The following is a 228,165-nucleotide window of genomic DNA, read 5'->3' as shown; positions in this document are numbered from 1 at the left end:
AAAAAGGCGAAGACCTTGCGGGCATCATCGTCGGCGTTGGTCCGGGTCCTTTCACCGGCCTGCGCGTTGGCTTGGTGGCCGCGCGTACTTTCGGATTCGTATGGCAGGTACCTGTGCACGGAGAGATGTCTCTGCATGCGCTCGCCGAGCAGGTGCTGGAGTCCGGTGATGTTCCTGCTGAATTCGTTGTCGCCTCGGACGCACGACGCAAAGAAGTCTACTGGGCAAGCTATGACAATTCCGGAACCATGGTTGATGGACCGCATGTTTCAGCAGCGTCAGCTCTTCCGGCGTTGCCAGTTTTCGGTGTCGGGGCCGGCATCTACGTCGAGCAGCTTGAGGAAGCCGGTGCCAAGCCAATGCCTGAGTCCTTCGAATGGATTGCCGACGCCGGCTTCCTGGCCCGCCGGGCATTGCGCGACCTCGCTGGAGGCATGGACCTCTCAGATACTTCGCCTCAGTATCTGCGCGAATCCGATGCGCAGGTTCCTGCCTTCATGAAGCAGGCCAAGGCGTGAGCGAGCAGCACGAGGTTCTCCTGCGCCGAATGCAGCCAGATGATCTGCAAGCCGTCCATGATCTTGAGCAGCAGCTTTTTCCCGAGGATGCATGGCCGCTTGCCGGTTTCGAATCCGAGCTGGCGCAGCGCGATACCCGCACCTACTGGGTCTATGAAGACGCTGGTCGAGTTGTCGGCTATGCAGGGCTTTGCGTGGTCTTGCCGATAGCCGATGTCCAGACCATAGCCCTGCACCCGGATTACCAAGGCCGGGGCTTGGGCCGCAAGCTCTTGTCATTGCTCATCCAGACGGCCGGTGAGAAAAATGCACTGGATGTGATGCTCGAAGTTCGCTTTGACAACCCCACCGCCATTGGCCTGTATGAATCCTTTGGATTCACCACTATCCACCGCCGCAATGGGTACTACAAGGGCGGGGTCGATGCACTAATTATGAGACTCCCGCTGGATGCACAGCAGGGACAAGAGGAAGAACGCAACGCATGAGCTTCAACGAACCCGTAGTACTAGGCATTGAGTCCTCCTGCGACGAAACCGGCGTAGGCATCGTGCGCGGCAACAAGCTTCTGGCCAACGCTGTCTCCAGTTCCATGGATGAACACGTGCGCTATGGCGGAGTGATTCCAGAGATCGCAGCGCGTGCACACCTGGAAGCCTTTGTGCCCACCCTGCAGTCAGCTCTGGACACCGCGGAACTGACTCTTGATGACATTGACGCCATTGCCGTGACCAGCGGTCCAGGCCTGGCCGGTGCTCTGATGGTTGGCGTTTCGGCAGCCAAGGCTCTGGCGTTGGCTACAGGGAGGCCGTTGTACGGGATCAACCACCTGGTTGCCCACGTAGGCGTAGGTGTGCTCGAAGGAACCGTATTGCCACCGACCTTCGGAGCTTTGCTGGTCTCGGGCGGGCATACCGAAATCTTGAAAGTCACGTCGCTGACCAACGATGTGCAGCTGCTGGGCTCCACGATTGATGATGCGGCCGGCGAAGCCTATGACAAGACTGCTCGTCTGCTGGGCCTAGGGTACCCCGGCGGGCCAGCCATCGACAAAGCAGCCAAGGACGGAGACCGCAAGGCATTCCGCTTCCCTCGCGGCTTGTCTTTGCCGAAGTTCGTCGGCAGCGCCGAGAACCCTGGCAAGCACCGCAACAACTTCTCGTTCTCAGGGCTCAAGACTGCTGTAGCCCGCTGCGTAGAGCACTTCGAAGCTAGTGGCGAAGAGATCCCAACTGCCGATATTGCTGCGTCCTTCCAGGAAGCAGTCGTGGATGTCATTACTTCGAAGGCTGTGCGTGCCATGCAAGAGCAGGGCCTGAAGACCTTGCTCCTAGGCGGGGGAGTGGCAGCTAATACCCGCCTGCGCGAATTGCTGGCAGCTCGTTGCACCTCGGCGGGAATCGAACTCGTGGTTCCGCCGTTCAGCCTCTGCACGGATAATGGCGGCATGGTCGCGGCGCTCGGCGCACAGTTGGTCGCTGATGGTGTGGCTCCGTCGGGCCTGGATTTCGCTACCGACTCGTCGCAGCCGGTAACGCAGATCACCTTGCGTTAAGCGCAGATCTGCATTTCTTAGAACCGGATACTCGTACTGGTCCTATAGTGCCTGGGAGGCTTAGGCCAATACCGGTACGTCATTATGCCTATGCTTTTCGGTTTCTGATGACCTGATGCACGCTGATTAATCAGCGTGCAGCAGGTCTCACTGTTATGGAAGAGGAAGCGGCTCGTAGATCGGCTGGGCCGTGGTGCCCATATCGATGCCCAGATCCTTGGCAAAGATGGTGCGGGTTCCGGTGTAGACCCCGTCCTTATTCTCGTCGAGTTCGAAGACGCGGGCGCCACGAAGCTCGTGGTTCTCGGTACCGCCTAATCCGTAGGTGCCGAATCCGGTACCTGGCGCGTAGCCCAGCTCGATGCCGTAGTAGTCGCCCTTGAAAGTGTTGATGTGGTCGTGGCCGCAGTACACGCCACGCACATCTCCGCGTTCCTGCAGAGCAGTGAACATGCCCGAGTTGAACGCTGCGGTGTAGATGCCCTCGTTCTTGACTCCCTCGATGGAGTGCTTCTTGACGGCCTTCTCATGGTCGGCATCATTCGAAGTGAACTGGGCTCCGTACCACATGTGATGGTGCTCCCACAGCGGGATGTGGAAGAACATCAAGGACTGGACCTTGCCGTAGCGTGATTCGGTGACCTTGGAGGCGTCGCGGTACCACGCGATCTGCTCCGGACGGATCCAGTCGTAGGACATGAGTCCTTCGAAATCCTGGCCGCCAATGGCATCTGGCGCGTAGCGATTCGAGTCGAGCAGCCAAATGCCGAAGGCTGGCTTGGCGTTCTTGGACGAGGCGAGCAAAAGCTGGGAGTTCGACTCGCCCTGGATCTTGTCATTCTTCGCGTTGACGTTGAACTTGTACCCGTGAATGAAATCGAGGATCTTGGCATCGGACATATTCGTGCCGTTGGGCATCGAATCCTCGTCATGGTTGCCAAAAGTCAAAGCCCAGGGATGCCCCGCGATTCCATTGGCTGCACCACGTTGTTGATAGCTTGCTTGACCTCAGTGACGGTTTTCGGCGAACCGTTGATGACGTCGCCGTTGATGAGTGCGAAGCCCGGCTTCTCGGTATCGAGCACCTTGTTCATCAGTTCAAGCGTCCGTCGGTCGGTGCGTGGCCCATCCTGGGTGTCATTGAACTGGACGATCTTGAATTTGCCGTCGGCAGAGAACTTGAGCTTCGGGGCAGATGCCGTGGACTTCCTGGCTGGAGCAGCAGCAGCTGCTGCGGTGCCGCTGGCGGCGAGAAGTCCGGTAATCGCGGCTGTGGTGCTGCCAATCAATACTCCACGGCGGGGGACAGGCGACGAAGTGCTCAAAGAACTGCCTTTCAGATGAAATTAGTAGCCAGCTGCAAAGTAGACTGGCTGATAACTCCTAGAGCGTATGGATGCCTAGTGGCCTGTTGGTGAACATTGGTAGTCCGCATGCATTGTTGTGCATAAATAAAATGGGCGAACTTGCGTCTTTCGGGCTTGTGCCGGTTCGAACGTGGAACGAGTCACATGATTAGCTAAGCTAAACATCAAACGTCTAATCTTTAAAATTGATCGACAACTCCTCTGAATCAGTGCTTCCTCCAGTGGCCAGCGTTCCACGCAAATCCCCATGGCTGGCTGGCTGGTGCACTCGCTGTAGCAGCCGTTATTCTCGTGGGGCTGAACCTGCGCATGGGCATTGCCGCGGCATCGCCGCTATTCCATGACCTGCAGGAGATGATGGGGTACGGGACGTTCGTCGCTTCGTTGCTGCCCACCATCCCGGTTTTGTGCTTTGCCGTAGCTGGCGCGGCAACGAGCCTGGTGATCCGCTGGACCGGCCTGGAACTGGGCATAGCGCTGTCCTTGCTGCTGCTCACCGGAGGCCTCACCCTGCGTGTTGTCGATTCAACTTGGGCTTTGCTGGCGGGCACAGTTGTGGGCATGTGCGGCTTGGCCATCTGCAAAGTGGCGATGCCATCGTTCATCCGCGAGCACCACAGGAATCGTGCTGCGTCGATGACTGCTGCCTACACGACAACCATGTCCATTGGCGCGACGCTGGCCTCGGCGGTCAGCGTTCCACTGGCGGTCCAGGCAGGTTCTCCGACAACCGCCTTGGCCTTGTGGGCTATTCCCGCAGGCATGGCTTTGCTGGTCATGGTGCCGCTTTCCATTTCCTGGAAGGGTTCAGCCGGTGAAAAAGGCGCGCATGTTTCCCCGTGGCCGTTGCTGGCCACACGCAAGGGCTTGCTGTTCACCGCTGTTTTCGCCCTCCAGTCGCTGCTGGTCTACACCGTGGTCAGCTGGCTGCCGCACATTCTCATTTCGCGCGGGTTGGAGTCAGTTGATGCCGGATTGATGCTGGGCATCGTGCAGGGCGTCAGCATTCCGGCCGTCATGATCATGCTCTGGATGGCGTCGAAGCCGGATTTGCTGCGCAGTGCCTTCCTGCTGACGACCAGTTGCTCTGTCCTTGGCTTTATCGCGTTGCTGCTGTTGCCAGTGGAGCTGTCCCTGATCAGCTCGATCCTCTTCGGTCTGGGTTTCGGGGTGTTCCCGCTGGTGATGCTCATGATCAGCCGCAGCGGCGGCAGCGCAGCGGAAACCACGGCACTGTCCACCGTGGCCCAATCTGTCGGTTACTTGCTTGCGGCGATCGGCCCTTTCGCACTGGGACTCATGCAAGGCGCGTTGGGGTCGTGGACGGCTGGCTTGGTGATCATCCTCGGCTTCTCCGTGATGCAGCTGTTGTTCTGCTTCAAGCTCGGCGGCTTGCGTACCGAAACCGATGACCACCAGTTGATCGAAGTTGACAGCGAAGCCGAAGTGGAGCGCTCATGAGCAAGACTCCGTTGCGTCCGCCGCTGTCCGAAGAAGTCGGAGCGAAGTTGCAGGCCGCCGTAGCCCAAGGCCGGTGGAAGGTCGGGGAACGGATACCGGCAGAGCCCGAGCTGATGGCTGAAATGGGTGTCTCCCGGGGGACCTAGCGCGAAGCCATCAAGGCGCTGGCTAGTACTGGCATCTTCGAGGTTCGCCGCGGTGATGGGACCTATGTGCGTGCGACCAGCGAGATCAGCGGCACCGCTCAACGCGTATTCCGAGACCACTCAGACCAGGACGTGCTCCAGGTGCGCTTCGCCCTCGATACCCAGTCGGCCCGGCTCGCAGCGAAAGCTGCTGATGCGAAAGTCATCGAAAAGCTGCGCACGTTGCTGATCCAGCGAAGCGAGGCGTGGGAAGCCCGGGACTATCCGGCCTGGGCGCAAGCCGATTGGAAGTTCCGTTTGGAAGTGGCGCGTGCGTCCGGAGTTCCGCTGATGAGCGAGATCTATGAGAGCTTCGGGGATGTCTTCCACGGAACCAAGATGGTCCAGCGGCTTTCCGATGGATTCGATGGCTGCCTGCACGAGGGCCACGAATCATTGGTGGACGCAATCCAGGCAGGCGACCCTGAAGCCGCCGCCAGAACCGTCATCAAGAACCTCGACTACTGCATGAGCTGGATGCCGTAATTTGCTACCGCTGCGATGCTGCCCAAGCTAGACGGCCTTCATGCGGCGCACGTTTTCCTGCACCACGGCCTTGAAGTCACCGCCGGATGCCGCAAAGGTATTGCGCTGCAGCTGGTATTCGGCACCGCGCTCAATCAAGCGGATGATGCCCTGCAATTCTTCGGAGCATCCCAGCTGCTCGGCGATCGGCCCCAGTCGCTTGACCTCTGAGCGCAGGTGGTCGGTCACCAGCATCTCATCGCCCTGCGCATTGAGGATGATGATGGCATCCAGGCCGTAGCGGGCGGCGCGCCACTTGTTCTCCACACGGAACCAGGCTGGCATGACCGGAATCTTATAGCCGGCTTCGATGGACAGCGACATATCGTGCACGAGGCACTGGGTTAGCGCGGTGATCGCGGCAATGTCCTCCAGCGAGCTGACGCCATCGCAGATGCGCATTTCCACGGTGCCCAAACGCGGCACCGGTCGCACATCCCAACGGATTTCCGAGACATCGTCAATGACTCCGGTGTGCAGCATGTCTGCCACATGGGCTTCGTACTCGGACCACGAATCGAAGTGGAAAGGAATCCCTGCCGCCGGCAGCTGCTGGAACATCAGCGAGCGCTGCGATGCGTAGCCGGTGTCTTCCCCGCCCCAGTAGGGGCTGGAAGCGCTGAGGGCCTGGAAATGCGGCTGGTAGTTGATCAGCCCGTCGGTGATGGGCAGAGCCTTCTCGCGGTCATCGAGTCCCACATGAACGTGCACGCCGTAGATCACCATCTGCCGTCCCCACCACTGGGTACGGTCAATCAGCTTGGCGTAGCGATCCTTGTCCGTCACGGGCTGCAAGGTCGGTGCGGCAAACGGATGCGAACCGGCAGAGTACAAGTCCACCCCGTGATTGCCCGCTACCTCGTTGAGCATGCGCACATTGGTGCGCAGTTCCTCGGCCGCATCGGCCACGGTGGTGTGGACGCCGGTGACTACCTCGACGGTATTCATCAGCAGCTCCGGCTTCACCGTGGGATGCTCTTCACCATGGTCGAGGCCGGCCTCGTCCTTGAGCTGGTTGAGAATGTTCTCGGCAACCGAGCACAAGTCCGCATTCTCGCGATTGACCAAGGCGATTTCCCACTCGACACCGATAGTGGATTGGGAAGACTGGACGAACTCGATTTTCTGCACGGCGCTCCTATTGATGACATCTCGGACGGAATGCTCCGGAGCCGAACAAGACGGATGGAACATGCACCGATTCCCCGGTGTTTCTCCATATTCATTGTATGTATTGCGCCGCTCCCGCCAGGACAATCTTCCGGTGGGACCTGCGTCACCCCAGATTAGTGCGGGATGACCTCGAATGCTACGCGTTTCTCTCCGAGGCGGGCCAAGATCAGCGTGGCCTTGTTCTTGGCACTCTTGGGAGAGCCTGCCAGTAGAATGCGCCGCAGTTCTTCCGGAGTGACATCGACTCCGCGCTTCTTGATATCCAGCGTGCCGATGCCGTTTGATTTCACCCAGCTGCGCAGCTTCTTCACGTTGTAGTCGTGGACTGCCAGGACTTTGTAGCCGCGCGCAAACGGCGTGGAAATCTGCTGCTCATGGGTGAAGTAGGCGATATGCTCATCGAGCAGATGGCCGCCAGTCTGCTCCAACAGCGTCGAAATCAGGTGTGAGCGGATGACTGCGCCATCGGGTTCGTAGATGTGCGCTTCCAAGTCGCCTACCGGTGCTGGCTGGTCATTCTCTGCCGTTTCAGCACTGGACAATTCGTGGGCGCCGTCCTTGTCGATCACCAGCGCGGCACGGGCAATGTCCTTGCGCTTCAGCTTGCCGAACCAGAGGCAGGCCTCGATGACCGAGCCGTGGTCGGAGATCCAGACCGCCTCGGCATTCGCCGGGATCGCTTCATGAGGAAGGCCAGGGCCCAGCTTCACTCCGACATCCAGCCCCGAGTCCACCAGTTTCTCCACGAAAGACAGAGGAGGGGAGAACGCCTCGGGGTCGAAAAGCCGACGGGTGCTCCCTTTCACGTCGGTGCGCCGTGCGGGATCCAGCCAGACACCATCAATGCCCGTCAGATCCGTATCCTCGGCACTTCCGTGAATCACTTTGGCGTTGTCAAAAGGCATCAGGTTCAAGGTTGTGGCGGCCGCAGTCGTTTCATCCAGCTCAACGGCGGTGACCTGCAGTCCTGCGCTGGCCAGTGCAATCGAATCGGTGCCGATGCCGCATCCGAGGTCGGCCACATGGGTGGATCCGGCATTCGTGTAGCGACGGGCATGCAGCCCGGCAATGGTCAGGCGGGTCGCCTGCTCCAATCCGGCCGGGGTCAGGACCAGTGAATCGGCGAATGGGCCGAATTTCACCCGCGCCCTGAATCGCAGCTCGGCCTGGGCCATGACGGCGCGGACAATCTTGGGGTCGTGGCCCTCTTTGCGCAGCTTCTCATTCAGCGTCCAAGCGGCATCCTTTGTAGCCACCATGGATGGATCGATGGTGGAAAGCAGCTTCCAGCCATCTTCCGAAAGCAGAGCGGCGAATTGTTCATTCAGCGTGGAGTCATTTGAAGCCTGGGCCATGACCCAAGACTATCGTCGATGAGCCTCGGGCGTGTCCGGGCATCGCAGTGCGTCCAGCTCGCGACGAACGTGATCTATGTGACAAAAGCGCGTCATATTCGAAATTCGCAGAATCACCGGGAAGGCATTGCCACGACTCGGTACGCGGGCGGGGAGCACCTGGGAAAAAGCATCTTGAAGCTGGAGGATCTGAAAACCGAAACTCGCTAGTGAAAGGAATGCTTTTTCATGAGTATTAAATTGGTTAGAAAGCCTAACCCTTTTTGCCATCTGGTGTATCCAACTAACAAGTAGTGCTCTCGCTGTTCTACAGTTCACCGTCGCCGTGCACCGGTTATCGGGACCGCGGAGCAGTATTGCCGGCAAGCGGGCAACTACCTTCCGCAAAACGTGAAGTGATCCGCGTCGCATTCCGTCGCGCGACTGGTGTTGTATGGCACCTGTGATGAAACCTATGCAGCGAACGACAACGACGTCGACTATCGACCAAAAGACCGCGGCCGTTGCGCCGGGGGATCCGGCGCCTCTGGCCCAGAACCAGCTCAAGCGAGGCATGAGCAGCCGCCACCTGCAGATGATCGCCATTGGCGGATCCATCGGCACCGGGCTGTTCGTGGCCTCGGGCGGCACGATTGCCCAGGCGGGACCCGGCGGCGCATTGCTGGCCTATGCGGCCGTAGGACTCATGGTGTACCTGCTCATGCAGTCCCTGGGCGAGATGACCGCGAAGATCCCGGTGGCAGGATCTTTCCAGACCTTCGCCACCCGCTTCGTCTCTCCGTCCTTCGGATTCGCCATTGGCTGGAACTACTGGTTCAACTGGGCCATCACCGTCGCGGCGGAACTGGTCGCGGCCGGCATCGTGATGAGCTTCTGGCTGCCCGATGTTCCCGGTTGGGTCTGGGCCGGAGTCTTCCTGGTTGCGCTGACCGCCTTGAACGCGCTGTCTGCCAAGGCTTTCGGAGAGGGCGAGTTCTGGCTCGCCCTGATCAAGGTGGCCACCGTCATCGCCTTCCTGGCCGCCGGCGTGCTGATGATTTTCGGCATCCTCGGATCGCACGCCGATCCGCTGGCGAACTGGCGCGAAGGCAAGGATGTTTTCCATGGCGGTTGGCTGTCCATCGTCTCGGTCTTCATGATTGCCGGTTTCTCCTTCCAGGGCACCGAGCTGGTGGGTGTAGCCGCCGGCGAGGCCAAGGATCCACGCCGCGAAGTGCCCAAGGCCATCCGCCGGGTGTTCTGGCGCATCATGCTCTTCTACATTGGCGCCATCTTCATCATCGGCTGCCTGATTCCCTTCACCGACCCGAGCCTGCTGGCCAGCGGCGAAGCGGATGTGGCGTCCTCGCCGTTCACCCTGGTCTTCGAGCGGGCCGGCATCGCCTTTGCCGCGGCTGCCATGAATGCCGTCATCCTCACCGCCATCCTGTCAGCCGGCAATTCCGGGCTCTACGCGTCGACCCGCATGCTCTATGCCATGGCCCATGACGGCAAGGCGCCGAAAATCTTCGGGCGCACCAACTCTCGCGGCGTGCCGATCATGGCGCTGCTGGCCACCGCGGCGGTCGGCCTGTTCGGATTCCTCACCGCGCTGGTGGGCCAGGGTGCGGCCTATACCTGGCTGCTGAACGTCTCGGGCCTGTGCGGATTCATCGTCTGGGTGGGCATCGCCGTCTCCCATTACCGGTTCCGCCGCGGCTACCTCGCGCAGGGCTACAGCGCAAAGGACCTGCCCTATGTGGCCCCGCTCTTCCCGCTGGGACCGATAGTGGCATTCCTGATGCTCATCGCCGTGATCATCGGGCAGAACTACCAAGCGGTGCTGGCTGGCCATGGGCTTGAAGTGCTTTCGGCCTATATCGGCTTGCCGTTGTTCCTCGGGTTGTGGCTGGTGCATCGTATGGTGACCAAGTCCAAGCTGGTCAAGCTCACCGACATGGATCTTAATGCTCCGGAGGACATCGAGGAGTCCGCGGCTGTGCGCTCTGCGCGAACCGGTATGAAGAACTAGGGCAATGATTAGCACTCGCCTTGACCGAGTGCTAATGCTCGTCCTAAAGTCATGTGTGGGTGTCGCATTGGAAGTTGCATCTGCAGCTTGCAGCGTGGCACACCGCCTGACTGGATACCACCAACTGGCACCGCGACGACGGTTGGTCCAATGCCATAGGGCGCACCCCTACAACCATTGGTTCATACACGAAAAGGAGAGACCATGTCTGTCTCCATCAAGCCGCTCGAAGACCGCATTGTCATCAAGCAGGTCGAAGCCGTAACCACCACCGCTTCGGGCCTGGTCATCCCAGACTCCGCTAAGGAAAAGCCGCAGGAAGGCACCGTAGTTGCAGTAGGCCCAGGCCGCATCGACGACAACGGCAACCGCATTCCTCTGGACGTTGCTGAAGGCGACGTAGTCCTGTACTCGAAGTACGGCGGAACCGAGGTCAAGGTCGGCAACGAAGAGTACCTGGTGCTCTCGGCTCGCGACGTACTGGCAGTCGTCGTAAAGTAACGCCAACCTCTCTAAAGTTTCAGGAGAAAATGCATGGCTAAGCAGCTAGCATTCAACGAGGATGCGCGACGCGCCCTCGAAGCGGGCATCGATAAGCTCGCAAACACGGTGAAGGTCACCCTCGGCCCACGCGGCCGCAACGTGGTGCTTGCCAAGACCTGGGGCGCCCCGACCATCACCAATGACGGTGTCACCATTGCGCGTGAGATCGATCTGGAAGATTCATACGAGAACCTTGGCGCGCAGCTGGCCAAGGAAGTAGCCACCAAGACCAATGACGTAGCAGGCGACGGCACCACCACCGCCACCGTGCTCGCCCAGGCCCTGGTCAAGGAAGGCCTGAAGAACGTCGCCGCTGGCGCCGCTCCGGGCGATGTCCGCAAGGGTATTGAACTGGCTGTCGAGATCGTCTCTGACGCACTGGCAGCAAACGCCGTGGCCGTCGAGGACAAGGTCGCCAACGTTGCCGCGATCTCCGCGCAGTCGGATGAAATCGGCGAACTGCTGGCCAAGGCCTTCAAGACCGTGGGCACCGATGGCGTAATCACCATCGAAGAGTCCTCGACTACCGCCACCGAGCTGTTCCTGACCGAGGGCATGCAGTTCGACAAGGGCTACCTCTCGCCGCAGTTCATCACCGACCAGGAGCGCCAGGAAGTTGTCCTGGAAGACGCACTGGTCCTGATCAACCCGGGCAAGATCTCCACCGTGGCAGAATTCCTGCCGTTGCTGGAAAAGGTCCTGGAAGCGAAGAAGCCGCTGCTGATCATCGCCGAGGACGTCGAGGGCGAAGCCCTGTCCACCTTGGTGGTCAACAAGCTGCGTGGCCTGCTGAACGTGGTAGCCGTCAAGGCCCCGGGCTTCGGCGACCGCCGCAAGGCCATGATGCAGGATCTGGCCATCCTCACCGGTGCCCAGGTTGTCTCCCCGGAACTGGGCCTGTCCCTGGACCAGGTTGGCACCGAGGTGCTCGGCTCGGTACGCCGCGTGACCGTCACCAAGGATTCCACCACCATCGTTGATGGCGCTGGCACCGACGAGGATGTGGCAGAGCGCGTAGCCCAGCTGAAGGCTGAGCTGAACCGCACCGATTCGGAGTGGGACCGCGAGAAGCTCTCCGAGCGTCTGGCCAAGCTGTCCGGCGGCATCGGCGTAATCAAGGTGGGCGCTTCCACCGAGGTCGAGCTGAAGGAACGCAAGCACCGCATCGAGGACGCAGTGTCCTCGACTCGTGCGGCGCTGGAAGAAGGCATCGTTGCCGGTGGCGGTACCGCCCTGGTTGACGCGCTGGCTTCGCTGGATACCGATGCCCGCATCGCGGCCACCGAAGGCGACGTAGCAGCAGGCGTAGCGATTGTCCGCCGTGCCCTGGTGCAGCCACTGTTCTGGATCGCTACCAACGCAGGCTTCGACGGTTCGGTAGTTGCCTCCAAGGTCGCAGAGTCCGGCGCCAACGAAGGCTTCAATGCCAAGACCGGTGTCTACGAGAACCTGTTGCACGCAGGCGTCATCGACCCGGTCAAGGTCACCCGTTCGGCACTGCGCAACGCAGCGTCGATCGCGGCCTTGGTGCTGACCACCGAGACCCTGGTGGCCGAGAAGGCCGAAGAAGCAGACGAAGAAGCGCACAGCCACTAAGGCCAAGCGCCAAGCGCGGGACCAGTTTCCCGTGCGCGAAAGCCGTCGCCGGGACCAGCCTCATGCTGGTTCCGGTGGCGGCTTTTTCACGTTGCCTGCAAATAGCGAGACAGGTTGGAAAGTATGGAGCTGGAAAAGCACGCCGGTCCAAGCTGTGGCCAGGTAGTATTCTTGGCCAAGCTTTGAGCGGAGCGCCATGCATCTGGCAGAGTACATGCATCTTCCTGTCCTGAGCCGTAGCAACTGCCTTTTCGGCATCCCAATTGCGCCGCGTCGGGCCCAAGGCAAATTGCGCCATTGCATGATGGATCAGCCCGCGATGCGTGGTTTTGAGCATGAACCGCCGGAATTCCGGTGACATTTTCCAAGGAACCGCAACTAAACCATCACAAGTCAGCAGTATGGGAGCTTTCAGCGTTAGTGGCAGAACACGTGCGGAAAGCGCTAGACGGGGAAGAACGCATGGTGCGGATTGATAAGATGGTTCGTTGTCTGACGTGATTCGAGAAGAAAGCGCCGAGGACAATTACCTGTCCCCGACGAAAGCGCAGCCAGTGAGCCAAACCTTGGATCAGTCTCGGACAAGCACCCAGCGTGCCGGTTTCCGAGTTGATTTGCAGGGACTTCGCGCCCTCGCAGTCCTGCTGGTGATGTGCTATCACATCTGGTTCTCCCGGGTCTCTGGCGGTGTGGACATCTTCTTGATGCTCTCCGCCTTCTTCCTCACTTCTTCCACTGCCCGGCGCATTGCCCGCGGGCAGCGCCCACCTCTGCTCGATGGCTGGCTGCATCGATTCTCGCGCCTGATCCCGCAAGCGGCGGTAGTCATCATTGGCGTGGTCATCGCTGCGTGGATCATCCTGCCTAGTACGCGCTGGCTGGAGCTGATCGACCAGTCCAATGCCGCGCTGTTCTATTGGCAGAACTGGTACCTCTCGGATCACCAGGTGGACTACTACGCCTTCAACACCGCTGCCGCCTCGCCGCTGCAGCATTTCTGGTCCTTGTCGGTCCAGGGCCAGATCTTCATCATCTGGCCGCTGGTGCTCGCCGGCAGCGCACTGGTCTGGAAGAAGTTCTTCTCCCGCCGCAGCTTCGCGCTGGTAGCCGGCAGCGCCTTCGGTGCCATCTTCGTAGGCTCGCTGGCATATTCCATCCACATCACCGCCACCAACCAGCAGGTCGCGTATTTCCACACTGGCGCGCGACTGTGGGAATTCGCGCTCGGCTCGCTGCTGGCTTTGGCCTTGCCATGGCTGTCCACCCTGCCGGAGAAGATCCGCCGCATTGGCGGCTGGGCAGGACTGGTCACCGTGATCGGTAGCGGTGCCGTGCTGGATGTGCAGGGACAGTTCCCGGGCTTCATGGCGCTGGTTCCCACCGTCGCCGCCGCGCTGGTGATTGCCGCCCCGGCTCCGCGCAGCTGGGCCAACCCATCCGGCCTGCTTTCCCTGCCCCCGTTGGTCAAGCTGGGCGACCTGTCCTACGGCATGTACCTGTGGCACTGGCCCATGCTGGTCTTCTACCTTGAGGTCTCCGGCAATGAGAAGGCCTCCTTCCTGGCTGGTGCCATCCTCATCGCGGCATCCATCGGCGCCTCGTGGTGCACCACCAAGTTCATTGAGAAGCCGGCCATCGCCTGGCAGGCCAGCCCAAGCTTCTCGCGCTTGATACCGCAGGCCGGCTTCAAGCTGATCGTCCAGTTCGCGGTTGTTGCATTGGGAATTGGCGTAGCCAGCCTTCCTGTACTGGCGTGGGAGAACAACGTTGAGCACCGCCGTGCCCTGGCTGCGGCGCAGACCGATACCGACAACCCCGGTGCCAACGCGACCGAGGACTGGGATCCATCGCCTGCTGCCTTGACCTTGCCGCTGGCCACCGAACTGGATGGCGAGTGGCAGACCCCGGGCATCGCCTGCGAAGGGCCCAACGCTCCCGAGGATAAGCGGATCCACTTCTGCGAGCAGGGCGGCGACTTTGACGGGGGAGCACCGGACCTGGTACTGCTCGGCGATTCCCACATGCAGCACTGGTCTGCGGCGGCATCGGCAATGATCGAGGAAGCCGGCGGAAGCTGGATCCTGGTCTACGAGCCAGGATGCCGCTACGGTTCCGATGCGGATCGCGTGGATGAAACCTGCTCCGACTTCCAGGATGCCGCGCAGGACTATGTCGCGGATTTGGCGCCGCAAATGGTGCTGACCACCGCCAGCAAAACCGTTGCTGCCCCGGATGCCATGCTGCGCAGCCCGGGTGAGCAGGAAACCTTGGTGGACAACTACGCCGAGATGATCCAGCCGCTGCTGGATGCGGGAAGCCGCGTTATCGCGATGCGCGATACCCCGCGCTATACCTACTCCATTCCCGAATGCGTGGATTCCAATAAGGGCGAATTGGACAACTGCGATGGCTCGGCCGGCTACGCCTTGAATAGCGTGAACCCTGTAGAGCAGTTCCTGGATTCGAAGGATTACGGGAACCAGGTTGTTTCCCTCGACATGACGGGGTTGCTCTGCCCCGACGGGGTTTGCAAAGCTGTCATTGGAAATGTCCTGACGTATCTGGACGATTCGCACCTGTCCAAGACCTTCGTGCTCAGCGCCAAGCGCCAGTTCGCCACCTCCTTCAAGGAAGCAACAAACTGGGAATAAGTCACCATGGATACGGCGTGAAGCATGAGCTTGAACACAGTGCACCACGAAGGAATAACTGGAACGCCAAAAGAGCTCTACCATTTAACCAACCTCCGCTGTCGCCCCGAAAGGTTTCCACGTGACTGAGTTCAACCCCTTTGCTTTTGAAGGACTCACCTACGACGACGTTCTGCTGTTGCCTGGACCGACGGATGTGATTCCTTCGGAGGCGGACACCACCACTCGCTTCACCAAGCGCATCAACATCCAGGTGCCAATCAGCTCCGCTGCCATGGACACCGTGACCGAGGCTCCAATGGCCATTGCGCTGGCACGCCAGGGCGGCATCGGCGTGATCCACCGCAACCTGTCCATCGAGGACCAGGCTAAGCAGGTTGACCAGGTCAAGCGCAGCGAATCGGGCATGATCACCGACCCGGTCACCGTCCACCCGGGTGCCACCTTGGCCGACTGGGATGAACTGTGCGCGCAGTACCGCGTCTCCGGCCTGCCGGTAGTCGACGAGAACCGCAAGCTGATGGGCATCATCACCAACCGCGACACCCGTTTTGTTCCACGCGAGCAGTACATGACCACCAAGGTCTACGAAGTCATGACCGGCATGCCGCTGATCACGGCCAAGGAAGGCGTATCGCGCGAGACCGTTATCGAGCTGCTGTCCAAGAACCGCATCGAGAAGTTGCCGCTGATCGATGACGAGGGCAAGCTGACCGGCCTGATCACCGTCAAGGACTTCGACAAGGCAGAGCAGTACCCGTTGGCCACCAAGGACGAGGACGGCCGCCTGCGCGTAGCCGCAGCCGTGGGCTTCTTCGGCGAAGGCTACGAGCGCGCCATGACCCTGATCGACGCCGGCGTTGACGCACTGGTTGTCGACACCGCCAATGGCCACTCGGAGGGCGTGCTCGACATGATCGCCCGTCTGAAGAAGGACCCAGCCGCTGCGCACGTGGATGTCATCGGCGGCCAGGCAGCAACCTACGACGGTGCCAAGGCGCTGATCGATGCTGGTGCCGACGCGATCAAGGTCGGCGTTGGCCCAGGCTCCATCTGCACCACCCGCATTGTTGCCGGCGTGGGCGTCCCGCAGGTAACCGCGATCTACGAAGCAGCCAAGGCCGCGATTCCAGCTGGCGTGCCAGTGATCGCCGACGGCGGTCTGCAGCACTCGGGCGACATCGGCAAGGCACTGGTTGCCGGCGCCGACTCGGTCATGCTCGGCTCCCTGCTGGCAGGCACCGCAGAATCCCCGGGCGATCTGGTCTTCATGGGCGGCAAGCAGTTCAAGGCCTACCGTGGCATGGGTTCGCTGGGCGCCATGGAAACCCGCGGCAAGAACACCTCGTACTCCAAGGACCGCTACTTCCAGGCGGATGCCCCATCGAACGAGAAGCTGATTCCTGAAGGCATCGAAGGCCAGGTGCCATACCGCGGCCCGCTGTCCGCAGTCACCCACCAGCTGGTTGGCGGCCTGCGCCAGACCATGTTCTACGTTGGCGGCCGCACCGTTCCGGAGCTGAAGGCACGCGGCAAGTTCGTCCGCATCACTGCTGCAGGCCTGAAGGAATCCCACCCGCACGACATCATGATGACCGTTGAGGCTCCGAACTACCGTTCGCGCTAAACGCATCTGATACGGAAACCCCACCAAGCAAAGAGTTCTGCTTGGTGGGGTTTTTCGTTGCAACTTTCGCCGGGGTTCTCACGTCAACAGCCCAGCGTAACAGTGGCAGCTAGGAGGTCGGTTGCCCAATGCCAGGAGCAATACGGTTCGCAGCGGGGCACGAGCCGAGGTGCCCACCGGCGCAACGCCGCAGGCAATACGTTCAGAAACGAATCAGGCTAGGGATGATCGTGTTTCCTAGAGGTCTGGTGGCCGATGGGGTTCGTCTTCAGCTTTCGAATGGAGGCCAATCTTCACGAGTTGCCACGTACTCGAATTCTCCATCTTGTGTAACCACTGTGACAGAGCGAAGGTTCTTGTCCTGTTCTCCGACCCGAAGCATCGTGTTGCTGCCTACATAGGCCAAATCGGACCGGGCGTCGACTTCCCACTCATAGGGTTCAAGGGTAATCAGCGATTCACCGTATTCGGGCGCTTCAAAGGGAAGCATATGCCCATGTGGATCCGTTGGGTACCACTTCAGGAAATCCGCCGGTTCATCGATGTCCATGACAACGTCCTCCCAGCCCTCATTGATTTCGTCCATCCATTGCTGCATCTTTTCATCGGCCCAGTCCTGCAGCTCTTTGTCCGAATAGTCCTCGGGGGCTTTCGAAGCCGACGGTTCTGCAAGTGCTGGCAGTTCGGATGTTTCCTGTTGCCAAGGAGCAGGCTCGACTGCAGTTGTGGAGGCCCGGACCTGCTCAAATCCGGTAGAAGTGCAAGATGCCAAAGCCAGAGCTGCGATGGCAAGCAGAGGCAAACAGGTCAGCGATTTGCGCACGGTTATCTTTCTGAAGACGAGGGGAGTGATGCTAGACGTCAGTCTAAGGGAACACAGGGACAAAGACGCCTCATCGCGATCTAGTGGACTCATGCGTGGGACTGACTTGTCCAGAAGCACAGTGCACAAGGCATCCAGTACCAGCGACCCCACGTAGAATGAAAGCTCGGCAATACCTCTCGGTGCGCGGGAACCACCCGCAAGTGAGCGAACGTCAACGAAGGACATCAATTTGGGCCAGCCAGCCAATCTGAAGAAGCAAACTCGCCAGCGAATGGAGCGCACGGGGGAGAGCTACACGACCGCGCGCAAGAACATCCTGGCCGGCAAGCCTGAAAGCCCGCGGGCAGCCCGCGCCGCGGCCGCACGCGACTACGCCAAGGAAGCACGCGAGAAGGCCAAGGCGCAAGCCAAGAAGGACAAGGAAGCTCCGGCAGCTTCGCCAGCTGACGAGTTGCCTGAATACCCGGCCCCAGAAGATGTCATCCAATACGATGCCGCGCTGTGGCACCGCGTGCTGGTTCAAGCAGGCGTCACCAACATGCGCACCGGCCAACCGCTGAGCCAGGCGCTGCTCGCCGGTCTTGCTGGCGGCATTGGCTTCATGGCCTTCACCCACGAAGGCGGCGAAGAAACCGCAGTAACCCTGGTGACCCGGCACAACCCGGAGCCGTACACCCAGAACCTGCTGGCCCGCTGCGGTGCCACGGTCACCGAACGCACCACCGGCTCAGCTGAACGCGCCGCCGAATACATGGACGCCGCCCTGGACGCAGGCCGCGCCGTCGTGGTTCGCGTGGCAATCAGCGCGCTGCCATGGATCGACGGCACCACGGTGGATGAAGCCGAGACCCTGGACCTCGCCGTGGTTGGCGAGCACAAGAAAGACCTGCTGGTCGATGACGGATCCGGTGCCCTGAACCTGATCAGCCCCAAGGAGTTGGCCATCGCCCGTGCGATGCGCAAGAAGGAAAAGCACTGGCAGGCGTGGATCCCGTCCTCGCGCTCGCCGAAGACCGAAACCCTGGCCGCCAACGCTGTGGAGGCTATCGAGGAAACCACCGCTCGCTTGCTGGGCACCAGCGAGCTGTCCGGGGTCCCGGTGCACTTCGCCAAGAATTTCGGCATTACCGGAATGCGCACCTTGGCCACGCGACTGCGCGATTCCGAGTCCAAGACCGGCTGGTCCCAGATCTTCGCAAGCCAGCAAGCGCTGGCCAATGGCCTGGACCAGCTGGCCGGGTTCTTCTCTGATACGCGCTTCAGCGGTGAAGGCGCATTGCGCGGGCTATACTCCGACTTCCTTGCCGAAGCAGCCGAACTTCCGGGTCTCTCGGCGCTGGCAGCGCACGTGGATGCGTATCAGCAGTTGTCTGCGCAGTGGGACGAATTCGCTGATCTGATCGATCCAGAGATCGAATTCTCACAGCGCGCAGAGCACTTCGCGTTACTGGCAGACGCGATAGAGCGGATTGCCGAAGCCGAGGAGCAGGCCGCGACCGCCTTGGCCGCAACAGCAAAGCAGCTGGCAGCCAAGACGGCGAAGTAAATCTGGCTCAACATTCGCCCCGGCATCCGGTGATATTGCTCACCGGTTGCCGGGGCATTGTTGTCCCGGTGCGCATCCAGCCGCCGGATGCCTCGAAGCTGCCGACGCCGCATCATCTATGGCCAGCGCACTGCCAAAAGCGGGATTATCCCGGAATCTTGGTAACCTAGTTAGGTGAGTAACGAGATTGAGATCGGCCGCGGCAAGCGGGCAACTAAGGCATATTCCCTGGACGACGTAGCGATCGTACCGAATCGCCGTACCCGTGATCCGAAGGACGTATCGGTGTCCTGGCAGATCGACGCCTTCCAGTTCGACACCCCTATCCTGGGCGCGCCAATGGATTCGGTGACCTCCCCGGCGACCGCCATTGCACTGGGCAAGCTCGGCGGCCTGGGCGTGCTGAACCTCGAGGGCCTGTGGACCCGCTACGAGAATCCGGAAGCAGTGCTGGCTGAAATCGCCGGCCTGGAATCCGAGGCGGCTACCCGCAACGACCCCAAGATCACCGCCAAGCTGCAGGAACTGTATGCGGCTCCAATCCAGCCAGAGCTGATCACCTCGCGCATCTCCGAGATCCGCGACTCGGGTGTTGTTGTTGCCGGCTCGCTGACTCCGCAGCGCACCCAAGAGCACTACAAAACCGTGGTCGCCGCTGGCGTTGACATCTTTGTCATCCGCGGCACGACAGTCTCGGCCGAGCACGTCTCGAAGACCACCGAACCGCTGAACCTGAAGCAGTTCATCTATGAACTCGACGTCCCAGTGATCGTCGGCGGCGCAGCTGGCTACACCCCGGCCATGCACCTGATGCGCACCGGCGCAGCAGGCGTGCTGGTCGGCTTCGGTGGCGGCGCATCCTCGACCACCCGCCGCACCCTGGGCATCCATGCCCCGATGGCTACAGCAATTGCCGACGTGGCAGCTGCACGCCGCGACTACATCGAAGAGTCCGGCGGACGCTACGTCCATGTCATCGCCGACGGCGGCATGGGCAACTCCGGCGACATCGTCAAGGCCATCGCCATGGGCGCCGACGCAGTGATGCTTGGTACCGCGCTGGCCCGCGCCGATGAAGCGCCAGGCGCTGGCTACCACTGGGGCATGGAAGCTGTTCACGAGGCCAGCCCACGCGGCGACCGCGCCAAGGTCGGTACCGTCGGCTCGCTGGAGAAGGTACTGCACGGCCCATCGCATGAGACCAACGGCACCTCGAATCTGGTTGGCGCGCTGCGCCGCTCGATGGCCACCACCGGCTACTCGACGCTGAAGGAATTCCAGCGCGTCGATGTCGTGCTTTCCCCGTACGAATCGGATCGCTTCTAGCGGATCTCGATCTGGCCCCGTTCTTCTGCTGAAGGGCGGGGCCAGTGCCATGTGCACGCTGGGTCTCAACGAATGGATAAGCGAGTTGGTTCCATAGGCAGAAAATAAGGCAACAGGGCTAATCTCACGCCCTTGCATTTCGAGTTCTACGCCAAATAGAAGTACCGTTAGAGTGTGCTTAAAACCGCTCTGAAGCCCAAATGGATCGCCGCCCTGCTTGCCGCGCTAGCGATCGCCACCGGATTCGTCCTGCTCTCCGGATGGCAGTTTGGCGCCTCCGAAACCGAGCCGCCGGTCAAGATCGACAAGACCGAGAAGCCGGTTGCGCTGATCGAGCATCAGGAAGTCGGCAAGGAACTGCTGGGCATCAAGGCAGACCAGATCATCACCATGGAGGGCGAATTCGTCCCCGGCACCGATCAGCTGATTTCGCCGCGGCTCAATGGGGAACAGCGCGGTGTCTGGGTGGTCACCGAGTTCAAGGTCGAGGGCGCGGACAAGGACGCCGGCATCGCCGTGGTACGCGGCTGGCAGCCTGAAGCAACCAAGCCTGCACCGGCACCGGAGGGCGAACTGGAGATCACCGGCCGCCTGCTGCCAAGCGAAGGCCCGGAATTCCGCGTGGACCTGCGCAGCCCGACGCTGCCTACGGTCGCCTCGGCGCAGCTGGCGAACATCTGGGATTCGATCCTCTATGAAGGATTCGTCTCGGCCCACGAAATCGCCACGGCCAAGGGCGAGGCCGCAACGCAGGCGGGCCTGGAGCTCGTCTATGTCGGCCCGCAGCCCCAAGAAGGCCAGATCAACTGGCTGAACGTCTTCTATGGCCTGGAATGGGTCCTCTTCGCAGGCTTCGCCATCTTCCTCTGGTACCGCATGGTGCGCGATGACTACCAGCGAGACCTTGACGAGATTGCTGAGCGCGCCGCCGAAGCACATCACAAGGGTGGCAATGCCACCCAGGCTGACAACAGCAACGAATAGCATTTCACGCACACCGCACTTCTTACCGAAATCGGAAGGAACCACCAACGATGTCCAGCACCACCCCGGCACCGAAGCCCCGGAAATTCGGCGGCACACCTAAGCAGATCCGTGCAGCCGCGAACTTCTACAAGGTCTTCGCCTACGTCACCGGCGTGATGCTGCTGCTGCTCGTGCTGGAAATGATTTTCAAGTACTTCTGGTCCTTGGAACTGTTCGTGGGCGGCACCCTGGTGGATGGCACCGCCAACGCCATCGGCATGTACAACCGCGCCGAGGTAGCTGGGGGACTGAACCTCTCGCTGGGCATCCTGATTGCGCACGGCTGGCTCTACGTGGTGTACCTGTTTGCAGACTTCCGCCTGTGGTCGCTAATGCGCTGGCCGTTCATGCGCTTCATTACGATTGCGCTTGGCGGCGTGGTTCCGTTCCTGTCCTTCTGGACCGAAGCCAAGGTGCACGCTGAAGTTGATCGCGAGCTGGCGGCCCATCCGAAGGCGGCCAAGCGCTACTGACACAGCAGCGCATTGCATTGCAAGGGCGGATCGGTTCATCCAAGATGAATCGATCCGCCCTTGCTTTTGCCAAAAATGCACTTGGTGACGCTGATGACATCACCTTGGCTGTTTCGCGCGCAGTGAACCGCGTAGACTGTAACGGTGACTACTGCTCCCCTCAACCCAGAACATAAGCCGGTTCTGGTCGTCGACTACGGGGCCCAATACGCGCAGCTTATCGCTCGCCGCGTACGCGAGGCCCGTGTGTACTCGGAGATCGTTCCGCACACCCTGTCCACCGAAGCCATCCTGGCCAAGAACCCTGCTGCGATCATCCTTTCCGGTGGTCCTTCCAGCGTCTATGCCGATGGCGCCCCATCCGTAGGGGCCGACCTGTTCGAGGCCGGCGTACCGGTCCTAGGCATCTGCTACGGCTTCCAGGCCATGGCCAACGCCCTGGGCGGCACCGTGGCCGAGACCGGCCTGCGCGAGTACGGCCGCACCGCAACCACCTTCGAGGGCGAAGCCCGCTCCATCCTGGCAGGCGCCGCACAGGCCCCTACCGTCTGGATGAGCCACGGCGACGCCGTCTCCCAGGCGCCGGAAGGCTTCGAGGTCCTGGCCACCACCGCTGGTGCTCCAGTGGCGGCGTTCGCCAACGAAGCCAAGCGCCTGTACGGCGTGCAGTGGCACCCGGAGGTGAAGCACTGCGAGTACGGCCAGGACGTCCTGGAGAACTTCCTGTACAACGGTGCCGGCCTGAAGGGCGACTGGACCGCCGACAACATCGCTGACGAGCAGATCGAGCGCATCCGCGCCCAGGTCGGCACCGGCAAGGCCATCTGCGGCCTGTCCGGCGGCGTGGACTCCGCTGTGGCAGCTGCCCTGGTGCAGCGCGCCATCGGCGACCAGCTCACCTGCGTGTTCGTGAACCACGGCCTGCTGCGCGAAGGCGAAGCCGAGCAGGTTGAGAAGGACTTCGTCGCTTCCACCGGCGCCAAGCTGTACATTGCCGACGAGCGCGAGCGCTTCCTGACCGCTCTGGACGGTGTCACCGACCCGGAGACCAAGCGCAAGATCATCGGCCGCGAATTCATTCGCGCGTTCGAAGCAGCCGAAGCTGCGATCATCGCCGAGGCCGCTTCCGAGGGCGAGCCGGTGAAGTTCCTGGTCCAGGGCACCCTGTACCCGGACATCGTCGAGTCCGGCGGCGGCGAAGGCACCTCCAACATCAAGAGCCACCACAACGTGGGCGGCCTGCCAGAGGATCTGCAGTTCGAACTCGTCGAGCCGCTGCGCACCCTGTTCAAGGACGAAGTGCGCGCCGTGGGCCGCGAGCTGGGCTTGCCTGAGGAAATCGTTGGCCGCCAGCCGTTCCCCGGCCCGGGCCTGGGCATCCGCATCATCGGTGCGGTCAACGAGGAGCGCCTGACCATCCTGCGCAAGGCCGACGCGATTGCCCGCGCCGAGCTGACCGCCGCAGGCTTGGACGACGAGGTCTGGCAGATGCCGGTAGTGCTGCTCGCCGACGTGCGCTCGGTAGGCGTGCAGGGCGATCACCGCACCTACGGCCACCCGATCGTGCTGCGTCCGGTATCCTCCGAGGACGCCATGACTGCCGACTGGTCGCACCTGCCATACGATCTGCTCTCGAAGATCTCCAACCGCATCACCAATGAGGTCGATGGGGTGAACCGCGTGGTGCTGGACGTCACCTCCAAGCCACCAGGAACCATCGAGTGGGAGTAATCCCGTAGCCTGGAATTCCCCTGCCTGCTGCCGCGCTTGCGGCAACAGGCAGGGGATTTTTTGTGTTCTGGCGCGCGGGACCCTCTTGAGTGTCAAAGCAGCGTCGCGAAGCGGACGTCGCAGGTGGAAGGTGGCCGCAAGCGCATCATGGCCCATGGGCAGGGGATCGTGCACGAGAGCGCGGGCCACACGCCACGGCTTCATGAAATCGCGCATCCAATATCCGCAGTTTGCTTAGCGAGGCCCATAAGCGAACACCGCGAGCATGAGCTTGCGCATCCCGCGGTTAAAACGTGTTTCGCGCACCGGTTCTGCACGGTCGGTGCACTACGTTAGAAAGAGGCGTATCTGCATCTGTGTTGCGCCCGAATGTGGTCGGTTCAGTGAAGGGAATGACTGTCGTGACTAGTGGACAGAATGCTGCCGCCGAGCGTGTAGCTGCCTGGGTCAAATCGCTGGGGCAGAGTGCCGGGGCGGATACGACATTGCGGTTTGCTCCGTCGACCTCCAATAGCATCGACATAACCCATGCCAATCCATCGGGTTTGGCCCAGTTCCTTGCCGGACGGCGCACCCGCCTGTCCACCCTGCTGCATGATGCGGACCAGTACGCCACTGCGCGCCGCACCGCCCGTGCGCTGTCGGCCAAGATCAGCGAACTGTGGGAAGAACGCGGCATCGACGTCGGCTACCTGGCCGCCGGTGTCGCCAACTGGCGTGCCGTCCATGATGGCAAGAGCGAGCCGGTTTCCGCCCCCATCATGCTCGGACGCATCACGCTGACCAAGCACGTGGATGCCGACGACTACGACCTGCAGCTCGTCGGGCGCGCAACCGTGTCCCCGGCCTTCGTGCGCCAGTTCGAAGCCGACCACAACGCCAAGGTCGACGTCGACGCCGTTGACGCCGCCGCCTATTCCATCGCCCGCTTTGATCCGGTCCGGGGCATGGATGCCCTGCGCCACCAGATGGCCGAGGTCCCCGGCGTAGTCGTGGGCCACCGCCTGTTGCTCTCCACCTTCTCCGAACTGATGGACCCGGCAGACCCGGCCAAGCTCAACGGCTCCCACCCGGTCATCGAGGCCCTGATTCGTTATGACACCGTGGAAAAGCAGGCAGGGAACAGCCAAAGCAGCAAGACCTCGGAGGCGCTGGCCAACCTGGTGGCTTCCAAGCCGGGCGCCGCCAAGCCCGAGGATTCGAAGGCCGAAGCATCGAAGCCCGAGGACGCCACCGAGGATCCTGCTGCAAAGAAGCAGGATGAGCAGGCTGCCGCCCAGGCTGCCGAGGCCAAGGGCAATGAAGGCTCCGGTTCGAGGCTGAGCCGCGTGAAGAACATCCTCAAGGAAAGCGCGCGCTCGCGGAAGCAGGGCGCAGTCTCCGAGGAATCGTCGGCCCGCAAGGTCCACACCGGCACCACTACCATTGCCAAGTCTTCTGATGACCGTGATCCGGAAGACGAGCTGTTCCTGCTGGACGCCGATGAATCCCAGTCCAAGATGCTCGACTACATCGCCGCCGGCGAATCGGTGGCCATCAATGCCGCCGCCGGCACCGGTGCCACCCAAACCGCCTTGAACGCCGCAGCGTTGCTGGCAGCCCAGGGCAAGCGTGTGCTGGTCGTTGCCGAACAGCGTTCAGCTGCCGAAGAGTTCGTGACTCGTTTCAACGAGCAGCTGGATGCCGGCAGCATGCTGCTGGAACCGAACGAGGATCCAGAAGCGCTGCGCGCCATGCTGACCAAGGCGATCCTGCGCAATGAACGCGCCGCCGAGCCGCAGCTGGGCTCCATGTTCACGCGCCTGCGCGAAGCCCGCCATGCGCTGCACGAGCATGTGAAGTCGCTGCACTCGGTCCGCAGCCGCTGGGGCTGCTCGCCATACCAGGCGATGCAGGAGCTGGCACGCCTCTCCGCACTGGAACCAGCGCCATCCACCACCGTGCGCCTGAAACGTTCGGTGCTCGATTCCATGGGCCAGCGCGGACATGTCGCCGCGCAGCTCAAGCGCGCCGCCCAGCTCGGCGCCTTCTCCAAGGTGCACACCACCAGCCCTTGGCACGGTGCACCGCTGCGCAACACCGAAGCCACCGAGAAGGCCCTGAACCTGGCCAGCGGGCTGGGCCGCGACCTGCCGATCCTGCATGATCACATGCTGCAGATTGCCGAGCGTTCGCAGATCCGGCTGGAAGAAAGCTACGACAAGTGGGGAGACCAGCTGCAGCTGCTGGTCGCCGTCCGCGGTTCGCTGGACAAATTCGAAGCCGATATCTTCGAGGGCGATATCGACGATTTGATCGCCGCCACCGCAACCAGCGCATGGCGCCGTGAACACGGTGTCGAGATGGGCTCGATTGTCCGTTCCCGGCTGCGCAAGATCGCCAAGGAATACGTCCGTCCAGGCATGCACGTCGCCGATCTGCAGTCCGCGCTGCAAGCCGTATCGGTCCAGCGCGATGCGTGGCGTGCCATCGCCACGAGCCAGCGCAACCCCCAGGTCCCGGGAGGACTGCTGGATGTCGAGGCCGGCTACCATGACGCCGGTGCCCGCATCGACAAGCTGGCCGAAATGCTGCCATCCTCCCTGGGTTCGCGCCTGCGCGAAATGCCGATCAAGGAACTGCTCTCGGTGATCGCCTCGCTGGTTGAACGCCGCGAGGACCTGGGAGAGCTGCCCGAACGCACGCTGATCTCCGAGCAGCTGGCCGAAGCCGGTCTCGGCGACTTGCTCGATGACTTCGCCGAACGCGAGATCGATGCCGACCAGGTAGACAGCGAATTGGAACTTGCCTGGTGGCAGTCAGTGCTGGACGCCATGATCTCAGGCGATGACTTCCTTGCCATGAACGACGGATCCAAGCTGGAGAAGATCGAAGCGGACTACCGGCTGGCTGACGGTGCGCATATCGCCGCCGGACCGCAGCGCATCCGCTGGGCGCTGGCCCGGAACTGGAAGGCCGCGCTGGCTGACCACCGTGCCGGCTCGCGCGCGCTGCGCGAGATGCTCAAGGGCGGAACCCCGAGCATTGCAGGGCTGCTGGATCTTGGCGCGCCGCTGGCCAATTCGCTGACCCCGGTCATCGTTTCGGCTCCGCTGCTGCTGGGCAGCGCCCTACCGGAGGACACGAAGTTCGATGCCGTCATCCTGCTTGATGCCAACTACCTGACCCTGCGGGAAGTCCTGGATGCGATCCGCCGCTCCGAGCAGGTCATTGCCATCGGCGATGAAATGCTCGGTGGCCCGAAGCGCTTCGAAGTCTCCGTGGACCCCACCGCCCGTGTTCGCGAGCAGGGCGTGGACCGTTCCGCGCTGGAAGCGTTGAACAAGGTGCTGGTCACCGGTTCGCTGTCCACCGTGTACCGCGGAATCGACGAAGGCCTGGTGGAACAGCTGTCCACCACCTACTACGACGCTGCGCTCTCGCGCCTGCCAATGGCGGTGAACCTCACCGGCAACTCGTCGCTGCTGCGCGGCGAATATGTCCCGGATGCCACCGGATCGCTGTCCAGCAGCGAAGACGGCGTGCAGACCACCGCCGCTGAAGTGGCGCGGGTAGTGGATCTGGTCTTCGAGCATTTCAAGAACCACGGCGGAGAATCGCTGGCGGTCATTGCCTCGAACCGCAGCCATGCCTCGGCCATCGCCGAAGCGATCCGTGTCCAGCTGCCAAACCACAAGTACGCGATGGAGCACCTGCGCTCCAAGCGCGAACCGTTCGTGGTGACCACCATGGACCGGCTGATCGGCCTGCGCCGGGATTCGGTGATCTTCGCCTGGGGCTACGGACGTACCCCGCACGGCAAGACGCTGCACGAATTCGGCGCCTTGTCCCGCGAGGGCGGCGAGCAGCTGTTCGTCGCCGCGATGACCCGATCGCGCACCCGCATGACCCTGGTTTCCAGTCTGCTGCCGGAAGACGTCGACCTGAACCGCGTCTACCGCGGAGCCCGCCAGTTCTTCGAGCTGTTCGGACGCGTGCAGGCCGGGGATTCCGGAGTCAGCTCGATGCGCAACCCGCGCTTCGACCCATTGGTCTCGGATCTTGCCCGCCGCTTGCGCGAATGCGGTGCGATCGTTTCCGAGGACTACCGTGGCGTGCTGGATTTGTCGGCACATGCCTACGACTCGGCGCACACCGGCATCCGCCCGCTGGCCGTGGTCTACGACGGCACCGAGCACTATGCGGGCCTGACCGTGCGTGAGCGCAGCCGCCTGCGCCCGGAATTCTTCGAGAAGCACGGTTGGCGTTATGTTCCGCTGTGGACCATCGATGTCTTCACCGACCCGGGTGCTGTCGCCGATCGCCTGGCCCATGCCCTGGGCCTGAAAAAGACGACGGCTGCTGAACAGCCATCGGCCCGCAGCGGCATGGCCGCCGCACGACCAGTCTCGGCCCGTGAAGTCACCACCGAGCCGGAGGCGCCGAAGGAAAAATCGAAACTGCTGAAGTCCACCAAGACGCGCCAGGAACCCACGGCAGAGAGCAAGCAGGAAGCAGCGGTTGCTGACAGCGAGGCCAAGGCTGGAACCGAGTCGCCTGCCAAGGACGATGCAGGCAAGCCGGTGACCCCAGCACCTGTGCCAGCCACCAGCAAGATCGATGAATCGGAACCGAAGAAGCCATGACTTCTGAGCAAGAACCAACGCGCGGCCGCCGCAAGCGGCCGCGCGTTGTGGCACCGCCGCAGCATTTGGCTGCACGTGTCGAACTGACCGGCAGCTACACACCGGTGCCCCATTCAGAATCCGTCAACCGTGCGCTGGCGGGCCCGCAGGGTGCCGGTGCGCCCGAGAACACGATGGCGGCAGCAGCCAAGAAGCGCACCACCGATCCGCTGGCTGATTTGCTCGCCAAGGACCAGGACCCGCGAAATTGGGGCGACTCCAAGGAAGATCTTGCTGAAACGATGAAGCGCGAGAAGCCGCCGCACTGGGGCTGAACGCCTAATTCACCAAGACGGCTGAAACCTTGCCGCGCGATACCGCCCCTGCCAGATCATCCGAGAGGCTGTTGGCCGCCGCAACCACGACAATCCCCTCGCCGGTCGGGGCAGCGCTGCTGAGCATGCCGAATTCAGAACCAGTGACATTATCCGGAACCCAGAGCACCGGCACCGCTTTGGCGATGGTTTGCGAGCTGATTTCCTTCTCAAAACCGTCGCCGGTGGTTAATACAATATCCACCAATTGCCCTGGATGCAGCAGCGTCACCGTGGCCGGGTCGCTCAGACGCAGCGGAACTGCGACGGTACCTTCCGGTGATCCGTGCAGAAGCTGCGGTCCCACCAGCGAATAGTCGCGCAGCACCGTTCCTGCACGCAGGGCCACGGCCGCGCGTTGCCCTGCTACGGCCTCAATGCCTTCAAAGACCTCGGCATCATGCGGGTCGAGCCGCACAGTTTGCACCTGCAGCTGGTTGGCGGATATCCGGGAACCGGCAGGAATGTCGCTGAGCGCCACTACGACCTCGCGTTGGGCCAATTGCCCGGAAGAAAATACATTGAGCATGCCTGCCAAGGCGAGCAACGCGCAGGCAATGGCCAATGGCTTTCGATAGCGGCGCAACAGCTCATTGCGATTACGGACCGGCCTGATTTTCGGCTTGGGAATCACCGGAGGACGGGGCGCGGCTTGGGTCCTGGAGAAGTAGCTCATATCCCCATGCAACCCGCCAGCACTGGAAACCGTGGCCCGCCGCCCGCGAGCTGTGGGTAAATCAGATGATCTGATGCACCTGCTGTGGCGTGAACACCAAGTCCACCGGCTGGTCATGTTCGTCGATCCGGAAAGCACCGGGTGGAACATACTCATGCTCGTACACCACCGCAGCTACCCGTACCGGGGCGTCTTCGATCAACGGCAGGAAGCGATCGTAATAGCCACCGCCCTGGCCCAGGCGCAATCCGTCCTCGTCGATGGAAAGGGCTGGCATGATCAATGTATTGATCTCGTCGAAGAGTTCCGTGCCGATCCGTTCGCCCACAGGTTCCATCACCGGGGCCAAAGCGCTCGGCGCGAATTCCATGCCGGGGGTGTACTCGACCCATGACAGCGCATAATCCGGTTCGCACACCGGCAGATAGACGTCAATGCCCTCATTGACCAGTGCATCCAACAACGCCTCGGTTGGCGGTTCATCCGGACCGGAGCAGTAGGCCGCGACCTTCTGGACGACTCCGGTGCTTTGGCTCAGGTAGCCGATCACAGTGCGGGCCAGATCCTGGCCGAGCTGCTCGCGCTGGATGGGATCAAGCGCCCTGCGCCAACTGCGGACGGCGGCACGTGCGGCCTTCTTGTCGGATCCAGGATGCTGGTCAGCGGTGAGGTTCATGCCTACAGCTTACGCGTACGCAATGAATCACTGCCCGCTGGTGCCGTTGCCGGCTGCGGGCATGACGAAGTAATACGATGTGCACATGTTCATCTCTCGTCGGGCAAAGCACCTGGTTCCGGATCTGGCCTCGGAACGGCTTCTGCTGCGCCAGCTGACCGCGCGGGATGAGGCCGAGTGGATCAATCTGCGCTATGCCAATGCCAAATGGCTCAAGCCGTGGGATCCCACGAGTCCCTTGGGCCCGCCGGAATCCATGACCTTTCGGGAGATGCTCAGGGCAAGGGACGAATCGGCAATTGACGGAAGCGGATACTCCTGGGCACTGGCCCTTCCCCAGCTGCATAGGGGGCGCCCGCCACTGATCGGTCAGGTTTCCGTGTCTTCCGTGCAATACGGGGCCGCACGCACAGCGTCTATCGGTTATTGGATTGACCGCAATCATGCCGGGTTCGGCCTGATGCCGGAAGCCTGCGCCTTGGTCATCGACCACTGCTTCGAGCAGTTGCAGCTGCACCGCATGGAAATCAATATCCGTCCGGAGAATGCCGCCAGCCTTCGCGTTGTGGACAAGCTCGGTTTCCGCGATGAGGGCCTGCGCGTGGGTTATCTGCACATCGACGGGCAGTGGCGGGATCACCGCACCTTCGCGTTGACCCGCGAAGAGCTGAAAACTCCGATGCTCGAACGCATCTACGAATACTGACCCGGATTCCGTGCTATTTCGATCAATCAAGCTCTGATATGAGCGAACCGGATCGAAAACATGCGGACACGCCTAGGGATGTGCGTGAGCGCGCACCCAAGGTTGCATAGTGTTGATTTGACGGAACCATATTTGGTTCCACAAGGATTTGACCGAATCAATCGGTGATGGAGGACCCACATGGCTGGCACGTCACAGAGCGCTCCGCAGGAAAGTGCTGCGACCAAACTCAAGATTCGTGTGCGCTATGGCCGGTTGTCCGTCGCACTCGTTGGTGCCTTGGCAGTCATCGCGACCGTTGTCGGTCTCATCCTGGCTCCGTTCACGGCCCTGACCTTTGGTGCCGTCGGCTTGTTCGCGCTGGTTGCCGTCGCTTCCTTCGCCACCCTGCGCGGCCTGGCTGTGCGCGACCGCAACCGCAAGCTGCTTGAGCACCTCGAAGCCACCCGGCAGAAGGCGCTGCAGACCCCGGCCTTCGACGACGCCGCCAATCAGGTCGTCTCGCGCAAGCATGAAAAGGACGAGGTCTTTGACGCCCGACCAGGTTCTTCCCGCCGTGCTCCAGCAATTACCGCTGAAGAGCTGCGTGCCGAAGCGCTGCGCGTGGCGCACGGCCACGGCGGCGTGAAGCAGCCAGAGACATGGGAGCCAACGCGTGTCCCGAAGCCTACCTATGTGGAAGCCACTGAGCGGATTGCCAAAACTGCGGAAAAAGCAGCTGAGCAGGGTGCACATCGTACCCACAAGCCTGCGCTTCCAGTCCAGCAGCAGTTGCGCCCGAGCAAGCAGATCAGCCTGAAGGCATCGGAGGACGCCAAGCGCCTGGCTGCCGAGGTATCAGCTGAAGAGCGCGCAGCAGTTCCATCGGTTGCTGCCAAGCGTTCCGAGAGCGCTCCGGCAGACAAGGAAGCCGTTGCTCCGGCGCCAGAAGCCGCGCCGGCAGTTTCCGCAGCTTCCAAGCCTCGGCTGAACCTCGATGCGGTCATGCAGCGCCGTCGCGCATAGGACATCCAAGCTCAACGACGTGTGGCCCGGACCCTTTTCCCAAGGTCCGGGCCACACGTCTATGAATTGCTGTCAGCTGATCATGTCGTCGAATGGCAGCGGTCCGCGATTGCCGCGGTGATGAGCGAAGACCAAGGTGGTTTCGGTATGGCCCACCGACTCATCGGTCGCCAGGTTATCCAGCACCCAATCCCGCAGCGCATCGGTGGAGCCAACCGCGATATGCAGCAGGTAGTCGGTGCCGCCGGATACATGGAACATGGAGAGGACCTCAGGCAGCTGCGGAATGCGTGCCACGAACGCATCGATTTTCTCGCGATCGTGCGCCCGCAGCTTGACCGAGATCAATGCCTGCACGGTACGGCCGACAGCTGCCAATGACACCTCGGCGTGGTAGCCGGTGAGGATGCCGCGTTCGACCAGGGAACGGGTACGCAGCAGCGCAGTGGATGGTGCGATGCCGGCACGCTGTGCGAGGGTCGCGTTGGAGATACGCGCATTCGCGACCAATTCGTCGATGATGATTCGATCGATTTCGTCCAGATCGACGTTTGATGAAAGCTCTGATTGCTGGGCCATAATAATATTTCATCATATTCGCAAGGCATCAGCGGGATCTTTGAGGTAAAAATCGGAGTATCCCGTCCGCGTACGAACAAATAATCGGTGAACAAACGGATATATTGGGGATATGACACGTCGTTCTGAGCACACCGGTGAATCCTTCGATACCAGGCTGGCAGCCTATTGCTTGGTGGAACACGAAGGAAAGGTACTGCTTACGCTCTGGGATATGCGTCATCGCGATCCGCGCTTCACGCCGCGCTGGTCCCTTCCAGGTGGCGGTATCGACTTGGGGGAGCCTATCGAGGAAGGCGCCCGCCGTGAGGTCTATGAAGAGACCGGCTACGCCGTAGACGCATTGGAGCTCCTGGATGTCACCACGGGAGTTATTCCCGGTTCGAAACGCTACTCGGGCGAAGGCCACGCCATGCAAACGGTGGCCGTCACCTATCGCGCCAGGCTGACCGGTGGCGAATTGCGCCATGAAGTCAACGGCTCGACCAGCCAGGCGGCCTGGTTCACGCGCGAGGAGATTGCCAAGCTGAACTGCATTGAACGCGTCGAGAGCATTTTGCGACTGACCGCACCCGGCAAGTAGCAACGGATCGCAGGCGACCTGCCCTAGAATCAATAGGGACATGAACTTGCGAAATTCCATCACCGTCGGCACGCTCAGCGCAGCACTGCTGCTCACCCTGTCTGCGTGCACTGAAGACGAAACCCCAACAACAGAGCCGAGCAAGGAGATCACCTTGCGGATTGCTGCCGGCACCCAGCCGGCTGACCAGGCCCTGGCTCATGTCTACGCCAACGCCCTGAAAGCCGAAGGCTATAAGGCATCGCTGAACGAGCCAGCGGCGAATCCCTACCAGCAGGTTGTTGATGGAAAAGCCGACCTGGCGTTGGACCAAGCGGCCAAAGCACTGTCCCTCGCTGCTGATCCGGCAGCTATCACCGGCGAAGACCAGCTGCTCAGCGCCGAGGAATCCCAAAGCCTGCGCAGTGCCATCAATGACGCTGAGGGTAAAGTGACTGCTTTGGAGCTCAGCCCTGCTGATGCCGGCAAGATCCTGGTCATGAGCCAAGCTCAGGCAACCCTGCACAAGGTCGATTCCGTAGAAACCCTGATTGCTGCCTGCGCTGATCTGACGATCATCAGCGATGAAGCCAGCTCCGAATCCTTGAAAACTGCATTGAAGGATGCGGGCTGCGAGAAGCCAAAAGTCGTAGAAGAACAGACCGCGAAATTGGCAGGCAAGCTGCGCACTTCGGTGGACAGCGCGGTGGTGCTGAGCGCCGGAAACGCAGTCATCTCGGATGAGGGCTTCTACAGCATTCCCGGAAGCGCAAGCTTCTTCAACGCGGAGAATTACATGCTGCTGGCCGATGACGACGTGGATGACAAAGCTCGGGCGCAGTTGGACAGCATCACCGGTGAATTCTCGCAACAGTCGCTCGTTGACCTGAATCGGATGGTCAGCCAAGAAGACGGCCTGAGCCCGGAACAAGCGGCCGCCCGTTGGGAATGGATCATCGAAGAGTAGGCCCTAGCCAGCGCTCCCAAGATTTCGGCCGCTGACCATAGCGGTCGAGTAATAAGGTGTGTGGATCGCACCTGACGTGAGAAAGTGTAATCATGGCAGAATTCAAGCAATCAACGAAACTGCACAATGTCCTCTACGATATCCGTGGCCCGCTGTTGGAGCATGCCACGCGCATGGAGTCCGAAGGACACCGCATCCTGAAGCTGAACATCGGCAATCCCGCGCCGTTCGGCTTCGAGGCGCCTGATGCGGTGCTCGTTGACATGATTCGCAACCTGCCTAATGCCCAGGGCTACTCGGATTCCCGGGGTATTCTCTCGGCACGCACCGCCGTCTCCCAGTACTACCAGACCCGTGGCATCCAGACCATTGGCGTGGATGACGTTTACCTGGGCAATGGCGTGTCCGAGCTGATCACTCTCTCGCTGAACGCGCTGCTGAACAACGGCGACGAGATCCTGATTCCAGCCCCCGACTACCCGCTGTGGACCGCATCGGTTTCGCTGGCTGGTGGCACCCCGGTGCACTACCTGAATACCGAAGAAGAAGGGTGGCTTCCAGATCTTGAAGATATGGAAGCGAAGATCACCGATCGCACCAAGGGCATCGTGATCATCAACCCGAATAACCCCACCGGTGCGGTGTACCCGAAGGAAACCCTGGAGGGCATTCTCGAACTGGCGCGCAAGCATGGGTTGATCGTGTTCTCTGACGAGATCTACGAAAAGATCCTCTATGACGATGCAGTGCACATCAATACCGCTTCGTTGGCAGATGACGTGCTGATCCTGACCTTCTCCGGCCTGTCCAAGGCCTACCGCGTGTGCGGCTTCCGTGCGGGCTGGATGGCGATCTCCGGGCCCAAGCACCAAGCCGGGGATTACATCGAAGGCATCAATCTGCTGACCAACATGCGACTGTGCGCCAACGTGCCGGCGCAGCACGCAATCCAAACCGCCTTGGGCGGCTACCAGTCGATCAACGACTTGATCCTGCCTGGCGGACGCCTGCTCGAACAGCGCGACGCGGCCTACAACTTGCTGACCGCCATTCCCGGCGTGAGCGTGCAAAAGGCCAAGGGCGCGCTGTACATGTTCCCGAAGCTCGACCCCGAGGTCTACCCGATCCACAATGACGAGACCTTCGCGTTGGAACTGCTCAAGGCCCAGAAGATCCTGATTTCCCAGGGCACCGCCTTCAATTGGGTCCGTCCAGACCATTTCCGTCTGGTCACCTTGCCCAATGTGCGGGATTTGACCGACGCGGTAGGACGCATCGGACAGTTCCTGGCGGACTGGCGCGCCCGCGCCTAAGCCACACGCTGCTTTGCCGGCCCGGAATCAATAGGTTAATTCCGGGCCGGTTTTGTGTTGAAAGACCAGTAATATTCCAGCGGTGTTGGAGTGCTACTAGGCCGAGATCCACCTAGACAGCTCCATAACGATCCGTGGTTCTGAAGACGCGAATTCCTTAGGGAACAACAAGTACGATTCTTCCTGCGCAGCAGTGCGAGCCCTCTTCTCAGGGGTTAGTTGGGACAGTAGGCTGACAACTACGTAGAGCATGACCTTGAACAACGCTTGAGGAGTTTTTGATGAGCGCTTATCCTGCCAGCCTGATCCAAGCGCTGCGTGCTGAGCCAGGGCTGAAACTCTCTGAACGGGCAACCAAGAACCCTGCCTGGTGGCCCAAGGATGCGCCCGGCGATAAGAACGCGGCCGAGAAGCGCCTGGAAGAATTGGCGCCGTTGCTTTCAGATCTGCAAGAACGGCTTTTCGCCGCATCAGTTTCCGGAGGCCAAGCCCCGGCGGTCCTGCTGATATTGCAGGGAATGGATACCGCCGGAAAGGGCGGCATTGTCCGCCACGTGCTGGGCATGCTGGATCCGCAGGGCGTGGAGCACCATGCTTTCAAAGCTCCGACTAAAGAAGAAGCCGCCCATGATTTCCTCTGGCGCATCACCAAGGAATTGCCGGCCGGGGGACTGGTGGGTGTCTTTGACCGTTCGCACTACGAAGATGTGCTGGTCGCCAAGGTCAAGGGCTTCGCGTCTCCAGAGGTCATTGAATCCAGATACGGGAAGATTGTCGACTTTGAAAAACAGCTGATTGAGCAGAACATCCACCCCATCAAAGTGATGCTGCATATCAGCCGCGAAGAGCAGTACGAACGCCTCTCAGAGCGGTTGGAACGTGCCGACAAGCACTGGAAATACTCTCCCGGGGATGTGGATGACCGTCTGTTGTGGGACGGCTACCAGTCAGCCTATGAGACCGCGATCAACCGTACCGACAACCAGAGCGCACCGTGGAATATCGTTCCGGCGGATCAGAAATGGAAGGCGCGGTTGTGCGTTGCCGAATTGCTGTTGGCCACCCTAGAACGCATCGCTCCCCAGTGGCCCGAGGCAGCCTTTGATGTAGTGAAAGAGAAAGCGCGGCTGGAGGCTGCGAAATAGCTCGCAGCCAAGTGCAATGGCTACTGGTCTGAGGCCTCGTTGTGATTGGCGCGGGCCTGCTCCAGGCGCTGGGAGACTCCGTTGAGCCAGTTCTCGCAGTGCGCTGCCAGCGCTTCGCCGCGTTCCCATAGGGCCAGCGAGGCTTCCAAGGCCACGCCGCCGGTTTCCAGCTGGTTCACTACGGTCAGCAGTTCTTCACGAGCCTGTTCGTAGGAAAGCTTGGCAATATCTTCAGGGATCTGTGCAGTCATGATTACTCCAGGTCAGTGATCGGCGTGCTTAGTTGGCGGTCTCGCCAGCGGGAATTGATTCAAGGGTCTGTGCAACCAGCTGGCCGGAGGCCACACGGATGAACAGCTTGCTCTCAGCTGGAGCTTGGGCGGCTTCACGCACAATGCTTCCGTCTTCAAGCTGGGTCACCGAGTATCCGCGGTCCAAGGTTTGCTGCGGGGACAGTGCGCGCATCTGATTCTTCAGATGACTGATTTCGTCACTGGCGCGCGTCACCCGGTGACGCAGCAAATCGGTGGAACGCTGCTTCCAGCGTTCCAGATCTTCGGCACGGCTGGTGACCATCACCTGCGGATTGGACAGCACCGGGCGCTCGCGTACCGAGGCGAGCAGCTGGGCCTCGCGCTGGAGCAAATTGTTGATGGAGCGGTCCAACCGGTTCCGCGCCATCTCCAGTCCAGCGAATTCCTCATTCAGATCTGGGACGATTCGCTTGGCTGCGTCGGTCGGTGTTGAAGCACGCAGATCAGCTACGTCATCCAAGATGGGGCGGTCCGCCTCGTGGCCAATGGCCGAGACCACCGGGGTCGAGGCGGCAAAGACCGCGCGGACCAGATCTTCATTGGAAAACGGCAGCAGATCCTCTAGGGCACCACCACCACGCGCGATCACAATGACATCGATTTCCGGATCCGCATCCAGCTTTTGCAGGGCGGCGATCACTTGATTAGCAGCATCCATGCCCTGTACTGCTGTATTGATGACTTTGAATTGCACCGATGGCCAGCGCAGCGTCGCGTTGCGCAGCACGTCCTTTTCGGCATCCGAATCACGTCCGGTGATCAGGCCGATGCGGTGGGGCAGGATCGGCAACGGGCGCTTGCGCTCGGGGGAGAAGAGACCTTCTGCCCCCAGCACCTGGCGCAGGCGTTCGAGGCGTACCAGAAGCTCGCCTAGGCCAACTGGGCGCAGGTCACTTGCATTCAAGGACAATCTGCCGGTCTTGGCGTAGAAACTCGGCTTGACCTGGGCCACCACCCGCGAGCCGACCTGCGGGGTAGAATCCAGCTTTCGCATGGACGAGGCCCAGATGGTGACCGAGAAAGAGAAATCCGCATCCACATCGCGCAGGGTGAGATAGGCATGCCCATTACGCACATTGGCTTCGAGCAGCTGGCCTTCGACCCAAACCACGGGTGAGTTCTCAATGTGGATTTTCAGCTTCTCGGAAAGCAAACGCAACGGCCAAGGATTATCCGCGGTGGTCTGCCCGGCGGTCGCCGGCAAACTGGCAGGGGAGTTCGAATCCATTCGCCGCTCCTTAGAAGCTGGTTGATACGCGACGTTGTGCATCTCGCGCACTTGTGACGCTACACCAACAAACGGACAGAATCAGGTATTTTTCTTCGCTTCAGCTCCAAGGAAACCTACTCAGAGGTAGAACTCACAGCGAATAGGGCGTGCTTCAGCTCATATGAGCATGCGCTAACTTGCATGCACTTCGTAGACTAGAGGTATGGCTACTTCCACTTCTACTACGGTCTCGCTGTCAATGCCTCGGATCCCGCGGGTGCGCCGCACCCCGGCCGAAATTGCAGCCGCCTCTCCGACGGTCACCGAGCGCAAGGTTCTGCTGGCCGCTCCTCGCGGCTACTGTGCAGGCGTGGACCGGGCAGTGGTTGCCGTTGAAAAGGCATTGGAGCACTACGGCCCTCCGGTTTACGTGCGCAAGCAGATCGTGCACAACCTGCACGTGGTTTCCGAACTGGAGTCCCGCGGCGCAATCTTCGTCGAGGAGAACGAGGAAGTGCCCGAAGGGGCACTGGTGGTCTTCTCCGCCCATGGTGTTTCCCCGGCAGTGGTGCAGTCCGCCGCGGACCGCAACCTGCAGACAATTGACGCCACCTGCCCGCTGGTCACCAAGGTGCACCGCGAGGCCGTGCGCTTTGCCAAGAACGACTACGAGATCCTGCTCATCGGCCACGAAGGCCATGAGGAGGTCGAAGGCACCTACGGCGAGGCTCCGGAAGTCACCACCATCGTGAACAACCCCGAGGAAGCCGACACCGTCCAGGTGAAGAACCCGGACAAGCTGATCTGGCTCTCGCAGACCACGCTGAGCGTGGAAGAGACCATGGAGACCGTGCGCCGATTGCGCGAGCGCTTCCCGAACCTGCAGGATCCGCCCAGCGACGACATCTGCTACGCCACCACCAACCGCCAGGCAGCGATCAAGAACATCGCGCCGCAGTCGGATCTGGTGATCGTGGTCGGTTCGGCGAACTCCTCGAACTCGGTGCGCCTGGTCGAGGTGGCGCTGGACCACGGTGCCAAGGCCGCCTACCGGGTGGACTTCGCCAATGAGGTGGACGAGGCTTGGTTCGAGGGCGTCTCCACCGTCGGCGTGACTTCCGGCGCCTCGGTGCCCGAGGTGCTGGTCCGCGAGGTCGTGGCGCTGCTGGCGGAGTACGGCTTCACCGACGTTTCCGAGGTCACCGCCGCGCAGGAAGACATCATCTTCTCGCTGCCCAAGGAAATCCGCGGCAAGCTCAAGGAAGCCGGGGACGAGGATCGTGCCCTGGGCGGCCACGCTCGCCCGCAGGCCTGACTTCACCCTAAGAATTCAAGCGCCAGTACACCATTGCGCGCTCATCACTAGTAAAAGGTAGAATTTTCTCCCGTGGCTCTTACTATCGGAATCGTCGGACTGCCCAACGTCGGCAAGTCCACCATGTTCAACGCGCTGACCCGTGCCCAGGTGCTGGCGGCCAACTACCCGTTCGCAACCATTGAACCGAATGTCGGTGTCGTGCCGTTGCCCGACGAGCGCCTGAAGGTGCTCGCCGGAATCTTCAACTCGGAGCGCATCCTGCCGGCAACCGTGTCCTTCGTGGACATCGCCGGCATCGTCAAGGGCGCCTCGGAGGGCGAAGGCCTGGGCAACAAGTTCCTCGCGAACATCCGCGAAGCCGACGCCATCTGCCAGGTGACCCGCGCGTTCGTGAACGATGACGTGATCCACGTGAACGGCAAGGTCGATCCGGAGTCGGACATTGAGACCATCGCCACCGAGCTGATCCTCGCCGACCTGCAGACCATCGAGAACCAGTTGCCGCGCCTGGAGAAGGAGCTGCGCAGCAAGAAGATCGAGAAGTCCTTCATGGACAACCTGCTGGCAGCCCAGAAGGTGCTCGAGGACGGCAAGACCCTGTTCGCCGCGGGCAAGGCCGCCGGCATCGACATGGACGAGCTGGCACCGATGCAGCTGATGACCACCAAGCCGTTCATCTACGTCTTCAACACCGACGAGGCAGGCCTGGCCGACAAGGACATGCAGGCCAAGCTCTCCGAGCTGGTGGCCCCTGCCGAGGCGATCTTCCTGGACGCCCAGTTCGAGGCCGAGCTGGCCGAGCTGGAAGAAGACGAAGCCGCCGAGATGCTGGAAGACGCCGGCATCGAGGAATCCGGCCTGGACAAGCTGGCCCGCGTCGGCTTCGACACCCTGGGACTGCAGACCTACCTGACCGCAGGTCCGAAGGAATCGCGCGCCTGGACCGTCCGCAAGGGCGCCACCGCCCCCGAGGCTGCCGGCGTCATCCACACCGACTTCCAGCGCGGCTTCATCAAGGCCGAGGTCATCGGCTTCGATGACTTGGTCGCCGCCGGTTCGGTGTCCAACGCCAAGTCCGCCGGCAAGGCCCGTATCGAAGGCAAGGACTACATCATGAAGGACGGCGACGTCGTCGAGTTCCGGTTTAACGTGTAGTCGAGTTTCGCTTTAACGTCTGGTTCAAGTGCCCGGATCTCCCTGTGTGAGATTCGGGCACTTGATTTATATGCCACAAGCAAGCAGTTCGCCGTCGCCAGGGCTAGCGGAATGTTCGGCTGATCGCGCTGCCAGTTTGGAACAGGGTGATCCACACCAGAAACTTTTGGATTGGACGTAGCGGCCATGCGACAAGTCCTCGCCACCCTTGGCGTCGCGACCATGACCTACTAATTCGTACATGGGTGCCACCGGTCGTGTTCACTAAGGTGAATTCCGTCAGAACCGAATTACTTTGTGCGACGTCGGGATATCCGAAGCTCCATGCGATCCTCTCCGGTTGGTGAATTGCGATGAGTTCAACACTGCGTCGACGAAACTGAGGTTTGATCTTCACAGGCTTCCCGTCCGGGTAATTTGTGGGCGCAACGCCTTCCCAAACCGTACCTGGCGTCGCTTCCTGACTGGTCTGATCGAGGATGCCGATGCTCGGTTCCCACTCGGGGATACGTGCGGGGTCTGCGAGGAACGCCCACACTTCGTCCAGCGGTGCGGATACGAAAGTCTCAGTCGTTCCCGTGGTCCGCCCCTTCACTTTCGCTGTGGCGGGCATGGACTTCGTGGAGGGCGAGTCTGCCCGATCGAGGCGTTCGATGAGCGCATCGGATGTCGTGCCAAGGCGGCCGAGGATATCCGTGATCAGACCGCTGGGTTCTGCGACGAGTTCCCGGAGAACGGCGGCTGCGTCGCCTGACTTGCCTTTGCTGCTGGACCTCGCGATGAGGTCCCGAGCGCGAGCAGTCCACTCGTACCCATCTGTCTCGTGGAACACGATGCGCCCGGCCTCAGGGAACGACGCCTCGATGTCGAGTGAGGCCAGCTGTGCATCACGTTGTTCCTCGACGGCGAGGCGGGCGCTGTCGATGTCGATACCCAGCTCGCGCAGTGCGCGGCCGGCAGACTGGTCGTTGATGACCAATGCGAGGAACAGGTGGTCGATGTCGGCTTCGCGGAGCCCGAGCCGGGATGCTTCCTCCATGGCGGCCAGGGAAAGCGATTGGCTGGTTTGAGCGGCGCGGACGAGTTTGTTCATTTGTTCCTCCTGGGTGTCGAGATCGCGGGATCAATTCTTTTGGAGTGCTTCTTGTGGGCGGCTTGTCGCGTCACTCCGAGCGCGTCGGCGATCTCCTGCCAACTCATGCCTGAACGCAACGCGGCCTCGACCTGCCGAAGTTCCAAGGTGTCCGCGAGTACGCGTAAGGACGTTACGGCCCGCAATCCTGCTTTCGGGTCGCTGGTATCGGCTGCTACTGCTGCGATCCGCGGAGACTCCATGCCGTCAACCTACGTTGCTAAGCAATGGGTTGTCAACCTGGGTTGCTTCCTTGCTCGGCGGGCTCGATAATCGCAGGGCCAGGAGAAGGTCGGCACTTCGAGGGATTCGCCGGGTTCTCAGAGGTTGGTACGTGCGGCGACGCAGTTGAATTTAGGTTCAATGTCTAATACAGGCTTCTGACCCACCTACCTGCGCATCAGTCCCTGACACCGGGCACTCCCGTAACATTGAGGGTATGAATGGGGCCTTTTCAAGGAGCCGAGCGAAGGTGCCACCGGCGCGAGCTGGCCGACTCGACTCCACGGACCGCCGGTACGAGCCTTTCGTACGCCTCGTCCCTGCACCAGTGCGGCGGGTGGCCTCATCATGGAGGTGGGATGCGCCGGACGGGGGTGGTTCGTGGGACCTGCACATCGAGCACGTGGGTGCCCCGGCGGCTCCGGTCCGAATGCTGCTGGTCCATGGAGCGGGAGGGAACGCGGCGGCGATGTGGCCCTACGCTGCACACCTGAGTCGCCTGGGTGCTCGGGTTACGGTGGTCGATCTGCCCGGTTACGGGCGAACGGTCCGGGTGCGGCGTGGACGCCGCAGCGTCAGTTATGGCGACTGGCTGCAGCTGCTCGTCGATCTCGTGGGTCGCGAGCATGACGAGCGGCCACTTGTCGTCGTCGGGGCGAGCATGGGTGGTGCCCTCGCGGTCGACACGGCTGCAGTGACCGGACTGGCCAAGCGGGTCATCGCGACCTGCCTGCTCGACCCGAGTCGGCCGGGCATCGCTGCCGCCATCGTGCGAGCCCCGTGGATAGCGCGGCTGGGATTGCCACTGCTGCAGTTCGCCCGGGGGCCAGCGGCGAATCTACGGATCCCGGTCCGCGTGCTGACCCCTATGTCTGCGATCTCAAACGACCATGGCCTCAGTCATGCAGTGCTCACCGACCCGTGCGGCGGTGGTGGCTCGATGCCGGTGGGCTGGTACCGCTCGTTCCTCGAGGCAGGTCCGGCTATTCGACCCGAGCAATACCAAGGACCACCGGTCGTGCTGTTGCATCCGGCCGAGGATCGTTGGACTATGCCGGAGCTCAGCCTCGACTACCTCGGTCGGCTTCAAGGCAAGACCCGCGTCGTGATGCTTCCTGGCTGCGGCCACTTCCCCCTCGAGGAGCCCGGCTTCCAGGTCCTCCTGGACGAGGTTTCGGATGAGATTGAACAGGTGCTGGATGACCAGCGGAGAGGCAGCTGAGTCGGCCGTGCGAGGTGAGGGACCGTAGCCCTGAGACCGGTCTGGCCCGGTGAGGCGTGCATGCGTTCCTAGCCGTGGCGACGTGCTCGAGTTCCGCTTCAACGTCTAGAATCGCGTGAACTCAGCACTCCTCCTTCCGCCCTGAACCGCGGAAAGGGGGAGAGTTCGTATTTAATGCCAATCTCGCCAGAACTTGTCCTGCGCGTGACCCTGCTATCGGCCGGGAATAACTGCCTGGAAACGAGTCGCGGTGTACCTCGGCGTCTCGATCGTAGGTCTGGCCTTGTTCCTTGCAGCCTATTGCCTCATTTCGGGCAGGCAGTTGCTTGAAGCGCTTGACAGTTTTTGGATCGCAATCACGATTGCAATGGCCGTTTCAGGAGTTACTGCAGTTCGCGACCAACGGGAGGACGCTGGGAGCATGCCTGGTGAACAGGACCTTTAGCTTTCGTGTTTGGCTCACTTGGAGGGTTTTGTCGCGATGCCGTCGAGCCAAAGCACATCTGATTCGTCATTGTGCGTGCCGCCGGATCCAACATGTTTGCTGGAGATGCCAGATCCCTTCTGGATGACATGCACCAATGCCATGCCATGACCTCTTCCCAGTTCGTAGTCAGCCTTGAGCCAAGCCAGGATTTCCCCTGCTTTGACACCCTCCTGGTCAAGACCTTTTTCGTGGGCGATTTCGACAAGCTGGCGCGGAGTAAGTCCGGTCTTTTTCTCGATGGTGTCCAGATAGGCCTGGAATGACATGGCGAATCCCTTCGATGGCCTGAAAGCGTGGCATGAACATTACTACCGTAACCGCATGCGAACAATAGAAGCATTGGCTGAGTGCGCTTCAGGTATGTTCGGCATCAAGCGGAGGTTCCGTGTTCTTGCTATGAAGTCTAGTTCCGTCCGACGAATTCCAACGTGTAATTTTCGGAAGTTGGCAGGTGCCCGGGATCATTTTCCCAAGGTATGTAATCGACCGGGTGAAGGTATCCGCCAACAACCCAAAGGTTTAGTTGCCCAAGGTGTTCTCCACCTTTTCCAACGTCGACGGTGGAGAATGGGCCACCGCCATGCCGGATACTGCGGCAATCTCGCTTGCTAGTGAACGAAATCAAGAAGCACTCGCAGTCCTCGAACTCGTAGCCGCCCCAGCGCGCATACTCCAGCTGCTGTCGGGCTAGAGCCGATTCTGCATCTGTGCCGCTGCAGAGCAAAGTCAGCAGCTCTAGTTCAGAAGGCCTAAGTTCTTCGCCTGGTGTACGGGGCGGCATATGGTCCATGAGGAAAGTCTATACTGGCCTGTGACTAGTGCTCGAATCGCTGCTTGCCTACAGGTGCAGCATTGAATCAGCAACTTGGGGGATTGCCGAAGTCGGTATGGCAGTCGAAGCGTTTTCAAGCACGAGCAAGGTAGCGTTTGGGATCTCCCGGGCCAGGGCTTCGCCATTGCCGAGGGGGAAGAACGGATCCTTGGCTCCGTGTACGACCAGTGCGGGGATGGCTAACTCGGGAAGCCGTTCGCGCCAGCGTGGAGCGCAGTCCAGCTTGGAAAAGACAATCCCGATCTGGTTTGCCATGTGGACTTCTGGATCTGCGCTCGCCGTACGGTCCCAGATGCGGGAGGCTAGATCCAGTGCAGCTTCCGGTTCGTTGCCAAGGATTTGGGAGCCCTCGGCGGAGTGTCGGGCAACGGACTCGCGGTCTGCCCAATCTGGCATGGGGCGGGAGAATAGCTTGCCCATGGTTGCTTGGTCATGGTCTGGCAGATCCTTGTCCACCGGTCCTGGAGCGACTGGCCGTGTGCCAACCAATGTCAGGGCGCTAAATCTTTCAGGGTAATCCAGCGCCGCCACCTGGGCGATCATCCCGCTGACCCCAATACCCGCCACATGTGCTGGACGGTCATCCAGCAGTTCAGCCAGTGCCGCGGCATCAGCAGCAAGATCACGCAGGTTGTATCCGGGTTTCATCGGGTTCCCTGCGGCTGATTCTCCGCAATCCCGGAGGTCGTAGCGCACCACATGGCGCCCACCAGCGGCCAATGCCTCGCATAGGGCCTCGGGCCAGGCAAGCATGGTTGCGCCGCCAACGAGCAGAATCAATGGATCGTTTTCGTTTCCGAAGGATTCGACACCGAGGTCTACCTTGTTTGCCTTGAACGTTCCCATGTGCGACCTGTCCTTTGCTATCCGACTCCAAGAATGGCTTGCAGGCTGCCTTGCGGTCAACAGAAAACTCCATGCTAGAAAAGCGGCCAGGGCACGGCAGGCATCTGCCCGCGATGCGCAGGGAATCGCCCTTCACTGAGCAGATCTGTGCAACGGTCGGCGAGCGCCGCGACTTCTTCACCGGTCAGCAGCGCGGCCAGTTCTTGCCCAAGATCTGCGTCCAGTACATCACTGACCCTCTGGATACCGGCCAGTTCGTCCTCCGTCAGCGGTTGGCCAACCCACCCCCAAAGCACGGTGCGCAGTTTGTGCTCTTCGTTGAAGCAGAGGCCGTGGTCGACACCGTAGCGGTGGCCATCTGGCATGGCTAGCACGTGATCGCCTTTGCGGTCGGCATTGTTGACCAGCACATCGAAGACTGCCATGCGTCGCAGGGCAGGAGTATCTTCGTGAAGCAGAGCCATAGGATGCCCCGATTCGTCCTCTCCGTGCAGGACGGTCTTCCAGCCGTCTTCAGGCACCTCGTCCGCGGCGACGATGTCTACCGGGCGCTGTTCTCGATCAATTTCTTGCCATAGCTGCACCATGCCTTCGCCGAATCGCCCGTCGCGCAGCCACGTCTGGGGGACTAGGTTCCAGCCCAGGGCTTCAGATACTCGGAAGGCGGCAACCTCGCGGTAGGCCAGCGATCCATGGGGAAAATCCCAAAGGGGTTTCTCTCCAGCTATGGGCTTGTAGACAACGCTGTTTTGACCGATGTTGCCCAAGAACGTCGCATTGGAAGCGGTGGTGATGCGGCCGGTCAGTTCCAGCTGCGCAGTCAGCAGATCGGGCGCATTCACTGTCGGTTCTCGTCCCTGCAGGTATGCCCATCCGGATCAATCGGATAACCGCAGTTGGAACACACCGGCCGTCCAGCGGCCACGATCTCGTGGGTGCGCATCGCAAAAGCGCGAGCGGTGCCTACGGGCATGCGCACGCGCATGACTGCGCCCGGTCCATCCGGATCGAAATTCTCGTCATCTTCGTCATTCAGGGAGAAAGCTTCCAGAACTACCTGCGCTACTGTTGCGTCCCATCCGAGATTCATCGATCCGACGCGGAATGATTCGTTCACTTCTTCCAGTGGATCGTTGTCGACCAGTTCCACCGGGGTATGTTCGGGAACGTTGAAAGGGTTGCCCTTGACCGTGGAAAGCTGATCCAGGATCTCGTCAATCATCTCTGCAACCACTGCGGCTTGCTGCTTTTCCAAAGCGATGCTGGAAAGCTCCGAGCCGGCTCTTGCCTGCAGGTAGAAGGTTCGGGACCCGGGCGCGCCGATGGTGCCAATGACAACGCGATCCGGCCAGTTGAATTCGTTGACTGTTGCCGTCATTTCAGTCTCCTTAGTGTCCTGCTCCGCCGCCGACTGGGGCATCGGTTGTCTTGAGGCCGGGGGCTAGCCACGAGAGGTCTCCGGCGTCGGTGTTGATGGAGTACACGCGGGGCGTGCCGGGCCCGTAGTGCACAATCGATGCGGACGCCGGGCCCACATTGATGCGTTGGAACAGATCCAAATGCATGCCCAGCGCGTCAGCCAGTACCGACTTGATGATATCGCCATGGCTGAATGCCGCCCAGACTGCTTCAGCACCATGCTCGGCTTCGATCGCCGCGTCATGGCGCCTGATGGCTGCTACAGCCCGGGATTGCATTCCGGCCATGGATTCCCCGCCCGGGAAGGTCACCGCTGACGGCGCGGACTGCACTGTTTTCCAAAGTTCCTCGGCAGCCAAGTCCTGCAGCTTGCGGCCCTGCCACAGGCCGTAGTCGCATTCCGAGAGTTCTGGCTCAATCAGCAATTGTGCGGCTTTGCTTTGCTGTTGCATGGCGAATTCCGCTGTCTGCACGCAGCGTTCCAGCGGGCTTGAGACGATGCCAGCCAGGGGGATTGCCGCTAGCCGCTCGGCGGTGCGGATCGCCTGTTCTTCCCCGGTATCGTCGAGGAACACGGAGGGCGTGCGTCCAGCCAGTATGCCGGTGGCGTTGGCGGTGGTACGTCCGTGCCGTACAAGTATTACTGTGGCCATGAACCCAGCCTAGTCATGGAGAAGAAGCCAGGCGACTATTGGACCGGCATCCTTTGTGCTATTTCAAATGGCCGCCAGGACCGGCTATTGCTCCGCGCCATGTTCATCACGGCCTGATAGCTCCTGAAAATTTTGTGAGTTCAGTGCTCATCACTGCTAGTTCGCTCGTACCGGATAGTTGCCACGGGGTACGATGAAGGTTGGCCAATTCGGGGCGGCAGCTCCCGGAAGTCCCTTGAAAATGACCCGCCGTGAACGGCGATGCCATGATCCACTCATGGATGTGGCCCCTAAATGGAGTGATAGTTCTTGTCTGGAGTCTTCCAGCATCCATCGGCAGAAGTGCGGTCTGATTCCCAGATGTACACCATTGTCATCGACGGCGAGCACGCCGGCCGGCGCATCGAAAAGTTCCTGAGATCCCGGCTCAAAACGGTCCCGGCAGGAGAACTGTTCCGGCTCATGCGCAAAGGGCACCTGCGCGTGAACGGCAAGAAAGTCCAAGAAGGCTACCGGCTGGCCGAAAATGACAAGATTACCCTGCCGGCGCTACTTGCGGCACCGGGCCAGGCACCAGAACACGACGTCCCGGAGTACTTGGTCAGGCAGCTGCGCAACACTGTGGTGCACGAGGACCAGGATGTGCTGGTCATCGACAAGCCTGCTGGCATCGCCGTGCACCAAGGTACCGATAATCCTGCGGGCGTGATCGAAGTTTTCCGCCAGTTGCGCCCGGAACTGCCTGATCTGGAATTGACTCACCGTCTGGATCGCGACACTTCAGGGCTGCTGGTGCTGGCGAAGACCCCAAGCATGCTGCTGCGCTATCTGCATGAGTTGCTCCGGGACCGGGAAGACGAAATTGAACGCCACTACCTGGCGCTCGTGGCAGGGCACTGGAAGCAGGGCATCGAATCGATCCACGCGCCGCTGCTGCGCCGCGCCGACAAGGTCGTGGTTGACCCGCACGGGCAACGAGCCGAGACCCGCGTCGTGGTCAGGCAACGCGTAGGACAGCGCGCCACCATCTTGGATGTGCAACTGACGACCGGACGCAAGCACCAGATCCGTGTCCACCTGCAAAGCCAAGGGCATCCGATTGCCGGTGATGACAGGTATGGTTTTGCGAAGTTCAATCGCCGTGTTGAACAGCTAGGAGGCCGCGGGCTGTTCTTGCATGCGACTAAGCTGGTGATTCCCAAGCCCGATGGCCAGGAACTGGTGGTCGAGGCACCCATGCCGCTGCGCTGGAAACAGTTGCTGAAGGCAGGACTCTAGCCAAGCAGAACCGGCAGGACGGCAGATGATGGTTGAACGACGCTGGAACCAAATAGCCCAGGGAGTATTCCAGAGGCGATATGATCCGTTGGACATCTCCGTTGGCGCGGTGCTCGGCGGACACGGCGTGACGATTATCGATACCCGCAATAACGCACGCGAGGCACAAGAAATCATCGACGAGGCCACAGCGCAGTTTGGTCTTCCAATCGTTGCAGTGATCAACACGCACGCCCACTACGACCACACCTTCGGCAATCAGCTCTTTGCCCAGAAGGGAATCCCGATTTACGGCCATCACCGGATCCCCGCGCATTTCGAGCAATTCGAGAAGCCCCGGCTTGAGTTGGTTCGGCGCTCGCCGGAACTCGAACCCGACATGGATTGGGACGGTGTGCAGGTGACACCGCCGAGCCACCTGCTGGAACAACCCTGCATGCTGAGCCTTGGCGGGCGGGACATCGAGGTAATCCCGCTGGGAGCAGGGCACACCGACACCGACCTGGCGATCCATATTCCTGATGCCATGACCTGGTTCCTGGGCGATATCATCGAGCAGTCGGGCCCGCCGATGTTCGGGTCGGGCGCCCATCCAATGGGCTGGCCAGGGGTGCTCGAATCCCTGCTAAAGCACATCCAGCCCGGTGACGTGGTAGTTCCTGGCCACGGGGAACCTGTGGGAAGGGAATTCGTGATCCAGCAACTGCACTGCTTCGAGCAGCTCGCAGCGACCCTGGGTGCGGCGCTTCAGAACGGTACAGATATCAAAGACATCGTGTTCCCGGCTGAAGTGCGCGCGTTGTGGCCTGCTGATTTCCTGCTAGAGGCAGCCAAGGATGCCTACGCGCAGTTGCCGGGTGCCCAGTAGGATCCACGAAAGCGCGGGGCAGCAGTCCATTCTTCGAAAGGTCAGTATTCGTTCTTGATCACGAAGTAGGAGCCGCGGATGGTTCCTGCCAGCTTGGACTTCTGCCGCGCGAACTTGAACTTCTCTTGCAGCTCGTCTGGCACCTCCATGCCGTCACTGAGCTTGAAGCCGACGGCGCGCTTCTCACCGGGTTCCAAGCCGTAGAGGACATTAATGGACAGGCCTGACTCGTAGAAGACGTAGGCGCGCTTGGCCCCGTCGGCCTCGAAGATGGTCGCCTGCAGCGGCGTGGATGCGATATGCAGGTCGCGTTCTTCGGCAAGAATCTTGTTCACCCACGCAATGGCGTCTTGGGCGTCGGCCGCTTGCTCGACGGCAAAGTCGTGGTTGAACTTGTTCTTCAGATAACGCGCTTCGTTGGCGCGCAAGCCTGCGAGTGCATCGGCAACGGGCGAGGACTCAAGGCCCTGGGTGGAGACGTCCTTGAAATCGACTAGGTATGGCATGGGCAGTCCTTCGGGGGTTGGCCAAGCGGTAACGCAAGATTCATCATTATCGTACTCCGCGGTACTAGCTGAAGGCGCTGAAGCCCGTCAGATCCTTGCCGAGAATCAATGCCTGGACCGACTCCGTTCCCTCGTAGGTGTGCAGCGCCTCGATGTCCCCGAGATGGCGAATAACATGATTTTCCAGCAGGATTCCATTGCCGCCGAGCAGATCACGCGCGGTGGATGCGATCCTGCGGGCAGCGCGGGTGTTATGGAACTTCAGCAATGATGCCTGAGTGTCCTTCAACTGGCCGGCGGCCTGGATGCCGGCTACGGCGGCACACTGCAACTGCATATTGGTGATTTCGGCCAGCATCTGCGCCAAGCGTTCCTGGATCATCTGATGCGCAGCGAGCGGTTTGCCGAACTGCGTGCGCTGCTTGGCATACTGCAGTGCAGCTTCAAAGAGGAACTGCGCATGGCCCAGAGCCGACCAGCCGACATTCACCCGGGTATCAACCAGCGCCCGCGAGACATCCTTGAACGATTCCGCCCCGGTGAGACGGGCGGACTCCGGGACGCGAACATCCGTCAGCCGGATCTCTGCCTGCTCGATGGCGCGCAGCACGCCCTTGCCGCGCACCGGGGCGGTCTCGTAGCCGGGGGTGCGCTGGTCGATAATGAACCCCTTGACCTGCGAATCGGCAACATCCCGCGCCCACACGATGGTGATGCCGCCGGCAGCTCCATTGCCGATCCATTTCTTGTGCCCATTGATGATCCAGTGCTTCCCGTCGCGCCGGGCGCTGGATTCCAGGCCCACAGCGTCCGAACCATGGTGAGGTTCGGTCAGCGCGAAGCCACCGAGCAACTTACCTGAAGCCACCGGTTCCAGGTATTGCTCCTGCTGTTCGGGGCTGCCGAAGAATTGTAGGCTGCGCAAGACCAGGCCGCCCTGCACTGCAGCTGCCGCGGCCATCGAGCCATCGGCACGAGACAGCTCCATGGCCACCAGTCCGGCGGCCAGCGGGGAGAAGTGTGCGTGGCCGGGGATCCTCAGCCCGTCGGTGAACAGATCAAGCTCGCCCATGCGCCGGACCAGATCCAACGGGTAATGCCCGTTCTCCCAGTGCTCGTTGATGACCGGCAGGATCTCTTCGCCGTATTGCCGGGCGCGAGCCCAATGCCTGCGATCCTCGTCGGTGGCAGTCGCAAAGCGGACAGGTAATCGACATCCACCGCGGTGGCGAGGTCGTAAGGTGCCCACGGGTCGCGGTTCATTGCGCGCCGCCCGAAGCCTGGTTGCGTTCAGCGCGAAACTGTCGTTTGAGCAATTTGCCCGATTGGTTGCGGGGCAGCTGTGCGGCAATGGTGTTCTGGTCATCGGGTTTCATCGCCGTAGCGGCGGGCAATGCGCTCATGGGTGGTGTCCTTTGTGGCCGGTGCCGGAAGCTAGAGGCGTTCGATGATAGTGACGTTGGCCTGGCCACCGCCTTCGCACATGGTCTGCAAGCCAAAGCGGGTATCGCTGCGTTCCAGCTCGTGCAGCAGGGAGGTCATCAGTCGTGCGCCGGTGGCACCAATCGGATGGCCCAAAGCAATGGCGCCGCCGTTGACATTGACCTTGGACATGTCGGCACCGGTTTCCTGCTGCCACGCAAGGACCACCGCGGCGAAGGCTTCGTTGATCTCAATGCGGTCCATGTCCTCGATGCGCATGCCAGCGCGGGCCAGAGCATGCTGGGTGGCGCGGATCGGCGCTGAAAGCATCATGACCGGGTCATCGCCTCGGGCAGAGATGTGGTGGATGCGGGCGCGGGGCTTGAGCCCATAGCGCTTGACCGCGGACTCCGAGGCAATGAGCAGCATGGCGGCGCCATCAGACATCTGCGATGCGGTAGCCGCTGTATGCACTCCTCCGTCGATGATCGGGGCCAGTGATTGCATCTTGGCGCGGTCCACAGGGCGCGGGCCCTCGTCGGCGGCCAAGCCATCCAGGGCCAGGATCTCGCGGTCGAAGTATCCTTGCGTTTGGGCGTTCAACGCGCGCTCATGGGAACGCACGGCAAAGTCCTCCAACTGGGTGCGGTCCAGGCCCCAGCGCTCCGCCATCATTTCTGCACCGCGGAACTGGGAAATTTCCTGCTCGCCGTAGCGTGCAGCCCATCGCTTGGAGCCGGAGTAGGGGTCAGGGAAGCCGAAGTCCGTGGCGGCTGCATTGGAGTAGGAGAGCGGGATGCTGGACATGGATTGGACGCCGCCGGCAATGACGAGGTCACTGGTGCCGCTCATGACCGCCTGCGCCGCGTAGGAGACCGCTTGCTGCCCGGATCCGCACTGGCGTTCCACCGTGGTCCCGGGTACGTGCTCCGATAGGCCGGCAGCCAGCCATGCGTTGCGGGCAATGTCCATGGCTTGGGGCCCCAGCTGGTCGATGCAGCCGAGGATGATCTCATCGTATTGCTCGGAGTCAATGTTGTTGCGGGTCACCAGCTTCGCCAGCGGTGCCGCAGCGAGATCCAGTGGATGGAGCTGTGCCAGCGATTTCCCCCGGCGTCCAACCGGTGTACGCAGCGCATCAATGATGTAGGCCTCGGCCATGGAGCTCCTCCATTAGGGGTTTCGAGCAGACCGGAAACGTCTGTTGAACCAACAATGCCCAATTCACCATCAGTTGTCTAGGTCACAATTGATGTGGTTGGCTTGGGGATATGCATGTTGTGCCGGAGCGACTACTGATTAGTAGGAGCGGCTGGGGCAAAGTTCCATGCGAAGAATTATTGCGCGATTGGTGCGGACCGTAGGATGCCTGACGAGACAGCGCATGCCGGCAGCGAAGCAACCGACAATGAGCCGGCTTCACCTAGGCAAGGCAAGAATTGTTGCGCACCCCGGCACCTCGACCGGAAACTCTGAGAACGGAATAGGACCACGTGAGCATGACCGACTATGATCCACGAATCACGGAACTCTACGACACGGATAATCCCGATGGACCGGATCATGATTATTACCGTGCACTCGCGGCTGAAACCCAAGCCGATCGGATCCTGGATCTAGGCTGCGGCACTGGGCTCTTGACGGTAACGCTTGTTGGCGAGCGAAGAACTGTTGTAGGCGTTGACCCCTCACCGGTAATGCTTTCCTACGCCAGGCGTCGGCCCGAAGCTGGGAGAGTCACCTGGATCGACGGCGATTCTTCGGCTATCGAAGGCGGGCCCTTCGACTTGATGGTGATGACTGGGAACGTCGCCCAGCACATCCCTGGCCAGCAGTGGGAACGAACCTTGAAACAACTGCGCGAAGCTGCGAGGCCCGGCACGGTGCTGGCTTTTGAAAGCAGGAACCCGTCGACGCGTGCCTGGCAGAAGTGGGATGCTGAAGAATCCACCACTCGGCAGACGCCATTCGGCCCGCTGACCGAATGGTTCGATGCCGACGAAATCAGCTCGGGTCTCGTCCGCCTAATGTCCTACGCCAAGTTCGATCAGTCGCAGGAAGTAGTGGTAGAGGAACTGGAATTGGTCTTCCGCAGCGCCGAGCAGATCAGCGGAGATCTTGCCGCAGCAGGGTTCGAGGTGCGCGCTATCTGGGGCGACTGGACGCGAGAACCATTCAACGGCGAGCAGCCGCTGATGATCTTCGAAGCTGAAGCGGCCAAGGGAAAAACCGGGGCGACGGCTCATGGATAAGCGGTCTTCACAGCTCCGGGTAACCAGGCTTTCCATCGAACAGGCAGCCTGCTTGCAGCGGTTGATGGAAAGCAACCCGGGGTATTCGCAACGTGTTACCGGCGCAGTTCCCGCAGCTGATGCCGCAATCGAGGCATTGACCGCCCTGCCGCCGACGGCGCGGGCCGAGCAGAAAATCGATCTTGGCCTTTGGCTGGATGCAGAACTCGTCGGATTCGCTGATCTGATTGTCGGCTGGCCGAGAACGGACACGGTCCACATCGGTTTGCTCATGATTGACGGCGCAAGGCAAGCAGAGGGGTTGGGGAAGCAGATCCATGAAGAGGTACTCACGCTGGTGCAGGAGTATCCGTCGATCACCACCTGCCGGATAACAATTGTCGATACGAATGCCGCCGAAGCGGAACCGTTCTGGACGAGCCTTGGCTACAGGCCTACCGGGGAGGCCAGCAACCATGCGGCAGGGAACCAGAAGTCATGCGCCCGTACATGGACGCGTCCGGTGACAAGCACGAGAAAGGAGTACCTGGATGAGCAGATCCCCAGATAACATCCTGTTGCGTCTCTTGGCCGAGCAGGAGCAGCAAGTGCGGGAAATCTTTGCCCAGCTGGAAAAGCGAGGGTTTCCAGCACAACACCAGACTCCGCATATCACCATCACCTTTTCGCCCAGCATGAGCGATGCTGTAGCGCAGCGGGCCGCAGAACTGCTTCCAGATCTCATCCCCGCCTGCTTCCACCGGGTGGGCACGATTGTTTTCGGTACCAAGCGCAAGCAGACGGTTGCCTGGCTGCTGGAAACGACCGACGCCCTGGAAATGGCGGCCCGGGAAATCAGCGCCGTGAATCCCGACGGACGAGGACCCAGATGGACCCCGCATCTGACCATGGGCCTGCGCCTTCCACGCGAGATCGTTCCCGACTATATCCGTGCACTGGATGAGCTGGCATCAGCGCAGCTCAGGGAACTGACTGCTTGCAGGGCAGCACTGTGGAAGCCCAGGCTGCAGGAATTGACGCTCTTGGCCGGCGACATGGAGCACAACGGCCGTGACTAGCTGGCCGAGGACCTCTGCGTTTTGGCCGAAGCACGCATAATGCGCAGATAGCCGAAGCCGACAAATAGATGCAGCACCGTGCCGGCTGCCAAAATGGCTACGCCCGGTGCGGCCAGCACCGTAAATTCGGGGATTCTGCCAAAGGCCACGCAGGCCAGGCCCAGCATCATGATGGCAGTGCGGATCTTTCCCAGCCATGTGGAAGCCGGCGGGGATTCAAGGCGCAAGAAGAAATAGGTGCACAGCAGAACCAGGTCAGTGACGAAAACGGCCAGGCCAACCCAGACCGGGATCGCTCCGCTAATTACCAGCGCGATAGCGATAGCCACGATGCCCAAGCGATCGGCAATGGGATCCAGCAGGATGCCAAGCTGCGAGACCTGGTTGAACTTGCGGGCGATAAACCCGTCAACCCAGTCACTGAGGCCGAAGGCAAGAAGCAGCACCGCAGTCAGCACCGGTTCGGTATCGGCCACCAGAAAGCCAACGATGGGAAGAACCAGGAGAAAACGAATGATCGTGATGGCGTTCGGAATCGTCGCCCATTCATGTTTGCGTACCGCGCGCGTTTCCACTGTTTTCCCCTTTCCCTTAGTTGAACGATGACGCACGGAGCCGCAATATACAAGGCTGCGAGCCAGCTGGCCCGGGAAAAAATATCCGTCCAGTTGGCCGAGGTAATTTGTTAAAGAACTGCGAGGGCCGTCCCGAAGGGCGACCCCCGCAGCCAAAGCTAAAGGGCAGGGTGCGGCATTAACCCTGTTCGAGAAGCTGGAAGCTCACGCCGCCCTGCTCGTCTACTGCCGCATCGAGTACTTTGCTATCCAGTGCGTCGGCAATCGCCTCGTCCACGTAGACAGGGCTGCCTTCGGTATCCACCACGCCATCGGTGCTTTCGGGCGCGGGGACAATCTGCAATCCGAAAGCTGCATCTTCAGGGTGGGTGCTGTCTGCCTGCATGATGCGCAGGCCAGCGGTTTCTTCCTCGGCTTGGTTGGTGACGATCGCGGTCACGATCGATGCTGCTTGGTCGGTCAGTGCGAGCACGATGGCTCTCCTTCCGGTTGAGGACATGCCAAGTTCAGGGCATGTGCGTGCCACGATTCCAAAAATGGCAATGAAACTCAACACCGCTTAACAGCTGCGCAACATGCTTGGACTCGACCCCAGCCCAGCGATAGGGTCCGCCCCAATGCATTGATAGGAATTGAACCGCGAAGGAGAAAACGAGTGACCAACAATCCGCCAGCCCACGGCGTGACTACCACGGAGCCTGAATTGCGCTTGACTGACTTCCGTGCTCAAGACCTGTCTGCGGTGCACAACTTCGCTGCTGACCCACTGGTGTGCCGGTACTCGACGTGGGGCCCTAACCAGCTGGCCGATACCCAAAAATTCCTTGCCGATGCACTAATCGAGCAACCGCACCGTCGCTTGCGAGCGATCATGCTTGGTGATGTGCTCATTGGTTCTGCGTCAGTGTGGGCAACCGACCGGAATGCCAAGGCCGGAGAGCTTGGCTACACGCTGAATCGGGAATACTGGGGCAACGGATACGCCACGGCTGCCGTGGGACACCTGCTCCGACTGGGGTTCGAAGATCTTGGTTTGGAACGAATCAGCGCAACGTGCGATGCCAGGAATGCAGCTTCCATCCGCGTCCTTGAGAAATCCGGTTTCAAGCTCGAAGAGCGCCGCACCGAAGACCCGGAAAACAACAAAGGACGGGTTGAAACCCTGGTCTTCGGATTGCACCGAACCTAACTGTGGTCAAGCGCCTTGCAGGTATATTGGCAGTACTGCGATGAGCATGTCTAGAGACGAGGAAACCTGAATGAGACTCCATCACGTTCAGATATCAATGCCACGTGGTGAAGAATCTGAAGCTCGACGATTCTACGGTGAGGCGCTGGGACTTGCCGAAGTTCCCAAGCCGGCCTCCCTCGCCGGAAGGGGAGGATGCTGGTTTCGTGCTTTCAAAGCGGATGCCGTGGTGGCGGAAATCCATCTTGGCGTAGACGATCCCTTTGTACCGGCCAAGAAAGCGCATCCGGGATTAGTTTGGGACTCAATCCATGAGCTGGAAACTCTCGCTGAACGCATCGGCTCCATGGGCTATGAACTGTCTTGGGCTGAGCGTGAAACCTTTGAAGGATATCTGCGGTTCCATGCGCGTGACGGATTCGGGAATCGACTGGAAATCATGACTCCGGCAAGCTAGCACAATCACATTACGTTCGGGAGGCCTTGTGGAACCGATGACTTTCGCAGCAACCAGGGATCAAGCCGTGCCAGATGATGTCGCGCGATTGCTTGCCTCTGTTCCCGAGTGGTTTGGCCAACCTGAATCCAACGCGGAGTACATCCAAGCCGCGCGGAGCAAGGAAACCTGGACCGTGCGCAATGCCGCCGGCACGGTACTCGGTGTTCTCTTAGTCGACCGGCACTACGCCCACAGCATCGAGATCCATCTAATGGTGGTCGACCGCGAGCACCACAGCAGCGGAATCGGGTCGGTCTTGTGTGCTGCTCTCGAATCCGACGCGCTCGCCGAGGGAGTTCAGCTGCTGCAGGTCAAGACCTTGGGGCCTTCGCACCCGGATGCCGGCTATGCGAAGACTCGTCGGTTCTATGAAAGTCAGGGATTCCTGCCGCTGGAGGAAACTGACCTCTGGGGACCCGAAACGCCCTGCCTGATTATGGTGAAACCACTAGCCGGCAAGCAGCGAGGGAAGCGAAATAGCGCTTGATTTCGGGCAGAATGGGGGGAAAGCTGGGAGTTCATCTTGCGGTTGTTTCGTTAGGGGAACTGGAGCCGTAGACTGGGCGCAATCCGCCACGACGATAGGAGATCTCCTTGCCGCATATTTCAGCTCTTGCCCAGAACCTCGCCCAGCAGCATGCTTCAGGAAAGCTGTTGGTGATGCCCACCGTGTGGGATACCTTCAGCGCCAAGGTGGCGGTGGAAGCCGGGTTCGAATCCCTGACCATCGGCAGCCATCCTGTCGCCGATTCCATTGGCAGCGCCGACGGCGAGCAGATGGACTTCGCAGACTACTTGGCTGTGGTGCAACGCATCACCAGCAGCGTCGACGTGCCGGTCAGCGCCGACGTCGAGTCCGGCTACGGACTGGACCCCAAAGAACTCTTCGAACGCGTCGCCGCAGCGGGTGCAGTTGGAGTGAATATCGAAGATGTCCTCCATCGTGAAGGAGGCCGTGTGCGCGAACGCCAGGAGCATGCGGACTACATCCACGGCGTCCGCCAAGCGGCGGATGCTGCTGGCATCGACTTCGTAATCAACGGACGCACCGATGCTGTGAAGCTGGCCGACAAGTTCGCCGACCCACTGGGTGAGGCTATCGAGCGCATCAAGCTGATGGAGCAGGCCGGTGCGCGCAGCGTGTATCCGGTGGCGCTGGCCGATGCGGATCAGGTAATGCAGGCCGTGCAATCGGTTGGAATCCCGGTGAATGTCACTGCCCACCCGGTCACGGCGCACGCCGCCGGAGACTTGGCGGCCCTGCGAGAGCTGGGAGTTCGCCGGGTGAGCTTCGGACCGCTGTGGCAAATGTGGCTGGTGGAGGTCTCCGGCAGGCAGCTCGGGGAGTGGCTCTGAGCTCTTGCCAGATCGTGTAATTGCACCTCGCTGAGGCAACAGTCGTACGCTGGAGGCATGGACGATCGGCAAACCCGGCATGAAACGGCACCCTCCAGACCTCGGGTTTTCCGTGAGATCCTGGAGAACCTGTCGCCAGGGTATTTCGCCCTGACGATGGGCACTGGCATTGTCTCCATTGGCCTTCACGAAGCCGGATGGGACCTTCTCTCCGGGATCCTGCTGGCGTTTGCCGTGCTGTCGTATGCAGTGCTGTGGGTGCTGTACATCTGGCGGGCAATTGTCTTCAGCGGAGCCATGAGGGCTGAACTTCGCCGACCGGAAATGGCCTTCGGGTACTTCACCGTCGTCGCAGGCACCGATGTTCTCGCGGTGCGATTGAGCGCCGAAGGATTCAGCGCGATCTCCATAGTGCTCGTGGCCCTGGCCGCCATTCTCTGGTTCATCTTCGGCTACGTGCTGCCGTGGCAGGTTTTCCTTAGCCGGGACGGAAAGCCGATCCTCTCCCGGGTCAACGGCACCTGGTTCATCTGGGCGGTGGCCAGCCAATCCTTGGCCATCGGCCTGAGCGTTATCCAGCCGCATGTTGCGAACGGGCAATCACTGATCGGCTTGCTTGCCGTGTTGACCTGGTCTGTGGGCGTCGCGCTCTATGCCGGCATCGCCGTGCTGGTGCTGCTGCGGATCGTGTACTTCGGGATGACTCCGAAAGAATTCGAACCACCGTATTGGGTGGCCATGGGAGCCATGGCCATAGCCGTTGTCGCGGGAAGCAAGATTGTCGGCATGGATTCCACGCCAATGGTTGATGCCACCCGTACGCTGATTGCCGGGACAGTGGCGGCTTTCTGGAGCTACTGCCTCTGGCTGATTCCAATCCTGGTGGGCGCTGGCGTGTGGCGGCATGTGGTGCACCGCGTTCCGCTGGTGTACGTGCCCACGCTATGGTCAATCGTCTTCCCTGTCGGAATGTTCGCAGTCGCCTCGATCAACCTTGGACGGGTCGACTCCTTGCCGGTGGTGGAAAGCATCGGCCACGGGTCGCTGATCGCCGCTGTGCTGGTGTGGGCTGTGGTCTTCGTTGCGATGATCCGCCACTATGTGCTGCTCGTTTGGCGCAGCCGCAGCTAATAACTGATTCCGTAGGCCTTGCCGATGCTGTGGTTGTCCTCAATGGTTGCAGCAAGAACGCGGACAGATCGGCACGCGGTATGGTTCCGCCCAACCGGCCGGGTTCGCCATGCCGTGTGCGACCGTCTCGCGGCCGCGGCTGGGGCAGCGGGGATCGAACCGAGCAGCTGCCCCGACAGGCCGAAAATCATTCTCAGCATTCCCCGTACCCGTTAAGCATTATTCATGGTCGGCGAGTTGATGAAATGCTAACTTAGGCCACAGGCGGCTATATCAACCCAAAGCACCGAGGCGCGTCATAATGAATGATTTTCCTGCTCAATCTCCATCTGGCATGAAGCAACGTCGAAGAGCATTCGCGTGGCAACCAGAATCCGATACGCTCGTTGCCCTGGCCACCTTGCTGGCGTTTTCCCTGTGCTACTACGCGGGAACCTCGATCAACAGCCTTTTCCTCTGGCTTGGCATTCTGGTCTTCGGCACCGCCATCCCACTGTGGACGGTGCTGTGCCAGCGGCGTGAAACCCTGGCCGGGGTGGGGATCACGAGAAAATTCCTGCTGGCGTCCGTGGCTGTCTCGCTGGTTCTGGGTGCCGGATCCGCCTACCAATTGTTTGCCTTGTCCAATGCCATGGGTGCCGATCTTGCAAGCCACCTGGTGGCGAACTTTTTGGTCCTGTGGGAACCTTTCTTCGTCTTCGGCTGGCTGTATCTGCGGTGGGAACGGGCCTTCGGATGGTTGCCGGCGATCGTGCTGACCGGACTTGGCTTCATGATCCAGCACCTCGGATCGGTCCAGTTGGAAGCGGCAGCAGGCTTCGGTGTTTTCGCCATCATGTTCGCGATTGCATTCTCTCTGGTGCGCAATCTGGCCGTGCTGTGGCCGCTGTTCTATCCTGTAGCCAGCGGGATCGGGACCTTGCAGGCGGGTTTTGTGATGGGATGGGACGATGCCGGCATTTCGGTTATCATCCTGTTGCTCCAGCTGGCGATCTTCTGGTGGATCAGCAAGAAGGCCAAGAGTCTGGCTGCGGCCTAGATCATCGTGCCGGCAGCGTAGGCGGCCTGCCCGACATGCACGGATGCATCGTCGATGATCGATACCAAGCGAACCCCACGGGTTACTGCTGGATTCCAGCTGCGATCGATGATTTCGTCCAGTTCTTCTTCGCCCAGCGTGGCAGCGTAGCCGCCGAGCGCGGACAGGCACGCGGCCAAGTAGTCCACGAGCAGCTGCTGGTCGCTCACGGTAATCTGGCGGGCCTGTTCGGGGCTATGCCCGTAGCCCATGGAATCGCCGAGCTCGCCCAGGTTGAAGCGTGCACGGAACTGCGCCCAGAGTTCGGGTTGGCCGCTCAGCGCCGAGAGCTGGATATCGGCTTCGCGCCCGGCATGCCACAGCAGCCAGGCAATCGAGTTGGGATGGTTTCCCGGATGGGCATTGAGCTGTTCGGCGCTTAGCTGCGGCAGGGAATGCGCCGCGTCAATTGGGCGCTGGGCCAGGTCGGCCAGAATCTCGGAGGCCTTCATGATTCCACCACTTCCTCGCGATGCCAGTCGCGGTCTTCGGTATCGGCAACGAACCCGGCGGCGAGATAGGTGGCAACGGCTGCGCGGTTCTCGCTGGGCGTGCACACCAAGGCACTGGACGCGCCCATTGACCGCAGCTCTGCGGCGGCGGCCAGGCTGATCGCCGTGCCGAACCCCTGGCCGCGAAAAGCCGGGTGCACCGCAATGGGTTCCAGGAGTCCTGGCCGCCCGGAACCAGCGGACCAGACCCCTGCGACCGCCAGCGGGTTCATCTCCCCGTCGTAGGCGGTGAGGCATTGGCCCTGATCATAGATGGGAGTGCTGGCCATGGTGTGCCAGCGTTTCAGCGCCCGGGCCAGATCCTCCTGCGTGAAATCGCTGCCGCGAAAGGCATTGAGGTGCACTTCCATCCACTGGCCGGCCAGGGAAGCATCAATCCGCCGGAAGGTCAGTTCGGGCAGCTGCACCGGAGCATCCAGCGCACGGCGCAGGGGAGTCCAGGCTTCACCGGGCACCCAGCCATGGGCCTGCAGGATCTTGCCCAGTGCCGTTGCGCCGCGGGCTTCGATGCTGGCACTTCCGGCCGGGAAGATCTGGTTTTCCGCAGAGCTGAGGTCGGCATGGATCTGCTCGGCTAGGGGCTGGATGTCGACAAAGTCGGGATGCAGTGCCATGCGGATCAGGTTCGGTCCATCGAGCAGGCCGATGGCATAGATGGATTCGCGGTCCGACCAGGCCCGGAGGCCTTGCGCGGCGGCTTCCATGCCCCGCATGGCGTACCAGCCCACATCGCCTGGATGCAGTTGCACCGGCAGGCCGTCACGTTGCCAGCTGGCGAGCTCGTCAACGAGGTCGGCAACCTGCGCCGCGGCGGGGGTATGCATTCGAAGGCCCATTGGCCTATTCAAGCACCGGCATGCCCGGCGGACAAGGGTACGCAAAGGGCAGCGGGATGGCAGCTTCCCCAGGATGCTGCGCTCCCGCTGCCCATGCGTGCGAGTGCCTCCGGCCTACAGCTCGACGGTGGCTTCCCAGGCCGAGTGGATGGCGCCGTGGATGTAGTTCACGGCGCGGGCATCGCCGACCACGTCGACGCTGAAGCCTGCGCCGCGCAGCTCGTCGGCAACTGGTGCGGCGGCGGTGGCGCCGTCCGCGTGGATCACCATGTCGGCCACGGCGCTCTGCGCCTCGCCGTTCACCGTGAACTCCACGGACTTTTCGGTGATGCGGTCCACCGTGGCGTTGCGGTGGATCTGCACGCCGTGGGCCAGGTTGTCCTTGACCGCGGTCCAGCGGCGCGGCATGGCCAGCGGCAGGCCAAGCCGCTGCTTCTCGTGCACCAAGGTGACCTTGCGGCCGCGTTCGGCGAGGAACTCGGCCAGGTCCGGGCCTACCAGCGAGCCGCCGATCACCACGACGTTCTTGCCCATCGGCAGCCAGTACTTTGGTGAACTGGCGGACGAACTCAGTGGACTTGGTCAGGCAGGAGAGGCGGCCCAGCTTGCCCATGGTGCTCAGCACCAGGCCGGTCTCGGCGGCGGTGGCGGTGCCCAGCATCATGGCGCGCAGGGTGTCGCCGGTCTGCACGTTCGGCAGGTCGCCGCCGGGCATGTCGGGCTTCGAGCGCATTGCGCCGGTGGCAACGATGATGTGGTCCGGGTTCAGAGCGCGGATGGTCTCCACGGTGGCAGGGGTGTTCAGCTTGACCGCCACGCGCAGTCGCTTGAGCTCGGACTTCAGCCAGTGCAGCAGGCGCTCGTTGTCAGGGGTGGTCATGGTGGAGAACCGCATGGTGCCGCCCAGGCGGCCGGCCTTGTCGATCGGGGTGACGCGGTGCCCGCGTTCGGTCAGCACGCGGGCCGACTCCATGCCCGAAGGTCCGTATCCGACAACCACGATGTGCTTGGAAGCGCTGGGAGGCTTCAGCGGCAGCAGCGTCTCATTGCCCAGCGCCGGGTTCACCGTGCAGAACGGGGTGTCGTCGAAGAAGTTCTCTCCCACGCACAGGTAGCAGTTGACGCATGGGAGGACCTGGTCGAACTTGCCCTGGCGCAGCTTGTTCGGCAGTGCTGGCTCTGGTGCTCGTCACTTCGGCCCATTTGCTGGCCCAGCTGTTCTGGCTTACCGCATTGCTGGCCGATGCCACGCAGATCTTGCTGATGCCGTTTTTGGCAGGAGCGGTGATCGCCTCCATCACTTCGCCGCGCGGCAGGCTGATCCGGTTGCTGCTGGCAGCGCTGTTCTTCTCCTGGGTCGGTGATGCACTGCCGCGGTTCATGGATGGAGACCCGGCATTCCTGGCCATGGTTGGCGGGTTCCTGATCGCGCAGTTCTTCTACATTGGCGCTCTGGCAAGATACTGGAAATCTTCCCTACTGCGCCGTTGGTGGATGCTGTTCCCCTATCTTGCGGCATTCGCAGTGCTGCTGGTCCTTGGCTCAGCCAAAGCCGGAGCGCTGCTTGCCCCGGTGATCATCTACGGTTTGGCATTGATGGTGATGGCCATCCTCAGTACTGGGCCGGGACCTGTCGCGGGTTCCTGCGGCGCAATTTTCTTCCTTTCCGATTCCTTGATCGCACTGCGCTCGTTTACGGATATTGGCCTTCCCTACATCGGATTCTGGATTATACTCACCTATGTGGCTGGGCAGGCGATGATCAGCTATGCCGCGAGCCAGCGTGATGCACAGGAGAAAAGCACGACGACATGCAGGTAAACCACCTCAGCAGAATCCCGTTATTCATGGTGCATGGCAACGGCGTAGACCACCGCATTCTCAAGCCGCTGGAACCATCGCTGGAGAAAACGCAGATTTTCGACTTGCACTACATCGACTTGCCTGGCTTCGGTACCTGCCCGCCGCTTGAAAATTCCGGTGGCCTGCCAGAACTGGCAACCTGGTTGGAAGCGATGATCCGGCAAACCGCGGGCGAGGGAAAATTTGCGCTGCTGGGCAATTCACTTGGCGCTTTGCTATGCCAAGAGATGGCCGACAGGTTTCCTGTCCAAGCTCAAGGGCTTTTCCTCCTGGCGCCAGTGGTCTTTCCTGATGGGACTCGGCGTACCGTGCCGGAGCGGCAGGTGTCAGTAGCAGACCCATTGCTTCTGGCTGAGCTTGATCCACGCCATGCGCAATTATTCTCTGACGTAGCAGTGGTTCAAACACCTGAAGCATGGCGGAAGTTCGCGCAGTGGGTGCTGCCCGGGTTGGACTGCGCGAACTTGCGCGCCATGGCCAAGCTGTCACGGCGGTACTTCCTTGACCCGCTGCCCGTCGAGCGCGAAAGCCAGCTGGATATTCCGGTCACGATCGTGTGCGGGAAGCAGGACCATGTCACCGGATACCTGGATCCCGAGCGGCTCGTCCACCGGTATCCCCTGATGAAGCTCCGCGTGCTTGAACAAGCGGGCCATAACGTGCACCTCGAGCAGCACGAACGGGTCTTGGACGAATTGCGGGACTGGGCGCAACGTACCGGCGGCTTGCAGGAACAATCTTGAACCGGAAGCAAGGTCCAACCCGATGACGCGCAACGCTCGATTGCGACTTGAGGAAATGCCGGCATCCGGCTACATTTCGAAGCAGCAACTACGGTTTTGCCTGAGCAAGAAGGAACTTGGCATGGATGAAGCTCTCGTGCTGCGCGAGTTGGCGAGCATTGATGAAGTGCCTGACCTATTGGATATCTGGCGCAGTTCGGTGGAACGCCGGGGGGACTTCCTCTCTGCTGCAGACATTGATGCAGTGGCAACCGCCCTGGAAGCAATCTATAGCCAGTCGGTGACCGTCAGAATCGCCCAGCAAGGCCAGCGCATCACGGGCTTCGCAGCCTGGAGCGATACACGCATTGAGCTGCTCTGGGTGCGGCACAGCGATCGCCACAATGGTGTGGGCCGTATCCTGCTGGACGAAATCGTCGCGCACACTCCTGGCATCAGTGTGCATCTGGATAGCCAGCGCCAGCCTGCCATTTCATTCTTTAGCGACTGCGGCTTCTTGGCAGTCGACGGTGGTCCAGAACTGGTGCCGGAACGGATCACGTTGCGCCACACAGAATCTTTGCCCCGAATCGTGGCACCATAGTTCCATGAGTGAAAATAGCCGTGAAATCCGGGAAGTCAGCATCAAACGCGTTGAATCACGCAAGTACCAGGCCACCAGCCTGGAATCCGGCGCCAGCCTGGAATTCGGCCAAGGCGAAGGGCTGCTGACGCCGGTGGAGCTTCTGCTGGCCGCCATTGCCGGGTGCTCAGCGATCGATGTTGATGTGGCGACTACCCGCAGAAGCGAACCTGAGAACTTCGAAGTCAAGGCGAGCGGCTACAAGGTCTCCGAGGACTCGGCTAGCCGAATGGAAGACATCCGCCTTGGCTTTGATTTGAAGTTCCCCGATACCGAGGAGGGGCGCAAAGCGGCCGGCATGGTTGAACGCATCGTCAAGCTATCCCATGACAAGTACTGCACGGTTTCCCGCACAGTTGAGCTAGGTGCCTCAGTGCAGAGCGAAGTCATCAACCAGGCCTGATGCATTTCGTGCGAATCCCAGATTGATAATGGCCAATGGCTGACTCCGCAACAGCCTGCAAGGCAATTCACGGATTTGAGCGCGACACGAATTTCCCAACATTGCGTGAATCAGTTGTGATTATGGCTTGATTGTTCGAAAAACGTTGAATCCAGCGTGAATGAATCATGCATCCGCAATTCGGGGTACGAAAGTCCATCGATTCAAGCTGGCAGTACGGGTCTTTGCCCTAGTCAGGAGAGAACCTTCATCGTAGGGTCAGATTGTCCCTACGTTGAAGGAGCAGCAATGCAGTCTGAGAACGTTTTAGGCAATATCGACTGGGCGTCGATGCTACAAAAGGTTGGCATCGCGCTAATCATCCTCATCATTACGTGGCTTCTAGCGCGCATCGTTCGGTGGGCTGCCGCCAAATTGGTGACCAGGGTGAAGTTCCTGCAGAAGCAGGGCAACGACGGAGAGCAAATAGGCCAATCTCTGGGCAAGGTCGCGGGTTTGATCGTCTGGCTATTCGGCCTCGTGGCAATCCTGCAAGTATTCGCGCTATCTGAAGTGCTATCGCCGGTGCAGGGCCTGCTCGGCGGCGTCATGGCTTTCATCCCCAACCTCATTGGTGCGGGCTTCATCTTCTTCATCGGCTACGTGATCGCGAATATCGTTCGCCAGCTGCTGAAGACCGGTTTGGGAACTGTCGACTTCAGCGGGCTGGTCCGCAAACTTACCCCACGCAATGAACCGGTAGACGAAGTACAGTCCCGAGAATCCCAAGCGAAGATCGTTGACATCATTGCCAACATCGTCTTCGCCTTGATCCTGCTCGTCGTTGCCATTTCGGCACTGCAGGTCTTGGGTATCGCGGCAATTTCGGACCCTGCCCAGCAGATGCTGCAGTTGGTCTTCACTGCGATTCCTCAGGTCATCATGGCCTTGGTGCTGTTGGCAGTCGGTATTCTGATTGCCAAGTTCGTAGGCCAGCTGCTTGAATCAACCCTTCACGGGGTAGGCGCCGACTCTGTTGTTGCCCAATGGGGCGTAGTTCCCGAAGGAAAGAGCGCTTCGGGAATCATCGCTGGCATCGTCAAGATTGCCATCGTGCTGTTCTTCGGCGTGATGGCAGCCCAGATGCTGAACTTCCCGGCGATTACCAACATCCTCAATGAAATTCTGGCCTTGGGCGGCAAGATTCTCTTCGGCGCAGCAATTATCGCCGCAGGTTTCGTCATCGCCAACGTCATTGGCCGCTTCTTGGGCGACACAACCGCTTCAAAGATCATCCGCTACACGGCAATTGCGTTGTTCGTAGCAATGGGCTTGAAGTACATGGGTATCGCCGACTCGATCATCAATATGGCCTTCGGAGCAATCGTCATTGGCGCGGCTTTGGCTGCGGCTCTGGCCTTTGGACTTGGTGGCCGCGATGCTGCGGCTCGCACACTGAAAAAGATCGAGGCCAATCAGGATACCGACGGCCCGGATTCGACGCCACCGGCATCAACTCCAGGCATCTAGCCAATATCACTAAACCTGAGGGACAGATAAAAAGTCGCGGAACCCGAAACCGGATTCCGCGACTTTTTTGTTGCCCGCCAAGCTACGGCTGCGTGCTCCACGGCAACGGCACTACATCCGGGACCTGATCAGTCCGCAACCGCGCGTAGGCGTACACGTCAATGCGTTCTCCATCAACCAGGAACTTACCGCGCTCGACACCCTCGCGCAGGAACCCGTTGCTTTCGGCTACACGCTTCGATCCAGGATTATTCGCCCGAAGTCCTAATTCCAAACGGTACAGACCTAGCTCGCCAAACAGGTGGTTCACCAAAGTTGCCACTGCGCGAGTGGCCAGAGACCTCCCGCGGTAGTCCTGGTTCATCCAATACCAAACCCATGCATTCTGATTGTCTGGATCGACAGTACCGCAGACCAAACCGACCAGCCGGTCTCGATAGGCGATGGCGAAAGCCTGCTGCCGTTCGCCGGCCTCCATCAGGGAACGCACGTACGATGCGGCTTTTTCCGGAGTGTCGGCATCTCCTTGGCGTTCCATATCGGCATTGGAGGAAAAGGCTTCGAAAACGGCTTCGGCATCCGATTGGCGCAGCCTGCGAACTGAGAAATCGTCGTCGACAGGTGCGGCCTTGCTGGGTTCTGCAAAAGAAAGCTGCCGCGCAGCGGGCGTGCCCTGATGGAAGAACAGCTGCCAGCGATCCTGCTCATGGATCCACAGCGAACTGCGCTCGCTGGCGGATGCCGAGGGCAACCTCCAGCGCAGAAGCACCGCTTGATCGGCAACCTGGATCGCCACGGGGCTCCCGACTTCCCGAGATCCAGAATCCACTTCCGGCTCCTGGTCCAGCTGGGCAATGATCGACTCGCGATCGTAGACACGGCCGCTGGCACCCACTTCGGAGAACTGCGGATGCAAGTACCGTTCCAATTGCCTGCGGCTATGGCGCTGGTTGGTTTCCAAGAGCTCCTGCTCCAACGAAATGATCGTGTTGGACAACGCAGATCCCTGGGGAAGCACGCGGGGGAAGTCATGAGATGCCATGTCAACTAGTACATCACAGAAGATGACGGAGCTGCGGTTGCTCCAGTTCGACTTTATGAGCTGGATCATGCCTATAATCGCAGTACTCCGCGGGAGCCTGTAATCGACCAGGCTGAGAGGGCACCGAGCCGACCGCTACACCTGATGCGGGTCATGCCGCCGTAGGAAGGATGCGTGCCCTCGTGCATGTGAATATTGTTGGCGCCGGAATCATCGGCCTGTCCGTCGCGTTCGAACTGGAATCGCGGGGACATACTGCCACCCTCATCGATCCAGCACCAGGCCAAGGTGCAAGCTACGCGGCGGCCGGAATGCTGGCCCCGGCAGCTGAAACGGTCTGGGGCCATGGCCCGCTTCACGAGCTGCTTGCCGCCTCGAATGCCGCCTATCCAAAGTTCATTGAGCGCATCGAATCCATGACCGGGCAACGCCCGGACTACCTGCAGAACTCAACCCTCGTCGTCGCGGCCGAACCGGCTGACCGCGAAGCCCTGCATGAGCTGGCCGAACTGCAAGCTTCCCTCGGCCTGTCAGCGGAAAAGCTCTTGCCCAGCCAAGCCCGCAAACTCGAACCAGCCTTGGCCGCGAATATAGCAGGCGCAGTCCTATGCCAAGATGACCACCAAGTCGACCCACGGTCAGTCGTCAAAATCCTGCTTGATCACCTGCGTGGCCGCCTGATCGAGGAGCGGGCGCAGGCGCTGGTGAGCGACGGAAGCCGAACCACCGCGGTACGCACCGCATCGGGCAAGATCCTCGAAGCGGATCAAACCATCGTGGCCAACGGGCTGGGCACCATTGACGGCCTGGACCGGGTGCCGGTGCGCCCCGTCTACGGAGATATTCTCCGGATCCAGGGGCCAGCTGGTCCGCCATTGATCACCCGGACCATCCGCGGCATTGTGCACCGGGAGCCGGTGTATCTCGTGCCGAGAAAGGACGGCAGCCTCGTTCTTGGAGCCAGCGTCCGGGAAGACCGCCAGCCTGCAGTGAACATCGGAGCCATGCACCTACTGCTGGACAATGCACGAAAGCTCATCCCCGGCATCAGCGACTGCACGTTGAACGAGGCAACTGCCCGGGCCCGTCCCGCCACACCTGATGACCGTCCGCTGCTGGGGCGCATTGACCCGGGCCTGGTGCTTAGCACCGGATACTCCCGGCACGGAGTGCTGCTGGCTCCGCTGGGCGCAACACTTACCGCTGATCTTATTCACGGAAATGGAACGCACCCCTTGCATCAGGCTGTGAATCCACACCGCTTCGCCACAGCGACCCAGACCACCGACCGAACGGAGCATCACCCATGAAAAGCATTGGCATCAAGTTCAATTCCCGGGAACTGAACCTGGACGAAGGAATCACCCTTCGCGAATTCATCAGCATGCAGATCGGCAAGGATCTGGATAGCAACTCGGCGGCCGTGGACGGCAGCAAGCTTGGAATAGCCGCCGCGGTCAATGGCGCTGTCATCCCGCGCAGCGCCTGGAACAGCTACACGCTGGCCGAAGGGCACAGCATCGAACTCGTTACCGCAGCCCAGGGAGGCTAGGCGTGGACATGCAAAACATCACCGAACTGGACATCAACAGCGATCCATTCCAGGTTGCAGGACGCACCTTGTCTTCGCGCTTGATCCTCGGCACCGGGGGAGCGAGTTCGCTGGCCACCCTGGAAAGCGCATTGCAGGCCTCCGGAACCGAACTGACTACCGTGGCCATCCGACACTTTTCGGCGGCAGGCGAGTCCAACGTGTATGACTTGCTGCAGCGCAACAACGTGATTGCGCTGCCGAATACCGCTGGATGCTTCACCGCTCGCGACGCGATCCTCACCGCGCACCTGGCCCGCGAAGCGCTGGAAACGAACTGGATCAAGCTCGAAGTGATTGCGGACGAGCACACGCTGCTGCCCGATCCACTGGAACTGCACGCTGCCACCGAACAGCTGGTCGCCGACGGGTTCCAGGTCTTTGCATACACCAATGATGATCCTGCCCTTGCCCAGCGCCTCCAGGACGCCGGTGTTGCGGCCATCATGCCAGCCGGAGCACCAATCGGTTCCGGCCTGGGCATCTTGAACCCGCACAATATTTCCACCATCGTCTCCCGCGCCCAGGTGCCTGTCGTTCTGGACGCCGGAGTCGGCACCGCCTCGGACGCTGCTCTGGCCATGGAGCTCGGCTGCGACGCAGTGCTGCTGGCCAGCGCGGTGACCCGGGCGCACAACGCACCACTCATGGCCAAGGCCATGAAGGATGCGGTGCGTGCCGGACGCGCCGCACGGCTGGCCGGCAGGATCCCGCGCCGCGACACCGCCCTGCCATCTTCGCCCACCGAAGGCATGATGCAGACCCTGGTCGGTGACTTCTCGTGAACCAGTCAGCATTGGTAGCCCCGGGACCGGAGCTGACACCGGAAGAATTGGCGCGTTATTCCCGGCATCTGTCGCTTCCCGGCGTCGGCGAAGAAGGGCAACGCAGGATCGCCAATGCCAAGGTGCTGGTGATCGGAGCCGGGGGACTGGGCAGCCCCATTGCCAGCTACCTGGTCGCCGCAGGGATCGGCACCCTCGGGGTCGTGGACGACGACACGGTTGAACTGTCCAACCTGCAACGCCAAACCATGCACCGGCAACAGGACGTAGGACGCTTGAAGGTGGAATCGGTCCGCCGGATGGCCCACGAGCAGAACCGGAATGTCCGGGTTATCGCCGTGGAGGGCAAACTGGATGAGACCAACGCCGTGGCGCTTTTCAGCGACTACGACCTGGTCATCGACGGGAGCGACAACTTCGCCACGCGCTACCTGTCCAACGACGCCGCGGAAATCACCGGCACCCCACTGGTATGGGGGACCCTGTTCCAGTTCTCCGGGCAGGTGTCCGTCTTCGACCCGCGCACCGGTCCGATGCTGCGCGATCTTTTCCCTGAAATCCCTGATGCGGACTCCGTGCCCAGTTGCGCCGAGGGCGGGGTATTCGGCGCACTGTGCGGCGTCATTGGCTCGGTGTTGTGCACCGAGGCCCTGAAGCTCATCACTGGAATCGGCACCACGCTCAGCGGAAAATTGTGGCTCTATGATGCACTGGAAGCCAGTGTGCGAACTCTCGACTTTGCCAGGGACCCGCAACGCGAGCCGGTGAGCAAGCTGGGAGAGTACCGGCCGGTGTCCTGCGCTAACGAAGGGCATGCTCCGGAACTTACCGTTGCTCAACTGGCGGACCTTGAAGCGCAGGAACCGGTGTTGCTGGTGGATGTGCGTGAAGCCTGGGAACGCGACATCATCGCGATCCCGCACAGCCAGCACCTGCCGCTCGTGCAGCTGGAAGAACAAGGACTGGGAGGGCTCGCGCAAGGTGCCTCGGCGGTTGTGTTCGTCTGCAAAACTGGTGTCCGTTCACAGCAGGCGGCGCGGATTGCCAGGCCGGATCTGCAGCCAGCCGTCCAGGTGTATAGCCTCAGCGGTGGCACCGTGGAATGGGCCAGGCAGGTTCAGGGGCAGCAGGTGGCCTACTAGTGCCCAGCGTTGCTGTGCCCGCGCTTCTTGGAGCCGGCCCAGCTCTGGCATACTTGCGCTATGGCTTTGGGAATTGCGCTGGAGATCCGTGAATTGAAAATCGGCGACGAGCAGCAGGCAATCGATGCCCATCATTTGATGCTTGGCGATGATTTCGAGTTCCTGCCCACCTGGTCTCTCGCTGAGGCGTGGGAAGACTACGTCTACCGGATGAAGGCAGGGCGCCGTGGCGAGCACATCCCCGAAGGATGGGTTCGCTCGGCGCTGTTTGCCGCCTTCGACGACGGGGAACTGGTGGGCCGTGTATCTGTGAGGTATGAGCTCAACGAGGGCCTGCTTCATTACGGCGGGCATATCGGCTATGGTGTAGTTCCCGAGTATCGTCGCCGTGGTGTGGCACAGCAACTGTGCAGATTCGGATTGCAGGAACTGCGCGAATCAGGAATTGAGCGCGCACTGGTTACCTGTGCTTCCGATAACATCGGTTCAAGATCGACCATTGAAAAATGCGGCGGATTGCTGGACGCCAAGCTTCCGGAAATTCAAGCCAGCCATCGCGCCGGCACGCTGCGTTTTTGGATACCTACCCAGTCGATCCGCTGAATTTCTCGCGACCGGTACATGAAATTCCTGTATGTTCTGACACAGATCAACAGACTATTAGTCTCGAGCGCGTAAACTGGATTGTTGGGTCGACTTTGGCCCCGACTCCACAGACCCAAATTCTCGAGCGGAAGTGAGCCTTCACGCATGTCAGCAAACACCATTACTCGCGATGAACTTCGCAATGTAGCCATTGTGGCGCACGTTGACCACGGCAAGACCACCCTGGTCAACGCCATGCTCCAGCAGACCGGCGCATTCGACAGCCATGGTGAAACCGAAGACCGCGTGATGGACTCAGGTGAGCTGGAACGCGAGAAGGGCATCACCATTCTTGCCAAGAACACCACCGTGTTCTACAGCGGCCCAGCGGCCGAGGGCAAGAAGATGACCATGAACATCATCGACACCCCGGGCCACGCCGACTTCGGTGGCGAGGTTGAACGCGGCCTGTCCATGGTCGACGGCGTTGTCCTGCTCGTCGACGCATCCGAAGGCCCGCTGCCGCAGACCCGCTTCGTGCTGCGCAAGGCGCTTGGCGCCAACCTGCCAGTGATCATCGTGGTCAACAAGACCGACCGCGCCGATGCTCGCATCGACGGCGTCGTCTCCGACTCCATGGATCTGCTGCTCGGCCTGGCCTCCGACTTGGCCGACGAAGCTCCGGACCTGGATCTGGATGCCATCTTGAACGTTCCCGTGGTCTTCGCTTCGGGCAAGGCCGGTTACGCATCGATGAACCAGCCAGTTGACGGCACCCTGCCTGACAACGAAGATCTTGAGCCGCTGTTCGAGACCATCATCAAGCACGTTCCTGCGCCGACCTACACCGAGGGTGAAGTCCTGCAGGCCCACGTCACCAACCTTGACGCTTCGCCATTCCTCGGCCGTCTTGCACTGCTGCGCATGATCAACGGCACCCTGCGTAAGGGCCAGCAGGTCAACTGGGCACGCCAGGACGGCACCATGAAGCAGGTCAAGATCACCGAACTGCTGGCCACCCAGGGCCTGACCCGCGTTCCAGCTGAAGAAGCCGGACCAGGCGAGATCGTTGCAGTCGCTGGTATCGAAGACATCATGATCGGCGAAACCCTCACCGACCTTGAAAACCCTAAGCCGCTGCCGCTGATCACCGTTGATCCGCCTGCGATCTCGATGACCATCGGCATCAACACCTCGCCACTGGCTGGCAAGGTCAAGGGCGCCAAGGTCACCGCACGCCAGGTCAAGGATCGCCTGGACAAGGAACTGATCGGCAACGTTTCGCTGAACATCCTGCCAACCGAGCGTCCAGACGCATGGGAAGTCCAGGGCCGTGGCGAACTGGCATTGGCCATCCTCGTTGAGCAGATGCGCCGCGAAGGCTTCGAGCTGACCGTTGGCAAGCCGCAGGTTGTCACCAAGATGATCGACGGCAAGGTCCACGAGCCAATGGAGCGCATGACCATCGACGTGCCGGAAGAGTACCTGGGCGCAATCACCCAGCTGATGGCATCGCGCAAGGGCCGCATGACCGACATGGCTAACCACGGCACCGGCTGGGTTCGCATGGAATTCATGGTTCCAGCCCGTGGCCTGATCGGCTTCCGCACCCGCTTCATGACCGAAACCCGCGGCGCCGGCATTGCCGCTTCGCTGGCCGAAGGCTACGAGCCATGGGCAGGTGCCATCGAATACCGCATCAACGGCTCGATCGTTGCAGACCGCGCTGGCGTGGTGACCCCATTCGCAATGATCAACCTGCAGGAACGCATGAGCTTCTTCGTGAAGCCAACCGAAGAGGTCTACGAGGGCATGATCGTGGGCGAGAACTCGCGCGCCGATGACATGGACGTGAACATCACCAAGGAAAAGAAGCTCACCAACATGCGTGCAGCTTCCTCGGATTCCTTCGAGAACCTGACCCCGCCACGCACCCTGACCCTGGAAGAGTCGCTTGAATTCGCCCGCGAAGACGAGTGCGTTGAGGTCACCCCGGAAGCAATCCGCATCCGCAAGGTGCTGCTGAACGCCAACGACCGTGCCAAGGCAACCCGTGCACGCGCACGCTCCTAATAAGCGCAATTCCCTCGGAGGCAACTTCTCCGCGCTGTGGCGCGGTGCGGTTGCCGCCGTGGCTGCAGGATTGTTCGGCACGGCAATCCACGCCTCCATCAGCTACGTCGGAAACGATGTCCCGCTGGTTTGGGGCGTGCTCGTTGCCTGGCTCCTGCTCGGAGTTCTGGTGTACTGGGCTGCGGTTTCCTCCGCGAAGCTGTGGGCCGGTGCGGCGGCGTTCATCGGATGCTATGTGACTGTTGGACTGATTTCCTATGTGGGCGATGACCAGCTGATCTTGGGCATGCAGTACTACGAGTACCTGCCCGGACCGACGTTGGCCTCTGCACTGTGGATGTACGGAATGGTCATTCCGTCGGTGATTGCCTTGCTGTGCTCATTGCGGGTGCTGCGCAAGCAACAACGGCAGAACTGAAAAACAGCAGGAGTTCTTCCCCCACGGGAGGAACTCCTGCTGTTTTTAATAAGGTTTTGGGGAAGCGGTGACCGGCCTACTGGCCGTCACGCGCATTGCCGGTGATATCCAGATGGTGGGCCAAGAACAGCGAGGTGGCCACACCATCGGGATCCGGCTCGCGTACTGCATAGTCCTCGATAACCGCCCGCAGCCGGCTCATCAATTCTTTCTGATTTTCTTCGTTGAGTTTCAGACCCAAGCGGATGACCTGTATTTCCTGCGGATCAAGTCCCTCGATTTCCTGCAGGAAGGTGTCCACCAGCATCGGAGCCGCGTCGGGAATGCGGGTGCCCCAGGACTGCTTGGTGCTTCGGTAGGGCACTTCTTTGGCACCGCGGTTGCCTCGGCGCGGCTCTTCCGCGGCGAGGTAGCCGTTGCTGACCAGGGTGCGCACGTGATGCAAGGACGTGGCGGGATTCAAATCCAGAATGTCCGCAATTTCCTTGTTCGTGCGTGACTCGTGGAGGCACAAGCGCAAGATGCGAAGCCTCAGCGGGGAGCTGAGGGCTCGTGCTCGCGATTGGACAAGTTTATCGGAGGGCATGAAAACAGCATACGCGAAAAGTGCTGAGTGATTGGCAGATTCAAATCACATGTCTTCCCAAGCCGGATCAACGCAGGTGCGACCCGGATGAGTGGCATCGTGAAATCAGGGCCGCTTGCAGAACGCTATTCGCTGCGCGGGATGCGGGGCCTACGGCGCGCCGGAGCCTGCGGTACCCGCTTGGCATGGGTGATCGCCGCACGGGGGATGCGTACCAGCTCGGTGCGGGTCTGGATGCTCACCGATTCCTCGGTTACTTCCCTCAGCTCTCCCAACGCGTCGGAAAAATGTCCGCCGGCCTGGCCCTCGGCCAGTCGGTAGCGGACAACTAGCCGTTCACCGGGCGTCACATCACTAAAACTAAGCATTTGGAAGCGTCATCTTTTCGTAAGAAGAATTCATTTGCACCACGGGAAACTGAAATGTGAATGGTCGATTACGTCACAGCGCGCCGATAGGCGGTTCGATGAATGGTTATACAGGACTAGACTGTAGTTTGAGCTGGTAAAGGATTCAAAGAGCATCTGCTGAAACCACTAGCTCTGTTGAAACCACCCAGTGCAAGGAAAGGTCTCGGTCCTCGTGACTTACATCATCGCTCAGCCGTGCGTAGACGTGAAAGACAAGGCGTGCGTCGAAGAGTGCCCGGTAGATTGTATCTATGAAGGTGAGCGCTCGCTCTACATTCATCCGGATGAATGTGTTGACTGCGGCGCCTGCGAACCTGTCTGCCCCGTCGAAGCCATCTACTACGAAGATGATGTGCCGGACGAGTGGGCCGACTATTACAAGGCAAACGTCGACTTTTTCGACGAACTTGGATCCCCGGGCGGCGCCGCTAAAATTGGTAACACCGGCACTGACCACCCACTGATCAGCGCCTTGCCACCTCAGAACCAAGGCTAGGTTTTCACTTTCATGCTTGAACTCCCCGATTACCCCTGGAACCAGCTTGCCCCGTATCGCGAGCAGGCGTCCGCATATCCGGGGGGAGTCGTGGACCTGTCGATCGGCACGCCCATCGACAGCACGCCGCAGGTCATCCAGCAGGCGCTGGCCGACGCTGCCAACTCGCACGGCTACCCGACCACGCACGGGACCATTGAGGTCCGCCAAGCCATCGTCGACTGGTTCGCCCGCCGACGCAACGTCACCGGATTGAGCACCGATGATGTCATGCCGACGGTTGGCTCCAAGGAAATGGTGGCGTGGCTGCCGTTGTTCCTGGGCCTGGGCGCAGGCGATATCGTGGTCCGTCCCGAAATCGCCTACCCGACCTACGACATCGGTGCCCAGCTGGTCGGCGCGACCCCAATCGCCACTGACGACCTCTCGGAATTGACTGCTGAGCAGCGCGAGCGAGTGAAGCTGATCTGGGTCAACTCGCCTGGCAACCCGACCGGAAAGGTCCGTGATACCGCCCAGCTGGCAGGCATCGTGGCCCAGGCCCGTGAAATGGGTGCCGTCGTCGCCTCCGACGAGTGCTACGCGGAACTGGGGTGGGATGAATACGAGGGGCAGGTGCTCAGCATTCTGGACCCGGCGGTTAACGGTGGAAACCTCGATGACCTGTTCGCGCTGTATTCGCTGTCTAAGCAGTCCAACCTCGCCGGATACCGCGCCGCCTTCGTTGCTGGTGCTCCCAATCTGATGCCGTCTCTGGTCAATAGCCGCAAGCATGCTGGCATGATCGTTCCCGGTCCAATCCAGCACGCCATGGTGGTGGCCCTGAATGACGACGAGCATGTCGCGGCGCAGCGCGAGCTGTACCGGGCACGCCGTGACATGCTGCGGCCGGCGCTGGAGAATTTCGGCCTGGCCATCGAGGATTCGGTGGCGGGCCTGTACCTGTGGTGCACCGCTGGGCGTCCGAGCTTTGAAACCATCGGGGCGCTGGCGGAACTGGGCATCGTGGCCGGTCCCGGGGCCTTCTACGGCACCGCCGGGGAACGCCACGTGCGCGTGGCTCTGACTGCATCAGACGAACGGATCGCGGCTGCCGTTGAACGGTTGAATTCTTCCGCCAATCGGTGAAGATGACGCCCTAATTAGCTTGAATGGGTCAAATCGCGGTATGTTCTACGGTGACGACTGACCTTTCGGAACTACACGCTTTCCGGTTAGGAGATGCAATGACAGATACTACGTCTGCACAGCTACACTTTGGAGAATCCAGCCTCGAGCTGCCGGTAATTCAGGCAGCAGAGGGCAACGACGGATTCGGCGTAGCCCCACTTTTGAAGACCACCGGGAACGTGACTTACGATCCCGGCTTCATGAATACCGCGGCCACCAAATCCGCGATTACCTACATCGACGGCGACGCAGGCATCCTGCGCTATCGCGGGTACCCCATCGAGCAGCTGGCCGAGAAGTCCAGCTTCATCGAGGTCACCTACCTGCTGATCTACGGCGAACTGCCAACTGCCGACCAGCTGGCCGAGTTCGACAACTCGCTGCGCCGCCATACCCTGCTGCACGAAGAGCTCAAGGGCTTCTTCGGCGGCTTCCCTCGCGACGCGCACCCGATGCCGGTGCTGTCCTCGGCTGTTTCGGCCCTGTCAACCTGGTACCAGGATTCGCTGGATCCGAAGGATGACGCACAGGTTGAGCGTTCGACCCTGCGCCTGCTGGCAAAGCTGCCGGTCTTGGCCGCGTACGCGCATAAGAAGTCCATTGGCCAGGCACTGCTGTACCCGGACAACTCGATGAACATGGTCGAGAACTTCCTGCGCTTGTGCTTCGGCACCGCTGCCGAGCCGTACATCGTGGATCCAGACGTGGTCAAGGCCCTTGACCTGCTGCTGATCCTGCACGCTGACCACGAGCAGAACTGCTCGACCTCCACCGTGCGCCTGGTTGGCTCCTCGGAAGCCAACATGTTCGCTTCGGTTTCGGCAGGCATCCACGCGCTGTCCGGCCCGGCCCACGGCGGCGCCAACGAAGCCGTGCTGAAGATGCTGCGTGAAATCCAGTCTTCGGGCATGACCCCTGAAGAGTTCATGACCAAGGTCAAGAACAAGGAAGATGGCGTACGCCTGATGGGCTTCGGCCACCGCGTGTACAAGAACTACGATCCACGCGCCAAGATCATCAAGAAGACCGCTCACGACCTGCTGGCAAAGCAGGGCAAGAACGAGCTGCTTGATATCGCGATGAAGCTGGAAGAAACTGCACTGAACGATGAATACTTCATCTCGCGCAAGCTCTACCCGAACGTGGACTTCTACACCGGCCTGATCTACACCGCCATGGGCTTCCCGGAAAAGATGTTCACCGTGCTGTTCGCCATCGGCCGCCTGCCAGGCTGGATCGCGCAGTGGCGTGAAATGATCAAGGACCCCGAGCTGAAGATCGGCCGCCCGCGCCAGCTGTACATGGGTGAAACCGCTCGCAACTACCCGGGCTACCAGGCCTAGGCTAGCTGCCGGATTCCTGCGGCAGGACCTGTCTTCCCACGATAGTGGGGGACAGGTCCTTCCCTGTTTTAAGCGGTATTTCGGGAGTATCCTTTGAGGCAGAGGAAACGACAAGTGTGCCGAAGGATCAGGTGGTATGCATGTACTTACGTCGTGGAAATAATTGGTCGCTGACCATAAATACCAATCAGAATATGCTGATGGCGTTGTACCTGCGCGAACTCTCAGGCGTCCACCCCGCGGAGGCCGGACCCAATAGCCGGCTGGCTTCCAAAATCAAGAACCGCAACACGATTGACGACTCGCACGGACAGTTCAAGCAGGAATGGAGTTCCTGGTGGGATTCGCTGACCGCGGTGGCGCCAGCCAGCGAACCGGAAGCCAGTGATGCACTGATCAAGCGGCTGGAAGACGAGGGCTACCCGGCCCTAGCCCGGCTGGCCCGGGCCCACTATGGGCAGGCCACGGTATTCGCCCAGCAGCATGCCCATGACTTTGCAGAAAACAGCGGCAAGTACGTGCCGCACCGCATGGATGAGCTGGAGAGGATACTGATAGACCACGGCGTGGAACACGATATGCAAGCCACTCGGCAGGAGATCCACCTCGTTGACGTGCCCTTGGACGAGCCCAGAGCATGGCTGACCGGCAGGGCCACCATTGTGGCCAGCACGTCGCTGCTGCGCGACTCCAAGGCCTTCCACGGCTTCATCCAGCCGATGGTGACCATCATCTTTCCCGGCGGATAACCAAGGTGGAAAGTACCGGGCAACAAAAAACTGGCAGACCACTTTCGTGGTCTGCCAGTCCGCTTGCAAGGGAGAACTAGTTGGCGTGCAGTGCGCTGTTCAGCTCAACGGTCTGGCCTGCGCGCGGCAGGGCCTCAACAGCGCCGGTGATTGAATTGCGGCGGAAGAGCAGGTTTGGCACGCCGGAAAGCTCCAGTGCCTTGACCTGCTTCTCGCCCAGCACCACACGGGTGCCGGCGGTGACGTACAGGCCAGCTTCGACCACCGAGTCATCGCCGATCGAGATGCCCACACCGGCGTTGGCCCCCAGCAGCACGCGTTCGCCGATGACAATGCGTTCCTTGCCGCCACCGGACAAGGTGCCCATGATCGATGCGCCGCCTCCAACGTCCGAGCCATCGCCGACGACGACCGATGCCGAAATGCGGCCTTCCACCATGGAGGTGCCCAAGGTGCCGGCATTGAAATTGACGAACCCTTCGTGCATGACGGTGGTGCCCGAGGCCAGGTGGGCGCCGAGGCGCACACGTCCAGCGTCGGCAATGCGCACGCCGGCCGGAACCACATAGTCGACCATGCGCGGGAACTTGTCCACGCCGTACACGGTGACCGCACCACGAGCGCGCAACTTCAACCGGGTCGTTTCGAAGCCCTCGACCTGGCAAGGACCGAAATTCGTCCATACGACGTTTGCCAGATGGCCGAAGATGCCGTCGAGGTTGATGCTGTTCGGCTGGACCAGGCGGTGCGATAGCAGGTGCAGGCGCAGCCACACATCGGCGGTGTCAGCCGGAGCTACATCAAGATTAATGGTCAGTGAAACTACCTTCTGGGTGGTGCCACGGGCTGCATCATCCTGCGCGGCGGCAGAGAGTTCACCGGAGAGCTCTTCAGCTTGGGCGAGTTCGCCCAAGACGGGAGCCGGGTACCAAACATCAAGGATCGTTCCATCGGATGCGACCGTTGCAAGGCCATGCGCTGAGGCTAAACGGACAGATGATTCGCTGGATGTTACAGATTCTGAAGTCATACACCGATCGTATCTTTGCTGACCGGAGTAGCGTTGATAAATGACAAAAAAGTGAAGCTAGAGACTCAGGACGTAGCCAGCCGTGAACGAATTGGACCTGCAACAAGACGTTGCCCTGCTCACCGAGCAGGTCATGAACATTGAATCCGTTTCCGGCAATGAACAAGAGCTGGCCGACAAGGTGCACCACGCGCTGCAGCAGCTGGCGCATCTTGAGGTCCATCGGGACCAGGACGCCATCGTGGCGCGCACCAGCTTTGGCCGCGAACGCCGCGTCGTGCTGGCCGGGCATCTGGACACCGTGCCGTTGCCGCGCACCGAGGGCGCCAAGGGCACCGTCCCCGCACAGGTCATCGGCGGGGTGCTCTATGGCCGCGGTGCGACGGACATGAAAGGCGGGGTTGCCGTGCAGCTTGCCCTGGCGGCAGAGCTGACCAACGCCAAATACGATGTCACCTACGTCTTCTACGACCATGAGGAAGTTGAAGCGGCCAAATCCGGATTGGGCCGGCTGGCCAAGAACAGCCCGGAACTGCTGGAAGCCGACTTCGCGATCCTGCTGGAACCGACCAACGGCACCGTCGAAGGCGGGTGCAACGGAACCAGCCGCTTCGTCATCCGCACCCGCGGCAAGGCGGCCCATTCGGGACGCGCATGGATGGGGCATAACGCGATCCACGACGCGGGGGAGATCCTGCAGCGGCTGGCTGCCTACCAGCCCCAGACCATCACCGTCGAAGGCCTGGACTACCGCGAGGGAATGAACGCAGTCCGCATTGCCGGCGGCATCGCGGGCAACGTGATTCCGGATTACTGCGAGGTGGAAGTGAACTACCGATTCGCCCCGGACAAGACGCTGGCCGAGGCTGAGGCCGTTGTCCGCGAGCTTTTCGCTGGCTTCGATATCGAGCGCACCGATGGCGCCGATGGAGCCAAACCGGGATTGGACCAGCAGATTGCCGCGGACCTGATCAAGGTGCTGGGCCAGGAACCCAAGCCGAAGTACGGCTGGACCGACGTGTCGCGCTTCTCGGCCTTGGGAGTTTCGGCAGTGAACTTCGGCCCAGGAGATGCGCTGCTAGCACACAGCGATGATGAGCATGTACCGCAGCAGGCCATCCGTGATTGCCTGCAGAGCCTGCGCGCGTGGCTGCGCTAGCGATGCCCTGTCACTGAGCAATTGTCGTGGCAAGAAAAAATCTCCGTACCGTGTGGCTGATGCCCAAGCGGTACGGAGATTTTTCTGTTGCGTTGGCTAGGCCTTGGGATCCTCGCGATCCTGGCCCGCTTGTGTGCCCATATCCGCGGGGGCTCCAACCACTGCCGCCGCCGGGTTGGCGGCTGCAGTCTTGTCCTTCTTCACCCGGCTGCTCAAGCGGCGCGAGACGATCACTGCCAGCTTGCTCAGGGTGAAGTTGATGATGATGAAGATCGCCGCCGCCACGATCAGAGCCTGCAGCACATTGCCGTTCGGCGAGGAGTAGGTGCGGGCGAAGAACAGCAGCTCGTTGAAGCTGATGATGTAGCCCAGGGCCGAGTCCTTCAAGATCACCACGAACTGGCCGATCAGCGCTGGCAGCATGGCCACCAGTGCCTGCGGAATCTCGATGTAGCGCAAGGACTTGCCGCGGGTCAGGCCGATCGCGATACCGGCTTCGCGTTGGCCCTTGGGCAGATTGTGCACGCCGGAACGGACCAGCTCCGCAACGACCGAGCCGTTGTAGAAGATCAGTGCCGCGACCACGGCCCACATCGCGGTATCTCCTGGCAGCTGCAATGAGCGGGAGAAGAAGACGTTGAAGAACACGATCATCAGCAGCACTGGAACCGCACGGAAGAATTCGACAATCACGGTGGATACACCGTTGATCAGCTTGTTCTGCGCCAGGCGGCCAACACCGAAGATCAGGCCGAATATCACCGAACCGACGATGCCGAAGATGGCGGCCTTGACGGTGTTCCACAGGCCTGGAAGCAGGTAGTTCTTCCACGTGCTTGACTCGATGAAGTCATCCCACTGGGAAGCCTGCATCTGGTCCTTGGCGGCAAGACCCAAAATGATCCAGGCCACGATGCCCAAGGCAATCAGGGCACCGATGATGTTGACAGCCAGGATGCGGCGCCGGGCCTTGGGCCCGGGAGTATCGAAAAGAATCGAGGCGCTCATCGTGCCACCGCCAGTTTCTTCGAAGCCCAAGTGGTCAGCAGACCAACCGGAATAACGATGATCACGAAGCCCACCGCGAAGGTCAAGAAGATCGGGATGACGATATCGGCACGGAACTCGATCATGGTCTTCATGACCGAGGAGGATTCGGTGGCTACCGAACCGACCGCCGCGACCGTGGAGTTCTTGATCAAGGCGATCAGGGTGTTGCCCAGCGGCACGATCGCTCCGCGGAAGGCCTGCGGCAAGATCACCATCCGTGCTGCGGGCAAGAAGCTCAAACCGATGGCCCGGGCAGCTTCCGCCTGTCCCAGTGGAACCGTGTTCACGCCGGAACGGATCGCTTCGCACACGAACGCCGCGTGGTAGACCGCAAGGCCAAGGACGGCCAAGCGGAAGAAGTTGTTCTGGAAGTCTGAGCTGAGCACGAATCCGAGCTGGCCATAGAGAGCCAGCACGCAGAACAGGATGATGATGGTCAGCGGCGTATTGCGGATCAAGTTGACGTAGCTGGTGCCAATGGCCTGGAAGCTCCCTACGGGGGAGATGCGCAGCAGGGCCAGAATAGTGCCCAAAACGAGGGCGCCAATGGCAGCCCAGAACGTTAGCTGGATATTGACCCAGAAAGCTCCGGGAATGTCGTACTCAGTGAATATGGATAAATAGTTCTCCACTGCAAGCCTCTGTCTCGATGGCCGGAAGACCGGCCAAGTGGCTATGGGTCCGATACCTGCTTCAGCCGGTTACCGGAGTAACGCAGATTGCAGATGGGGGCCAAACACGCAGCGTTTGGCCCCCATTGCATCAGATGCTGCTAGGCGCAGGACTCCGAAAGGGTTGGCGGGTTGGTCTCAGCGTTTGGCTTGTAGCCGGTGCCTTCGGTGTTCTTGTCCAGGGCCTTCTGCCATTCGCCGGACTCGATCATCTTGGTGATCGCCGCATTGATGTCGGCGCACTTGTCGGTGCCATCAGGCAGCCCCACGCCGTAGTTCTCTTCCGAGAACGGCGCGCCAACTACTTTGAACTTGCCCTTGTAGGCTGGCTGCGCAGCCAGGCCCGCGAGGATGATGTCATCGGTGGTCACCGCGTCAATGGTGCCGCCGCTCATCTGGGTGGTGCACTCTGCGTAGCCCGGAAGCTCCTGCAGGTTGGTGTTCTGGGCGAAGTTGTCCTTGACCTTCTGGGCCGAGGTGGAACCGGTGACCGAGCAGAGGTTCTTGCCGTCAAGATCTTCCGGGCCGGCAATGTCCGAGTCGGCCGGAACCAGCAGGTCCTGGCCGGCAACGAAGTATGGACCGGCGAAGTCGACGACCTTGTTGCGCTCATCGGTGATCGAGTAGGTTGCGAAGATCATGTCGACCTGGTCGTTCTGCAGCATGGTCTCGCGGTTGGCCGAAGGGGCCGAAACGAATTCGATCTGATCCTCGGTGTAGCCCAATTCGTTGGCTACGTACTTGGCGACGTCCACATCGAAACCGGTGTAGTTATCGCCGTCCTTGAAGCCGAGGCCTGGCTGGTCGAACTTGATGCCGATGCGGATCTTGTCGCCGTCGGCTTCGCTATCGCCGGAGCCGCCGCATGAAGTCAGGGCCAGGGCTGCGACGGCGGCCATTGCGGCTACGGTACCGAAACGAGTCTTGCGCATTGTTCCTCCTAGTGGATGCGTGATGATGAAATCAGTGGTTGGTGATCAGCTTGCCAAGGAAGTCCTTGGCACGGTCGGATTTGGGATTGGTGAAGAAATCTTCCGGTGAAGCCTGCTCGACGATCTGGCCGTCGGCCATGAAGATCACGCGATCCGCGGCCTTCCGCGCGAAGCCCATCTCGTGGGTGACCACGAGCATGGTCATGCCTTCCCTCGCCAGTCCGACCATGGTGTCCAGGACCTCGTTGATCATTTCCGGGTCCAGGGCGCTGGTCGGTTCGTCGAAGAGCATGACCTTCGGCTTCATGGCCAGTGCGCGGGCGATCGCCACGCGCTGCTGCTGGCCGCCGGAAAGCTGTGCCGGCAGCTTGCCGGCCTGGTTGGCCACGCCGACCCGCTCCAGCAACTGCATTGCCAAGTTCTTCGCTTCGTCTTTCTTCATGCCCTTGACCTTGATCGGTCCGAGGGTCACGTTTTCCAAGATCGACTTGTGGGCGAAGAGGTTGAACGACTGGAAGACCATGCCGACATCTGCACGCAGATTGGCCAGCGCCTTTCCTTCTTCGGGAAGGGTCTTGCCGTCAATCTTGATGGTGCCTTCATCGATGGTTTCAAGCCGGTTGATGGCGCGGCACAACGTCGACTTGCCCGAGCCGGAAGGACCGAGGATCACAACAACCTCGCCCTTGGTGACTTCGAGATTGATGTCATTGAGCACATGCAACGCACCGTAGTGCTTATTGACCCCAGTCAGCTGGACGATAGGGCCGGCAGAAGAAGCCTGAGCCTGATGATCGCTGTTCATGTTGTAGACATTACTTGATGTGACGCCGGCTACGCGAGTCTTCGGCCACGTCACACCGAGTTGTTATCAAACTGTTCTTCAATCAGCGGTAGGTCACATCCATGGATGGGCAGAACTAACCGATAGAGTGAAGGCATGGTTCATCAGCGTAAGAGTGAAGAAAATGCCCGCCTCGGGCAAAAGCGCCACATCGAAGCGAGCTGGCCAGGGAAACAGCCGGAAGATCAGCTTGACCACTATCTCCTGGACAGTCCGCAGGCCGACGTCACGCACACCGATGTGTGGCGAGTGCTGCGGATCCAATCGGAATTCGTCAGCGGCTTTGGAACCATGGCCGATACCGGACCCGCCATCGCAGTTTTCGGTTCGGCGCGCACCGACCGGAACAGCCCTTACTACGCGATGGCCGAGCGTGTCGGCAGCCGGCTGGCCGAGGAAGGCATCACCACGATCACCGGTGGCGGCCCTGGTGCAATGGAAGCCGCCAACAAGGGTGCCGCGGAGAAGGACGGGGTCTCGGTGGGCCTGGGAATTGAGCTTCCCTTCGAGACCGGACTGAATGCCTCGGTGAACAAGGGCCTGAACTTCCGCTACTTCTTCGTGCGCAAAACGATGTTCGTGAAGTACTCGCAGGGCTTCATTGTGCTGCCTGGCGGTTTCGGCACCCTTGATGAACTCTTCGAAGCGCTGACCCTTGTGCAGACCAAGAAGATCACCAGCTTCCCGATCGTGCTTGTGGGCAGCGAGTACTGGGGAGGCTTGGTCGACTGGATGGCCAGCACGCTCGTTGCCGAAGGCACCATATCGCCGGCTGATATGGATCTGTTCACGATCACGGATGATCCTGATGAAGCGGTGGATCTGGTGCTGCGCGCACATCAGGAAAACCAGAAGGTCGGCAACTTGGCGAAGGGGCAGTAACCGATGCCAACGCTCCTGATTGCCATTGCGGTATTGCTGGTCGGCGCGGTCGCGCTGCTGTTCTCCAGCCAGCGGAAGAACGTGCCAGCCGGCCGCCACTTCGAATCCACTGGGGAGGCCATCACCGGATTGGTCGAGCACCAGGCATCGCTGCCACCGGTGCTGCTGCCCAAGAATCCGCGCGCCGAGGACGTGGACAAGGTCCGCTTCTCCCTGGGCTTGCGCGGCTACCGTTGCGACCAGGTCGATGATGTGCTCGATGTCCTGGCGGCCGAAATCACCAACCTTGAGAATACGATTCGTGATCTGGAGTCACGGCGTGTGATTAGCGACACGAACGAAAATTAGTAATAATAAGAGATAAGTGTCCCAACTCAGCCGGGATTCCTTGCTGAGGATGGACTAGGCATTCGGTTGCATGCGCGGCACGCGCCAACGCATGTGTTAGCCACAGACGAAGGGAACAGCTTAATGGCTGCTATGAAGCCACGCACCGGTGACGGGCCAATGGAAGTCGCTAAGGAAGGGCGCAGCCTCATCTTGCGCCTGCCAATCGACGGAGGCGGACGACTGGTGGTCGAGTTGAACAACGACGAGGCAACCGAATTGCGCGAGTGCCTGCTCAAGGTCACCGAGTAGGGTTGCTCAAGTTCCAGCTTGGCCGCACGAGGTGTTCGTGCGGCAATTGAGGACCGGCAGAAATGTCGGTCCTTCGTTTTGCCCGAAAATGGCTCCTAGCGCCACGTGGCCGGCTTGGCCGGAAGGACAGTAGCTACGAACAATCCCTGCTCGGTTGGGACAAGGTGCGTTTGCAGCCGCGGATCCTCGCGCATCATGCGCAGTGCATCGCGGGTCGTGACGGTGGACTGCCGACGCACTGCCGGCTTGGCCAGGCGGTGCTCGTCGAAGGCATGGTTCACGATGATCACGCCGCCGGTTCCCACCAGCCGCTTGGCTTCCGCTACATATTCGAGCAGCAGTTCGGCGCCGGCATCGATGAGCACCAGGTCGTAGGCGTGGTCCGCCAAGCGCGAGAGCACGTTCTCCGCACGCTCATTGATGATCCGGGCGCGGGCTGACGGGATTGACGAGTCGCGCAGGCCCTGCCGCATCGCATTGGCGTGTTCCAGATCCGGTTCGATCGCGGTCAACGTCATGGCGCTGCCCATGGCTTCCAGCATTGCCAAGGACGCGACACCCACGCCGGAACCGATTTCCACGACGTTGCGCGGCTGGCGCAGGGTGCATAGCAGCTGCAGCATGGAGCGGCCCGCCGGGTCAATGCACCGCACGCCCAGGTCTTCCGCGCGCTCGCGAACCGCGGCGACATGCTCCGGCTCGTTGACGTGGGTCTGGGCGTAGGTCCAGCTCGCAAAGAGTTCTGGATTCATCGAAGGCATCTGCGGTGGTCCTCAAGAGTTGAATTGGCGTGGCCAGTACCAATCGTACCTACGCCGTTACCCGAAATCGTTGAACTTGCAGGTTCTCGCGCAGAGGATTCTTAGCTTCAGCTCAGCTTCCCATTTCATACTTGGAGTGTGAACAATGCACGAAGTGAATCTGTTTCTGCTGCTGCGACTGGCGAAACCGCGACCCCGACCTGGGACCAGATGGTCCAGGAGCATGGGCAGCGGGTTTTCCGTTTGGCCTACCGGTTGACTGGCAACCGCCAGGATGCCGAGGACCTTTCCCAAGAGGCATTTGTTCGCGCGTTCAAGGCACTGGAGAACTACACTCCGGGAACCATGGGCGGGTGGCTGCACCGCATCACCACGAATCTATTCCTGGATCAGGCGCGGCGCAAGAGCAAGATCCGCTTCGATCGTTTCGCCGAGGGAAGCGAAGACCGGATGCCCGGTACCGCTGTGACCCCGGAACGCTATTTCGAATTCAACAACCTGGATGTCGACGTGCAAGAGGCCTTGCGCGCCCTGTCCCCGGAGTTCCGTGCGGCAATCGTCCTGTGCGACATGGAAGGCTTTTCCTACGAGGAAGTCTCACGCATATTGGACGTGAAGCTAGGTACGGTGCGCTCGCGGATCCACCGTGGCCGTGCCATGCTGCGAGACGCGCTTGCTCACCGCAATCCGGCGAATCGCCCAGCCAAGACCATGTCGTTGCCACGCATCCCGCGAGGCTTGCGCGCAGCCAGCTAACCCCGTTCACCGGGTGTTCACCGTTGGCATGGCGCGGTGACTTCGTTAGTGGCTCTGGAACAAGGTAATCTTCTTACGTGGATCTTTTTGGTATTAATGGTGGCGAGTTTGTCGTTCTCGCCGTGCTTGCGGTCGTTATTCTGGGCCCCGAAAAGCTTCCCGAGTACGCCAAAAAGCTAGCGAATCTGGTCAAAGAAGTGCGGCGCATGGCCAATGGGGCCAAGGAGCAGCTGCGCGAGGAAGTCGGCGACGAAGTTGCCGATATCGACTGGAAGAAGCTGGACCCGCGCCAGTATGATCCTCGTCGAATCATCAAGGAAGCGCTTATCGATGAATTCGATGATGCCGTGAATGTTGCCAAGAGCACCCCCGCCAAGACGGTGGCACCGGCTCCGGTACGTACCGCGGTTCCTTCCATCACCACGCAGCAGCAGCTGGGCGCCAACGAACCGGCTCCGTTCGACTCCGAAGCAACTTAGGCCTGCAACCCATTTTAGAACGTCATTGGCAACGATCGCCCGGCAAGTCCGCGCGGTCGTTGTTCCAGTTTTCCTGCAAGCTCCCGCATCGCCGTGGCGGCAGGAGCATCCGGGGTGCTGAGCACCACCGGCTGTCCTTGATCCGAGCCCACGCGTACGGATTCTTCCAATGGAATCTGGGCCAGCAGTTCCACCGGGTATCCCAGTTGCTGGCTCAGCGAGTCGCTGAGCTTGGCGCCGCCGCCGGAACCGAAGACCTCCATGCGCGTGCCGTCGGGCAGCTGCAGGAAGCTCATGTTCTCCACCACGCCGATCACCTTCTGCTTGGTCTGCAAGGCGATGGTGCCGGCGCGTTCGGCAACCTCTGTCGCAGTGGACTGCGGGGTGGTGATCACCAGGAGCTCGCTATTGGGCAGCAGCTGGGAAACTGAGATCGCCATGTCCCCGGTGCCCGGCGGCAGATCGAGGAACAGGTAGTCCAAGTCGCCGAAATAGACATCCGAAAGGAACTGTTCCAAGGCGCGGTGCAGCATCGGTCCACGCCAGATCACCGGCTGGTTGGAATCCAGGAACATGCCAATGGAAATGACCTTCACCCCGTGCGCTACCGGTGGCAAGATCATCTCATCCACCCGGGTGGGGTTCTGCGAGATTCCCATCAGCGAGGGAATGGAGAATCCGTGCACGTCGGCGTCGATCAGTCCGACCTTCAGCCCCTGGGCTGCCAGCTGGCAGGCGAGATTCGCGGTCAGCGACGACTTGCCCACTCCGCCCTTGCCGCTGGCCACCGCGATCACCCGGGTCAAGGAGGCAGGGTCGGAGAACGGCGTGCGGCGGCTGGCCAGGGACTCGCGCAACGCTGCCCGCTGGTGCGGATCCATGACACCCAGCTCCACCTCGACGTGCTGCACGCCGTCCACGGCCAGCAGGGCCGCTGTGGCGTCCTGCTCGATGGTGGAGCGCATCGGGCAACCGGCGATGGTCAGCAAGATCTTCACGGTGGCCGTGCCATCGGCCAATTCAGCGGATTCCACCATGCCCAGTTCGGTGATGGGCCGGCGGAGCTCCGGGTCGTTGACCTGTGCGAGGGCGGCGAGGAGTTCTGGGGTGTTGCTCAATGCTCAGTTGTTCTTCCGGTGCTGGCTCTGCTGGGGCTTGACGGTTTCGATCATTCCGGTTTGCGGCTGGGAGTTCTTGTTGCCGCCCTTTTTCTTGGCACGCAGGTGCAGTTCTTCGCCGTCGGCGGTTTCCAGCAGTTCTTCTAGGACATTGCGCAATTCCGAACGGACGTAGTCGCGGGTGGCGACATCGCGCAGGGCCAGACGCAGGGAAGCCAGCTCGCGGGTCAGGTACTCGGTGTCGTACAGGTTGCGTTCTGCCCGGGCACGGTCCTCTGACAGTGAGACGCGGTCGCGGTCATCCTGGCGGTTCTGTGCCAGCAGCAGCAGCGGAGCCGCGTAGGAAGCCTGCAGGGAAAGCATCAGCGTCAGCGCGGTGAAGCCGATGGTGGCATCGTCGAAACGCCAATTGATCGGCGCGACCGAATTCCAGATCAGCCAGAAGGCGCAGAATACCGTCATGTACAGCAGGAACTGGGGAGTGCCCATGAAGCGGGCGAACTTCTCCGTGGCCGAACCGAAGAGGTCGGGGTTCGGGGAGAACCTCGGCCAGAAGCGTTGCCGTGCTGCAAGCGGGGTATCCAGGCCGTTACTCTTGCGCTGCTCAGCCATAGCTGGAACTCCTTTGCTGCTGGTGGGTAGTTGGGGCGTTGGCTAGTCCTGGGAACGCCAGTCATCCGGAAGGATGTGGTCCAGCACGTCATCCACGGTGATGGCGCCGACCAGCCGGCCCTCCTTGTTGGTCACGCCGACGCTGGTGAGGTTGTAGGTGGCCAAATGGCGAACCACTTCGGTAATATTGGCCAGATCCGACATCGGTTCCAGCTCGGTATCTAGGATATCGCCCAACGGTTCCGGGGGAGCGGCACGCAGCAGCGCCTGGATGTGAACTTGGCCCAAGTAGCGTCCGGTGGGGGTCTCCAGAGGCGGGCGCACCACATACACGGTGGAAGCCAGCGCGGGGCTCAACTCCTCCAGACGCACCGACGCCAAAGCTTCCGCGACCGTGGATTCCGGGGTGAGGATGACCGGAACAGGGGTCATGATCGAACCGGCGGTGCCTTCAGGGTAGGCGAGCAGGCGGCGGACGTCCTTGGCCTCTTCCTCGTTCATCAGATCCAGCAGCTGGTGCTTGGTCTCTTCGCTGACTTCGGCCAGGAGGTCGGCCGCGTCATCCGGGTCCATTTCCTCAAGCACGTCCGCGGCGCGTTCCAGCCCCAGTGCGGAGAGAATTTCCACCTGCTCGCGGTCCGGGAGCTCCTGGAGCACGTCAGCCAGGCGCTCATCTTGCAGATGGGTGGCAATTTCCAGGCGGCGCTTCTCATTCATTTCGTGCAGGGCGTCGGCGAAGTCTGCGGGCTTCATCTCGTCGTGGGCTGCCACGAAGGTGTCAGCGGACTGCGGTTCGCTCTTCGAACCGTGGCTGACCTCGTCCCAGGAGACCAGTACCTTGTTGCGGCGGCGCGAACGCAGGCCCAGCAGATTGGCGGTCGGTTCGCCACGCTGGACATAGTATTCGTTGATTTCCCAGTCGCCTCGACGGGTCTGCGCAAGGCCGATATCCTCGATGACGCCGCGGCCGGACCCGTCAATGAAGGTGATGGTGCGGTCGAACATTTCGGCGGCCACCAGAATTTCCTGGCCGCGCTGCTGGAAGCGGCGCATGTTCACCAGGCCGTTGCAGATCACCTGGTTGGCTTCCATGGACTGTATGCGGGTCATCGGAACGAAGACCCGCCGCTTGCCGGGGACCTCAACGACCAGGCCCACGCAGGCGTCGGGTTTCTTGGGGCCGCGGGAGACCACCACGACATCGCGTAAACGGCCTAGGCGGTCGCCCAAGGGGTCAAAGACATCAAGCCCGAGCAGCCGGGCGACGAAGATTTTAGACACTTGTGCGCTCACCTTCCTAGACTATCGCGTTCACGGCCTGTTCCCGGTGTGCCAAGCCACAGGCGACGCCCTGTTTCTTTCACCCACAGCGATAGTTGCTTCACAACTATGCAGGCTCACAGTAAACCCGTGCACAATATAGATATGACCTCGCCTCATGGAGTAAATTCGATTAGCACCAGCGGCTTGCCGCGCGGAGAACTGCTTGGACGTTACACCAGCTATCTCGATGCCCAGAAGCTCGTGGATTACCTGGCCGATAATGATTTCCCGGTCGCTGCGGTAAGCATCGTCGGCAACGACGTGCGCACCGTGGAGCGGGTCACCGCGAAGCTGTCCTACCCGCGCGTGGCGCTGGCCGGTGCCGCCCAGGGCGGCATGATGGGCCTGTTCGTCGGCCTGCTGCTGACGCTCTTCGGCGGAGGCGGAAACGGGCTGTACCAGATTCTCTCGGCTATCGGCCTGGGCATGGCTATCTGGATGATCGCTGGCGTGATCAGCTATTCGACCCGTCGTGGCAAGCGCGATTTCGCGTCCTCCAGCCAGTTCGTGGCCACCAGCTTCGACGTAGTGGTTGATTTCGAGCATGCGCAGGCTGCCCGCACCCTGGCCTCCAAGCTGCCTATGCGCCCGCATCAGGCCCCGGCGCACCCAGCGGCGGCCCCGCAGCAGCAGGCGCCTGCCGCCCCCGCCACGCCTCCAGCACAGCCAGCCGCGGCAGCACCGGCCAGCGGTGCGCAGCCTGCAACCGGCGCGGAGCGCAGCTCGCAGTTCCCCGACCTGCCAGATGGCCGTCCGCGCTATGGCGTGCGAGTGAACGAGGCCAAGCCGGCAGCTCCAGCGGCACAGCCGGCCAAGGAGGACGCCCAAGCACCCGCATCCGAGGCCCCGGAAGCGCAGGACCTGTCGGAAGTCGAGCCGAAGGTCGATACCTCGCAACAACCGCAAGCCCAGGCCGAAGAGCCTGAGCAGGATCCAGCGTCCCGCAAGGATTTGGAAGGCTAGGGCGACCGCCGGGCACAAGCAAGGCCTGGGTGCAGTTACCACGGTAACTGCACCCAGGCCTTCGCCGTTTAACGCCGCCGAAGGATTCAGCCGCGCAGCTTAGCCATCCACGCTTCGACCTCGTCAGGCTTGCGCGGCAGGGCAACGCTCAGGTTCTCGGCGCCATCGGCGGTGACCAGAATGTCATCCTCGATACGCACGCCCAAGCCACGGTATTCTTCGGGGATCGCCAAATCCTCGTCCTTGAAATACAGGCCAGGTTCGATGGTGAAGACCATGCCTTCTTCCAGCTCGGCATCCAGGTACAGGTCGGCGCGAGCCTGCGCGCAGTCGTGCACGTCCAGGCCCAGATGGTGGCTGGTGCCGTGCGGCATCCAGCGGCGGTGATGCTGGCCTTCTGGATCCATTGCTTCTTCCACGGAGACCGGCAACAGGCCCCACTCGGACAGGCGCTCGGCCAGGACACGGGTAGCGATCTGGTGCAGGTCGCGGAACTTCAGCCCCGGCTTGGCCGCGGCGAACGTGGCATCTGCGGCATCCAGTACGGCCTGGTAGACCTTGCGCTGTACCTCGGTGTACTTGCCTGACACCGGCAGCGAACGGGTGATGTCCGCGGTGTACAGCGATTCGGCCTCGACACCGGCGTCCAGCAGCAGCACCTCGCCCGGCTTGACGGATCCGGTGTTGCGGATCCAGTGCAAGATGGTGGCGTTGTTGCCCGAGGCGGCGATGGTGTCATAGCCCAGCTCGTTGCCCTCAAGGCGGGCACGGGCGAAGAAGGCGCCTTCGACAACGCGTTCGCCGCGTTCGTGGGCGACGGCCTTGTCCAAGTTGCGCACCACATCTTCGAAACCGTTGATGGTTGCGGCAACCGACTTGCGCAGCTCCGCGATTTCGTATTCGTCCTTGATGAGGCGAAGCTCAGAAACGAACTCGGACAGCTCGGTATCCAGGGCGTCGCTGGCTTCCAAGTCCTGCCCGGTGTTGATGCGCGAGGTGTCCACCAGCGCCTCGATGTTCAGGTCGACTTCGCGCACCAGGCGGATGCGGATGCCGCCCAGGGCCTGCGGGCCGGAGTTCTTGGTGATCGCCATTTCCAGCTGTTCCAGCGAGTCGGTAGGCATCCCGGTGCGTGCCGACAGCGAGGAGAGGGTAGGGCGAGGGCCGACCCAGAATTCGCCGGACCGCGAGTTCAGGTAGAAGTCGGTGGTGTCGCGGCCGGCCATCGGCGCGAAGTACAGGGTGGAGACGTGGTTGGAGCCGTGCTCGCCTGCGCCGTCATCGGTTGGTTCCATGACCAGTACTGCGTCGGGCTCGTGGTCGACGCCCAGGCCGGTGAGGTGGGCGAAGGCTGAATGCGGGCGGAAGCGGTAGTCGGTGTCGTTGGAACGGACCTTGAGCGGGCCGGCCGGGATTACGATGCGTTCGCCTGTGAAGTTTTCCGAGAGCTTGGCACGACGGGCCGCCGCGTAGCTGGCAGCGGCATCCTGCTCTGGCAAGTCCGAGGTGTCCGGGGCCCACGAGGAGGCCATGAATTCCTGGAATGCCTTGGACGTTGGACGCTGGGAACGGTTGTTCACGCGGTCTTCCAACGGCTGATCAGTGCTTGGTGCAGTTGAATCTTGATTGGTCATGCTCCAAGTGTGTCACCATCAGCTGTATCCCAGCAAAGAATCAGCGCAGGGGATAACCTAGGCATATGCGAATTGACCTGCACACCCACTCCAATGTGTCCGACGGAACTGAAACTCCGTCCGAGCTGATGCGCGCAGCGTCGGCTGCCGGCCTGGATGTCGTGGCGTTGACAGATCATGACCAGACCAGCGGTTGGGACGAAGCCGCGGAGCAGGCGCGGAAGCTGGGACTGGGGTTCGTTCCGGGCATGGAAATCACCTGCCAGGATGCCCACGGTATCAGCGTGCACCTGCTCAGCTACCTGCACGACCCCACCTACCAGCCGCTGCTCGATGAGCTGAACCGCTCGCTGAACTCGCGGATCATCCGCGCCCGCCGCATTGTCGATCTGCTGGCCGAGGACTTTCCGATCAGCTGGGATCTGGTGGGGGAGCATTGCCTCCCGGGCTCCACCGTTGGCCGCCCGCATATTGCCGATGCGCTGGTGACCGCGGGGGTGGTGGAGAACCGCAACGAGGCGTTCGCCAACATCCTGTCCTCACGTTCGCGCTATTACGTGTCGCATCCAGCGGTGAATCCGGCCACTGCCGTGCAATTGGTTCGCGAAGCCGGCGGCGTTCCGGTGTTCGCGCACCCCAAGGCCTCGGCCCGGGGACGAGTGGTACCCGACTCGACCTTCTACGAGATGATCGATGCCGGTCTGGCCGGAGTGGAAGTGCACCACCGGGACAATACCGCCGAGGGGAAGGCCTGGATGCTTGAGCTGGCCGCCGAGCACCATCTGATCGTCACCGGATCCTCGGACTACCACGGGACCGGAAAGCTGAACCGGCTCGGTGAGAATCTCACCGAGCCGGGCATGCTGCAAAGGATTATCGACGAGGGGACTGGGACTCAGGCCTCGATATAAGTGGTGCCTTCAGGCAACCGGGCCTTCATCACCTCGATGGCTTCGACGTTCTGGTCAATCAGCACATACTGGCGTCCCAGCTTCGCCGCCACCGCACCGGTGGTGCCGGAGCCGGCGAAGAAGTCCAGCACCCAATCGCCGGGGCGCGAGGACGCGGCCACGATCCTGCGCAGCACGCCTTCGGGCTTCTGCGTCGGATAGCCGGTCTTTTCCTTGCCGGTAGGCGAGACGATGGTGTGCCACCAGACATCGGTCGGAAGCTTGCCCAGGGCACGCTTCTCCGGGGTCACCAGGCCGGGGGCCATATACGGTTCACGGTCCACCTCGGCCGAGTCGAAGTGGTATTTCTTGGGATCCTTCACATAGACCAGGATGGTGTCGTGCTTGGCCGGCCAGCGGCTCTTGGCACGAGCCCCATAGTCATACGCCCAGATCAGCTCGTTCAGGAAGCACTCCCGGCCGAAAATCCCGTCGAGCAGCACCTTCACATAATGCACCTCGCGGTAATCCAGATGCACGTAGAGCGTGCCGTCCTCGGCCAGCAGGCGGTGGGCCTCGCGCAGCCGCGGCTCGATGAAGCTGAGGTAGTCGTCAAAGGCATCGTGATACGACCGGGCGATCCCCAGCTCGGTGTTGTACTCGCGCCCCTTGAACCCGGTGCGGTCGCCTTCGCCTTCGGCAGCGCGGACCATGGTGCGCTGGGCACGGGTCTGCTTGCGTCCGGTGTTGAATGGCGGGTCCACGTAGATCAGGGTGAAGCTCTGATCGGGCAGGGTGCCGAGGATGGAGAGGTTGTCGCCGTGGTACACGGTATTTCCCGAGGCTGGAACGCCGTACGCGTGGGCGTCTGGTGTTCCAGTATCAGGCAAAGCTGGTTCTTCGGGTAGAGCGAGCACCGCTGGTGTAAGTTCCTTTCGGAAAAGTTGACTGGCCGGTTGGACTGGAATCAGTCCTGGCCGCCTGCTTCGGTGCTGCGGGTGCGGCGGCGCGGACGGCGGCGGCGTGCCGGTGCTGAGCCCTCGGCCGCTGCCTGCTCCTCGCCGGCCACATGCGTTTCGCGGTGGCGCTCGTTTTCGCGTGCCGGACGATCCTGCTTGCCCTTGGAGTGGCCGTGGCGTGCGCCGTCCTGCTCGGCACCGGAGCCCTGCCCGCCGCGCTGGCGCGTCTGCACGCCGTTCACGGTGCGGGTACGGGTGCGGGAATTGCTGCGGCGGCGCGGGGTACGCGCTGATTCCTCGCGGCGCGGGGAACCGTCGCCCTCGGCGGCGGCGGTCTTCTTGGCACGCTGCAGCCGGCCCTTGGTGCCCTTGGGGATATCCAGGTCGGTGAAGAAGTGCGGCGACGAGGAGTAGGTTTCCACCGGCTCGGGAACGTTCAGGCCAAGCGCCTTGTTGATCAGCGACCAGCGCGGCACCGAGTCCCAGTCCACGAAGGTCACCGCGGTGCCGGTGTTGCCGGCACGGCCGGTGCGGCCCACGCGGTGCAGGTAGGTGTTCTCGTCATCAGGGCACTGCAGGTTGACCACGTGGGTGACGTCATCCACGTCGATGCCGCGGGCTGCGACGTCGGTGGCGACCAGGATGTCGACCTTGCCCGAGCGGAAGGCCTTCAACGCCTGCTCGCGGGCGCCCTGGCCCAGATCGCCATGCAGCGAACCGGCGTTGAAGCCGCGGTCCACCAGCTCATCGGACAGCTTGGCAGCCGAGCGCTTGGTCTGGGTGAAGATGATGGTCTTGCCGCGGCCCTCGGCCTGCAGCAGGCGTGCTACCATCTCGTCCTTGTCCATGTTGTGCGCACGGTAGACCAGCTGGCGGATATTGCGCTTGGTCAGAGAATCGTCATCGCCCGGATCCTGGGCGCGGATGTGCGTAGGGCGGGTCATGTAGCGGCGGGCCATGGTGATCACGGCGCCGGGCATGGTGGCCGAGAACAGCATCGCCTGGCGTACCGGCGGCAGTGCGGCCAGGATGCGCTCGACATCCGGCAGGAAGCCGAGGTCCAGCATCTCGTCGGCCTCGTCCAGCACCACGGTGCGCACCTGCTTGAGGTTCAGCACGCGCTGGCGGTTCAGGTCGATCAGGCGGCCCGGGGTGCCGACCACTACGTCGGTGCCGGCCTTCAGCGCGGCAATCTGCTCTTCGTAGGGGCGCCCGCCGTAGATGGTGGTGATCGAGATGTTCGAGTGCTTCGAGGCCTGGGCCAAATCGGCGCCGACCTGGATGGCCAGCTCGCGGGTCGGGGCGACGATCAAGGCCTGTGGGGCACCGGGGAATTCAAGATCCGCGTAGCCCTTGTCGCCCTCGCGGATCACGCGCTGCAAGGCAGGAATGCCGAAGCCCAGGGTCTTGCCGGTACCGGTCTTGGCCTGGCCGATGATGTCGTTTCCGCCCAGGGCAACTGGCAGGGTCAAGGACTGGATGGGGAAGGGGTACTCGATCCCGGCTTCCGAGAGCGAAGCAACAATGTCTTCGCGAACGTTCAGATCGGCAAAGCTCTGCTTGGCTGGCTCTGCGGCGGTTGGTTCGTTGTCTTGTGGTTCGGCAGCTGCTGCCGAAAGCGTCGTGTCAGTCACGATGTCCGTGTTCTCATTTCTTGCGGGCACGGCACCTGCTCCATTCCGGCTTTCAAAAAGCCATGAGCATGCAGGGTACCGCGCGAATCCAGCGGAGCCGATCGCTGCTTTCACGTCAGGCGCCTTGGCCAGGCACCTGCGGGATGGCGACCGCTGGGAAGTCGCCATAAAACTGTTTCATCTATCAGCCCATTGCGATCGGGCATCCTAATTGCTAATAGGCCAAGCATAACCGGTTTTGCCCTGAAACCCGGGCTTAGGAGTCCGAAGCCACGATTTCGAAGCTGATCTTGCGTACTTCTGGATCGGCCTGCACCAGCTTCACGCGCACCAAGGTGCCTGGCTGGGCGGATCCGGTGAAGGATCCGGTAATCGGTTCATCTGCCAGCTGGAGGACTCCGGGACGAATCTTGCCGTCCTCTTTCTGCTCAGCGGACTTCAGCACGATGGCCTGGAATTCTTCCCCGACCCGTGTCTTGAGCACATAGGCTTCGAGCAGGTCAACGGCCGCATTGTTCACCCGGTTGGCGGCAATGCTGCTGCTGCGCATCAGCCCGGGCAGTTCCTCCAATGCCGAAGTGAGCTTTGCCGGGAGCGGCTGGCCGGTGGACAGGAGATGGCAGGTGAGCAGCACGAAGCGGTCCACCAGGCGGCGTAGCGGAGCGGTGGTGTGCGCGTAGGGTGCTGCCAGTGCCGCCTGGATGAGTTCTTCCTCGGGCTGCCCATTGATGACCTGGTAGTCCGCGCCGCGGAACAGGGCAGCGGCGCGATGCATGATGACCAGCTGCTTCGGGTCGCTGACATCCAATGCATGCAGGTACTGCCCATAGCTGAGCGATTCATCCCACGGGGTGCCGAGCAACTGGGTTTGGGTGCGGAATTCGCGCTGGTCTGCCTCATCCGGGGCAGGCATGGTGCGCAAGATGCCCACGCCGGCTTTGAGCATGATGCGGGCCGCGGCGATGCCGGTGAGCAGAGAAATCTGCGCGTTGTGGCCTTCCAGTGGCAGGGGAGTGCGGCTGACCAGCTTGTAGCCCTCGCCGGCTTCCTCGATTTCCTGATCCGGCAGGTTCAGCGAGGCGCCACCGCGCAGTTGCTCCTGGCGCAGGCGGGCCGCGCCGATTTCGGCGAGCAGCTCGAGCTGCTCATCGGGTTCTCCCGAATCCAGTCGTGCCTGGGCCGAGGCGTAGTCCAGCTGCGCCCTGGAACGGATGCGCGCGCGGCGCAGTTCAACGTCGCCGAGGGCACCATCAGCGTCCAGGTAGATTTTCCAGTGGAAGGCCGGACGTTCCTTGCCCGGCAGCAGCGAGCCCTGGTCCTCGGAAATCAGCGGCGGGTGCAAGGTGATCTTGCGGTGCGGCAGATAGTAGGTCTGGCCGCGTTGGCGGGCCACCGCATCAAGCTGGCTGCCCAGGGCAACGAAGGCTGGCACGTCGGCGATGGCGTAGTGCACTGTGTAGCCGTCGCTGTGCCGTTCAAGGAACATCGCCTGGTCGAGATCGGTAGCGCCGGGCGGATCAATGGTGAAGAAGGGGAGGCTGGTCGCGTCCTGGTCGGGGAGCTGCATTTGGGCTACCGCCTGCTCCGCGGCTTCCAAAGTCTGCTCGTCGAAAGGCGCCGGCACCTCGAACTCCGCTTCCAGGCCGAGCAGTAGCTGGGCTAACGAGTTGGCGGGAACCGGGCGGGGGCTGCGGATTCTTCGTTCAGTCACACCCTAGGAATATCACGACTCGGTGACTCGAATCACTATTTGGGCAAAGAAATAGCCGGTTTCGCATTCGGGCGAAACCGGCAACCAGCTGCCAAGGCAGGGCCTTGGCGAGCCGCAAGCGCTACTGTGCGAAGCCGACGCGGCGGACTTCTTCCGGGCCAACCTCAACGTAGGCGATGCCAGCGGAAGGCACCAAGACCTCGCGGCCCTTTGGATCCTTCAGTGCCAGAACGGTTCCGTCGGCGATAGCCTTCGCTACCAGCTCGTTGACTTCGGCGTTGCTCAGCTCGGAGTCAAGCACTACTTCGCGGGCTACATTCTGAATGCCAATGCGGATTTCCATGTTTGTCGCAGATCCTCTCGAACGAAATAGGTGTCCCGTGTGGGGCCTCTAGTCACTAATCTAGCTAGTTTTCCTTCGGGAACTGCGAAATTCCGCGCCAAGCTAAAAGGGAGATCAGCTCGACAGCCGCCTCCTGGTCCACCGAGGACTCGCTGGTGGCCCAGTAGCGAGCCGAAACCTGGGAGAGCCCGGCCAGTGCCCGGCCTGCCAGCAGGCCCTCGTCCTCGCTCATATCGGTATCCTCGACCACTACGCGGGCGATAGAGGAAGCCAACGAGCTGTTGAACTGCTCGATGCGATGGGCGATCAGCGGATCGGAGAGGACATCGGATTCGAAGATCAGGCGGTAGGCCTGGGATTCGCCCTTGATGTAGCTGTAGTACGTGTTGATGGTGGCGAAGACACGCTCGCGGTTGTCATTCGTGGAGCGGATCGCTTCATCGAGCTGCCGGCTGAAGTCGGCCAGGTGGGAATCGAGCAAGGCGAGATACAGCTCGCGCTTGCCGGGGAAGTGCTGGTAGAGGACCGGCTTGGAGACCAAAGCGACTTCAGCAATTTCGTCCATCGACGCGCCATGATAGCCATGGGCCACGAAAACCTGGTGCGCTGCCTGCAGCAGCTGGCGCCGACGCGCTTCACGTGGCATCCGTTGCGGGCGGGTGCCTTTGATATTTTCGAGTTCCGTCATGTCGAATGGGGCCTTTCCAGCTGCAGAGTGATCAGCTCCCAAGTCATCGAAGGAATTGTCGGGAGACTAATCTACTTGGAAGTAGTATTCCATGCTTCTGTGCGGAAAGTGGAAAAATCCAGCGGGAAATCAGATTTTCTACGCTGATTTGACTTCAGGCGCGGCAGGGCAGTTGCCCTGAGCCTGCATTGGATCCGATTTTTCGGCAACGGGCTGGTCAAGTTCCAAGCCGTAGAGCGTTTCCAAGGCCGCAACATACTCGCTGGTGCGGCCTTCGCCTGCCAGCTCGCGGGCGCGCATGGTAGGCACGTGCAGCAGCTGGCGCACCATGCGGCGCATGGCCAGTTCCACTTCCTCGGCGGCGGCGCTGCAGCCGTGCTGTGCGCGGACTTTGGCGATTTCCGCATCCAATACGCTCTTGGTGTGCTGGCGCAGGGCGACAATCGCAAAGTCCGCTTCGCGTTCCCGCTGGGCTGCGGCGAACTCAGCGGTGGCTTTCTTGACGATCCGGCTCGCAGCGTGGACGGCCATCACCTGTTCGGTCGGGGCCGCCATGCGCACCGATTCCAAGGTGATCAGCTCGACATCCGGCAGTTCCGCCAGGGTCGGGTCGAAGTCGTGGGTGAGCGCCATGTCGATGGCTATCAGCGGGTGCTTCTCAACGCGCAGGGCTTCGAGTTCTTCGCGGGCCAGCTGGTGTCCGCCTCCGGAGCAGCCAACGATGATGTCTGCTTCGCGCAGCGCCTGCGGCAGCAATTCGTCGTTCAGCGGGAAACCGCCGCGCTTGGCGGTGAAATCTGCGGCGCGTCCGGAATGCGAGTAGACCGAGATGCGCTGGACGCCGCGTTCCTTGAGCAGCGCCATCGTGGCGCCAGCGTAGGAACCGGTGCCGAAGAGCACGACGTCTTGTTCGGACCAGTCGCTGGCTTCATCGCGCAGCTCTTCGGCCAGATCGAGGGCTACCGAAACCACGGACTTGCCCTGGGTGCCGAGATCGGTAGTCGAACCGACATCCTTGGCCGCGCGGGTGGCGTTCTGGAACAGCCGGGTGAGGTTGCTGGTCGTGGTCTTTTCCTGCTGCGCCTGGGTCAGCGCGCGGCGCACCTGCCCGGCGATTTCGCGTTCGCCGACCACGGCAGAGTCCAGGCCGGCGCCGACGGAGAAGAGGTGCTCGATGACCGGGTCGCCTTCCAGCGTGGTCAGGCGGCGGGACAGGAATTCGGGGGAGAGGCCTGCGCTGGCGGCCAGCTCGCTGACCAGATGATCCGCAGCGTCCTCCACATGGTCCACGTCCGCGTAGACTTCGAAGCGGTTGCACGTAGCAAGCACGACGGCACCATTGATAGCTGCCGAACCGTTAACGGAGGCAGCTGCCAGCCCATCGGCCGAAGCACTGATTTGTGCCACGGTCTCCAGATCGAGCTGCGAATGCGATGCGACGAGAGATAAGAAAACCACAGTGACCCCAGAATAGGCCGGAAAATACCGGTAGACAACGCAGGTGTGCCTAATATGGCATGCTTCCGCTGGGTTAGTTTGCTCACCTTCACCTGCGGGCGAACGCCGTAAATGGGCTTTTAATCCCAAGACTTGGCAGAATTGGGGCATGACCCTGTCGCAGAACCATCCGCTGATTGATGGACGTACCCGAGATTCCGCTTTGATCCAAGCCTTGACCGGCAAGAAGCCGTCGCATCACCCGGTGTGGTTCATGCGCCAGGCTGGCCGCTCGCTGCCTGAGTACCTGAAGCTGCGCGAAGGGGTGAGCATGCTCGACTCCTGCCTGGATCCAGCCATGGCCAGCGAGATCACCCTGCAGCCGGTGCGTCGCCACAAGGTGGACGCTGGCATCTTCTTCTCGGACATCGTCATCCCGCTGCGCCTGGCAGGCATCGGCGTGGACATCGTGCCAGGAGTCGGCCCGGTACTGGACACCCCGATCCGCACCATGGAACAGGTCGCCGCGCTTCCGGAGCTGACCGACGAGTCGCTGGAACCGATCCGCGAAGCGGTGCGCCTGACCGTGGCAGAGCTGGGCAAGACCCCGCTGATCGGCTTCGCCGGCGCCCCGTTCACCGTGGCCGCCTACATGGTCGAGGGCAAGCCGAGCCGAGACCACCTGGGCCCGCGCACCATGATGCACACCGACGCGGAGGTCTGGGACGGTCTGATGACCTGGGCCGCCAACGCCTCAGGCAAGTTCCTGCGCGCACAGGTCGAGGCCGGCGCCTCGGCCGCCCAGCTCTTCGACTCGTGGGCCGGGTCGCTGTCGCTGCCGGACTACCAGAAGCATGTCGCCCCGTACTCGGTGAAGTCCCTGGACTACGTCCGCGATCTGGGCGTGCCGCTGATCCACTTCGGCACCGGAACCGGCGAGCTGCTGACCGCGATGCGCGATGCGGGCGTGGATACAGTCGGCGTGGATTACCGCATCCCGCTTGAAACGGCGATCGAGCGTTTGGGCCAAGGCGTTTCGGTGCAGGGCAATATCGACCCGGCCCTGCTGGCAGCCCCGTGGGAAGTCCTCGAAGCGCACGTGCGCGAGGTGGTTGCGGCCGGCAAGAAGGCCCGCGGCCACGTGGTGAACCTGGGCCACGGTGTTCCCCCGACCACCGACCCAACCGTGCTGACCCGTGTGGTCGAGCTCATTCACTCGCTGTAATTCAACAGGTCTAAGCTAGGTTTAACGCCGTGTCCCACTGGCTCTCGACGCCACGGCCGGAGGGGCAGGGCCTCGGCATATCGTGAAGGTGGAAGGTGCAAGGCACGTGAGCAAGGAACAACGCAATGCGCGCGCAGGGGAATCAGCAAAAGCCACCGGTGCATCCAAGCCGCGACGGGACATAGCCAACGATGCCGCGGCGCACGCCTTGCGCCTGCTGGAAAAGGTGCGCAACGCCAGCGAAGCACGCCTAGCGAAAACCGGATCGGCCCACCAGGCGGAAAAGCCATGGGCCCCGCATGCAGTAGTGGTCGGCGGCGGCATTGCCGGGCTGGTCGCCGCCCGTGAACTTCGCCAGACCGGACACGAAGTAACCGTGCTGGAAGCAACCGGGAGCTTCGGCGGCTGCGTGCGCACCGCCGAAGTCGCCGGGCTGGCCATCGATGCCGGCGCGGAATCCTTCGCGCTGCGCGGAGGCATTGTTGCCTCGTACCTCGACGAGCTGGAGTTGGGCGGTCAGATCGCCAAGACCTCAGGAGCGCGGGCCTGGCTCGTCCAGGGCGAGGACCAGGACATCCTGGCCCACCCGATGCCTGAAACCGCCTTGCTGGGCATCCCGGGCAATGTGCGCACCGACGAGGTGCGCTCGATCATCGGCCGGCCCGCCACCGTGCGCGCCGCTGCGGACCTGATCACTCCAATGAACAAGAAGTGGGCCAACGAGCCGCTGTCCATTGCCGAAGTAGTCCGTTCCCGCATGGGCCAAGCGGTGCTGGACCAGCTGGTGGCCCCGGTCATCAACGGGGTCTATTCCACCGACCCCGCCAACATTTCCATTGACGCCGCTGCCCCAGGCCTGCGCCAAGCCATGCTGGAGACCGGTTCGCTGGCGCGCGCCGTCACCAAGCTGCAGGAATCGGCGCCGGCAGGCTCCCGAGTCGCCGGCCTGAACGGCGGCATGTACACCATGGTCGAAGCCCTGGTTTCCCAGCTGGGGGAGGCAGGCGTGGCGCTGGTGCGCAATTCACCGGTCACCGCGGTGTGCCACGACGCGCAGTCGCCAAGCCCGTACACGGTCAGCACCCTGGGCCAGGAACTGCACGCGGACCGGGTGGTCCTGGCAACGCCCGCGGAACAGGCACTTGCGCTGCTGAACCCGCTGCTGGCACCCGAAGACCAGCTGGCCAGCGAAGGCGGCGACAATGCCATCGCGTTGGCGATCCTGGTGGTCGACAAGCCTGAGCTCGACGACGCCCCGCGCGGGTCTGGCGTGCTGGTCGCCAAGGACGCCCCGCTGACCGCCAAGGCGCTGACGCACTCAACGGGCAAGTGGCCATGGCTCGCGGAGGAGGCAGGGCCCGGCACCCACGTGCTGCGCCTGTCCTTCGGGCGCATCGGCGAACATGAGGAACTTGTCGAATCCGGGAATGACTCGGCTCTCGTCGAACAGGCAATCAAAGACGCTTCAAAGATTCTCGGTGTTCAATTGCACCTAGATGATGTCTTGGGAAGCACCGTTTCACGCTTCAGTGACATGGTTCCGCTGCAGGGCCAGGCTGCTGCCGCGCGCCGCGGCCAGCTGCAGCGAAGCCTGTCGGACTTCGAAGGGCTCGATGTGGTTGGCGCATGGATCGCCGGCACCGGATTGGCACGAGTGATCAGCCAAGCCCGCAGTGCCGTCGCGATCAGCGCCCGCTAACCGCGCCCGGGACAACCAACCTGGACTTTTGTCCGAAACCAGATCAAGGAGAATATCAAGTGAGCAACGCACCGGAGCATAATTCCCCAGTTATTCGCGAACGCGAAAACGCAGGAGAAAACCCGACGTTCTTCTACACTCTCTGGACCATTTTCAAGCGTTCCGACATCGTGGAGCGTTCCGAGGCGGCTGCCGCTGAATTCGATGCACTGGTCTCCGAGCTGGCCGCCGAAGGCGCCACCGTACGCGGCATCTACGACGTATCGGCCATGCGCGAAGACGCTGACCTGATGTTCTGGGTGCACGGGCCATCGGCCCAGCTGCTCCAGGCTTCGATGCGCAAGATCCGCCGTTCGGCTCTGCTGGCAGGCACCGAGATCGTGTACTCCACCATGGCAGTGCACCGCGAAGCAGAATTCGCCAAGGACCACTCGCCGGCGTTCGCCCGCGGGGTGGCAGCCAAGGAATGGATGACCGTCTATCCGTTCGTGCGCTCCACCGAGTGGTACACCCTGGACCCGGCGGCCCGCGGCAAGATGCTGCGCGACCACGGCATCCTGGGCCGCGAATTCCCCAACGTGCTGGCCAACACCGTCGCCGCGTTCTCCTTCGGCGACTACGAATGGCAGATCTGCCTGGAAGCCGATGACATGATCGACCTGGTCGACATGATGCGCCACCTGCGCTACACCGAGGCCCGCCACCACGTGCGTGAGGAGACTCCGTTCTACACCGGCCGCCGCATTTCGGCAGCCGAAGCGCTCGAGGTGCTGAAGTGAGCCAGGCCTTCGATCCCCGCGAGGGATATGACAGCAACGGCCAGATGATTCCCAAGGCCTACGAGGCCATCCTGCTGGCATCCTTCGGCGGCCCGGAGGGGCAGGATGATGTCATCCCGTTCCTGCGCAAGGTCACCGCGGGCCGCGGCATCCCGGATGAGCGGCTGGAAGAAGTGGCGGTGCACTACCGCAAGAATGGCGGCGTCTCGCCCATCAACGCGCAGAACCGCGCGCTGAAGGCAGCGCTGGAAGCCGAACTTGAAGCCCGCGGCATCGACCTGCCGATCTACTGGGGCAACCGCAACTGGCATCCGTTCATCGACGACACACTCAAGGCGCTGGCAGCCGACGGCCACCGCAAGGTGCTGCTCATGGGCACCGGCGCATACTCCGGCTATTCGGCCTGCCGCCAGTACCGCGAGGATGCCGGCATGGGCCTGGTCAACACCGGCCTGGACGGCGTGGTGGAAGTGGACAAGCTACGCCAGTTCTTCGACACCCCTGCCTTCATTGCTCCTTTCGTCGATTCCTTGCGCACCTCGCTGGCCAACGTGCGCGCCCAGCTGGCCGAAGCAGGCAAGGAAGACGGGGCGATCAAGATCGTCTTCGTCACCCACTCCATTCCGATGTCCGATGCCGAGGCCGCTGGGCCCGAAGGCATCCGGGGCGAGGGATACGAGAATCTCTACACCCGCCAGCACCAGGCGGTAGCCAACGGCATCCTGTCCCAGGTGGAAGAAGCCCAGGGACTGGAGCACAGCCTGGTCTACCAGTCCCGCTCCGGGGCACCGCATGTGCCATGGCTGGAACCGGATATCAACGACGCGCTGGAAGAAGATGCCGCAGCCGGCATCGCCGGTGTCGTGGTGGTGCCCATCGGCTTCATCTCCGATCACATGGAAGTCATATGGGATCTGGATACCGAAGCCAAGGACACCTGCGCGGAACTGGGCCTGGCCTTTGACCGTGTCGCCACCCCTGGCACCCATCCTGCGTTCATCTCCGGCCTGGTCGATCTGGTCGAAGAACGCCTCGCCGGTCCCGATGGCAAGGCCCTGCGCGACGGACGCTCCTCGGTGGTCAAGGGCGGCCCATGGTTCGACGTCTGCCGGCCGGGCTGCTGCGAGAAGCGCGCGCTGGATGGAACCCTGCGCCCGACCATCGGAGCCGTCGACTCGGAAGTAGGTGTGCCGGCACCATGAGCGAAGATTTCCGCGTAGGAACCCGCGGCAGCGCGCTGGCAACCACCCAGACCGGTTGGGCTGCCCAGCAGCTGGCCGAGATCTCGGGCCTGGAGGTGCAGACCGTGCTGGTCAAGACCGAAGGCGATGTGGTGACCGGTTCGCTGGCCACCCTCGGCGGCACCGGGGTCTTCGCCGCCGCGTTGCGCCAGCACCTCCTGGATTCCGGGTGCGACCTGGCAGTGCATTCGCTCAAGGACCTGCCCACCGCGCAGCCCGAGGGCCTGGTGCTGGCCGCCATCCCGCCGCGGGAGGACGTGCGCGATGCGTTGTGCTCGCGCGACTCGCTGGGCTTGGACCAGCTGCCGCAGGGCGCGAAGATCGGTACGGGTTCGCCGCGCCGCGCCGCCCAGCTGCTGGCCTACCGCAGCGATTTGCAGATCGTCGATATCCGCGGCAATGTCCCCACCCGCTTGGGACGAGTCAAGGGTGTCGGGGAGACCTTGGATGACGGCAGCGTGGGACGCGGCACCCAGGGCGACCTGGACGCGGTGATCCTGGCGGCAGCCGGCATGCGCCGGTTGGGCTTGGAGAAGCACATCACCGAGTACCTGGATCCTGCCATCATGCTGCCAGCTCCGGGCCAAGGCGCGTTGGCGCTGGAAACCCGTACCGCCGGTTCCGGCCACAAGGCACTGGATGCGGCGTTGGCGCAGTTCGACGATGCCGCCACCCGCATGCAGGTCGAGGCCGAACGCGCGCTGCTGGCTGAACTGGAAGCCGGGTGTGCCGCCCCGATTGGCGCCTTGGCGCATATCGAGGGCGATGAGCTGGTCCTCGAAGCCGTGGCCTGCAACCCCGATGGCTCGCAGACCATGCGCCGCAGCGCCCGCACCGCGGCCAGCTCTGTTCAATCGGCGCAGCAGCTGGGCCGTTCGCTGGCGCAGTCGATGATCGCTGACGGCGCGGCCGTCGTCGCCGGACTGGCCTAGTCCCGGCAGATGGCCTACCAAGCACTGATCCTGCGCAACCCGGAACGCGCCGCGGCCACCGTGCAGGAATTCGAGCAGCTGGGCATCACCTCATGGTGTGCCCAGCTGATCGATACCGTCTGGCCCGAGAACCGCAGCCAGCTGCACCGCATGGGCGAAGAACTGGTGGCCGGCCGCTTCAGCTGGCTGGTGCTCACCTCGGTGAATACGGTCCATGTTGTTGCACAGGTGCTGGATGGCCGGCAGCTTCCCGCAGATCTGCGGATTGCTTCGGTAGGCCAGAAGACCACCGGCGCAATTTCCCGGCTGCTGGGCCGGTCGGTGCACTTCCAGCCGGCCGAGCAGTCTGCGGCCGGGATGGTGGCCGAATGGCGCCTGGAAGCAGGGGAGCGGATCTGCTATCCGCATGGGGATCTGGCCAGTTCCACGCTGGCTGACGGGCTGGCCGAGCATCCGGTCGAGGTCAGCGAATGCATCGCCTATGAAACCGTTGATGCCGGCCGTGGCGGCCAGCCGGTCACCGAAGCCGTAGCCGTCCCGGGGATCAAGATCCTGCCGGCGGAGCAGATCGGTGCCACACTGGAAGAGCTGGACCTGGTGGTCTTCTCGGCCCCGAGCGTGGTTCGCCGCTTCATCCAGCTGGCAGGCAGCCGCTTGCCGTCCCGGACGCAGGCCATCGCCATCGGCAAGCCGACGGCCGCGGCCATGGAACGCGCCGGGCTGCCCGTGCATGCGATTTCCGCGCAGCCCACGCCGCAGGGCCTGGCCCGTGCGGCCCAAGATTTGCTCCGGCGCACCGGTCCTTCCGGTGCCGCGGAGCGTACCGCAGAATAAGAAGATATTGAGAACTGGAGAAAGAGGAGCCATGGGTTTCCCTCAGCATCGCCCGCGCCGGTTGCGGCAGAATCCTGCGATCCGCCGTCTGGTGGCCGAAAACGAGCTTTCGGGCCGGCAGCTGATCCTGCCCGCCTTCGTGCGCGAAGGGCTGAGCCAGCCCAACGAGATCACCTCCATGCCCGGGGTCTACCAGCACACCATGGATTCGCTGAAGGCGGCCGCTAGCAACGCGGCCGAACTCGGGCTGGGCGGCATCATGCTCTTCGGCATCCCCGAGGAACGCGATGAGAACGGCTCGGCCGGAATCGACCCGCAGGGCATCCTGAACCAGGGCATCGCCGCGGTGCGCGCCGAAGTGGGGGACGAACTGGTGGTCATGTCCGACGTGTGCCTGGATGAATTCACCTCGCACGGCCACTGCGGCGTGCTCGACGAGCACGGCATCGTGGCCAATGACGCCACCCTTGAAATCTATGGCCAGATGGCCGTGGCGCAGGCCGAGGCTGGCGCCCACGTGCTGGGTCCCTCCGGCATGATGGACGGCCAGATCGGCGTCATCCGCCAGGCCCTGGACACTGCCGGACGCCAGGACGTCTCGATTCTCGCCTACAGCGCCAAGTACGCCAGCGCCTTCTACGGCCCCTTCCGCGAAGCCGTGGACTCCCAGCTGGTGGGGGACCGCCGGACCTACCAGATGGATTCGGCCAACCGGAGCGAAGCAGTGCTGGAAGCAGAGCTCGATATTGCCGAGGGAGCCGACATGATCATGGTCAAGCCGGCCATGAGCTACCTGGACATCGTGCGCGACATTGCCGACATCTCCCCGGTTCCCGTCTCCGCCTACCAGATTTCCGGTGAGTACTCGATGATCGAGGCCGCCGCGGCCAACGGCTGGATCGACCGCAAGGCCTCCGTGCTCGAATCGCTGCTGTCGATCAGGCGCGCCGGTGCCCAGCAGATCCTCACCTACTATGCAGCCGAAGTTGCCGGCTGGCTCAAGGAAGGCAAGTAATAGTATGTCGAACTCTGAAAAGCTCTTCGCCGAGGCCCGCGAGGTCATGCCCGGCGGCGTGAATTCCCCGGTGCGTGCCTTCGGCTCGGTCGGCGGCGTCCCTCCATTCATGGTCGGCGCCAAGGGCGCGTACCTGACCGATGCCGACGGCAAGGAATATGTCGACCTGGTCTGCTCGTGGGGTCCGGCACTGCTGGGCCACGCCCACCCGGAAATCCAGGCAGCCGTGCACGCGGCCGTGGACCGCGGCCTGTCCTTCGGCGCATCCACCCCGGATGAGGCCAAGCTCGGCGCGCTGATCAAGTCCCGCATGGGCGGGGTGGACCGCGTGCGTATGGTCTCCACCGGCACCGAAGCCACCATGACCGCGGTGCGCCTGGCTCGTGGCTACACCGGCCGCGACCTGGTCATCAAGTTCTCCGGCTGCTACCACGGCCACCTCGACGGCCTGCTGGCCGACGCGGGCTCAGGTGTTGCCACCCTGGCCCTGCCGGGTTCCGCCGGGGTCACCGCAGCCACGGCAGCAGAGACCCTGGTACTGCCCTACAACGACCGCTCGGCCATCGAGGCAGCCTTCGCTGAGCACGGTGCGAACATCGCCGCGGTGATCACCGAATCGGCTCCGTGCAACATGGGTGTTGTCGTTCCAGAAGACGGCTTCAACAAGTTCCTGAAGGAGACCACCGCCAAGCACGGCGCACTGCTGATCCTCGACGAGGTGCTCACCGGCTTCCGCGCATCTTCCTCGGGCTACTGGGGTTTGACCGGAAAGGAAGAGGGCTGGAACGCGGACCTCTACACCTTCGGCAAGGTCATCGGAGGCGGCCTGCCTACCGCTGCCTTAGGCGGACGTGCCGAGGTCATGGACTACCTCGCTCCGCTGGGCCCGGTCTACCAGGCCGGCACCCTGTCGGGCAACCCGGTGGCCATGGCCGCCGGCATCGCCCAGCTGACCCACGCCACCGAGGACGTCTACGCGCACCTGACCAAGCAGTCCGAGGCGCTGCAGACCGCGATCACCGAGTCCTTCAACGCCGCAGGCCTGGATCACTCGATCCAGCGCGCAGGCACCTTGTTCTCGGTAGCCTTCGGCACCTCCGAGAAGGGCGTGCATAACTACGCCGATGCGCAGGGACAGGAAGTGTTCCGCTACGCACCGTTCTTCCACTCGATGCTGGACTCCGGTATTTACCTGCCGCCTAGCGTCTTCGAGGCATGGTTCGTCTCGGCAGCCCATGATGATGCGGCGATGGAGAAGATCTTCGCTGCCCTTCCAGCAGCGGCCCAAGCTGCTGCGGCCGCTACGGCTTGATCGCAGTCACCGGAACAAAAGGCTAGGCCTGGCAGGCACCGCACGGTGCCTGCCAGGCCTAGCCTTTTAATTATCGCTGTTCCATCCCGGACAACGGCGGGAAACGCGACTGCCCGAGCTCCTTGCAAGGAACTCGGGCAGTCGCGGATCACGCAGGGACTACGCCCCGTGGCTGGAAAACCGGATTAGAAAGCGGCGATAACGCTGCCGTCGGTCCAGGTCTTCTCGATGTAGTCGCGGACCTCATCGGAGTGCAGCAGCTCTTCGAGCTTCGCAATTGCAGGAGTTTCTTCACCGTCGCGCCAGGTCAGGAAGTTGGCGTTCGGGTTGTTCTCACCGGATTCCTGGGCAAGAATTTCGTCCTTGTTCAGCTTCGCCTGGACGATGAAGTTGCCGTTGATGACAGCCAGGCCGATGGAGTCATCGGACTTGTAGTACTGGACGACCTGCTCTGCGTTGGCGTCAGTGATTTCCAAGTTCAGCGGGTTCTTGTCCTTGTTGCCATTCACCGTCAGCAGGGAGTCGTCATCGCTGAGGTTCTGCAGCAGGCCAGCTTCTTCCAGTACACGCATGCCGCGGATCTGGTTCACCGGGTCGTTGTTCAGCAGCACCTTGGTGCCCTCGGCGACATCCTTCGGGTCCTGGAACTTCTTCGAGAAGACGGTCATCGGTTCCACGTGCACGCCCGCGCCGTGCGCGAACTCGTAGCCCTTTTCCTTCATTTCGGTAGCCAGGTAGGCCTCGGTCTGGAAGTAGTTGGCATCCAGCGAGCCGTCGGCAAGTCCGGTGTTCGGGGTGACGTAGTCGTCGATTTCCATGACGTCCAGGTCGATGCCGGCATCCTTGGCCAGATTCTCATCGATGAAGTTCAGGATGTCTGCCTGCGGGACCGGGCTGGCGCCCACCTTGATCACCGTAGGGTTTGCTGGATCCAAGGTAGCTGCGGTGTCTGCAGTTGGTTCGCTGCTGCCGCAAGCGGCCAGGGCGAATGCGGTGGCGACACCGGTGATGGCGAGTGCGAGTTTCTTGCGCATAACTTGTCTTTCCTTAGGTAGAGCCGTGAGGCACAAGGCGAGTGGTTTGCCGTGTCCTCAGCGATTCGACGGCTCCGCCGGATCAACCGGCGGAAGTTCTAATTAGCGGTGATCAACCTTGCGGGCAATGGCATCGCCGATTACTTGCACCAGCTGGACCATGATCACGATAATCACGATGGTCGCGAGCATGATGGGCATGTTGTAGCGGACGTAGCCGTAGTTGTAGGCCAGACGGCCCAAGCCGCCGCCCCCTACCAGGCCGGCCATGGCGGAGTACCCGATCAGGGTCACCATGGTGGTGGTGACCGCCGAGATGATGCCGGGCATGGCCTCTGGAACCAGGACCTTGCGAATGGTTTGCAGCTTCGTCGAGCCCATGACCAGTGCGGCATCAACCTTGCCGCTATTGACATCGCGCAGGGCGGTTTCCACCAGGCGGGCAAAGAACGGGATGGTGCCGATAGTCAATGACACGGAGGCGGCGATCGGGCCCAGCGCGGTGCCGATGAGCATCGCGGCGAATGGGATCAGGGCAACCATCAGGATGGCGAATGGGATGGAACGGGTGATGTTCACGATCACCGTGGAGAGAATCGCGTTCAGCCAGCGCACGGGCGCCAGTCCGCCCTTGCCGGTCACATGCAGCAAAATGCCCAGCAGAAGGCCGATGACGACGGTGATCACACCAGAAATCACTACCATCTGCAGGGTTTCGACGGTCGCTTGGCCAACGGCCTTGAGCACGGTGGGGGTGAAGAAATCCATTGCTTACTTGGCTCCCTTCACGGTGACGGCGATGCCGCCGGACTTCAGGTGGTTCACGATTGCCTCCAGGTCCGCGTCGGGAGCCAGTTGCAGGCGAAGGTGCGCGTACTGCTGCTGGCCGAGCTGCTCAACGGATCCAGCCAAGACATTGACATCGGTGTTGAACATGCGCGAAATGGAAGAGATGACCGGCTGGGTCGCCTGGTCGCCGGTGTAGAGCAGGTCGAGGATCGGGCCCTCGCCTTCCACACGCGGTGCATCGCCCGGAAGCGGGAGCAAAGTGGAAGCCAGGCTTCCTGCGGCGTTGGTAATGACCTGCTCGATGTTGCCGTGCTCCACGATCTTGCCGGCTTCAAGCAGCGAGACGGAATCGCAGGCCTGCTTCACGACATGCATTTCGTGGGTAATGATCAGCACGGTGATATTCAATCGATCGCGCAGCTTCTTGACCAAATCGAGAATTTCGTCGGTGGTCTTCGGATCCAAGGCACTGGTTGGCTCATCGCAGAGCAGGACATCCGGATCAGTTGCCAACGCCCGGGCGATGCCCACGCGCTGGCGCTGGCCACCGGATAGCTGGGATGGGTAGCCCTTGGCGAACTTGGACAGCCCCACGAGCTCCAGTAGTTCGGCGACCTTGGCGTCGATTTCCGCCTTGGCCGTGCCGACAAGCTCCAGCGGGTAGGCCACGTTCTGCTCGGTGGTGCGCGAATCGAAGAGGTTCGCGTGCTGGAACACCATGCCAATTCGACGCCGCGCGTTCCGCAACTCGTCGGGGCTGACGTTGGTCAGCTCCTTGCCGTTAACGGCGACGGTGCCGGAGGTGGGCTTGTCGAGCAAGGTCAAGCAGCGGACGAGAGTGGATTTACCCGCTCCGGAGTGTCCGACAATGCCATGAATTTTCCCGGTAGGGACTTCAAGGCTGACACCATCAAGGGCAACAACATCTTTGCCGTCTTGCTGGTAGACCTTGCGTAGGTCACTAACTGTGATCACTAGGCGTGTTCCTTCAGATTCTCATAGGGTGTAGAGAGTACCCTCTATTGAACCACTATCGAACAAAATCGCCCGAATCAAGGGAAAACCTCGGTCAAGATTCTTAGTATGAGGACTTAGTAGGCAAGCCTTCGAATATAATTTGCTGAATTGTGACAGAAAATGAACGATTGACTTCCACATAGTGGTCACCGCACCCAGCGAGACCTACGTGAAGTGGCACACAGTAAGCAGAATCTCTCGAGGTTACGATTCCGTGATGGGCCACGCACCATCGACAACCGCTTCGGGCTTCGTCTTGCGCAGGTACTCCTGGAAACTTTCGGCCTGCTCTTTCGCCCAGCCAATCTGCCAGCCGTGCAGGACCATCGGATCCACTTGCAACTGCGGGTAGCGTTCTCCCAGCTGGCGGGCGACCTCGACGCAGGCGATGGCATCAGCCAGAGACGTGTGCGCGTTTTCAAGGACTACACCGTAGAACTCGCATGCCGCAGCCAGGGTGCGCTTGCCCTTGCGGAATTTGTCGACCTGCTTGTCAATGATGAACGGATCGATCACATTGCCCGGGAAGAACGGTTCAAGGTCGTAGCGAACGGCTTCGCTATAGAGCACCGAAAAATCATAAGAAGCGTTGAATGCAACAATCGGCGCTTGCTCAGAGGCGAACTTCAGCAAATTCAAGATCTCCTGCACCGACTGTTTCGCCGGGGCGCCTTCGGCACGAGCCTTCTCGGTAGAGATTCCGTGAACTGCGGCTGCAGCCTCCGGGATCTCGACCCCGGGGTTCACCAGCCACTCGCGGTTGTTCACCACCTTGCCCTCAGCGTCGAGCAGCACCACCGAAGCGGTCACGATGCGAGCCGTATCGGTATCAACGCCAGTAGTTTCCAGATCAAAGCCAATCGCCAGGCCCTTATGCCATTCAGTCATGGATACAACGCTACAGCCAACGCATGACAGGACAACCCCGCGCATTGCGTGTTGTGGAGGACTGCAAGCTAATTGGCAGAATAGGGCTATGACATCTGACGCAGCCGAAAAGCCTCTGGACTATTCCGAGGCGGTGCATCGACTCGCGGCGATGGTCCCCGCCGGTGCGGTGATCAGCTACAAGGACGTAGCGGAACTACTCGGTAGCGGGGGAGCACGCCAGGCCGGCAAAGCGATGGCCAGCGCTCCGGCCGGGACGCCGTGGTGGCGGATCATCCGTTCCAACGGTTCCCTGACCGAGGCACTTGCCGAAGCGGCGGAACAGCACTGGATTTCCGAAGGGCTGGCCGTGCCAGGCCGGCACGTGAACATGACCAAAAACCGCTGGAACCCCAGCGAAACGGCCTGGGGAAAAATAGATGCTCTTCGTTCCGCGCTGGGCAACCCCAAAATGTCCGAGATGGATGATCAACTATGAGTATGGAAGAAACCCGAACCCAGTCCCGAGAGGACACCGCCAAGCTGCGCGGCTACCTGCATTCGGTGAAAAGCCCGGTGCTGGTCACCGGGGCGCCGGGTACGGGAAAAACCAGCCTACTCATCGATACCGCGGTTGCGCACCTGGACACCGGCCTTGACCCGCAGTCCCTGCTGATCATCGGCCCAACTCGACTGACCGCAGCCTCGATCCGCGACGAGCTCAGCCGCCGAGCCGAGCGGACCTTCACCGAACCGGTAGTCCGCACCTGGTCGGCCTATGCCTTCGACTTGATCCGCCGCGCCCGCGTCGAAGGACTCTTGCCCCAGCTTGAACGGGTTCCCCGGCTGCTCTCCGGACCGGAACAGGACACACTGATCGGGCACCTGCTGGAAGGGCATGCCGCGGGGCTCACCGAAGGGCCGCCGTGGCCAAGCGAGCTGGCGCTGGCAGTGGAGACTCGCGGCTTCCGCAAGGAGATCCGCGAGTTCTTCGACCGTGTCTCCGAGCTCGGATTGGAACCTGCCGACATCGCTGACCTCGGCCAGAAAGCCAACCGTCCCGAATGGCACGCTGCGGCACTGTTCTACCAGGAATACCGCGACCTGCTGGATTTGGGCAGCGCCGAGGCATTCGACCCGGCCGGGCTGATTACCCGTGCGGCGGAAATCCTGGAAGACAACGAGGCGTTCCTGCACGCAGAGCAGGATCGGCTGGCCCTGATCCTCGTGGACGACCTGCAAGAAGCCACCCTGTCGCAGCACCGCTTGCTGGCGCTGCTCGGCAAGGACCGCGCGCTGGTTGCCTTCGCGGCACCCGACAGCGTAGTCCAGGGATTCCGCGGTGCACGCACCGATGAATTGCACCGTTTTGCGCAGAATTACGCGAGCACTGGCGAAGCAACGAGCCTTGAATTGACCCATGGTTATCGCATGTCTGGACCGATCACCGAGGCCTGGCAACGCATCGTCAGTCGCATACCGCTGGCAGCAGGCTTGAGCGGACGGGCCATCGAGTCGATGAATACCCCGGAGCATGCGCTCTGCGAGTCGTTGGTCTTCGAGAATTCCACCCTGGAAGAACGGTTCATCGCCCAGCGGATCGTGCAGCTGAACCTCTACGAAAACCGCAGCCTCGCAGATATCGCGATCGTGGTGCGCAACGGTTCGCAGGTGCGATCCTTCAGTCGCTTTCTCGAGGGCCAGGGAATCGGCGTGCAAGTGCCACCGGCTGAAATCCCATTAAAGGACGAGGGCGCGGTCCGCCCTCTGCTTGACCTGTTGTCTTTGGCATTCAGCGATTCCGTCGCCGACGATCCGCTGCTGATGCAGAACCTGCTGCTCTCGCGCTACGGGATGAGCACCGCCTTGGAAATCCGGCGTATCCGCCAGCTTTTGCGCCAGCAGGAAGCCGCGGCAGGAGGCCGCCGCTCCAGCCAGGAACTGCTTGAAGCCTGCCTGCGTGAACCGGCAATGGCCGAGAATTTGGGAAAGCCGGGGTACGGGCTGCAGCGCCTGTTGAAAATGTACGCTGCCCTGCAAGCGGAACTGGCCAGCGGAACCGCTACACCCGAAACAGCGCTCTGGGCGATGTGGGAAGCTTCGGGCCGTGAAAAAGCCTGGCGCGATGAGGCCCTGGCGGCTGGTACTGCCGCCCGCCGGGCAGATCATGACCTGGACGCTGTCCTGTCCCTGTTCCAAGCCGCAGAACGTTTCGTGGACCAGCTTCCCGGAGCCAGCGTCCAGCAGTTCATTGGGCACATCCTGCACCAGGAACTGCCCATGGACTCATTGGCCACCCGTGCCGCCGGTGGCCAAACCGTCACGGTGCTCACCACCGCGGCAGCCGCAGGAAAGCAGTGGCCGGTGGTGTTCATTCCCGGGCTGCAGGAGGGCTCCTGGCCTAACCTGCGGCTTCGCGGCGAGCTGCTCGGTTCCAACGCGCTCGCTGATGCCGCCGAGCACGGCATTAATTTCCTGGCCACTCGAACGCCAATGCATCTGGTGCGCCAAATCCGCAACGACGAATTGCGCTCCTTCAGCAATGCCGTCTCCCGTGCCGCCGACCAGCTGATCTGCACTGCGGTGGACAACGAGGACAGCCAGCCATCCTCCTTCCTGGACCTGGTCGAGCCGCCGGGGCCAGAAGGCAGAAAGCCCACTGCGGTTCCGCGCATCCGCTCGCTTCCGACCCTGGTGGCTGAGCTGCGCAGCACCGCCGAAAGTGCCAAGGCGGCAAGCCTCGGGGCAGTGCCGGCCCCGGACGATGCCGATGCGCAGAGCCTGTACTACGATGCCGCTCATGTGCTGGGGCGCCTGGCACTCGCGCAACCTCCTGTGCGCGGAGCGCATCCCGACTCCTGGTGGGGACTGCGCGAGCTGTCCACCCAAGGCCCGGTGATTCCGGAGGGCCAGCCCCGGAGGGTATCGCCGTCCAAGGTGGAAACCCTGGTCAAATCTCCACTGAACTGGTTCGTGCAAAGCGCCGGCGGCACCGCCGCCCACGATTTCGCTGCTTCCTTGGGCAGCCTGATCCACTCCATTGTCGAAGAGCACCCCGAGGCCAGCGGACACGAATATGAGCAGATCCTCCAGCAGCGCTGGCCCGAATTGGAAAAACTGGAAAACTGGGAAGGTCAACGGGACTTCGACCGTGCCAACGCCATGCTCAAGAAATTCGCCGCCTACTGCATCACCATGCGCCAGGAAGGACGCGCATTGGTGGCCCGGGAAATGCCATTCCAGCTGGAGGTGCCCGCCCCTGGCGGCACGCAGATCCAGCTTCGGGGAATCATTGACCGAGTGGAAGCCGGCGCCGACGGCAAGGTGCGGGTCGTGGACCTGAAAACCGGGTCCACCGCGCCAACCAAGGACGCGACCTTGGAGCACCCGCAGCTGGGCGTCTACCAAACCGCGATCCAGCTGGGCGCCTTGCAAGAGCACGAGGAAACTGCAGGGCTTTCCGACGAGCCGGCCGGAGCGTCCTTGGTCTACGTGGGTACCAGCACCAAGAACGCCTCGGTGCGAGAGCAACCCTCCATCGGCGAAGCGGACTGGGCCCGCACGCTCATCTTCGAAGCCGCCGCCCTGATGGGCAACAGCGAATTCATCACTCGGCACGTTTCGGGAGCCGCCGGGATCCTCGGCAACTGCACGCTGCCTGAAATCTGCCCGTTATGCGCCCAAGGACGACAGGTCACCGAACCATGAGCAATATCAGATTCACCCCGGAAGAGCTCTCAGCAGCGCTCGGCGAGCAATTCCCGCCCACCGCCCAACAGGCCGAAATTGTCGCCGCGCCGCTGGAACCCATGCTGGTCATCGCAGGCGCCGGCTCGGGCAAGACCAAGACCATGGCGGACAAAGTCGTCTGGCTGGTTGCCAACCAGCTGGTCAGACCGGAAGAAATCCTCGGCGTGACCTTCACCCGAAAGGCCGCGGGAGAGCTGTCGGTCCGCATCCGCGCCAAGATCGCCCAATTGGTGTCCACCGGGCTGCTCAGTGCCGAAGAAACCCGCGACTTCCTGGATCCTGCGGTATCCACCTACCACTCCTACGCCAACACGCTGGTCCAGGACCATGGGCTGCGACTTGGCATTGAGGAAGACAGCGCCTTGCTGGGTGCGGCCCAGTCTTGGCAGGTGGCGCACTCGGTGCTGGAAAGGTACACCGGCAATTACGAGCATCTGAATAGCGCCACGAGCACGTTGATTGATGCCATCGTCTCCTTCAGTTCCGAAGCATCCGAGCACCTGGTCACCGCACCACAGGCGCACCAGTGGATCGATCAGCTGGTGGCACGCCTGCGTAGCCTGCCGATGGACGCAGAAAAGCCGAAGAAGCCGACCCAGGCAGCCCTCAAGCTCATCGACAAGCTGGCCTCGCGTGCCACCATCGCCGAGCTTGCAGAGGAGTACGCACAGGAAAAGAAGCGTCTGGGCGTGATGGACTATGGCGATTTGGTCGCCCACGCGGCGCGTATCGCCCAAGAGGTGCCGGCGGCCGCGCTCGCCGAACGGGTGAGCCACAAGGTGGTGCTGCTCGATGAATTCCAAGACACCTCGCACGCGCAGATGGTGCTCTTCTCGCAACTCTACGGCGAGGGCCATCCGGTCACCGCAGTAGGCGATCCCAACCAGTCCATCTACGGATTCCGCGGGGCCAGTGCCGGACAGCTGTTCCGCTTCCCCGAGGTCTTCCCGATTGCCAGGGGCACCGGCCGGGAAGTTGCCCGCGTCAAGCATCTGACTATCGCATGGCGCAACACCGTGAACGTGCTCGCCGCGGCGAATAGCATCACCGCAGGCGGGCCGCAGCATCAGGGGCCGGTCTCGGTCAAGCCATTGGATTCCTCGGCGCATGCCAAGCCCGGACGGGTGGTGCTCAACCGCTGCGCCACGGTGCGCGAAGAGGCGGAAGCCATTGCCGACATGATTGTTGCCGAGAACCGGTCATCTGCCGAGCCGAAAACCAGTGCAGTGCTCTCGCGCAATCGCACCCAGTTGACCATCATGGGCGAAGTGCTCGCTGAACGCGGCATCAAGTACCAGCTCGTGGGACTTTCGGGATTGCTCAGCACCCCTGAGCTCACTGACCTGGTCGCATGCCTGCACGTGCTGGTGGACCCGCTGCGCTCGGATAAGCTCATGCGCCTGCTGGCCGGAGCCCGCTGGCGCCTGGGCGCCTCCGACCTGATGGCTTTCGCTGATTGGTCCCGCCAGCTGGAACGGCGACGGGCCCGCGGCCTGCAGCCTGATCCGGCAGAAGGCGAAGAAACGCCAAGCCCGGACGAAGCAGCCGCTGAAGCTGCCCGCGCCGAACTCAACGATGCGGCAAGCCTCGTCGAAGCCTTGGACTTCTTGCCCAAGGAAGGATGGAGAAGCAATGAAGGACGGAGCATCAGCGCAGCCGGCTACGAACGGCTGATTGCCCTGCGCGATGAACTGGCAAGCCTCCGGCTGCTGGCCAATGATGACCTGGAGACCCTGATTCGCGAGACCGAACGCGCCATGAACCTGGACATCGAGGTGGCAGCCCGCCCGTGGATTACCCGCGACAAGGCACGGGCCAATCTCGATGCCTTCGCCGATGTGGTGCGCGAATACTGCCGCAATGCGCCACGTGTCGAGCTGGCTGGATTCCTGATGTGGCTGGAACAGGCCGCCGAAAAGGAAAAAGGGCTCCCGTTGCCCAGCGAAGATGCGGATCCAGCCGCTGTCCAATTGCTGACGGTCCACGCTTCCAAGGGATTGGAATGGGACATCGTGGCGGTGATGACCCTGAACGAAGGGGTGTTCCCGGGTGCCAAGTCGGATCGCTGGACCAGCGGCGACAAGGCGCTGCCCTGGGAAATCCGTGGCGATGCCCGCGACCTGCCTCAATGGGACACCGAGCAGCCGGCCCTGAAGGAGCTGCTGGAAGCCGAATCGATCTTCAAGGACCAGGTCGAGGACCACCATATTGCCGAGGAACGCCGCCTGGCCTATGTCGCGGTAACCCGTGCCAAGTCCTTGCTGATTTGCAGCAGCAGCGTCTGGACGAGCACTCGGACCAAGCCCACCGAGGCTTCGGAATTCTTCAACTGCCTGCTTCCGCTGGCCGAAGGCGAAGACCCCCAGGCTGAAATCGGCGTCTGGGTGAAGGATGAGGAAGCTCCCGAGCAAAACCCGAGCACGTTGACACCCTTGGAAGCGCTGTGGCCCTACGACCCGTTGGAAGGTCCCGTGGTCACCGGGGGAGTGCAGAAGACTCCCTACCCGTACTCACGCCGCGAAATCATTGCGGATGTGGCGGAGGATCTTGAATCCATTCCAGCCGACTATGAGCCGTTGACCGGTATTGGCCAGCAGTGGGCTGAAGAAGCGGAGAAACTTCTTGGCCAGCGCGCGTTCCTGGCTGCGCGTGAACGCAGCATCGAGGTACCAGAGCATGTGCGAGCGTCGTTGTTCGTCGAGCTGGCCGAAGATCCGGTGGGCGTACTCGAAAACCTTCGGCGCCCGGTGCCACGTCGCCCAGGCCTGGCGGCACGGCGCGGTACCGCGTTCCATGCCTGGATCGAGGAGTTCTACGAGAAGACCTCCATGCTGGATTTGGGAGACCTGCAGGAACAGGCAGATGGCTATCTTGACGATGCACTGGACCTCGAATCAATGAAGGAAGCGTTCCTGGCCAGCGAATGGTCCAAGCTGCAGCCCGCCTACGTCGAGGTGCCCTTGGAGACCCGTGTGGGTCCGGTCGCTGTGCGTGGCCGCATAGATGCCGTCTTCCAGATGGATGACGGGACCTGGCTGATGCTGGACTGGAAAACCGGCCGGGTTCCCAGCGGTAAGGATTTGAAGAGCAAGCTGGTCCAGCTCGCCGTGTATCGCTTGGGCTGGTCACGACTGCACGGAATCCCGCTGGGGGAGATCAAGGCCGCCTTCTACTATGTGTCGGCGGGCATCACGATCCATGCGGAGCATCTCTCCGATGAGCAAGAACTGGAACAGATGATCAGCAGCGCATTCGAAGGGCTCAACGGCTAGTGGCCGGAGGATGCCGGGAAGTGCCTACTTCCCGGCATCCTTGGCAGGCTCGTTCTCGTCTTGAGCGGGCTTCTGCGCGTCGGCTGTGCCATCCGCAGACAACTGTGCTTCCGCTGCCTCTTTCTCCTGATCGGAGGGCTTTTGCGCGGGCTCCTGCTTGGATGGGGTGCTGCTATCTGAACCAGCATCATCAGCATCCGCTGTTGGCTGATCCGCAGATTCTCCGGAATCCTGCTGCTCCTGTGGCGATGCGCCCTGGGGCCTTGCGGACTTCGGCGGTTCGGCAGCCAGGGCAGTGACCTTGTCGGTATTGATGCTTGGGGCGCTGATGGCCACCGGCTTTTCCGGAACCGTCTGGGACGAAGTTTCCGGCTGGGCAGCCAACGGACGCGGTGCCTCCACGACCGACAACGGCTGGCCGCCGTACTCGGCAATGTTCTGGTCCAGTTCTCGAAGCATCTCCTCGGCCTCGGCGATGCGTTCGTAGTCCTTGGAATCCAAGGACTTCACCAGCCACTGCGCCAACGCGAATTCCGCCGCCAGCGCGGCGCGGCGCATGATGTGCGGATCGGCGGCCTTGCCGCGAGCTTCGACGTAGGCGGAGAACACGCGCTCGCTGAAGCTCTGGTCTTCGATGGCCGAAAGCCAAGCGAAGTCATCTGCTGGGTCGCCGACATGCAAATCGGTCCACCCCTTGACCGCAGTGATGCTGGAATGCGAAATCTGCAACTGCTCTTCATCGAAATCACCGTGAACTACGGCAGCGTTGAAACGCCACAGTGCCACGTCCTCCATGGCGTGTTCCCAGCGGCGCAGCAAACGGCTTGGCACCTTGCCGGTCGCCGCGGCGGTATCCAGCTCGTTGAGCTTGCGCTGGCGAATCTCGTCGGCCGTGTAGGTCGGCAACCCTGCAACTTCGACTGCTTCATCGGGAATCTGGTGGATGGCAGCCATGCAATTGCCCAAGGACTTGGCCAGGTTGCTGCCCACATCAACCAGTTCGTCGAGGCTCGGAACATGGCCTGGCATGTCCTTGTAGACAAAGGTGCGCAGTGGACCCTGCCGCACGGTACCCGCTACTGCTGGCAAGGAAAAAGGCAGTGAAGCGCGGACCTTTGCTGAAAAAGCGCGCAAAGCCGAGAGTTCGGCTTCCAAGCGCATGCTTGCTTCGTCGTGGCGAGGTGAACGGACGCGCCAGCGATGCTTGAGTGCGTCGACGACCAATGCTGAGTCAAAGTCTTCCGCATCGTCGGACAGCGCCGCGAAGCCAACCGGGGTCAATCCGGGGACGGCAGCGGTGGCAATTGCGGCGAGTTCCATGGCAGTGCGTTTCACAAGTTCCACCGTATGCGAGATTCTCTTTTCTATCGTTGAATGACGCACGGAATATGGCGGGATTCACCGGCAACGTCCAGAGTTGCGATGAATCTCATTCATCAACTGCAATCCACAATGAGAATGCATCAGGATTCTGGGGTGCGATGTGCATTAGGTTAGAGGTATGGCTCTGGCAGAAACTTATCGAACCCCGCTTACCGGACTTCACTTCGGGCAGTCGCTGATCGAGCGACCGCTGACCGAAAAGCAGGATCCGATGCTTTTGCCGGACCTGTTGAATCAGCCCAGTACCAAGGTGCTGCTGATCAGTGGCGGTGGCGCGGCAACTTCCGGAGCTGAACTCTTCTTCCTCGACGGAACGCAGTATCTTGCGAAAGACTCCGAGCGCCAGGTGTATTTGGGGCGTGCGGCAGGCACCGAATACGTGCTGGCTATCGTTGATGCCGAAGATTATGCCACCAGTGGTATTGACCGCTGGATGACCTTGCGTGAAGGTTTCACCGTGCTCAGCGAACTGCATGCAGAACTTTTCGTGGAAGCGCAAGCGATCGCCAACTGGATTCGTTCGGAGAAGTTTTGTCCGCGTTGCGGATCGCCAGTCATGGCAGCCACCTTCGGCTGGGGCCAGCGCTGCGTAGAGAATGACCACGAGCTTTTTGCACGCACCGACCCGGCCATCATTGCCTCGGTGATAGACAGCCAAGATCGACTGCTGCTGGGATCCAATGCCACCTTCAAACACCGGATGTATTCGGTGCTGGCAGGATTCGTCGAGGCTGGCGAGTCCCTGGAGTCTGCGGTGCGTCGCGAGATTTATGAGGAATCCGGCGTGCGCGTTGGCGAGGTCGCCTACCGTGGTTCCCAGCCCTGGCCAATGCCGCGTTCGCTGATGCTTGGTTTCGCGGCTGAGGCCTTGAGCGAAGAGCTGGTTCCTGACGGCGCAGAAATCATGGACCTTCACTGGTTCACACGAGCTGAACTGCGTGAAGCCCTGGAATCAGGAACAATAGATATACCGCGTGGAGTCTCGATAGCCCACGCATTGATCCGTACCTGGTACGGCGAACCCCTTCCGGAGGCCCTGAGCAAGTGACCGAATACGACAATCCGCCAGCAATCGATTTGCTAGCGGGACTGGATGCTGAACAGCGGCAAGCAGCAGAAACCCTCAGCGGTCCACTGTGTATTCTGGCAGGTGCAGGAACCGGAAAGACCAGAGCCATTACCCACCGGATTGCCTACGGCGTGCATACCGGCATCTACAACCCGACCAGCGTTCTGGCCCTGACCTTCACCACTCGTGCTGCCGCGGAAATGCGCACCCGCTTGCGCCAGCTCGGCGCCCCCGGCGTGCAGACGCGAACGTTCCACGCGGCAGCCTTGCGCCAGCTGCAGTACTTCTGGCCGCAGGCCATAGGCGGAACCCTGCCGAACCTGGTTGAGCACAAGGCCCCGTTGATCGCAGAAGCAGCGCGTCGCCTGCGCATTTCCAGCGACCGTGCCATGGTCCGAGATCTTGCTGCCGAAATCGAGTGGGCCAAGGTGTCCATGCAGACCCCTGAGAGCTATGCCAAGATCGCATCCTCCCGCGAACTGCCCAACGGTCTTGAAGCAGTCAGCATGGCTCGAATCTTCCAGACCTACGAAGAGCTTAAAGATGACCGCGGAGTGATCGACTTCGAGGATGTGCTTCTCCTGACCATTGCGATTCTGGAAGACAATGAAAAAGTCGCAGCCAGCGTACGCCAGCAGTACCGCCATTTTGTCGTGGACGAGTACCAGGACGTTTCGCCGCTGCAGCAACGGCTGCTGGATCTCTGGCTCGGACAGCGCAACGAGCTGTGCGTGGTGGGCGATGCCTCCCAGACCATTTACTCGTTCACCGGTGCACGCCCTGACTACTTGCTGAACTTCAGCGCACGCTTCCCGGAAGCGAAAGTCGTGAAGCTGGTCCGCGATTACCGTTCCACTCCTGAAGTGGTCAACTTGGCCAATAAGGTGCTGGCTAACCGGCGCATTGAATCCCAGGTCCCAGACCGCCACGTCATCTGGCCAGAACCGCTGGAACTCATCGCGCAACGCGACCACGGTCCAGCGCCCGAATTCTTTGAAGCGACTGACGACGAGAACGAAGCTGATGAAGTCGCGCAGCGGATCAAGCAGCTGCTCAAAAATGGCCAAGACATTTCCGAAATTGCCATCTTGTACCGGACCAACGGACAGTCCCAGGCTTTCGAACAGGCCATGACGGGACATTCCATTCCCTATGTGATGCGTGGCGCAGAACGATTCTTCTCCCGCCGCGAGGTGAAGGAAGGCATGCTCGCGCTGCGGGCCGGATTGAGTGTGGCCGCAGATACTCCGGTTGCTCAGACGGTACGCGATATCCTTTCCTCGCATGGCTACTCGTTCAACGCTCCCAGCGGTGGCACCGGTGCAGTGCGCCAGCGTTGGGAGTCGATGTCGGCACTGGTTCGGCTGGCCGATGAAGTCGTTGCATTCAAGAAAGAGCAGGACATCGATGCCACGCTGCACGACGTGGTCAAGGAGCTCGAAGACCGTGCGGCGATCCAGCACGCGCCGACGCTTGATGGCGTCACCTTGGCGTCCTTCCACGCGGCAAAGGGTTTGGAATGGGATGCCGTATTCCTTGTCGGGTTGAACGAAGGCTTGGTCCCGATTTCCTATGCCAAGGATCAAGCGGGTTTCGACGAAGAACGGCGCTTGCTGTACGTGGGCATTACCCGTGCACGGAAGCACCTGTACCTGTCCTGGTCGCTTGCCAGGACACCGGGTGGACGTGCGCACCGTTACCCATCGCGATTCCTGGATGGGATTAAATCGGTACGCCAAGCCAGCAGCAGGCAGCAGACCAGCTACCGCAAGCGAGAGCAGAAAATCACGCCCGCGGTCTGCACGACCTGCGGCTCGTTCTTGACCAGTGCCAAGGAGCGGAAGCTCAAGCGTTGCGCCTCATGCCCGGCTGCTTATGACGAGGCCCTGTTCGAGGACTTGCGTGAATGGCGTTCGGAAGTCGCCCAGTCCAATGCGGTCCCGGCTTTCGTCATCTTCACCGATGCAACACTCATGTCCATCGCGGAGCACCAGCCGGATTCAATCCAGGGGCTGTCGAAGATTCCAGGAGTGGGACGCAGCAAGCTTGAACGATATGGCGAGGGAGTATTGGCGGTCGTTGGCGAGCGCCGCGCCTAGGTTCTCCACAACCGGTGTACCGGAGGCGAAGTGCTTCAGGGCCCGGGCTTAGCTTAATGAGATGACTGAGTGGGTGGATAGGACAATCCGCTTCACTGCCATGATCGAGGAATGGGGCGCTGTGCCATGCCAGCTTTTCCAAATACTGTCGACTTCGTAGCGCCGGACGAAATCCCCGTGCGGATTCTCCGTTCAGCCAAGCGCAAGAAAACTATTTCATCCCAATGGCGCGATAACCGGCTGACTATCCAGGTTCCTGCAGCGCTGGACGAAAAAACGGAACGTGCCTTCGTCGAAGAAATGATCACGAAGTATCGCAAGGGACGCCAAGCGCGCACAGCTGGGCATACTGATGACGCGCTGGCACGTCGTGCCGCGTCCCTTGACCAGCAGTACTTTGCAGGCGAGGCCGCGCCGCAATCGGTGCGCTGGGTAGCGAACCAGAACAAGCGTTGGGGCTCGGCTTCATATCGGCAGCGCAGCATCCGCTTATCAGTCACATTGCAGCATATGCCCAGCTGGGTGCAGGACTATGTGCTCGTCCATGAATTGGCGCATCTCGTGGCTCCCAGGGCCGGCCACGGACCAGAATTCCAGGCGTTGCTGAACCGGTTCGAACGCAGAGCGCAGGCCGATATCTTCCTGGAGGCCTTCCACGCTGGATACAACGCCCACGCCAAGGAACTGGGCTGTGCAGAAGATGAGCTATCCGGCTTCGGCCACGACGAGGAACAGTAGTTCGACACAAATAAGGAGGGATGTGCGCGTGCGCACATCCCTCCTTCGCGGTCTCAGCCTAGTCAGCTCTTTGGATCCTCTGGCTTGCCAGGATCATCATCGTCCTCGGAATCGGAGTCGACATTGTCGAAACCGCCGTCCAAGAGCTTGCCCAACGCCGCGTCGAAGTCATCGAACTCGGTTGCGGCAACTGCACGGCGATGAGTGAATCCCTGGGGATCGGTGAGATCTTCTGCGGTAGGCATCAGGTCAGGGTGGTCCCATACGGCGTCACGGCCGTCGATACCACGCTCATCGTACAGATGCTCCCAGAGGGCAGCTGCTTCACGAAGCTTGCGTGGGCGTAGTTCAAGGCCAACCAGAGATGCGAAAGCTGTCTCCGCCGGGCCACCGGATGCACGGCGACGGCGCATCGTCTCGCGCAGGTGGCCGGCAAATGGCAAGTTCTGGGCAGCCAAGGAAACTACGTGGTCAACCCACCCCTCGATCAATGCCAACGTCAGCTCGAGGTTCTCAAGAGCTTTCTCCTGGGCTGGGGTGCGCTGCGGGGTGAAAAGCCCTTCACCCAGCATCGACTGCAGGGCTTCCGGGTTGGACGGATCAATGCCGCGTACGGCATCCTCAATTCGCGACATGTCGATGTGGATGCCGCGAGCGTAGGATTCGACGGCGCCAATCAACTTGGAGCTCAGCCATGGCACCCGGTTGAACAATCGCGTATGTGCGTTCTCGCGCAGAATCACATACAGCAGGACTTCCTGCTCGGGGATTTCAAGGCCGTCGCCAAACTTGCTGACATTTGTCGCGATAATCCCCGGAGTGGTTCCTGCCAGCGGCAAGCCGATATCGGTGCCGCCAAGTACATCGGTTGCCAAGCCGCCCAAAGCAGTGCCCAGCTGCATGCCGAACATGCTGGCCCCGAGATTGCGGAACATGCCATCTGCGTTGCCGAGCATGCCCTTCATCTCTTCGGGAATCTGGTCCTTCATCGCGGTGGTGATGGCCTTGGCCACGGACTCGGCAACAGGTTCGGTGACCTGCTTCCACGTGGCCAAAGTCTTATCGTACCATCGTTTGCGAGTCCACACCTCTGTCGCGTGGCCGTTCGACTCGAACACCGTGGCGTTATCCAGCCACAATCCCGACAGGTTTGAAGCATCGCTGATGGCGCTGTTCCGCGCGTCGGAAACAGCAGGATCATCGCTGGCATATGCCTGCAACGCTGTGTCGGATGCAAGCTTCCAGTTCACCGGACCAGACGAAGCGTTATTGCTCATCATCGCGGACATCATGGCCTGGGCCTGCTGCATCATTTTCTGCATCGCAGCCGGATCGCCTTGAGCACCAAGGGCATCACGAAGCTGCGGCGGGAGGTCATTCGGGTCGAATCCGCCACCGAAGAGCTGACCAAACATTGCAGAAAATGGGTCCTGCGGATTGTTTTCGTCGTCATCGCCGTTTGGGCGGTTGTTCGGGGGATTCTGTGCCATGCCTTTAAAACTACCGCGAGCGCCTGATAGTTCCCACGAATCTGGGCTACAGTTCGCTTTCGGCACATCGAATACGCCTTGGTGCTGATGCTTTTAGACCCATGGCTTCAGTAGGCTAAGAGTGGGGATGTCTGCGAGGACGGATCCGCGTATTTTTTGACAGTTGGCGGGAGCAAGATCAGTGCACGTACGGGAACCACAAGACTCGATTCAGGAGCCAGGTAATTCCGGCCGTGCTCCTCGAGGTTCCAAAACCATGAAACGCACCAGCTCCGGCATCGTTGCACTGCTCCTGATCGGCGTAATGATGTTTCTCCCCACGCATTTCATGATCCGATCGCCGGGCCCCGTGTTCAACACGTTGGGCGAGGACAGCGGACACGATGTGGTTTCCATCAAGGGAGCCGAATCTTACCCTTCGGACAGTGTCTTGGATCTGTTGACCATTTATGTCCAGGGTGGCGGGCAGAACCGGATTACCATTCCTGTCGTGCTCGAAGCACTGATTAATCCGGCCAAGGATGTCGTCCCCGAAGAAACAATTATTTCCCGTGGAGTCTCCTCGGAAGAAAAGAATGAGCAAAACGATTTCCTGATGACTTCTTCGCAGGATTTGGCTGTAGCGGCGGCGTTGACCGAGCTCGGCAAAGATTTCACCGAATGGCTGACAGTCGCGGACTTCTCCACCGACACGAATGAAAAGGTGCTGGAGCCGAAGGACCGCTTGCTGGAGTTCGAAGGGGAGAAGATCACTTCGCTGGAGCAGCTGAAGGAGAGCCTGAACGACCACGGGGCAAAACCAGCAACCCTAACCGTCGGCCGACCGGACAAGCATGGTGTCTACAGCAATGTGGACGTCACCGTGCATACCAAGGAAGCCGAGAATGGCGAACGCCAGTTGGGTGTCTTCCTGGGTAGTGAATACGAGTTTCCCATTGACGTGAGTTTCGGGTTGGAAAACGTAGGCGGTCCGAGCGCCGGGATGATGTTTGCCTTGGCGATCATTGACCGCTTGACTGAAGGCTCGCTGGCGGGGGACCACCACATTGCCGGCACCGGCGAAATTTCTGCCGATGGTGCGGTCGGTCCGATCGGTGGCATCGCCCAGAAGATGGTGGCCGCCAAGAGCAATGGAGCGAGTGTGTTCTTGGCACCAGCCGATAACTGTGCTGAAGTCGTTGGCCGAGTTCCCGCCGGACTCGACGTCATCAAGGTAGCGACACTGTCGGAGGCCCGCCATGCATTAGAGAAAATCGCCAAGGGGCAAGACCCCGCGACTTTCACGACATGCGAATAGATTTAGCCGTGCATCAAGGGAAGAATGTGATGCAAGGAAACCAATCTCGTGCACAACGCCCGTTCATGAATTAGGTACACGAGTTCTCCCGTTGGAAACAACGGGAAGAACCCAAAGTAAGGAATAGATAGTGTCATTCGGATCGGATAGTCCGTTCGGGGGTCCGCCGCGACCCCAAGAACCACAACGACCTTCCAACCCTTCGGGCAAGAAAGCGTCGCCGCTGACCCTGACCATCTTCGCGGTGGTCATCCTCGTCGCGGTTTTCGTTTTCTTGTCGAATTTCTACGCTGATATCCTCTGGTTCAACCAGCTGGGTTTCTCCGAGGTCTACTGGACTGAGCGGATCGCCAAACTAGTGATCTTCCTGATCGCGTTGGTATTGATGGCAGTTCCAATGTGGTTCTCGATGCGCAGTGCTTACAAGCACCGCCCGGTCTATGCGCCCAATTCGAACCGGCCCGATTCCATGTCGCGCTACCAGGCTCAGCTGGAACCAGTGCGCCGTTTCCTGATGGTGGGCATTCCACTGGTGATTGGCATCTTCGCCGCCGTTGCCGTGGCAGGACAGTGGCAGACGATATTGCTGTTCTTCAACCAGGTCGGTTTCGGGAGCACTGACCCCCAGTTCAACATGGATCTGGGCTTCTTTGTCTTCTCCCTTCCATTCATTGCGCTGGTCAACGGCTTCTTGATCTCGGTCGTGCTGCTCAGCGGCGTGGCCGGTCTGCTGACCCACTACCTCTACGGCGGAATCCGCGTCGAAGAACGCGGTGGCATTACTGTTGGCAAGGCTGCTCGCGTGCACACCGCAGTTGTTGTCGGTGTTTTCTTGCTCTTCCAGGCCGTGAACTTCTGGATTGGCCAGTACGAGACCCTCACTGACCAGTCAGGCCGTGTCGCCGGTGCGCTGTACAAGGATGTCAATGCAGTCATCCCGGCGCAGATGATTCTGGCCATCGTGGCGATCCTGATCGCCGTCACCTTCGTGATTGCGGCGATCAACGGGCGTTGGCGCTTGCCATTGATTGGCACCGCCATGCTGGTGGCAACGATGATTGTTGCCAGCGGCGTCTATCCGTTCCTAGTCCAGCAGTACAAGGTGGTCCCTTCGCAGAAGGCGCTGGAGAGCGAGTACATTGAGCGCAATATCGAGATGACTCGTTTGGCATTCGGCCTGGATGACGTGGAAGTGACCGACTACGACGCAAAGATCTCGACCGAGAAGAATGCGCTGGCGAAGGAAACTGCCACCACCGCGAACATCCGTCTGCTGGATCCGAACCTGGTTTCGGCTGCTTTCGCACAGCTGCAGCAGTTCCGTGGTTACTACACCTTCGCAGAGACCCTGAACGTTGACCGCTACGAGATCGACGGCAAGGTGGAAGATACCGTTATTGCCGCCCGTGAAGTGAACGTCGATCCAACCGACACCTGGGTGAACCAGCACATCAACTACACCCATGGCTACGGCCTGGTGGCCGCATACGGCAACCGTGTGGCTGCCGGTGGCCGTCCGGACTTCATGCTCGGTGGCATCCCGACCTCTGGTGATTTGATCACCGACCAGGAATACGAACCGCGGATCTACTTCGGTGAGAATTCTCCGTCCTATTCGATTGTGGGCGGACCGGATGAGGGATGGACCGACCAGGAACTTGACCGCCCGGGTACCGGTGGCGAGAACCAGGACACCCGCTATACCTTCAAGGGCGATGGCGGTCCGAACGTTGGCAACTTGTTCAACCGCTTGGTCTACGCGCTGAAGTTCGCCTCCACCGATCTGTTGCTCTCGCAGAACGTCAATAGCGAATCGCAGATCCTGTACGATCGCGACCCTCGCGATCGTGTCAGCAAGGTTGCACCGTACCTCACGTTGGATTCCCAAGCGTACCCTGCCATCGTCGATGGCCGGGTGCAGTGGATCATCGATGGCTACACGACCTCGAATGACTTCCCATATTCCCAGCAGCAGCAGCTGGATTCGGCAGTGACCGACTCGCTGACCAACGCGCAGGACCTGTCGCTGACCGGTCGCGTGAACTACCTGCGCAACTCGGTGAAGGCCACCGTCGATGCCTATGACGGATCGGTCAAGCTCTACGCCTGGGACACCGAAGATCCAATCCTGCAGTCTTGGCAGAAGATCTTCCCTACGGCCTTGAACCCGCTGGATGATATGTCCGCAGAGCTGATGGAGCACGTGCGCTACCCGGAGGACATGTTCAAGGTGCAGCGTGAAGTGCTGACCACCTACCACGTGGACAACCCGGATGCATTCTACGAGTCCAACGATGCATGGGCCGTGCCTGACGATCCAACTTCGTCTGCTGCCGGCGTGAAGCAGCCGCCATACTTCATGTCCTTGAAGATGCCTACCCAGGATGAAGCGTCGTTCTCGTTGACCTCGACCTTTATCCCGGCTGCGGCAGCCAACGGCCAGCAGCGCAACGTGCTCTTCGGCTTCCTGTCGGCGAATGCCGATGCCGGATCCACGCCGGGGGAGAAGGCCGACGACTACGGCAAGCTGCGGCTGCTTGAGCTGCCACGAGACACTGCTGTTCCTGGCCCGGGCCAGGCTCAGCAGAACTTCGATACCAACACCCGAGTGACCACCGAACTGAACCTGCTGCGCCAGGGCGCCTCGGAAGTCAAGAACGGCAATCTGCTGTCCTTGCCAGTTGGCGGCGGTATCCTCTACGTCCAGCCTGTATATGTCCAGTCTTCGGGCCAGACCAGCTACCCGACCTTGCGCAAGGTTCTGGTTTCCTTCGGTGACAAGGTCGGCTTCGCCGATACGCTGGCCGAAGCACTGGATGAAGTCTTTGGTGGTGATTCCGGTGCGGTAACCGGTGAGACCGAAGGCGTGTCGCCGAGCGAAGACCCTGAGGGCGAGGCGGAACCGACCCAGACCGATACCGAGAAGCTGACTGAAGCTCTGGCTGATGCGAACGAAGCCATCAAGAATGGACAGGAAGCATTGGCCAAGGGTGACTTCGGCGCTTACGGTGAATCGCAGAAGCAGCTGGAGGACGCCTTGAACCGTGCGATGGAGGCAGATGCTGCCATCAACGGCACCGAGGTTGAGGGAGACGTGAAACTGGACGAAGGTCAGAACAACGACGCCTCCCAGTCGCCAGCCCCAACCGATGGCGCGGAAGGCTAGGAGTAGCAGTAACTGCCGATTTGCTTTCACCCCGCGATGATGCAAGAATTATCTAGTCATCGCGGGGTGGAGCAGTTCGGTAGCTCGCCGGGCTCATAACCCGGAGGTCAGAGGTTCAAATCCTCTCCCCGCCACGAATGGCAAAATGGAGATCCGAAAGGATCTCCATTTTGCGTTAAGCTGAAACTCTCCAGCCACCGAACCCGGGGGACGCCCGGGGGCTATAGGCAATAAATGGTGTCTGGCCCGGGTGTGTCACCCGGGCCAAACCCCGTTCTAGGACCAATTTCTAGCGAGTTCTTCCAGCCCAACCAGCCCTGGAATACAGTCCTTCCTCAGCCGTTGCGGTGGTCCCGTAGAGCTCCGGCCCAACAGGTTCTTCCGCAGCTTTCTGCTTTGTCTCTGCCTGTTCTTGTTCGTAGGCCTTGTTGGCCTTGATCAACGCCGGCAAGGTCGGCCGTGAGCTCTTATCCGCGTGCGTCCAGCAGAACCATTCGCACGCCCGCCGCCGATGCTCAATCGGCATCCCGCGATGGTTGCGGATCATCTCCCGGATCCCGGAATTGACCGCTCCTTCGATCATGTTCGTCGTCGCGCTGATCCCTAATCCTTCCAAATCGTGGTCTAGGTAGGTGAACAGGTGGCCACGCCACAGCGCCCGGTTCATGCCTTCATAGGCCTTGCGCAACCTGTAGTGCGTGTACCACCAAGTCCGGGTCTTGCGCAGCCCTTTAGGCCGCGGGCCAGCCCAGTCGCCAGCGTAGGTGCGTTCATTGAGCAGGTCCTGGTATTCGGAATGCCAGGCAGCGAACGCGGCCATCCATGCCGCGGCTTCTTCTTGGGTGCGGATACGCGTCAATTGCAGGCTCAACTGGCGCAACGCCTTGCCTGCGGCCAGGCGCGGTTCAGGGTCAGGTGCGTGCGCACGTTGCGCTGGATATGCACCAGGCACCGCTGGACCTTCACCTCCGGCCAGAGATTCTTCAACGCTTTCATCAGCCCTGATCCGCCGTCGGTGACGATGACTTTCGATTCCGGAAGATGCTGCAGCAGCGCGGTCCATGCTGCTGCTTTCTCGTGGTTGCACCATTGCCAGGAGATGACTTTGCCGTTGGCGATGGCGATCAAAAGGCACCAGCCGCGACGCAGGTAGATTCCGTCGACTTGGATCTCGTCGAAGACTTCTCCGGTGTGGTTCAGATAGGGGTGGATGTTCCAGCACCATCGGGTTTGGTGGCGGAAGGTGCGTCCGGTGCCGCCGGCGTGTTCGGCTTGGGTGAGCTTTCCCATCAGCCAGGTGATGAAGCTTGCCAGCTGGTTCCGTGCGGTGAGGTCAGGGCGGTTGTGTGTGGTGGAGGCGTTGCAGTTGGTGCAGCGCCAGCGTTGCTTGCCGTTGCGTTGCCCGTTCTTCTTTTGGGGGCTTTGGCAGATACTACATAGGTGGGTGTTTTTTCTATTAAGGGTCACGCCTATGGGAACAATATCCATAGTCGACTTGATTCTGCCCCGGGATTCCGGGGCAGGATCAGGTCGCGCGACACCACTTATTGCCTATAGGCCACGCCCGGGAGGCAATTGTTGCTAATCCGTACGCAGGAAGATCGTCTGGTGGAAGAAGACAACGTCTCCCTGACGCCACCCCGAGGTCAATGAATGCTCGTTACACGGCTACGGGCAAGGGCAACGGCAGATGCATTTGATGACCCAGGTCTGAGCACGGCCGCTCGCGACTTTCCGGACCGGGTGCGGCCAGTGCAAGAAATATGGTCAGCACCGAAGAGTAATTCGGGTCAGGTGGGACATTCGAGCGGAGTGGGATTAAGGACACGCTCTTCGATTCGCTATTGAGTTCAACAGTTGGTAACGTTGTATTTACCGACGCGGGGTGGAGCAGTTCGGTAGCTCGCCGGGCTCATAACCCGGAGGTCAGAGGTTCAAATCCTCTCCCCGCCACGAAAGTGGAAACGGAGATCCGAAAGGGTCTCCGTTTTCTTTGTCTTGGCGGCTTGGCGGCTTGGCGGCTTGGCGGCTTGGCGGCTTGGCGTCGCTGCCGGATCACTGCCAGTCGTTGATCAGACCCACGAAATCAGAAACTCGGATCTCTGCCTCTGCAGCGAGTCAGTACGAGCGGCCATCTGGTTCCCGACAGCTAATTCTCTTGTCTGTCTACCAGTTGCATCTGAAAAAATTCTTCGTTACCCGCTCATGCTGCGGGGGACTGGTGCTTTGTTCGATGCCTCCAGAGTGCTGGATCATTGCGTGAGCAAGCGCACTTCCTCAGGATTGGCCAAGTCATTCACCGATTGGTAAAGTTATATTTACCGACGCGGGGTGGAGCAGTTCGGTAGCTCGCCGGGCTCATAACCCGGAGGTCAGAGGTTCAAATCCTCTCCCCGCCACGAAAGTGGAAACGGAGATTCGAAAGAGTCTCCGTTTCTTGTTTAATCATCAAAAGCAATTGGCTGGCATGCTTGCGCACTGCCAGCCAATTGACGATATCCCGTTATTCGAGTTCCTAGCTTTCCAAAGCACCAGTCTGCTTGGCCTTCAGGGCCGCTAGACGAGCTTCAACTTCGGTCTGCTCACCCAGATCTTCCAAGGACTCGAACTGGGCGTCCAGGCTTGACGCCTGCAATTCTGCAGCACCGCGGACTCGGGCTTCTTCGCGGCGAACCTTTTCCTCGAAGCGGCCGATCTCGCTGGATGGATCCATGATGTTCACGGATTTGATGGCTTCGTTGACCTGGTTCTGAGCGTGAGCCGACTTGGCGCGGGCGACCAGCTCGTCGCGCTTGCTGGCCAACTCTGTGCGCTTTTCCTTCATCATGTTCAAACCGCTCTTGAGCTTGTCCACGATTTGGCGCTGCGATGTAATCGTTGGCTCTGCAGTCTTCATCTCGGACTCGGCCTGCATCTGGCGCTGGATGGCGACCTTAGCCAAGTTGTCGAACTTCGCGGCATCATCTGCCTTGCCTGCGGAGCGGAATTCCTCCGCCTTGTTGGACGCTGCCAGTGCTTTGGCACCCCACTCGGAAGCTGCCTGCTCGTCCTCGCGGTAGTCGTCTTCCAGCATGCGCAGGTTGCCGATGGTCTGGGCAATCGCCTGCTCTGCTTCAGCGATATTGTCGTTGTAGTCGCGCACCATCTGATCCATCATTTTCTGAGGGTCTTCAGCTGCGTCGAGCATCGCATTGATGTTGGCCTTGGCCAGCTGGGAAATGCGTCCGAAGATTGACTGCTTGATCATGGTTGGACCTTTCTGTCCGTAAGGAAAAACATTAGGTACTTCAAAACAACTAGTGAATCTATTCCGGCAAACTAGAAATTGCCGCCTCCGCCGCCTCCGAAGTCACCTCCTCCGAAACCGCCTCCGTCGCCAAAGCCGCCGAAGCCGCCCCCGCCGAAGAGTCCTCCGCCGTCGCCGCCATCCGAATGACCGCCGTGGCTTCCGCCACCGAGGATCGTGTTTATCAGGATGCCGCCTAGCATGGCACCGCCGATGCCATCAAACATCCCGCCACCGCGGCCGCGGCCGTAGTTGCCGTAATTTCCGTATCCGCGGGAGCCGCCAAAACCGTCAAATCCACTGACATCGTTTTCGGCCATCTGCGCAGCCTGATCAGCCAACTGAATTGCACGTTGCGCCGAACCCACGGCACGCAGCGGATCTCTGCCGGAAAGCGACCGGGCTTCATCGAAGGTGCGTTGTGCTTCAGCAAGACGGGTGCGTGCCGAGGAACGTACGCCACCGCGACGGGCACGGATGTAATCGTCCGTGCCGCTGATGCGTGATGCCGCCGTGTGCAAGAGAGAATCAAGCTGCGCACGGGCAGACTGTTCCTGCTGCGCCCGGTCACGCGAACTGGACAGGGCCTCTGAGAGCGGGCGCACGGCCTCGTCGAGCTGGGTGATCAACGCTAGCGGGTTGTATCGGTCGCTGTTCAAGGCTTGCTTCGTATTATTCAGTGCGCTTTCCACACCGGCCACGGCACTTGCCAACCCGGGATTCGAACCGTTTGCCATGAAAGCTTTCGCTTGGGCCAGGTCCCGTTCGGCTAGTGCCATTGACGACTTCAAGTCTTGCTGGGCTTGCTCCAACGCTTCGCCGGCTTTGTTGATGGCTTTGAGCAACACGTCGGCTTGGTCCTGCGCTTCTTCCGCGTTTTGGATCAAGATCGCGGCATTGGGACGGTCATTGGCCAGCTTCTGCGATGCCTGCTTCAAGGCAGATGACGCAAAGGTCAAACGTTCTGCGGCTTGTTCGGCATTGTCCTTGATCTGTGCAACTGCGCTGGCATCGTATCGGCCAGCGAGGCGCTCCAAATCGGCAACTCTAGCCGAAAGCCTCTGATTGAGCGGTTCTTGATTCGCTGAAACCTCAGTAATGCGATCGTCCGCATTCTGCTCCAGCTGGCGCAACTGCTTGAACTCGTTGGCATGAGCCTGCAGGGAATGATTAACCTTCTGGCAACGGTCAATGATTTCATTCAGCCAAGAACGCTGATCCTGTTCGGTATCCGGGATATCGTCATCCAACTGCTGCTGCAAACGGAAGGATTCCGACAGGTGGGTCTTGGCCTGTTCGATATCTTCCAGATAGACCTGGACCGCTTGCCTCCCGTACTGAGCCTCGGCGAAGCCCAATTCCTGCTGGGAAGAACGAATCGAGTCATCTGCTGCTACCAGCAATTGATCTGCCTGTAAACGGAGCTTGTCCAGCGGGATCAACTGTTGTTGCGGCGCAGGAGAGCCATAATTTCCAGGGTGTTGACCCGGGCCTTGGCCGAGTGAGGCGGCCTTCTTCTTGCTGCGCCGTGAAAGGAACAGGTACCCAACCACAGCGACTGCGCCAATGACCAGAACGACTGTTAGGAAACCGCCGCCAGAGGAAGAGCCATCGGGGCTGCCACCGCCTTCAACACTGCGCATGCCATCGATAGCGCCTTCAACGGCGCCAGCCCAGTCATTTTCGCCGAGTGCTGGACTGATCTGGCTGCTGTAGATTCCGGTGGCGGCCGCGGCAATCGGGCCTCCCTTCGCGCCAGCAAAATATGCCTGCCGGGTTTGGGTTGCTACCACCAAGATGGAGTCGGCACTGCCTAGCCCCTTCTTGTTGGCAACCTCGGTGGCCCATTGATCAGCTTGGGCTGGGTTCGAAAACTCATCGACGAATACCGCAAATAGATTCAACCCTGTATCGCTGCGGAGCTCTTTGATTTCGGACTCCAAGCGCGACTCGTCCGAACCAAGCACACCTGAAGAATCGACTACGAAATCGCCGGGTGGAATAGTAACCGGCGATTCAGCCATTGCCGGTGCCGATAAGCCGAAAGAGGCTGCAGCTGCCAATAGTGCTCCAGCAATGAGCCGTCTAGCTTTCATACGCATGTCTTGTTTCCCGCCTGAAATACAACAGCCAATCCAAAGATCAAGAGAGGGCCGATCTGGCAATCCCCAGAGATTGGGTTCACACTTATGATTGATTCTATTTGCCCTAATGAACCACGTCTACGCCATTCAGCTGGCAGAATAGTTAACTCACAGCAGGTGCTCAGACACCACAATTCGATGCCACAGACCTGAGTTGAATAATTGAACTCAAGAGAATTCGACAGTTCGAAAGAGGCAAGCCATGAGCCAGACACCGAATGAGCCACGTGGGAACGATGCGGGCAATTCATCAGAGCCAAAGAACAACAACACCGACCCAGTGGCTTCGAGTGAACCAACAGTGAGCTACCCGAGGGTGAACCCGGGCCCAAGCGCCAGCGAGCAGCCAACTAGCGCTTACCCAACGGCGGCTGCCGACAGCACGCCGAATTGGGCCCACCAACACGGCCAGCATTCCGATGCCCAGCCAGTCCAGAACGGATCTGCTTACGGTTCGGGCTACGGCATGCCGTCCAACGAGCCAGCGCACTACCCAGTTCCACCGGAGAAGCCTTCCAAGAACAAGAAGTCCTTCTCCGGCAGCACCCTCATCGCGGGAATGGTCGCGGCAGCACTGGTCGGCGGCGTCACCGCCGCTGGCACCACCTATCTCATGAATGACAACGCAGGCTCTTCCTCGGTCACCAGCTCGCCGCGCGAAGGAGTGGTGATCAACAATCCGGACAAGGTCACCGAAGTCACCGCAGCCGCCGCCAAGGCCAGTCCCAGTGTGGTGACCATCGAAGTATCCGGCAACGGCTCCGGCGGATCCGGCTCGGGCATCGTCTTGGATGACAAAGGAAACATTCTGACCAACACCCACGTGGTCACCCTGGGTGGAGAAGTTGCCAATCCAAAGATTTCGGTTCAGATGAACGACGGTACCGTGCATAGCGCCACTGTCGTCGGAACCGATCCGCTATCGGATCTGGCTGTCATCAACATCCAGGCCGACGGTCTGGTTCCGGCCACCCTGGGCTCATCGGCCGAACTGAACGTCGGGGATACCGCGGTCGCCATTGGCGCCCCTCTGGGCCTGAGCGGCACCGTCACCGACGGCATCATTTCCACACTGAACCGCACTATCTCCATCGCGTCTTCGGCCGTGCCCGAGGATAGCGACCAGAGCGATGGCGGAGACGGCAATCAGTTCAACTTCCAATTCCCCGGCCAAGAACAGCAACAGCAGCAATCAAGCGGTTCGATCTACGTGAATGTCATCCAGACCGACGCGGCGATTAACCACGGCAACTCCGGCGGCGCACTGGTTGACGCCAATGGTGAAATCATCGGCGTCAACGTCGCCATCGCCTCGGCTGGCAACAGCGAAGAAGGCGGTTCGATTGGCGTGGGCTTCGCTATCCCTATCGACTATGCAAAGCGTGTTGCCCAGGAACTGATCGACAACGGCGTCGCAACGCACGGTCTGCTCGGTGCCACAGTGACGCCACAGGGCGCCTCGGGATCCAACCAGCAGAACGCATCGGCCTTCTCGGTTGGTGCCCGCATTGTTGAAATCAGCCCCGACTCCGCAGCTGACAAGGCGGGCTTGAAATCCGGCGACGTGATCACCGGCGTCAATGGCCGCGCGGTCCAGGACTCGCAGACGGTGACGGCCGCCATTCGCGAGATTCCTGCCGGGGGAGAAGCGAAAATCACCTATCTTCGCAATGGCCAGGAGAATACCGCAACCGCAACGGTCGGGACGCTGTCAAATAACTAAACAAATCGTCATGATGACGCTGTGGATCAAGTGACGCAGGCTGGTGACCAACCAGCCTGCGTCACTTGATGTTCTCAGAGCGATAAACGCTCGGTGAACTGCCTTGTGTCGATACGATAGAGGTTGAAGGAATAAGCCTGCGCCCGTGTTTTGCACCGGAGCGGGCATAGATGATTGTAGGAAGGCGCGAATGAGCGAGGAAAGCACCACGCCACTGAAAATAGTGGTCCTGGTCAAACACGTCCCAGATGTTCAATTTGACCGTCACATCGATTCGGGGACGCTGCGCCTGGACCGTGCGGAATCAGTCCTCTCGGAGTTGGACGAATACGCTGTCGAAGCCGCCGTTTCCATCGTGGAAGCCAACGGTGGATTCGCGGCCGGGCATGAAGTCATCGCTGCGACCATGGGTGGTAAGGGGGCGGGCAACTCGGTCAAGAAGGCCTTGCAGATGGGCGCCAGTTCTGGCCTGCATCTCAGCGATGAAGCCCTGGCCGGCTCCGATACCGTCGCCACGTCCAAAGCACTTGCCGCTCTGGTTGATTATGTTGGCAACGTGGACCTGGTTGTTACCGGCATGTCCTCGACTGACGCAGAGACTTCGGTTGTCCCAGCTCAGCTCGCAGAGCGACTGGGCTTTGCACAGCTGACTCACGCGCTCGCCGTCGAGTTCGACGCAGCACAGCGCGAACTGGCGATCAAGCGCGATCATCTGGATCGTACCTTGACCCTGACAGCTAGCCTGCCTGCAGTGCTTTCGGTCACCGACCAGGCCAATGAGCCCCGCTACCCGAATTTCAAGGCCATCATGGCCGCCAAGAAGAAGACCGTTACCGAGCTGGATTTGGCGGCTATCGGCTTGGATGCTGCGGCTGTTGGGCCCATTGGTTCGAACACCGAGGTTATCGGAGCCGAAGCCCGTCCTGCACGTGAAGCTGGAACTGTCATCAACGACAGCGGCCAGGCAGGCATTGCCTTGGTTGATTTCTTGGCCGAACAGAAGCTGATCTAAGGAATATTGAACATGCCTTCAGCCCTTGTATTTTTCTCTGAATTTTCCGAAGCACCGTCCAAAGCCCAACGCGAACTGCTGACCCTGGCATCCGGCTTCGAGAACCCAGCTGTGGCCGTTGCAAGCGAAGTCAGCGCCGCAGCACAGGAAGTGCTAGCTTCTTACGGCGTGGTGAAGCTCTACACCGCCTCCAGCCAAGCGCAGGTTTTCGGACAGCACGAGCTTTCCGTGCTTGACGCAGCCCTACAGGCTACCGGCGCCGGATTGGTTTTGCTTGCCAACGACAACTTCAGCCGTGAACTCGGGGCCCGCCTGGCTGTCCGCCACAACGGTGCGATTATCACTGACGTCATTGGCATCACCGGTGACTTGGTGGCGACCAAGGACGAGCTGGCCGGAAGCTACAGCGTTCAGGCCAAGCCAACCAACGGGACTCTCTTCGCCACTTTGAAGCCAAACAGCATCGAGGACGCTCCTGCTGCTGCCAACATCCCGTTGGCGGTAGAAGAACTGGCGCTGGAGGATTCCAGCGATGCCAAGGTCCGTATTGCGGCCGCCGAGGCCAAAGCAGCCAGCGACCGCCCGGCACTGACCGAAGCGCGCGTCGTGGTTGCTGGCGGACGTGGTGTCAATGGAGACTTCGGTCCGGTTGAAGACCTCGCGGATGCCCTGGGAGCCGCCGTGGGCGCTTCTCGAGCAGCAACTGATGCCGGCTGGATCTCGCATGATGCGCAGATCGGCCAAACTGGTGTAACCGTCGCACCGCAGTTGTACATCTCTGCAGGCATCTCCGGAGCAATCCAGCAGAAGGCAGGCATGCAGACCAGCAAATTCATCATTGCCATCAACAAGGATGTCGACGCTCCAGTCTTTGAAATTGCCGACCTGGGCATCGTTGGCGACTTGGCCAAGATCCTGCCGCAGGCAGCCGAAGAGATCCGACGTCGCAAGGCATGATCGATACAACGCGATTCATTGGCACAGGCTCCCAGCGGGTTCTGGCCTTCGGCGCCCACCCGGATGATCTGGATTTTGGGGCGGCCGGCACCATCGCGGCACTGACCGCTGCGGGTGCAGAAGTCCAGTATTGCATCATGACCGACGGAGACGCCGGAGGCTTTGATGATCGGGATCCCGAAGAAACAGCCAGGCTCCGCCACGAAGAGCAGAAGCAGGCCGCGGCCAAGGTGGGCGTGAAGACCGTCCATTTCCTCGGTGAACGCGACGGCTTCTTGGAAGCCAACCACGATGTCATGCGCAAGGTGGTACGGCTGATGCGCCAGGTGAGGCCTACTATCGTGATTGCCATGCACCCAGAGCGCAAGTGGGATCGGATCCAGGCCTCGCACCCAGATCATCTGGCTTGCGGTGAAGCGGTCACTCGCGCGATATATCCGGCGGTGGAGAATCCGTTCTCCTATCCAGAACTGCTGCGTGCCGAAGGACTGGAACCGTACAAGGTGCCTTGGCTCTGGTTGTGCGGCGCTCCGCAGGAACGCGAGAATGCCTACGTGGACATCACCGAATTCTTCGGCAAGAAGATGGATGCCTTGCGTTCGCACTTCACGCAGCATCCGGACGTTGCGGCCATGGAAAACTACGTTCTGCAGCAGTGCGAAGAAAACGCCGTGCGGGGACAACTTGGAAAAGGCAAGCTTGCCGAAGCCTTCCACGCAGTGGCGGTGAACGCCAGCGACACGATTGCCGGGTTCTAGCGATCCGGGTGATGTGCATACGAAAAGAGCTCGGGGCGAAGATCATTAAATGGTCTTCGACCCGAGCTCTTTGCTTAGCCGGTGGTGAGTTGCTAGCTCGCGTCCTGCGTTTCTTGGTCTTGGGCCAGCGGAAGGTCCACTGAAGCTTCAGCATCTTCAGATGGCATGTCCGGGATCTTGGCTCCCTCAATGGTGATGTGAAGCGCAATCACATCATCGGCTGGGGTCAGTCCAGCCGAGGCGTCTTCACCGGTGCTGGAAACGATCACCGAGACACTGCCGGACTCATGCACGGCCCAAGCAACGTACTGTTCCGACCCGTCCAAGGCCGGCAGCTCGGAGAGCTCGACACCCACAGCATTTTCGGACTCGGAGGAGCTGAGCACCGCTTGCCCGCCGCTCTTCAACTCGACGGTCTGGGTGACCGCATCATCGGCTTTGGATGCCTTAGATGCTTCCGTGCCCCCATTGAGCAGGGTGAAAATCACCAACGCTAGGACAACGATGATGGCAAGTCCTGTAACTGCGAAGATCCAGCGCTTGGGCTTTTTCTTCGCTGCACGTGAACTGCTGGCCACTTGGCTCACCAGGTCTAGACCCAGGTTCTCGTCCTGGGGTTCGTCGCGGTGCTGGGAATGGCTACCGTTCATGGTCTTGGAATCTCCCGAAATGTAGTCGGCACAGTTCAATACCCGTGAAACTGCGGGTACAGACTCGAGCCTACTTTATAAAGATTAGGTAAAGCTGTATGCGTGGCGCTGGCGAGCTGGTACTTTATGCGCCAGCGAAGCCGTGCTGGCGCCACGCTTCGAAAGCCACTACGGATGCCGTGTTGGCCAGGTTCATCGAGCGGCGTCCTGGAAGCATCGGCAAGCGGACCAAATCGGTGACGCGAGGATGCTGCTTATCCTCTGCGCTTAATCCAACAGATTCACGGCCGAAGAGCAGGATGTCGCTGGTCTCGTAGCTGATGTCCGAGTAGACAGTGGTTCCTTCGGAGGTGAAGGCGTAGACCCGGCCTTCACCCAACGCATCAAAGGCAGCATCAAGATTTTCATGCACCGTGACATTGGCCAGATCGTGGTAGTCCAATCCAGCGCGACGCAGGTTGGCATCCTCGAAGTTGAAGCCCAGCGGCTTCACCAAATGCAGTTCTGCGCCGGTGATGGCTGCTAGTCGGATGGCGTTGCCGGAATTACCCGGGATCTCTGGGGCATTGAAGACGATACGAAACACTCAACTAGTTTAAGCTCTCGCCGTGAAGATTTAAGCCATTGACCTTAGTACATCGCCTCTAGCAACTTCGCCAGGGCCAGGCGGTCAACAACATTTGGCGATGGACCGGAGCCCAGGAAGAGTTTCAACTCGCGGATCAATCCCGCGGCGTTGAGCACATTCGGCGTCGATGCCAGGGTTGGATCGGCATTGCGGCGGTACTCGATGACCGGTTCGTGATGATTGCCGTTGGCAGAAAGCACCAGGGTGAACGCGACAACGTTCATCCGCATGAACTGGCGTTGCATTCCGGAGATGGAGAACTGCGGAGGCTGCGTCAGCTTATTGCCGTGGCGCAAAACGTTGCCGTCAAAGGAATAATAGCCATCGGGCAACGTCATCGTGTTGATCACTGCCATGCGGTAACCGGCAAACAGCACATGGTCGTAGTGGCCGGATGCCGGCGAACGCAATCCATTGACCAAACGGGCCGCCGGCAAGATATTCATTACATTCTTGGCCAGCAAGTTGATGGTCTGGGCTTCGCGAAGCAGCCTCGATCGGTTGGAGAACAGACCGCGCTTGCGAGGTTCTCCGTGTACACGCTGCTCACAGATCTTCTTGTCCGGCAGCGCCAAGGAGGATTCTGACAATGGCGGTACATACTCGGTGGGCAACTGGGCCTTGGGTTGCTGTGGGCTCTTGCGCAAGCGCTCGTCGAACGGACGGGCGCTGAATCCGGCGCGCGGAGCGTTGCCCGGAGCCGGGAAGCTCTGCTCATAGTCCAGCGGAGCTGCCAGATCGTTCAGCTGCTGGAAAGCACGCTGCACTTCTTTGAACTTGTCTTCGCTGCCACCGAGGTCTGGATGCGTGGCGCGAGCGGCTCTCCGGTATGCGATCTTGATCTCTTCCAAGCTCGCAGTGGGCGCGACACCAAGAATTTCATAGGGACTTGGTGTGCTCATTGAACGGAAGAATCCTTTCGGTGCAAATGACGAGATGGCCAGTGCTTCCCATTTTAGCGAACGCAACCCAGCAAATTCTTTGTAGAAGCGTCAAGTTGCTAGGTAATCTCTATGCTCATGAGCTCGTTTGCGCACGCCGAAAAGATTCGAATCATCTTCCACCCGGCCTCAGGACGAGGACGGGGGATGCGCCGTGCTCAGCAACTTGCTCAACAGCTGGGGGTTCTGGGACTGGAGCACGAGCTGGTTGATACCTCGGTTACCAGTGTGGAGCAGGTCGGCGGTCGGCTCAGAGCTTCGCGGATCATCATCGTTATTGGCGGTGATGGCCTGATCCATCACTGCATCCAGCATGTTGCGGGTACTACGATTCCCGTTGGGATTGTTCCGGCTGGCAGCGGCAACGACTTCTGGCGCATGACTGGGGAAGCGAAGGCAGAAGATTCCTTGGCCAAGATGATTGCATTTTGCAGGCAACCGGGAGCAACGACGCCCATCGACCTGTTGGAACTGCGGTTTGACCAGGCCGGGGGATCACCGCGTTATGCGCTGGGTGCGGTCTCCTGGGGCTTTGAAGCCACCGTCAATGCGAAAGCCAACGCGCTGCCACGGCAACTCGGATCCTTGCGGTACATCGCCGGACTGATCCTGTGCATCCCGCAGCTGCGCGGATGGCACAGCGAGATCAAGGCCAATGGACTGGAATTTAGCGGGAGTGTCCTGGCCGCCAGTTTGGCCAATATAAAGTCCCTGGGCGGAGGAATCAGGCTCTTCCCGCGTGCCGAAATAACCGACGGCACCGCAGAATTGGCGATCGTACGGGGACCACGGATTCTGCGTGTCCTTCCGTATCTGCCGAGAATCCTCACTGGCGCACCACACCCATGGAAAGTCAGCGCACACCTTGCACACGCCCGCGTGGAAACTACTCGGAGCAGCTATGCAGACGGGGAATGCGTCGGCGAGGGGCCATTCGACCTATCAGTTATTCCGGCTGGGATTCAGCTGATCTCCTGAACCGGTAGTCGCAGAAGAGCATGCTGTTCTCTTCGAAAAGGGAATGCAGCTCGAACTGGAGGAAAGCCTGCTGCTCGTGAACCGCAATTCTCATGCCATCGCCAGCCACCAGCACCGGGGAGTGGCTGATGCAGGCTGAATCCACGGCGCCAGCCGCGGCGAATTGTCCAAATATATGGGGACCGCCCTCGGCATGGATGAAGCCAAGACCTCGGGAATGCAGGTAGTTGACAATTTCCTGCGGAGCACATCCACCGTCCTTGTCAGAAACCTGCACGAGGGTGGCATTGGTCCCGAAAGCTTCACGCTGTTCGTCAGATACGTGGACGCTGGTGAAAAACAACACCGGAACTGGGGATTTGGCAAAGACCGGCTCAGGTGGCTTCATATGCAATCCGTGGGAAACAAGCGCCAGCACAGGCTGTGGTGGCATCCCACGCTCGATTCGCCATGCCATGTCCTCTTCGGATAGGAGCTGGCCTTCGTATCCCTCGGCACGCACCGTTCCCGCACCGACCAGGATTACGTCCGCAAGTCGGCGCAAGAGCGAGAAAATCCTTCGATCGCCCGGTGAACCCAAACCGCCGGAAAGCCCATCAACCTGGGCGCTGCCATCGATGCTGCTGACGAAGTTGAAACGCACGAAAGGGCGTTGCCCACTGGAGTAGCGTTCAAGCAGGAACTGGTCATCGACCTGATCAGACTGATGGGGGAGCAGGGCACGCATCTGGAGAACTCCTTACTGACTGGCTTCGCGTTCTGGGTGCGCAGGAGGATTGACATCCCCCATGTTGTGAATCTGGTAGGCAGGTTCCCGCCAACCCTGAGCTGCTTCTAGCAGGCGTACAGTCTGCACCGATTCAGGAATGTTGTGCATCCGCAGAATCCGGGCGCCATTCATCGCGCAGATTGTTGCTGCCACCATGGATCCGACCATGCGCTCGGCCTTCGGCAAGTTCAGCGTCTCGCCAATGAAATCCTTATTCGAAACTGCAGCCAATGCCGGATAGCCCAAATCAGCAAAGGCCTGGAACCCGGCGGTCAGGTCCAGTGTGTGGCGGGTGTTCTTGTTCAGGTCATGGCCCGGATCGACAATGATCTTCGCTGGCGAGATACCAGCATCCAACGCGACCTGGACCTTCTCCACCAGGTACTGGCGGATTTCGTCTACCACATCGTCATAGTGCGGGCGCGGATAGACGGTGCGGGGCTTGGCCAGCGAATGGGTGATCACCACGTGCACATTGTTCTTGGCCACCGCCTGTGCCAATTCCGGGGAGGAAAATCCTGTGGTGTCATTGATGACATCCGCACCGGCCTCAATGGCGGCTTGCGCCACCTGTGGGTGGAAAGTGTCGGCCGAGATGATCACCGAACTGCGTTGGCGCACTTGGCGGATCACCGGGACAATTCGCTCCGCCTCCTCCTGCCACGGAAGCTCGGGGCCAGGGGAGAAGGGCACCCCGCCGATATCCACCCAGTCTGCGCCCGCCTCAACCGCACGCATGGCAGCGGCTACTGCATCGTGCAACCCAAAGGTCGACCCTGCATCGTAGAAAGAATCCGGGGTGCGGTTGATCACGGCCATCACCGCGATCCGCTTTGAGAAATCCAAGGAACGCTGCGAAAAATCATGGACGGGAACCAAGAATTCAGGCTTGAACATGCAGGAAGGCTCCCTTAGCTGGTTTCGACAAGTCATCTGTTGTTCTTCTATTCATACCACCGAGTATGGCAGGGAGACGGAATTCCTCTGCTGATCTCGCTAGGCTTAGAGCATGCAGTTTTCCCACCTCTCCGCAGATCACGGGCAATGGATCGCGTCCGCTTGCGCATCGGCCGACCCCAGCACGGTTGTTGCCCAAATCCCTCACGGCTTTGAACGCTACGTTCGCATCTTGCACCCATCCCTGGATGAGGATGACCAACTAGTGCGCTGGGAGACGGTGGCGCAGAGCCGCAAGCACATCATCACTGCGGCCGATCTTTTCGAAACCGTGGCCGGACTGGACGCGCAAGGCAATCCTGAAACCGAGGATGCCTGGGTGGATTCCGATCTGCCCCTTGACCAGCTCCCGGAATCCCAATGGCATGCCCTGGCCGCAGAACTTCTCGCGGCTTCCCCGCAGGACCAGAAGTTTGTGGTGGGCTTGTGGGCAGGCTATGCCTTTATCGAAGGCGGTGATCGAATCCAGATTGAGCGCGAACCGGATCCTGCTTTGAACGATGAAGAGAACCAAAGGGAGTACGAATTGGCGCTCGCCGAAGCGCAGAAGCCGGCCTTTAGCCCCGAGGTCATCCACGCGGACCTGCTGGAGCTGGGTGGCGGATACCGGAACTACCACCTGTTCGAAGCGGACGCCGAGTTCTTGGCGCGACCCGAATGGGCAATAACTGCCGACGGTGCCCAGCGCCAGCGCCCTGCATTGGCCTTTGCAGCAGACCACTCGTGGATGCTGTCAACCGAACCCTTCGATGACTGCACTATTCTGGGCGGACCCGCGTCATTGATCGAATCGATCCTGAATAATCCGGTCCTGGAAGCCATTGAGGTCGGCCAATTCACACGGATTGGCCATTCTAACTAGGGCACCAGACCCCGTACCATTGAAGAGTTATGAATACTTCCGCCGTATACTTGGATCACGCGGCAACCACCGATCTGAATCCAGCAGCTCTCGCTGCGATCACCGAGCAGTATTCCCGCACGGGAAACCCGTCGTCCTTGCACACGGCAGGACGTCGTGCCAACCGTACGGTGGATGATGCCCGCCAGGCTATTGCCAATGCCGCCGGGGCGCACCCCAGCGAATTGATCTTCACATCTGGCGGAACCGAATCGGATAACCTGGCGCTGAAGGGCCTTTTCTGGAACCGCGTAGCGGCCAACGAGCAGGCGCGCGCCATCGTGCTCACCGGCATCGAGCACCATGCGATCCTGGATACGGCAACCTGGTTGCAGGACCACGAGAATGCCACCTTGCTGTGGTTGGCCGTTGACGGGGACGGCGTAGTTGATCTCGATGCGGCAGAGAAGCTTTTTGCAGAGCACCACCAGCGCATTGCCTTGGCGACCTTGATGTGGGCCAACAATGAAGTCGGCACCGTGCAGCCAGTTCGTGAATTCGCCGCCTTGGCTGGCCGCCACGGGATCCCTGTGCACTCGGATGCGGTCCAGGCCTTCGGAGCGGTGGAGGTCGACTTCGCCTCCTCCAATTTGGCCACCATGGCGATCAGCGCGCATAAGATCGGCGGCCCGGTAGGTATCGGCGGACTGCTGGTTCGCAGGGATGTCGTGCTCACCCCTGTGCAGCACGGCGGCGGACATGAACGCAAGCTGCGTTCGGGCACCCTGAACGCCGCCCACGCGGCCGGCTTCGCCGCTGCGGCTACTGCGGTGCGTGCCGAATTGCAGCAGGAAGCCGCGCGGCTGAGCGAACTGCGCGAATACGCTGTCGAGAAGATCAGCGGCTTAATTCCAGAAGCCGTGCTGAACGGTCCACGGGACCAGGCCAACGAAGGCAAGCGGTTGCCCGGCAATCTGCACTTCACTTTCCCCGAATGCGAAGGGGATTCCCTGCTCTTCGGCTTGGATATGGTGGGCATTGCCTCATCTACTGGTTCGGCCTGCACCGCTGGCGTTCCGCAGCCTTCGCATGTTTTGCTGGCTATGGGACGCGATGCGCGCGCCGCGCGCAGTGTGCAACGTTTCACATTGGGGCATACATCCACGCGCGCCGACGTTGACGCATTACTAGAGGCTTTGCCGCAAGCATATGCCCAGGCAAAGAAGGCTGGCATGGCAGCCGATGAAAGCAGCATCCACACGGCAGGAACAGGTTTTACACGATGAAAGTACTAGCAGCGATGTCCGGAGGCGTGGACTCGGCGGTCGCCGCCGCCCGCGCGGTTGAAGCTGGCCACGATGTGGTCGGCGTGCACCTGGCTCTGTCCCGCATGCCAGGGACCCTCCGCACCGGTTCGCGCGGTTGCTGCACCTTGGAAGACTCCAATGATGCCTGGCGTGCCTGCGACAAGCTGGGCATCCCGTATTACGTCTGGGATTTCTCTGACCGCTTCGCCGAGGACGTGGTGGATGACTTCGTAGCTGAATACGAGGCCGGCCGCACCCCGAACCCGTGCATGCGCTGCAATGAGAAGATCAAGTTCGCCGCCTTGCTCGAGAAGGCCCTGGCCCTGGGCTTTGATGCGGTCTGCACCGGCCACTACGCCAAGGTGCTGCGCGACGAGCAGGGCAACCCGGAGCTGCACCGCGCCGCGGACTGGGCCAAGGACCAGTCCTACGTCTTGGGCGTGCTGACCCACGAGCAGCTGGAGCACTGCATGTTCCCGCTGGCCGAAACCCCCTCCAAAGCGGAAGTCCGTGCCGAAGCCGCCGCGCGTGGCCTGACGGTCGCGAACAAGCCCGACAGCTACGACATCTGCTTCATCCCTGATGGGGATACCCGCGGATGGCTGGCTGAACGCATTGAGATGAAGCCAGGGGAGATTGTCGACCACGAGGGCAACCAGCTTGGCGAGCACGAAGGCGCGCAGGCCTTCACTGTTGGCCAGCGCAAGGGCCTTCGCCTGGGCCGTCCGGCTGCCGATGGAAAACCGCGTTTCGTGCTGGAAATCCGTCCGAAGGAGAACAAGGTGATCGTCGGTCCAGAGGCTCTGCTGGCCGTGGACCAGTTGCGCGGTATCCGCATTTCCTGGGCGGGCGTGCCAATCGCTGAAGTCTTCAGCGGAGACACCTTCGATTGCATGGTGCAGGTGCGTGCGCACGGCGATCCGGTGGCTGCTGTGGCTCACATGGAGCGCTCCGATGAGGGCCGTGACGAGCTGGTAGTCAATCTCCCTGAAGGCATGCGCGGAGTTGCGCCGGGCCAGACCATGGTCGTTTACCAGGGCAGCCGGGTGCTTGGCCAGGCAACCATCGATTCTGCCCGTTCCAGCGCCTGGGACTCCAGCAAGGTCAACTGATTATGCCGACGCAAAGAAGCCCTTGGTTCCATTCGAAAGAGAATGGAACCAAGGGCTTCTTTGCGTCAAAGGCTCTTTAGCGTCGCCAAAGGGCAAAAGATGGGTTGTTGCCCCGCTCGCGGAATGTCCGAGTAGCCGGGCGAGCCAATTGAAACGGATGGAGACAGCTTCTAGTCCTCGTCGACAATGCCGAACATATGGGCCGAAATATCCTGGTACTCCACGCGAGTCTTGCCTTTTTCCAGCCTTGGCAGCTGCGCCGGGGAGTGCGTGTGGCAGTGCACGAAATCGAAGGCAGGCCACCACTTCTTGGGACGCTCGTACTCGCTGAAGCCGCAGACTTCGCAGACCAGGTGAATCCACACTGGCCGTTTGCCGGTGCGATTCGCACGCGACTGGGCCAGCCATGCAGGCGGGTTCGAATTCAGCTCACGAAACTCGGCTTCGCTCAACTTCGACGGGATGCCGTGCTTCTTGGCCATTTCTACTGGGATATCCAACGCGATTGCCGCGTCTCTACGAGTCATCATTGGTATCTAGCTTATGCCACCGGGCGAACACCCCGGAAGCCATGCCAGCCCATCGCAACGGTGAGTTAGCGTGGCTATGGGCTGAAGCGCAAAAAGCGGGCGTTGAGACCGCGCTTTTGCCAATTTCCACCTCTTCCATTCGTATTTCGTGCCCTGCATCACATAGGCTATGTGAAGCATGTGCTAATCATCACAGTGCATGCATGTATCTAGACGAAGGATGACTCATGACTCGCAAGAAGAACGGACTGCGACTCGCAGCAGCCGTTGTGGGTATCTCTGCCCTGGCTCTGACCGGCTGCACCCAAGCTGCAGACAGTGGCAATGAAGGCGGCGGCAATGGCGATACCAGCGCCCCGATCACCCTGGGCACCACCGACAAAGTGACCTCTCTGGACCCTGCTGGATCCTACGACAACGGTTCGTTCATGGTCATGAACCAGATCTACCCCTTCCTGCTCAACTCCGAGCCGGGCAGTCCGGACCCATCGATGAGCCTTGCCGAATCCGCAGAGTTCACTTCCCCGACCGAATACACGGTCAAGCTGAAGTCGGGCTTGAAGTGGGCCAACGGCCACGACCTTGACTCCAAGGACGTCAAGTTCACCTTCGACCGCCAGCTGAAGATCGCGGACCCCAACGGTCCTTCCTCGCTGCTTGGCAACGTCGAGTCCATCGAAGCGCCAGATGCCACCACCGTGGTCTTCAAGCTGAAGGTCGCCAACGACCAGACCTTCCCGCAGGTGCTGACCTCTCCGGTCGGCCCGATCGTTGATGACGAAGTGTTCTCCGCGGACAAGGTCATGGACGACCAGGAGATCGTTGAGGCCAAGGCCTTCGGCGGCCAGTACGTCATTGATTCGTACAACAAGAACAACCTGATCTCATTCAGCGCCAACGAGTCCTACCAGGGCGTGCTGGGCCCGGCTGCCAATGACAAGGCGGCGATCAAGTACTACGCCGACGCCAACAACCTGAAGCTCGAAGTCCAGGAAGGCAAGATCGACGTCGCTTGGCGTTCGCTGACCCCAACCGACATAGAGGACCTGGGCAAGGATGAGAACCTCGTGGTCCACAAGGGCCCCGGTGGCGAGTTGCGCTACATCGTCTTCAACTTCGATTCCATGCCGTACGGCGCCAAGACCGATGACGCTGATGAAGCGAAGTCGCTGGCCGTGCGCCAGGCCGCCGCGCACCTCGTGGACCGCGAAGCCATCGCGAAGAACGTCTACAAGGACACCTACACCCCGGCCTACTCCTACGTGCCGCAGGGCTTTACCGGTGCGATTGAACCGCTGAAGGACCTGTACGGCACCGACGGAAAGCCGGATGCCGCCAAGGCCAAGAAGGTTCTGGAGGATGCCGGCGTCGAGACTCCCGTCAAGCTCGCACTGCAGTACAACCCGGACCATTACGGCCCGAACTCCGGTGACGAATACGCACTGGTTGAGAAGCAGCTGGAAGCCGATGGCCTGTTCGACGTCGACCTGAAGTCCACCGAATGGGTGACCTACCAGAAGCAGCGTGTCTCGGATTACCCTGCCTACCAGCTGGGCTGGTTCCCTGACTACTCGGACGCAGACAACTACCTGTCGCCGTTCTTCGCCAAGGACAACTTCCTGTCGAACAACTACGACAATCCCGAGGTCGACAAGCTGATCTCCGAGCAGCGCGGCATGACCGATGCCGCCGAGCGCACCAAGGCCATCGAGGAACTGCAGACGATGGTGGCCGAGGACCTGTCCACGCTGCCGCTGCTGCAAGGTGCCCAGGTGGCCATTGCGGGCAAGGACGTCAAGGGCGTCGACAAGACCTTGGACGCTTCGTTCAAGTTCCGTCTCGGTGTGCTGAGCAAGTAATTCCGCTCCAGCCTCGCAGACAGCAAACCTGAGGGGATCCGCCACGCGCCAGCAACGGCAGACGCGGTGGATCCCCTTGGCATGCGCCGTCAACGGCAACTTTCCACGGCGCAGCGCCACGCATCCTGAACCAAAAGGACAGACGATGACTATCACGTCGCCACCGGGCCAAGAAGCAAGCCCGCTAGCAACACCCAAACCAGCAAAGCAGAAGGGCGGGGGATTCCTCCGCTACCTGATTACCCGATTCTTGCTGATCATTCCCACTGTCTTCATCCTCATCACAGTGGTGTTCTTCCTGATGCGCGTGACCGGCGACCCGATCACCGCGGCCCTGGGCGGACGGCTCACACCGGACCAGCTGGCTCAGCGCATCCACGAGGCCGGCTACGACCGGCCGATCCTGATCCAGTACTTCGAGTACCTGGGCCAGATCATCACCGGGGACCTGGGCCGCACCATGAGCGATAACCGCGCGGTCACCGAGGTGCTGGCCACCTACGGCGCAGCCACCTTGGAACTGGCCATCAATGCGGTGATCGTCGCGCTGCTGGTCGGCATCCCGCTGGGCCTGGTCGCCGCGAAGTTCCGCGACCGCTACACGGATGCCGTGCTGCGCATCCTGGCCATCCTCTCCTACGCCACCCCGGTCTTCTTCGCCGGCCTGCTGCTCAAGCTGGTTTTCGGCGTGTGGCTCGGCTGGCTGCCCATCAGCGGACGTGCCGACTGGCAGACCGAACTCGAGCTCACCGGATTGCAGAGCCCCAGCGGCATCTATTGGCTGGACGCGCTGCGCAGCGGCAACATGGAAGCATTCGCCAACGTCACCGAGCATGCGATCCTTCCGGCATTGGCGCTGGGCCTGCTCACCGGCGGCGTGTTCCTGCGCCTGGTGCGCACCAACGCGATTGGCACGCTGGGCCGTGAATACGTCGAAGCCGGCCGTTCGCGCGGTGTCAGCGAATACCGGCTGACCACCAAGCACGCCTACCGCCCGGCATTGATCCCGATCATCACCGTCATGGGCCTGCAAATCGCCATGCTGCTCGGCGGCGCGGTGCTCACCGAGACCACCTTCGAATGGTCGGGGCTTGGCTTCAAGCTCGCCGAATACCTCACCGCCCGCGACTTCGTGGCAGTGCAGGGCATCGTGGTGCTGCTAGCCATTATCGTCGCCGTCACCAACTTCATTGTCGACGTGCTGGCCGCCTTGATCGACCCGAGAGTCAGGTACTAATCATGAGCACAGCAACCCTGCCCGCCTCGAACAAATCCTGGCTTGACCGGCTCCCGGTCATTTCTCACCTGCGCATGTCCTCGGGCCTGCAGCGCGGCATGCTGATTGCCGGCCTGATACTGTCCGGGCTGTTCATCATCACCGCCTTGTTCGCACCGCTGATCGCGCCCTTCGACTTCGCGCAGTCCTCGGACGCTTCGGGCGACTTCCCGCGCCAGGCTGCCCCGGACAGCAAATTCATCTGGGGCACCACCGCCACCGGCTACGACGTGTTCTCGCGCACCCTCTTCGGCGCGCAGACGGCCATCTGGGTGATCCTGGCCGCCGTGGTCATGTCCCTGTTCCTCGGCGTGCTGCTGGGGCTGGTCTCCGGCTACCTCGGCGGCTGGTTCGACCGCATCGCCGTGGTGCTGTCCGACGCGATCTATGCCTTCCCGTCCCTGCTGCTGGCCATCGTGATGTCCATCGTGATCTCGCAGGGCCAGTCCTCGCTCTTCGGCGGCGTGATGGCGGCCGCCATTTCCATCACCGTGGTGTTCATCCCGCAATACTTCCGCGTGGTCCGCGCCGAGGTGATGCGCCTGAAGGCGGAGCCGTTCGTGGAATCCGCCCAGGTGATCGGTGCCAGCCCATGGCGGGTGATGTTCGCCCACCTGCTGCGCAACGCCACCCGCACCCTGCCGCTGATCTTTACGCTCAACGCGACCGAGGCGCTGCTGACCCTGGCCGGCTTGGGCTTCCTGGGCTTCGGCATCGAGCCGACCAGCGCGTCAGAATGGGGCTACGACCTGAACCGCGCAATGTCCGATGCGACCAGCGGCATCTGGTGGACCGGCCTGTTCCCGGGCTTGGCCATCGTGCTCACCGTCATGGGCCTGACCCTGGTGGGCGAATCCATGAATGACCTCAATGACCCGCGCCTGCGCCGCTTCAGCCGGAAGAAGGCCAAGCGCATCACCCAGTCCGGGCAGGTAGGAGCAAGCAAATGACCAATAGTCCTGTCCTCAATCCAGCGGCCGACGCCGGCACCTCCGATGTGCTGCGCGTCGAGGACCTGAACATCGATTTCGTCACCGACGCCGGCGCCGTGCCAGCGGTGCGCGGTGTCGACCTGCAGGTCAAGGCCGGAGAGATCCTGGCTATCGTGGGCGAATCCGGTTCCGGGAAGTCCGTCACCGCGCGCACCGCCTTGGGCATCCTTGCCGAGAACGGCGCCTCCCGCGGCGGCGTCTACCTCAAGGGCAAGAACATGCTGACCCTGCGCGGCCACGAGCTGCGCGAAACCCGCGGCCGTGATGTGGCCATGGTCTTCCAGGAGCCATCCACCGCGCTGAACCCGGTGTACACCGTGGGCTGGCAAATCATGGAGGGCATCCGTGCGCACAACAAGATCTCCAAGAAGGAAGCCAAGGCGCGCGCCATCGAGGCGATGCGCCAAGTCGGTATCCCGGATCCGGAGCAGCGCGTGGACTACTATCCGCACCAGTTCTCCGGCGGGCAGAAGCAGCGCGTGGTCATCGCCGCGGCGCTGGCCCTGAAGCCGGAGCTGATCGTGGCCGACGAGCCGACCACCGCATTGGATGTCACTGTTCAGGCCGAAATCCTGCAGCTGCTGCGCGATTTGCGTGACGAGCTGGGCACCGCGATTGTCATCATCACCCACAATATGGGCGTGGTGGCCGATATCGCGGACCGCGTGATCGTGATGAACCAGGGGCAGATCGTCGAGCAAGCACCGGTGATCCAGCTCTTCGAAGCCCCGCAGGAGGACTACACCAAGTCCCTGCTGGCCGCCGTGCCGCACCTGGGGCGCGAAAGCGCCTCGGAAGGGCTGGCCGAACGCCCGCACCAGGATGCTGAAGTGCTCGTGGAAGCGGCGGGCCTGAAAGTGCATTTCCCCGGTCGCCTCGGCGCTCCGGGCTTCACCGCGGTCAACGAGGTGGACCTGAAGATCCACGCCGGGGAGGTCTACGGCCTGGTCGGCGAGTCGGGATCGGGCAAGACCACCATCGGGCGCAGCATTGCCGGGCTCAACCGCATCACCGGCGGCTCGCTGAAGGTGCTGGGCTACGAAATGGCCCAGTTCAAGGAACGCACCTTCAAGCCGCTGCGCGAGCAGATCGGATTCGTGTTCCAGGATCCAGCGGCGAGCTTCAACCCGCATCTGACCGTGGGCGAATGCGTTGCCGAGCCGCTGGCAGTGCACCGCGACCTGAACCCGCCGCAGACCCGTGCCAAGGTGGCCGAGCTGCTGGAGTCGGTGCAGCTGCCGGCCGGATTCGCGAACCGGTACCCGCACGAGCTCTCCGGCGGCCAGCGCCAGCGCGCCTCGCTGGCCCGCGCCCTGGCCCTGGAACCGAAGCTGCTGATCGCCGATGAGCCAACCAGCGCGTTGGACGTTTCGGTGCAGGCGAGGGTACTGGAGCTGTTCCGCGAATTGCAGGCCGAACTGGGCTTCGCGGCCCTGTTCGTCTCGCATGACCTGGCAGTGGTCGACCAGCTGGCGACCTGGGTGGGCGTCCTGTTCCGCGGCAGCCTGCTGGAAGAAGGCCTGGGCTCCAAGGTGCTGGCCAACCCGATGCACGAGTACACGCAGCGGCTCATTGCCTCGCTGCCGGTGCCGGACCCGCGCGAGCAGGCCCAGCGCCGCAAGCTTATCGAGCAGCTGAACGGATCCTGAGCCACGGCAACCAAGGAACCACGGGCATGTCCCGGACACGGTTTGGCACCGTGTCCGGGGCACGTCACCTTGTGCGCAATCCGGAATGTGAACCCGTAAACTGGTGCCATGGACGAGCCGAAGAACACTGAGACCACCCAGTCATTCGACCCGCACGCGAGCTCGTTGCAGGGCGAGGTGAAGAATGAAGTCCTCGAAGAGCTGTACGCAATCCGCGGCAGCATCGACAACTTTGATGCCCAGCTGGTCTTCCTCTTGGCCGAACGCTTCAAGGCGACCCAGCGCGTCGGAATCCTCAAGGCCAAGCACCAGCTGCCGCCCAGCGATCCGAACCGCGAGAAGGCGCAGATCGAGCGCCTGCGAGCCCTGGCTCACGAAGCGCATCTTGACCCGGAATTCGCTGAAAAGTTCTTGAATTTCGTGATTTCTGAAGTCATCCGCCACCACCAGAACATTTCAGACTCGCACAACAATGCCTGAGCAAGAACTGCAGGTCGCTGAACGCCACGATGTCCACGCCACTGCCTTCTGCCAGTTCCCGGGCACCGACCCGCTGGCCATCCATGAAGTGGTGCGCGGCGAGTTGGGGGAGCCCAACCTCGCCGTCTTCCCGCAGCTGCCTGATCGCGGTGTCGGTGCGGATGCCGTAGGCCGCAGCGCCGCGCTGCTGGCTGACCTCGGCTTCGATTTGCAGCCGCATGGCTGGAGGATCGGCGTCACCGACGGCATCGATGCCCGCCGGGCGCGCAGCATCCTGCGCAGCGACGAGAACCTGCTCGCCGATGTTCTGGGCGCCGAAGCCCGCCCTGCCCGGCGGCTCAAGCTCACCCTGCTCGGACCGTGGACCCTGGCCGCCAGCCTGTACCTGTCCAACGGGGAGCGCGTGATCAGCGATCACGGGGCACGGCGCGATGTCATCGAGTCCTACGCCCACGGAGCCCGCGAGCAGCTGGGCCGCCTGGCCCGCATCACCTCGCTGGCCGACTTCACCATCCAGCTTGATGAGCCGCTGCTGGGCGACGTGCTTGACGGCACCATCAGCACCGCCAGCGGCTACCGAACCCTGCGCTCGATTCCGCGCGCCGAAGTGCGCGGCTCCTATGAGCAGTTCCTCAAGGTGATTGGCGGCGATGCCCAAGGCCAGCGGGTCGCCTCGCTGCTGAACCTGCCAACCTGGGACGAGCACTGGATTGAACGGGTCGATCTGCTGCACCAGGCTGGTGCCGGTGCAATGCTCATCGACCCTTCCGGCCTGACGCACCGCAAATGGGAACGGGTCGCCGGGTTGGTAGAAGGCGGAGACCGCGTCTTCTTGCAGGTGCTGGCCCCTTCCGAGCGGGCCCCGGGAGTTGTCGAGGCGGTGAACTCCATTCTGCGTCCATGGCGCCAGCTGGGCTTGGGACTGGGACAGCTCGGGGCGCTGACCCTGATGCCGCGCGGGGATTTCTCGCGCAGCAGCTCGGCCCAGGCCATCGAGAACCTGCAGCGGCTGGCCAGTTATGCCCAAGCGTTGGAGCAGACGCGCATCGATGCCTAGCCAACGCCCTGATTCCTGCCGGTCACAGCGGAAAAGGGCAGTTGATCATGTATCTTAGGAATAGTGGGGTAGCGGATCTACCCGGTTTGGCCAATTGGCGGAAAACCTCAGACCTACGGTTTCAGGGGGACATGGGATGAAGGCCCGGATTTTAGTCGTTGACGATGACGAAGCGTTGTCGGAAATGATTGGCATTGTGCTGCAAAACGATGGCTTCGAGGCCTCGTTCTGCTACGACGGTTCCGGCGCTCTCGAAGCGTTCCGCGAAGCCAATCCGGACCTGGTGCTCCTTGACCTGATGCTTCCCGGCATCGACGGCATCGAGGTCTGCAAGCAGATCCGTGCCGAATCCGACGTTCCCGTCGTAATGCTCACCGCCAAGTCGGACACTGCCGACGTGGTCCGCGGCCTGGAATCCGGTGCAGACGACTACGTGCCCAAGCCTTTCAAGCCAGCTGAGCTGGTAGCCCGCGTGCGTGCCCGCCTGCGTCCGAGCGAAACCCACGCCGCAGAGACTTTGCAAGTTGGCGAAGTGTCCATCGATGTCGCTGGCCACCGCGTGACCCGCGGAACCGATGTTGTTTCGCTGACTCCGCTGGAATTCGATCTCCTGGTGACCATGGCCCGCAAGCCTTGGCAGGTCTTCAGCCGCGAGCAGCTGTTGGAAGCGGTCTGGGGCTACCGCCATGCGGCAGACACCCGCCTGGTCAACGTCCACGTGCAGCGCCTGCGCTCGAAGATTGAAATCGATCCAGAGAAGCCGCAGATCATCCAGACAGTTCGCGGTGTCGGATACAAGGCTGGTTCGGCAAGTTGAGTTCGCACACGTCGGCCGGTACAGAGTTGGTTCCGGTCGATGTGCATGTCCATTCGCAGTCCAAGCCTGCGAGGTGGAGCAATATCGAGCCGTGGATCAGGCGCCCGTGGCACACGGCCAAGCTGCGCTGGCAACGCCACCTGCTGTTCCGCACCGTCATATCGACGCTGCTTTTCACCGCTTTGGCCCTGGTTGCGGCAGGCGCCTTCCTCTCCAACCAGATCGCGTCCACGCTCTACGAGGAGCGCGTCAACCAGATATCCAAGGAATCCGAGCGCGGCTTGACCCAGGCGCGCTCGATTCTTGAATCGGCATCCACCACCGACCGCGCCTCCACCCAGGCCCTGGTGAATTCCACCTTGGCTTCGCTGGAAGGCGATGGCGCAACCGTGGTGCGCGATTTCGTGCTGATGCCCATTGCCGGCGACCAAAGCCTTTATGTCGGTCCGATGGCTTCCGGTTCGCTGACCACCCGTGTGATCCCCGGCGATCTCGCGGAGCGGGTTGCAGGGGAGCAAGGCATCTATTGGCGTTCCATCGAACTGGGGGCCGATAACGCAACCAAGCCCGGACTCATCGTCGGCACCAAAGTCCTGATTCCGCCTGGCCGCGAATACGGTTTGTACCTGGTCTATGACCTGTCCAGCGTGCAGGACACCCTCGAATTCATCAACCGCGCAATGGCATTCACCGGCCTCATCCTGCTGGCTGTCGTAGGTTTCGTCGCGTGGTCGGTGGCCCGCACAGTGGTCCGCCCGGTGGCCGATGCCGCCTACGTTTCGGAGAGGATTGCCACCGGTGATCTGGACCGGCGAATGAAGGTCGCAGGCAAGGACGAGGTGGCCCGATTGGGTACTGCCTTCAACCACATGGCGCACTCGCTGCAAGAGCAGATCACGGCGCTGAATAATCTCTCGGCCATGCAGCAGCGCTTCGTCTCCGACGTATCGCATGAACTGCGCACCCCGCTGACCACCGTGCGCATGGCGGCCGAAGTGATCCACGATGCCCGCGAAGACTTCGATCCGCTGACCGCGCGCTCGGCTGAACTGATGTACAACCAAATCGAGCGTTTCCAGCACCTGCTCAACGACCTGCTGGAAGTATCCCGCTTCGATGCCGGTGTTGCGGTGCTTGACCGCGAATCCACCGACTTGAACGTCATTGCCCGCAAGGTCATTGACATCGCCACCCCGGTAGCCGATGAATACGGTTCGCTCATCCGCCTGAACGCGCCGAGCGAAGGCTGCGTCGCAGAGGTTGATCCGCGCCGGGTCGAGCGAGTCATCCGCAACCTGGTGCTCAATGCGGTGGAGCATGGCGACAGCAAGCCGATCGACATCACCATCGGATCCAACCAGAACGCGGTAGCGGTCACCGTGCGGGACTACGGCATCGGCATGACCGAGGAAGCATGCAACCATGTCTTCGACCGATTCTGGCGTGCCGACCCCGCCCGTGCACGGACCACCGGAGGCTCCGGCCTCGGCCTGTCCATTTCCATGGAAGACACCCGGTTGCACGACGGCCGGCTGGAAGCATGGGGCAAGCCGGGCATCGGATCGGTGTTCCGCCTGACCTTGCCGCGCAGCGAAGGCCTGGAGATCGTGTCGTCGCCGCTTCCATTGGAACCGCCAGTTCCGGAGAGCCTGGCTAGCGTCATACTGGGGGACAGCTTCCCGCTGACCGGCGAGGTGCCGAAGATCGGGTATACCCCGCTGGTTCTCGATCCGGATATGGATGAGGATCAGCTGCATGATGATGTCACCGATCCGACCCTGGGCCGCAGCGAACAGAAGAAGGAAGGGGAGAACTGATGAGGAAGAGAATCTTTTCCAGCCTCGCCATCATTCTCTCAGCGGCGCTCGCGCTCTCGGGCTGCGCTTCGATTCCCAGAACTTCCACTGTCCAGCAGATCGAGGCCGAGACCGATGCCAGCGGCGCTGAAAGCTACAGCTACGCGGCGGAGGGGCCTGCAGCAGGTGCTGACGCGCGGGCCATCGTCGAGGGTTTCGTCGAGGCAGGCCGCTCGGTATCCGAGGATTACGCGGTCGCCCGCGAATTCATGGACGGGCAGCTGAGCAACACCTGGCGTGGCGACACGCAGACGCTGATCTACGATGCCTTCAACGTGGTCAACGGCGCGGATGCGAACCAGTACACGGTTCAGCTCGAAATCACCGGCGAAGTCGATGAGCATGGCGTGCGCACCAACTACCCGGATCATTCCACCCGCGCCGTGGATATCGAGGTCGCCAAGGTGGACAATGAATGGCGCATCACCAAGGCGCCGGACGGCACGATGCTCGAAGCCTCGACGTTCACCAAGATCTTCGCGGCGCAGACCCTGTACTTCTACGATGCCAGCTTCGCCTACCTGGTACCCGACATCCGCTGGTTCACCTCGGGTTCGGGCACCACCACCTCGATGGTGGAGGCCTTGCTGGACGGCCCGGCGCCGTACCTGCAAAATGCCGTCATCTCCGCTTTCTCAACGGCCAGCGAGCTGGTGCGTTCCGCGGTGCCGGTGCGCGATGGCGAAGCCACCATCGACTTGAATTCCAATACCTTCGCGGAAGCCACCGACCGGAGCATACTGCTGATGCGCCAGCAGCTGGAAACCACGCTGACCGGCCTTGCTTCGGTAGACTCGGTCAAGCTGCTTCGTGAGGAAAACGAAGTCAACCTGTCCACTGAGGACACGAATATCGAGCCGGCGAAGGTCAACCCCAGCACGCAGGATACATTGATCGGCATTTCGGACCAGTACCTGGTCTACGTCAAGGGGCTGTCGATCATCCCGGTGGGCGGTGTGCCGGATATTTCCGGCTACGACCCGCGCGACCCGGCCATGTCTCCGGTCGGCAATCGCTATGCCTTCCTCAATGGCCGCCGCACCCAGCTGTGGGGCATCGACGACAGCGGCCAGCTGCGGCTTTCGCTGGAAGGCCGGGAGCTGATCCAGCCGTCGATGGATCTGGCCGGCTGGACCTGGACCGCGGATAACGGGGCATCCACCCCGATCAGGGCGGTCCCCGCCGACACCGAAATGAAGGGCGAGGCCCGTCCCATCGACGTGGCCTGGCTGGAAGGCGCCCAGATCGATTCACTGCGGATTTCCCGCGACGGCGCGCGGGCCCTGATCGTGGCCACCGAGGGCAACAGCACTTCGGTCTACGTCGCCGGAGTGATTCGCGATGCTGAAGGCGTTCCACGCGGGCTCACGGATTCGCCAATGAAGATCTATCCAGAAGTACCGGTTAACACCGCATTATGGGATTCCGACAGCTCCATCATCGTTGCCGAGCTCGGTGATGACGAAGCCGTTGAAGCGGCCCAGATTACCTTTGAAGGCGGCAGCGAGCAGCTGCAGCTGCTGTTGGGCATGGTCGGCATCGCTACCGGGGTCGGCAACCGCCGCGAGGTATATGCCGAGACCAATGAAAAGCTGTACACCCGGGTCGGAAACTCATGGCATGAGCTAGACGATTTCGCCCAGGATGTCGCCTATCCAGGCTAAGTCGGAGCCGGTTCCACAGTTCGGCGGCGACTAGTCCGGTCCAGGTGATTCATCGGCCATTCTGGTCGCATGGAGATACCCCAGGAGTATTTGCGCGTCCTCGATGAGCTGTGCGGCAGCCGGTCCATGCGCTGGCTGGGATTCGGCACCAGGGAATTTGCCAACTTCCTGCTGCCCGCCAGTTGCGCGGTCTGTGGCCGAGCAGATTTTCGGCTTTGCCCCGAATGCCGCAGCGAGATCCAACGCCAGCTGAGCCTGCCGCCATTGCCCGATAACCATCATCTCTACGTCGAGCTTCCGGCGCTCGGGCTGCAGCTCCCAGTGACGTCTTGCGGCACCTACGGCAAGGCGCTGGCTCGCGGATTGCTGGCCTACAAGAACAAGCAGCGCTACTTCTTGGGCGCCGTCTTCGCCCCGTATCTGGCTGCCGCGCTGAACGCGGGGTGCATCCCGCAACGTCAAAATTTTCCTACCCTCGCGGTGCCGGTGCCCAGTTCCCTCAAAGCCACGGCGCAGCGAGGATACTCGCCGGTGAAGACAATGCTCGAGCATGGACAAGCTCGGGGGCTGCTCTCGGCAGATCTCAAGTGCCGTTCGCTGCTTCACTACCGCCTGGGTTCCGCGCTGGGAGGGGCGCAGAAAACCAAGAGCGGCTCAGACCGGCGCGGCGGCCAAACCCACTTCGTTGCCGAGCGCGCCAGCACCGCAGGCCAGCCGGTCATCCTGGTCGACGACGTGCTCACCACCGGTTCCACGCTGCGGCACGCGGCCATGGCCTGCCATGAGGCAGGATATGACGTCACCTGCGCCGTCGTCTTGGCATTGACGAAACCGCCCAATACCGGCCCTGAACAGTGATTACGCTAAACGCGATCGGAATTTGTGAGCCTGGATACTTGAATCTTGGCCCCGGTGGCATAAGGTGAAGTATGGGTTGCATCACAGATGCAGCGAAAAGCCCATCTTCAGTCCGGAAGGATGGAACTTTCGGACTGTTGTGTCACCCGACTCTCTATTGGAGGACACCATGGAGCTGAACTACAGCGGACGAAACATCACCATTTCGGATCGTTTCCGTGAGTATGTTGATGAGAAAATCACCAAGGTCGACCAGCTGGCCACGAAAGTGCAGCGCATCGACGTCAAGGTCCTCAAAGAAGCACATGCTCGTGATCAGAGCACTGCACTGTCCGTTGAGTTGACCGTTGTTGGCCGTGGTCCAGCAATTCGAGCCGAGGCTCGTGGTGCAGACAAGTTCGCGGCTTTCGACATCGCTTTCGCCAAACTGCTTGAACGCCTGCGCAAGGCCCGTGACAAGCGCAAGGTCCACCGTGGCAACCATACTCCTGTAGCTGTCCACCAGGCCACCGGCAGCCTGCCAACTGCATCCAGCGGCAAGACGCTGGTTGAGGAAACCATTGAAGCCCAGAAGGCCGCGGAAGCTGCCGAAGCCGAGGTCAACGCCGAGTACTCGCCAGTGGTCATCCGCCGCAAGTCCTTCCCGGCTGAAGTGATGAGCGTGGATGACGCTGTGGATCGCATGGAATTGGTCGGCCACCCGTTCTACCTGTTCATCGACGAGGCCACCGGTGAGCACGCTGTGGTCTATGGCCGTACCCAGTACCAATACGGTGTCATCACCCTGGACCCGTCGCTGAACGCCAACGAGGAAGCCACCAAGGAAACCCGCGGCTACCGTGACAAAGCACTGGCTGCCGAAGGCTAGTCATCGCAACTGCAACTAGCATGGGCGGCCAACGCAACCTCAGCCTCGCACAGGCACGGAGAATCGCGTTGGCCGCCCAAGGCCTGTCCAAAGGCAGGAAAGAACAAGCTATCACCGCAAGGAAAATCGCCAATGCCATTGGCGGCATTGCACAATTGCAGATTGACTCGGTGAACGTGGTTCGCCGGGCCCACTATATGCCGATGTTCGCCCGGCTCGGCCCTTATGACATCGGCATTCTGGATCAGCTGCTGGCCAAGCCGCGCAGCCCGATCACCGAATATTGGGCCCATGAGGCTTCGGTGGTCAGTTCCGGGCTGATTCAAGACCTGCGCGTATGGCAGCGTCGTACCTGGGGTGACCGATCGGACGGGTTCTCCGCCGAACAGCTGGAGCTCTCGGATCGCGTCCTTGACTATTTGTCCGAGAATCCAGGCTCCAGCGCACGGCAAATCAGTCGCGCCCTGGATGTCGCCCCGGTCCAGGAAAAGTCGCATTGGGGATGGAACTGGAATGACACCAAGTTCGTCACCGAATCGCTTTTCGCCCAGGCCAAGATCCTCGCGCTGGGACGCAACTCCCAGTTCGAACGCCGTTACGCTCTGGCGGCGGATGTCGTTGGTGCGCAAGTAGAAGTTGATGCTCCGCACCGGCAGGAAGCCCTCGCCCGTTTAGTTGCCCGCGCCATGGATGCCCTGGGGATTGCCACCGCTCACTGCGTCGCAGAATACTTCCGGCTGCCCTTGCGCGCTGCAAAAGAAGAGCTCGCGCGGCAAGCGCACGACGGGCTCGTCGAAGAAGTGGCCGTTATCGGAATCTCCGAGCCCTGTTACCTGCAGGCCGGGACCAGGATCCCGCGCAAGGTCGATCACGACCTGCGTTTGCTCTCGCCTTTCGACTCGATGGTTTTCAACCGCCGCCGGCTGGAAATGTTCTTCGGGTTCGAGTACCGTATCGAAATCTATGTGCCGGAAAAGCTGCGCCGCTATGGCTACTACGTCTTCCCGATGCTCTACGGCGAAGAATTCGTGGGCCGAGTGGATCTGAAAGCCGACCGTGCCAAGTCGGTGCTGCATGCCAAGCAGGTGCACTACGAACCGGGCATCGATGCCGGCATCGAGCCTGAATTGCGAGCCGAGCTGGATCGCCTGGCGCGCTGGCTGGATCTTGGAGAAGTGAAAATCGGGCTGTGAAAGGCCTGTTGCCCCGATCGCCGTTCGCTATAAGAACAGTGCAAACGGGATTGAAATAGACAAATGCGCTGTTTTCCTCACGTAGACTGAAGACGCCAGAAATTACTGTGCTTGAGATATTGGGAGCTACCACGTGGCATCATTGCTAGAACGTATTTTGCGTACCGGCGACAAGAAGACCTTGAAGACTCTTCGTAAGTACGCCGACACGATCAATACGTTGGAAGTCGAAATTCGCGAGCTTTCGGACGAAGAGCTCAAGGGTGAAACCGACAAGTTCCGCGAACGTTTGGCTAACGGCGAGACGTTGGATGACCTGCTCCCAGAAGCTTTTGCAGTGGTCCGCGAGGCCTCGGACCGTGTCCTTGGCATGCGCCACTTCGACGTCCAGCTCATGGGCGGCGCCGCACTGCACATGGGAAACATTGCAGAAATGCGCACCGGCGAAGGCAAGACCCTGGTCGCGACCGCACCTGCGTACTTGAATGCCTTGACGGGCAAGGGCGTGCACGTGGTGACCACCAACGACTTCCTGGCCCAGTACCAGTCGGATCTGATGGGCCGCGTCTTCCGCTTCCTCGGCTTGAGCTGCGGCTGCATCCTTTCGAACCAGAAGCCTGCCGAGCGCCGCAAGCAGTATGAAGCCGACATCACCTACGGCACGAACAACGAGTTCGGATTCGACTACCTGCGCGACAACATGGCGTGGAGCAAGGACGAGCTGGTCCAGCGCGGCCACAACTTCGTGATCGTCGATGAGGTCGACTCGATCCTGATCGATGAGGCGCGTACCCCGCTGATCATTTCCGGGCAGGCCTCGGGCGACGTGAACCGCTGGTACACCGAATTCTCCAAGATCGTCTCGCGCCTGAAGCGCGAAGACGACTACGAGGTCGACGAGAAGAAGCGCACCATCGGCGTGCTGGAGTCTGGGATCGAAAAGGTCGAGGACTACCTCGGCATCGATAATCTCTACGAAGCCAACAACACCCCGCTGATCGGCTTCTTGAACAACGCCATCAAGGCCAAGGAACTGTTCAAGAAGGACAAGGACTACGTCGTGGTCAACGGCGAAGTCATGATCGTCGACGAGCACACCGGCCGCGCGCTGCAGGGCCGCCGCTACTCCGAGGGCATGCATCAGGCAATCGAGGCCAAGGAAGGCGTTGAGATCAAGGCCGAGAACCAGACTCTGGCCACCGTGACCTTGCAGAATTACTTCCGCATGTACGACAAGATCTCCGGGATGACCGGCACGGCGCAGACCGAGGCCGCTGAATTCATGAGCACCTACAAGCTCGGCGTGGTGGAAATTCCTACCAACAAGCCTGCTATCCGTATGGACCAGTCGGACTACATCTACAAGAATGAAGTCTCCAAGTTCAACGCTGTGGTCGAGGACATCGCCGAGCGCCATGCTACCGGGCAGCCGATCCTGGTGGGCACCACCAGCGTCGAGAAGAGCGAATACCTCTCGCGCCTGCTGTCCAAGAAGGGCATCCGCCACGAGGTGCTCAATGCCAAGCAGCACGCTCGCGAAGCTGCAGTCGTCGCGATGGCCGGCCGCAAGAACGCTGTCACCGTTTCCACCAACATGGCCGGCCGCGGTACCGACATCATGCTCGGCGGCAACGCGGAATTTCTTGCCGTGGCCGAGATGGAACGCCGCGGCCTGGATGCCGAGAACAATCCGGAGGAGTACAACAAGCTCTGGGACGAGGTCTTTGCCAAGGCCAAGGAAACAGTTGCCAAGGAGGCGAAGGAAGTTGCGGAGCTTGGCGGCCTGTATGTGCTGGGCACCGAGCGCCACGAATCACGCCGCATCGACAACCAGCTTCGCGGCCGTTCCGGTCGCCAGGGCGACCCGGGCGAATCGCGCTTCTACCTGTCGATGACCGATGACCTGATGCGCAGGTTCAACTCCGGCATGGCCGAACGCATCATGAACAACCCGTCCATGCCAGATGATGTGGCGCTGGAATCCAAGATGGTGTCCCGTGCCATCGAATCCGCCCAGGCCCAGGTGGAAGGCGTCAATGCCGAGCAGCGCAAGAACGTGCTGAAGTACGATGACGTGATGAACCGCCAGCGCAAAGCGATCTACGCTGACCGCCGTTCCATCCTGGAAGGCGGGGACCTCGAAGAAAAGGTCGGCCATTTCCTCGAGGATGTTGTCAAGGCCATGGTCCTGGAAGCAACCCAGGTTGGCGACCCGGACGAGTGGGAGCTCAAGCAGCTGTGGACCAACCTCAAGCAGTTGTACCCGATTGGCATCACCATGGATGAAGTCATCGAAGAGGCTGGAGGCGTGGGGCACCTGTCCGCGCAGTTCCTGGAACGCGAGATCCTCTCGGATGCCCAGTACCAGTACGAAGAGCGCGAGAAGCTGGTAGGTTCCTCCACCATGCGTGACCTGGAACGCCGTGTCGTGCTCTCCACCATTGGCCGCAAGTGGCAGGAGCACCTGTACGAGATGGATTACCTCAAGGAAGGCATCGGGTTGCGTGCCATGGCCCAGCGCGACCCTCTGGTCGAGTACCAGCGCGAGGGCTACACCATGTTCCAGACCATGATGGAAGGCATCCGCGAGGAAAGCATCGGCACGCTCTTCAATTTGGAGATCCCCACCGGCGCCGAAGCGGCCGCCGCACCGGTGATCGACGAATCAGCGAAGCCGAAGAACCTGCAGTTCACCGGACCGGATGAAGATGGTGAAGCCAGCACTACCCGCGCCCAGGCTTCTTCGAGCAAGAAGAAGACCAAGAACAAGAAGGCGAAGCGCAGCTAGATCAGCTCCACATCCGTCACCTGCCACCGTCCGTGCCAAGGCTCAATTTTCAGGGCCACGGCACGGACGCGGTATTTAAATCCCATGATGACTGTGCATTCCCAAGAGCCCGACAAGCAGCGATCCAGGTGCAAGGAGATGATCTGGCCGTGCGCTGTGCCCGGCAGCGGTTCGAGCGTGTAGCTCGCTGTTTCCAGCAGGGCACGTCGCCGGAGCTTGGCGATGCACGAAGGCTCCATCACGAATGCCAGCTGATTGACGGTACGATAACCAGCCACGATTTCGAACACTGCACGGGCTACGGCGTGGGAAATTTCTATGATCGCCCGGTGCTCGGTACGGTAAACGGCCGAGCGGTGGAAGATATTGTCCAAGGCTCGACGCAGGTGCGCCGGCGCTTGGCTAGGCTCGGTTTCCGGAACGGTTTGCGCCGGGACCGGATCGGTGTGATCGGCAGCGTAGACGTCTGGATTGTAGTAGCTGGTGTTGGCGCTACGCGGGCTGATGGCGATGGTGCTCATGATGACTCCTCAGAGGGTTTGGGTGATGGTCGTGGTGTCGGCTAGCTGGCTGGCGGCAGTTCAAGCGCCGTGCCGATCCGCAGCAGGTCAGGGTCGGCACCGATGGTCTTCTTGTTGCGCTGGTAGATCTTGGGCCAATAGGCGGAAATCTCTTCCACGGTGGCTTGCGCTCCCAGATGCTCAGCGGCGATGCTCCACAGGTTCTGCCCTTCGGCGACCACCACTTCGTTGCGCTGCACCGCGCGTTGGCGAGGATGGTTTGTGCCTGGGGATACAAGCGGGCTCAGCGGAACGCTCATGGCTTCGGGGAACCACTGCGGGCTGGGTACCGAGGTCTGCTGGCGGACCGGATAGCTGGCCAGCTCATGGTTGTCGCTGTCGCCCGCCGGGGACTGTGCCAATGAAGCTGGCAGGGGCTCGTCCGCATAGGCAGCGGCTACCGAGGTGAATGCAATAGAGGTTCCAAGCATTGAGCCGAGGATCTTCCTGCTCAGTCTGGGTGCTAATCGCTGGAAGAACCGCGCCAATTTCAGTTTCCTGTGGGAGAACGCCCAGCGGATCAGCTGGGCCAAGGCCATCCGCAGCAGGTACAGCGCGAGCAGGGTGAGGAACGAAAAGCTAACGAGAAGCCTGATGTAGTCAGCTGTGGTGCGCTGGTCGCCCACGGATTGGACATAGCCGGTGATCCACTGGATTCCCACGTAGATAATGACCATTGATGCTGCCGAGAAGAGCAGCAGCGCGAATATTCGTCGCTGGTGAGACACCTGAACCATCTCCTTGAATGAGATTTGATGTCATTTGATGATGTTTGGTATTCATAGTGGCACTTAGAGATAGTTTTGTGAATAGGGTTACGCAAAAATGTTTAGTCTCGTACAGTTGGCGCATGCGGTGGGATTCGCTTTTCGATGACCTGGAGGCTCAGCTAGCTGAACAGGGCCGAGCGCAGTTGCGCGACGAAATTGCCGAAAACGTCAGGGTCGAACGGGCGACTGCAGAACTTTTGCCCACACTGATGCGGTTCCATGGGCGTGAATTGAGCCTCAGGCTGGCCGGGGGAACGGAGCTTCGCGCCAAGCTCGGTCCATGCGCCGCCGACTATATCTGCCTTGAAACAGAACAGGCGCAGTGGGTCGTCCGCAGTGCTGCAGTAGAATCTTTCTCGCTTCCTCCGGGGCGCATAGCTGCTGAGGAACAACGCGCACCTGGCAGCTCGGTGAAGTTTTCCACGGTTGTGCGTGGGATGCTTCGGGATCGAGCTCGATGCCACGTTTTTAGCCGCGCGGGCGGCTCATTGGCTGAAGGAACGCTGACGCAAGTAGCTAGGGATTTCCTGGTAATTCTGGTGCATCCTCGAGATGAATTCGCCAGAGCGAAGCAGTCCTCATCGCAATTGCTGATACCGCTCGATGCCATCGGATGGGTCGAAGCGATCACCCTCTCGTAATCCACAAGTGCGCTAGAGGTCTTTCCAGCAGGCCCAACTTGTCGTAGGCTCACCATCCATAAGCACCTATGCTGGCGGAAGGTCACTGCCTTGATCACAGAACAGATCGTCCAGGACGCGCGGACAAGCACTGCATCACGTGTGCGACGGCCCAGTTGGAAGGACCCGCGCTTAGCACTCGGTGCCGTGCTCGTGGTCGCATCGGTTGCAGGAACCGTCTACTTGGTCGGTGAATTGCATCAGACCTCGACGGTATATGTCGCCAGCACCAATATCACCCTTGGGGAGAAACTGACAAGCGAGAATATGAAAACTCAAGAAGTCCAGCTTGGCGGAACCCTTGAGAACTATCTGCACACAAATGCGGAGCTCGGCGAGGAAGCCCGAGCGAATACCTTTATCAGCGCCGGGCAGCTCATACCTGTCACCTCAATTACGCACAGCGACCTCGGATCGCGCAGGCCGGTCAACGTTGAACTCCCGGCCGACCTCTCTTCTTCGATCACGCCAGGCAGCTTCGTCGACGTCTGGATTGCCAAGCGCGAAAACAGCGGCAACACCTACGGAATTCCGGAAAAGCTTTCGTCCATGGTCGAAGTCGCTGCACGCGTTGAGAGCGGCGGGGGACTGGTGGGAACCCATGGCACCAACCTGGAACTGCTGGTCGAACCTAGCCAACTCGAACCGCTGCTCCAAGCGCTGGCCAACGAGTCTAGAATCATCGTCGTCTACAACCCGGCAGGAACCGCGCAATGAGCATCTCGGTCGTGGTGCTCGGCGACCAGGAGAAAATCGTCCGGCAAATAGAAGGCTACCGAGGAGAACTGATGGTCACCCGGGCTTGCGCCGATATCGCTGAAGCCATCGCTGCCTGCGATACCGGAATGGCTGACGCGTTGATCATCGCGGATGCCCAGCTGGTGCCACCCATGGAACAACTCGATGCGCTGTTGCTGCAGCAGACAGCAGTAGTCCTGCTCTTTGACCGGCCTGAAAACTGGCAGCCATTGCCAGACGTCCTGCATTTGCCGGCCGCTTCAGCCATGGCCGAGCTTGAAGGGCGCATCAGAACCGCCGTTCAGTCCCTGAACCATGCCGGCGCCGACGCCGCGCTCGGCGGATTCGAGCCGGTGGACGATGGCAACGGGCGAAGCGGTCGAATCGTCAGCTTCTGGAGCGCCCCAGGGTCTCCCGGGCGCAGCACCGTAGCCCTGAACTACGCAGTGGAAGTTGCAGCAGCAGGAAAATCCGTGGTGCTTCTGGACGCCGACACCTATGCCGCCAGCATCGCCATTCAGTTGGGTCTCATGGACGAGTCGGCTTCAATCGCGCAGTTATGCCGTGCCATCGACGCAGGCACTTCGGATGTGGCCCGGCTCGATGCCGCATGTTCCCTGGTCCAGGTCGGGGAGGCGACCATGCGCGTGGCTACCGGAATTCCGCGTGCCAGCCGATGGCCCGAAGTCCGTGCCTCGGCGCTGCGTCGAGCTGCCATGCTGCTAAAGGTCCACTACGACTATGTCGTACTGGATTTGGCTCCGTATATTGAACTCGACGAACAGCTCAGTTTCGATACTCAAGCACCACAGCGCAACGCTGTCACGGTGGAGATGCTGCAGTGCTCCGATGAGCTGTTCATGGTCGTGCGCGCCGACAGTCTGGGAATTCCGCGTGCGCTTCGGGCCATCGATGAACTGGACGAAGCGCTGCCCGGACTGAAACCGCGAATAGTCTTCAACCGGGTAGGTTCCAGCAGCACCGGACGCAATCCGAAACGCAGGTTGATCGAAGCATGGGACAGGTTCGGGCCGACCCACGACGTCGCCGGATACCTGCCCGAAGACCATGCCGTGTGCAACGCGTCCGTGCTCGGTGGAAGTCCGTTGCTCGAAATCGCCCCAAAGTGTTTATTGCGTACGGAAATACGGGCTTTGGCGGGCATAAAATCCACGGATTCAGCCAAGAAACGGACTAGTCGTCGAATTCGCGCCGAAGCTTGAACCGCAAAGGTGAAAACCGAGTAATGTGGGTAAAACTAGATACCCGCAAAGGCGCGGGTTAATCGAACTTTGTTCTTGGAGGCGTTCTTTTGAACTCGTCGGAATCCAGCATGTCAGAATCATTCATGGATGAGACACTCACCTCGAAATTGGTGAGCGAGTACTACGGCCAAATTGCGACCGAAGACGTGGCGGCTTATCGGCCAGACGAACTCGAAGCTCGCGTGGCAGCACATCTGGAAATCGGGTATCAGCGGGATGCGGAAAACGCTAACGTCGCCATTACCCGCAACAACGGAATTTCAGTGGTCCACATCGTCACCGATGACATGCCATTCCTTGTTGACTCCGTAACAGCCGCACTGGTGCAGCTGAAGTCACCGATTCAGCTAGTCGTGCATCCGACGTTCGTTGTATCCCGAAAAACTGAGACCGGTGAAATCACCAAGATCAGCCACGCGGGCCTGCAGCACGTTGCCAGCGGCGACACCGCTGCGCTCTCGGATTTGAGTACGCTGATTTCGGCCGGTGCGGAAACCCGCATCGAATCATGGATTTCAGTCGAGCTCGCTCGCGAACTCACCGATGCGCAGGCCAAGGAATTCGTTGAGCGGCTTTACAGTGTTCTGGCTGATGTACGTGTCGCAGTGAAGGACTGGCCAGCCATGCTGGATCGTGCCAAGGAGATTGCGCAGAGCCTTCCGCAGACCCCCAAGGCCGAGGAAATTGCCGAGGTACACCAGGCAGCGGAACTGCTGAACTGGCTGGCCGACGGAAAATTCACCTTCCTTGGCTACCGCGACTACTCGTTGGAAACCATCAACGGCGAAGATGTGCTGGTAGCCCGCCCGGGCAGCGGCCTGGGTCTGATGCGCGACCTGACGGACCAAGGCCCGCAGCACCTGACCAAGCGCGGCCGGATCACCGCCCGCGACAAGCGCGCGCTGATCGTCACCAAAGCCAACTCCCGTTCCACTGTGCACCGTGGCGTGTACCTGGACTATGTCGGCGTCAAGAGCTTCGATGCCAACGGCGAGGTCAACGGCGAACGCCGCTTCATCGGTCTTTTCTCCTCCAGCGTTTACACCTCCAGCGTGAAGACGGTTCCGCTGGTGCGCGAAAAGGTGGAAGCCGTCCTGAAGCGCACCGGCTTCGCGCCTGATTCGCACTCGGGCAAGGACATCACGACCATCCTTGAAAGCTACCCGCGTGACGAGATGTTCCAAATCTCCGTCGATGAGCTGATCACGATTGCCCTCGGAATCCTGCGGCTGCAGGAACGCCGGCGCACCTCCGTCTTCCTGCGCAAGGACGATTACGGCCGTTTCGTCACTGCCATGGTCTTCCTGCCGCGCGACCGTTTCTCCACGGCAGTGCGCCTGCGAGTCGAGCAGGAGCTGCAGCTCAGCTTCAACGCAGAATCCGTTGAATACGAAGCCCAACTGGGTGCCGGCGCATTGGTTCGCCTGTTCTACCGCCTGCGCCTGCAGCGCCACGGCCTGGCTCCGGTGGTCGACCGCAAGGCACTGGAAGATCGAATCGCCAAGGCCGTGCGATCCTGGTCCGACGCCATCGTCGACACCGCACGGGCGCGCCTGGAACTGGGCGATGCGAACACGCTGTCCAACGCCTGGGCCGAAGCTTTCCCGGCGTCCTATAAGGTGCAGTTCGAAATCGAAGACGCGCTGAAGGACATCGACCTGCTCACCGAGCTGAGCGACCCGCAAGCCGAGGGTCCGGTGGTCTCGTTCTACGACGACGAGAAGCAGGACGAGGATTCTGCTGTTTCCAAGCGCATGAAGATCTACGTGACCAAGCCGCTGCTGCTCTCGCGCATTCTGCCAGTTCTGCAGCATCTTGGCCTCGACGTCGTCGATGAGCGGCCATATGAGCTGAATCCCGAAGGGATCGGCGAACGCTACATCTACGACATGGGCTTGAAGATCGATGACGAGATCAACTTCAAGGCCGTGGAAGGCAAGTTGGCTGACGCCTACTGCGCTGTGGTCCGCAACCTCGCCGAATCCGACAGCCTCAACGCGTTGGTCCTGCATGAAGGGCTTTCATGGGAGGAAGTCGCGATGCTTCGTGCCTACGCCCACTACCTGCTGCAGCTCGGTGTTCCGAACTCCACCGGGTTCATTGCCAACACCCTGGTAAGCAACCCGTCGGTTACCCACGCGATCGTGGAACTGTTCCAAGCGACCTTCGACCCGAAGCTGAGCTCCGAGGATTCTGAGACCGCCCGGCAGGAAGCGCACGCCAAGATCACCGAAGCGCTGGAATCAGTGCCGACTCTGGATGCAGACACGTTGCTGCGCCGTTTAGTGAAGGTGATTGAAGCGACTAAACGCACCAACTACTTCACCACCCACCAGGCGCTGGCGTTCAAGCTCGCGCCGGAAGAGATCGACTTCGCGCCGTTCCCGCGTCCCAAGCACGAACTGTGGGTCTACTCGCCGCGTGTGGAAGGTACCCACTTCCGCTTCGGTGCGGTGGCCCGTGGCGGCCTGCGCTGGTCGGATCGCCGAGAAGACTTCCGCACTGAAGTGCTGGGCCTGGTCAAGGCGCAGATGGTCAAGAACTCCGTGATCGTGCCAACTGGCGCGAAGGGCGGTTTCTACGCCAAGCAGCTTCCGAATCCAGCCTTCGACCGAGTCGCTTGGATGGAAGAGGGCAAGGGCGCGTACAAGGTCTTCATCCGCACCTTGCTGGACCTGACCGACAATCTGGTGGCCGATGAAAACGGCGAGCACATCGAGGCGCCGGCCAACGTGGTCCGCCGCGATGGCGATGATTCCTACTTGGTAGTTGCTGCCGACAAGGGCACTGCGAGCTTCTCCGATATCGCGAACTCGATCTCGGCCGACAAGGGACACTGGCTGGGCGATGCCTTCGCATCGGGCGGCTCGGTGGGCTACGACCACAAGGGCATGGGCATCACCGCACGCGGTGCTTGGGAATCGGTGAAGCGCCACTTCTTCGAGCTGGGCATCGACACGCAGAAGGACGAGTTCACTGCCGTGGGCGTGGGCGACATGTCCGGAGACGTGTTCGGCAACGGTTTGCGCCGTACCCCAACCGTGAAGTTGGTTGCCGCCTTTGACCATCGCGATATCTTCCTGGATCCGAACCCGGATCCCCAGATCGCTTTCGACGAGCGCCAGCGCCTGTACGACCTGCCGCGCTCCAGCTGGGCTGACTACAACAAGGAACTGCTGTCGGCCGGCGGCGGCGTGTACTCGCGCAGCCTCAAGTCCGTGCCGGTCAGCCCCGAGGTCCGCGAGGTCTTGGGCCTGGACGCCGGCATCACCCAGCTGAGCCCCAACGAACTGCTCAAGGCCATCCTCTCTGCGCCAGTGGACCTGCTGTACAACGGCGGCATCGGCACCTACGTGAAATCGGCGGCCGAAACCCACGGCCAGGTCGGAGACCGTGCCAACGACGCCATCCGCGTCAACGGCGCAGATCTGCGCGTGAAGGTAGTTGGCGAAGGCGGCAACCTGGGCATGACCCAGCTGGGCCGCATCGAGGCAGCACGCAACGGCGTCCTGCTGAATACCGATGCCATCGACAACTCCGCTGGCGTCGACACCTCCGACCGCGAAGTCAACATCAAGATTTTCGTGGACCGCCAGATCAAGGCCGGAAACCTCTCCGAGGCCGAGCGCACCGAGTTCCTGCTGTCGATGACCGATAACATCGGTGACCTGGTGCTGAAGACCAACTTCGAGCAGAACGTGTTGCTGTTGAATGAAAAGCACGCGGCATTGACCTGGACTCCTGCCTATGAGCGCTTGATGCAGTGGTTGGAAGCCCATGCTGACTTGAACCGCGGCTTGGAGTTCCTGCCGAACGCGGAAGAGCTGGCAGAACGCCGTGCCGCTGGCGACGCGATGACCACCCCAGAGCTGTCGGTGCTTGCCGCCTACGCGAAGATCCAGCTGGCGAACGCGCTGGCCGAATCCGATCTGGCCGATGATGCGTACTTCTACCAGACGCTGCGCCGCTACTTCCCAACGAAGCTGGTGGAGCGTTTCGGGGATCAGCTCGAAAGCCACCCATTGCGCCGTGAGATCATTGCGACGGTGATTGCCAACGATATCGTGAACATGGGCGGCATCACTTACGTCTTCAGGGCAATGGAAGAAACCAGTGCCAGCGAAGTCCAGATTGCCAAGGTCTTCTGCGCCCTGCGTGAGATCTATGGCTTCGACCGCCAGTTCGATGCAATCAATGCACAGCCGGCCGGAACCGATCTGGAACATTGGGGACGCCAGCACCACGACATGCGTCGACTGCTGGATCGTGCCACGCGCTGGTTCATCAACCGCGTCGACCAGCAGCTGCTGGTCACTGAAGCGGTCAATCGCTACGAAGCGACCGTGACCGAACTGCGCGAGGTACTGCCAACCCTGGTCCGCGGCAACGATCTGCAGCGTTTCCAGGAATGGCGCGAAGAGGCCATGGCCCAGGGGATCCCGGAGCGCCGTGCCAGCATGTGGGCGACACAGTTCGAATCCTACGCGCTGCTGGATGTGGCAGAGTATGTGCACCGCACCGGAACCGCTCCGGTCAAGGTCGCAGAAACCTACTACGTGCTTTACGACCTGTTCGGCGTGGACAGCCTGCTGAACCGCATCACCAACCTTCCTCGTTCGGATCGTTGGCAGGCGTTGGCCCGTGCAGCAATGCGCGATGATCTGTACACCACGATCATCGACCTGACCGCCAACATCCTGGATGCCCACGGTGATATTGCGGACCCGGCAGAGCGTGTTGCTGCGTGGGAAGAAGCAAACGCGGCTAACCTTGATCGTGCGAAGACTATGTTCGCGGAAGTGAACAGCCTGGAACGAGACGACATGGCCTCGCTTTCCGTGGCGCTTCGCCTCTTGCGTTCCATCGTCCGAAGGTAAACACCGCTAATGGCCCTCATCACCGAAGAACTACGTCAACGTGCCGCACTTGCACCGGGTGATGAGGATTGGCTCCATCTTCTGGTGGGGGACTGGCAGCTGGTCTCGGATCTCGCATTCGCAGACCTTGTGCTCTGGTTCCCCACCGGGGACGGCTCCTACACGGCCCTGGCACACGTGCGTCCTTCTACCTCGCATACCGCGTTCCATAGCGACTTCGTGGGCGAACGCATCCGCAAGGACCTGCGCATCATGGTTGACCACGCCTGGGAAACCAAAGAAGTGCAACGCTCTGCGGAACAGGCCGGCAAAGAGATCATCATGGGCTTGACTACTGTGCAGGCGATTCCGCTGGTGCGCCAGAACCGCCCGGTTGCGGTGATCACCTCCCACTTCGACCCCAACCAGTCCCGCACGCCCAGCAACCTGGAATTGGTCTACCGGCAAAGCGCGGATGACCTGTTGCAGATGGGCACTCAAGGACTGTGGCCTGACTTCGCCAGCCCCACGGGATCGCGCCGAGGAGCGCCACGCGTCGGCGATGGCTTCATCCGTCTCGGTGTTGATGGCGCCGTCGAATTCGCCAGCCCCAACGCTGTTTCAGCTTTCCGCCGTCTAGGCGCAGCCGACGTACTGCAAGGCCAGCCGCTGGCTGACCTGACGATGGCGCTGGTCAGCGACCGACGCGTCGTCGATGAAACTCTTCCACTGGTTCTCCAGGGCAAGATGCCATGGCGTACCGAGGTGGAACACCGCGGAGTCACGCTTTCGCTGCGCGCCATCCCGCTTCGCAACGAATCAAAGCGCTGGGGTGCTCTAGTGCTCTGCCGCGATGTGTCTGAACTGCGCCGCCGCGAAAAGGAACTGGTTACAAAAGACGCGACAATCCGTGAAATCCACCATCGTGTGAAGAACAACTTGCAGACTGTCGCGGCGCTGTTGCGCATGCAATCTCGCCGTATGAGCTCGGAGGACGGCAAGCAGGGGCTGGAGCAGGCCATGCGCCGGGTCTCCACTATTGCTTCGGTCCATGACTTCCTGTCCAAGGGCCTGAACGAAACCGTGAAATTCGATGATCTGATGGATCGCCAGTTCCGATTGATCGTGGAAATTGCTTCTCCGGAACAAAGGGTCTCTACCCGCCGTGAAGGCGATTTTGGCATGCTTGACGCTGATTTGGCAACACCGTTATCGCTGGTGATCAACGAGTTGGTGACCAACGCGGTGGAACATGGATTGGCGCATCGTGATGGCGAGGTTGCCCTGGTCGCAGAACGATACAAGGGTGCCGATCGCAAAGATTGGCTGCGTGTTGTCATTGAGGATGACGGCCATGGCTTGCCGGAGGAACCGCGCCGCGAGGGTCTTGGGCTGCAGATTGTGCGAACCCTGGTGACTAGCGAGCTATCGGGTGAAATCCGTTGGCTGCAGGGCGAGAAAGGCGGCACCAAAGTGGTGATCGACATGCCGCTGGATCTTGACCGGCGTACAGCCTAAAGACCGGATCTAGCCGCAATACGAAGAGGCGGACCAAGCACTCTACGTGCTTGGTCCGCCTCTTCTGTGTCTTTTTAGCGGTAGTTCTTCATGTGAGCCTTGACGCTGGCTACATAATGCTTGGTGTCTTCGTACATGCCGTTGTTGCGAACGCCAGCCAACCCCTGGTAGTACGATGCGATTGCATCGTCCAGGTTGTCGGTGTTGTCCAAGTTGTAGGCAATAACTGCGACGCCAGCAACGACGTTGTCGCGAGGGTTCAGGACATTCAGGTCCTGGCCAATGACCGATGCGATCCAGTCACCAGTGCTTGGCAGCACCTGCATGGCGCCAACGGCGTTTGCAGGGGATACCGCGCGCATGTTGAAGCCAGACTCCTGGTATGCGTGTGCCAATGCCAGTGCAGGGTCAACGCCCATGCTCTGTGCAGTGGAACGGATCAGGGCCTGCATCTCGCCGCGACTCGGCACATCGATCGAGTCAAGGTAATCCTTGTTCGAGTTCGCGTTGCTCACAACGTGGTCTGGATAGGTGCGACCAGCAAAGGTATTGCCGATCTTCTGCTTCTTGACCTCGCCAGACGGCGCAACCGACGAGCCCGATACCTTCAGCTTGGCGCCGATCTTCAGAGGCGAGCTCGCGCTGAACTCCGGGTTCAGATCAAGCAGCGCAGCCAGCTTCATACCGTGGCTGGTCGCGATGCCACTGAGGGTATCGCCGGACTTGACCGTGTAGGTCGAGCTCTTTGCTTTAGGCGCAGCGTTGCTCTTCGGTGTGGAGCTTGACGACGAACCGCCGGATACCTTGATCTTGGCGCCTGGGAAGATCGGCTTGCTGGCTGAAATGTCATTGATCTTCAGCAGATCGGACAGACTCATGCCGTGCTTAGTGGCGATGCCGCTGAGGGTATCGCCGGACTTGACGGTGTAGCTCGAAGAAGCAGACGAGGAGGACTTCTTCTGGGACGACTTCGGAGACGAGCCGGAGGAGGACGAACCCTTGACCTTGATCTTGTCGCCGGGGAAGATCACCTTGCTTGCCGAGATGTCGTTCTTGCTCAGGAGCGACGACAAGCTCATGTTGTGCTTGATGGCGATGCTTCCGAGGGTGTCACCGCTCTTCACGGTGTAAGTCGAAGAACCAGAGGACGAAGACTTCTTCGCATGGGTTGCACCGCTGGAGCTCGATGCCGAACCCTTGACCTTCAGCTTGTCGCCGGGGAAGATCACCTTGCTTGCCGAGATGTCGTTCTTGTCTAGCAGGTCCGACAAGCTCATATTGTGCTTGCTAGCAATGCCGCTGAGCGTATCGCCATTCTTAACCGTGTAGGTGGACGCCGATGACGAAGAGCTTGAAGACTTGCCCTTGGAGCTGCTCTTTGAAGCGTGACCGGAGACCTTGAGCGTCTTGCCGGCAATGATCGAATCGTTCTTGAGGTTATTGAGCTTCTTCAGCTCGGATACCGTGGTGTCGTATTCCCGAGCGATACTCCACAGGGATGCGCCTGCTGGAATCTTGATCTCAGAAACATCTCGTTTGGCTGGCAAGCCCAACGTAGATACGCGCGAAGCGATCAGGTGGGCTTTTATCTGGTCCTCAGCAACCTTGATGGTCTCTGGAGTCACCGCCTTGGCAAAGCTTCCTGAGGTGTTAGGAATAATCGTCGGTGCTGCCTGCGCTGCTGGAGCCAAGGCGAGACTACCGATGACCGCAGCGGGAATGGCCGCGCCTGCTACAACGCCTAACGCATGCTTGGAAGCATGTTTGGATTCGTGGGGCATGGAGTCAATCCTCATTTATACGGTGAAAATAACGGGCTTTGCTCCGCAGGTAACAAAGGGAAATCGTTCCTCATGTTGTCTGTGATGCAATTGTTATCAAAGTGATACAAGAAAATTTACACTACTACTGTGACTGATAGGAACTGCTGAGGTGGGTTTCATCCAAATTTCTGCGCGAATCAGGAATTTGTGGGAACCTTGAGAGGTGAAGGAAACCGTAGAACTCGTCGGCCAGTGGCTGACCCTGCCCGATGTGGCTGAAGAATTAGAAGTAGACATTCGCCGTGTGCACCGCCTGCTGGATGAGCGTGCCATTGTTTCGTTGCGAATCGGCGAACGCAATGTCCGTTCGATCCCTGCAGATTTTCTCCAAGATGGCATCGTGGTTGAAAGCCTGAAAGGCACCTTCTCGGTACTGTCGGATTCCGGCTTCTCGGATGAAGAAGCCATCGTATGGCTGTTCACCGAGGATGAGACGCTGCCTGGCACGCCAATGAATGCTTTGCGTACGGGGCGAAAAACCGAGATCCGCCGCAGGGCGCAGGCACTGGGCTGGTAGGCCCGAAAGAAGCCCAGCATAATCAAAAGGTCTCAACCATCATCCTGACGGATACGTGGTTGAGACCTTTTGTTTAGTTTTAGTAACGTTTCGCTATTTACTTCTCTTTGTCACGGCGTCGCTAAGCTGTTGCATTCCCGCCAGGGCCAAGGGGGAGACCTGCAATGCTTCGAGCGCGAGATCTGATTGGGTAGTCAATTCGCTAATGCTCTGCTCCGTTGCCGCCAAAGCGCCGCTATCACGCAGAATATTGCTGAGCCGTGCAACTTCCTCTTGAGAGAGATCCGCTGCGCCGAGACGCCCCTGAATGAAGTCCTGATCGCCAGGAGTTGAAAGCAGCAGTGCATGGGCAATCAACTCAGTCCGCTTGCCTTCCAGCAGATCGCCGCCGGTCGGTTTGCCGGTGATTTCTGGATCGCCAAACACGCCCAGGACATCGTCACGCAGCTGAAACGCCTCGCCCAGTGGAAGCGCGAATTCAGAGTAGTGATTCAAAAGCACTTCACTGGCCCCTGCCAACGCGCCGCCAAGCAAGAACGGGTTTTCGGTGGAGTATTTCGCTGACTTGAAGCGCACGATGGTGCGAGCGCGTTTGACCGCTTCCTTCGGATCGTAGGCAGGACCTGCAGACTCTTCGAGAACATCGAGATATTGACCGGCCATAACTTGGGTGCGCATTTGATTGAAGATGGTTCGCGCCCGAGGGGTGAGGGACGTAATGCCCGAGAAAACTTCCTCGCTTAGTGACAGGCATAGGTCACCGGCAAGGATTGCGCTGGCCGTGCCGTAGCTCGAAGCGCTCCCCGATAGTCCAAGCTGCAGGTGCTGGGCCTCGAATCGCTTATGGACGCTCGGCTGGCCGCGTCGGGTATCCGAGTTGTCAATGATGTCATCGTGGATAAGCGCTGCACCCTGGAAGAGCTCCAAAGCGGCCCCGAGGCGAACAATGTCGCGATCTTCAGGTTGTCCGCCGGCGCCAAGGTAGCCCCAGAAAGCGAACAGCGCACGGAGACGCTTGCCGCCACGGGTCAGCGAGGTGATTGCATTGACGATTTCGATGGCGCTGCTGGTGATTTGACCAACTTCATCGCTTTTCGCAGCCAGAAACTCCTCCAGTAGTTGAGCAACATCAGAGGTGTAGCTGCGGCTCAAGCCCTGGGCTTCACTGCTGAGGGCCGGCACGGAATCAGGCATCGACATGCAAAATCATTTCTACGGGTAAGCAACTGGTGGTTAGCAACAACTCTACCGGTGATTCACGTCTGGCAAAGAAGGCACTGCTGGATTCAGCTCGTGGGCTAAACTCGAATATACATTCGAGTACGCTGACGGTGTGGCCAGAAGAAAGGGAGAGGGTTGGAATGACGGAGCGAGCGATCCTGCATGTCGATATGGATGCCTTTTTCGTTTCCGTGGAACTGCGTGACCGCCCTGACCTGGTGGGCAAGCCAGTCATTGTGGGGCATCCTTCAGGACGCAGTGTCGTGCTCTCTGCCTCTTATGACTGCCGCGCCCGCGGGATCCATTCGGCGATGCCGATGAGCCAGGCGATCCCGCTGATGCCGGAAGCTACTGTGATCGAGCCAAGCCATCGCAAGTACTCGGAAGCCTCAGCGCAGATCATGGCCTACTTCCACACGTTGACTCCCCTCGTTGAGCAAGTCAGTGTTGACGAAGCATTCCTGGACGTTACGGGAAGCATGCGCATGCTTGGCGGTCCGGTGCAAATTGCCCAGAAAATCCGCGAATACATACGCGCGGAAATGGGCCTGACAGCAAGCGTGGGCATCGCAAGGAACAAATTCGTTGCGAAACTGGCCTCGACCTACGCCAAGCCAGACGGATTGGCTGTAATTGCCCCCGAGAGAACCGAAGAATTCCTGCACGAATTGCCGGTGTCAAAAATGTGGGGCGTGGGAAAACGTACCGCCGACCAGCTCCATGCCTTGGGAATTGAGACCGTTGGGCAGCTTGCTACCGAGCCGGAAGCGCGATTGATCAGCCGGCTGGGGGAGCATGGCCGGGCCCTGCGCCTACTCTCGCGGGGGATAGACAACCGTCCGGTGGAAGTTAGCAGGGATGAAAAAAGCATCTCCTCTGAACACACGTTCGCGGTTGACATCACGGAGTCGCAGGTGCTTGAGGGTGAGCTATTGCGGCTAAGCCATAGGGTCGGTCAGCGGCTGCGGCAGCACGGCAAATCAGCCAACGGTGTTGGGATCAAGATCAAGTACAAGGACTTCTCTGGAATTACGCGTTCGAAGGCTCTTGCTGCCGCTACAGATTCATCTACGAAAATTAGCGAGTCCGCGCTGGCACTGTTGCGGAAATTGACTCCCTTGGCCCAACCAGTCCGGTTGATCGGAGTGAGAGCTGAAAGATTGCAAGATTATGAGTTGGGTCTGCAATTCAGCTTGGACCCGCGTGAAGAGAAAGCGCGAGAAGCAGAACGGATCGCTGACCAGATCGGACAGAAATTTCCGCAGTCCATTGTGACCCCGGCTCGTTTTCTGCGACCCAAGGAATAAACGCATTCTGTGTAGATCGTATGGATATCTGGACAGTGGTGAAGAACAACTAGCAGGGCGAGTGCAAAAGAGTCTATCCTTGAAGTAAGTTCAATCGAATCCGGGGAACTTTTCCCATTGGCGCGACGTTGAACTTGGAGACGGTGGACGACCGTCAGGTTTGCCTTTTTAAGGAGAAGACGATGCCGCTATCGGAGCACGAGCAGCGTTTGTTGGAGCAGTTGGAAAAGCAGCTGCATGAAGACCGTCGCTTCGCTTCCAGCATGAAGGGCCCATCGGGCACAGGGCGCCTGTCGACCCGCAATATTGTTTTGGGCATCTTGCTGGTAATCGCCGGCCTTGCGGGGCTCATTTTTGGAATATCCCAGCACATCATCATCGTTGGCGTCCTCGGATTCGCCGTGATGTTCGGAGGTGTACTGCTCGCCTTGACAAAAACGGCTACCGGAAAAATCGGTCCTTCCAAGGGAGCGGGCGCAAAATCGGCCAGCAAGAATAATTCGCAGTTCCTTTCCGGCCTGGAGGAAAAATGGAACCAGCGGAAACGTGATCAGTCCGATAGCTGATCAGCAATAGATATTGAGGTGTGACCCTAAGGGTTGCACCTCTTTTTCGTTTAAGCTGTGCTCCTTGCGCCGCTGCAGCCCCTGTGCGCCAGATGCCGCGAGGAGAGAGATTTGGCTTAGTGCCGAGAATGGCTGCCCTGGATACTCGGCATGCCAGCGTCGGGGGAACGCACCTCTTTCTAGTGATCTTGCATTCTATGCAGATTCCAAGGTTTGGTTCCACCTGGTTGGCCGAGCCAGCCTCCACTTTCCTCCCCGGGCTCCTCCACTTTCCACCACAGCGCCTGAAATTAGCTATATTCCGGGGATTCTGTGCGTCAAATTTCTGAATGATGCTTGACCGGGCCGACTGCTGATCCAATTCCCTCCACCTGAGCATAGGCTGAGCACCCGCTAGATTCAGCTGTTTCTTAAGTCCATACCCTCGCGAAACAACTGAAATTGCATTGACAGTGGAGGGTTGTGGAGTAAAGTGGAGGCAAGTAGAGGAGAATGGGGCTTCCGGCCACTTCACGCGAAAGGTGGTGTGCATGTTCTTAGGAACCTACACACCGCGTCTCGATGAAAAAGGCCGGTTGATTCTTCCAGCTAAATATCGGGATGAGCTGTCCTACGGGCTGGTTCTCACCCGTGGCCAAGAGCGTTGCATTTACGTTTTCAGCCAGCGGGAGTTTGAGAAGCAGCACGAGCAACTGGCGCAGGCTTCCTTGACCTCTCGGCGAGCACGCGACTACGCACGTGTGTTTCTCTCAGGGGCCTCGGATGAAGTTCCAGATAAGCAGGGGCGCGTAACTATTCCGCAAGTGCTGCGCACTTACGGAGGTCTGGATCGGGAGGTCACAGTTATCGGTGCGGGTAACCGTATTGAAATCTGGGATTCAACTGCGTGGCAGCAGTACTTGGACGAACAAGAAGACGTGTTCTCCGATACCGACGAAGACTAGGCCCTCGGGCGCTAGGCCGACAAGACACACTGTTTGTTGGGATGAGATCTCCAGCCACCATGGGGTAGAAAATCGTCTGGCTTCACTTCCCCGGAGCCAGAAGATTGGATCGCCACTTGGTTGGAGGGGGATCTGATCTCAACAGCAGATCGAAAGCGAAAGGGGGCGCAGTGCCAAATCAGGATTCCCAACGACCAGCATCCGAACGCCACGTTCCAGTACTTCTGGACCGATGTGTTAATTTGCTAGCTCCAGGTATTGAGCGAGCCAATGCTGAAGGCCGTCGGGCAATTGTGGTTGACTGCACCCTCGGCATGGGCGGGCATTCCGAAGCCATTTTGCGACGGTTCGATAATTTGCACCTGATCGGTCTAGACCGCGACGAGCAGGCGCACGAACTTGCGGGTGCTCGACTCGTTCCGTTCCAAGACCGGATCGACCTCGTGCACGCCGTGTACGACGAAATTGCGGATGTCGTGGAAGACCTGGGATTCCCTGGCGTTGACGGCGTTTTGTTTGACCTCGGCGTATCCTCGCTGCAGCTCGACGAACGCGAACGCGGTTTCGCCTATTCCTATGATGCTCCGCTGGATATGCGCATGGACACGTCGGTCGGTCCAACTGCCGAGGACCTCGTCAACGACTTGGAACGCGACGAACTGCTTCGAATTATCCGGCAGTGGGGCGAAGAGAAGTTTGCCGGCCGCATCTCGACGGCAATCGTCGAGGCGCGTGCCAAGACCCGCATCACCAGCACCGCTGAACTCGTTGACGTGATCCGCAGCGTCGTGCCGGCTGCGGCCGCCCGAAACCATGGCCACCCTGCCAAGCGAACGTTCCAAGCCTTGCGTATTGCGGTGAATGAGGAACTTGACGTCCTGGAACGCGCCATCCCGGCTGCAATGGGGGCCTTGAACGTAGGCGGACGCGTTGTCGTCATGAGTTATCACTCTTTGGAAGACAAGATCACCAAACGGCACTTCGTCCAAGGATCAACCTCGTCGGCTCCTCCGGGGTTCCCGGTGGAACTGGATGAACACAAAGCTGAATACAAGGTGCTCACCAAGGGCACCGAGAAGCCAAGCGATCACGAAATAGCAGAAAATTCACGTGCAGCCTCAGCCCGCCTGCGTGCTGTGGAACGAGTGTTGAAGAGGAGCTAGCATGAGCCAACGAGCCCAGCGCCGCGTGCAGAAGACCGCAGCCGTGAACAGCCAGCCGGTTGTCGACGGTAACACTGCGCGTGCAATGCGACCCGAGCCCGTCCCAGCTAGCAACCTGCCTAAAGGGGATTCGCGCCAGCGCGTAACGCTTTCGCTGGTTCCCAAAATGAACGAGACCAACAAGCGCTCCATGTTCACCATGTCTGCGGTGCTGATCTTCTTGGCCTTCAGCGTGATCGTCACGCTGGTGCTGCTCAATACTTCGGTAGCTCAGCGGCAGTACGACATTGTGAACTTGCGATCGCAGGAACGCGCACTCTCCCAAGAGAATCAGGCCCTGTTGAAGGAAGCCCAGTCCTTGGCAGCCCCGCAGGCGCTGGCCGCAAAGGCAAAGGACCTCGGCTTGGTTTCGCCAGGCGCTCCAGGGTTGATCAGCCTCTCTGAGGGCAAGGTTACCCAGGAGGCTGAGAAGGCCGTCAAGGCCAAGAACAGCAAGCAGGAATATGGAACTATTCCGCTGCCAGGCGACAGCATCCGCAAGGGCGAAAGCAAAACCGAAGCCAACGCATCAAACACGCCGAAGACCTCTGTGGGTAAAGCCTCAGCAGATTCACAGAAGGAATCAGGAGCCACTGATGGTTCCAAGGAACCTGAGGTGAAGGCCGAGAAAACCGAACGTGAAATCGACAAGGACGGCCGCCCAGTGTTCAAGGACACTGAGCTAAATGGGGGCACGATCCCTGCACCAAGCATCAAATCCCCAGCAGAGTAGCCAGCTCTTTCTAAGCTAGATACAGGTGGCTGCCGCTGCTGGAAAACCGCGCTGAGGGAAAGTTAGGTTCTTTTGTGAGCTCGACCGCAATCGATACTGCAAAAAAGCGAATGCGCTTAGTGCTGATCCTCTCCGTGGTTTTGCTGCTGGTGATCCTCGGGCGGCTTGTCTGGGTCCAGGGCATCAACTCGGCAACCATTGCCAACGCCGCGCAAGAGAATCGCGAACGCGTAGAAAACATTGCGCCCAATCGCGGATCCATTGAAGACCGCAATGGCACGACGCTAGCTGTCTCCGTGGACCGCTACGATCTGGTCATCGACCAGCGCAAGCAGGGCGAGACCATTCGCCGCGCCAAGCGGGACGGCACCAACGGCCAGGAACGCATTACGTGGGACCAGGCCATTGATGAACTAGCCGAAACCCTGGACCAGGACCGCGAGGAACTGGCCAAGAAGGTGCGTCCGCAGGGGGACGCCGAGCCGAAGGGCTACGTCGTGCTGGCCAAGAGCGTGACCCCGGAAGTGCGCAACGAAGTCCTTGAAATTGGCATTCCCCGACTTGCCTCTTTGCTGCGCAGCGAACGCCAATACCCGCAAGGGGTGATCGCCGGGCCATTGCTGGGCTTCGTGCGCAATTCCGAAGACCAGACATCCGTGGTCGGTGCCGAAGGCCTGGAATTGAGTCAGGAAGAATACCTCGCCGGCAAGGCAGGCAGCCGCAAATACGAGATCAGCGCCGATGGCGTGCGCATTCCTGTCACCGAGGTGGAAGAAACACCGGCCGTCGATGGGCAGGATGTCATCCTCACCATCGACTCGGACATCAACTACGTTGCCCAGCGCGCAGCGGAAAAGAAGCAGGCCGAATTCAATGCCGAATGGGTTTCCGTGGTGGTCATGGAAGTCGACACCGGCAAGATCCTAGCCATCGGCGACTCCGCGGAATTGGATCCGAATGATCCAGTCGCCACCAAGCCCGAATTCCGCCGGTCCACCTCCATAACCCGTGCCTTCGAACCGGGTTCCACCGGCAAGGCCCCGATCTTCGCTGCCGCTATTGACCAGGGCGGCGTGGATCCGCTGACCGAGATGCGCGTGCCGAATAAGAAGACGTTCACCAAGGAAACCATCAACGACTCCTTGGAACACCCGACGTACGACATGACCGTTTCGGGCATCTTTGCCCGCTCCTACAACACCGGTACCGTGATGGTCGGCAACACGATGAGCAAGCAGACCCGCTACGACTACATGCGTGCTTTCGGATTGGGTTCGCCCATCCGCGTAGGGCTCAACGGCGCCAGCGCCGGCCAGCTCGCCCATCCCGAGAACTGGGACCGGCGCCAGCAGTACACCACCATGTTCGGCCAGGGCTATTCGCAGACCGTGCTGCACACCGCCTCGATATTCCAGACCTTGGCCAACGAAGGCGTTCGGCTTTCACCTAGCCTGATCGAGGGCTACCGGAACGAAGATGGTTCGATCACCAAGATTCCGGCGCCTGAAGAGAAGCGCGTGGTCAAGAAGAGCACCGCTGAGGAAATGCTCAAGCTCATGGAATCGGTCGTGGACCACGGTACCGGTTACAAGGAGCGCATTCCCGGGTACCGAGTGGGCGGCAAGACCGGTACCGGCCAGGCGGCAAGCGCCAAGGGCTATGACGGATATACTTATTCCTTTGCGGGCGTTGCCCCATTGGAGGATCCGCAGTTCGTGGTCGTGGCAACAATGTACCGGCCAAAGGGCAACTGGAAAGACTTCTCGGTAGCGGACACGTTTACCGATGTCATGAGCCATACTCTCAATACATTCAATGTGCCACCGAGCACGACTAAATCAGAGGCGTACGACGTCTTTGTAGGTGAGGATCAGAAGAAATCTTGGTAGTCCAGAACCCCGACACTCCGCGTGAGCTAGAACGGTACCTGCGCCCGGACAGCACCGCCGGCATTGGCTTCGACCAGCTCTGCGGAACAGCAGGTGCGGTGCGAACTGGAGCATTGCTCAATGCCGCTCCGCAAATCCTCGGAGTCAGCCTCAACCCGCAGATCGTCCAGCAAGGAGACGTCTTCCTGGGCATCTCCGGCGCCAAGCGCCACGGAGCCGAATTCGTGGACACCGCAATCGGCAACGGCGCAGTGGCGATGATCACCGATACCGCCGGACTCGAATTCCTCGGCGACGATCTCGCCATCCCGGTGGCAGTCGTGGCCGACGTCCGCAAATCCGCCGCAGTGATCGCGCAAGCCGTCTACGGAACGGACCAGCGCTGCCCGAAGCTGTTCGCCGTGACCGGCACCAACGGCAAGACGACCACCACCTTCATGATCCGCGCAATCCTGGATGCCCTGGGCGAAGAAACCGGCTTGATCGGCACCATCGAGATGTCCGCGCGCGGGCAGATCATCCCCAGCGTGCTGACCACCCCGGAATCCACCCAGCTGCATGGGGTGCTCTCGCGCATGGCCCAGCAGGAAGTGGCTTCGGTGGCCATGGAGGTCTCCAGCCACTCGTTGAGCTATGGACGGGTCGATGCGCTGCGCTTCGCCGTGTCCGGATACACCAACTTGACGCAGGATCACTTGGACCTGCACGGCACGATGGACGAGTACTTCGAAACCAAGGCCGAACTGTTCACCGCCGAACGCTCCGATCGCGCCGTGGTCATGGTGGATGACGAATACGGCCAGCGTCTGGCCGATCGCGCCCTGGTGCCCACCGAAACACTGAGCCTTGATGGCGATCATGCCACGGCCCACTGGCGGGTCACCGAGCTGGAGCACTGCGGCCTGGGCCACAGCTTCACCCTGGTCCACCGCGACGGGCGCCAGCTGCGGACCCGTACGCTGCTGCCAGGCATGTTCAACGTCGCCAACGGCGCCCTAGCGGCCCTGATGGTGCTCGCTGGCGGCGCAGACCTCGACGCCTTGCAGCGTGCCCTGGATTCCAAGGACCCGCTATCGGTCGCCGTTCCCGGACGCATGCAGGTCGTAGGCGAGTCACCGGTGGCCGTTGTCGACTTTGCCCACAATTCAGATGCCCTGGCCAAGGCCTTGGATTCCATCCGCCCGGGGGAGCAGGGCCGTCGCATCGTTGTCTTCGGCGCCACCGGAGAACGCGATAAGACCAAGCGCCCGGATATGGGAGCGGTAGCGGCCCGTCATGCGGACATCGTGATTGTCACCGACGACGATCCCCATGGCGAAGACCCGGCGCCGATCCGCGACCAGGTTGCCTCCGGCGCACAGCAAGTGCTCGATTCCGAACGTCCGCAGGTGCAGGTGTTCAACATCGCGCCACGCGCCAAAGCCGTAGAGTTCGCTGTGAGTTTGGCCGGTGCCAACGATGCGATCCTGGTGGCCGGGCGCGGACATGAAGTCAGCCAAGACGTCGCGGGAATCGACGTGGAACTGGATGACCGGGTGGAACTGGCGAACGCGCTGAATCTTCATGGATTTGTGACCAAATCCTAGAACGTACAAGACCACTATCGCCACCGCTCAAGTGTAAAGTCCTTATTGCCATGATTGAACTGTCTCTGACCGACCTGCTGGACATCACCGGAGGAAAAGCGACTGCCACAGCCGCCCCCGACACGGTGATCACTTCCGTGACCACTGACTCACGCGAAGTCGTCCCGGGTGCCTTATTTGTTGCCAAGCCCGGAGAATTCTCCGACGGGCACGCCTTTATCGACCGTGCACGCGCCGCCGGCGCCGTGCTGGCCCTAGCCGAACGCGTGACCTATGACGAAGACCGCAGGGAGCACCCGGCGGTCATCGTTCACGATGCGGTGGAAGCGATGGGCAAAATCGCCGCCCGCATCGTTGCGCATCTCAAGGAAAAGAACGACGCCAAGGTCGTGGGAATCACCGGCTCGGCCGGCAAGACCACCACCAAGGACCTGCTCGCAGGCATCTTGTCGCAGGTGGCGCCGACCGTGTCGCCCATCGGCTCCTACAACGGCGAAGTCGGCGTACCGCTGACGGTCTTCAACGCCACCGAAGAGACCAAGTATTTGGTAATCGAGATGGGTGCTACCGGCATCGGCCACCTGACCTACCTCACCGATATGGTGCATCCCCAGGTCGGCGTCGTATTGTGCGTCGGCACCGCGCACGCCGGCGAATTCGGCGGGGTGGAGAACATCGAGAAGGCCAAGGGCGAGCTGGTAGAGGCACTGGACGCCGATGGCATCGCCATACTGAACGCCGAAGACCCTCGCGTGGCCCGCATGGATTCGCGTTCCGGGGGAGCAGTGCGCTTCTTCGGCACCGGAAACAGCAAGCCGGAGAACGCTGGAGTCTGGGCCACCGACGTTGCCGTGAACAAGCACGGGCAGCCAGAGCTCACCCTCCAGTTCCCCGGCGGCTTCAGCAAGCGGATCACCTCGGGCCTTCTGGGCCGCCATCACGTCACCAACATCCTCGCCGCGGCGAACGCAGCACTGGCGCTGGATATTGCCCCGGAGCTGATCGCCGCCGCCCTTGAAGGCCGAGCCGCTGGCAGCCGCTGGCGGATGGAACGCATCGAGCGTCCTGACGGTGTGAGCATCATCAATGACGCCTACAACGCGAACCCTGAATCAATGCGTGCCGCGCTGGTGACCCTGGCCGAATTGGGCCTGGGCGCCGACGGCGCACCAGGCCGGCGCACCTGGGCGGTGCTGGGCGAAATGCTGGAACTGGGTGATGACAGCATCCACCAGCACGACCTGCTGGGCCGCATGGCAGTTCGCATGAACATCAAGAAACTTGTAGTGGTAGGCCGCGGGGCCAAGCCCGCCTACAACTCTGCTGTGCTCGAAGGCAGCTGGGGCGACGAGGCCTTCTACGTGGAAGACGTGGATGAAGCCCGCGCACTGCTGCAGGAACAGCTGCAGCCGGGTGATATCGCGCTGTTCAAATCGTCCAATGGGGCAGGCCTGCGTTTCCTCGGCGACGAGATCGCAGCATTCGCGAAGGAAGGCGATAACGCATGATCGCATTGATCCTGGGGGCAGGCATTGCCCTCGTGCTGACCATGGTGGTCATGCCGCTGTACATCCGCCTGCTCACCAAGAAGCAGTACGGCCAGGTCGTCCGCGATGACGGGCCGAACTCGCACTCCATCAAGTCCGGCACCCCCACCATGGGCGGGGTGGTCTTCGTGCTGGCCGTGTTCGTGGCGTACTTCGCCACCCATGGCATCCTTTCGCTGATGGGGCGCACATCGTCGGGAGTCACCGCCAGCGGCCTGCTGGTGCTGATGCTCTTCGGCGGCATGGGCCTGGTCGGCTTCCTCGATGACTTCATCAAGATCTTCAAGAAGCGGTCATTGGGCCTGCGCGCCTGGCAGAAGATCGTCCTGCAGGCTTTCTTCGGCATCAGCTTCGCAGTGCTGGCCTTGCAGTTCCCGAACGAGCAGGGCCTGACCCCCGGCTCCACCGCTATTTCCTTCCTGCGCGACACAAACATCGACCTGGCATTTGCCGGGCCGCTGCTGGGCATGGTGCTGTTCGTGCTCTGGGCGAACTTCATTGTTACCGGTGCCACCAATGGCGTGAACCTCACCGACGGCCTGGACGGGCTGGCTACCGGTGCCTCGATCATGGTCTTCGGCGCGTACACACTGATGGGCATCTGGCAGCAGAATCAGGCCTGCAGCAACATCGACTCGCTGAATGTCTGCTACTCGGTGCGCGACCCGCAGGACCTCGCGCTGCTGGGAGCCACGCTCTCCGGTGCGCTGATCGCCTTCCTCTGGTTCAATGCCAAGCCGGCAAAGATCTTCATGGGCGACACCGGCTCGCTGGCCATTGGCGGTGCCGTGGCAGCCTTCGCGATCCTCTCGCGCACCCAGCTGCTGCTCGTAGTCATCGCCGGCCTGTTCGTGATCATCTCACTGTCGGTCATCATCCAGGTGGGCTACTTCAAGATCTCGGGCGGCAAGCGCGTGTTCAAGATGGCACCGCTGCAGCACCACTTCGAGCTCTCGGGCTGGTCCGAGGAAAACGTCGTTATCCGATTCTGGATCCTTGCCGGCCTGTTCGTGGCCGCGGGCCTGGGTCTCTTCTACTCTGAATGGGTTGTCGCACTGTGAGCGCAAACGCTGGCAAATCACTAGACTCGCTGAACAGCTGGGATGCTGATTGGAAAGGCCTGCGAGTTGTCGTCGCAGGATTGGGGCTCTCCGGATTCTCGGCAGCCGACACCCTCATCGAACTCGGCGCCATCGTCACCGTGATCGATGGCCGCGATGACCAGATGAACCAGCAGCGCGCCGAGACCCTGAAGATCGTCGGCGCCCACGAGGTGCTGCTCGGCACCGCCAACGTCCAGTGCCTGCCGCTGGTCGATGGCCAGCAGGCCCAGCTGGTGATGGTTTCCCCTGGCTGGAACCCCCGCAACCCGGTCATCGCGGAAGCAGAGTCCAAAGGCATCGAGATCTGGAGCGATATCGAATTGGCATGGCGCGTGCAGAACCGTGCCGGCCACACAGCGCCACAGTGGCTGGCCATCACCGGCACTAACGGCAAGACCACCACCGTGGGCATGACCGAAGCGATCCTGCGTGCCGAGGGGCTGAAAGCCGTCGCCGTCGGCAATGTCGGCACCCCGATCCTCGATGCGGTGCGCGAACCGGTGGACTACGACGTGTTCGCCGTCGAGCTCTCCAGTTTCCAGCTGCACTACACGCACAGCATCTCGCCGGTCGCCTCGGTGGTCCTGAATTTGGCCGAAGACCACGTGGACTGGCATGGCGGTTTCGAGAACTACAAGGCCGCCAAGGCGAAGATCTACGAACGCACCCAGGTGGCGGCGATCTTCAACGCGGCTGACGAGGTCACCATCACCATGGTGGAAAATGCTGACGTCATCGAAGGCTGCCGTGCGATCGGCTTCACGACAGATACCCCCGCGGTGTCGATGGTGGGCGTTGTCGAGGGTCTGCTGGTGGACCGCGCCTTCATCGAAGAGCGCAAGACCAGTGCGGTGGAACTCATCGCGCTGAAGGAGATCGGCGAGATTGTCCCGCGCCATACCGCCGCCAACGCGGCCGCCGCCGCGGCGCTGACCCGCGCCTGCGGAGTGAGCCCGGAAGCCGTCGCGGCGGGCTTGAAGAACTTCGACTCCGGATACCACCGGATCCAGGCCGTGGCCCGCAAGGACGACATCCTGTGGATCAACGACTCCAAGGCCACCAACCCGCACGCGGCCGACGCTTCGCTGGCGGCCTTCACCCGCGTGGTGTGGATCGCCGGCGGCGTGTCCAAGGGCGTGGAATACGGGGAGCTGATCGCCAAGCATGCGCAGCGCCTGTCCAAGGTGCTGCTCATCGGCACCGACACCGCGGGCCTGCGCGAAGCGCTGGCCACCCACGCACCAGAGGTCGAAGTCATCGATATCACCGGCGGGGCGCAGGGCAACGACGGTTCAGCCCCCAGCGGCGCGCAGGTCATGACCCGTGCGGTGTCCAAGGCCGCCGAAGTTGCCGAGGCAGGGGACACGGTGCTCATGGCACCGGCCGCGGCCTCGATGGACCAATTCAGCTCCTACGCCCAGCGTGGCAACGCATTTATCGCTGCCGTCAGTGATCTGATGGATAAAGCTGGCGAAGAGAAGTAGTCGAGAGCTGACCGAACAAACGAAACCAAGGCAGGAGGCACCGATGGCGATGAAATCCAACAAGAAGCCAGCGGGATCCAAAGCCAAGATTCCTTGGTACGCGCGAATCGGCAAAATGCTCAGCACCGTCGAGAACTCCAGCGGACGCATGGCCTCCACCGACTACTGGCTGGTGCTCGTGGGCTCCATCGCGCTGGCAGTCTTCGGCGTGATCATGGTCCAGTCATCGGCATCGGTGGAAGCGATCGCCAAGGGCCGGGACGGCTTCACCGTGGCACTGGCCCAGGGCGGCTTCGCCGCGGTGGGCATTGTCTGCATGCTGATCATGCAGCGCATCAAGCCGGAAGTGCTGAAGCGGCTGGCGTGGCCCTCCGTGATGGCGGCGTTCATCCTGCTGTTCCTCGTCGCATTCACGCCACTTGGCCACACGGTACTCGGCAACCGGAACTGGATCCGCATCGGCGGCTTCGGCTTGCAGCCCAGCGAGTTCGCCAAACTTGCCTTGGCAGTTTTCGCTGCATTCATGCTGGAAAAGAAGCAGCACATGCTTCACGACATCAAGCATCTGATCGTCCCCGTCGTGGCTCCCGTCGGCATCTTCATCGTCGGCCTCGTCGTGGTCGGCAAGGATGTGGGTACCGCACTGGTCCTGTTGATGATCATTGCCGCGGCGATGTTCCTTGGCGGCATCAGGATGAAGTGGCTCGCGGCGTTCTCCGCGGTTGGCGTCGCAGGCCTCTCCGTCGCGATCCTGGCTTCGTCCAACCGCCGGCAGCGCATCCTCGCCTGGCTGGATACCGATTGCGGTCCGAGCAATGACCTTTGCTACCAGGCCAGCATGGGCCTGCATGCCTTCGCTTCTGGCGGTTGGTTCGGAGTGGGTGCCGGCCAGTCCCGCATGAAGTGGTCCTATGTCCCCGAAGCGCAGAACGACTTCATCTTCTCCATCCTGGGCGAGGAATTCGGCCTGATCGGCGTGCTCTTCGTGCTGGTCATGTTCATCCTGCTGGCCTTGGCGATGTACCGCATTGCTGCGCGCGCCAACGACATGTACACCAAGGTGCTCATGGGCTGCTTGATGTCCTGGGTCATCGGCCAGACCTTCGTCAACCTGGGTACCGTCACCGGAGTGCTTCCGGTGATCGGTGTTCCGCTGCCGTTCATTTCCTCCGGCGGCTCGGCCATGCTCGCCATCATGCTGGCCATGGGGTTTGTCCTCTCCTCGGCCAGAGCGCAGAAACTTGAATTCGAGGCAAAGCTGGCAGAGAAGCCGGCCAAGAGCAAGAAAACCAAATAGCGGGCCGCAACCGGCCGTTATCAGAAGCAGAGATCCATCGCCGGATATGCGGTGGACATTGATCCTGCCCCTTGCAGGTCGAAGGAGTACAGCAATAGATGAGCGAAGCACTTCGCCTAGTGGTCGCCGGCGGCGGAACAGCCGGGCATATCTCGCCCATGCTGGCCATCGCTGATGCCGTGAAGACCGAGCAGCCTGACGCACAGGTCACTGCCCTGGGATCTCCCGGAGGCCTGGAAACCAAGCTGGTGCCCGAAGCCGGCTACCCGTTGGAATTTGTTCCGAAGGCACCGATGCCGCGAAGCATCAACGCAGATCTGCTCAAGTTCCCATTCCGTTTCATCAAGGCGGTCACTAACGCCAAGAAGGTTCTGCGCGCCGCCAAGGCCGAAGCGATCCTGGGCGTAGGAGGATACGTCTGCACTCCGGCCTACCTGGCTGCGAAGCAGCTGAAGCTGCCGATCTTCGTGCACGAGGCGAACTCCGTTGCGGGCATGGCCAACAAGCTGGGCGCAAAGAACGCTGCATTTGTCGGAACCACGTTCGCCAACACCGGACTGCCCGGCGAGGTGCAGGTAGGCATGCCGATGCGCTCCAACGTGGCGACCATGGTCAAGGCGGAACTGCGCGAGGCAGCCCGCGAGCACTTCGGTGTCAGCGGCGAGAAGCCAGTGCTGCTGGTTACCGGCGGATCCTCCGGAGCGCAGAGCATCAACACAGCCATTGCTCAGTCCCTTGACGAACTGGACGCAGCCGGCATCCACACCATCCACATCACCGGACGCGGCAAGCAGGTTCGCGATGCCGCTGGCGAGCTGCTCGTCCATGAGGGATACACCCAGATCGAATACGTGGATCGCATGGACTACGCGTACGCAGTCGCGGATTTGATGATCTGCCGCTCTGGTGCAGGCACCGTCTGCGAATTGGCCGTCGCCGGTACCGCCTCGGTTTTGGTCCCGCTGCCCATCGGCAACGGCGAGCAGAAGCTCAACGCCCGTGAACTGGTAGCCGCCGGGGGAGCGGTCCTGGTTTCTGACGCCGAATTCACAAAGTCCTATATCACCGAAAATGTCATCAATCTGCTGACCGATCAGCATAAAATTGAAAAAATGTCTCGCGCCGCCGCCTCACTGGGGCAGCGCGACGCCGCGCAGATCATGGCGCGACGGATTATTGAAGAAGTTTCAACCCGCCGCCGTGCGGGTCAGGAAGGCTAGAACCATGGCACTGCGAGCCGACGAACTGAACGCCGATCTGGGCAAGGTGCACCTGATGGGTGTAGGCGGGGTTGGCGTATCAGCGGTTGCACGGCTGATGCTCGACTACGGACTGACCGTCTCCGGAACCGACGCCAAGGACCTGCCGGTGCTCGACGGGCTGCGCGAGCGCGGAGCACGCATCCACGTAGGCTACGATGCCGCGAACCTGGGCGACGCTGACACCGTGGTGATTTCCTCGATCATCAAGGTAGGCAATCCGGAATACGATGAAGCCGTGCGTCGCGGACTGCGCATCCTGCACCGCTCCGAAGGCCTGGAAGAAACCATGCGCGGCCACGAGAAGATCGTGGCCATCGCCGGCACCCACGGCAAGACCACCACCACGTCGCTGACCGCGCACATGCTCAAGACCATCGGCGCACGTCCAAGCTTCGCGGTCGGCGCGAACATTCCAAGCCTGGGCACCAACGCCGAACTCGGTGCCGGATCCTACTTCGTGGCCGAAGCCGACGAATCCGACGCCTCCTTCCTCAACTACCGGCCGGAAGTCATCATCGTGACCAACGTCGAGGCCGATCACCTGGACCACTACGGCACCGCTGAGGCGGTGCACCAGGCCTTTGCCGACTTCGCCCGGCTGCTGCCATCCGACGGACTGCTGATCTGCTGCGCCGATGACGAAGGAGCCAATGCCCTGGCGCACAAGATGCGTACGGACCGCCCGGATATCCGGGTCCAGACCTATGGGTTCAGCGACCATGCCGACCGCAGGCTGTCCGGCGCCCGCGCCACCGAGGATGGCCGGTTCACCGCGACCATCGAATGGGGCAGCGGACAGAGCCGGATCATGGATCTGGCAGTGCCCGGCCAGCACAATCTGCTCAACGCCGCCGCCGCGCTGTCGGTCGGCATCGATGCAGGCGTGGATGTCGACGACGCGCTACAGGCGCTCTCCAGCTTTTCCGGTGCAGCCCGGCGATTCGAATTCAAGGGCGAGGCTGCTGGTGTCCGGGTCTACGACGACTATGCGCACCACCCAACCGAAGTGCAGGCTGCTTTGACCGCAGGCCGCACCGTGGCAGGCAACGGCCGGCTGCACGTGGTCTTCCAGCCGCACCTGTTCAGCCGCACCCAGGAGTTCTACCGCCAATTTGCGCAGGCCCTGTCCTTGGCCGATTCGGTAGCGGTGCTGGATATCTATCCGGCACGTGAAGAGCCGATCGAAGGCGTGACCAGCGAATTGATTGCCTCGCGCATCGAAGTCCCGTCGCAGGTTCTGGCTCCGGCAGCCGCGGTAGCGCATGCGGTCGAGCAGGCCGAGCCGGGCGATGTCATCATGACCATTGGCGCTGGAGACGTTACCGCACTCGGTCCAGACATCGTGAAGTCCCTGAGCTGACAACTTCCGTCCAGAGTCCCGGGCCGCAGCGATCGGCCCCAATCCGTCTACCAAGGTGATCCATGGGTGAAGCAGCAAAAGTCGTAGAACTTCCGGAGAACCCGGAGAAGAAGCGGCGCAAGATCCTGATTATTGTCGCGGCGTGCATTGTCGTGCTCAGCCTCGCTGCCGTTCTGATCTTGAGCTTCTCGCCGGTGATCGCTGCCAAGAAGATTGAGGTCACCGGCACCAAACTGGTGGATTCCAAGAAGTTGGGGGAGTCCTTGGAACCGCTGAAGGGCACCCCGCTGCCGCGGATCTCCGAAGCAAAGGTCCAAGAGCTCATCGGAGACCAGCCCGCCATCGACGAGATCGTGGTCAAGGCGCAGATGCCCAATACCCTGGTGGTGGAGGTGATCGAAGCCGTGCCGGTGGCGATCTTGCTGGAGGGCAAGAAGGAATACCTGGTTTCCGAGACAGGCAAGAAGCTTCGCACCGTCGGCAAGAAGGACAAGGACAAGCTTCCCAAGATTAAGGCCAGTGACGTCACTGCCGATGCTGAGCAGTTCAAGCTGCTGACCGGTATCTTGAGCACGATTGACAAGAAAGTGCTCGAGGAAGTTTCAACCGCATCGCTGTCCAAGGCCGGCTTTGCCGAGTTGGCATTGCCGAAGAACCGCACGTTGATTTGGGGAGACGCGAAGAAGGCGGCCCTGAAAAATGAAGTTGCACTGATTTTCTTGAAAGAGCTCGAGAAAAAGCATGCGGCCAAGACGACAATCGACGTCACCAATCCGGAAAATCCCGTGGTGTATTAAGTCGCGGCGCTCTGGGCGCGGGAAGACCAATAAGCCAAGAAATTCTGGAAAGATAGTCTTGAATAAGCGACACGCCTAGGCGGTCGTTGCAGAAAGACCAGTCGACTCATAGCGTTTCTAATAACGACAGCTTGACAGATTATTAACCTTAAGGCTAAAGGTTAAGGTTTTTGGCTGGAGTCGTGAAATATGTAGCACATCTAACAAGGGAAGCGGGACGTGGCAGCTCCACAGAATTACCTCGCGGTCATTAAAGTCGTCGGAATCGGCGGTGGCGGTGTAAACGCAGTCAATCGAATGATCGAAGTCGGTCTCAAGGGCGTAGAATTCATCGCCATTAACACCGATGCCCAGGCTCTGCTTATGAGTGATGCCGACGTCAAACTGGACGTAGGACGCGAACTGACTCGTGGCCTGGGCGCTGGCGCCAACCCGGATGTGGGACGCCAGGCAGCGGAAGATCACGTAGAAGAAATCGAAGATGTCCTGCGCGGCGCCGACATGGTCTTCGTGACCGCAGGCGAAGGCGGCGGTACCGGTACCGGTGGTGCGCCTGTCGTGGCACGCATCGCCCGCTCGCTCGGCGCGCTGACCATCGGTGTTGTCACCCGTCCATTCACCTTCGAAGGTCGTCGTCGTGCGAACTCCGCCGAGTCGGGCATCGAAGCCCTGCGCGACGAAGTCGATACCCTCATTGTCATCCCCAACGATCGACTGCTCTCCATTTCGGACCGCAACGTATCGGTGCTGGACGCATTCCGCCAGGCAGACCAGGTTCTGCTCTCGGGTGTTCAGGGCATCACCGACTTGATCACCACCTCGGGTCTGATCAACCTCGACTTCGCCGACGTGAAGTCCGTCATGCAGGGCGCAGGCTCGGCATTGATGGGCATCGGTTCGGCGCGGGGCGAAGACCGCGCAGTGAAGGCGGCGGAATTGGCTATCGCTTCGCCATTGCTCGAAGCTTCCATCGATGGCGCCCATGGCGTCCTGCTCTCCATCCAGGGCGGCTCGGATCTCGGCCTGTTCGAAATCAACGAAGCTGCACGTCTGGTGCAGGAAGTCGCGCACCCGGAAGCCAACATCATCTTCGGCGCCGTCATCGACGACGCCCTGGGCGATGAAGCACGCGTCACCGTGATTGCTGCCGGCTTCGACGAGCCAGATGTCACCAGCAAGCCAATGGCCCCGGCCGCAGCAAAGCCAGCTGTGTCCTCGCGCCCAGCCGAACAGGTGCCAGCAAGCATTCCTGAAACCCCGGCACCGGCTCCAACCGAAGCTGCGAAGCCAGCCCTGGCTGCCCAGGAGAAGCCAGCTGCCACAGAGCAGTCCAGCTCCTTCCAGGACCTTCCAGATGTTGTCGACTCGGACCTGAACGGCTCGAACGACGACCTGGATGTCCCGGACTTCCTGAAGTAAAAACAGCAAGAAGCTGAGCAGTGCTACATTTCGCGTCGAACCTCGATCCGAGCATCCAACTGGCATTCACTTCGCAGGCCGAGGGCAACCTCGCCCTGCATGTGAACGATGATCCCCGCCTCGTGGCGGAGAACCGGGCCAGGCTGGAAGACTTGATCGGGGTTCGACGCTTCTCGCTGAACTTCATGAACCAGGTGCACTCCGCCGATGTGCATGAATTGCAGCCGGTGCAACGCACGTCCTGGCTGGAACCAGCAGCGCCAACTTGCGACGGCTTGCTGGACGCCACGGGTGCCCAACCCCTGGCGGTAATGGTGGCCGATTGCCTTCCGGTTCTGTTCGTTGGCCGGAACTCGCAAAGCGGGCAGACCCTGAACGCGGCGACCCACGCCGGGCGGCGCGGTCTGCTCGACGGGATTCTGGCCAATACCGTCCAGTCTTTGAGGGCTCATGGTGCCGATGTGATGGAAGCTGTGATTGGCCCATCGATCTGCGGGCGATGCTATGAAGTTCCCGAAGATATGGCCCAGGAATCCGAGCAGTTGCGACCCGGGATTCGCACCGCGACGCGCTGGGGAACTCCGGGACTGGATCTTCCGGCATCAGCCGAAGATGAGCTGCGCGGACTCGGAGTCGACGTCCGGCAATCCGGGGTCTGCACTTTGGAAGACGAGAACTACTATTCCTACCGACGCTTACGCAGTTCCGGACGCCTTGCCGGCCTCATCTGGACCGCTGCGTAGGCGTGCGCGACACACCGCCAATAATTGAACGAATGAACGATGCAAGCATTATTTTGTGCGGTAGCGTCGAAGTTAGCGGAAGCATGCAATGGGGTTGCATGCATGGGATAAACGAGGAGAAACATCGTGGCTGACGGACTGCGTAAGGCAATGGTCTATCTCGGCTTGGCGGATGCCGTCGAGCAGGACGAGACCCAGACACAAAACGCTGAGCCCAAAACCCAAGTTCGGGTGGTTGAGGACACTGCTCCGAAGCGACCTGCCGAAGCCCCACGCCCACAGCCTGCCGCGAGGCCGGCTGCACCGCAAACTCAAGCTAGAGAACCAGAGACGGAATACCGTGCTCCGGTCACACCTATTAAGCGTGCCCCTTCAGTACGGGATGAGGATTCCGAATTGCGTCAGATTACTACCGTCCACCCTCGTTCTTACAATGATGCCAAGATCATCGGTGAGAACTTCCGTGACGGCATCCCGGTGATTATGAATGTCACCGATATGGGTGAAACCGATGCCAAGCGCCTCGTCGACTTCTCGGCGGGTCTTGTTTTCGCCCTGCATGGCTCCATCGAGCGAGTTACGAACAAAGTCTTCCTGCTTTCGCCGGCAACCGTTGAAGTTCTCGGTGAAGATCGCAAGCAGTCCGAAGCGCAAGCAACCTTCTTTAACCAGAGCTAAGACACCAGGAGCAAACGCACAAAATGGTGTTCGGGATCATCTATCTCGCGTTAGCCATCCTCCAGATTCTGCTTTTGATGAGAATTGTGTTGGATGTAACGGAAAGCTTTGCTCGCCATTGGCGACCCAAAGGCATCGCATTGATTGTCGCTAGTGCAATCGTGTCGATTACCGATCCTCCGCTGCGTTGGTTGCGCCGGAAGATCAAACCCCTGGATCTAGGCGGAATCCGCCTTGACCTGTCGTTTCTTGTGTTGTTTATCGTCGTAATCATTCTTAAAGCGGTGGTAGGCAACCTTGGGCTCAGTACAGGGATCTGATTAGGTCATTTCCGTGCTTCACGGGGATTGTCCTGAACAGTCAAAAGCTGTAGATTCAGAGAATAAGAGACTCGCGCGAAAGCTCGATTTCGTAATAATTGTCCAAATCGTTATATCCTTTAGGAAATGGTGCTCCGACTTCACCGGTCGCGACACTGACAAAAACGGTAAGTGTTTCGCAAGGCAAGACAATGGTCGTGCGGAAATGATCCCAGTATTGAGGTGACCCAATGGCTCTGACGCCAGAAGACGTAGTCAATAAGCGGTTTCAGCCGACCAAGTTCCGTGAAGGCTACGACCAAGACGAGGTAGATGACTTCCTCGACGAAATCGTTGTGGAACTGCGTCGTCTAACCGGTGAGAACGAGGCTCTGCGCAGCCGCCTTGCCGAACTCGGCGAGGATGCGGGTTCAGTATCGAAGGAACAGGCTGTTCCGGCGCCGGTATCGGCTGCTCCAGCTACTCCTGCTGCAAAGCCAGCTGAAGAGAAGAAGGCAGAAGCCAAGCCTGCAGAGCCAGCAAAGGCAGAAACCCCGGCTGCCAAGCCAGGCGAGGAAAAGAAGGCCGAAGCCAAGCCAGCTGCCGCAGAGAAGGCACCTGCAGCTCCGGCAGCAGCAGCGGCACCAGCTGCAGCTCCGCACACCGAATCCGCAGAATCTGCCGCCAACGTGCTGTCCATGGCTCAGCGCCTGCACGACGAATACGTCGCTGCCGGTGTCGAGCAGCGCGACAAGATCATCTCCGAAGCGAAGACCGAAGCCAACGCCTTGGTCACCACCGCTGAAGAGAAGAGCCGCAAGACCCTCTCGGCACTTGAGCAGCAGAAGTCGGTACTGGAGCGCAAGCTCGAGCAGCTGCGCGGCTTCGAACGCGACTACCGTGCTCGCCTGAAGACCTACATCGAAGGACAGCTGCGCGACCTTGAGTCCCAGGGTTCGATCGATGCTGGCGCAGAAGGCAAGACCAACTAGTCGCTGACAGTTCATGGCTTGAACCAGCTATCAAGTAAGATCAACGGTGGTGTACGGATTTACTCCGGTCACCACCGTTGACGTTTAAGAGGAAATCATGGGTACCACTGTGGACGCAGTTCAATCCGGGAGCACGGACGCTAAGGCCAGGAAATACGTAGGCCTTGGCCTTGTGCTCGCTGTGATCGCACTGGTTTTGGACCAATCGGTCAAAATTATCGTTGAGCAGAACATGCGGCTTGGCCAGTCGATCGAAGTGATTCCCGGGTTCTTCAACATCCACTACATCCTGAACCCCGGTGCCGCGTTCTCAATTGGCGAAGACTTCACGATCGTCTTTGCGATCCTGCAATCCGCTGCGGCGATCTATGTCATCTACCTGCTCTTCCGAAAGGTGCTCGCCAGAAGCTGGGCCATCGCTCTGGGCTGCCTGCTCGGTGGCGTGCTGGGCAATGTCGTGGACCGGCTCTTCCGTGAACCTGGTTTCGGTTTCGGGCACGTGGTGGACATGCTGTCCGTCAACCACTTCGCTATCTTCAACGTCGCCGACTCGTTCATTGTCTGCTCCATGATCGCCGTGGCGTACATGCTCATCCGCGGCCGCAACCTGGATGGCAGCATTGGCGATCCTCCCAAGAAGGACCAGTCGGATAAGGGCGAAGCAGAACCAAACGCATGATCTCCAAGGAAACCGCCATTCACGAACTGCTTGTCGACCCAGCCGATGCCGGCACGCGCCTCGATGCCTATATCTCCCGATCCCTGCAGATCCCGCGAACCCTGTCCGCTAGCCTCTGCAAGGACTCGCAGATCCAGGTCAACGGGCGGACCATTAGCAAATCCTTGAAAATCAAGGCGGGCGACCGGCTGGTTGTCACCATCCCGCCGCAAGCAGACCCATTAGAAATTAAGGTTGAGAAAGTGGAAGAGCTGAAGATTGTCGCGGACGACGATGACTACGTGGTCATCGACAAGCCCGTGGGCGTCGCAGCCCATCCATCCCCAGGCTGGGTCGGCCCGACAGTCGTCGGCGCACTCATAGCCGAGGGGTACAACATCACCACTTCCGGTGCAGCCGAACGCCAAGGCATCGTGCACCGCCTGGACGTGGGCACCAGCGGCCTGATGGTGGTGGCGAAGACCGAACGCGCCTATACCGAATTGAAGCGCGCCTTCAAGGAACGCACCCCGAAGAAGATCTACCACGCGGTAGTGCAGGGCTTGCCCGACCCGATGGAGGGCACCATCGACGCGCCGATCGGACGCCATCCGGGCCACGACTGGAAGTTCGCCGTCCTGGAAGGCGGACGCGACTCGGTCACCCACTACAAGGTCATCGAAGCCTTCGGCCGGGCCTCGCTGGTCGAGGTGCATCTGGAAACCGGACGAACTCACCAGATCCGTGTCCACTTCTCGGCCTTCGGCCATCCCTGCGCCGGAGACCAGACCTACGGTGCGGATCCCAAGCTGGGGGCCGCCCTGGGCCTGACCCGCCAGTGGCTCCATGCCATGCGGCTGGGCTTTTCCCATCCGGTGACCGGCCAGTGGATGGAATATGAAAGCGAATATCCTGCGGATCTGGCAGGGGCCGTAGAGCTGCTGCGCGACGGCGGATACTAACTTCAAAGGTGCTGCTGGCCACTGGCCAGCAGCACCTTGTGTCGCGATAGCCACAGCACCGCGCCGAGGTGAGCCCAAGGCCAGGATTGATCGCTAGACTGGTTGGGTGAGTGCTACACGTGACGGTTTTGTCCATCTTCATACCCACACCGAATATTCCATGCTGGATGGTGCGGCGCGGCTTGGCGAACTCTTCGCTGAAGCCAACCGGCAGGGCATGGAAGCCATGGCGATTACCGACCATGGCTATCTGTTCGGTGCCTTCGACTTCTGGCGCCAGGCCACCGGCGCCGGCGTCAAGCCGATCATCGGTGTCGAAGCCTATGTCACCCCCGGCACCGCACGCGATGACAAGACCCGCGTGAAATGGCGCACCGACGAATCCCAAAAGGGTGATGACGTCTCCGGTGGCGGCCTCTACAACCACATGACCTTGCTCTCGTACAACAACAAGGGCATGGACAACCTCTTCAAGGGTTCTTCCCGCGCCTCGCTGGACTCCGTGTTCGGCAAATACCCCCGTTGGGACCGCGAACTGCTCAACGACCACCACGAAGGCATCATCGCCACCACCGGCTGCCCTTCGGGTGAAGTGCAGACCAAGCTCCGCCTAGGCCAGTACGACGCTGCCAAGGCCGCCGCGGCAGAACTGCAGGATCTGTTCGGCAAGGAAAACTACTACTGCGAGATCATGGACCACGGTCTGGAGATCGAACGCCGCATCACCAAGGACTTGCTGCGCCTGGCCAAGGAACTGGACATTCCCCTGGTGGCCACCAACGACTTGCACTACACCCATGAATCCGATGCCAAGGCCCACGAAGCGCTGCTGGCCATCAACTCCGGCTCCACGCTCGACGAGCCCACCTACGACCAGGGCGGCAGCCGCTTCGCCTTCTCCGGCACCGGCTACTACCTGAAGTCGGCGCGCGAGATGCGCGAGCTGTTCAAGGAATTGCCGCAAGCCTGCGACAACACCTTGGAGATCGCCGATCGCGTCGAGGTCTCCTTCGACACCAACGCCAACTACATGCCGAAGTTCCCCTGCCCGCCGGGGGAGGACGAGACCAGCTGGCTGATCAAGGAAGTCGACAAGGGACTGCACTACCGCTACCCGAACGGCATCCCGGAAGAGTCGCGCAAGCAGGCGGACTACGAGCTGGACGTCATCATCAAGATGGGCTTCCCCGGATACTTCCTGGTGGTGGCCGACTTCATCAACTGGTCCAAGGACCACGGCATCCGCGTAGGCCCGGGACGCGGTTCCGGTGCAGGCTCCATGGTCGCCTACGCCATGCGCATCACCGACCTCGACCCGCTGAGGCACGGCCTGATCTTCGAGCGCTTCCTTAACCCGGAGCGTGTTTCCATGCCCGACTTCGACGTCGACTTCGATGATCGCCGCCGTTCCGAGGTCATCAAGTATGTGACCGAAAAGTACGGCGATGAGCGCGTATCGATGATCGTGACCTACGGCTCGATCAAGACCAAGCAGGCGCTGAAGGACTCCTCGCGCGTGCTCGGCTACCCGTTCAGCATGGGCGAATCCCTGACCAAGGCGCTGCCGCCGGCGGTGATGGCCAAGGACATCCCGCTCAACGACATCGACAATCCGGAATCCAAGCGCTACTCCGAAGCCGGCGATTTCCGCAACCTGGTGGCAAATGACCCGGAAGCGGCACGCGTCTTCGAGACCGCCAAGGGACTGGAAGGGCTGAAGCGCCAGTGGGGCGTGCACGCCGCCGGCGTGATCATGAGCTCGGACCCGATCATCAACGTCATCCCGATCATGCGCCGTATCCAGGATGGCCAGGTCATCACCCAGTTCGACTACCCGACCTGCGAAGGTCTGGGGCTGATCAAGATGGACTTCCTGGGGTTGCGCAACCTCACCATCATTTCCGATGCGCTGGAGAACATCGAGTACAACACCGGCAAGAAAATCGATCTCGAAACCCTGACCATCGAGGACCCCGAGGCCTACAAGCTGCTGGCCCGTGGAGATACCCTGGGCGTGTTCCAGCTCGATGGCGGCCCGATGCGTTCGCTGCTGAAGATGATGCGGCCGGATAACTTCGAGGACATTTCCGCAGTGATCGCGCTGTACCGCCCGGGCCCCATGGGCGCCAACTCGCACACCAACTATGCGCTGCGTAAGACCGGGTTGCAGGAAGTCACCCCAATCCACCCGGAGCTCGCCGAGCCGCTGGAAGAAATCCTCGGTGGCACCTACGGCCTGATCGTGTACCAGGAGCAGGTTATGGCTATTGCGCAGAAGCTGGCCGGCTACTCGCTGGGCCAGGCAGACATCCTGCGCCGCGCCATGGGCAAGAAGAAGAAAGCCGAGCTGGATAAGCAGTTCGCCGGCTTCAAGCAGGGCATGAACGACAACGGCTACTCCGATCAGGCCGTGCAGACCCTGTGGGACATCCTGCTGCCCTTCTCCGATTACGCGTTCAACAAAGCCCACTCGGCGGCCTACGGCGTCGTCTCCTACTGGACCGCCTACCTCAAGGCGCACTACCCTGCCGAATACATGGCCGCGCTGCTGACCTCGGTGGGCGATGACAAGGACAAGCTGGCGCTGTACCTGAACGAGTGCCGCCACATCGGCATCACCGTGCTGCCGCCGGATGTCAACGAATCGGCATTGAACTTCACCCCGGTGGGCAAGGACATCCGCTTCGGCATGGGCGCGATCCGCAACGTCGGCACCAACGCGGTAGCTGGCATGGTCGAAGCCCGCACGGAGAAGGGCCACTACAGCGACTTCAACGATTTCCTGGGCAAGGTCCCTGCCGTGGTCTGCAACAAACGGACCATTGAATCGCTGATCAAGGCCGGCGCCTTCGACTCCATGAAGCATCCGCGCCGGGCACTGGTGGCCATCCACGAAGAAGCCGTGGATTCGGTGATCCAGGTCAAGCGCAACGAGGCCGCCAACCAGTTTGACCTGTTCAGTGCCCTGGGTGCCGAGGAATCCTCCGAGTCGATGCATGTGGCGATCCCCGACATTCCTGACTGGGACAAGAAGGAAAAGCTGGCCTACGAGCGCGACATGCTCGGCCTGTACGTCTCCGACCACCCGCTGCAGGGCCTGGGCTCCGCACTGGAGCAGTACGCAGATATGCCGGTTACGCACGTGCTCTCGGACGACGGCCCGCAGGACGGCCACATCATTTCGATCGCCGGCATGATTTCCGGCCTGCAGCGCCGCATCGCCAAAAAGAGCGGCAACCCCTATGCCCGCTGCGAGATCGAGGACCTCTCCGGCTCGATGGAAGTCATGTTCTTCGGCCAGGCCTACCAGCCGATCGCCGAGGTCCTGGCCGATGACCTGATCGTGGTGGTCAAGGGACGCGTGCAGCGCCGCGATGACGGCTCGATCACCCTGAACGCCCAGGAAATGATGATCCCGGAAATTTCTGAGGATGCCAACGGGGGACCGGTAGTCATCGGCATCCCGACCCACAAGGCCACCGAAACCCTGGTGCAGAAGCTCGGCGATGTGCTGCGCACGCACAGCGGCAACACCGAGGTGCGGGTCAAGCTCACCGGTAGCCGCGGCACCTCGCTGATGCGCCTGGGCATGAACTTCCGGGTCAACCCGAACCCCGCGCTGTTCGGCGATTTGAAGGTCCTGCTCGGCCCGCACTGCCTGGACGTGTAGGAACCCCAATGGCCGACCCGATGACCGGGGAAGGTAACTAATAAAACCTTCCCCGGCCATCAGCGTTAAACTAGGAAGGTGAGCACTATTCCAGAAATTGAATTCTCGGCACTCGCCACCCTCGATTGGCGCAACGAATCCCTGAGCTACGCGCAGCTGAAGGCCAAGCTGCCCCGCCCGGCGGTGAACTCCCAGACCGCTGCCGACGCAGTGCAGCAGATCATCGACGATGTGCGCGCCCATGGCATGGAGACGCTCAAGGACCTGTCCAAGCGCTTTGACCATGTCGAGCTGGAACACACTCGCGTGCCGCAGCACGAACTGGACCGTGCCCTGGAAGAACTGGACGCGAAGGTCCGCCTGGCATTGGAAGAATCCATTGACCGCGCCCGCGTCTTCGCCAAGGCCCAGCACCCAGACGACGCCGAAGTCCGCTACGCCAACGGTGCAACCGTCACCCAGCGGTGGGTCCCGGTGCGCCGCGTCGGCTTGTACGTCCCAGGCGGCCTGGCGGTCTATCCTTCCTCGGTCATCATGAATGCAGTGCCTGCCCAGGCTGCCGGGGTCAGCTCGCTGGCCCTGGCCAGCCCGCCGCAGAAGGAATTTGGCGGCCTGCCGCACCCAACCATCCTGGCTGCGGCCAAGCTGCTGGGCATCGATGAGGTGCACGCCATGGGCGGCGCCCAGGCTGTTGCAGCGTTCGCCTACGGGGTGGAGGTGCCTAACGACGAACGCGGAGGCATCGAACCGGTGGACGTGATCTCCGGCCCGGGCAACGTGTTCGTGGCCACCGCCAAGCGCCTGGTGAAGGGCGTGGTGGGAATCGATGCTGAAGCAGGTCCCACGGAAATTGCCATCCTTGCCGATCAGGGAGCCGACCCGGGCTTTGTCGCCGCAGACATGATCTCGCAGGCAGAACACGATGCCAACGCTGCGGCCGTGCTGATAACCGATTCGCTAGACCTGGCGGCGGGCGTGCGCAAGGAACTTGAAAAGCAGGTAGCCGCCACGAAGCACATGGCCCGCGTGACCGAAGCGCTGTCGGGTGCCCAGTCTGCCATCATCCTGGTCAAGGACCTGGACCAGGGCATCGCGGTGTGCAATGCGTACGCTGCCGAGCACCTGGAAATCATGGTGGCCGACGCGGAAGCCACCGCCGCCCGCATCACCGCGGCCGGTGCCGTTTTCGTCGGCGCCTACGCTCCGGTGTCCTTGGGCGACTACTGCGCAGGTTCCAATCACGTGCTGCCAACCAGCGGCACGGCGCTGCACGCCTCGGGCCTGAATGTGAACACTTTCCTGAAGGCCATCCAGGTAATCAACTACGACAAGGCGGCACTGGGCGAAGTGGCCGCTCACGTGATAAATCTTGCCAATGCCGAGGACCTGCCGGCCCATGGCGACGCGGTCGCGGTGCGAAACGCGCAATAGACGCTAAACTGATAGGTGACATGAGTTGATTCTTGCTGCCGCAGGTGCGCGAGAATACTTGTTGGGCTACAGATGGAGGTGCCGTGAACTGCCCGTATTGCCGTAATGCCGATTCCCGAGTGGTCGATAGTCGAGTGGCCGACGACGGCGTCTCAATCCGTCGCCGCCGCCAATGCACTGCCTGCTCGCGCCGTTTCACCACTACCGAAACTGCGAGCCTGAACGTGCTTAAGCAGTCCGGTGCCGTAGAACCGTTCTCACGTAACAAGGTCATCAATGGCGTCCGCAAGGCCTGCCAGGGCCGTCCGGTCACCGATCACGACCTTGCAATCCTGGCCCAGGAAGTCGAAGAGGCGGTCCGGACCTCCGGTGCCGCCGAAATTCCGGCGCACCAGGTGGGCCTGGCAATTCTGGAGCCGCTATCGCGCCTTGACGAGGTCGCCTACCTGCGCTTTGCCAGTGTCTATCATAACTTCCAGTCGCTGACTGATTTCGAGACGGCCATTGCACGCTTGCGCGACCGCCGGGGCAAGGTTCCGCAGGGAACCCAGCGTCCGCTTTCGGCCGACTAGCCGCCTTCGTACAAAGCAAAACGCCAGTGCCCATAGCCTTTCAAGGCTGGGGACACTGGCGTTTGCGCTAGGCTGGGCAGTCGCTTATGGCAGCGTGAGGATTTCGGCGCCGTCTTCGGTGACGAGCAGGGTGTGCTCGAACTGCGCGGTGCGCTTCTTGTCCTTGGTTGTCACGGTCCAATCGTCCTCCCACATATCCCATTCGATGGTGCCCAAGGTGAGCATCGGTTCGATGGTGAAGACCATGCCCGGTTCAATCAGGGTGTTGTAGGCGGGGGCCGCATCATAGTGCGGAATGATCAATCCGGAGTGGAAGGCTTCGCCCACTCCGTGGCCGGTGAAGTCCCGGACCACGCCGTAGCCGAACCGCTTGGCGTAGGTTTCAATGCTTCGGCCAATGACGTTGATCTCGCGTCCCGGCATCACGGCTTTGATGGCGCGCTTCAGCGAATTCTCGGTGCGCTCAACCAGCAGGCGCGATTCTTCGTCCACGTCACCGACCAGGAAGGTGGCGTTGTTGTCTCCGTGAACGCCGCCAATATAAGCGGTGATATCGATATTGATGATGTCTCCATCTTGCAGCACGGTCGTGTCCGGGATGCCATGGCAGATGACTTCGTTCAATGACGAGCACAGTGACTTGGGGAATCCGCGGTAGCCCAAGGTTGACGGGTACGCGTTGTGATCCATGAGGAATTCATGGCCCAGGCGATCCAGCTGATCCGTGGCTATCCCTGGCTGGCAGGCCTTGCCCACTTCCTGCAGCGCCTGGGCGGCAATCTTGGAAGCTATCCGGATGCGCTCGATGACTTCTGGGCTTTTGATTTCCGGGGCCGTGTTGGCGGCAGGTTCCTTCTTGCCAACGTATTCGGGACGTTCGATGTGTTTCGGTACCGGAAGTTCCGGGGATACCGTGCCGGCGGTGAGATTTCCAAGTGGTGCAGTTGAAGCAATAGCCATGCTTTTATTCTAGCTACAGGCGTCTTCGGCTTCGCCAAGAGATAGCCGAAAGAACTGGTGGTGTTGCACCTATTTTCCACCGGTTGGGATACCGTGGAAGCAATAGCAGGTTTCGAGATTAGAGGAGTTTTCCATGAGCTCAGTTGGCACCCCGGGCGAAGGCCAGTACTGGTACAACGTCTCAACCAAGACCGTGGAGAAGGGCCCGCAGTCTGATTGGTCGCAATTGCTCGGGCCATATGACACGGTTGCTGAAGCCGAAGCCGCGATGGCGAAGGTCCAGGCCCGCAATGAAGCCTGGGACGAGGCGGAGGAAGAGGACCAGTAGCCGCTGAAGGCACCGGTCCCCGCGGTGCTGTGAATGGCAGAATGGTGCGCTTCCGGGTTGGGCAACCAGGAAGCGCACCATTGTGCTAAGCGGTGTGAGCCAGTCTCATTCCTTGAATTCGTACTCTGCCGACGGGAAAGCACCGGCAACTACGTCCTGGTGGTATTCGCGCACCGCGGTGCCGATAACCTCACGCAGATCTGCGTACTTCTTGACGAAGCGTGGGGTGCGCCCCCCGCCAAGGCCAAGCATGTCCTGCCAGACCAGGACCTGTCCGGTGGTGGAGTTGCCGGCGCCGATGCCAATGGTCGGGACCTTCAACGCGGCATCGATTTCGGCGGCGACCGGGCTTGGCACCATTTCCATCAGGATGCAGAAAGCGCCGGCATCTTGCAATGCCACAGCGTCGTGCTTCATCTGCGCGACGGCGTCGCCGCGGCCCTGCACGCGGTACCCGCCCAAAGCATGCTCGGACTGCGGGGTGAACCCGATGTGCCCGATGACGGGTACACCGGCAAGGACCATGGCGCGAACGTGCTCGGCGTATTGCGCGGTGCCTTCCATCTTGACCGCGTGGGCATGGCCTTCCTTCATCAGGCGCACCGCGGTGGCCACGGCCTGTGCCGGAGACTGCTCGTAGCTGCCAAACGGCAGGTCGGCGACGACCAACGCGCGCTTGGTGCCATTGGCTACAGCTTTGGTGAAGACGATCATTTCGTCGAGGCTGATCGGCAGCGTGGACTCGTAGCCGAGCACGGTATTGGCGGCTGAGTCGCCAACCAGCAGGATCTCGATCCCCGCCGAATCGAAAATTTCGGCCATCATGACGTCATAAGCAGTTAACATCGCGAATTTTTCGCCATTGTCCTTGGCCTTCTGCAAATGATGAAGTCGGACACGGGACGGGGCTTTTTCAGGATCCCCTAGGTATGGTTGTGGCATGAAACGACTTTATCGCACTTGGACAGGGCGATGCAGATCGTTGGGACCGTCCTGACCCGATATAGTGTTGCCACAGGTCAATTTTCTTGCCGGTTGTAATCAGCGCCGGATATCAGAATCCCGAAGGTGGTGGAAAATGGATCGTCAGCAGGAATTCGTACTGCGCACCATTGAAGAACGCGACGTTCGATTTGTGCGAATGTGGTTTACCGACGTGGTTGGTTCACTCAAGTCCGTGGCTCTGGCTCCTGCTGAAGTTGAAGATGCTTTCGAAGAAGGTCTGGGCTTTGACGGTTCCTCCATTGACGGACTGTCCCGGATCTCGGAATCTGACATGCTGCTTCAGCCCGATCCTGCCACCTTCCAGATTCTTCCTTGGCGTGGCGAGGTTGAACCGACCTCCCGCATGTTCTGCGACATCCTGACTCCGGAAGGCCAGCCTTCCAACGCCGATCCGCGCCAGGTGCTCAAGCGCCAGCTGGCCGAAGCCTCGAACATGGGCTTCACTTGCTACACCCATCCGGAGATCGAATTCTATTTGCTGCAGAACGATCAGCTGGATGCCAATGGCCGTCCGCAGCCGATCGACAACGGCGGCTACTTCGACCATGTACCAGATGGCGTGGGACAGGACTTCCGCCGCGCGTCGGTGACCACGCTGGAAGCCCTGGGCATTTCGGTGGAGTTCTCCCACCATGAAACCGGCCCGGGCCAGAACGAAATCGATTTGCGCTACGCCGATGCGCTGCAGACCGCCGACAACATCATGACCTTCCGTACCGTCATCAAGGAAATGGCGATGCAGAAGGGAATCCACGCGACCTTCATGCCCAAGCCCTTTGCCGACCATCCGGGCAGCGGCATGCACACCCACTTTTCATTGTTCGAAGGCGATGCGAACGCATTCTTCGAAGCAGGCCGCGAATACCAGCTCTCCGACGTGGCGCGCTCGTTCATCGCAGGCATTCTGCACCACGCGCCGGAAATGACCGCCATCACCAACCAGTACGTGAACTCGTACAAGCGCTTGTGGGGCGGGGGAGAAGCGCCAAGCCACCGTTCGTGGGGACACAACAACCGTTCGGCACTGGTCCGCGTGCCGCTCTACAAGCCGGGCAAAGGGCAGTCGGCCCGCGTTGAATACCGCGGGATCGACTCGGCAGCGAACCCGTACCTCGCCTATGCAGTCCTGCTCGGCGCCGGCCTGAAGGGCATCCGCGAAGGCTACGAGCTGGAAGAGCCGACCGAGGACGATGTCTGGAGCCTGTCCACGGCGGAACGCCGTGCTTCGGGCCACGTTCCGCTGCCCGGCAGCCTGCACGACGCATTGCGCGCTATGGAAGAGTCGGAACTCATGGCCGAGGTCCTCGGCGAACAGGTATTCAACTCGTTCCTGTCGAACAAGCGCACCGAATGGGAAGAGTACCGCCAAGTCATCACCCCATACGAACTGAACAAGTATTTGGGAATCCTCTAGAGACTTCGCCGCGTGAAGCTGCGTGGCGAAATGCGGGAGAACACGAGAAACCATGCCGGAAGTACCCTCGCGAGCATTGATCAACGCTGGCTTCAGCGACGTCGAACGGGCCAAGAATTTCCTTCAATCCAAGGAATTATCCAAGATTGATCCCGATCTGATCGTGAGCAAGATGGCGCACGCGCCAGATCCGGATCAGGCGCTGCTGCTGGCGCTGAGGTTGGTTGACCGGCATCCGGAAGCCATCGACATCTTCATGGAGCCGGCCAGCTGCCAAGGGCTGGTAAGGCTCCTGGGCAGCTCGTCGGCGCTGGGCGAGTTCCTCATACGCTGTCCCGAGGCCTTGGATATCGTCCGCCAAGCTCCTCCAGGCGAATTCGCGTCCGTTCCCTCGGAACAACTGGTTGAGGACTTGCTGGCTTCCATTGAGGCCAACGAATCCGAGGGCGGGCACTGGGTTTCGTCCTATACCGGTGCTGAAGCACGCCAGCGTTTGCGCACCGCCTACCGAAAGGCCTTGCTATCGCTGGCACACCGGGACTTGGGATCCACCCAGCCGCAACGCATCCTGCCCAAGGTTGCCGCCGAACTGGCCGACATGGCTGGAGCCGCGCTCGAAGGAGCCCTGGCCATTGCCCGGGCCGAAGCCGCCGAACAATATGATGCGGACGACGTCGACCGGGTGAAGATCACCATCATCGGCATGGGCAAATGCGGTGCACGTGAACTGAACTACATCTCTGACGTGGACGTCATCTATGTCCATGATTCAGCACTGGGTATGGACGACGATCTCGCCGCCGCGATCGCCACGGTCATCTGCGGCAACACGGCGCGTGCCCTGATGGTGCCAGGACCGGAGCCGATGCTGTGGGAAGTGGACGCGAATCTCCGCCCCGAGGGCAAGGACGGGGCGTTGACCCGTACGCTATCTTCCCATGAAGCGTACTACCGGCGTTGGGCCCACTCGTGGGAATTCCAAGCCTTGCTCAAGGCCCGCGCCATAGCCGGAGACAAGGAACTGGGACGCTCCTATGAGCGCATGGTCTCGCCCATGGTGTGGTCCAGTTCTGAACGCGAGGGTTTTGTCGAATCGGTCCAAGCGATGCGCCGCCGCGTCAGCGACAACATCGACAAGCAAGACGTCGCGTGGCAGATCAAGCTCGGCCCCGGCGGGCTGCGCGACGTCGAATTCACCGTCCAGCTGCTCCAGCTTGTCCATGGACGTGTGGAACCTGCCATTCAGGTGGCAACAACCACCCTGGCCATCCAGGCCATGAGCGACACCGGCTACATTGGCCGTGACGACGCCACGAATTTCGATGACTCCTATCGTTTCCTGCGTTTGCTGGAGCACCGAATCCAGCTCAGCCAATTACGCCGAACCCATTTGATGCCACGGGCCGAAAATGCCCAGCGCGTACTGGCGCGATCAATTCGCGGTGCCGGAGACCTGCAGCCGAGCAGCCCGGAGAAGCTGATGCGCCGATGGAATGAAACCAAGCGCATGGTGCGTTCGCTGCACGAGCGTATTTTCTACCGGCCGCTGCTGGTGAGCAGTTCCAACCTCTCGGCCGATGATGTCAGGCTCACCGCAGAATCCGCGCAGGCCAGACTTCGCGCCCTGGGTTATCTTGACCCCAAGGCAGCGATGCGGCATATCGAAGCCTTGACCGGCGGGGTCTCGCGCAGCGCCTCCCTGCAGCGGCAATTGCTCCCGGTGCTCTTGGACTGGTTTGCCCGCGGGGTGGACCCGGACGCAGGTTTGCTGGGCTTCCGCAGGCTCAGCGAGGCGCTGGGGAAGTCCCATTGGTTCCTCGGCATGCTGCGCGATACGAATGCCGCCGCCGAGCGATTGAGCCATCTGCTGTCGAACACGCGCTTCCTGACTGATCTGCTGGCCAATGAGCCTGCCGCAGCCGCCTGGCTGGGCTCTGACGCCTCTTTAGCGCCGCAGACCTTCGAGAACCTGCTGCAGCAGAACACTTCCATTATCCATCGCACGAAACAGCCCGAGGCGGCCATCCGGATGATCCGCATGGTGCGCCGCCGCGAGTTCTTGCGTGTTGCGCTGGCCGACGGCGCGGGCCTGCTAACTGTTGATGAAGTCGGCAATGCCCTGTCGAACATTGACGCCGCCATGGTGGACGGGGTGCTGAAGGTCCTTTTGGCTGACGACCAGGCCAAGCACGGGGAGCATGCGGTAATTGCGGTCATTGCCATGGGCCGCCAAGGCGGTCGGGAAATCGGGTACGGCTCCGATGCGGACGTTCTGTTTGTCCAGCGTCCGGTCCCCGGCACCAAAGATCAAGCCGCCCAGGAACAAGCGCTTCGGGTGGTCACCGACCTGGTGTCGTGGACTTCGAAGCCTTTGAAGCCGGCGATTCCAGCGGAAGTGAAATTGAAGGTTGACTCGGATCTTCGTCCCGAGGGCCGCCAAGGCATGCTGGTCCGGTCGATTGACGCCTACGCCAGCTACTACCAGCGTTGGGTGGAAATCTGGGAGCAGCAGGCATTGCAACGTGCCCGCCCGTTTGCCGGAGACGACCAGTTGGCCGCAGACTTCATGGAACTGATCAAGCCGGTGCGCTATGGCAAGGGGCTCGAAGACACGGAGATTCGTGAAATCCGCAAGATCAAGGCCCGCGTCGAGTCTGAACGGCTCCCGCGCGGTGCCGACCCGAACCGCCACCTGAAGCTGGGACGCGGCTCGCTGTCGGATATCGAATGGCTGGTGCAGTTCTACCAGCTGCAATACGCGTGGAAACACGAGTCCTTGCGCACCACATCCACGCTCAAGGCGTTGGAAGAATTGGCCAAACTGGAGCTCATCTCCGAGCAAGACAGCGAGCTGCTGGCGACTGCCTGGCGGCTGGCTACCCGGATCCGCAGCGCCGAGATCATCACCTCCGGACGTTCCAGCGATGTGCTGCCCAGCTCGGCGCGCGATATGGAAGCCGTGGCTCGCTGGTGCGGCTATGAGCCGAACACCGGCATGGAACTGGAAGAAGACTACCTGCGCGCCACCAGGCACTCGCGAGCCCTGTTCGAGCAGCTGTTCTACGGCTTCGAAGACTAACCCGGATGTCCCTGACACGGATCAACGAGAAGCTGTGGAACCCCGAGCCCGGGCGTTACCGGGTGTGGCAACGCCAAGCCTATCTGGGCTCGGGCGAAGCATTCTGGGGGCAGTCCGCGGTCGCGCTGCGGCACTGGGAGGTGAAGACCCGCGGCGGATTTCGCATCAGCCCGCAGGACAAAGTCCGCAGGGGAGCCCAGCCGCAGATCATCGTCCCGGTGGGGCCAGTGTCCATCCACGAGCCCGTTGAGGTTGTGGAAGTCCTTGAACGCAGCGATGTTGTGGGATTCGCCTATCGAGCGTTGCCCGGGCACCCGGTCTCCGGGGAGGAAGCGTTCATCCTGCGTCGGCTGGGGGCATCAGTGTTTTTGGAAATCCGTTCGCTCACGGCCGCATCGGATCGCCGGGCCTGGCGTTCGGTCTTCTGGCTGCTGCTGGGCGCGCAGAAGCTTACTCGATGGCGCTACCTACGGGCGCTACGCCAACGATAACTCTGGACATCGCCGCGCGCAGGGTGCGGTCGCCACAGCATCAATTTTCCGACGTCCTCGCACCGGTGTCTGATAAGGGGATATGCTAGGCACTCAGATCCAGATTTCAGTTCGGCGTTTGCGCAGTGCCTGATGGCGCCGATGGTGCGAGGGGAGCAAGCCATGGATCCACAGCTAATGCAGGCAGCGGTCGAACAGTCGTTGCTGGCGTTGGGCAGCAACGACAGCGGCCCATTCGGGGCCGTAGTGGTACTGGACGGCAAGGTCATTGCCGCCGGCTACAACACCGTGGTGCATGATTCCGATCCGACAGCCCACGCGGAAGTCAATGTGATCCGCAAAGCCGGGCAGGAGCTCGGGACTTTCGATTTGTCCCAGTGCGAGCTGTACACCAGTTGCGAGCCGTGCCCGATGTGCCTCGGCGCCATCTACTGGGCGCGATTCAAGCACGTCTACTATGCCAACGACCGGCAGGACGCGGCAAGCATCGGTTTCGACGACAACTTCATTTACACCGAGCTGGAACTGCCCATGAGCCAACGCCGCATCCCATTCACCAAGGTCGACATGCCTTCAGCCCTTGCCGCTTTCGAGGCGTGGACCGCCAAGGGCGACAAGCAGGAATACTAGCCGCCGCCGTATCAGCGCTGGACTGGTGCCAGCCGATGCTCCACATCAGGCCACGGGACATGGATGCGTTCGGCAGGCTGCAATGCCTTAGCCCGCAACGCATCGGCCAGCACAATGCCGTGGGGCGAGACCTCCACGATGGACAGCAATTCAGTAGCGTCGCAGGATCCGGCATCCAGCACCCAGGAATTCATCAACTCGCTGATGCCGCGCTCGACGAGCAGCTGTTCGCCGTCAAGGTAGTCGCAATCATCGGCTACGGCATGGCCCAAGACATTGCGCGGGGTCACCCGCTGGTAGTCGGGATCCGCTGGGTCGAGATAACCGACGGTTTCACCGTCTTCGCGCTGCACGCTGACCCAAGTTGTAATCTTCATGACGCCAGCCTACCCCGAGACGAAACAACGCCGGGTCCCGCCAACAGGCGGGACCCGGCATTGAGCCGTTACCGTACGAGACGGTGATTAGCAGCCATAGTAGAGCTCGTTCTATAACACCATGTATGGCCGTTGTTGAATGGTGCTGAATCCCGCTTGTTTCCGGGGTTTTCATGGTTGGTAGATACTGACCAAAAACGGGGGTAAACGAACTTTCTGCGGACTGTCTGCGGACTGAGCCGGGAACGCCGGGGGGATATTTTCAGCAATGCCAGAGGGACTGAGTACAGCAACTAACCAACCCCATGCCCCCTATCCGTTAAACAAGAAAAGCGGCGACACACGAAAACTGTGTGCCGCCGCAATTCATTATTTAGTTATGGGATGTGCTACTACCTGGCTCTTGCTCGCCACTCGTGCCCACCCTTATATTGCTATACTCCACTACGCTTATACCTGTAGCTTCTTGGAGTCCGGCAACCCGAGATTCGAGAGTTCCCACGGCTTCTTCCAGCGCGATGATTTGAGCCCTCTGATACCTGATCATCTCAGTTAGCAACGTGTGCAGGTATTCTTGCTGGTCCGGTTCACCATCAGCCTCGGCCATAGCTTCGTTGAGCGTGATCTGATTCAAAGAAATTTTGTCATTCAGATCCTGAACAACCGGCAACTCGCGACCAAATTCGTCTGTAATCATGCCCTCATCCTAGCCGTGCCTATTGGTGAAACGATGTGCATCCTGGACAGCATGTGCGAACTGCCTCATGCCGACGTTCATCTTCACTTCGACTGGCCGGCCGCTCACCTGTTCAGCACTCTGAATGAAGCGATCCATCATTTGCATAGACTCCTGATTCAGTGAAACAGTCTGCCCGGAACCCTGCGACGAAAAATAAGCTGGAGCCGGGGTCAACTGCCCACCATCGGCATAGCCAGGCAGTTTCGGGAAAGTGCCAGCATTGATCGCTGACAACTCCGCATCATACTTATCCGAAGACTGCCGATTGATCACCCACTCACGGTCATCCACGTTCGCAATAGGACGGCCCGATGAAGTCACGCCAAGAATCATGTCAGTTCCCAGCCCAGTAGCCGGTAGCCTACCGCCACCGGAGAAGCTGCCAAGCCGTGCGCGACCACCCTGCGCGAGCGTCTGCCCACCACTACCACCGCGCCCGTTAGAAACATGAGACTCCGAATAGATCGACTTCTTATGCGTGGTGATCCAAACATGAGCCGTAGAACCATTCACCGAATCAACAGCAGCCTTAGTCTGCTCAGCAGTCCGCTTCGCTTCGCTGCTCATCCAGGAATCGACCTTCACATCATCCGGAATGCCAAGAACTTCGCGGGCAAGGTTTTCAGCATCTCCAGCAGTCATGCCGAACGCTTCACCAGCAGACACAAGATCCGAGTAAGTAGCGCTCAGCTTCTTTTGCAACTGATCCTGCCCAACACCCTCCTCAGACATGGCCCTAACCTCATCCATGCCGCCACGCGCCAAAGCCTGGAACTCATCGTTAGCCAACCGGCCCGCCTCAGTGGACAAGTCAAAATCTGACTTGTTCTTATTCAGCGTGGCACCCATCTTTCCGCCAGACTCACTGAGTTCCTTCACCGCCGCATCAACCGAATCCAGTTGCTCCTCGTAAGCCGCCTGAGCTTCACGGGATGACATGGTAGCCAGACCTGTAGCGAAAAGCAGATCCAAATAGGTGGACATATCCGCAATAACACCATCAGCAGAAACACCAACCTCATCGAGAGCTTCCTTCAGACCTTCCTGGCTGGCCACGGCATTGGCCGACTCAGCATCAACTAGTTGCAACGCTGCCGAATACTGAGGGAACAAACTTGCAAGCTCCTCAACTGGCACGCCTGCATTGCTGGCCATTTGCGCGATCTGGTCATAACCCATGGCCGCCTGATCCAGGCTGCCCTCCTTGACCATCGCTGTCAGTGCTGCATCCAATTGTTCAACGTTCTTCTTCGCAAACTCAAAGTTGGAAGAACTACGAGTGCCAAGAGTCAGGAGCCCGGAAATGCTCTGGTCAATCTTTTCAGACCATGACGGGTCAGTGAGCACGCCCATGGCATCCTCGAAACCGTTAACGTCCAAGCCGTCCATCCAACTACCTTGACCAGTAAACGAGTCATTCAGCAGATCCGGCAATTTGGAGGTTTCCAGCAATCCAGCGTTGAACCTGTCGATATTTTCCAGCGTGCCGCTAGGGATCATGGCACCGATAGCTGGGCCGACACCAGCGAGCAGCGCAGCGCCACTGCCAACAGTCTTAAGCGTGGTGCCGAGCTTCCGAGCCGAGCGTTCACCCTTAGTCATTGCCGCATCAATCGTTACGAATGACGTGTTGAGCGCCCCTACATTCTTGCCCGTTGAACGACCGGTCACTCCAAGATCACGGAGCGCGTCCTTAGTGTCGCGGATCTTCGGAATTACGCTGATCGCAGCACCGCCCAGGAGAGCAGCACCACCGGCAACACCAGCGAGCATAGCGCCAGCACCAAGAACCGGTGCGGGAATCTCCCCAAGGGCATCCACAAGGCCTTCAGCGCCCTGCACAAGCCCACGTAGAGCCTCATTCGCTGCACCACCGGACTGGATGAAAACGGTATCGAAAGAACCGCCGAGACGCTCAAGGTCACCGGCTAAGTTATCGGTCAGGAGCGCCGCAGTCTCAGCCGCATAGCCTGCGTCGTTGACCTGATTAATCCAGTCCTGAATACCCGCCGCGCCCTGCTCATACAGAACATTGGAAGCACGCACAGCATCAGACCCGAACATCACCGACATGGCAGCGCTACGCGCCTCAGGAGTAAGGTCGGCCATCTTAGTTTGTAGCTGGCCGGCGAAATCAGCCAAGCCAACAAAATTACCCTGCGCGTCATACGCCGAGATACCAAGTTCATCAAACTGCTTCTGAGCCTCCGCAGACTGAGGGGTAAGGCGCTGCAACATCGTCTTGAACGACGTACCAGCATCCGAGCCAACAAGACCAGCAGAAGCAAAGGCGGCCAAACCGCCCGTAGTTTCCTCGATCGTCAAACCAGTAGACGACGCAACCAGACCAGCCTGATTCAACGCAGAACCAAGATCCTGCACCGAACCCTGCGCCTTACCAGCACCTGCCGCCAACAGGTCAGCCAAGTGAGGAATATCCTCACCAGAAAGCTTGAACTGCGTGAGGGCCGAAGCGCTGATTTCGGCAGCTTCAGCGACACTCAACTGACCAGCAGCCGCAAGATCCAGCGCACCAGTCAACCCACCGCCGATAACGTCCTGAGTGGACACGCCGGCCTTAGCCAGCTCCTCAATGCCCCGCGCCGCTTCCTCAGCGGAGAACGCAGTATCAGCGCCAGCATCAATCGCCGCCTGACGAAGCAAACCCATGTTCGTTTCAGTCTCATGAGTAGCGGCGCGAACCCCGCTGAGTGCCTTGTCGAAACTTGCGAATTTGGTGACAGCCAGCCCAACACCAGCCGAAGCCGTCAGACCAAACGCGGTCATGCCCTGCCCAACAGTATTCAGGGAATCTTCGTGCTTCTTCGACCACAAATCAATCTCACGCGCAGAATCCTTTGTAGCCTTAGCTGCTGTTCGGAGCCCCGCCTGTAAGCCTGAAACTTTCGCGTCGATGGTGAGCTTCACCGTTCTGTTGCTCATAACCAACCCTTTCTTAAAAACGAAAGGCACCCAAACGGGTGCCTAATTAACTGCTATTTGATGCCTAGCATTTCCAAGACCTGCTCAAACCTGCCATGCGTTGATAACGGGCCGAAAAAGTTCTGCCCAGTCTCACGAAAAGGCGGGCGCTCCGTTCGGATCCGCTGAATCTCTGCACCCTGCCAACGCACCACAACATGCCCTAAACGAGGATGCTCAATAGTCTGGAACGTGCTCCGCGAAGGATCCTGATCCTTCGGACGTTCAAACGCCGGATTACGCCGCGCCCTGGCAAGCCGCCGGCTACTCATCTGTAACCACGATCCAACCTAGAGCCAACATTCCCGATGGGGTAAGCCCTAACTGGTGTCCGAGGTGGCGCATTTCCTGAGCCTGCCACGCCGAAGCCGTGCCCTCGTAAACAGCCGTCGCATGGCAGATATACGCGGCAACCGACGGCATGAAACTGTCATCCCACTGGGTAGCCTGCGGAGATCCCCACAAGTTGCGCCATAGCTTCCGTTCCTCAGTGCTCCACTTCCGGCCCGCTGGCAGCTTCGGGACAGGTAACGTGCAACCCTCGGCAGGCAACTCAATAAGGCCAGTAGACCGCGTGTTACCACGGTGCCGGCGGCTGTTAGGTTTCAAAGGATTAGCCGAAGGTCCCGGCATAATTACCTACTTTCAAAGTCGTTCGAATGGGTCTAACTGCACATCGCGGTAGTCAGCGAGATCACCGGCGGTTCACCGTCAGATTCACCGAGGGTGCACCGGGTGGGGTGTTTCGCCTTGTCAGCACGGCTTTTGCTCGTCTCCGTGCTGGTGTTCGGTTCGGTGCTGTTCGCGCCGTGTTTGTTGCCGGTTTGTTGGTGTTCCGCTGGGTTTTGGTCTGCTTGTGATGTTAGATTGCGACCATACTGTTACCTGAGTCGTGCTTGTCGGTTGCTCGTTTGAATGCGTTCTGTGCGTTGGCTCGTCGCGTGTTCAGTTCGGTTGCGTTGGCGAAGCTGATGCTTGCCCCTTCGTAGTGTCCTGCTGCGATGCGTGCGAGTGTGTCGTCCGTGTTGAGGGCGAGGTCGTTGGCGATGCGTCGGATGGTGTGGGTGCCGGTGAGCTGTGCGCTGTTGGATGGTACTGGTGCGAGGTCGCTGATGCCTGGCTTGATGCGTTCGATGGTTGCCTTTGGCAGTTCAACGATTGGAAGGACAGCGTGCATTGCTGTTGGGATTCCGTCGGTTGGTGTGCCTTGTGGGTAGATCGCGGCGTAGGTGCCGAGTAGTGCGAGGGTGTCGCGGGTGGTTTTGTATTCGGTGCCGGTGCCGGCTTCGATGTTGGCGGCCATGTCGAGCGGGTGGCCGGCGGGTAGTTTCTTGGCGGCGGTGGCGAGTGCCTTGGTTAGCTTGGCGATCTGTGGCGCCAGTTCTTCGGCTGCGGTGGCGCGGTAGTGGTGTGCCTTGCTGTCGAGTGCTGACTGGATGTTCTGGGCGAAGGCGTTCTTGAGTACGTCGGCGGCCTGTGCCCGCTGGATACGGGTGAGCGCTTCTTCATAGAACTCTGCCGGGTCGTCAGCGTCGAGGGCTTCGCGGGCGATGCTGGCGGCTTCCTGTTGCACGGTGGGGGCGTTGGCGATGGTGCGCTTGAGTTCTTCTACATAGGTTGGCGGGGTGAGTCCTGCCAGGGTGTATGCGTCATTGATGCGTGCGAACTGGTTGAGGTGGTGGGTTGCTGGGCGGTTGAAGTAGGTGGTGCTCATGTCGTTTCCCCTTTGGGTTAGTTGATGCCGAAGAATCGGTTGAAGTCGTCGCTGTTGTTGGCGGTGTTGGTCATGGGCTGTTCGGGTTCTTCGAGGTTGTCGATTTTGTCTTTGAGCCATGCTGCGCCGGTGGTGGTGGTGTCTTGTCCGCGCTGTTGTAGCTGGGCGGCGTATTGTTTGCCGGCTTCGCGGAATGCGTCTTCGAGGCTTGTCATCGGTTCTTCTTCCATTCGTTTTTGGAGAGCCATTCGGCCCGTTTGAGGTCGTAGAGTCGTTGCTGTTCGGCTTTGTTCTTGAGTCGTTTCTGGTGGCCGATGTCGTGCTTTTGCTTGCTCATGTTGTTCCTTAGTCTGCGAGGGTGGTGGGTAGTGGCTGTTCGGGGTCGCCTGACGCGTCTGTGAGTGTTTGGCTGGTGTGAACGGGCGAGAGTCCGCAGTGTGTTTGTTGTCGCGCTGGTGGCCCTGTGGTGGGCTCTGGTAGGCGTTCTACTAGGTCTACTAGCTTGTCTGCGAGGGTTAGGGCTTCGGTGGCGGTGAGGTGGCCGGCTATGCCTGATGCTCCGACGATGCGGATTCCTCGGATGCGTTGCTTGTCTTTGGTGATCCAGTCCTGGATGCGGACGGCCCCGATGTAGGGGCGCTGGTCGTAGGTCATTTAGCTGTCCTCCTGGCAGTGGTGTTCTTGCATTCGTCGCTCGGCTGATAGGGCGCGGTGCTTCCAGTAGTTCGCGTTGTGTTCCCAGTGTTTGGCGCGTTCCCACAACACGGCGGCTTGCGCGTGCTCTGTGTAGGTTTGGATCTGTCGGTCTGAGTAGTGGTAGCCGGCCATTTTTCTAGTCCTCTTGTTCTAGGTGGTCTGCGAGTGTCGATATGCCGGTGTGGATCTCGTGCGAGGGCACGCCTTGGGCGATGTGGTCGGCACTGCGGCGCAGTAGCTTGATGACCTGCTCACGGTTATAAGGGTCGATCATGTTGCCGTCCGTAATTGTTCGCCCATTCATCCCAAGAGTTAGCCCGTGCGCTCCAGCATGATGGGCAAGGACACACGGACCGATGTGGTTTAGGCTGGTCCATCTGCTTGGCTGCGATGGCCCGAACCTTTTCCCCGTGCTCACCTTCCAGCAGTTCCTTGATGTAGGAGCAGGTGCACCGGGGGAGTTTGCACTTCAGGCAACCAACCGCGTTCATGATGCGCTCCCGAAGCTCCGAAGCTGATCCATCAAGTTCGGACCCGAATCTGTTTTCACAGGATGGTTCTTCCAAGGATTGGTTTCTTCCATGAGTTCCCCTGTTTTCATGTTCAGGTTTTCTGGAAAAGGAACTTCTTCATAAATGCCTGTCTGTCTGTCTGTCTGCGTCGCCTCGACAGAGTTAGCGACATTTGGAATGTCGTTAGCGACGTCGTTAGCGACAGGTGCAGATGGATTACTTCCACGCTTGATGCGCTTGGAAGTTTTATCTCGGTCGCGCTTCTTCATCTGCGCCACGAGTGACTGTCTGAAAACATCTTCATGGTGGATTACCTTGTAGCTCCCTCCAAGGTCTGCCCAGAAGCCGATACGGACTAGCTCCTGAGCAGCCTCAGAGGATTTGCTACTGGTGGCGAAGCGACGCAGGACTGACTTCTTGAAGATCATTTCCATGCTCTCCACTGAGTACAGGTAGTGGAGGGCTTGGGTGTGGGTCAGTTGTGCAGCGTCATCCAGTTCTGGCTGGAGGTTGCTGTCAACTAGCTGATCAAAGAACTCTGTTCCGTACTTAGCCCAGGTCACTTATGCCGCCTCCTTAGTAGTGGATTGGTGCGCCGGCGTAGGCGCTGATGACTTGTGGGATTAGCACGATGATGGTGAAGATCCCGCCGAAGAATACTGTTCGGGCTGCGTACATGGTGAGCTTGTCCATTGTCTTACGCATTGTTGGCACCGTCTTGGCGGTTGATGCGTGCAGCGTCCAGCTCTGCCTTGTAGCGAACCTCGTATACTGCGAATACTCCAGTAACTTTGAGGTTGTGCTCGTCAGCGATTCGCGCCAGGTCTGTAACCGTTTTGATGTTGTCGAGCAGTTCGGGGCGTTCGGCTAGATACTGTTCGGTGTGCGCCAAGTCGATAGTTTCGAGAACGGACTTGATCATGCCGGGGATAGCCTCAAGTTCTTCTCGGTTGAAGATCCCGTTGTCCATGTGGCGGTCATTCGTGATGTGGAACGAAATGCCCCCGGGCTGATCCCAGAAGCTTTCGACGGTGATTTGCCCGGAGGTTGCTTTGGGTCCTGCGCAGTAGAAGAATTCTTCGCCGCGTGGTGTGGTCTCGGTTTCGGTGGTGAATCCTGCTGGTGGAGTTACTGGGGTGATGCGGGTATTCTTGTTCATGAGGATCAATCCCTTTTCTGGGGGTTGGTTAGGCGGCTTCGGTGCGTATCTCTTGGCGGGGATGCACCGGGGCCGTATTCTTTTTGGCTTCACGCTTTTTCTTGCGTTCAGCTTCTTCCATGTTCCGCACAGCTTCACGTGCTGTTGGATCCGAAGTGAGTCCGCGTATCCGAAGATTCTCGAACCCGACGTTCTTTTCGAGGTAAATCATTTTCTTGGCTACTGCCTTCGCCTGCCCTGCTGAGTAGTGGGGATTCTTGGCTAGCAGCTCTCGTTGCAGTTCCCGTTGTGTGGGCATAACAAAGTTGATCCTGTCTTCGTCTCCGGTATAGAGAGCGGTTGTCCTGCAAGGTGCTGTTTAGCTGGCCTTGTCGAACTGTTCGTTCAGCCAGTTCTCCAAATCGACGGTTTTGTACATCACGCGGCCGCCAATACGAGCGGACTTTGGGCCTGTGCCCATGTGCCGCCAGTAGCGGAGGGTGGCGACTGGAACCCGGAGGAACTCTGCTGCTTCTTCGATCAGGCTCAATGTGTATGGCCCTACTGCTGCGGTGGGGGGTGTCACTGGCATCATTAGCTCCTATTCATATTTGTTGGGAAAACCTCGACACTCATGACTATAGAGGGTAGTCGTTGAGGATGCAACCAGATTGTGCCAAAATTCTATACATGAGTGAATATGATCCAACGACCACGACCATCATGTTCGGTAAAAGCGTTGAGCAGATGCGGGTACGGCGCGGATGGTCGCAGTCTGAATTGGCAAAGCAAATGCGCAATATTCCGGGATGGGGAAAATATAGCCAAGTGGCCGTTTCTCGAACCGAAGATGGGAGCAGGATGCCGAGACTGGATGAGGCAATAGCTCTTGCAAGTGTGCTGAACGTTCAACTTGAAGACTTGTTGTCTCTGGATCAAAACGAGAGAAACATAAAAGACTCATTGGATGCGTACTTCAACGCCGGGGCACTTATTGAAGAAGGAATTTCCAAAGCTGACCAAGTAAAGCGATATCTTGAACAAGACATCAAGAACGCCGGAGAGTATTTGGAAAATGTGGAGATGTCCGAAAGTGCTAGGGAGCGACTGACAAGAATTGCCGACCTTGCAGCAGAGTCGCTTGTTGGTGATCTGCTCTATTTCGTAAATAGGGCA

212 protein-coding genes, 3 tRNA genes, 2 pseudogenes and 1 riboswitch (2 of these 218 only partly in view) are annotated in these 228,165 nt (G+C 60.7%); of the genes and pseudogenes, 138 read left to right on the top strand and 79 right to left on the bottom strand.

All coding sequences use genetic code 11. The features are described from left to right. The 3 genes in view from tsaB to tsaD are tightly spaced (each overlapping or abutting the next) and all read left to right on the top strand, a layout consistent with a single transcriptional unit that may run on beyond the window. Positions 1–518 carry the 3' portion of a tRNA (adenosine(37)-N6)-threonylcarbamoyltransferase complex dimerization subunit type 1 TsaB gene (gene tsaB / locus ACLQ8T_RS11485; RefSeq protein WP_413454707.1) on the top strand. It extends 160 nt beyond the left edge of the window, so the window shows 518 of its 678 coding nt (coding positions 161–678); the start codon falls outside the window, past its left edge; it ends in the stop codon at positions 516–518. Then, a complete protein-coding gene (gene rimI, locus ACLQ8T_RS11480; protein WP_413454706.1) occupies positions 515–1,006 on the top strand; it encodes a ribosomal protein S18-alanine N-acetyltransferase in 492 nt (163 codons plus the stop codon). The genes tsaB and rimI overlap by 4 nt, the downstream gene beginning before the upstream one ends. Continuing rightward, the gene (gene tsaD, locus ACLQ8T_RS11475) at positions 1,003–2,073 is read left to right on the top strand and encodes a tRNA (adenosine(37)-N6)-threonylcarbamoyltransferase complex transferase subunit TsaD (protein WP_413454705.1); all 1,071 of its coding nucleotides are present in this window, start codon (positions 1,003–1,005) and stop codon (positions 2,071–2,073) included. Before rimI ends, tsaD begins: the two co-directional genes overlap by 4 nt. Before the next feature lie 153 nt (positions 2,074–2,226). Here the strand turns inward: tsaD and ACLQ8T_RS11470 are convergent, their stop codons facing one another. Both ACLQ8T_RS11470 and ACLQ8T_RS11465 read right to left on the bottom strand, forming a co-directional pair. Beyond that, positions 2,227–3,021 carry a phosphoesterase gene (locus ACLQ8T_RS11470; protein WP_413454704.1) on the bottom strand — a complete coding sequence of 265 codons (795 nt, stop codon included), beginning with the start codon at positions 3,019–3,021 and terminating at the stop codon, positions 2,227–2,229. Next, the gene (locus tag ACLQ8T_RS11465) at positions 3,018–3,398 is read right to left on the bottom strand and encodes a hypothetical protein (RefSeq protein ID WP_413454703.1); all 381 of its coding nucleotides are present in this window, start codon (positions 3,396–3,398) and stop codon (positions 3,018–3,020) included. The genes ACLQ8T_RS11470 and ACLQ8T_RS11465 overlap by 4 nt, the downstream gene beginning before the upstream one ends. A gap of 333 nt (positions 3,399–3,731) precedes the next feature. On the opposite strand from ACLQ8T_RS11465, the gene ACLQ8T_RS11460 reads away from it, so the two are divergent. The 3 genes from ACLQ8T_RS11460 to ACLQ8T_RS11450 all read left to right on the top strand — a co-directional run bounded on the left by ACLQ8T_RS11460 (position 3,732) and on the right by ACLQ8T_RS11450 (position 5,572). Further along, on the top strand, positions 3,732–4,901 hold the full coding sequence (locus ACLQ8T_RS11460) for a CynX/NimT family MFS transporter (RefSeq protein ID WP_413454702.1): 1,170 nt from the start codon (positions 3,732–3,734) through the stop codon (positions 4,899–4,901). Continuing rightward, the gene (locus ACLQ8T_RS11455; RefSeq protein WP_413454701.1) at positions 4,898–5,047 is read left to right on the top strand and encodes a GntR family transcriptional regulator; all 150 of its coding nucleotides are present in this window, start codon (positions 4,898–4,900) and stop codon (positions 5,045–5,047) included. The genes ACLQ8T_RS11460 and ACLQ8T_RS11455 overlap by 4 nt, the downstream gene beginning before the upstream one ends. A gap of 66 nt (positions 5,048–5,113) precedes the next feature. Next, positions 5,114–5,572, top strand: coding sequence for a FadR/GntR family transcriptional regulator (locus ACLQ8T_RS11450; RefSeq protein ID WP_413454700.1), 459 nt, complete (start codon positions 5,114–5,116; stop codon positions 5,570–5,572). Positions 5,573–5,599: 27 nt separating this feature from the next. Here the strand turns inward: ACLQ8T_RS11450 and ACLQ8T_RS11445 are convergent, their stop codons facing one another. Both ACLQ8T_RS11445 and ACLQ8T_RS11440 read right to left on the bottom strand, forming a co-directional pair. After that, positions 5,600–6,742 carry a glutamate--cysteine ligase gene (locus tag ACLQ8T_RS11445; protein ID WP_413454699.1) on the bottom strand — a complete coding sequence of 381 codons (1,143 nt, stop codon included), beginning with the start codon at positions 6,740–6,742 and terminating at the stop codon, positions 5,600–5,602. Between the two features lie 155 nt (positions 6,743–6,897). Further along, positions 6,898–8,139 carry a THUMP-like domain-containing protein gene (locus ACLQ8T_RS11440; RefSeq protein WP_413454698.1) on the bottom strand — a complete coding sequence of 414 codons (1,242 nt, stop codon included), beginning with the start codon at positions 8,137–8,139 and terminating at the stop codon, positions 6,898–6,900. A 454-nt stretch (positions 8,140–8,593) separates the two neighbouring features. On the opposite strand from ACLQ8T_RS11440, the gene ACLQ8T_RS11435 reads away from it, so the two are divergent. The 5 genes from ACLQ8T_RS11435 to guaB all read left to right on the top strand — a co-directional run bounded on the left by ACLQ8T_RS11435 (position 8,594) and on the right by guaB (position 16,567). After that, complete coding sequence (locus tag ACLQ8T_RS11435) at positions 8,594–10,150, top strand: amino acid permease (protein ID WP_413456405.1); 1,557 nt, start codon at positions 8,594–8,596, stop codon at positions 10,148–10,150. Between the two features lie 204 nt (positions 10,151–10,354). Next, positions 10,355–10,651 carry a co-chaperone GroES gene (gene groES, locus ACLQ8T_RS11430; RefSeq protein WP_013349608.1) on the top strand — a complete coding sequence of 99 codons (297 nt, stop codon included), beginning with the start codon at positions 10,355–10,357 and terminating at the stop codon, positions 10,649–10,651. 33 nt (positions 10,652–10,684) lie between these two features. Continuing rightward, complete coding sequence (gene groL / locus ACLQ8T_RS11425; RefSeq protein WP_413454697.1) at positions 10,685–12,289, top strand: chaperonin GroEL; 1,605 nt, start codon at positions 10,685–10,687, stop codon at positions 12,287–12,289. 497 nt (positions 12,290–12,786) lie between these two features. Beyond that, positions 12,787–14,940 carry an acyltransferase family protein gene (locus ACLQ8T_RS11420; RefSeq protein ID WP_413454696.1) on the top strand — a complete coding sequence of 718 codons (2,154 nt, stop codon included), beginning with the start codon at positions 12,787–12,789 and terminating at the stop codon, positions 14,938–14,940. A gap of 121 nt (positions 14,941–15,061) precedes the next feature. Next, positions 15,062–16,567 (top strand): IMP dehydrogenase, encoded by a 1,506-nt coding sequence (guaB, locus tag ACLQ8T_RS11415; protein ID WP_413454695.1) that lies wholly within the window; start codon positions 15,062–15,064, stop codon positions 16,565–16,567. 268 nt (positions 16,568–16,835) lie between these two features. On the opposite strand, the gene ACLQ8T_RS11410 is transcribed toward guaB, so the two are convergent. After that, the gene (locus ACLQ8T_RS11410) at positions 16,836–17,390 is read right to left on the bottom strand and encodes a hypothetical protein (RefSeq protein WP_413454694.1); all 555 of its coding nucleotides are present in this window, start codon (positions 17,388–17,390) and stop codon (positions 16,836–16,838) included. Between the two features lie 232 nt (positions 17,391–17,622). Between ACLQ8T_RS11410 and ACLQ8T_RS11405 the strand changes: the two genes are divergently transcribed. From ACLQ8T_RS11405 to ACLQ8T_RS11375, 7 genes are all read left to right on the top strand, one after another. Continuing rightward, a complete protein-coding gene (locus ACLQ8T_RS11405) occupies positions 17,623–18,939 on the top strand; it encodes a BtrH N-terminal domain-containing protein (protein WP_204722589.1) in 1,317 nt (438 codons plus the stop codon). Between the two features lie 174 nt (positions 18,940–19,113). Further along, positions 19,114–20,265 carry a GuaB3 family IMP dehydrogenase-related protein gene (locus ACLQ8T_RS11400; RefSeq protein WP_066140656.1) on the top strand — a complete coding sequence of 384 codons (1,152 nt, stop codon included), beginning with the start codon at positions 19,114–19,116 and terminating at the stop codon, positions 20,263–20,265. Between the two features lie 174 nt (positions 20,266–20,439). Next, on the top strand, positions 20,440–21,249 hold the full coding sequence (locus tag ACLQ8T_RS11395; protein WP_413454693.1) for an SURF1 family cytochrome oxidase biogenesis protein: 810 nt from the start codon (positions 20,440–20,442) through the stop codon (positions 21,247–21,249). 50 nt (positions 21,250–21,299) lie between these two features. Next, the gene (locus tag ACLQ8T_RS11390) at positions 21,300–21,764 is read left to right on the top strand and encodes a DUF3817 domain-containing protein (protein ID WP_038990681.1); all 465 of its coding nucleotides are present in this window, start codon (positions 21,300–21,302) and stop codon (positions 21,762–21,764) included. A 144-nt stretch (positions 21,765–21,908) separates the two neighbouring features. Further along, positions 21,909–23,495 carry a glutamine-hydrolyzing GMP synthase gene (guaA, locus tag ACLQ8T_RS11385; protein ID WP_038990680.1) on the top strand — a complete coding sequence of 529 codons (1,587 nt, stop codon included), beginning with the start codon at positions 21,909–21,911 and terminating at the stop codon, positions 23,493–23,495. Positions 23,496–23,887: 392 nt separating this feature from the next. Then, the gene (locus ACLQ8T_RS11380) at positions 23,888–28,120 is read left to right on the top strand and encodes a DNA helicase (protein ID WP_413456404.1); all 4,233 of its coding nucleotides are present in this window, start codon (positions 23,888–23,890) and stop codon (positions 28,118–28,120) included. Further along, complete coding sequence (locus ACLQ8T_RS11375) at positions 28,117–28,434, top strand: hypothetical protein (RefSeq protein ID WP_038990678.1); 318 nt, start codon at positions 28,117–28,119, stop codon at positions 28,432–28,434. Before ACLQ8T_RS11380 ends, ACLQ8T_RS11375 begins: the two co-directional genes overlap by 4 nt. Positions 28,435–28,438: 4 nt before the next feature. Here the strand turns inward: ACLQ8T_RS11375 and ACLQ8T_RS11370 are convergent, their stop codons facing one another. Next, positions 28,439–29,149, bottom strand: coding sequence for an RcpC/CpaB family pilus assembly protein (locus tag ACLQ8T_RS11370; RefSeq protein ID WP_413454692.1), 711 nt, complete (start codon positions 29,147–29,149; stop codon positions 28,439–28,441). Between the two features lie 61 nt (positions 29,150–29,210). Then, positions 29,211–29,825: a 5-formyltetrahydrofolate cyclo-ligase gene (locus tag ACLQ8T_RS11365; protein ID WP_038990677.1), complete on the bottom strand. Its 615-nt coding sequence runs from the start codon at positions 29,823–29,825 to the stop codon at positions 29,211–29,213. An 85-nt stretch (positions 29,826–29,910) separates the two neighbouring features. Here ACLQ8T_RS11365 and ACLQ8T_RS11360 point away from each other — a divergent pair, with 85 nt between their 5' ends. Then, the gene (locus ACLQ8T_RS11360) at positions 29,911–30,531 is read left to right on the top strand and encodes a GNAT family N-acetyltransferase (RefSeq protein WP_413454691.1); all 621 of its coding nucleotides are present in this window, start codon (positions 29,911–29,913) and stop codon (positions 30,529–30,531) included. A 180-nt stretch (positions 30,532–30,711) separates the two neighbouring features. Next, complete coding sequence (locus tag ACLQ8T_RS11355; protein WP_413454690.1) at positions 30,712–31,536, top strand: hypothetical protein; 825 nt, start codon at positions 30,712–30,714, stop codon at positions 31,534–31,536. A gap of 72 nt (positions 31,537–31,608) precedes the next feature. On the opposite strand, the gene ACLQ8T_RS11350 is transcribed toward ACLQ8T_RS11355, so the two are convergent. Next, a complete protein-coding gene (locus tag ACLQ8T_RS11350; RefSeq protein WP_038990673.1) occupies positions 31,609–32,115 on the bottom strand; it encodes an Lrp/AsnC family transcriptional regulator in 507 nt (168 codons plus the stop codon). Positions 32,116–32,227: 112 nt separating this feature from the next. Here ACLQ8T_RS11350 and ACLQ8T_RS11345 point away from each other — a divergent pair, with 112 nt between their 5' ends. The 4 genes from ACLQ8T_RS11345 (at position 32,228) to ACLQ8T_RS11330 (ending at position 36,102) form a co-directional block, all read left to right on the top strand. Further along, on the top strand, positions 32,228–32,698 hold the full coding sequence (locus ACLQ8T_RS11345; RefSeq protein ID WP_038990672.1) for an NUDIX hydrolase: 471 nt from the start codon (positions 32,228–32,230) through the stop codon (positions 32,696–32,698). 40 nt (positions 32,699–32,738) lie between these two features. After that, positions 32,739–33,644 (top strand): glycine betaine ABC transporter substrate-binding protein, encoded by a 906-nt coding sequence (locus ACLQ8T_RS11340; protein ID WP_190263809.1) that lies wholly within the window; start codon positions 32,739–32,741, stop codon positions 33,642–33,644. A 92-nt stretch (positions 33,645–33,736) separates the two neighbouring features. Next, positions 33,737–34,957: a pyridoxal phosphate-dependent aminotransferase gene (locus ACLQ8T_RS11335; protein WP_413454689.1), complete on the top strand. Its 1,221-nt coding sequence runs from the start codon at positions 33,737–33,739 to the stop codon at positions 34,955–34,957. A gap of 281 nt (positions 34,958–35,238) precedes the next feature. Next, positions 35,239–36,102, top strand: a complete 864-nt coding sequence (locus ACLQ8T_RS11330; protein WP_204722580.1) for a PPK2 family polyphosphate kinase — start codon at positions 35,239–35,241, stop codon at positions 36,100–36,102. Positions 36,103–36,122: 20 nt separating this feature from the next. Here ACLQ8T_RS11330 and ACLQ8T_RS11325 read toward each other — a convergent pair whose 3' ends face one another. Together ACLQ8T_RS11325 and xseA are read right to left on the bottom strand one after the other, a co-directional pair. Then, positions 36,123–36,353, bottom strand: coding sequence for an exodeoxyribonuclease VII small subunit (locus tag ACLQ8T_RS11325; protein WP_204722579.1), 231 nt, complete (start codon positions 36,351–36,353; stop codon positions 36,123–36,125). 28 nt (positions 36,354–36,381) lie between these two features. After that, positions 36,382–37,644, bottom strand: a complete 1,263-nt coding sequence (xseA, locus tag ACLQ8T_RS11320) for an exodeoxyribonuclease VII large subunit (RefSeq protein ID WP_413454688.1) — start codon at positions 37,642–37,644, stop codon at positions 36,382–36,384. A 205-nt stretch (positions 37,645–37,849) separates the two neighbouring features. Between xseA and ACLQ8T_RS11315 the strand changes: the two genes are divergently transcribed. Together ACLQ8T_RS11315 and ychF are read left to right on the top strand one after the other, a co-directional pair. After that, positions 37,850–38,941 (top strand): 4-hydroxy-3-methylbut-2-enyl diphosphate reductase, encoded by a 1,092-nt coding sequence (locus ACLQ8T_RS11315; protein WP_413454687.1) that lies wholly within the window; start codon positions 37,850–37,852, stop codon positions 38,939–38,941. 72 nt (positions 38,942–39,013) lie between these two features. Further along, positions 39,014–40,099, top strand: a complete 1,086-nt coding sequence (ychF, locus tag ACLQ8T_RS11310) for a redox-regulated ATPase YchF (RefSeq protein ID WP_413454686.1) — start codon at positions 39,014–39,016, stop codon at positions 40,097–40,099. A 103-nt stretch (positions 40,100–40,202) separates the two neighbouring features. On the opposite strand, the gene ACLQ8T_RS11305 is transcribed toward ychF, so the two are convergent. Both ACLQ8T_RS11305 and ACLQ8T_RS11300 read right to left on the bottom strand, forming a co-directional pair. Next, a complete protein-coding gene (locus ACLQ8T_RS11305; protein WP_204722576.1) occupies positions 40,203–41,192 on the bottom strand; it encodes a Clp protease N-terminal domain-containing protein in 990 nt (329 codons plus the stop codon). Continuing rightward, entirely contained in the window at positions 41,189–41,434 is a 246-nt protein-coding gene (locus tag ACLQ8T_RS11300; RefSeq protein WP_073705929.1) for a hypothetical protein, read from the bottom strand. The genes ACLQ8T_RS11305 and ACLQ8T_RS11300 overlap by 4 nt, the downstream gene beginning before the upstream one ends. 236 nt (positions 41,435–41,670) lie before the next feature. Here ACLQ8T_RS11300 and ACLQ8T_RS11295 point away from each other — a divergent pair, with 236 nt between their 5' ends. Next, entirely contained in the window at positions 41,671–42,675 is a 1,005-nt protein-coding gene (locus ACLQ8T_RS11295) for an alpha/beta hydrolase (protein ID WP_413454685.1), read from the top strand. A gap of 459 nt (positions 42,676–43,134) precedes the next feature. Here ACLQ8T_RS11295 and ACLQ8T_RS11290 read toward each other — a convergent pair whose 3' ends face one another. The 5 genes from ACLQ8T_RS11290 to ACLQ8T_RS11270 form a co-directional block, all read right to left on the bottom strand. Continuing rightward, on the bottom strand, positions 43,135–43,428 hold the full coding sequence (locus tag ACLQ8T_RS11290) for a DUF4287 domain-containing protein (protein WP_204722574.1): 294 nt from the start codon (positions 43,426–43,428) through the stop codon (positions 43,135–43,137). Between the two features lie 572 nt (positions 43,429–44,000). Further along, complete coding sequence (locus tag ACLQ8T_RS11285; protein ID WP_413454684.1) at positions 44,001–44,840, bottom strand: alpha/beta fold hydrolase; 840 nt, start codon at positions 44,838–44,840, stop codon at positions 44,001–44,003. 74 nt (positions 44,841–44,914) lie between these two features. After that, positions 44,915–45,682 carry an SCO1664 family protein gene (locus ACLQ8T_RS11280; protein WP_204722571.1) on the bottom strand — a complete coding sequence of 256 codons (768 nt, stop codon included), beginning with the start codon at positions 45,680–45,682 and terminating at the stop codon, positions 44,915–44,917. Next, positions 45,679–46,218 (bottom strand): DUF3090 domain-containing protein, encoded by a 540-nt coding sequence (locus ACLQ8T_RS11275; RefSeq protein WP_413454683.1) that lies wholly within the window; start codon positions 46,216–46,218, stop codon positions 45,679–45,681. The genes ACLQ8T_RS11280 and ACLQ8T_RS11275 overlap by 4 nt, the downstream gene beginning before the upstream one ends. Positions 46,219–46,228: 10 nt before the next feature. Beyond that, entirely contained in the window at positions 46,229–46,912 is a 684-nt protein-coding gene (locus ACLQ8T_RS11270) for a histidine phosphatase family protein (RefSeq protein WP_413454682.1), read from the bottom strand. A gap of 309 nt (positions 46,913–47,221) precedes the next feature. Here ACLQ8T_RS11270 and ACLQ8T_RS11265 point away from each other — a divergent pair, with 309 nt between their 5' ends. Together ACLQ8T_RS11265 and ACLQ8T_RS11260 are read left to right on the top strand one after the other, a co-directional pair. Continuing rightward, positions 47,222–48,190: an RluA family pseudouridine synthase gene (locus ACLQ8T_RS11265; protein WP_413454681.1), complete on the top strand. Its 969-nt coding sequence runs from the start codon at positions 47,222–47,224 to the stop codon at positions 48,188–48,190. Between the two features lie 25 nt (positions 48,191–48,215). Next, positions 48,216–49,058: an MBL fold metallo-hydrolase gene (locus ACLQ8T_RS11260; protein WP_413454680.1), complete on the top strand. Its 843-nt coding sequence runs from the start codon at positions 48,216–48,218 to the stop codon at positions 49,056–49,058. A 41-nt stretch (positions 49,059–49,099) separates the two neighbouring features. On the opposite strand, the gene ACLQ8T_RS11255 is transcribed toward ACLQ8T_RS11260, so the two are convergent. The 4 genes and pseudogenes from ACLQ8T_RS11255 to ACLQ8T_RS11240 all read right to left on the bottom strand — a co-directional run bounded on the left by ACLQ8T_RS11255 (position 49,100) and on the right by ACLQ8T_RS11240 (position 52,147). Further along, positions 49,100–49,564 carry a phage tail protein gene (locus tag ACLQ8T_RS11255; RefSeq protein ID WP_204722566.1) on the bottom strand — a complete coding sequence of 155 codons (465 nt, stop codon included), beginning with the start codon at positions 49,562–49,564 and terminating at the stop codon, positions 49,100–49,102. Positions 49,565–49,628: 64 nt separating this feature from the next. Beyond that, positions 49,629–50,827, bottom strand: a pseudogene (locus ACLQ8T_RS11250) (acyl-CoA dehydrogenase family protein). After that, positions 50,824–50,967 carry a hypothetical protein gene (locus ACLQ8T_RS11245; RefSeq protein ID WP_413454679.1) on the bottom strand — a complete coding sequence of 48 codons (144 nt, stop codon included), beginning with the start codon at positions 50,965–50,967 and terminating at the stop codon, positions 50,824–50,826. The pseudogene ACLQ8T_RS11250 and the gene ACLQ8T_RS11245 overlap by 4 nt, the downstream one beginning before the upstream one ends. Before the next feature lie 31 nt (positions 50,968–50,998). Continuing rightward, positions 50,999–52,147, bottom strand: coding sequence for an acetyl-CoA C-acetyltransferase (locus ACLQ8T_RS11240; RefSeq protein WP_413454678.1), 1,149 nt, complete (start codon positions 52,145–52,147; stop codon positions 50,999–51,001). Between the two features lie 338 nt (positions 52,148–52,485). Between ACLQ8T_RS11240 and ACLQ8T_RS11235 the strand changes: the two genes are divergently transcribed. The 3 genes from ACLQ8T_RS11235 (at position 52,486) to ACLQ8T_RS11225 (ending at position 54,296) form a co-directional block, all read left to right on the top strand. After that, positions 52,486–53,238, top strand: coding sequence for a class I SAM-dependent methyltransferase (locus tag ACLQ8T_RS11235; protein ID WP_413454677.1), 753 nt, complete (start codon positions 52,486–52,488; stop codon positions 53,236–53,238). 64 nt (positions 53,239–53,302) lie between these two features. After that, a complete protein-coding gene (locus tag ACLQ8T_RS11230) occupies positions 53,303–53,788 on the top strand; it encodes a GNAT family N-acetyltransferase (RefSeq protein WP_413454676.1) in 486 nt (161 codons plus the stop codon). Then, entirely contained in the window at positions 53,769–54,296 is a 528-nt protein-coding gene (locus ACLQ8T_RS11225) for a 2'-5' RNA ligase family protein (protein ID WP_413454675.1), read from the top strand. The genes ACLQ8T_RS11230 and ACLQ8T_RS11225 overlap by 20 nt, the downstream gene beginning before the upstream one ends. Here the strand turns inward: ACLQ8T_RS11225 and ACLQ8T_RS11220 are convergent. Together ACLQ8T_RS11220 and ACLQ8T_RS11215 are read right to left on the bottom strand one after the other, a co-directional pair. Further along, positions 54,293–54,871 (bottom strand): CDP-alcohol phosphatidyltransferase family protein, encoded by a 579-nt coding sequence (locus tag ACLQ8T_RS11220; RefSeq protein WP_038990642.1) that lies wholly within the window; start codon positions 54,869–54,871, stop codon positions 54,293–54,295. The genes ACLQ8T_RS11225 and ACLQ8T_RS11220 overlap by 4 nt on opposite strands. Positions 54,872–55,049: 178 nt before the next feature. Continuing rightward, entirely contained in the window at positions 55,050–55,343 is a 294-nt protein-coding gene (locus ACLQ8T_RS11215; protein ID WP_038990641.1) for a hypothetical protein, read from the bottom strand. Between the two features lie 183 nt (positions 55,344–55,526). Here ACLQ8T_RS11215 and ACLQ8T_RS11210 point away from each other — a divergent pair, with 183 nt between their 5' ends. From ACLQ8T_RS11210 to ACLQ8T_RS11185, 6 genes are all read left to right on the top strand, one after another. Beyond that, a complete protein-coding gene (locus tag ACLQ8T_RS11210; RefSeq protein ID WP_413454674.1) occupies positions 55,527–56,060 on the top strand; it encodes a GNAT family N-acetyltransferase in 534 nt (177 codons plus the stop codon). Positions 56,061–56,130: 70 nt separating this feature from the next. Further along, complete coding sequence (locus ACLQ8T_RS11205) at positions 56,131–56,517, top strand: VOC family protein (protein ID WP_413454673.1); 387 nt, start codon at positions 56,131–56,133, stop codon at positions 56,515–56,517. A 67-nt stretch (positions 56,518–56,584) separates the two neighbouring features. Continuing rightward, a complete protein-coding gene (locus ACLQ8T_RS11200; protein ID WP_413454672.1) occupies positions 56,585–57,046 on the top strand; it encodes a GNAT family N-acetyltransferase in 462 nt (153 codons plus the stop codon). A gap of 107 nt (positions 57,047–57,153) precedes the next feature. Then, positions 57,154–57,915 (top strand): isocitrate lyase/PEP mutase family protein, encoded by a 762-nt coding sequence (locus tag ACLQ8T_RS11195; protein WP_413454671.1) that lies wholly within the window; start codon positions 57,154–57,156, stop codon positions 57,913–57,915. 57 nt (positions 57,916–57,972) lie between these two features. Beyond that, complete coding sequence (locus ACLQ8T_RS11190; protein WP_413454670.1) at positions 57,973–59,046, top strand: tellurite resistance/C4-dicarboxylate transporter family protein; 1,074 nt, start codon at positions 57,973–57,975, stop codon at positions 59,044–59,046. Positions 59,047–59,347: 301 nt separating this feature from the next. Further along, the gene (locus ACLQ8T_RS11185) at positions 59,348–60,085 is read left to right on the top strand and encodes a hypothetical protein (RefSeq protein ID WP_413454669.1); all 738 of its coding nucleotides are present in this window, start codon (positions 59,348–59,350) and stop codon (positions 60,083–60,085) included. On the opposite strand, the gene ACLQ8T_RS11180 is transcribed toward ACLQ8T_RS11185, so the two are convergent. The 3 genes from ACLQ8T_RS11180 to ACLQ8T_RS11170 form a co-directional block, all read right to left on the bottom strand. Next, entirely contained in the window at positions 60,082–60,576 is a 495-nt protein-coding gene (locus ACLQ8T_RS11180) for a mycothiol transferase (RefSeq protein WP_413454668.1), read from the bottom strand. The genes ACLQ8T_RS11185 and ACLQ8T_RS11180 overlap by 4 nt on opposite strands. Beyond that, the gene (locus ACLQ8T_RS11175; RefSeq protein WP_413454667.1) at positions 60,573–61,460 is read right to left on the bottom strand and encodes a GNAT family N-acetyltransferase; all 888 of its coding nucleotides are present in this window, start codon (positions 61,458–61,460) and stop codon (positions 60,573–60,575) included. The genes ACLQ8T_RS11180 and ACLQ8T_RS11175 overlap by 4 nt, the downstream gene beginning before the upstream one ends. A 126-nt stretch (positions 61,461–61,586) precedes the next feature. Then, positions 61,587–62,006: an FAD-dependent oxidoreductase gene (locus ACLQ8T_RS11170; RefSeq protein ID WP_204722550.1), complete on the bottom strand. Its 420-nt coding sequence runs from the start codon at positions 62,004–62,006 to the stop codon at positions 61,587–61,589. A 591-nt stretch (positions 62,007–62,597) separates the two neighbouring features. Here ACLQ8T_RS11170 and ACLQ8T_RS11165 point away from each other — a divergent pair. The 5 genes from ACLQ8T_RS11165 (at position 62,598) to ACLQ8T_RS11145 (ending at position 66,612) form a co-directional block, all read left to right on the top strand. After that, positions 62,598–63,293, top strand: coding sequence for a lysoplasmalogenase family protein (locus tag ACLQ8T_RS11165; protein WP_413454666.1), 696 nt, complete (start codon positions 62,598–62,600; stop codon positions 63,291–63,293). Further along, positions 63,284–64,078: an alpha/beta fold hydrolase gene (locus ACLQ8T_RS11160; RefSeq protein ID WP_413454665.1), complete on the top strand. Its 795-nt coding sequence runs from the start codon at positions 63,284–63,286 to the stop codon at positions 64,076–64,078. Before ACLQ8T_RS11165 ends, ACLQ8T_RS11160 begins: the two co-directional genes overlap by 10 nt. A gap of 22 nt (positions 64,079–64,100) precedes the next feature. Then, entirely contained in the window at positions 64,101–64,661 is a 561-nt protein-coding gene (locus ACLQ8T_RS11155) for a GNAT family N-acetyltransferase (RefSeq protein WP_413454664.1), read from the top strand. Positions 64,662–64,665: 4 nt separating this feature from the next. Then, positions 64,666–65,103, top strand: coding sequence for an OsmC family protein (locus ACLQ8T_RS11150; RefSeq protein WP_204722545.1), 438 nt, complete (start codon positions 64,666–64,668; stop codon positions 65,101–65,103). Between the two features lie 288 nt (positions 65,104–65,391). Further along, positions 65,392–66,612 carry a mechanosensitive ion channel gene (locus tag ACLQ8T_RS11145; RefSeq protein WP_413454663.1) on the top strand — a complete coding sequence of 407 codons (1,221 nt, stop codon included), beginning with the start codon at positions 65,392–65,394 and terminating at the stop codon, positions 66,610–66,612. Positions 66,613–66,694: 82 nt separating this feature from the next. On the opposite strand, the gene ACLQ8T_RS11140 is transcribed toward ACLQ8T_RS11145, so the two are convergent. Next, positions 66,695–67,654 carry a GNAT family N-acetyltransferase gene (locus ACLQ8T_RS11140; protein WP_204722543.1) on the bottom strand — a complete coding sequence of 320 codons (960 nt, stop codon included), beginning with the start codon at positions 67,652–67,654 and terminating at the stop codon, positions 66,695–66,697. Positions 67,655–67,733: 79 nt separating this feature from the next. Continuing rightward, positions 67,734–67,839: riboswitch (TPP riboswitch) on the top strand. On the opposite strand from ACLQ8T_RS11140, the gene thiO reads away from it, so the two are divergent. The 7 genes from thiO (at position 67,837) to ACLQ8T_RS11105 (ending at position 74,248) form a co-directional block, all read left to right on the top strand. Continuing rightward, complete coding sequence (gene thiO / locus ACLQ8T_RS11135) at positions 67,837–68,964, top strand: glycine oxidase ThiO (protein WP_413454662.1); 1,128 nt, start codon at positions 67,837–67,839, stop codon at positions 68,962–68,964. (Overlaps the previous riboswitch by 3 nt.) After that, the gene (gene thiS / locus ACLQ8T_RS11130; RefSeq protein ID WP_052253651.1) at positions 68,961–69,206 is read left to right on the top strand and encodes a sulfur carrier protein ThiS; all 246 of its coding nucleotides are present in this window, start codon (positions 68,961–68,963) and stop codon (positions 69,204–69,206) included. Before thiO ends, thiS begins: the two co-directional genes overlap by 4 nt. An 8-nt stretch (positions 69,207–69,214) precedes the next feature. Continuing rightward, positions 69,215–70,030 carry a thiazole synthase gene (locus ACLQ8T_RS11125; protein WP_204723292.1) on the top strand — a complete coding sequence of 272 codons (816 nt, stop codon included), beginning with the start codon at positions 69,215–69,217 and terminating at the stop codon, positions 70,028–70,030. Further along, positions 70,027–71,172, top strand: coding sequence for a molybdopterin-synthase adenylyltransferase MoeB (gene moeB, locus ACLQ8T_RS11120; protein WP_413454661.1), 1,146 nt, complete (start codon positions 70,027–70,029; stop codon positions 71,170–71,172). Before ACLQ8T_RS11125 ends, moeB begins: the two co-directional genes overlap by 4 nt. Before the next feature lie 93 nt (positions 71,173–71,265). After that, the gene (locus ACLQ8T_RS11115) at positions 71,266–71,775 is read left to right on the top strand and encodes a GNAT family N-acetyltransferase (protein WP_413454660.1); all 510 of its coding nucleotides are present in this window, start codon (positions 71,266–71,268) and stop codon (positions 71,773–71,775) included. A gap of 147 nt (positions 71,776–71,922) precedes the next feature. Continuing rightward, the gene (gene typA, locus ACLQ8T_RS11110; protein WP_413454659.1) at positions 71,923–73,830 is read left to right on the top strand and encodes a translational GTPase TypA; all 1,908 of its coding nucleotides are present in this window, start codon (positions 71,923–71,925) and stop codon (positions 73,828–73,830) included. Further along, on the top strand, positions 73,811–74,248 hold the full coding sequence (locus tag ACLQ8T_RS11105) for a hypothetical protein (protein ID WP_204722539.1): 438 nt from the start codon (positions 73,811–73,813) through the stop codon (positions 74,246–74,248). Before typA ends, ACLQ8T_RS11105 begins: the two co-directional genes overlap by 20 nt. A 76-nt stretch (positions 74,249–74,324) precedes the next feature. Here the strand turns inward: ACLQ8T_RS11105 and ACLQ8T_RS11100 are convergent, their stop codons facing one another. Then, positions 74,325–74,834, bottom strand: a complete 510-nt coding sequence (locus ACLQ8T_RS11100; RefSeq protein ID WP_204722538.1) for a helix-turn-helix domain-containing protein — start codon at positions 74,832–74,834, stop codon at positions 74,325–74,327. A 125-nt stretch (positions 74,835–74,959) separates the two neighbouring features. Next, positions 74,960–75,202: a hypothetical protein gene (locus ACLQ8T_RS11095; protein WP_204722537.1), complete on the bottom strand. Its 243-nt coding sequence runs from the start codon at positions 75,200–75,202 to the stop codon at positions 74,960–74,962. 214 nt (positions 75,203–75,416) lie between these two features. Between ACLQ8T_RS11095 and fdxA the strand changes: the two genes are divergently transcribed. From fdxA to ACLQ8T_RS11075, 4 genes are all read left to right on the top strand, one after another. Next, positions 75,417–75,740, top strand: a complete 324-nt coding sequence (fdxA, locus tag ACLQ8T_RS11090) for a ferredoxin (protein ID WP_013349521.1) — start codon at positions 75,417–75,419, stop codon at positions 75,738–75,740. A 12-nt stretch (positions 75,741–75,752) separates the two neighbouring features. Continuing rightward, positions 75,753–76,868, top strand: coding sequence for a succinyldiaminopimelate transaminase (dapC, locus tag ACLQ8T_RS11085; RefSeq protein ID WP_413454658.1), 1,116 nt, complete (start codon positions 75,753–75,755; stop codon positions 76,866–76,868). A 98-nt stretch (positions 76,869–76,966) separates the two neighbouring features. Continuing rightward, positions 76,967–78,253, top strand: a complete 1,287-nt coding sequence (locus ACLQ8T_RS11080) for a citrate synthase (RefSeq protein WP_038990615.1) — start codon at positions 76,967–76,969, stop codon at positions 78,251–78,253. A 140-nt stretch (positions 78,254–78,393) separates the two neighbouring features. Next, complete coding sequence (locus tag ACLQ8T_RS11075) at positions 78,394–79,002, top strand: hypothetical protein (RefSeq protein ID WP_413454657.1); 609 nt, start codon at positions 78,394–78,396, stop codon at positions 79,000–79,002. A 76-nt stretch (positions 79,003–79,078) separates the two neighbouring features. Here the strand turns inward: ACLQ8T_RS11075 and dapD are convergent, their stop codons facing one another. After that, positions 79,079–80,032, bottom strand: coding sequence for a 2,3,4,5-tetrahydropyridine-2,6-dicarboxylate N-succinyltransferase (gene dapD, locus ACLQ8T_RS11070; protein WP_141356690.1), 954 nt, complete (start codon positions 80,030–80,032; stop codon positions 79,079–79,081). Between the two features lie 133 nt (positions 80,033–80,165). On the opposite strand from dapD, the gene dapE reads away from it, so the two are divergent. Beyond that, the gene (gene dapE, locus ACLQ8T_RS11065; RefSeq protein ID WP_413456403.1) at positions 80,166–81,191 is read left to right on the top strand and encodes a succinyl-diaminopimelate desuccinylase; all 1,026 of its coding nucleotides are present in this window, start codon (positions 80,166–80,168) and stop codon (positions 81,189–81,191) included. A gap of 96 nt (positions 81,192–81,287) precedes the next feature. On the opposite strand, the gene ACLQ8T_RS11060 is transcribed toward dapE, so the two are convergent. From ACLQ8T_RS11060 to ACLQ8T_RS11045, 4 genes are all read right to left on the bottom strand, one after another. After that, positions 81,288–82,199 carry an amino acid ABC transporter permease gene (locus ACLQ8T_RS11060; protein WP_413454656.1) on the bottom strand — a complete coding sequence of 304 codons (912 nt, stop codon included), beginning with the start codon at positions 82,197–82,199 and terminating at the stop codon, positions 81,288–81,290. Beyond that, complete coding sequence (locus ACLQ8T_RS11055) at positions 82,196–82,873, bottom strand: amino acid ABC transporter permease (protein ID WP_038990609.1); 678 nt, start codon at positions 82,871–82,873, stop codon at positions 82,196–82,198. Before ACLQ8T_RS11055 ends, ACLQ8T_RS11060 begins: the two co-directional genes overlap by 4 nt. Positions 82,874–83,013: 140 nt before the next feature. After that, positions 83,014–83,844 (bottom strand): glutamate ABC transporter substrate-binding protein, encoded by an 831-nt coding sequence (locus ACLQ8T_RS11050; RefSeq protein ID WP_204722530.1) that lies wholly within the window; start codon positions 83,842–83,844, stop codon positions 83,014–83,016. A 31-nt stretch (positions 83,845–83,875) separates the two neighbouring features. Continuing rightward, positions 83,876–84,607 (bottom strand): ATP-binding cassette domain-containing protein, encoded by a 732-nt coding sequence (locus ACLQ8T_RS11045; RefSeq protein ID WP_204723291.1) that lies wholly within the window; start codon positions 84,605–84,607, stop codon positions 83,876–83,878. Between the two features lie 177 nt (positions 84,608–84,784). Between ACLQ8T_RS11045 and ACLQ8T_RS11040 the strand changes: the two genes are divergently transcribed. From ACLQ8T_RS11040 to ACLQ8T_RS11030, 3 genes are all read left to right on the top strand, one after another. Then, the gene (locus tag ACLQ8T_RS11040) at positions 84,785–85,570 is read left to right on the top strand and encodes a TIGR00730 family Rossman fold protein (RefSeq protein ID WP_204722529.1); all 786 of its coding nucleotides are present in this window, start codon (positions 84,785–84,787) and stop codon (positions 85,568–85,570) included. A gap of 3 nt (positions 85,571–85,573) precedes the next feature. Then, positions 85,574–85,918: a DivIVA domain-containing protein gene (locus tag ACLQ8T_RS11035; protein ID WP_413454655.1), complete on the top strand. Its 345-nt coding sequence runs from the start codon at positions 85,574–85,576 to the stop codon at positions 85,916–85,918. 123 nt (positions 85,919–86,041) lie between these two features. Continuing rightward, positions 86,042–86,209, top strand: coding sequence for a DUF3117 domain-containing protein (locus tag ACLQ8T_RS11030; RefSeq protein WP_013349509.1), 168 nt, complete (start codon positions 86,042–86,044; stop codon positions 86,207–86,209). Between the two features lie 95 nt (positions 86,210–86,304). Here ACLQ8T_RS11030 and ACLQ8T_RS11025 read toward each other — a convergent pair whose 3' ends face one another. Next, entirely contained in the window at positions 86,305–86,970 is a 666-nt protein-coding gene (locus ACLQ8T_RS11025) for an O-methyltransferase (protein WP_413454654.1), read from the bottom strand. A gap of 138 nt (positions 86,971–87,108) precedes the next feature. On the opposite strand from ACLQ8T_RS11025, the gene sigE reads away from it, so the two are divergent. Together sigE and ACLQ8T_RS11015 are read left to right on the top strand one after the other, a co-directional pair. After that, the gene (sigE, locus tag ACLQ8T_RS11020; RefSeq protein ID WP_038990605.1) at positions 87,109–87,726 is read left to right on the top strand and encodes an RNA polymerase sigma factor SigE; all 618 of its coding nucleotides are present in this window, start codon (positions 87,109–87,111) and stop codon (positions 87,724–87,726) included. 77 nt (positions 87,727–87,803) lie between these two features. Next, positions 87,804–88,205 carry a sec-independent translocase gene (locus ACLQ8T_RS11015; RefSeq protein WP_204722526.1) on the top strand — a complete coding sequence of 134 codons (402 nt, stop codon included), beginning with the start codon at positions 87,804–87,806 and terminating at the stop codon, positions 88,203–88,205. A 14-nt stretch (positions 88,206–88,219) separates the two neighbouring features. On the opposite strand, the gene ACLQ8T_RS11010 is transcribed toward ACLQ8T_RS11015, so the two are convergent. The 3 genes from ACLQ8T_RS11010 to ACLQ8T_RS11000 are packed head-to-tail and all read right to left on the bottom strand — an operon-like array spanning position 88,220 to position 91,228. Then, on the bottom strand, positions 88,220–89,323 hold the full coding sequence (locus ACLQ8T_RS11010) for an Mrp/NBP35 family ATP-binding protein (RefSeq protein WP_413454653.1): 1,104 nt from the start codon (positions 89,321–89,323) through the stop codon (positions 88,220–88,222). Between the two features lie 3 nt (positions 89,324–89,326). Next, positions 89,327–89,935 carry a DUF1003 domain-containing protein gene (locus tag ACLQ8T_RS11005; RefSeq protein WP_128469965.1) on the bottom strand — a complete coding sequence of 203 codons (609 nt, stop codon included), beginning with the start codon at positions 89,933–89,935 and terminating at the stop codon, positions 89,327–89,329. Between the two features lie 42 nt (positions 89,936–89,977). Continuing rightward, the gene (locus ACLQ8T_RS11000; RefSeq protein ID WP_413454652.1) at positions 89,978–91,228 is read right to left on the bottom strand and encodes a magnesium transporter MgtE N-terminal domain-containing protein; all 1,251 of its coding nucleotides are present in this window, start codon (positions 91,226–91,228) and stop codon (positions 89,978–89,980) included. A gap of 174 nt (positions 91,229–91,402) precedes the next feature. On the opposite strand from ACLQ8T_RS11000, the gene ACLQ8T_RS10995 reads away from it, so the two are divergent. After that, positions 91,403–92,221: a general stress protein gene (locus ACLQ8T_RS10995; RefSeq protein ID WP_413454651.1), complete on the top strand. Its 819-nt coding sequence runs from the start codon at positions 91,403–91,405 to the stop codon at positions 92,219–92,221. Positions 92,222–92,307: 86 nt separating this feature from the next. Here the strand turns inward: ACLQ8T_RS10995 and ACLQ8T_RS10990 are convergent, their stop codons facing one another. Continuing rightward, positions 92,308–93,855: an aminopeptidase P family protein gene (locus ACLQ8T_RS10990; protein WP_413454650.1), complete on the bottom strand. Its 1,548-nt coding sequence runs from the start codon at positions 93,853–93,855 to the stop codon at positions 92,308–92,310. 65 nt (positions 93,856–93,920) lie between these two features. On the opposite strand from ACLQ8T_RS10990, the gene ACLQ8T_RS10985 reads away from it, so the two are divergent. Further along, entirely contained in the window at positions 93,921–94,766 is an 846-nt protein-coding gene (locus tag ACLQ8T_RS10985) for a PHP domain-containing protein (protein ID WP_204722521.1), read from the top strand. Here ACLQ8T_RS10985 and ACLQ8T_RS10980 read toward each other — a convergent pair. The 6 genes from ACLQ8T_RS10980 to ACLQ8T_RS10955 form a co-directional block, all read right to left on the bottom strand. Further along, positions 94,751–95,635: a DNA-methyltransferase gene (locus ACLQ8T_RS10980; RefSeq protein ID WP_413456402.1), complete on the bottom strand. Its 885-nt coding sequence runs from the start codon at positions 95,633–95,635 to the stop codon at positions 94,751–94,753. The two genes, ACLQ8T_RS10985 and ACLQ8T_RS10980, sit on opposite strands and share 16 nt — an antisense overlap. A gap of 77 nt (positions 95,636–95,712) precedes the next feature. Next, positions 95,713–97,368 carry a DEAD/DEAH box helicase gene (locus ACLQ8T_RS10975; protein WP_413454649.1) on the bottom strand — a complete coding sequence of 552 codons (1,656 nt, stop codon included), beginning with the start codon at positions 97,366–97,368 and terminating at the stop codon, positions 95,713–95,715. Positions 97,369–97,594: 226 nt separating this feature from the next. Continuing rightward, on the bottom strand, positions 97,595–99,049 hold the full coding sequence (locus ACLQ8T_RS10970) for an RNB domain-containing ribonuclease (protein WP_413454648.1): 1,455 nt from the start codon (positions 99,047–99,049) through the stop codon (positions 97,595–97,597). Between the two features lie 121 nt (positions 99,050–99,170). Continuing rightward, positions 99,171–99,392, bottom strand: coding sequence for a DUF3107 domain-containing protein (locus tag ACLQ8T_RS10965; RefSeq protein WP_038990596.1), 222 nt, complete (start codon positions 99,390–99,392; stop codon positions 99,171–99,173). Between the two features lie 64 nt (positions 99,393–99,456). Continuing rightward, a complete protein-coding gene (locus tag ACLQ8T_RS10960; RefSeq protein WP_413454647.1) occupies positions 99,457–100,080 on the bottom strand; it encodes a TetR/AcrR family transcriptional regulator in 624 nt (207 codons plus the stop codon). A gap of 138 nt (positions 100,081–100,218) precedes the next feature. Then, complete coding sequence (locus ACLQ8T_RS10955) at positions 100,219–101,538, bottom strand: glutamyl-tRNA reductase (RefSeq protein ID WP_413454646.1); 1,320 nt, start codon at positions 101,536–101,538, stop codon at positions 100,219–100,221. A gap of 148 nt (positions 101,539–101,686) precedes the next feature. On the opposite strand from ACLQ8T_RS10955, the gene hemE reads away from it, so the two are divergent. The 8 genes from hemE (at position 101,687) to hemL (ending at position 110,554) form a co-directional block, all read left to right on the top strand. After that, a complete protein-coding gene (gene hemE, locus ACLQ8T_RS10950) occupies positions 101,687–102,742 on the top strand; it encodes a uroporphyrinogen decarboxylase (protein ID WP_413454645.1) in 1,056 nt (351 codons plus the stop codon). Positions 102,743–102,848: 106 nt separating this feature from the next. Further along, entirely contained in the window at positions 102,849–104,441 is a 1,593-nt protein-coding gene (hemG, locus tag ACLQ8T_RS10945; protein WP_413454644.1) for a protoporphyrinogen oxidase, read from the top strand. Between the two features lie 92 nt (positions 104,442–104,533). Next, complete coding sequence (hemQ, locus tag ACLQ8T_RS10940) at positions 104,534–105,220, top strand: hydrogen peroxide-dependent heme synthase (RefSeq protein WP_204723288.1); 687 nt, start codon at positions 104,534–104,536, stop codon at positions 105,218–105,220. Then, complete coding sequence (locus tag ACLQ8T_RS10935; RefSeq protein WP_413454643.1) at positions 105,217–106,422, top strand: ferrochelatase; 1,206 nt, start codon at positions 105,217–105,219, stop codon at positions 106,420–106,422. The genes hemQ and ACLQ8T_RS10935 overlap by 4 nt, the downstream gene beginning before the upstream one ends. Then, positions 106,419–107,393, top strand: a complete 975-nt coding sequence (gene hemC, locus ACLQ8T_RS10930; protein ID WP_413454642.1) for a hydroxymethylbilane synthase — start codon at positions 106,419–106,421, stop codon at positions 107,391–107,393. Before ACLQ8T_RS10935 ends, hemC begins: the two co-directional genes overlap by 4 nt. A gap of 9 nt (positions 107,394–107,402) precedes the next feature. Beyond that, positions 107,403–108,227, top strand: coding sequence for a uroporphyrinogen-III synthase (locus tag ACLQ8T_RS10925; RefSeq protein ID WP_413454641.1), 825 nt, complete (start codon positions 107,403–107,405; stop codon positions 108,225–108,227). 31 nt (positions 108,228–108,258) lie between these two features. Beyond that, positions 108,259–109,242 carry a porphobilinogen synthase gene (gene hemB / locus ACLQ8T_RS10920; RefSeq protein ID WP_413454640.1) on the top strand — a complete coding sequence of 328 codons (984 nt, stop codon included), beginning with the start codon at positions 108,259–108,261 and terminating at the stop codon, positions 109,240–109,242. A gap of 4 nt (positions 109,243–109,246) precedes the next feature. Next, the gene (gene hemL, locus ACLQ8T_RS10915; RefSeq protein ID WP_413454639.1) at positions 109,247–110,554 is read left to right on the top strand and encodes a glutamate-1-semialdehyde 2,1-aminomutase; all 1,308 of its coding nucleotides are present in this window, start codon (positions 109,247–109,249) and stop codon (positions 110,552–110,554) included. Between the two features lie 185 nt (positions 110,555–110,739). Here the strand turns inward: hemL and ACLQ8T_RS10910 are convergent, their stop codons facing one another. The 4 genes from ACLQ8T_RS10910 to ACLQ8T_RS10895 form a co-directional block, all read right to left on the bottom strand. Further along, a complete protein-coding gene (locus ACLQ8T_RS10910) occupies positions 110,740–111,588 on the bottom strand; it encodes a MetQ/NlpA family ABC transporter substrate-binding protein (protein ID WP_141356723.1) in 849 nt (282 codons plus the stop codon). 102 nt (positions 111,589–111,690) lie between these two features. Beyond that, a complete protein-coding gene (locus ACLQ8T_RS10905; RefSeq protein WP_073705979.1) occupies positions 111,691–112,356 on the bottom strand; it encodes a methionine ABC transporter permease in 666 nt (221 codons plus the stop codon). Between the two features lie 3 nt (positions 112,357–112,359). Further along, the gene (locus ACLQ8T_RS10900) at positions 112,360–113,352 is read right to left on the bottom strand and encodes an ATP-binding cassette domain-containing protein (protein ID WP_204722509.1); all 993 of its coding nucleotides are present in this window, start codon (positions 113,350–113,352) and stop codon (positions 112,360–112,362) included. 246 nt (positions 113,353–113,598) lie between these two features. Further along, on the bottom strand, positions 113,599–114,282 hold the full coding sequence (locus ACLQ8T_RS10895) for a 3'-5' exonuclease (protein WP_204722508.1): 684 nt from the start codon (positions 114,280–114,282) through the stop codon (positions 113,599–113,601). An 88-nt stretch (positions 114,283–114,370) separates the two neighbouring features. Here ACLQ8T_RS10895 and ACLQ8T_RS10890 point away from each other — a divergent pair, with 88 nt between their 5' ends. Genes ACLQ8T_RS10890 through ACLQ8T_RS10880 form a run of 3 tightly spaced genes read left to right on the top strand, consistent with a single transcriptional unit; the run spans position 114,371 to position 121,283 of the window. Then, positions 114,371–114,760, top strand: coding sequence for an MGMT family protein (locus ACLQ8T_RS10890; RefSeq protein ID WP_204722507.1), 390 nt, complete (start codon positions 114,371–114,373; stop codon positions 114,758–114,760). Further along, entirely contained in the window at positions 114,757–117,969 is a 3,213-nt protein-coding gene (locus tag ACLQ8T_RS10885) for an ATP-dependent helicase (RefSeq protein WP_413454638.1), read from the top strand. Before ACLQ8T_RS10890 ends, ACLQ8T_RS10885 begins: the two co-directional genes overlap by 4 nt. Further along, positions 117,966–121,283 (top strand): ATP-dependent helicase, encoded by a 3,318-nt coding sequence (locus ACLQ8T_RS10880; RefSeq protein ID WP_413454637.1) that lies wholly within the window; start codon positions 117,966–117,968, stop codon positions 121,281–121,283. Before ACLQ8T_RS10885 ends, ACLQ8T_RS10880 begins: the two co-directional genes overlap by 4 nt. Before the next feature lie 24 nt (positions 121,284–121,307). Here the strand turns inward: ACLQ8T_RS10880 and ACLQ8T_RS10875 are convergent, their stop codons facing one another. Further along, positions 121,308–122,627, bottom strand: coding sequence for a phosphotransferase (locus ACLQ8T_RS10875; RefSeq protein ID WP_413454636.1), 1,320 nt, complete (start codon positions 122,625–122,627; stop codon positions 121,308–121,310). Between the two features lie 157 nt (positions 122,628–122,784). Here ACLQ8T_RS10875 and nudC point away from each other — a divergent pair, with 157 nt between their 5' ends. From nudC to ACLQ8T_RS10860, 3 genes are all read left to right on the top strand, one after another. Further along, entirely contained in the window at positions 122,785–123,714 is a 930-nt protein-coding gene (nudC, locus tag ACLQ8T_RS10870) for an NAD(+) diphosphatase (protein WP_204722503.1), read from the top strand. Beyond that, a complete protein-coding gene (locus ACLQ8T_RS10865) occupies positions 123,711–125,834 on the top strand; it encodes an ATP-dependent DNA helicase UvrD2 (protein ID WP_413454635.1) in 2,124 nt (707 codons plus the stop codon). Before nudC ends, ACLQ8T_RS10865 begins: the two co-directional genes overlap by 4 nt. Before the next feature lie 126 nt (positions 125,835–125,960). Further along, positions 125,961–126,572 (top strand): SprT-like domain-containing protein, encoded by a 612-nt coding sequence (locus ACLQ8T_RS10860; protein ID WP_413454634.1) that lies wholly within the window; start codon positions 125,961–125,963, stop codon positions 126,570–126,572. 62 nt (positions 126,573–126,634) lie between these two features. Here ACLQ8T_RS10860 and ACLQ8T_RS10855 read toward each other — a convergent pair whose 3' ends face one another. Continuing rightward, positions 126,635–128,062 carry a zinc-dependent metalloprotease gene (locus ACLQ8T_RS10855; RefSeq protein WP_413454633.1) on the bottom strand — a complete coding sequence of 476 codons (1,428 nt, stop codon included), beginning with the start codon at positions 128,060–128,062 and terminating at the stop codon, positions 126,635–126,637. A gap of 256 nt (positions 128,063–128,318) precedes the next feature. On the opposite strand from ACLQ8T_RS10855, the gene ACLQ8T_RS10850 reads away from it, so the two are divergent. The 3 genes from ACLQ8T_RS10850 to ACLQ8T_RS10840 all read left to right on the top strand — a co-directional run bounded on the left by ACLQ8T_RS10850 (position 128,319) and on the right by ACLQ8T_RS10840 (position 132,659). Further along, entirely contained in the window at positions 128,319–129,359 is a 1,041-nt protein-coding gene (locus ACLQ8T_RS10850) for a PDZ domain-containing protein (RefSeq protein WP_204722499.1), read from the top strand. Positions 129,360–129,489: 130 nt separating this feature from the next. Beyond that, positions 129,490–132,525: a UPF0182 family protein gene (locus ACLQ8T_RS10845; protein WP_204722498.1), complete on the top strand. Its 3,036-nt coding sequence runs from the start codon at positions 129,490–129,492 to the stop codon at positions 132,523–132,525. A gap of 60 nt (positions 132,526–132,585) precedes the next feature. After that, positions 132,586–132,659, top strand: a tRNA-Met gene (locus tag ACLQ8T_RS10840). Between the two features lie 155 nt (positions 132,660–132,814). On the opposite strand, the pseudogene ACLQ8T_RS10835 reads toward ACLQ8T_RS10840, so the two are convergent. Next, positions 132,815–134,013 (bottom strand): annotated as a pseudogene (locus ACLQ8T_RS10835) (IS1249 family transposase). A 391-nt stretch (positions 134,014–134,404) separates the two neighbouring features. Between ACLQ8T_RS10835 and ACLQ8T_RS10830 the strand changes: the two are divergent. Next, positions 134,405–134,478: transfer RNA gene (locus ACLQ8T_RS10830), tRNA-Met, on the top strand. Between the two features lie 372 nt (positions 134,479–134,850). Next, positions 134,851–134,924, top strand: a tRNA-Met gene (locus ACLQ8T_RS10825). 116 nt (positions 134,925–135,040) lie between these two features. Here ACLQ8T_RS10825 and ACLQ8T_RS10820 read toward each other — a convergent pair. Together ACLQ8T_RS10820 and ACLQ8T_RS10815 are read right to left on the bottom strand one after the other, a co-directional pair. Continuing rightward, a complete protein-coding gene (locus ACLQ8T_RS10820) occupies positions 135,041–135,772 on the bottom strand; it encodes a PspA/IM30 family protein (protein ID WP_128469993.1) in 732 nt (243 codons plus the stop codon). A 71-nt stretch (positions 135,773–135,843) separates the two neighbouring features. Next, the gene (locus ACLQ8T_RS10815) at positions 135,844–137,835 is read right to left on the bottom strand and encodes a TPM domain-containing protein (RefSeq protein ID WP_413454632.1); all 1,992 of its coding nucleotides are present in this window, start codon (positions 137,833–137,835) and stop codon (positions 135,844–135,846) included. A gap of 322 nt (positions 137,836–138,157) precedes the next feature. On the opposite strand from ACLQ8T_RS10815, the gene ACLQ8T_RS10810 reads away from it, so the two are divergent. The 4 genes from ACLQ8T_RS10810 (at position 138,158) to ACLQ8T_RS10795 (ending at position 142,405) form a co-directional block, all read left to right on the top strand. Continuing rightward, positions 138,158–139,678, top strand: coding sequence for a S1C family serine protease (locus ACLQ8T_RS10810; RefSeq protein WP_204722496.1), 1,521 nt, complete (start codon positions 138,158–138,160; stop codon positions 139,676–139,678). Between the two features lie 190 nt (positions 139,679–139,868). Beyond that, complete coding sequence (locus ACLQ8T_RS10805) at positions 139,869–140,690, top strand: electron transfer flavoprotein subunit beta/FixA family protein (RefSeq protein ID WP_413454631.1); 822 nt, start codon at positions 139,869–139,871, stop codon at positions 140,688–140,690. A 12-nt stretch (positions 140,691–140,702) separates the two neighbouring features. After that, positions 140,703–141,647, top strand: a complete 945-nt coding sequence (locus tag ACLQ8T_RS10800; RefSeq protein ID WP_413454630.1) for an electron transfer flavoprotein subunit alpha/FixB family protein — start codon at positions 140,703–140,705, stop codon at positions 141,645–141,647. Beyond that, positions 141,644–142,405, top strand: coding sequence for a PIG-L deacetylase family protein (locus ACLQ8T_RS10795; RefSeq protein ID WP_204722495.1), 762 nt, complete (start codon positions 141,644–141,646; stop codon positions 142,403–142,405). Before ACLQ8T_RS10800 ends, ACLQ8T_RS10795 begins: the two co-directional genes overlap by 4 nt. 92 nt (positions 142,406–142,497) lie before the next feature. Here the strand turns inward: ACLQ8T_RS10795 and ACLQ8T_RS10790 are convergent, their stop codons facing one another. The 3 genes from ACLQ8T_RS10790 to ACLQ8T_RS10780 all read right to left on the bottom strand — a co-directional run bounded on the left by ACLQ8T_RS10790 (position 142,498) and on the right by ACLQ8T_RS10780 (position 144,585). Then, positions 142,498–143,055 (bottom strand): hypothetical protein, encoded by a 558-nt coding sequence (locus ACLQ8T_RS10790; RefSeq protein WP_413454629.1) that lies wholly within the window; start codon positions 143,053–143,055, stop codon positions 142,498–142,500. Positions 143,056–143,179: 124 nt separating this feature from the next. Beyond that, a complete protein-coding gene (locus ACLQ8T_RS10785) occupies positions 143,180–143,641 on the bottom strand; it encodes a tRNA (cytidine(34)-2'-O)-methyltransferase (protein WP_038990563.1) in 462 nt (153 codons plus the stop codon). 44 nt (positions 143,642–143,685) lie between these two features. Then, positions 143,686–144,585: a DnaJ domain-containing protein gene (locus tag ACLQ8T_RS10780; RefSeq protein WP_413454628.1), complete on the bottom strand. Its 900-nt coding sequence runs from the start codon at positions 144,583–144,585 to the stop codon at positions 143,686–143,688. A 117-nt stretch (positions 144,586–144,702) separates the two neighbouring features. Here ACLQ8T_RS10780 and ACLQ8T_RS10775 point away from each other — a divergent pair, with 117 nt between their 5' ends. Further along, the gene (locus ACLQ8T_RS10775; protein ID WP_413454627.1) at positions 144,703–145,602 is read left to right on the top strand and encodes a diacylglycerol/lipid kinase family protein; all 900 of its coding nucleotides are present in this window, start codon (positions 144,703–144,705) and stop codon (positions 145,600–145,602) included. On the opposite strand, the gene ACLQ8T_RS10770 is transcribed toward ACLQ8T_RS10775, so the two are convergent. Then, positions 145,571–146,329: a dihydrofolate reductase family protein gene (locus ACLQ8T_RS10770; RefSeq protein WP_413454626.1), complete on the bottom strand. Its 759-nt coding sequence runs from the start codon at positions 146,327–146,329 to the stop codon at positions 145,571–145,573. The genes ACLQ8T_RS10775 and ACLQ8T_RS10770 overlap by 32 nt on opposite strands. 12 nt (positions 146,330–146,341) lie before the next feature. Further along, a complete protein-coding gene (gene folP, locus ACLQ8T_RS10765) occupies positions 146,342–147,268 on the bottom strand; it encodes a dihydropteroate synthase (protein WP_413454625.1) in 927 nt (308 codons plus the stop codon). Between the two features lie 112 nt (positions 147,269–147,380). On the opposite strand from folP, the gene ACLQ8T_RS10760 reads away from it, so the two are divergent. From ACLQ8T_RS10760 to mnmA, 3 genes are read left to right on the top strand one after another with little or no spacing between them, the layout of a single operon-like run. Beyond that, positions 147,381–148,190, top strand: coding sequence for a hypothetical protein (locus ACLQ8T_RS10760; RefSeq protein WP_204722490.1), 810 nt, complete (start codon positions 147,381–147,383; stop codon positions 148,188–148,190). A 29-nt stretch (positions 148,191–148,219) separates the two neighbouring features. Then, a complete protein-coding gene (locus tag ACLQ8T_RS10755; RefSeq protein ID WP_204722489.1) occupies positions 148,220–149,455 on the top strand; it encodes a cysteine desulfurase family protein in 1,236 nt (411 codons plus the stop codon). Then, positions 149,452–150,588, top strand: coding sequence for a tRNA 2-thiouridine(34) synthase MnmA (gene mnmA, locus ACLQ8T_RS10750; RefSeq protein ID WP_073705995.1), 1,137 nt, complete (start codon positions 149,452–149,454; stop codon positions 150,586–150,588). The genes ACLQ8T_RS10755 and mnmA overlap by 4 nt, the downstream gene beginning before the upstream one ends. Before the next feature lie 170 nt (positions 150,589–150,758). Here the strand turns inward: mnmA and ACLQ8T_RS10745 are convergent, their stop codons facing one another. Continuing rightward, positions 150,759–151,118 carry a hypothetical protein gene (locus tag ACLQ8T_RS10745; RefSeq protein ID WP_204722488.1) on the bottom strand — a complete coding sequence of 120 codons (360 nt, stop codon included), beginning with the start codon at positions 151,116–151,118 and terminating at the stop codon, positions 150,759–150,761. 227 nt (positions 151,119–151,345) lie between these two features. On the opposite strand from ACLQ8T_RS10745, the gene ACLQ8T_RS10740 reads away from it, so the two are divergent. From ACLQ8T_RS10740 to secA, 13 genes are all read left to right on the top strand, one after another. Next, on the top strand, positions 151,346–152,977 hold the full coding sequence (locus tag ACLQ8T_RS10740) for an ABC transporter substrate-binding protein (RefSeq protein ID WP_204722487.1): 1,632 nt from the start codon (positions 151,346–151,348) through the stop codon (positions 152,975–152,977). A 145-nt stretch (positions 152,978–153,122) separates the two neighbouring features. After that, complete coding sequence (locus tag ACLQ8T_RS10735) at positions 153,123–154,214, top strand: ABC transporter permease (RefSeq protein ID WP_413454624.1); 1,092 nt, start codon at positions 153,123–153,125, stop codon at positions 154,212–154,214. 2 nt (positions 154,215–154,216) lie between these two features. Beyond that, entirely contained in the window at positions 154,217–155,203 is a 987-nt protein-coding gene (locus ACLQ8T_RS10730; protein WP_038990550.1) for an ABC transporter permease, read from the top strand. Beyond that, entirely contained in the window at positions 155,200–156,894 is a 1,695-nt protein-coding gene (locus tag ACLQ8T_RS10725; RefSeq protein WP_413454623.1) for a dipeptide ABC transporter ATP-binding protein, read from the top strand. The genes ACLQ8T_RS10730 and ACLQ8T_RS10725 overlap by 4 nt, the downstream gene beginning before the upstream one ends. Before the next feature lie 108 nt (positions 156,895–157,002). Next, positions 157,003–157,374, top strand: coding sequence for a chorismate mutase (locus ACLQ8T_RS10720; RefSeq protein WP_204722483.1), 372 nt, complete (start codon positions 157,003–157,005; stop codon positions 157,372–157,374). Next, positions 157,367–158,431, top strand: a complete 1,065-nt coding sequence (locus ACLQ8T_RS10715; protein WP_413454622.1) for a hypothetical protein — start codon at positions 157,367–157,369, stop codon at positions 158,429–158,431. The genes ACLQ8T_RS10720 and ACLQ8T_RS10715 overlap by 8 nt, the downstream gene beginning before the upstream one ends. A 136-nt stretch (positions 158,432–158,567) precedes the next feature. Next, a complete protein-coding gene (mtrA, locus tag ACLQ8T_RS10710; protein WP_204722481.1) occupies positions 158,568–159,248 on the top strand; it encodes an MtrAB system response regulator MtrA in 681 nt (226 codons plus the stop codon). Then, positions 159,245–161,065, top strand: a complete 1,821-nt coding sequence (gene mtrB, locus ACLQ8T_RS10705) for an MtrAB system histidine kinase MtrB (RefSeq protein WP_413454621.1) — start codon at positions 159,245–159,247, stop codon at positions 161,063–161,065. Before mtrA ends, mtrB begins: the two co-directional genes overlap by 4 nt. Continuing rightward, positions 161,065–162,768, top strand: coding sequence for an LpqB family beta-propeller domain-containing protein (locus ACLQ8T_RS10700; RefSeq protein WP_204722479.1), 1,704 nt, complete (start codon positions 161,065–161,067; stop codon positions 162,766–162,768). The genes mtrB and ACLQ8T_RS10700 overlap by 1 nt, the downstream gene beginning before the upstream one ends. A 69-nt stretch (positions 162,769–162,837) precedes the next feature. Further along, a complete protein-coding gene (locus ACLQ8T_RS10695) occupies positions 162,838–163,626 on the top strand; it encodes a ComF family protein (RefSeq protein ID WP_204722478.1) in 789 nt (262 codons plus the stop codon). Positions 163,627–163,795: 169 nt separating this feature from the next. Next, on the top strand, positions 163,796–164,494 hold the full coding sequence (gene hpf / locus ACLQ8T_RS10690; protein WP_204722477.1) for a ribosome hibernation-promoting factor, HPF/YfiA family: 699 nt from the start codon (positions 163,796–163,798) through the stop codon (positions 164,492–164,494). Between the two features lie 20 nt (positions 164,495–164,514). Next, positions 164,515–165,687 carry a winged helix-turn-helix domain-containing protein gene (locus tag ACLQ8T_RS10685; protein ID WP_413454620.1) on the top strand — a complete coding sequence of 391 codons (1,173 nt, stop codon included), beginning with the start codon at positions 164,515–164,517 and terminating at the stop codon, positions 165,685–165,687. A gap of 133 nt (positions 165,688–165,820) precedes the next feature. Further along, on the top strand, positions 165,821–168,475 hold the full coding sequence (gene secA / locus ACLQ8T_RS10680; protein WP_204722475.1) for a preprotein translocase subunit SecA: 2,655 nt from the start codon (positions 165,821–165,823) through the stop codon (positions 168,473–168,475). Here the strand turns inward: secA and ACLQ8T_RS10675 are convergent. Together ACLQ8T_RS10675 and ACLQ8T_RS10670 are read right to left on the bottom strand one after the other, a co-directional pair. Beyond that, positions 168,472–168,996 (bottom strand): Rv3235 family protein, encoded by a 525-nt coding sequence (locus ACLQ8T_RS10675; protein WP_204722474.1) that lies wholly within the window; start codon positions 168,994–168,996, stop codon positions 168,472–168,474. The two genes, secA and ACLQ8T_RS10675, sit on opposite strands and share 4 nt — an antisense overlap. A 41-nt stretch (positions 168,997–169,037) precedes the next feature. Continuing rightward, entirely contained in the window at positions 169,038–169,763 is a 726-nt protein-coding gene (locus ACLQ8T_RS10670) for a LysM peptidoglycan-binding domain-containing protein (protein ID WP_413454619.1), read from the bottom strand. 122 nt (positions 169,764–169,885) lie between these two features. Between ACLQ8T_RS10670 and ACLQ8T_RS10665 the strand changes: the two genes are divergently transcribed. The 5 genes from ACLQ8T_RS10665 to ACLQ8T_RS10645 all read left to right on the top strand — a co-directional run bounded on the left by ACLQ8T_RS10665 (position 169,886) and on the right by ACLQ8T_RS10645 (position 178,862). Continuing rightward, positions 169,886–170,446 carry a hypothetical protein gene (locus ACLQ8T_RS10665; protein WP_413454618.1) on the top strand — a complete coding sequence of 187 codons (561 nt, stop codon included), beginning with the start codon at positions 169,886–169,888 and terminating at the stop codon, positions 170,444–170,446. Positions 170,447–170,536: 90 nt separating this feature from the next. Then, a complete protein-coding gene (locus tag ACLQ8T_RS10660; RefSeq protein WP_204722471.1) occupies positions 170,537–171,202 on the top strand; it encodes a hypothetical protein in 666 nt (221 codons plus the stop codon). Next, complete coding sequence (locus ACLQ8T_RS10655; RefSeq protein WP_204722470.1) at positions 171,199–172,446, top strand: MinD/ParA family protein; 1,248 nt, start codon at positions 171,199–171,201, stop codon at positions 172,444–172,446. Before ACLQ8T_RS10660 ends, ACLQ8T_RS10655 begins: the two co-directional genes overlap by 4 nt. 125 nt (positions 172,447–172,571) lie before the next feature. Further along, positions 172,572–177,365: an NAD-glutamate dehydrogenase gene (locus ACLQ8T_RS10650; protein WP_413454617.1), complete on the top strand. Its 4,794-nt coding sequence runs from the start codon at positions 172,572–172,574 to the stop codon at positions 177,363–177,365. Positions 177,366–177,374: 9 nt separating this feature from the next. After that, on the top strand, positions 177,375–178,862 hold the full coding sequence (locus ACLQ8T_RS10645; protein WP_204722468.1) for a sensor histidine kinase: 1,488 nt from the start codon (positions 177,375–177,377) through the stop codon (positions 178,860–178,862). Positions 178,863–178,936: 74 nt separating this feature from the next. Here the strand turns inward: ACLQ8T_RS10645 and ACLQ8T_RS10640 are convergent, their stop codons facing one another. Next, positions 178,937–180,643, bottom strand: coding sequence for a LysM peptidoglycan-binding domain-containing protein (locus ACLQ8T_RS10640; RefSeq protein WP_204722467.1), 1,707 nt, complete (start codon positions 180,641–180,643; stop codon positions 178,937–178,939). 205 nt (positions 180,644–180,848) lie between these two features. Between ACLQ8T_RS10640 and ACLQ8T_RS10635 the strand changes: the two genes are divergently transcribed. Continuing rightward, positions 180,849–181,202 (top strand): Rv2175c family DNA-binding protein, encoded by a 354-nt coding sequence (locus ACLQ8T_RS10635; RefSeq protein ID WP_204722466.1) that lies wholly within the window; start codon positions 180,849–180,851, stop codon positions 181,200–181,202. A gap of 93 nt (positions 181,203–181,295) precedes the next feature. Here the strand turns inward: ACLQ8T_RS10635 and ACLQ8T_RS10630 are convergent, their stop codons facing one another. Continuing rightward, positions 181,296–182,402, bottom strand: a complete 1,107-nt coding sequence (locus ACLQ8T_RS10630; RefSeq protein ID WP_204722465.1) for a polyprenyl synthetase family protein — start codon at positions 182,400–182,402, stop codon at positions 181,296–181,298. A 161-nt stretch (positions 182,403–182,563) separates the two neighbouring features. On the opposite strand from ACLQ8T_RS10630, the gene dinB reads away from it, so the two are divergent. The 24 genes from dinB to nrdR all read left to right on the top strand — a co-directional run bounded on the left by dinB (position 182,564) and on the right by nrdR (position 210,924). Next, positions 182,564–183,730 (top strand): DNA polymerase IV, encoded by a 1,167-nt coding sequence (gene dinB / locus ACLQ8T_RS10625; RefSeq protein ID WP_204722464.1) that lies wholly within the window; start codon positions 182,564–182,566, stop codon positions 183,728–183,730. Positions 183,731–183,873: 143 nt separating this feature from the next. Next, the gene (locus ACLQ8T_RS10620) at positions 183,874–184,296 is read left to right on the top strand and encodes a DUF3040 domain-containing protein (protein WP_338085783.1); all 423 of its coding nucleotides are present in this window, start codon (positions 183,874–183,876) and stop codon (positions 184,294–184,296) included. A gap of 530 nt (positions 184,297–184,826) precedes the next feature. Beyond that, the gene (gene mraZ, locus ACLQ8T_RS10615; RefSeq protein WP_038990697.1) at positions 184,827–185,240 is read left to right on the top strand and encodes a division/cell wall cluster transcriptional repressor MraZ; all 414 of its coding nucleotides are present in this window, start codon (positions 184,827–184,829) and stop codon (positions 185,238–185,240) included. Positions 185,241–185,410: 170 nt separating this feature from the next. After that, positions 185,411–186,403 carry a 16S rRNA (cytosine(1402)-N(4))-methyltransferase RsmH gene (gene rsmH, locus ACLQ8T_RS10610; RefSeq protein WP_204722463.1) on the top strand — a complete coding sequence of 331 codons (993 nt, stop codon included), beginning with the start codon at positions 185,411–185,413 and terminating at the stop codon, positions 186,401–186,403. A 1-nt stretch (position 186,404) separates the two neighbouring features. Continuing rightward, the gene (locus ACLQ8T_RS10605) at positions 186,405–187,175 is read left to right on the top strand and encodes a hypothetical protein (RefSeq protein WP_413454616.1); all 771 of its coding nucleotides are present in this window, start codon (positions 186,405–186,407) and stop codon (positions 187,173–187,175) included. Between the two features lie 74 nt (positions 187,176–187,249). After that, entirely contained in the window at positions 187,250–189,064 is a 1,815-nt protein-coding gene (locus ACLQ8T_RS10600; protein ID WP_413454615.1) for a peptidoglycan D,D-transpeptidase FtsI family protein, read from the top strand. Then, entirely contained in the window at positions 189,058–190,650 is a 1,593-nt protein-coding gene (locus tag ACLQ8T_RS10595; RefSeq protein WP_204722460.1) for a UDP-N-acetylmuramoyl-L-alanyl-D-glutamate--2,6-diaminopimelate ligase, read from the top strand. The genes ACLQ8T_RS10600 and ACLQ8T_RS10595 overlap by 7 nt, the downstream gene beginning before the upstream one ends. Positions 190,651–190,700: 50 nt before the next feature. Then, positions 190,701–192,158 carry a UDP-N-acetylmuramoyl-tripeptide--D-alanyl-D-alanine ligase gene (locus tag ACLQ8T_RS10590; RefSeq protein WP_204722459.1) on the top strand — a complete coding sequence of 486 codons (1,458 nt, stop codon included), beginning with the start codon at positions 190,701–190,703 and terminating at the stop codon, positions 192,156–192,158. Then, entirely contained in the window at positions 192,155–193,258 is a 1,104-nt protein-coding gene (gene mraY / locus ACLQ8T_RS10585; RefSeq protein ID WP_204722458.1) for a phospho-N-acetylmuramoyl-pentapeptide-transferase, read from the top strand. Before ACLQ8T_RS10590 ends, mraY begins: the two co-directional genes overlap by 4 nt. Continuing rightward, on the top strand, positions 193,240–194,784 hold the full coding sequence (gene murD / locus ACLQ8T_RS10580; protein ID WP_204722457.1) for a UDP-N-acetylmuramoyl-L-alanine--D-glutamate ligase: 1,545 nt from the start codon (positions 193,240–193,242) through the stop codon (positions 194,782–194,784). The genes mraY and murD overlap by 19 nt, the downstream gene beginning before the upstream one ends. 43 nt (positions 194,785–194,827) lie before the next feature. Continuing rightward, positions 194,828–196,081: a putative lipid II flippase FtsW gene (gene ftsW, locus ACLQ8T_RS10575; RefSeq protein WP_204722456.1), complete on the top strand. Its 1,254-nt coding sequence runs from the start codon at positions 194,828–194,830 to the stop codon at positions 196,079–196,081. 98 nt (positions 196,082–196,179) lie between these two features. Further along, positions 196,180–197,301 (top strand): undecaprenyldiphospho-muramoylpentapeptide beta-N-acetylglucosaminyltransferase, encoded by a 1,122-nt coding sequence (gene murG, locus ACLQ8T_RS10570; RefSeq protein WP_204722455.1) that lies wholly within the window; start codon positions 196,180–196,182, stop codon positions 197,299–197,301. Between the two features lie 4 nt (positions 197,302–197,305). Then, positions 197,306–198,703 carry a UDP-N-acetylmuramate--L-alanine ligase gene (gene murC, locus ACLQ8T_RS10565; protein WP_413454614.1) on the top strand — a complete coding sequence of 466 codons (1,398 nt, stop codon included), beginning with the start codon at positions 197,306–197,308 and terminating at the stop codon, positions 198,701–198,703. Positions 198,704–198,765: 62 nt separating this feature from the next. Continuing rightward, positions 198,766–199,500, top strand: a complete 735-nt coding sequence (locus ACLQ8T_RS10560; RefSeq protein ID WP_128470043.1) for a cell division protein FtsQ/DivIB — start codon at positions 198,766–198,768, stop codon at positions 199,498–199,500. Positions 199,501–199,719: 219 nt separating this feature from the next. Next, on the top strand, positions 199,720–200,919 hold the full coding sequence (gene ftsZ, locus ACLQ8T_RS10555; protein ID WP_204722453.1) for a cell division protein FtsZ: 1,200 nt from the start codon (positions 199,720–199,722) through the stop codon (positions 200,917–200,919). Positions 200,920–200,939: 20 nt separating this feature from the next. Continuing rightward, positions 200,940–201,662 carry a laccase domain-containing protein gene (locus tag ACLQ8T_RS10550; RefSeq protein ID WP_204722452.1) on the top strand — a complete coding sequence of 241 codons (723 nt, stop codon included), beginning with the start codon at positions 200,940–200,942 and terminating at the stop codon, positions 201,660–201,662. 126 nt (positions 201,663–201,788) lie between these two features. After that, positions 201,789–202,340, top strand: a complete 552-nt coding sequence (locus ACLQ8T_RS10545) for a cell division protein SepF (protein ID WP_038990516.1) — start codon at positions 201,789–201,791, stop codon at positions 202,338–202,340. Between the two features lie 23 nt (positions 202,341–202,363). After that, entirely contained in the window at positions 202,364–202,660 is a 297-nt protein-coding gene (locus ACLQ8T_RS10540; RefSeq protein WP_073706020.1) for a YggT family protein, read from the top strand. 230 nt (positions 202,661–202,890) lie between these two features. Then, positions 202,891–203,631, top strand: coding sequence for a DivIVA domain-containing protein (locus tag ACLQ8T_RS10535; RefSeq protein WP_204722451.1), 741 nt, complete (start codon positions 202,891–202,893; stop codon positions 203,629–203,631). 97 nt (positions 203,632–203,728) lie between these two features. Then, positions 203,729–204,310, top strand: a complete 582-nt coding sequence (gene lspA / locus ACLQ8T_RS10530) for a signal peptidase II (RefSeq protein ID WP_413454613.1) — start codon at positions 203,729–203,731, stop codon at positions 204,308–204,310. Next, positions 204,307–205,251, top strand: coding sequence for an RluA family pseudouridine synthase (locus ACLQ8T_RS10525; RefSeq protein WP_204722449.1), 945 nt, complete (start codon positions 204,307–204,309; stop codon positions 205,249–205,251). The genes lspA and ACLQ8T_RS10525 overlap by 4 nt, the downstream gene beginning before the upstream one ends. Positions 205,252–205,411: 160 nt before the next feature. Further along, positions 205,412–208,921, top strand: coding sequence for a DNA polymerase III subunit alpha (gene dnaE / locus ACLQ8T_RS10520; protein ID WP_239543779.1), 3,510 nt, complete (start codon positions 205,412–205,414; stop codon positions 208,919–208,921). A gap of 78 nt (positions 208,922–208,999) precedes the next feature. Next, positions 209,000–210,352, top strand: coding sequence for a histidinol dehydrogenase (gene hisD, locus ACLQ8T_RS10515; protein WP_413454612.1), 1,353 nt, complete (start codon positions 209,000–209,002; stop codon positions 210,350–210,352). An 83-nt stretch (positions 210,353–210,435) separates the two neighbouring features. Then, positions 210,436–210,924, top strand: coding sequence for a transcriptional regulator NrdR (gene nrdR, locus ACLQ8T_RS10510; protein ID WP_073706024.1), 489 nt, complete (start codon positions 210,436–210,438; stop codon positions 210,922–210,924). Between the two features lie 84 nt (positions 210,925–211,008). On the opposite strand, the gene map is transcribed toward nrdR, so the two are convergent. Beyond that, positions 211,009–211,884, bottom strand: coding sequence for a type I methionyl aminopeptidase (gene map, locus ACLQ8T_RS10505; RefSeq protein ID WP_413454611.1), 876 nt, complete (start codon positions 211,882–211,884; stop codon positions 211,009–211,011). A gap of 133 nt (positions 211,885–212,017) precedes the next feature. Here map and ACLQ8T_RS10500 point away from each other — a divergent pair, with 133 nt between their 5' ends. Beyond that, a complete protein-coding gene (locus ACLQ8T_RS10500) occupies positions 212,018–212,212 on the top strand; it encodes an SPOR domain-containing protein (protein ID WP_204722445.1) in 195 nt (64 codons plus the stop codon). A 105-nt stretch (positions 212,213–212,317) separates the two neighbouring features. Here ACLQ8T_RS10500 and panB read toward each other — a convergent pair whose 3' ends face one another. Further along, the gene (gene panB / locus ACLQ8T_RS10495; protein ID WP_204722444.1) at positions 212,318–213,154 is read right to left on the bottom strand and encodes a 3-methyl-2-oxobutanoate hydroxymethyltransferase; all 837 of its coding nucleotides are present in this window, start codon (positions 213,152–213,154) and stop codon (positions 212,318–212,320) included. Between the two features lie 136 nt (positions 213,155–213,290). On the opposite strand from panB, the gene glnA reads away from it, so the two are divergent. The 4 genes from glnA to ACLQ8T_RS10475 all read left to right on the top strand — a co-directional run bounded on the left by glnA (position 213,291) and on the right by ACLQ8T_RS10475 (position 218,831). Then, complete coding sequence (gene glnA, locus ACLQ8T_RS10490) at positions 213,291–214,631, top strand: type I glutamate--ammonia ligase (RefSeq protein WP_204722443.1); 1,341 nt, start codon at positions 213,291–213,293, stop codon at positions 214,629–214,631. 52 nt (positions 214,632–214,683) lie between these two features. Beyond that, positions 214,684–217,710, top strand: coding sequence for a bifunctional [glutamine synthetase] adenylyltransferase/[glutamine synthetase]-adenylyl-L-tyrosine phosphorylase (locus ACLQ8T_RS10485; protein WP_204722442.1), 3,027 nt, complete (start codon positions 214,684–214,686; stop codon positions 217,708–217,710). A gap of 5 nt (positions 217,711–217,715) precedes the next feature. Next, positions 217,716–218,201 (top strand): DUF1990 family protein, encoded by a 486-nt coding sequence (locus ACLQ8T_RS10480; protein ID WP_413454610.1) that lies wholly within the window; start codon positions 217,716–217,718, stop codon positions 218,199–218,201. Positions 218,202–218,363: 162 nt separating this feature from the next. Beyond that, positions 218,364–218,831 carry a nucleoside deaminase gene (locus ACLQ8T_RS10475; protein ID WP_204722440.1) on the top strand — a complete coding sequence of 156 codons (468 nt, stop codon included), beginning with the start codon at positions 218,364–218,366 and terminating at the stop codon, positions 218,829–218,831. Positions 218,832–218,842: 11 nt separating this feature from the next. Here ACLQ8T_RS10475 and ACLQ8T_RS10470 read toward each other — a convergent pair whose 3' ends face one another. The 13 genes from ACLQ8T_RS10470 to ACLQ8T_RS10410 form a co-directional block, all read right to left on the bottom strand. Next, the gene (locus tag ACLQ8T_RS10470; RefSeq protein WP_204722439.1) at positions 218,843–219,208 is read right to left on the bottom strand and encodes a hypothetical protein; all 366 of its coding nucleotides are present in this window, start codon (positions 219,206–219,208) and stop codon (positions 218,843–218,845) included. A gap of 373 nt (positions 219,209–219,581) precedes the next feature. After that, entirely contained in the window at positions 219,582–219,905 is a 324-nt protein-coding gene (locus ACLQ8T_RS10465) for a hypothetical protein (protein ID WP_413454609.1), read from the bottom strand. Positions 219,906–219,914: 9 nt separating this feature from the next. Next, a complete protein-coding gene (locus ACLQ8T_RS10460) occupies positions 219,915–222,890 on the bottom strand; it encodes a phage tail tape measure protein (RefSeq protein WP_413454608.1) in 2,976 nt (991 codons plus the stop codon). 901 nt (positions 222,891–223,791) lie between these two features. After that, positions 223,792–224,643 carry a hypothetical protein gene (locus ACLQ8T_RS10455; protein WP_413454607.1) on the bottom strand — a complete coding sequence of 284 codons (852 nt, stop codon included), beginning with the start codon at positions 224,641–224,643 and terminating at the stop codon, positions 223,792–223,794. A gap of 17 nt (positions 224,644–224,660) precedes the next feature. Next, positions 224,661–224,858: a hypothetical protein gene (locus ACLQ8T_RS10450; protein WP_413454606.1), complete on the bottom strand. Its 198-nt coding sequence runs from the start codon at positions 224,856–224,858 to the stop codon at positions 224,661–224,663. Continuing rightward, positions 224,855–224,980 carry a hypothetical protein gene (locus ACLQ8T_RS10445; RefSeq protein ID WP_413454605.1) on the bottom strand — a complete coding sequence of 42 codons (126 nt, stop codon included), beginning with the start codon at positions 224,978–224,980 and terminating at the stop codon, positions 224,855–224,857. The genes ACLQ8T_RS10450 and ACLQ8T_RS10445 overlap by 4 nt, the downstream gene beginning before the upstream one ends. A gap of 8 nt (positions 224,981–224,988) precedes the next feature. Continuing rightward, on the bottom strand, positions 224,989–225,297 hold the full coding sequence (locus ACLQ8T_RS10440) for a hypothetical protein (protein WP_413454604.1): 309 nt from the start codon (positions 225,295–225,297) through the stop codon (positions 224,989–224,991). A gap of 178 nt (positions 225,298–225,475) precedes the next feature. Then, positions 225,476–225,613 carry a hypothetical protein gene (locus ACLQ8T_RS10435; protein ID WP_413454603.1) on the bottom strand — a complete coding sequence of 46 codons (138 nt, stop codon included), beginning with the start codon at positions 225,611–225,613 and terminating at the stop codon, positions 225,476–225,478. 213 nt (positions 225,614–225,826) lie between these two features. Then, entirely contained in the window at positions 225,827–226,414 is a 588-nt protein-coding gene (locus tag ACLQ8T_RS10430; protein ID WP_413454602.1) for a hypothetical protein, read from the bottom strand. Between the two features lie 13 nt (positions 226,415–226,427). Then, complete coding sequence (locus ACLQ8T_RS10425; protein WP_413454601.1) at positions 226,428–226,556, bottom strand: hypothetical protein; 129 nt, start codon at positions 226,554–226,556, stop codon at positions 226,428–226,430. After that, positions 226,549–227,010 carry a hypothetical protein gene (locus ACLQ8T_RS10420; RefSeq protein ID WP_413454600.1) on the bottom strand — a complete coding sequence of 154 codons (462 nt, stop codon included), beginning with the start codon at positions 227,008–227,010 and terminating at the stop codon, positions 226,549–226,551. The genes ACLQ8T_RS10425 and ACLQ8T_RS10420 overlap by 8 nt, the downstream gene beginning before the upstream one ends. 28 nt (positions 227,011–227,038) lie before the next feature. After that, positions 227,039–227,308 (bottom strand): hypothetical protein, encoded by a 270-nt coding sequence (locus ACLQ8T_RS10415; protein ID WP_413454599.1) that lies wholly within the window; start codon positions 227,306–227,308, stop codon positions 227,039–227,041. Positions 227,309–227,368: 60 nt separating this feature from the next. Continuing rightward, the gene (locus tag ACLQ8T_RS10410) at positions 227,369–227,581 is read right to left on the bottom strand and encodes a helix-turn-helix domain-containing protein (RefSeq protein ID WP_413454598.1); all 213 of its coding nucleotides are present in this window, start codon (positions 227,579–227,581) and stop codon (positions 227,369–227,371) included. 98 nt (positions 227,582–227,679) lie between these two features. Here ACLQ8T_RS10410 and ACLQ8T_RS10405 point away from each other — a divergent pair, with 98 nt between their 5' ends. After that, positions 227,680–228,165 carry the 5' portion of a helix-turn-helix domain-containing protein gene (locus ACLQ8T_RS10405; protein WP_413454597.1) on the top strand. It continues 78 nt past the right edge of the window, so 486 of the gene's 564 nt are visible here — the first part of the coding sequence; the start codon lies at positions 227,680–227,682; its stop codon lies off the right edge, out of view.

The sequence above is a fragment of the Glutamicibacter sp. FR1 genome, from assembly GCF_047300825.1.
In the GTDB taxonomy this organism is placed as follows: domain Bacteria; phylum Actinomycetota; class Actinomycetes; order Actinomycetales; family Micrococcaceae; genus Glutamicibacter; species Glutamicibacter nicotianae.
The sequence above is the reverse complement of the archived record's forward strand: the minus strand, read 5'-3'. Positions and strand labels throughout refer to the sequence as shown.

What these genes read in the sequence shown, in the direction of transcription:
- tsaD (WP_413454705.1), top strand. Translation starts at nt 1,003, where the DNA reads ATGAGCTTCAACGAACCCGTAGTACTAGGCATTGAGTCCTCCTGCGAC.
- ACLQ8T_RS11455 (WP_413454701.1), top strand. Translation starts at nt 4,898, where the DNA reads ATGAGCAAGACTCCGTTGCGTCCGCCGCTGTCCGAAGAAGTCGGAGCG.
- ACLQ8T_RS11440 (WP_413454698.1), bottom strand. Translation starts at nt 8,139, where the DNA reads ATGGCCCAGGCTTCAAATGACTCCACGCTGAATGAACAATTCGCCGCT.
- ACLQ8T_RS11435 (WP_413456405.1), top strand. Translation starts at nt 8,594, where the DNA reads ATGCAGCGAACGACAACGACGTCGACTATCGACCAAAAGACCGCGGCC.
- groES (WP_013349608.1), top strand. Translation starts at nt 10,355, where the DNA reads ATGTCTGTCTCCATCAAGCCGCTCGAAGACCGCATTGTCATCAAGCAG.
- groL (WP_413454697.1), top strand. Translation starts at nt 10,685, where the DNA reads ATGGCTAAGCAGCTAGCATTCAACGAGGATGCGCGACGCGCCCTCGAA.
- ACLQ8T_RS11390 (WP_038990681.1), top strand. Translation starts at nt 21,300, where the DNA reads ATGTCCAGCACCACCCCGGCACCGAAGCCCCGGAAATTCGGCGGCACA.
- ACLQ8T_RS11380 (WP_413456404.1), top strand. Translation starts at nt 23,888, where the DNA reads ATGACTGTCGTGACTAGTGGACAGAATGCTGCCGCCGAGCGTGTAGCT.
- ACLQ8T_RS11375 (WP_038990678.1), top strand. Translation starts at nt 28,117, where the DNA reads ATGACTTCTGAGCAAGAACCAACGCGCGGCCGCCGCAAGCGGCCGCGC.
- ACLQ8T_RS11370 (WP_413454692.1), bottom strand. Translation starts at nt 29,149, where the DNA reads ATGAGCTACTTCTCCAGGACCCAAGCCGCGCCCCGTCCTCCGGTGATT.
- ACLQ8T_RS11365 (WP_038990677.1), bottom strand. Translation starts at nt 29,825, where the DNA reads ATGAACCTCACCGCTGACCAGCATCCTGGATCCGACAAGAAGGCCGCA.
- ACLQ8T_RS11360 (WP_413454691.1), top strand. Translation starts at nt 29,911, where the DNA reads ATGTTCATCTCTCGTCGGGCAAAGCACCTGGTTCCGGATCTGGCCTCG.
- ACLQ8T_RS11355 (WP_413454690.1), top strand. Translation starts at nt 30,712, where the DNA reads ATGGCTGGCACGTCACAGAGCGCTCCGCAGGAAAGTGCTGCGACCAAA.
- ACLQ8T_RS11350 (WP_038990673.1), bottom strand. Translation starts at nt 32,115, where the DNA reads ATGGCCCAGCAATCAGAGCTTTCATCAAACGTCGATCTGGACGAAATC.
- ACLQ8T_RS11345 (WP_038990672.1), top strand. Translation starts at nt 32,228, where the DNA reads ATGACACGTCGTTCTGAGCACACCGGTGAATCCTTCGATACCAGGCTG.
- ACLQ8T_RS11340 (WP_190263809.1), top strand. Translation starts at nt 32,739, where the DNA reads ATGAACTTGCGAAATTCCATCACCGTCGGCACGCTCAGCGCAGCACTG.
- ACLQ8T_RS11335 (WP_413454689.1), top strand. Translation starts at nt 33,737, where the DNA reads ATGGCAGAATTCAAGCAATCAACGAAACTGCACAATGTCCTCTACGAT.
- ACLQ8T_RS11330 (WP_204722580.1), top strand. Translation starts at nt 35,239, where the DNA reads ATGAGCGCTTATCCTGCCAGCCTGATCCAAGCGCTGCGTGCTGAGCCA.
- ACLQ8T_RS11325 (WP_204722579.1), bottom strand. Translation starts at nt 36,353, where the DNA reads ATGACTGCACAGATCCCTGAAGATATTGCCAAGCTTTCCTACGAACAG.
- xseA (WP_413454688.1), bottom strand. Translation starts at nt 37,644, where the DNA reads ATGGATTCGAACTCCCCTGCCAGTTTGCCGGCGACCGCCGGGCAGACC.
- ACLQ8T_RS11315 (WP_413454687.1), top strand. Translation starts at nt 37,850, where the DNA reads ATGGCTACTTCCACTTCTACTACGGTCTCGCTGTCAATGCCTCGGATC.
- ACLQ8T_RS11305 (WP_204722576.1), bottom strand. Translation starts at nt 41,192, where the DNA reads ATGAACAAACTCGTCCGCGCCGCTCAAACCAGCCAATCGCTTTCCCTG.
- ACLQ8T_RS11300 (WP_073705929.1), bottom strand. Translation starts at nt 41,434, where the DNA reads ATGGAGTCTCCGCGGATCGCAGCAGTAGCAGCCGATACCAGCGACCCG.
- ACLQ8T_RS11295 (WP_413454685.1), top strand. Translation starts at nt 41,671, where the DNA reads ATGAATGGGGCCTTTTCAAGGAGCCGAGCGAAGGTGCCACCGGCGCGA.
- ACLQ8T_RS11290 (WP_204722574.1), bottom strand. Translation starts at nt 43,428, where the DNA reads ATGTCATTCCAGGCCTATCTGGACACCATCGAGAAAAAGACCGGACTT.
- ACLQ8T_RS11285 (WP_413454684.1), bottom strand. Translation starts at nt 44,840, where the DNA reads ATGGGAACGTTCAAGGCAAACAAGGTAGACCTCGGTGTCGAATCCTTC.
- ACLQ8T_RS11275 (WP_413454683.1), bottom strand. Translation starts at nt 46,218, where the DNA reads ATGACGGCAACAGTCAACGAATTCAACTGGCCGGATCGCGTTGTCATT.
- ACLQ8T_RS11270 (WP_413454682.1), bottom strand. Translation starts at nt 46,912, where the DNA reads ATGGCCACAGTAATACTTGTACGGCACGGACGTACCACCGCCAACGCC.
- ACLQ8T_RS11260 (WP_413454680.1), top strand. Translation starts at nt 48,216, where the DNA reads ATGATGGTTGAACGACGCTGGAACCAAATAGCCCAGGGAGTATTCCAG.
- ACLQ8T_RS11255 (WP_204722566.1), bottom strand. Translation starts at nt 49,564, where the DNA reads ATGCCATACCTAGTCGATTTCAAGGACGTCTCCACCCAGGGCCTTGAG.
- ACLQ8T_RS11245 (WP_413454679.1), bottom strand. Translation starts at nt 50,967, where the DNA reads ATGAGCGCATTGCCCGCCGCTACGGCGATGAAACCCGATGACCAGAAC.
- ACLQ8T_RS11240 (WP_413454678.1), bottom strand. Translation starts at nt 52,147, where the DNA reads ATGGCCGAGGCCTACATCATTGATGCGCTGCGTACACCGGTTGGACGC.
- ACLQ8T_RS11235 (WP_413454677.1), top strand. Translation starts at nt 52,486, where the DNA reads ATGACCGACTATGATCCACGAATCACGGAACTCTACGACACGGATAAT.
- ACLQ8T_RS11230 (WP_413454676.1), top strand. Translation starts at nt 53,303, where the DNA reads ATGGAAAGCAACCCGGGGTATTCGCAACGTGTTACCGGCGCAGTTCCC.
- ACLQ8T_RS11225 (WP_413454675.1), top strand. Translation starts at nt 53,769, where the DNA reads ATGAGCAGATCCCCAGATAACATCCTGTTGCGTCTCTTGGCCGAGCAG.
- ACLQ8T_RS11205 (WP_413454673.1), top strand. Translation starts at nt 56,131, where the DNA reads ATGAGACTCCATCACGTTCAGATATCAATGCCACGTGGTGAAGAATCT.
- ACLQ8T_RS11190 (WP_413454670.1), top strand. Translation starts at nt 57,973, where the DNA reads ATGGACGATCGGCAAACCCGGCATGAAACGGCACCCTCCAGACCTCGG.
- ACLQ8T_RS11185 (WP_413454669.1), top strand. Translation starts at nt 59,348, where the DNA reads ATGAATGATTTTCCTGCTCAATCTCCATCTGGCATGAAGCAACGTCGA.
- ACLQ8T_RS11180 (WP_413454668.1), bottom strand. Translation starts at nt 60,576, where the DNA reads ATGAAGGCCTCCGAGATTCTGGCCGACCTGGCCCAGCGCCCAATTGAC.
- ACLQ8T_RS11175 (WP_413454667.1), bottom strand. Translation starts at nt 61,460, where the DNA reads ATGCATACCCCCGCCGCGGCGCAGGTTGCCGACCTCGTTGACGAGCTC.
- ACLQ8T_RS11170 (WP_204722550.1), bottom strand. Translation starts at nt 62,006, where the DNA reads ATGGGCAAGAACGTCGTGGTGATCGGCGGCTCGCTGGTAGGCCCGGAC.
- ACLQ8T_RS11165 (WP_413454666.1), top strand. Translation starts at nt 62,598, where the DNA reads ATGGGAGGACCTGGTCGAACTTGCCCTGGCGCAGCTTGTTCGGCAGTG.
- ACLQ8T_RS11160 (WP_413454665.1), top strand. Translation starts at nt 63,284, where the DNA reads ATGCAGGTAAACCACCTCAGCAGAATCCCGTTATTCATGGTGCATGGC.
- ACLQ8T_RS11155 (WP_413454664.1), top strand. Translation starts at nt 64,101, where the DNA reads ATGACGCGCAACGCTCGATTGCGACTTGAGGAAATGCCGGCATCCGGC.
- ACLQ8T_RS11150 (WP_204722545.1), top strand. Translation starts at nt 64,666, where the DNA reads ATGAGTGAAAATAGCCGTGAAATCCGGGAAGTCAGCATCAAACGCGTT.
- ACLQ8T_RS11145 (WP_413454663.1), top strand. Translation starts at nt 65,392, where the DNA reads ATGCAGTCTGAGAACGTTTTAGGCAATATCGACTGGGCGTCGATGCTA.
- ACLQ8T_RS11140 (WP_204722543.1), bottom strand. Translation starts at nt 67,654, where the DNA reads ATGGCATCTCATGACTTCCCCCGCGTGCTTCCCCAGGGATCTGCGTTG.
- thiS (WP_052253651.1), top strand. Translation starts at nt 68,961, where the DNA reads ATGAAAAGCATTGGCATCAAGTTCAATTCCCGGGAACTGAACCTGGAC.
- ACLQ8T_RS11125 (WP_204723292.1), top strand. Translation starts at nt 69,215, where the DNA reads ATGCAAAACATCACCGAACTGGACATCAACAGCGATCCATTCCAGGTT.
- typA (WP_413454659.1), top strand. Translation starts at nt 71,923, where the DNA reads ATGTCAGCAAACACCATTACTCGCGATGAACTTCGCAATGTAGCCATT.
- ACLQ8T_RS11100 (WP_204722538.1), bottom strand. Translation starts at nt 74,834, where the DNA reads ATGCCCTCCGATAAACTTGTCCAATCGCGAGCACGAGCCCTCAGCTCC.
- ACLQ8T_RS11095 (WP_204722537.1), bottom strand. Translation starts at nt 75,202, where the DNA reads ATGCTTAGTTTTAGTGATGTGACGCCCGGTGAACGGCTAGTTGTCCGC.
- dapC (WP_413454658.1), top strand. Translation starts at nt 75,753, where the DNA reads ATGCTTGAACTCCCCGATTACCCCTGGAACCAGCTTGCCCCGTATCGC.
- ACLQ8T_RS11080 (WP_038990615.1), top strand. Translation starts at nt 76,967, where the DNA reads ATGACAGATACTACGTCTGCACAGCTACACTTTGGAGAATCCAGCCTC.
- ACLQ8T_RS11075 (WP_413454657.1), top strand. Translation starts at nt 78,394, where the DNA reads ATGTACTTACGTCGTGGAAATAATTGGTCGCTGACCATAAATACCAAT.
- dapD (WP_141356690.1), bottom strand. Translation starts at nt 80,032, where the DNA reads ATGACTTCAGAATCTGTAACATCCAGCGAATCATCTGTCCGTTTAGCC.
- dapE (WP_413456403.1), top strand. Translation starts at nt 80,166, where the DNA reads ATGAACATTGAATCCGTTTCCGGCAATGAACAAGAGCTGGCCGACAAG.
- ACLQ8T_RS11060 (WP_413454656.1), bottom strand. Translation starts at nt 82,199, where the DNA reads ATGAGCGCCTCGATTCTTTTCGATACTCCCGGGCCCAAGGCCCGGCGC.
- ACLQ8T_RS11050 (WP_204722530.1), bottom strand. Translation starts at nt 83,844, where the DNA reads ATGCGCAAGACTCGTTTCGGTACCGTAGCCGCAATGGCCGCCGTCGCA.
- ACLQ8T_RS11040 (WP_204722529.1), top strand. Translation starts at nt 84,785, where the DNA reads ATGGTTCATCAGCGTAAGAGTGAAGAAAATGCCCGCCTCGGGCAAAAG.
- ACLQ8T_RS11035 (WP_413454655.1), top strand. Translation starts at nt 85,574, where the DNA reads ATGCCAACGCTCCTGATTGCCATTGCGGTATTGCTGGTCGGCGCGGTC.
- ACLQ8T_RS11030 (WP_013349509.1), top strand. Translation starts at nt 86,042, where the DNA reads ATGGCTGCTATGAAGCCACGCACCGGTGACGGGCCAATGGAAGTCGCT.
- ACLQ8T_RS11025 (WP_413454654.1), bottom strand. Translation starts at nt 86,970, where the DNA reads ATGCCTTCGATGAATCCAGAACTCTTTGCGAGCTGGACCTACGCCCAG.
- ACLQ8T_RS11005 (WP_128469965.1), bottom strand. Translation starts at nt 89,935, where the DNA reads ATGGCTGAGCAGCGCAAGAGTAACGGCCTGGATACCCCGCTTGCAGCA.
- ACLQ8T_RS10990 (WP_413454650.1), bottom strand. Translation starts at nt 93,855, where the DNA reads ATGACCAATCAAGATTCAACTGCACCAAGCACTGATCAGCCGTTGGAA.
- ACLQ8T_RS10985 (WP_204722521.1), top strand. Translation starts at nt 93,921, where the DNA reads ATGCGAATTGACCTGCACACCCACTCCAATGTGTCCGACGGAACTGAA.
- ACLQ8T_RS10965 (WP_038990596.1), bottom strand. Translation starts at nt 99,392, where the DNA reads ATGGAAATCCGCATTGGCATTCAGAATGTAGCCCGCGAAGTAGTGCTT.
- ACLQ8T_RS10960 (WP_413454647.1), bottom strand. Translation starts at nt 100,080, where the DNA reads ATGACGGAACTCGAAAATATCAAAGGCACCCGCCCGCAACGGATGCCA.
- hemE (WP_413454645.1), top strand. Translation starts at nt 101,687, where the DNA reads ATGACCCTGTCGCAGAACCATCCGCTGATTGATGGACGTACCCGAGAT.
- hemC (WP_413454642.1), top strand. Translation starts at nt 106,419, where the DNA reads ATGAGCGAAGATTTCCGCGTAGGAACCCGCGGCAGCGCGCTGGCAACC.
- ACLQ8T_RS10925 (WP_413454641.1), top strand. Translation starts at nt 107,403, where the DNA reads ATGGCCTACCAAGCACTGATCCTGCGCAACCCGGAACGCGCCGCGGCC.
- hemB (WP_413454640.1), top strand. Translation starts at nt 108,259, where the DNA reads ATGGGTTTCCCTCAGCATCGCCCGCGCCGGTTGCGGCAGAATCCTGCG.
- hemL (WP_413454639.1), top strand. Translation starts at nt 109,247, where the DNA reads ATGTCGAACTCTGAAAAGCTCTTCGCCGAGGCCCGCGAGGTCATGCCC.
- ACLQ8T_RS10910 (WP_141356723.1), bottom strand. Translation starts at nt 111,588, where the DNA reads ATGCGCAAGAAACTCGCACTCGCCATCACCGGTGTCGCCACCGCATTC.
- ACLQ8T_RS10905 (WP_073705979.1), bottom strand. Translation starts at nt 112,356, where the DNA reads ATGGATTTCTTCACCCCCACCGTGCTCAAGGCCGTTGGCCAAGCGACC.
- ACLQ8T_RS10895 (WP_204722508.1), bottom strand. Translation starts at nt 114,282, where the DNA reads ATGACTGAATGGCATAAGGGCCTGGCGATTGGCTTTGATCTGGAAACT.
- ACLQ8T_RS10890 (WP_204722507.1), top strand. Translation starts at nt 114,371, where the DNA reads ATGACATCTGACGCAGCCGAAAAGCCTCTGGACTATTCCGAGGCGGTG.
- ACLQ8T_RS10885 (WP_413454638.1), top strand. Translation starts at nt 114,757, where the DNA reads ATGAGTATGGAAGAAACCCGAACCCAGTCCCGAGAGGACACCGCCAAG.
- ACLQ8T_RS10880 (WP_413454637.1), top strand. Translation starts at nt 117,966, where the DNA reads ATGAGCAATATCAGATTCACCCCGGAAGAGCTCTCAGCAGCGCTCGGC.
- nudC (WP_204722503.1), top strand. Translation starts at nt 122,785, where the DNA reads ATGGCTCTGGCAGAAACTTATCGAACCCCGCTTACCGGACTTCACTTC.
- ACLQ8T_RS10860 (WP_413454634.1), top strand. Translation starts at nt 125,961, where the DNA reads ATGCCAGCTTTTCCAAATACTGTCGACTTCGTAGCGCCGGACGAAATC.
- ACLQ8T_RS10855 (WP_413454633.1), bottom strand. Translation starts at nt 128,062, where the DNA reads ATGGCACAGAATCCCCCGAACAACCGCCCAAACGGCGATGACGACGAA.
- ACLQ8T_RS10850 (WP_204722499.1), top strand. Translation starts at nt 128,319, where the DNA reads ATGAAACGCACCAGCTCCGGCATCGTTGCACTGCTCCTGATCGGCGTA.
- ACLQ8T_RS10820 (WP_128469993.1), bottom strand. Translation starts at nt 135,772, where the DNA reads ATGATCAAGCAGTCAATCTTCGGACGCATTTCCCAGCTGGCCAAGGCC.
- ACLQ8T_RS10815 (WP_413454632.1), bottom strand. Translation starts at nt 137,835, where the DNA reads ATGGCTGAATCGCCGGTTACTATTCCACCCGGCGATTTCGTAGTCGAT.
- ACLQ8T_RS10810 (WP_204722496.1), top strand. Translation starts at nt 138,158, where the DNA reads ATGAGCCAGACACCGAATGAGCCACGTGGGAACGATGCGGGCAATTCA.
- ACLQ8T_RS10805 (WP_413454631.1), top strand. Translation starts at nt 139,869, where the DNA reads ATGAGCGAGGAAAGCACCACGCCACTGAAAATAGTGGTCCTGGTCAAA.
- ACLQ8T_RS10800 (WP_413454630.1), top strand. Translation starts at nt 140,703, where the DNA reads ATGCCTTCAGCCCTTGTATTTTTCTCTGAATTTTCCGAAGCACCGTCC.
- ACLQ8T_RS10795 (WP_204722495.1), top strand. Translation starts at nt 141,644, where the DNA reads ATGATCGATACAACGCGATTCATTGGCACAGGCTCCCAGCGGGTTCTG.
- ACLQ8T_RS10790 (WP_413454629.1), bottom strand. Translation starts at nt 143,055, where the DNA reads ATGAACGGTAGCCATTCCCAGCACCGCGACGAACCCCAGGACGAGAAC.
- ACLQ8T_RS10780 (WP_413454628.1), bottom strand. Translation starts at nt 144,585, where the DNA reads ATGAGCACACCAAGTCCCTATGAAATTCTTGGTGTCGCGCCCACTGCG.
- ACLQ8T_RS10775 (WP_413454627.1), top strand. Translation starts at nt 144,703, where the DNA reads ATGAGCTCGTTTGCGCACGCCGAAAAGATTCGAATCATCTTCCACCCG.
- ACLQ8T_RS10770 (WP_413454626.1), bottom strand. Translation starts at nt 146,329, where the DNA reads ATGCGTGCCCTGCTCCCCCATCAGTCTGATCAGGTCGATGACCAGTTC.
- folP (WP_413454625.1), bottom strand. Translation starts at nt 147,268, where the DNA reads ATGTTCAAGCCTGAATTCTTGGTTCCCGTCCATGATTTTTCGCAGCGT.
- ACLQ8T_RS10760 (WP_204722490.1), top strand. Translation starts at nt 147,381, where the DNA reads ATGCAGTTTTCCCACCTCTCCGCAGATCACGGGCAATGGATCGCGTCC.
- ACLQ8T_RS10755 (WP_204722489.1), top strand. Translation starts at nt 148,220, where the DNA reads ATGAATACTTCCGCCGTATACTTGGATCACGCGGCAACCACCGATCTG.
- mnmA (WP_073705995.1), top strand. Translation starts at nt 149,452, where the DNA reads ATGAAAGTACTAGCAGCGATGTCCGGAGGCGTGGACTCGGCGGTCGCC.
- ACLQ8T_RS10745 (WP_204722488.1), bottom strand. Translation starts at nt 151,118, where the DNA reads ATGATGACTCGTAGAGACGCGGCAATCGCGTTGGATATCCCAGTAGAA.
- ACLQ8T_RS10740 (WP_204722487.1), top strand. Translation starts at nt 151,346, where the DNA reads ATGACTCGCAAGAAGAACGGACTGCGACTCGCAGCAGCCGTTGTGGGT.
- ACLQ8T_RS10735 (WP_413454624.1), top strand. Translation starts at nt 153,123, where the DNA reads ATGACTATCACGTCGCCACCGGGCCAAGAAGCAAGCCCGCTAGCAACA.
- ACLQ8T_RS10730 (WP_038990550.1), top strand. Translation starts at nt 154,217, where the DNA reads ATGAGCACAGCAACCCTGCCCGCCTCGAACAAATCCTGGCTTGACCGG.
- ACLQ8T_RS10725 (WP_413454623.1), top strand. Translation starts at nt 155,200, where the DNA reads ATGACCAATAGTCCTGTCCTCAATCCAGCGGCCGACGCCGGCACCTCC.
- ACLQ8T_RS10720 (WP_204722483.1), top strand. Translation starts at nt 157,003, where the DNA reads ATGGACGAGCCGAAGAACACTGAGACCACCCAGTCATTCGACCCGCAC.
- ACLQ8T_RS10715 (WP_413454622.1), top strand. Translation starts at nt 157,367, where the DNA reads ATGCCTGAGCAAGAACTGCAGGTCGCTGAACGCCACGATGTCCACGCC.
- mtrA (WP_204722481.1), top strand. Translation starts at nt 158,568, where the DNA reads ATGAAGGCCCGGATTTTAGTCGTTGACGATGACGAAGCGTTGTCGGAA.
- ACLQ8T_RS10700 (WP_204722479.1), top strand. Translation starts at nt 161,065, where the DNA reads ATGAGGAAGAGAATCTTTTCCAGCCTCGCCATCATTCTCTCAGCGGCG.
- ACLQ8T_RS10695 (WP_204722478.1), top strand. Translation starts at nt 162,838, where the DNA reads ATGGAGATACCCCAGGAGTATTTGCGCGTCCTCGATGAGCTGTGCGGC.
- hpf (WP_204722477.1), top strand. Translation starts at nt 163,796, where the DNA reads ATGGAGCTGAACTACAGCGGACGAAACATCACCATTTCGGATCGTTTC.
- ACLQ8T_RS10685 (WP_413454620.1), top strand. Translation starts at nt 164,515, where the DNA reads ATGGGCGGCCAACGCAACCTCAGCCTCGCACAGGCACGGAGAATCGCG.
- ACLQ8T_RS10675 (WP_204722474.1), bottom strand. Translation starts at nt 168,996, where the DNA reads ATGAGCACCATCGCCATCAGCCCGCGTAGCGCCAACACCAGCTACTAC.
- ACLQ8T_RS10665 (WP_413454618.1), top strand. Translation starts at nt 169,886, where the DNA reads ATGCGGTGGGATTCGCTTTTCGATGACCTGGAGGCTCAGCTAGCTGAA.
- ACLQ8T_RS10655 (WP_204722470.1), top strand. Translation starts at nt 171,199, where the DNA reads ATGAGCATCTCGGTCGTGGTGCTCGGCGACCAGGAGAAAATCGTCCGG.
- ACLQ8T_RS10650 (WP_413454617.1), top strand. Translation starts at nt 172,572, where the DNA reads ATGGATGAGACACTCACCTCGAAATTGGTGAGCGAGTACTACGGCCAA.
- ACLQ8T_RS10645 (WP_204722468.1), top strand. Translation starts at nt 177,375, where the DNA reads ATGGCCCTCATCACCGAAGAACTACGTCAACGTGCCGCACTTGCACCG.
- ACLQ8T_RS10640 (WP_204722467.1), bottom strand. Translation starts at nt 180,643, where the DNA reads ATGCCCCACGAATCCAAACATGCTTCCAAGCATGCGTTAGGCGTTGTA.
- ACLQ8T_RS10630 (WP_204722465.1), bottom strand. Translation starts at nt 182,402, where the DNA reads ATGTCGATGCCTGATTCCGTGCCGGCCCTCAGCAGTGAAGCCCAGGGC.
- dinB (WP_204722464.1), top strand. Translation starts at nt 182,564, where the DNA reads ATGACGGAGCGAGCGATCCTGCATGTCGATATGGATGCCTTTTTCGTT.
- mraZ (WP_038990697.1), top strand. Translation starts at nt 184,827, where the DNA reads ATGTTCTTAGGAACCTACACACCGCGTCTCGATGAAAAAGGCCGGTTG.
- ACLQ8T_RS10605 (WP_413454616.1), top strand. Translation starts at nt 186,405, where the DNA reads ATGAGCCAACGAGCCCAGCGCCGCGTGCAGAAGACCGCAGCCGTGAAC.
- ACLQ8T_RS10590 (WP_204722459.1), top strand. Translation starts at nt 190,701, where the DNA reads ATGATTGAACTGTCTCTGACCGACCTGCTGGACATCACCGGAGGAAAA.
- mraY (WP_204722458.1), top strand. Translation starts at nt 192,155, where the DNA reads ATGATCGCATTGATCCTGGGGGCAGGCATTGCCCTCGTGCTGACCATG.
- murD (WP_204722457.1), top strand. Translation starts at nt 193,240, where the DNA reads ATGGGTTGTCGCACTGTGAGCGCAAACGCTGGCAAATCACTAGACTCG.
- ftsW (WP_204722456.1), top strand. Translation starts at nt 194,828, where the DNA reads ATGGCGATGAAATCCAACAAGAAGCCAGCGGGATCCAAAGCCAAGATT.
- murG (WP_204722455.1), top strand. Translation starts at nt 196,180, where the DNA reads ATGAGCGAAGCACTTCGCCTAGTGGTCGCCGGCGGCGGAACAGCCGGG.
- murC (WP_413454614.1), top strand. Translation starts at nt 197,306, where the DNA reads ATGGCACTGCGAGCCGACGAACTGAACGCCGATCTGGGCAAGGTGCAC.
- ACLQ8T_RS10560 (WP_128470043.1), top strand. Translation starts at nt 198,766, where the DNA reads ATGGGTGAAGCAGCAAAAGTCGTAGAACTTCCGGAGAACCCGGAGAAG.
- ACLQ8T_RS10540 (WP_073706020.1), top strand. Translation starts at nt 202,364, where the DNA reads ATGGTGTTCGGGATCATCTATCTCGCGTTAGCCATCCTCCAGATTCTG.
- ACLQ8T_RS10535 (WP_204722451.1), top strand. Translation starts at nt 202,891, where the DNA reads ATGGCTCTGACGCCAGAAGACGTAGTCAATAAGCGGTTTCAGCCGACC.
- lspA (WP_413454613.1), top strand. Translation starts at nt 203,729, where the DNA reads ATGGGTACCACTGTGGACGCAGTTCAATCCGGGAGCACGGACGCTAAG.
- ACLQ8T_RS10525 (WP_204722449.1), top strand. Translation starts at nt 204,307, where the DNA reads ATGATCTCCAAGGAAACCGCCATTCACGAACTGCTTGTCGACCCAGCC.
- dnaE (WP_239543779.1), top strand. Translation starts at nt 205,412, where the DNA reads ATGCTGGATGGTGCGGCGCGGCTTGGCGAACTCTTCGCTGAAGCCAAC.
- map (WP_413454611.1), bottom strand. Translation starts at nt 211,884, where the DNA reads ATGGCTATTGCTTCAACTGCACCACTTGGAAATCTCACCGCCGGCACG.
- ACLQ8T_RS10500 (WP_204722445.1), top strand. Translation starts at nt 212,018, where the DNA reads ATGAGCTCAGTTGGCACCCCGGGCGAAGGCCAGTACTGGTACAACGTC.
- panB (WP_204722444.1), bottom strand. Translation starts at nt 213,154, where the DNA reads ATGCCACAACCATACCTAGGGGATCCTGAAAAAGCCCCGTCCCGTGTC.
- glnA (WP_204722443.1), top strand. Translation starts at nt 213,291, where the DNA reads ATGGATCGTCAGCAGGAATTCGTACTGCGCACCATTGAAGAACGCGAC.
- ACLQ8T_RS10485 (WP_204722442.1), top strand. Translation starts at nt 214,684, where the DNA reads ATGCCGGAAGTACCCTCGCGAGCATTGATCAACGCTGGCTTCAGCGAC.
- ACLQ8T_RS10480 (WP_413454610.1), top strand. Translation starts at nt 217,716, where the DNA reads ATGTCCCTGACACGGATCAACGAGAAGCTGTGGAACCCCGAGCCCGGG.
- ACLQ8T_RS10475 (WP_204722440.1), top strand. Translation starts at nt 218,364, where the DNA reads ATGGATCCACAGCTAATGCAGGCAGCGGTCGAACAGTCGTTGCTGGCG.
- ACLQ8T_RS10470 (WP_204722439.1), bottom strand. Translation starts at nt 219,208, where the DNA reads ATGAAGATTACAACTTGGGTCAGCGTGCAGCGCGAAGACGGTGAAACC.
- ACLQ8T_RS10465 (WP_413454609.1), bottom strand. Translation starts at nt 219,905, where the DNA reads ATGATTACAGACGAATTTGGTCGCGAGTTGCCGGTTGTTCAGGATCTG.
- ACLQ8T_RS10460 (WP_413454608.1), bottom strand. Translation starts at nt 222,890, where the DNA reads ATGAGCAACAGAACGGTGAAGCTCACCATCGACGCGAAAGTTTCAGGC.
- ACLQ8T_RS10455 (WP_413454607.1), bottom strand. Translation starts at nt 224,643, where the DNA reads ATGAGCACCACCTACTTCAACCGCCCAGCAACCCACCACCTCAACCAG.
- ACLQ8T_RS10450 (WP_413454606.1), bottom strand. Translation starts at nt 224,858, where the DNA reads ATGACAAGCCTCGAAGACGCATTCCGCGAAGCCGGCAAACAATACGCC.
- ACLQ8T_RS10445 (WP_413454605.1), bottom strand. Translation starts at nt 224,980, where the DNA reads ATGAGCAAGCAAAAGCACGACATCGGCCACCAGAAACGACTCAAGAAC.
- ACLQ8T_RS10440 (WP_413454604.1), bottom strand. Translation starts at nt 225,297, where the DNA reads ATGACCTACGACCAGCGCCCCTACATCGGGGCCGTCCGCATCCAGGAC.
- ACLQ8T_RS10435 (WP_413454603.1), bottom strand. Translation starts at nt 225,613, where the DNA reads ATGATCGACCCTTATAACCGTGAGCAGGTCATCAAGCTACTGCGCCGC.
- ACLQ8T_RS10425 (WP_413454601.1), bottom strand. Translation starts at nt 226,556, where the DNA reads ATGCGTAAGACAATGGACAAGCTCACCATGTACGCAGCCCGAACAGTA.
- ACLQ8T_RS10420 (WP_413454600.1), bottom strand. Translation starts at nt 227,010, where the DNA reads ATGAACAAGAATACCCGCATCACCCCAGTAACTCCACCAGCAGGATTC.
- ACLQ8T_RS10415 (WP_413454599.1), bottom strand. Translation starts at nt 227,308, where the DNA reads ATGCCCACACAACGGGAACTGCAACGAGAGCTGCTAGCCAAGAATCCC.
- ACLQ8T_RS10410 (WP_413454598.1), bottom strand. Translation starts at nt 227,581, where the DNA reads ATGCCAGTGACACCCCCCACCGCAGCAGTAGGGCCATACACATTGAGC.